The organism is Oceanobacillus picturae (assembly GCF_000612865.1).
Classification (GTDB): Bacteria; Bacillota; Bacilli; order Bacillales; family Amphibacillaceae; genus Oceanobacillus_B; species Oceanobacillus_B jordanicus.
This window is the reverse complement of the sequence record NZ_CCAX010000004.1, coordinates 1-230,686: the sequence shown is the minus strand read 5'-3', so window position 1 is coordinate 230,686 and position 230,686 is coordinate 1. Positions and strand designations below refer to the sequence as shown.

The 230,686-nt window shown below is 39.4% G+C and carries 210 protein-coding genes, 1 pseudogene and 1 riboswitch (1 of these 212 cut by a window edge); of the genes and pseudogenes, 146 read left to right on the top strand and 65 right to left on the bottom strand.

Features of this window, described 5'->3' with window-relative positions; all coding sequences use genetic code 11:
• The 6 genes from BN988_RS17875 to BN988_RS17850 form a co-directional block, all read left to right on the top strand.
• A protein-coding gene (locus BN988_RS17875; RefSeq protein WP_036578631.1) for an energy-coupling factor ABC transporter ATP-binding protein crosses the window boundary here: on the top strand, positions 1–660 show its 3' portion. The gene continues 213 nt to the left of window position 1, outside the view; the window shows 660 of its 873 coding nt (coding positions 214–873); the start codon falls outside the window, past its left edge; the stop codon is at positions 658–660.
• On the top strand, positions 653–1,453 hold the full coding sequence (locus tag BN988_RS17870; RefSeq protein WP_036578630.1) for an energy-coupling factor transporter transmembrane component T family protein: 801 nt from the start codon (positions 653–655) through the stop codon (positions 1,451–1,453). The genes BN988_RS17875 and BN988_RS17870 overlap by 8 nt, the downstream gene beginning before the upstream one ends.
• 17 nt (positions 1,454–1,470) lie before the next feature.
• Positions 1,471–2,226 (top strand): tRNA pseudouridine(38-40) synthase TruA, encoded by a 756-nt coding sequence (gene truA, locus BN988_RS17865; RefSeq protein ID WP_036578629.1) that lies wholly within the window; start codon positions 1,471–1,473, stop codon positions 2,224–2,226.
• 183 nt (positions 2,227–2,409) lie between these two features.
• A complete protein-coding gene (gene rplM, locus BN988_RS17860; RefSeq protein ID WP_036578627.1) occupies positions 2,410–2,847 on the top strand; it encodes a 50S ribosomal protein L13 in 438 nt (145 codons plus the stop codon).
• A gap of 19 nt (positions 2,848–2,866) precedes the next feature.
• Positions 2,867–3,259, top strand: coding sequence for a 30S ribosomal protein S9 (gene rpsI / locus BN988_RS17855; RefSeq protein WP_036578626.1), 393 nt, complete (start codon positions 2,867–2,869; stop codon positions 3,257–3,259).
• 349 nt (positions 3,260–3,608) lie between these two features.
• Positions 3,609–3,791, top strand: coding sequence for a DUF4177 domain-containing protein (locus BN988_RS17850; RefSeq protein ID WP_036578625.1), 183 nt, complete (start codon positions 3,609–3,611; stop codon positions 3,789–3,791).
• A 275-nt stretch (positions 3,792–4,066) separates the two neighbouring features.
• Here BN988_RS17850 and BN988_RS17845 read toward each other — a convergent pair whose 3' ends face one another.
• Both BN988_RS17845 and BN988_RS17840 read right to left on the bottom strand, forming a co-directional pair.
• Complete coding sequence (locus BN988_RS17845; protein ID WP_036578623.1) at positions 4,067–4,513, bottom strand: hypothetical protein; 447 nt, start codon at positions 4,511–4,513, stop codon at positions 4,067–4,069.
• Positions 4,514–4,631: 118 nt separating this feature from the next.
• Positions 4,632–5,648, bottom strand: a complete 1,017-nt coding sequence (locus BN988_RS17840) for a DUF3231 family protein (RefSeq protein WP_187120263.1) — start codon at positions 5,646–5,648, stop codon at positions 4,632–4,634.
• A gap of 488 nt (positions 5,649–6,136) precedes the next feature.
• On the opposite strand from BN988_RS17840, the gene BN988_RS17835 reads away from it, so the two are divergent.
• Positions 6,137–7,177 carry a DUF418 domain-containing protein gene (locus BN988_RS17835; RefSeq protein ID WP_036578621.1) on the top strand — a complete coding sequence of 347 codons (1,041 nt, stop codon included), beginning with the start codon at positions 6,137–6,139 and terminating at the stop codon, positions 7,175–7,177.
• Between the two features lie 315 nt (positions 7,178–7,492).
• Here the strand turns inward: BN988_RS17835 and BN988_RS17830 are convergent, their stop codons facing one another.
• On the bottom strand, positions 7,493–7,849 hold the full coding sequence (locus BN988_RS17830) for a hypothetical protein (RefSeq protein WP_231495273.1): 357 nt from the start codon (positions 7,847–7,849) through the stop codon (positions 7,493–7,495).
• A gap of 309 nt (positions 7,850–8,158) precedes the next feature.
• On the opposite strand from BN988_RS17830, the gene BN988_RS17825 reads away from it, so the two are divergent.
• The 3 genes from BN988_RS17825 to BN988_RS17815 all read left to right on the top strand — a co-directional run bounded on the left by BN988_RS17825 (position 8,159) and on the right by BN988_RS17815 (position 10,191).
• Positions 8,159–8,515, top strand: a complete 357-nt coding sequence (locus BN988_RS17825; protein WP_036578620.1) for a glyoxalase superfamily protein — start codon at positions 8,159–8,161, stop codon at positions 8,513–8,515.
• Between the two features lie 258 nt (positions 8,516–8,773).
• Entirely contained in the window at positions 8,774–9,247 is a 474-nt protein-coding gene (locus BN988_RS17820) for a GNAT family N-acetyltransferase (RefSeq protein WP_036578618.1), read from the top strand.
• A gap of 113 nt (positions 9,248–9,360) precedes the next feature.
• Positions 9,361–10,191, top strand: coding sequence for a nucleotidyltransferase domain-containing protein (locus BN988_RS17815; protein ID WP_036578616.1), 831 nt, complete (start codon positions 9,361–9,363; stop codon positions 10,189–10,191).
• A 290-nt stretch (positions 10,192–10,481) separates the two neighbouring features.
• On the opposite strand, the gene hpaB is transcribed toward BN988_RS17815, so the two are convergent.
• The 3 genes from hpaB to BN988_RS17800 form a co-directional block, all read right to left on the bottom strand.
• A complete protein-coding gene (gene hpaB, locus BN988_RS17810) occupies positions 10,482–11,939 on the bottom strand; it encodes a 4-hydroxyphenylacetate 3-monooxygenase, oxygenase component (protein ID WP_036578614.1) in 1,458 nt (485 codons plus the stop codon).
• A gap of 211 nt (positions 11,940–12,150) precedes the next feature.
• Positions 12,151–12,492, bottom strand: a complete 342-nt coding sequence (locus tag BN988_RS17805; protein ID WP_036578612.1) for a hypothetical protein — start codon at positions 12,490–12,492, stop codon at positions 12,151–12,153.
• Positions 12,493–12,678, bottom strand: a complete 186-nt coding sequence (locus tag BN988_RS17800) for a hypothetical protein (protein WP_036578610.1) — start codon at positions 12,676–12,678, stop codon at positions 12,493–12,495.
• Between the two features lie 319 nt (positions 12,679–12,997).
• On the opposite strand from BN988_RS17800, the gene BN988_RS17795 reads away from it, so the two are divergent.
• The 5 genes from BN988_RS17795 (at position 12,998) to BN988_RS17775 (ending at position 20,000) form a co-directional block, all read left to right on the top strand.
• A complete protein-coding gene (locus BN988_RS17795; RefSeq protein ID WP_036578609.1) occupies positions 12,998–14,467 on the top strand; it encodes an ATP-binding cassette domain-containing protein in 1,470 nt (489 codons plus the stop codon).
• A gap of 275 nt (positions 14,468–14,742) precedes the next feature.
• Positions 14,743–15,615, top strand: a complete 873-nt coding sequence (locus BN988_RS17790) for an ATP-binding protein (RefSeq protein WP_036578606.1) — start codon at positions 14,743–14,745, stop codon at positions 15,613–15,615.
• Positions 15,616–15,630: 15 nt separating this feature from the next.
• On the top strand, positions 15,631–17,541 hold the full coding sequence (locus BN988_RS17785) for a vWA domain-containing protein (protein ID WP_036578605.1): 1,911 nt from the start codon (positions 15,631–15,633) through the stop codon (positions 17,539–17,541).
• Between the two features lie 498 nt (positions 17,542–18,039).
• Positions 18,040–18,717 (top strand): hypothetical protein, encoded by a 678-nt coding sequence (locus BN988_RS17780; protein ID WP_036578604.1) that lies wholly within the window; start codon positions 18,040–18,042, stop codon positions 18,715–18,717.
• Positions 18,714–20,000, top strand: a complete 1,287-nt coding sequence (locus BN988_RS17775; RefSeq protein WP_036578603.1) for an efflux RND transporter periplasmic adaptor subunit — start codon at positions 18,714–18,716, stop codon at positions 19,998–20,000. The genes BN988_RS17780 and BN988_RS17775 overlap by 4 nt, the downstream gene beginning before the upstream one ends.
• Positions 20,001–20,611: 611 nt before the next feature.
• Here BN988_RS17775 and metX read toward each other — a convergent pair.
• The 3 genes from metX to rarD form a co-directional block, all read right to left on the bottom strand.
• On the bottom strand, positions 20,612–21,658 hold the full coding sequence (metX, locus tag BN988_RS17770; RefSeq protein WP_036578601.1) for a homoserine O-acetyltransferase MetX: 1,047 nt from the start codon (positions 21,656–21,658) through the stop codon (positions 20,612–20,614).
• An 81-nt stretch (positions 21,659–21,739) separates the two neighbouring features.
• Positions 21,740–23,488 (bottom strand): PLP-dependent aspartate aminotransferase family protein, encoded by a 1,749-nt coding sequence (locus BN988_RS17765; protein WP_036578599.1) that lies wholly within the window; start codon positions 23,486–23,488, stop codon positions 21,740–21,742.
• Positions 23,489–23,633: 145 nt separating this feature from the next.
• Positions 23,634–23,752, bottom strand: a riboswitch (SAM riboswitch).
• A 121-nt stretch (positions 23,753–23,873) separates the two neighbouring features.
• Positions 23,874–24,776 carry an EamA family transporter RarD gene (rarD, locus tag BN988_RS17760; RefSeq protein ID WP_036578598.1) on the bottom strand — a complete coding sequence of 301 codons (903 nt, stop codon included), beginning with the start codon at positions 24,774–24,776 and terminating at the stop codon, positions 23,874–23,876.
• A 205-nt stretch (positions 24,777–24,981) separates the two neighbouring features.
• Here rarD and megL point away from each other — a divergent pair, with 205 nt between their 5' ends.
• From megL to BN988_RS17740, 4 genes are all read left to right on the top strand, one after another.
• Positions 24,982–26,163 carry a methionine gamma-lyase gene (gene megL / locus BN988_RS17755; protein WP_036578596.1) on the top strand — a complete coding sequence of 394 codons (1,182 nt, stop codon included), beginning with the start codon at positions 24,982–24,984 and terminating at the stop codon, positions 26,161–26,163.
• Positions 26,164–26,400: 237 nt separating this feature from the next.
• Positions 26,401–27,843: a cardiolipin synthase gene (gene cls, locus BN988_RS17750; RefSeq protein WP_036578595.1), complete on the top strand. Its 1,443-nt coding sequence runs from the start codon at positions 26,401–26,403 to the stop codon at positions 27,841–27,843.
• Between the two features lie 127 nt (positions 27,844–27,970).
• Complete coding sequence (locus BN988_RS17745; protein WP_119575156.1) at positions 27,971–28,492, top strand: acyl-CoA thioesterase; 522 nt, start codon at positions 27,971–27,973, stop codon at positions 28,490–28,492.
• Between the two features lie 110 nt (positions 28,493–28,602).
• Positions 28,603–30,030, top strand: coding sequence for an alanine/glycine:cation symporter family protein (locus BN988_RS17740; protein WP_036578591.1), 1,428 nt, complete (start codon positions 28,603–28,605; stop codon positions 30,028–30,030).
• 181 nt (positions 30,031–30,211) lie between these two features.
• Here the strand turns inward: BN988_RS17740 and BN988_RS17735 are convergent, their stop codons facing one another.
• Positions 30,212–30,541 carry a winged helix-turn-helix transcriptional regulator gene (locus BN988_RS17735; RefSeq protein ID WP_106898090.1) on the bottom strand — a complete coding sequence of 110 codons (330 nt, stop codon included), beginning with the start codon at positions 30,539–30,541 and terminating at the stop codon, positions 30,212–30,214.
• Positions 30,542–30,763: 222 nt separating this feature from the next.
• Here BN988_RS17735 and BN988_RS17730 point away from each other — a divergent pair, with 222 nt between their 5' ends.
• A complete protein-coding gene (locus BN988_RS17730) occupies positions 30,764–32,002 on the top strand; it encodes an aminopeptidase (RefSeq protein WP_036578587.1) in 1,239 nt (412 codons plus the stop codon).
• A gap of 67 nt (positions 32,003–32,069) precedes the next feature.
• Here the strand turns inward: BN988_RS17730 and recQ are convergent, their stop codons facing one another.
• Complete coding sequence (gene recQ / locus BN988_RS17725; RefSeq protein ID WP_036578585.1) at positions 32,070–34,205, bottom strand: DNA helicase RecQ; 2,136 nt, start codon at positions 34,203–34,205, stop codon at positions 32,070–32,072.
• A 247-nt stretch (positions 34,206–34,452) separates the two neighbouring features.
• Positions 34,453–35,739, bottom strand: coding sequence for a branched-chain amino acid transport system II carrier protein (brnQ, locus tag BN988_RS17720; RefSeq protein WP_036578582.1), 1,287 nt, complete (start codon positions 35,737–35,739; stop codon positions 34,453–34,455).
• A gap of 528 nt (positions 35,740–36,267) precedes the next feature.
• Here brnQ and BN988_RS17715 point away from each other — a divergent pair.
• Positions 36,268–38,130 carry a cation:proton antiporter gene (locus tag BN988_RS17715; protein ID WP_036578580.1) on the top strand — a complete coding sequence of 621 codons (1,863 nt, stop codon included), beginning with the start codon at positions 36,268–36,270 and terminating at the stop codon, positions 38,128–38,130.
• 92 nt (positions 38,131–38,222) lie between these two features.
• Here BN988_RS17715 and BN988_RS19115 read toward each other — a convergent pair whose 3' ends face one another.
• Together BN988_RS19115 and BN988_RS17710 are read right to left on the bottom strand one after the other, a co-directional pair.
• Positions 38,223–38,399, bottom strand: coding sequence for an SE1832 family protein (locus BN988_RS19115; protein WP_182858752.1), 177 nt, complete (start codon positions 38,397–38,399; stop codon positions 38,223–38,225).
• Between the two features lie 428 nt (positions 38,400–38,827).
• Positions 38,828–39,910 carry an AI-2E family transporter gene (locus BN988_RS17710; protein ID WP_036578579.1) on the bottom strand — a complete coding sequence of 361 codons (1,083 nt, stop codon included), beginning with the start codon at positions 39,908–39,910 and terminating at the stop codon, positions 38,828–38,830.
• A 188-nt stretch (positions 39,911–40,098) separates the two neighbouring features.
• On the opposite strand from BN988_RS17710, the gene BN988_RS17705 reads away from it, so the two are divergent.
• The 3 genes from BN988_RS17705 to BN988_RS17695 all read left to right on the top strand — a co-directional run bounded on the left by BN988_RS17705 (position 40,099) and on the right by BN988_RS17695 (position 44,318).
• Positions 40,099–41,847, top strand: a complete 1,749-nt coding sequence (locus BN988_RS17705) for a phospho-sugar mutase (RefSeq protein ID WP_036578578.1) — start codon at positions 40,099–40,101, stop codon at positions 41,845–41,847.
• A 310-nt stretch (positions 41,848–42,157) separates the two neighbouring features.
• Positions 42,158–42,940 carry a TerC family protein gene (locus BN988_RS17700; protein ID WP_036578577.1) on the top strand — a complete coding sequence of 261 codons (783 nt, stop codon included), beginning with the start codon at positions 42,158–42,160 and terminating at the stop codon, positions 42,938–42,940.
• Positions 42,941–43,124: 184 nt separating this feature from the next.
• A complete protein-coding gene (locus BN988_RS17695; protein ID WP_036573351.1) occupies positions 43,125–44,318 on the top strand; it encodes an ISL3 family transposase in 1,194 nt (397 codons plus the stop codon).
• A gap of 84 nt (positions 44,319–44,402) precedes the next feature.
• On the opposite strand, the gene BN988_RS19020 is transcribed toward BN988_RS17695, so the two are convergent.
• Positions 44,403–44,576 carry a hypothetical protein gene (locus BN988_RS19020; RefSeq protein ID WP_155988333.1) on the bottom strand — a complete coding sequence of 58 codons (174 nt, stop codon included), beginning with the start codon at positions 44,574–44,576 and terminating at the stop codon, positions 44,403–44,405.
• 172 nt (positions 44,577–44,748) lie between these two features.
• A complete protein-coding gene (locus tag BN988_RS17690; protein ID WP_036578576.1) occupies positions 44,749–45,438 on the bottom strand; it encodes a DUF2294 domain-containing protein in 690 nt (229 codons plus the stop codon).
• A 181-nt stretch (positions 45,439–45,619) separates the two neighbouring features.
• Between BN988_RS17690 and chrA the strand changes: the two genes are divergently transcribed.
• A complete protein-coding gene (gene chrA / locus BN988_RS17685) occupies positions 45,620–46,798 on the top strand; it encodes a chromate efflux transporter (protein ID WP_036578574.1) in 1,179 nt (392 codons plus the stop codon).
• A 66-nt stretch (positions 46,799–46,864) separates the two neighbouring features.
• A complete protein-coding gene (locus BN988_RS17680; RefSeq protein WP_036578573.1) occupies positions 46,865–47,308 on the top strand; it encodes an OsmC family protein in 444 nt (147 codons plus the stop codon).
• A gap of 198 nt (positions 47,309–47,506) precedes the next feature.
• Here the strand turns inward: BN988_RS17680 and BN988_RS17675 are convergent, their stop codons facing one another.
• Together BN988_RS17675 and tnpA are read right to left on the bottom strand one after the other, a co-directional pair.
• The gene (locus BN988_RS17675; protein WP_036578571.1) at positions 47,507–48,619 is read right to left on the bottom strand and encodes an RNA-guided endonuclease TnpB family protein; all 1,113 of its coding nucleotides are present in this window, start codon (positions 48,617–48,619) and stop codon (positions 47,507–47,509) included.
• Positions 48,620–48,629: 10 nt separating this feature from the next.
• Positions 48,630–49,028 carry an IS200/IS605 family transposase gene (gene tnpA / locus BN988_RS17670; RefSeq protein ID WP_036578570.1) on the bottom strand — a complete coding sequence of 133 codons (399 nt, stop codon included), beginning with the start codon at positions 49,026–49,028 and terminating at the stop codon, positions 48,630–48,632.
• Between the two features lie 434 nt (positions 49,029–49,462).
• Here tnpA and BN988_RS17665 point away from each other — a divergent pair, with 434 nt between their 5' ends.
• Positions 49,463–50,857 carry an L-cystine transporter gene (locus tag BN988_RS17665; RefSeq protein WP_036578568.1) on the top strand — a complete coding sequence of 465 codons (1,395 nt, stop codon included), beginning with the start codon at positions 49,463–49,465 and terminating at the stop codon, positions 50,855–50,857.
• A 138-nt stretch (positions 50,858–50,995) separates the two neighbouring features.
• On the opposite strand, the gene BN988_RS17660 is transcribed toward BN988_RS17665, so the two are convergent.
• Positions 50,996–52,795 carry a DNA ligase D gene (locus BN988_RS17660; protein WP_036578567.1) on the bottom strand — a complete coding sequence of 600 codons (1,800 nt, stop codon included), beginning with the start codon at positions 52,793–52,795 and terminating at the stop codon, positions 50,996–50,998.
• Positions 52,796–52,918: 123 nt separating this feature from the next.
• On the opposite strand from BN988_RS17660, the gene ku reads away from it, so the two are divergent.
• Positions 52,919–53,773 carry a non-homologous end joining protein Ku gene (gene ku, locus BN988_RS17655; protein WP_036578565.1) on the top strand — a complete coding sequence of 285 codons (855 nt, stop codon included), beginning with the start codon at positions 52,919–52,921 and terminating at the stop codon, positions 53,771–53,773.
• A 760-nt stretch (positions 53,774–54,533) separates the two neighbouring features.
• Complete coding sequence (locus tag BN988_RS17650; RefSeq protein WP_036578563.1) at positions 54,534–55,520, top strand: acyltransferase family protein; 987 nt, start codon at positions 54,534–54,536, stop codon at positions 55,518–55,520.
• Between the two features lie 155 nt (positions 55,521–55,675).
• On the opposite strand, the gene BN988_RS17645 is transcribed toward BN988_RS17650, so the two are convergent.
• Positions 55,676–57,025, bottom strand: a complete 1,350-nt coding sequence (locus BN988_RS17645) for a YjiH family protein (RefSeq protein ID WP_036578561.1) — start codon at positions 57,023–57,025, stop codon at positions 55,676–55,678.
• A gap of 513 nt (positions 57,026–57,538) precedes the next feature.
• Here BN988_RS17645 and BN988_RS17640 point away from each other — a divergent pair.
• The 8 genes from BN988_RS17640 (at position 57,539) to BN988_RS17610 (ending at position 64,231) form a co-directional block, all read left to right on the top strand.
• Positions 57,539–59,035, top strand: a complete 1,497-nt coding sequence (locus tag BN988_RS17640; RefSeq protein ID WP_231495272.1) for an ABC1 kinase family protein — start codon at positions 57,539–57,541, stop codon at positions 59,033–59,035.
• Between the two features lie 14 nt (positions 59,036–59,049).
• Positions 59,050–59,358, top strand: a complete 309-nt coding sequence (locus tag BN988_RS17635; RefSeq protein ID WP_036578557.1) for a phasin family protein — start codon at positions 59,050–59,052, stop codon at positions 59,356–59,358.
• 500 nt (positions 59,359–59,858) lie between these two features.
• Positions 59,859–60,545 (top strand): cytochrome c oxidase subunit II, encoded by a 687-nt coding sequence (gene coxB / locus BN988_RS17630; RefSeq protein ID WP_051558108.1) that lies wholly within the window; start codon positions 59,859–59,861, stop codon positions 60,543–60,545.
• A 24-nt stretch (positions 60,546–60,569) separates the two neighbouring features.
• Positions 60,570–62,480 carry a cytochrome c oxidase subunit I gene (ctaD, locus tag BN988_RS17625; protein WP_081779499.1) on the top strand — a complete coding sequence of 637 codons (1,911 nt, stop codon included), beginning with the start codon at positions 60,570–60,572 and terminating at the stop codon, positions 62,478–62,480.
• A gap of 1 nt (position 62,481) precedes the next feature.
• Positions 62,482–63,054 (top strand): cytochrome c oxidase subunit 3, encoded by a 573-nt coding sequence (locus BN988_RS17620; protein ID WP_051558105.1) that lies wholly within the window; start codon positions 62,482–62,484, stop codon positions 63,052–63,054.
• 202 nt (positions 63,055–63,256) lie between these two features.
• Positions 63,257–63,391 carry a hypothetical protein gene (locus BN988_RS19355; protein WP_259343645.1) on the top strand — a complete coding sequence of 45 codons (135 nt, stop codon included), beginning with the start codon at positions 63,257–63,259 and terminating at the stop codon, positions 63,389–63,391.
• 156 nt (positions 63,392–63,547) lie between these two features.
• Complete coding sequence (locus tag BN988_RS17615) at positions 63,548–63,844, top strand: YwdI family protein (protein WP_036578554.1); 297 nt, start codon at positions 63,548–63,550, stop codon at positions 63,842–63,844.
• Positions 63,845–63,862: 18 nt separating this feature from the next.
• Positions 63,863–64,231, top strand: coding sequence for a DUF423 domain-containing protein (locus tag BN988_RS17610; RefSeq protein ID WP_036578553.1), 369 nt, complete (start codon positions 63,863–63,865; stop codon positions 64,229–64,231).
• Here BN988_RS17610 and BN988_RS17605 read toward each other — a convergent pair.
• The 3 genes from BN988_RS17605 to hemQ all read right to left on the bottom strand — a co-directional run bounded on the left by BN988_RS17605 (position 64,226) and on the right by hemQ (position 66,240).
• Positions 64,226–64,477, bottom strand: coding sequence for a hypothetical protein (locus BN988_RS17605; protein ID WP_036578551.1), 252 nt, complete (start codon positions 64,475–64,477; stop codon positions 64,226–64,228). The two genes, BN988_RS17610 and BN988_RS17605, sit on opposite strands and share 6 nt — an antisense overlap.
• A 242-nt stretch (positions 64,478–64,719) precedes the next feature.
• Positions 64,720–65,193, bottom strand: a complete 474-nt coding sequence (gene gerQ / locus BN988_RS17600) for a spore coat protein GerQ (protein ID WP_036578549.1) — start codon at positions 65,191–65,193, stop codon at positions 64,720–64,722.
• Between the two features lie 297 nt (positions 65,194–65,490).
• Positions 65,491–66,240: a hydrogen peroxide-dependent heme synthase gene (gene hemQ, locus BN988_RS17595; protein WP_036578548.1), complete on the bottom strand. Its 750-nt coding sequence runs from the start codon at positions 66,238–66,240 to the stop codon at positions 65,491–65,493.
• Between the two features lie 226 nt (positions 66,241–66,466).
• Here hemQ and pta point away from each other — a divergent pair, with 226 nt between their 5' ends.
• Complete coding sequence (gene pta, locus BN988_RS17590; protein WP_036578546.1) at positions 66,467–67,441, top strand: phosphate acetyltransferase; 975 nt, start codon at positions 66,467–66,469, stop codon at positions 67,439–67,441.
• A gap of 89 nt (positions 67,442–67,530) precedes the next feature.
• Here the strand turns inward: pta and BN988_RS17585 are convergent, their stop codons facing one another.
• Both BN988_RS17585 and BN988_RS17580 read right to left on the bottom strand, forming a co-directional pair.
• Positions 67,531–68,256: a DUF4181 domain-containing protein gene (locus BN988_RS17585; RefSeq protein WP_036578544.1), complete on the bottom strand. Its 726-nt coding sequence runs from the start codon at positions 68,254–68,256 to the stop codon at positions 67,531–67,533.
• 223 nt (positions 68,257–68,479) lie between these two features.
• A complete protein-coding gene (locus tag BN988_RS17580; RefSeq protein ID WP_036578542.1) occupies positions 68,480–69,322 on the bottom strand; it encodes a lipoate--protein ligase family protein in 843 nt (280 codons plus the stop codon).
• Between the two features lie 296 nt (positions 69,323–69,618).
• On the opposite strand from BN988_RS17580, the gene BN988_RS17575 reads away from it, so the two are divergent.
• The 3 genes from BN988_RS17575 to BN988_RS17565 all read left to right on the top strand — a co-directional run bounded on the left by BN988_RS17575 (position 69,619) and on the right by BN988_RS17565 (position 72,016).
• A complete protein-coding gene (locus BN988_RS17575; RefSeq protein ID WP_036578540.1) occupies positions 69,619–70,947 on the top strand; it encodes an HD domain-containing protein in 1,329 nt (442 codons plus the stop codon).
• Positions 70,928–71,431, top strand: a complete 504-nt coding sequence (locus tag BN988_RS17570; RefSeq protein ID WP_036578539.1) for a YwgA family protein — start codon at positions 70,928–70,930, stop codon at positions 71,429–71,431. The genes BN988_RS17575 and BN988_RS17570 overlap by 20 nt, the downstream gene beginning before the upstream one ends.
• Positions 71,432–71,494: 63 nt before the next feature.
• Positions 71,495–72,016 (top strand): YwhD family protein, encoded by a 522-nt coding sequence (locus tag BN988_RS17565; RefSeq protein ID WP_036578537.1) that lies wholly within the window; start codon positions 71,495–71,497, stop codon positions 72,014–72,016.
• A 499-nt stretch (positions 72,017–72,515) separates the two neighbouring features.
• Here BN988_RS17565 and BN988_RS17560 read toward each other — a convergent pair whose 3' ends face one another.
• Complete coding sequence (locus tag BN988_RS17560; protein ID WP_036578535.1) at positions 72,516–74,543, bottom strand: transglycosylase domain-containing protein; 2,028 nt, start codon at positions 74,541–74,543, stop codon at positions 72,516–72,518.
• 140 nt (positions 74,544–74,683) lie between these two features.
• Here BN988_RS17560 and speE point away from each other — a divergent pair, with 140 nt between their 5' ends.
• The 63 genes from speE (at position 74,684) to BN988_RS17245 (ending at position 142,142) form a co-directional block, all read left to right on the top strand.
• A complete protein-coding gene (speE, locus tag BN988_RS17555; RefSeq protein WP_036578533.1) occupies positions 74,684–75,511 on the top strand; it encodes a polyamine aminopropyltransferase in 828 nt (275 codons plus the stop codon).
• Between the two features lie 12 nt (positions 75,512–75,523).
• Positions 75,524–76,396, top strand: coding sequence for an agmatinase (speB, locus tag BN988_RS17550; protein ID WP_036578532.1), 873 nt, complete (start codon positions 75,524–75,526; stop codon positions 76,394–76,396).
• 480 nt (positions 76,397–76,876) lie between these two features.
• On the top strand, positions 76,877–77,317 hold the full coding sequence (locus tag BN988_RS17545; RefSeq protein WP_036578531.1) for a DUF1934 domain-containing protein: 441 nt from the start codon (positions 76,877–76,879) through the stop codon (positions 77,315–77,317).
• Positions 77,314–78,984, top strand: coding sequence for an arginine--tRNA ligase (gene argS, locus BN988_RS17540; RefSeq protein WP_036578529.1), 1,671 nt, complete (start codon positions 77,314–77,316; stop codon positions 78,982–78,984). The genes BN988_RS17545 and argS overlap by 4 nt, the downstream gene beginning before the upstream one ends.
• Before the next feature lie 511 nt (positions 78,985–79,495).
• Positions 79,496–81,604: a (Fe-S)-binding protein gene (locus tag BN988_RS17535; protein WP_036578528.1), complete on the top strand. Its 2,109-nt coding sequence runs from the start codon at positions 79,496–79,498 to the stop codon at positions 81,602–81,604.
• A gap of 167 nt (positions 81,605–81,771) precedes the next feature.
• Complete coding sequence (locus tag BN988_RS17530) at positions 81,772–82,959, top strand: acetyl-CoA C-acetyltransferase (RefSeq protein ID WP_036578526.1); 1,188 nt, start codon at positions 81,772–81,774, stop codon at positions 82,957–82,959.
• Positions 82,960–83,309: 350 nt separating this feature from the next.
• The gene (locus tag BN988_RS17525) at positions 83,310–84,170 is read left to right on the top strand and encodes a 3-hydroxybutyryl-CoA dehydrogenase (protein ID WP_036578524.1); all 861 of its coding nucleotides are present in this window, start codon (positions 83,310–83,312) and stop codon (positions 84,168–84,170) included.
• 15 nt (positions 84,171–84,185) lie between these two features.
• Positions 84,186–85,322 carry an acyl-CoA dehydrogenase family protein gene (locus BN988_RS17520; RefSeq protein WP_036578523.1) on the top strand — a complete coding sequence of 379 codons (1,137 nt, stop codon included), beginning with the start codon at positions 84,186–84,188 and terminating at the stop codon, positions 85,320–85,322.
• Between the two features lie 15 nt (positions 85,323–85,337).
• The gene (locus BN988_RS17515) at positions 85,338–86,480 is read left to right on the top strand and encodes an acyl-CoA dehydrogenase (RefSeq protein ID WP_036578522.1); all 1,143 of its coding nucleotides are present in this window, start codon (positions 85,338–85,340) and stop codon (positions 86,478–86,480) included.
• 34 nt (positions 86,481–86,514) lie between these two features.
• Positions 86,515–87,153 carry a TetR/AcrR family transcriptional regulator gene (locus tag BN988_RS17510; RefSeq protein ID WP_036578520.1) on the top strand — a complete coding sequence of 213 codons (639 nt, stop codon included), beginning with the start codon at positions 86,515–86,517 and terminating at the stop codon, positions 87,151–87,153.
• Positions 87,154–87,157: 4 nt separating this feature from the next.
• Positions 87,158–90,397, top strand: coding sequence for a fused isobutyryl-CoA mutase/GTPase IcmF (gene icmF, locus BN988_RS17505; RefSeq protein ID WP_036578518.1), 3,240 nt, complete (start codon positions 87,158–87,160; stop codon positions 90,395–90,397).
• A gap of 553 nt (positions 90,398–90,950) precedes the next feature.
• Complete coding sequence (rpoE, locus tag BN988_RS17500; RefSeq protein WP_036578516.1) at positions 90,951–91,460, top strand: DNA-directed RNA polymerase subunit delta; 510 nt, start codon at positions 90,951–90,953, stop codon at positions 91,458–91,460.
• 291 nt (positions 91,461–91,751) lie between these two features.
• Entirely contained in the window at positions 91,752–93,365 is a 1,614-nt protein-coding gene (locus tag BN988_RS17495; protein ID WP_036578514.1) for a CTP synthase, read from the top strand.
• Positions 93,366–93,582: 217 nt separating this feature from the next.
• Positions 93,583–93,948, top strand: a complete 366-nt coding sequence (locus tag BN988_RS17490; protein WP_051558103.1) for a response regulator — start codon at positions 93,583–93,585, stop codon at positions 93,946–93,948.
• A 101-nt stretch (positions 93,949–94,049) separates the two neighbouring features.
• A complete protein-coding gene (locus BN988_RS17485; protein WP_036578513.1) occupies positions 94,050–94,907 on the top strand; it encodes a class II fructose-bisphosphate aldolase in 858 nt (285 codons plus the stop codon).
• Positions 94,908–94,954: 47 nt separating this feature from the next.
• Positions 94,955–95,593: a fructose-6-phosphate aldolase gene (gene fsa / locus BN988_RS17480; protein WP_036578511.1), complete on the top strand. Its 639-nt coding sequence runs from the start codon at positions 94,955–94,957 to the stop codon at positions 95,591–95,593.
• A 346-nt stretch (positions 95,594–95,939) separates the two neighbouring features.
• Positions 95,940–97,226, top strand: a complete 1,287-nt coding sequence (locus tag BN988_RS17475) for a UDP-N-acetylglucosamine 1-carboxyvinyltransferase (RefSeq protein ID WP_036578510.1) — start codon at positions 95,940–95,942, stop codon at positions 97,224–97,226.
• A 519-nt stretch (positions 97,227–97,745) separates the two neighbouring features.
• On the top strand, positions 97,746–99,026 hold the full coding sequence (gene rho, locus BN988_RS17470) for a transcription termination factor Rho (protein ID WP_036578509.1): 1,281 nt from the start codon (positions 97,746–97,748) through the stop codon (positions 99,024–99,026).
• A gap of 163 nt (positions 99,027–99,189) precedes the next feature.
• On the top strand, positions 99,190–99,435 hold the full coding sequence (locus BN988_RS17465) for a type B 50S ribosomal protein L31 (RefSeq protein ID WP_036578508.1): 246 nt from the start codon (positions 99,190–99,192) through the stop codon (positions 99,433–99,435).
• Positions 99,436–99,569: 134 nt separating this feature from the next.
• Positions 99,570–100,190, top strand: coding sequence for a thymidine kinase (locus tag BN988_RS17460; protein ID WP_036578505.1), 621 nt, complete (start codon positions 99,570–99,572; stop codon positions 100,188–100,190).
• A 165-nt stretch (positions 100,191–100,355) separates the two neighbouring features.
• Positions 100,356–101,426: a peptide chain release factor 1 gene (gene prfA / locus BN988_RS17455; protein WP_036578503.1), complete on the top strand. Its 1,071-nt coding sequence runs from the start codon at positions 100,356–100,358 to the stop codon at positions 101,424–101,426.
• Between the two features lies 1 nt (position 101,427).
• Entirely contained in the window at positions 101,428–102,279 is an 852-nt protein-coding gene (gene prmC / locus BN988_RS17450; RefSeq protein WP_036578501.1) for a peptide chain release factor N(5)-glutamine methyltransferase, read from the top strand.
• A gap of 214 nt (positions 102,280–102,493) precedes the next feature.
• On the top strand, positions 102,494–103,099 hold the full coding sequence (gene spoIIR, locus BN988_RS17445) for a stage II sporulation protein R (protein WP_036578499.1): 606 nt from the start codon (positions 102,494–102,496) through the stop codon (positions 103,097–103,099).
• Positions 103,100–103,167: 68 nt separating this feature from the next.
• Positions 103,168–103,569, top strand: coding sequence for a GNAT family N-acetyltransferase (locus tag BN988_RS17440; protein ID WP_036578498.1), 402 nt, complete (start codon positions 103,168–103,170; stop codon positions 103,567–103,569).
• Between the two features lie 276 nt (positions 103,570–103,845).
• Positions 103,846–104,868, top strand: coding sequence for an L-threonylcarbamoyladenylate synthase (locus BN988_RS17435; protein ID WP_036578496.1), 1,023 nt, complete (start codon positions 103,846–103,848; stop codon positions 104,866–104,868).
• Positions 104,869–104,942: 74 nt separating this feature from the next.
• Positions 104,943–105,494 (top strand): manganese efflux pump MntP, encoded by a 552-nt coding sequence (locus BN988_RS17430; protein WP_036578494.1) that lies wholly within the window; start codon positions 104,943–104,945, stop codon positions 105,492–105,494.
• A 267-nt stretch (positions 105,495–105,761) separates the two neighbouring features.
• Positions 105,762–106,364, top strand: a complete 603-nt coding sequence (locus tag BN988_RS17425; RefSeq protein WP_036578493.1) for a low molecular weight protein arginine phosphatase — start codon at positions 105,762–105,764, stop codon at positions 106,362–106,364.
• A gap of 59 nt (positions 106,365–106,423) precedes the next feature.
• Positions 106,424–106,870 carry a ribose 5-phosphate isomerase B gene (gene rpiB / locus BN988_RS17420; RefSeq protein ID WP_036578491.1) on the top strand — a complete coding sequence of 149 codons (447 nt, stop codon included), beginning with the start codon at positions 106,424–106,426 and terminating at the stop codon, positions 106,868–106,870.
• Positions 106,871–106,902: 32 nt separating this feature from the next.
• The gene (locus BN988_RS17415; protein WP_187120262.1) at positions 106,903–107,478 is read left to right on the top strand and encodes a TIGR01440 family protein; all 576 of its coding nucleotides are present in this window, start codon (positions 106,903–106,905) and stop codon (positions 107,476–107,478) included.
• A gap of 22 nt (positions 107,479–107,500) precedes the next feature.
• Positions 107,501–108,736: a serine hydroxymethyltransferase gene (locus BN988_RS17410; protein ID WP_036578489.1), complete on the top strand. Its 1,236-nt coding sequence runs from the start codon at positions 107,501–107,503 to the stop codon at positions 108,734–108,736.
• A 147-nt stretch (positions 108,737–108,883) separates the two neighbouring features.
• The gene (gene upp / locus BN988_RS17405; protein ID WP_036578488.1) at positions 108,884–109,513 is read left to right on the top strand and encodes a uracil phosphoribosyltransferase; all 630 of its coding nucleotides are present in this window, start codon (positions 108,884–108,886) and stop codon (positions 109,511–109,513) included.
• A 25-nt stretch (positions 109,514–109,538) separates the two neighbouring features.
• Positions 109,539–110,651, top strand: a complete 1,113-nt coding sequence (gene wecB, locus BN988_RS17400; protein ID WP_036578487.1) for a non-hydrolyzing UDP-N-acetylglucosamine 2-epimerase — start codon at positions 109,539–109,541, stop codon at positions 110,649–110,651.
• A gap of 90 nt (positions 110,652–110,741) precedes the next feature.
• A complete protein-coding gene (locus BN988_RS17395) occupies positions 110,742–112,919 on the top strand; it encodes a S8 family serine peptidase (RefSeq protein WP_036578486.1) in 2,178 nt (725 codons plus the stop codon).
• Between the two features lie 685 nt (positions 112,920–113,604).
• Entirely contained in the window at positions 113,605–113,973 is a 369-nt protein-coding gene (locus BN988_RS17390; RefSeq protein ID WP_036578484.1) for an ATP synthase subunit I, read from the top strand.
• 22 nt (positions 113,974–113,995) lie between these two features.
• Positions 113,996–114,718, top strand: coding sequence for a F0F1 ATP synthase subunit A (atpB, locus tag BN988_RS17385; RefSeq protein WP_036578483.1), 723 nt, complete (start codon positions 113,996–113,998; stop codon positions 114,716–114,718).
• An 89-nt stretch (positions 114,719–114,807) separates the two neighbouring features.
• Positions 114,808–115,014, top strand: coding sequence for a F0F1 ATP synthase subunit C (atpE, locus tag BN988_RS17380; protein WP_019378207.1), 207 nt, complete (start codon positions 114,808–114,810; stop codon positions 115,012–115,014).
• Positions 115,015–115,141: 127 nt separating this feature from the next.
• Complete coding sequence (gene atpF / locus BN988_RS17375; RefSeq protein WP_036578480.1) at positions 115,142–115,669, top strand: F0F1 ATP synthase subunit B; 528 nt, start codon at positions 115,142–115,144, stop codon at positions 115,667–115,669.
• A complete protein-coding gene (locus BN988_RS17370) occupies positions 115,666–116,211 on the top strand; it encodes a F0F1 ATP synthase subunit delta (protein ID WP_036578478.1) in 546 nt (181 codons plus the stop codon). Before atpF ends, BN988_RS17370 begins: the two co-directional genes overlap by 4 nt.
• Positions 116,212–116,229: 18 nt before the next feature.
• Positions 116,230–117,738, top strand: a complete 1,509-nt coding sequence (gene atpA / locus BN988_RS17365; RefSeq protein WP_036578477.1) for a F0F1 ATP synthase subunit alpha — start codon at positions 116,230–116,232, stop codon at positions 117,736–117,738.
• Between the two features lie 131 nt (positions 117,739–117,869).
• Positions 117,870–118,727, top strand: a complete 858-nt coding sequence (gene atpG / locus BN988_RS17360) for an ATP synthase F1 subunit gamma (RefSeq protein ID WP_036578475.1) — start codon at positions 117,870–117,872, stop codon at positions 118,725–118,727.
• Positions 118,728–118,825: 98 nt separating this feature from the next.
• Entirely contained in the window at positions 118,826–120,235 is a 1,410-nt protein-coding gene (gene atpD, locus BN988_RS17355) for a F0F1 ATP synthase subunit beta (protein ID WP_036578474.1), read from the top strand.
• A gap of 79 nt (positions 120,236–120,314) precedes the next feature.
• Positions 120,315–120,710: a F0F1 ATP synthase subunit epsilon gene (locus tag BN988_RS17350; protein WP_036578473.1), complete on the top strand. Its 396-nt coding sequence runs from the start codon at positions 120,315–120,317 to the stop codon at positions 120,708–120,710.
• Positions 120,711–121,041: 331 nt separating this feature from the next.
• Complete coding sequence (locus BN988_RS17345) at positions 121,042–121,272, top strand: DUF1146 family protein (protein WP_036578471.1); 231 nt, start codon at positions 121,042–121,044, stop codon at positions 121,270–121,272.
• Positions 121,273–121,389: 117 nt separating this feature from the next.
• Complete coding sequence (locus BN988_RS17340) at positions 121,390–122,097, top strand: YwmB family TATA-box binding protein (RefSeq protein WP_036578470.1); 708 nt, start codon at positions 121,390–121,392, stop codon at positions 122,095–122,097.
• Positions 122,098–122,131: 34 nt separating this feature from the next.
• Positions 122,132–123,460: a UDP-N-acetylglucosamine 1-carboxyvinyltransferase gene (gene murA / locus BN988_RS17335; RefSeq protein WP_036578469.1), complete on the top strand. Its 1,329-nt coding sequence runs from the start codon at positions 122,132–122,134 to the stop codon at positions 123,458–123,460.
• Between the two features lie 396 nt (positions 123,461–123,856).
• Positions 123,857–124,681 (top strand): M55 family metallopeptidase, encoded by an 825-nt coding sequence (locus tag BN988_RS17330; protein WP_036578467.1) that lies wholly within the window; start codon positions 123,857–123,859, stop codon positions 124,679–124,681.
• 13 nt (positions 124,682–124,694) lie between these two features.
• The gene (locus BN988_RS17325; protein WP_036578466.1) at positions 124,695–125,627 is read left to right on the top strand and encodes an ABC transporter permease; all 933 of its coding nucleotides are present in this window, start codon (positions 124,695–124,697) and stop codon (positions 125,625–125,627) included.
• A gap of 1 nt (position 125,628) precedes the next feature.
• Entirely contained in the window at positions 125,629–126,576 is a 948-nt protein-coding gene (locus BN988_RS17320; protein WP_036578464.1) for an ABC transporter permease, read from the top strand.
• 8 nt (positions 126,577–126,584) lie between these two features.
• Positions 126,585–127,586: an ABC transporter ATP-binding protein gene (locus BN988_RS17315; protein ID WP_036578463.1), complete on the top strand. Its 1,002-nt coding sequence runs from the start codon at positions 126,585–126,587 to the stop codon at positions 127,584–127,586.
• Positions 127,587–127,605: 19 nt separating this feature from the next.
• Positions 127,606–129,255, top strand: a complete 1,650-nt coding sequence (locus BN988_RS17310) for a peptide ABC transporter substrate-binding protein (protein ID WP_036578461.1) — start codon at positions 127,606–127,608, stop codon at positions 129,253–129,255.
• Between the two features lie 267 nt (positions 129,256–129,522).
• Entirely contained in the window at positions 129,523–130,461 is a 939-nt protein-coding gene (locus tag BN988_RS17305) for a S66 peptidase family protein (protein ID WP_036578460.1), read from the top strand.
• Entirely contained in the window at positions 130,458–131,567 is a 1,110-nt protein-coding gene (locus BN988_RS17300) for a mandelate racemase/muconate lactonizing enzyme family protein (protein WP_036578459.1), read from the top strand. The genes BN988_RS17305 and BN988_RS17300 overlap by 4 nt, the downstream gene beginning before the upstream one ends.
• Positions 131,568–131,587: 20 nt before the next feature.
• Entirely contained in the window at positions 131,588–132,541 is a 954-nt protein-coding gene (locus BN988_RS17295) for a C40 family peptidase (protein WP_036578457.1), read from the top strand.
• Positions 132,542–132,544: 3 nt separating this feature from the next.
• The gene (locus BN988_RS17290) at positions 132,545–133,552 is read left to right on the top strand and encodes an ABC transporter ATP-binding protein (protein ID WP_036578455.1); all 1,008 of its coding nucleotides are present in this window, start codon (positions 132,545–132,547) and stop codon (positions 133,550–133,552) included.
• A 318-nt stretch (positions 133,553–133,870) separates the two neighbouring features.
• Positions 133,871–135,052: a stage II sporulation protein D gene (gene spoIID, locus BN988_RS17285; protein ID WP_051558100.1), complete on the top strand. Its 1,182-nt coding sequence runs from the start codon at positions 133,871–133,873 to the stop codon at positions 135,050–135,052.
• A gap of 430 nt (positions 135,053–135,482) precedes the next feature.
• Entirely contained in the window at positions 135,483–136,361 is an 879-nt protein-coding gene (locus BN988_RS17280) for a M23 family metallopeptidase (protein WP_036578453.1), read from the top strand.
• A gap of 240 nt (positions 136,362–136,601) precedes the next feature.
• The gene (locus BN988_RS17275) at positions 136,602–137,615 is read left to right on the top strand and encodes an AimR family lysis-lysogeny pheromone receptor (RefSeq protein ID WP_051558096.1); all 1,014 of its coding nucleotides are present in this window, start codon (positions 136,602–136,604) and stop codon (positions 137,613–137,615) included.
• A gap of 133 nt (positions 137,616–137,748) precedes the next feature.
• Entirely contained in the window at positions 137,749–137,931 is a 183-nt protein-coding gene (locus BN988_RS17270; protein ID WP_036578452.1) for a hypothetical protein, read from the top strand.
• 487 nt (positions 137,932–138,418) lie between these two features.
• Positions 138,419–138,703, top strand: coding sequence for a sporulation transcriptional regulator SpoIIID (gene spoIIID, locus BN988_RS17265; RefSeq protein ID WP_036578451.1), 285 nt, complete (start codon positions 138,419–138,421; stop codon positions 138,701–138,703).
• Between the two features lie 270 nt (positions 138,704–138,973).
• The gene (gene mreB / locus BN988_RS17260) at positions 138,974–139,975 is read left to right on the top strand and encodes a rod shape-determining protein (protein WP_036578450.1); all 1,002 of its coding nucleotides are present in this window, start codon (positions 138,974–138,976) and stop codon (positions 139,973–139,975) included.
• 87 nt (positions 139,976–140,062) lie between these two features.
• On the top strand, positions 140,063–140,866 hold the full coding sequence (locus tag BN988_RS17255) for a flagellar hook-basal body protein (protein ID WP_036578448.1): 804 nt from the start codon (positions 140,063–140,065) through the stop codon (positions 140,864–140,866).
• A gap of 19 nt (positions 140,867–140,885) precedes the next feature.
• Positions 140,886–141,716, top strand: coding sequence for a flagellar hook-basal body protein (locus BN988_RS17250; RefSeq protein ID WP_036578446.1), 831 nt, complete (start codon positions 140,886–140,888; stop codon positions 141,714–141,716).
• Between the two features lie 87 nt (positions 141,717–141,803).
• A complete protein-coding gene (locus tag BN988_RS17245) occupies positions 141,804–142,142 on the top strand; it encodes a DNA-directed RNA polymerase subunit beta (RefSeq protein WP_036578444.1) in 339 nt (112 codons plus the stop codon).
• A gap of 78 nt (positions 142,143–142,220) precedes the next feature.
• Here BN988_RS17245 and BN988_RS19015 read toward each other — a convergent pair whose 3' ends face one another.
• Positions 142,221–142,370: a lmo0937 family membrane protein gene (locus BN988_RS19015; RefSeq protein ID WP_106898006.1), complete on the bottom strand. Its 150-nt coding sequence runs from the start codon at positions 142,368–142,370 to the stop codon at positions 142,221–142,223.
• Between the two features lie 134 nt (positions 142,371–142,504).
• Here BN988_RS19015 and fabZ point away from each other — a divergent pair, with 134 nt between their 5' ends.
• Positions 142,505–142,924 carry a 3-hydroxyacyl-ACP dehydratase FabZ gene (fabZ, locus tag BN988_RS17240; protein ID WP_036578443.1) on the top strand — a complete coding sequence of 140 codons (420 nt, stop codon included), beginning with the start codon at positions 142,505–142,507 and terminating at the stop codon, positions 142,922–142,924.
• Positions 142,925–143,075: 151 nt separating this feature from the next.
• On the top strand, positions 143,076–143,381 hold the full coding sequence (locus BN988_RS17235) for a hypothetical protein (protein ID WP_036578441.1): 306 nt from the start codon (positions 143,076–143,078) through the stop codon (positions 143,379–143,381).
• A gap of 188 nt (positions 143,382–143,569) precedes the next feature.
• On the opposite strand, the gene BN988_RS17230 is transcribed toward BN988_RS17235, so the two are convergent.
• Positions 143,570–143,758, bottom strand: coding sequence for a YjfB family protein (locus tag BN988_RS17230; RefSeq protein ID WP_036578440.1), 189 nt, complete (start codon positions 143,756–143,758; stop codon positions 143,570–143,572).
• Between the two features lie 72 nt (positions 143,759–143,830).
• Positions 143,831–143,989 (bottom strand): hypothetical protein, encoded by a 159-nt coding sequence (locus tag BN988_RS19010; RefSeq protein ID WP_155988331.1) that lies wholly within the window; start codon positions 143,987–143,989, stop codon positions 143,831–143,833.
• Positions 143,990–144,204: 215 nt separating this feature from the next.
• On the opposite strand from BN988_RS19010, the gene BN988_RS17225 reads away from it, so the two are divergent.
• The 4 genes from BN988_RS17225 to BN988_RS17210 all read left to right on the top strand — a co-directional run bounded on the left by BN988_RS17225 (position 144,205) and on the right by BN988_RS17210 (position 149,817).
• Positions 144,205–144,696 (top strand): competence protein ComK, encoded by a 492-nt coding sequence (locus BN988_RS17225; protein WP_036578439.1) that lies wholly within the window; start codon positions 144,205–144,207, stop codon positions 144,694–144,696.
• A 273-nt stretch (positions 144,697–144,969) separates the two neighbouring features.
• Entirely contained in the window at positions 144,970–145,851 is an 882-nt protein-coding gene (locus BN988_RS17220; RefSeq protein WP_036578437.1) for a TetR/AcrR family transcriptional regulator, read from the top strand.
• Between the two features lie 30 nt (positions 145,852–145,881).
• Positions 145,882–146,739: an efflux RND transporter periplasmic adaptor subunit gene (locus tag BN988_RS17215; RefSeq protein WP_036578435.1), complete on the top strand. Its 858-nt coding sequence runs from the start codon at positions 145,882–145,884 to the stop codon at positions 146,737–146,739.
• Between the two features lie 3 nt (positions 146,740–146,742).
• A complete protein-coding gene (locus tag BN988_RS17210; RefSeq protein ID WP_036578434.1) occupies positions 146,743–149,817 on the top strand; it encodes an efflux RND transporter permease subunit in 3,075 nt (1,024 codons plus the stop codon).
• A gap of 342 nt (positions 149,818–150,159) precedes the next feature.
• On the opposite strand, the gene zwf is transcribed toward BN988_RS17210, so the two are convergent.
• The 17 genes from zwf to BN988_RS17120 form a co-directional block, all read right to left on the bottom strand.
• Positions 150,160–151,647, bottom strand: coding sequence for a glucose-6-phosphate dehydrogenase (gene zwf, locus BN988_RS17200; RefSeq protein WP_231495271.1), 1,488 nt, complete (start codon positions 151,645–151,647; stop codon positions 150,160–150,162).
• 218 nt (positions 151,648–151,865) lie between these two features.
• On the bottom strand, positions 151,866–152,324 hold the full coding sequence (locus BN988_RS17195) for a threonine/serine exporter family protein (protein ID WP_202606593.1): 459 nt from the start codon (positions 152,322–152,324) through the stop codon (positions 151,866–151,868).
• Positions 152,325–152,336: 12 nt separating this feature from the next.
• Positions 152,337–153,080, bottom strand: a complete 744-nt coding sequence (locus tag BN988_RS17190; protein ID WP_036578429.1) for a threonine/serine exporter family protein — start codon at positions 153,078–153,080, stop codon at positions 152,337–152,339.
• 212 nt (positions 153,081–153,292) lie between these two features.
• Positions 153,293–153,700, bottom strand: a complete 408-nt coding sequence (gvpU, locus tag BN988_RS17185; RefSeq protein ID WP_036578428.1) for a gas vesicle accessory protein GvpU — start codon at positions 153,698–153,700, stop codon at positions 153,293–153,295.
• A 32-nt stretch (positions 153,701–153,732) separates the two neighbouring features.
• On the bottom strand, positions 153,733–154,653 hold the full coding sequence (gvpT, locus tag BN988_RS17180) for a YtxH domain-containing protein (protein WP_036578427.1): 921 nt from the start codon (positions 154,651–154,653) through the stop codon (positions 153,733–153,735).
• Positions 154,640–154,999 carry a gas vesicle protein gene (gene gvpJ, locus BN988_RS17175; RefSeq protein ID WP_036578425.1) on the bottom strand — a complete coding sequence of 120 codons (360 nt, stop codon included), beginning with the start codon at positions 154,997–154,999 and terminating at the stop codon, positions 154,640–154,642. Before gvpJ (BN988_RS17175) ends, gvpT (BN988_RS17180) begins: the two co-directional genes overlap by 14 nt.
• A gap of 18 nt (positions 155,000–155,017) precedes the next feature.
• Entirely contained in the window at positions 155,018–155,302 is a 285-nt protein-coding gene (locus tag BN988_RS17170; protein WP_036578424.1) for a gas vesicle protein K, read from the bottom strand.
• Positions 155,268–155,540, bottom strand: a complete 273-nt coding sequence (locus BN988_RS17165; RefSeq protein ID WP_036578423.1) for a gas vesicle protein — start codon at positions 155,538–155,540, stop codon at positions 155,268–155,270. The genes BN988_RS17170 and BN988_RS17165 overlap by 35 nt, the downstream gene beginning before the upstream one ends.
• Positions 155,524–156,363: a GvpL/GvpF family gas vesicle protein gene (locus tag BN988_RS17160; protein WP_036578422.1), complete on the bottom strand. Its 840-nt coding sequence runs from the start codon at positions 156,361–156,363 to the stop codon at positions 155,524–155,526. The genes BN988_RS17165 and BN988_RS17160 overlap by 17 nt, the downstream gene beginning before the upstream one ends.
• Entirely contained in the window at positions 156,356–156,619 is a 264-nt protein-coding gene (locus tag BN988_RS17155) for a gas vesicle protein GvpG (RefSeq protein ID WP_036578420.1), read from the bottom strand. Before BN988_RS17155 ends, BN988_RS17160 begins: the two co-directional genes overlap by 8 nt.
• Entirely contained in the window at positions 156,619–157,386 is a 768-nt protein-coding gene (locus tag BN988_RS17150; protein ID WP_036578418.1) for a GvpL/GvpF family gas vesicle protein, read from the bottom strand. Before BN988_RS17150 ends, BN988_RS17155 begins: the two co-directional genes overlap by 1 nt.
• 38 nt (positions 157,387–157,424) lie before the next feature.
• Complete coding sequence (gene gvpO / locus BN988_RS17145) at positions 157,425–157,682, bottom strand: gas vesicle protein GvpO (RefSeq protein WP_036578417.1); 258 nt, start codon at positions 157,680–157,682, stop codon at positions 157,425–157,427.
• Between the two features lie 92 nt (positions 157,683–157,774).
• Complete coding sequence (gene gvpJ / locus BN988_RS17140; protein ID WP_036578416.1) at positions 157,775–158,035, bottom strand: gas vesicle protein GvpJ; 261 nt, start codon at positions 158,033–158,035, stop codon at positions 157,775–157,777.
• A 24-nt stretch (positions 158,036–158,059) separates the two neighbouring features.
• Positions 158,060–158,545 (bottom strand): gas vesicle protein GvpQ, encoded by a 486-nt coding sequence (gvpQ, locus tag BN988_RS17135; RefSeq protein WP_036578415.1) that lies wholly within the window; start codon positions 158,543–158,545, stop codon positions 158,060–158,062.
• Between the two features lie 12 nt (positions 158,546–158,557).
• Entirely contained in the window at positions 158,558–159,013 is a 456-nt protein-coding gene (gene gvpT, locus BN988_RS17130) for a YtxH domain-containing protein (protein ID WP_231495270.1), read from the bottom strand.
• A 288-nt stretch (positions 159,014–159,301) separates the two neighbouring features.
• Positions 159,302–159,643, bottom strand: coding sequence for a general stress protein (locus tag BN988_RS17125; RefSeq protein ID WP_036578411.1), 342 nt, complete (start codon positions 159,641–159,643; stop codon positions 159,302–159,304).
• Positions 159,644–159,747: 104 nt separating this feature from the next.
• On the bottom strand, positions 159,748–160,152 hold the full coding sequence (locus tag BN988_RS17120) for a hypothetical protein (protein WP_036578409.1): 405 nt from the start codon (positions 160,150–160,152) through the stop codon (positions 159,748–159,750).
• Positions 160,153–160,412: 260 nt separating this feature from the next.
• On the opposite strand from BN988_RS17120, the gene BN988_RS17115 reads away from it, so the two are divergent.
• Both BN988_RS17115 and gndA read left to right on the top strand, forming a co-directional pair.
• Positions 160,413–161,492, top strand: coding sequence for a glycosyltransferase family 4 protein (locus BN988_RS17115; protein ID WP_036578408.1), 1,080 nt, complete (start codon positions 160,413–160,415; stop codon positions 161,490–161,492).
• Between the two features lie 125 nt (positions 161,493–161,617).
• On the top strand, positions 161,618–163,027 hold the full coding sequence (gene gndA, locus BN988_RS17110) for an NADP-dependent phosphogluconate dehydrogenase (RefSeq protein ID WP_036578406.1): 1,410 nt from the start codon (positions 161,618–161,620) through the stop codon (positions 163,025–163,027).
• A 231-nt stretch (positions 163,028–163,258) separates the two neighbouring features.
• On the opposite strand, the gene BN988_RS17105 is transcribed toward gndA, so the two are convergent.
• The gene (locus tag BN988_RS17105) at positions 163,259–164,770 is read right to left on the bottom strand and encodes a glycine betaine uptake BCCT transporter (RefSeq protein WP_036578404.1); all 1,512 of its coding nucleotides are present in this window, start codon (positions 164,768–164,770) and stop codon (positions 163,259–163,261) included.
• Positions 164,771–165,265: 495 nt separating this feature from the next.
• Between BN988_RS17105 and BN988_RS17100 the strand changes: the two genes are divergently transcribed.
• From BN988_RS17100 to BN988_RS17090, 3 genes are all read left to right on the top strand, one after another.
• Positions 165,266–165,820, top strand: a complete 555-nt coding sequence (locus BN988_RS17100; RefSeq protein ID WP_036578403.1) for a TetR/AcrR family transcriptional regulator — start codon at positions 165,266–165,268, stop codon at positions 165,818–165,820.
• Positions 165,821–166,168: 348 nt separating this feature from the next.
• On the top strand, positions 166,169–169,942 hold the full coding sequence (locus tag BN988_RS17095) for a S8 family serine peptidase (RefSeq protein ID WP_036578401.1): 3,774 nt from the start codon (positions 166,169–166,171) through the stop codon (positions 169,940–169,942).
• 629 nt (positions 169,943–170,571) lie between these two features.
• On the top strand, positions 170,572–172,032 hold the full coding sequence (locus BN988_RS17090) for an APC family permease (protein WP_036578399.1): 1,461 nt from the start codon (positions 170,572–170,574) through the stop codon (positions 172,030–172,032).
• 139 nt (positions 172,033–172,171) lie between these two features.
• Here the strand turns inward: BN988_RS17090 and BN988_RS17085 are convergent, their stop codons facing one another.
• Entirely contained in the window at positions 172,172–173,326 is a 1,155-nt protein-coding gene (locus BN988_RS17085) for a CDP-glycerol glycerophosphotransferase family protein (protein WP_036578398.1), read from the bottom strand.
• Positions 173,319–173,711 (bottom strand): glycerol-3-phosphate cytidylyltransferase, encoded by a 393-nt coding sequence (tagD, locus tag BN988_RS17080; protein ID WP_036578397.1) that lies wholly within the window; start codon positions 173,709–173,711, stop codon positions 173,319–173,321. The genes BN988_RS17085 and tagD (BN988_RS17080) overlap by 8 nt, the downstream gene beginning before the upstream one ends.
• A 176-nt stretch (positions 173,712–173,887) precedes the next feature.
• Here tagD (BN988_RS17080) and BN988_RS17075 point away from each other — a divergent pair, with 176 nt between their 5' ends.
• From BN988_RS17075 to BN988_RS17045, 7 genes are all read left to right on the top strand, one after another.
• Positions 173,888–174,616 (top strand): glycerophosphodiester phosphodiesterase, encoded by a 729-nt coding sequence (locus BN988_RS17075; RefSeq protein ID WP_051558093.1) that lies wholly within the window; start codon positions 173,888–173,890, stop codon positions 174,614–174,616.
• 299 nt (positions 174,617–174,915) lie between these two features.
• Entirely contained in the window at positions 174,916–175,965 is a 1,050-nt protein-coding gene (locus BN988_RS17070; RefSeq protein WP_036578395.1) for a glycosyltransferase family 4 protein, read from the top strand.
• An 80-nt stretch (positions 175,966–176,045) separates the two neighbouring features.
• Positions 176,046–177,218 carry an acyltransferase gene (locus BN988_RS17065; protein WP_036578393.1) on the top strand — a complete coding sequence of 391 codons (1,173 nt, stop codon included), beginning with the start codon at positions 176,046–176,048 and terminating at the stop codon, positions 177,216–177,218.
• Positions 177,219–177,232: 14 nt separating this feature from the next.
• Positions 177,233–177,955 carry a glycosyltransferase family 2 protein gene (locus BN988_RS17060; protein ID WP_036578392.1) on the top strand — a complete coding sequence of 241 codons (723 nt, stop codon included), beginning with the start codon at positions 177,233–177,235 and terminating at the stop codon, positions 177,953–177,955.
• Between the two features lie 3 nt (positions 177,956–177,958).
• Positions 177,959–178,330, top strand: coding sequence for a DUF2304 domain-containing protein (locus BN988_RS17055; RefSeq protein WP_036578391.1), 372 nt, complete (start codon positions 177,959–177,961; stop codon positions 178,328–178,330).
• A complete protein-coding gene (locus BN988_RS17050; RefSeq protein ID WP_036578390.1) occupies positions 178,327–178,668 on the top strand; it encodes an EamA family transporter in 342 nt (113 codons plus the stop codon). The genes BN988_RS17055 and BN988_RS17050 overlap by 4 nt, the downstream gene beginning before the upstream one ends.
• A gap of 3 nt (positions 178,669–178,671) precedes the next feature.
• A complete protein-coding gene (locus BN988_RS17045) occupies positions 178,672–180,048 on the top strand; it encodes an ArnT family glycosyltransferase (protein ID WP_036578388.1) in 1,377 nt (458 codons plus the stop codon).
• Here the strand turns inward: BN988_RS17045 and csaB are convergent.
• The 7 genes from csaB to tagD (BN988_RS17010) all read right to left on the bottom strand — a co-directional run bounded on the left by csaB (position 180,045) and on the right by tagD (BN988_RS17010) (position 189,213).
• On the bottom strand, positions 180,045–181,142 hold the full coding sequence (gene csaB, locus BN988_RS17040; protein WP_036578387.1) for a polysaccharide pyruvyl transferase CsaB: 1,098 nt from the start codon (positions 181,140–181,142) through the stop codon (positions 180,045–180,047). The genes BN988_RS17045 and csaB overlap by 4 nt on opposite strands.
• Positions 181,142–183,001 (bottom strand): DUF5693 family protein, encoded by a 1,860-nt coding sequence (locus BN988_RS17035; RefSeq protein ID WP_036578385.1) that lies wholly within the window; start codon positions 182,999–183,001, stop codon positions 181,142–181,144. The genes csaB and BN988_RS17035 overlap by 1 nt, the downstream gene beginning before the upstream one ends.
• A 1-nt stretch (position 183,002) precedes the next feature.
• A complete protein-coding gene (locus BN988_RS17030; protein ID WP_036578384.1) occupies positions 183,003–184,574 on the bottom strand; it encodes a putative polysaccharide biosynthesis protein in 1,572 nt (523 codons plus the stop codon).
• Positions 184,571–185,305, bottom strand: a complete 735-nt coding sequence (locus tag BN988_RS17025; protein ID WP_036578383.1) for a WecB/TagA/CpsF family glycosyltransferase — start codon at positions 185,303–185,305, stop codon at positions 184,571–184,573. Before BN988_RS17025 ends, BN988_RS17030 begins: the two co-directional genes overlap by 4 nt.
• Positions 185,306–185,344: 39 nt before the next feature.
• Positions 185,345–187,429 (bottom strand): S-layer homology domain-containing protein, encoded by a 2,085-nt coding sequence (locus tag BN988_RS17020; protein WP_051558091.1) that lies wholly within the window; start codon positions 187,427–187,429, stop codon positions 185,345–185,347.
• Between the two features lie 205 nt (positions 187,430–187,634).
• Positions 187,635–188,687 (bottom strand): CDP-glycerol glycerophosphotransferase family protein, encoded by a 1,053-nt coding sequence (locus BN988_RS17015; protein ID WP_231495269.1) that lies wholly within the window; start codon positions 188,685–188,687, stop codon positions 187,635–187,637.
• 121 nt (positions 188,688–188,808) lie between these two features.
• Positions 188,809–189,213: a glycerol-3-phosphate cytidylyltransferase gene (gene tagD, locus BN988_RS17010; protein WP_036578379.1), complete on the bottom strand. Its 405-nt coding sequence runs from the start codon at positions 189,211–189,213 to the stop codon at positions 188,809–188,811.
• A gap of 296 nt (positions 189,214–189,509) precedes the next feature.
• Between tagD (BN988_RS17010) and galU the strand changes: the two genes are divergently transcribed.
• The 4 genes from galU to BN988_RS16990 all read left to right on the top strand — a co-directional run bounded on the left by galU (position 189,510) and on the right by BN988_RS16990 (position 195,633).
• Entirely contained in the window at positions 189,510–190,409 is a 900-nt protein-coding gene (gene galU / locus BN988_RS17005; protein WP_036578378.1) for a UTP--glucose-1-phosphate uridylyltransferase GalU, read from the top strand.
• A 36-nt stretch (positions 190,410–190,445) separates the two neighbouring features.
• Entirely contained in the window at positions 190,446–191,408 is a 963-nt protein-coding gene (galE, locus tag BN988_RS17000; protein WP_036578376.1) for a UDP-glucose 4-epimerase GalE, read from the top strand.
• Positions 191,409–191,509: 101 nt separating this feature from the next.
• Positions 191,510–194,251 carry an SH3 domain-containing protein gene (locus BN988_RS18465; protein WP_051558089.1) on the top strand — a complete coding sequence of 914 codons (2,742 nt, stop codon included), beginning with the start codon at positions 191,510–191,512 and terminating at the stop codon, positions 194,249–194,251.
• Between the two features lie 104 nt (positions 194,252–194,355).
• Positions 194,356–195,633 (top strand): N-acetylmuramoyl-L-alanine amidase, encoded by a 1,278-nt coding sequence (locus BN988_RS16990; RefSeq protein ID WP_051558087.1) that lies wholly within the window; start codon positions 194,356–194,358, stop codon positions 195,631–195,633.
• 227 nt (positions 195,634–195,860) lie between these two features.
• On the opposite strand, the gene BN988_RS16985 is transcribed toward BN988_RS16990, so the two are convergent.
• Entirely contained in the window at positions 195,861–197,213 is a 1,353-nt protein-coding gene (locus tag BN988_RS16985; RefSeq protein WP_036573490.1) for a transposase, read from the bottom strand.
• A gap of 621 nt (positions 197,214–197,834) precedes the next feature.
• Here BN988_RS16985 and BN988_RS18760 point away from each other — a divergent pair.
• The 10 genes and pseudogenes from BN988_RS18760 (at position 197,835) to BN988_RS16935 (ending at position 213,351) form a co-directional block, all read left to right on the top strand.
• A complete protein-coding gene (locus BN988_RS18760) occupies positions 197,835–199,895 on the top strand; it encodes a CDP-glycerol glycerophosphotransferase family protein (protein WP_036578374.1) in 2,061 nt (686 codons plus the stop codon).
• Between the two features lie 56 nt (positions 199,896–199,951).
• Entirely contained in the window at positions 199,952–201,472 is a 1,521-nt protein-coding gene (locus tag BN988_RS16975; protein ID WP_036578373.1) for a glycosyltransferase, read from the top strand.
• 145 nt (positions 201,473–201,617) lie between these two features.
• Positions 201,618–204,086: a CDP-glycerol glycerophosphotransferase family protein gene (locus BN988_RS18455; RefSeq protein WP_051558085.1), complete on the top strand. Its 2,469-nt coding sequence runs from the start codon at positions 201,618–201,620 to the stop codon at positions 204,084–204,086.
• 4 nt (positions 204,087–204,090) lie between these two features.
• Positions 204,091–206,964 carry a CDP-glycerol glycerophosphotransferase family protein gene (locus BN988_RS18450; RefSeq protein ID WP_051558082.1) on the top strand — a complete coding sequence of 958 codons (2,874 nt, stop codon included), beginning with the start codon at positions 204,091–204,093 and terminating at the stop codon, positions 206,962–206,964.
• 154 nt (positions 206,965–207,118) lie between these two features.
• Complete coding sequence (locus BN988_RS16960; RefSeq protein ID WP_036578371.1) at positions 207,119–207,946, top strand: ABC transporter permease; 828 nt, start codon at positions 207,119–207,121, stop codon at positions 207,944–207,946.
• A gap of 14 nt (positions 207,947–207,960) precedes the next feature.
• Positions 207,961–208,722, top strand: a pseudogene (gene tagH, locus BN988_RS19260) (teichoic acids export ABC transporter ATP-binding subunit TagH); the annotation flags it as partial.
• Positions 208,723–209,451: 729 nt separating this feature from the next.
• Complete coding sequence (locus BN988_RS16950) at positions 209,452–210,138, top strand: IspD/TarI family cytidylyltransferase (protein WP_036578369.1); 687 nt, start codon at positions 209,452–209,454, stop codon at positions 210,136–210,138.
• Positions 210,139–210,140: 2 nt separating this feature from the next.
• The gene (locus BN988_RS16945; RefSeq protein ID WP_036578368.1) at positions 210,141–210,875 is read left to right on the top strand and encodes an SDR family oxidoreductase; all 735 of its coding nucleotides are present in this window, start codon (positions 210,141–210,143) and stop codon (positions 210,873–210,875) included.
• 25 nt (positions 210,876–210,900) lie between these two features.
• Positions 210,901–212,166: a CDP-glycerol glycerophosphotransferase family protein gene (locus tag BN988_RS16940; protein WP_036578366.1), complete on the top strand. Its 1,266-nt coding sequence runs from the start codon at positions 210,901–210,903 to the stop codon at positions 212,164–212,166.
• Positions 212,167–212,202: 36 nt separating this feature from the next.
• The gene (locus BN988_RS16935) at positions 212,203–213,351 is read left to right on the top strand and encodes a CDP-glycerol glycerophosphotransferase family protein (RefSeq protein WP_081779493.1); all 1,149 of its coding nucleotides are present in this window, start codon (positions 212,203–212,205) and stop codon (positions 213,349–213,351) included.
• Between the two features lie 321 nt (positions 213,352–213,672).
• Here BN988_RS16935 and BN988_RS16930 read toward each other — a convergent pair whose 3' ends face one another.
• The 6 genes from BN988_RS16930 to BN988_RS16905 form a co-directional block, all read right to left on the bottom strand.
• Complete coding sequence (locus BN988_RS16930) at positions 213,673–214,392, bottom strand: glycerophosphodiester phosphodiesterase (protein ID WP_051558080.1); 720 nt, start codon at positions 214,390–214,392, stop codon at positions 213,673–213,675.
• A 43-nt stretch (positions 214,393–214,435) separates the two neighbouring features.
• Positions 214,436–215,851 (bottom strand): lipopolysaccharide biosynthesis protein, encoded by a 1,416-nt coding sequence (locus BN988_RS16925; protein WP_036578364.1) that lies wholly within the window; start codon positions 215,849–215,851, stop codon positions 214,436–214,438.
• Between the two features lie 23 nt (positions 215,852–215,874).
• The gene (locus BN988_RS16920; protein WP_036578362.1) at positions 215,875–217,032 is read right to left on the bottom strand and encodes a hypothetical protein; all 1,158 of its coding nucleotides are present in this window, start codon (positions 217,030–217,032) and stop codon (positions 215,875–215,877) included.
• Positions 216,995–218,128, bottom strand: coding sequence for a polysaccharide pyruvyl transferase family protein (locus BN988_RS16915; RefSeq protein WP_036578361.1), 1,134 nt, complete (start codon positions 218,126–218,128; stop codon positions 216,995–216,997). The genes BN988_RS16920 and BN988_RS16915 overlap by 38 nt, the downstream gene beginning before the upstream one ends.
• A 69-nt stretch (positions 218,129–218,197) precedes the next feature.
• Complete coding sequence (locus tag BN988_RS16910; protein WP_051558078.1) at positions 218,198–219,253, bottom strand: glycosyltransferase; 1,056 nt, start codon at positions 219,251–219,253, stop codon at positions 218,198–218,200.
• Positions 219,243–220,586: an O-antigen ligase family protein gene (locus tag BN988_RS16905; protein ID WP_036578360.1), complete on the bottom strand. Its 1,344-nt coding sequence runs from the start codon at positions 220,584–220,586 to the stop codon at positions 219,243–219,245. Before BN988_RS16905 ends, BN988_RS16910 begins: the two co-directional genes overlap by 11 nt.
• A 118-nt stretch (positions 220,587–220,704) precedes the next feature.
• On the opposite strand from BN988_RS16905, the gene BN988_RS16900 reads away from it, so the two are divergent.
• Together BN988_RS16900 and BN988_RS16895 are read left to right on the top strand one after the other, a co-directional pair.
• A complete protein-coding gene (locus tag BN988_RS16900; RefSeq protein ID WP_036578358.1) occupies positions 220,705–221,814 on the top strand; it encodes a glycosyltransferase family 4 protein in 1,110 nt (369 codons plus the stop codon).
• An 18-nt stretch (positions 221,815–221,832) separates the two neighbouring features.
• Entirely contained in the window at positions 221,833–222,885 is a 1,053-nt protein-coding gene (locus BN988_RS16895) for a glycosyltransferase family 4 protein (RefSeq protein ID WP_036578356.1), read from the top strand.
• A gap of 123 nt (positions 222,886–223,008) precedes the next feature.
• On the opposite strand, the gene BN988_RS16890 is transcribed toward BN988_RS16895, so the two are convergent.
• Entirely contained in the window at positions 223,009–224,061 is a 1,053-nt protein-coding gene (locus BN988_RS16890; protein ID WP_036578355.1) for an LCP family protein, read from the bottom strand.
• A gap of 196 nt (positions 224,062–224,257) precedes the next feature.
• On the opposite strand from BN988_RS16890, the gene BN988_RS16885 reads away from it, so the two are divergent.
• From BN988_RS16885 to BN988_RS18755, 7 genes are all read left to right on the top strand, one after another.
• Positions 224,258–224,989, top strand: coding sequence for a WecB/TagA/CpsF family glycosyltransferase (locus BN988_RS16885; RefSeq protein ID WP_036578354.1), 732 nt, complete (start codon positions 224,258–224,260; stop codon positions 224,987–224,989).
• A 147-nt stretch (positions 224,990–225,136) separates the two neighbouring features.
• Positions 225,137–226,522, top strand: a complete 1,386-nt coding sequence (locus tag BN988_RS16880; RefSeq protein ID WP_036578352.1) for a sulfatase family protein — start codon at positions 225,137–225,139, stop codon at positions 226,520–226,522.
• Positions 226,523–226,539: 17 nt separating this feature from the next.
• Entirely contained in the window at positions 226,540–227,502 is a 963-nt protein-coding gene (locus BN988_RS16875; protein ID WP_036578350.1) for a formylglycine-generating enzyme family protein, read from the top strand.
• A gap of 236 nt (positions 227,503–227,738) precedes the next feature.
• Positions 227,739–228,155, top strand: coding sequence for a hypothetical protein (locus BN988_RS16870; protein ID WP_036578349.1), 417 nt, complete (start codon positions 227,739–227,741; stop codon positions 228,153–228,155).
• Between the two features lie 93 nt (positions 228,156–228,248).
• Positions 228,249–228,473 carry a DUF1659 domain-containing protein gene (locus tag BN988_RS16865; RefSeq protein ID WP_036578348.1) on the top strand — a complete coding sequence of 75 codons (225 nt, stop codon included), beginning with the start codon at positions 228,249–228,251 and terminating at the stop codon, positions 228,471–228,473.
• A 34-nt stretch (positions 228,474–228,507) separates the two neighbouring features.
• A complete protein-coding gene (locus BN988_RS16860) occupies positions 228,508–228,726 on the top strand; it encodes a DUF2922 domain-containing protein (RefSeq protein ID WP_036578347.1) in 219 nt (72 codons plus the stop codon).
• A gap of 147 nt (positions 228,727–228,873) precedes the next feature.
• Positions 228,874–229,011: a YvrJ family protein gene (locus BN988_RS18755; RefSeq protein ID WP_081779491.1), complete on the top strand. Its 138-nt coding sequence runs from the start codon at positions 228,874–228,876 to the stop codon at positions 229,009–229,011.
• 363 nt (positions 229,012–229,374) lie between these two features.
• On the opposite strand, the gene BN988_RS16855 is transcribed toward BN988_RS18755, so the two are convergent.
• The gene (locus BN988_RS16855) at positions 229,375–230,391 is read right to left on the bottom strand and encodes a nuclease-related domain-containing protein (protein ID WP_036578345.1); all 1,017 of its coding nucleotides are present in this window, start codon (positions 230,389–230,391) and stop codon (positions 229,375–229,377) included.
• Between the two features lie 85 nt (positions 230,392–230,476).
• Here BN988_RS16855 and BN988_RS19005 point away from each other — a divergent pair.
• A partial coding sequence (locus BN988_RS19005) for a hypothetical protein (protein WP_197027434.1) occupies positions 230,477–230,686 on the top strand: 210 nt, incomplete at its 3' end.

The window sequence follows — 230,686 nt, the reverse complement described above, 5'->3', positions numbered from 1 at the left end:
AAAGCAAAAGAGAAGCCGAAGAACATGCGAGAACTGCGTAGCAAAGTAGGTGTCGTATTCCAATATCCCGAACACCAGCTATTCGAAGAAACCGTTGCAAAAGATATCGCCTTTGGTCCAGAAAATTTCGGTGTCGAGAAAGCGGTAATCGAGGAGCGAATTCGAGACATCATTCCAGCTGTTGGATTATCTGAGGATATATTAGAACGTTCTCCATTTGACTTGAGTGGTGGGCAAATGCGTAGAGTTGCGATTGCGGGTGTAATGGCTGTACAGCCAGAAGTACTCGTTTTGGATGAACCTACGGCAGGTTTAGACCCTCGAGGTCAGAAAGAGATTTTGCAAATGTTTTACGAGCTTCATAAAAGACAGGGGCTTACTACCATTCTCGTTACCCATAGCATGGAGGATGCACTGAAATATGCTGACCACGTGTTGATCATGAACAAAGGGAAAAAATATATGGAGGGAAACCCTGTTGAAGTTTTCACCCAAAAGGATGCATTGCATAAGGTGCAATTAGATGTACCAGAGAGTGTTGCATTCCTAAGTAAGTTTGAAGAGAGATTTAAGTACTCTCTGCCTTTTAAAGGTCAGACGGTTGATGAAATGGCTGAGGACATCCGTCGTGTCGTGCAAGGGGGCATAATAGATGAATAACACCCTGATCATCGGACAATATGTACCAGGAAACTCCCTTGTTCATAAATTAGACCCAAGAACTAAAATTACACTTATTTTCTTTTTTGTATTCATTGTATTTTTAGCCAATAATGTAGTGAGTTATAGTATTCTAGCGTTGTTTGCAATGGCCAGTATGGTGACATCTCGTGTACCTATACGATTTATTATGAAGGGGCTGACACCTGTATGGTTCCTGATTGTCTTCACGTTCATCTTGCATATCATTGTAACGAAGGAAGGCTCCGTATGGCTGGAGATATACTCCTTTCAGATTTATTCTGGTGGGGTATTTCAAGGAATTGCTATCTCATTGCGGTTCTTCTTGCTTATTCTCATTACATCTCTTTTAACTTTAACCACAACACCAATTGAGATAACCGATGCTATTGAGGATATGCTGCATCCATTAAAGAAAGTGAAGTTCCCTGTTCATGAGCTTGCCCTGATGATGTCTATTTCTCTTCGGTTTATCCCAACACTTATGCAGGAAACAGAAAAAATCTCCAAAGCTCAGGCTTCACGCGGAGTTGACTTTCGGACAGGCTCTATCAAAGATCGAGCAAAAGCGGTGGTTCCATTGCTGATTCCTTTGTTTGTTAGTGCCTTTAAGCGGGCGGAAGAGCTGGCTATGGCGATGGAAGCTCGTGGTTATAAAGGTGGAGAGGGACGTACGAAATTAAGAGAATTAAAGATAAACGCACGTGATATCGCCGTTTATCTACTATTTATCGCTGTCATTGCAGGCCTGCTGCTAACAAGAGGCTATTAAGGAAAGGCTGAAGCACGATGGTAAGACTACGATGTACCATTTATTACGATGGATCCCAATTTTCCGGTTTCCAAATACAGCCCAAAAAGCGAACAATCCAAGGTGAGTTGGAAAAAGCGTTGAAGAAAATGCATAAGGGTAGCGACATTCGGATCCAGGCATCTGGCCGGACTGACACTGGCGTGCATGCAAAAGGGCAAAAAATCCATTTTGATTCCCCTTATACGATTCCAACAGGGAACTGGAAGCTTGCGTTAAATACTTTATTGCCGGATGATCTTTATATTAAGGACGTAATAGAAGTGTCGGAAACATTTCATGCTCGCTATGATGTCGTCGAAAAAGAATATCGCTATTACGTATTAAATGAAAAAGAGCCCGATGTGTTTAAACGTCATTACAGCTATCATTTCCCCTATGCACTTAATGTCTCGAAAATAAAAGAGGCGTGCACTTACCTGGAAGGGACACATGATTTTACAACCTTTTCATCTGCGAAAGCAACGACGAAGGGGAGTAAGGAAAGGACCCTATTTCAGGTAAGTTGCGAACAGCAAGGGACAGAACTAGAATTTATTTTTCGGGGGAGTGGCTTTTTATATAATATGGTGCGCATCATTGTTGGAGTGCTCCTAGATGTTGGACAGGGGCGGCGTAACCCGGAAGACATAAATGAACTGCTGAAACAGAAAGATCGTCAGCTTGTGGGCGAAACGATTCCACCACAGGGGCTTTATTTGTGGAATGTTGTCTATGAAGAGGAGCCTTCATAATGTAAATAGAGGATTTACGCAAATCATTTGCTCATCCCCTTGACAAATTCCTATACTTTGGTATATTATGATCTATGGCAATTTATTTCTGAAACCACGATTAGCCCCGGAATCTAATTGTGTTGAATATAGAAATAGCGAAACGAATTTTGAAATGAATTTTTAATTATGGAGGGAACAATCATGCGCACAACTTTCATGGCGAATGAATCTAATATCGAACGCAAATGGCTTGTTGTGGATGCTGAAGGCCAACGTCTTGGTCGCTTAGCTAGTGAGGTTGCTGCAATCCTTCGCGGAAAGCATAAAGCAACTTACACACCACACGCTGACACTGGCGATAATGTAATCATCATTAACGCAGAGAAAATCGAACTAACTGGTAACAAAATCAATGACAAGATCTACTACCGTCACTCAAACCACCCAGGTGGATTGAAAGAACGTAATGCATATGAAATGCGTACAAAATACCCTGAGCAAATGCTTGAGCTTGCAGTCAAAGGAATGCTTCCAAAAGGTTCTCTAGGCCGTAAAATGGGTAAGAAATTGCACGTATTCAGAGGCGCTGAGCACAATCACCAAGCACAACAACCTGAAGTTTACGAACTTCGCGGGTAATTAAAAGGAGGTTAATCAAATGGCACAAGTACAATACTACGGCACAGGTCGTCGAAAAAAATCAACTGCACGTGTACGCTTAGTACCAGGTACAGGTAATGTAACTATTAATGGTCGTGAAGCGAAAGACTATTTCCCATACGATACTCAGCTTTTAATCTTGAACCAACCACTAGCTGCTACTGAAACTCAAGGAACTTATGATGTTTTAGTAAACGTTCATGGTGGAGGATTCACAGGACAAGCAGGAGCAATCCGCCACGGTATCGCTCGCGCACTTCTTGAAGCAGATCCAGAATACCGCGGATCTCTTAAATCAGAAGGCTACCTAACTCGTGACGCTCGTATGAAAGAACGTAAGAAATACGGTCTTAAAGGCGCTCGTCGTGCACCACAGTTCTCAAAACGTTAATAAATCAACACTTGCAAATCCCCCAACCACGTGTGGTTGGGGGATTTTACTGTATATGCGGTGCTTTAAAAACAGGGGAAAATTCACACGTAGCATACAAATAACATACAAGTAGCAGACAAATAATTTAGAGAAAAAGTGTAGCTTTGAAATAAAGATTGATAATTTATAATAAAGTTGGATTATTTAAATCAAAGTTCGATATTTATAAAGAAGTTTGATACTATTGTATTGATTAGCTGAATTGTGACAATGCAACAATCGGGCCATTTAACGGAATAAAAGAAACTTTTCATATGGCCAATTCGTAAGAGTAAGAAAGCTCGATTAAACGAAAGGATGGTTCAAGATGTATGAGTATGAATTTGTTAATATTGAAAATGACTGGCATGGCAAGCCTAAAGAAAATGAGGAAGATATTATAAAAACGTATGCAAAAGATGGATGGCGATTACATTCAATTATTCCACTATCGACAACCACTGGCGGGACAACTAATTTAAAACTTATTTTTGAAAAAGAAACTCATTAAAGAGAATGGTTTTATCTGTAAATGATTAACGGAATTTCGGTATACCGCAAACGGGCGCAGTTGTTGAATATGCATTGTGCCCGAATTGGGCCATATTGTTTAATAAAACAATAACTTTATTGTCACTAATCTTTTGCGATATTTGGGTGAAATTAAAAACAAACAACTGTTTTGAAACTACCCAATTTTTTAACGGAAGAATACGTCTTACAGATATTAAAAGCAAATAAGTTTATTTGTGTTAAACATTATCGCAAAAAAAGCTGATCATGAGGTCAGCTTTTTTGTAAATATCCTTTTAACAAAGGTCCCACAAATAAACCTGGAAGTATACTCAATATTGGAAGCCAGATAGGTCCCAATAATTGGCTGAACAGTGTTAGTTTTGATGAATAGATCGTTCCCACAGTCACGAAATAAGCTGAAAAAACAAATGGTAAAAAGAAATAAGGTCCCTTCCCTCCACCTGCACCTTTAAAGGCATCATACATCGCAAAAAAGTACAAACAAGGATAGAACATAAGCCATTGATGGTTAGCTTGTTCAATGGCCATTTTAATGTTTCCATGAAAACTCAAAATAATAACATCGTTAAAATTCCCCAGTACATTGACCAAGAATTCCAATAAAAGCAGTATCAGCCCTTTGATATATGCCCTATTTAATAGTTGACCAAATCCCGGTAATGCGATGCTCCAAAATAGGACTTCAACCGCTTTCAAATACTAACTTTTCCCTTGATATTTATCCGTGATCGATCTAAAAGGTTATTTTGTGCATTCGTAGTAATAGGAACATAACGCATAATGTCACCTTCTTATTTATTTTTCCATTTTAAGTTCATCCTTTTTGTTTGTTCTTCGCTAATTTTTTAGAATCCTTTAATCCAGGCGGTTGTTCCAGCCAATTATGTTTAATCATGATGTCTGCTCCTCTTTTGGCAAGCCGAGCAACTTCAAATGATAATCGCTCATAATTAATCATCAAATCACTTCGTTGGCTTGCAGATGCTGAAGTAGAATAATTCCCCATTCCCGCAGATACAAGCAAATCCATGTGAAACATCACTAATTTATCTGAAAAAGTCTGAGTTGTGGAGTCACTTAAATATACATTCGTCTGTGCAGATTCAATATTATCTTTCATAAGTGTATCTGCAAAAATTTTCAAATGCTTTTTTGAGATGTCTTTTCCACGAAGCATGAAATCTTGTACATCTTTTGATGGTGATGTTTGAGCAAATGCAAGGCATAAGTGCATTCCTATTGAATTTGTTAGGACGTTCTGATACAAATGAGAAATCTCAACAGCATTTAATGGACGTTTATCACTGAAAGGGTTTAAGCCACTTAAATACTTTTTACTGTCAACATAGTCTGTTTCTTTGGGAACGTCAATATACGGGTGTCTGGAAACTATCCCCTTGGAAAGACCAGTTTCGAGTGATTGTTTATAAAGATTACTGGTTTTATTTAACGCCTGTACAAAGTAGTTACATACATCATCACGGTAACTCAACGAAACAAAACCGCCGTATATTAACATTCCCGCCTTCGCCATATGATTCACATACACCAAACAAAATATGTCTGAAAAAAGCCACGGTGCGTTCATATTCACATCTTGTTCGGTAAACCCATTTGGAATGGTGAATTGTTCATTTTCAAAAATAGCTGTTAATGTGTCCAAATGGTTAGACGAAAGATCATAGGCATGCTGTACAACAGATTTTGTATCTGCATCTTGAATATGCTCCAGCATAAAACCCAAAATACATTTCGACATGCTGTCATTCATATACCCAGTCCAAAGAGAACCAATTTCTGCGGATGTTAGGGGGATATTCCTTTCATTCACTTCATTCATTATGCAACCTCCTTGAGAACATGTCAGGATAAGTTTAGTATTCACATTAATACGGATTTTATAATGAATTACAGGTATGAAGAAACGATTTGAAGAGTGAGGGGCACTATTAAAACGAAATAGGGTATTTTTGCACGTCCCCCCGAAATGGTAGAATAAGCCTGTAACTCTTGATTGGCTTGAGTTTCAGACAAGTCTTTCAAAATGTGTACTTTTTGAAATATGCTGTTAACCATACTTTTTCCGTTTCATAAAAACAACATAAATTGTTTTGAAACATGGCGAATAACCTCAAAAGTTTTGACACAGACAAATTACCTTCTTAATCTCCTTTTTCGGGGCGTTGTGCAAAAATACCCATATAGTGTTGATTTTTTAGTGTATTAATCGTATAATACATGACAGATGTGTATTATGCGGTTAATACACTATTATTATAGCGTATTTGTAACAAAATAAAGTGATTAAGGGGAATAAGAATGAAACCAACAATGACCACGCATCGAATAAATGTCCTTGATTTAATTCGAGGATTTGCCCTGATTGGACTTCCGTTTGTTAATGTGCTGGCTCTTTGGGACAGCGTTAATTTATCTGGTACACAAGGAGATATCTGGATTCAGCGTTTCCTGTATATCTTTGTTGAAGGGCGTTTTTATGCAATATTTTCCTTCCTGTTCGGATTAGGATTTTGGATTTTTTTATCACGGGCACAGGGAAAAACCAATCATCCATATGTCCTTTTTATTCGGCGCATGCTGATCTTATTTGTAGCTGGTATACTGCACCATTTAATTAATCCTGGTGAAGTACTGTTGTTTTACGCGATTTTCGGAATGATTGTTTTATTGTTTTACAAGGCTCCTAAACAGATTAACCTTATCTTAGGAATAGCAGGCATTATTGTCGGAAGTTTTATTGGAGCAAAGACGCTTTTACCATTGCCCCTTATGATGCTTGGTCTGGCGTTCGGGCAATATCGTGTATTTGAAACTTTGTGGGAGAACAAAAAGAAATGGTTGGGCGTCGCTATTTTTTCATTTATTGCAACAAGTGTGATAACAGTTTTCTTGTGGCAGAAGGCGCCTGATGCCGGATTATTGTCATATATGGAAGGGTTTGACTATGATATAACCGAAACGCAAGCAGAAGCAAATCGTGCTTTTTATGATTTTATAGATTTGTCCATGGTTTTTGCACCAGTTTTCTCTATTTTCTACATTAGCATTCTCGTTTTGCTGGAGCCTGTAGCAGGGAAATGGTTGTCTCCGTTACATTCATTTGGACGAATGGCATTGACAAATTATATTGGTCAGTCGGTTATATTGGTTAGCCTGTTGGCATTTATTCCAGCAGATACAATCGTTTCATACAAGTCAGCGACAATTGTTTGTTTAATAGTTGTGGGCGTGCAGATCATTGTTTCATCACTATGGCTTAAATTTTTCAATTATGGACCGTTAGAATGGCTATGGCGATGCGGAACTTATGGGGACTGGGTTCCAATACGGCGGAAATAGAGGTTGCAAGAACAAGGTGGATAGCAACAACACACAGAAACGTACGTTAAGTTTTTTCAATAAGTGGTGTTAAGCAAACGGTCGCCTATCTGGAATAAGGGCGACCTTTAACCTTCTTTTAAATGTGGGGCAGATGTGGAACTCTTTCTAGTGTTATTATAAAGATTATAAACTAAACAAAAAGTACAGTTTAATCACTGGACTTATGGTTAGATAATTCTGAAGAGATTGATTTTTCGATGAATTTTTGAAAACCATAGTTCAAAAGAGCGAGTGAACAAGTTTTGATAAAAAGTGCTGTAGAGGTCATTCTTTTTAATTTATAATGACCAATTTTTGGAAAAGTGCATTTAGGGGATAGGCATAAAGAAGATCCATAATTAAATTACATAATGCGTATAAAGAGAATTTTCCATAAGTGAAATGAAACACCCATAAATTAATTGTAAAAAATGGTCCAAATATAAATGCTAAATCATCAAATACTCTGTACTTTATCCCTCCTTTAACATCCCACCATTTGAAAATTAGGTTTAGAAGTGATTGTATTAAAAAAATACAAGAGCAAAATAATGTAACTGGTAAATATTTTTTAAAGGAGAGTTTTGGAAGGAATGATAATACAATAGCCCATAAAACAATTGCATTTACTATCCTAAAAAAGTTTGCCATTAAGTTCACCCTTCTGAGCATTTATCTTAGGATGTGACACTTCATCGATGTTATTCAATTGTTTCCTTTTTGGTATGTTATTATATATTCAACTAATGGTTGTGCTTGCTTAAGAACCTCGATTTGACTATGCCGCAAACGGGCGCGTTTCTCTAAGAAATACGTCTGTTTTCATTTAAGGGACAGATTGTCAAAGTTTACTGGCTAAAAGATATTTAGAGGTTAATTTTTTTAAAAAAGACTAAAAAGGCAGGATCATCTAACCTGCTTGTTGAAAATTAGAAATAACTTATCATGGAGGATGTCAATATGCAAAAAGTGGTTCCTGCATTCCGCATTACTGATTATAAAAAGAGTAAGGCGTTTTACGTAGAAGGAATGGGATTTCAAATTGATTGGGAGCATCGGTTTGAACCTGATTTTCCTGTTTTTGTTCAGATCACTAAGGACGAAATGACTATTTATTTAACTGAACATACTGGAGACTGCGAAACGGGTGGGTTAATTCACTTATTTGTTCCCAATGTTGATAAATGGTACTACGAATTAAAGAGTAAAAAAGATATCCGTATTACGGAACCTCCAAATGAGGATCTTGAAGGACTTCGTATGATGACAGTCGTAGATCCTGATGGAAATCAATTACGCATATGTACTCGTTTATAAACAATCTTTTAATACTAATTTAAAGGGTTTGATCTCCAGCAATAGGGCTCATTCGCGGAATAAGCCTTGCGCATATTGTTGATTCATCGGGCGCTATTCCCTAATAAGGAGAAGCACCCATCTTGCATATTAGGGCCATTTTGTTGAACAAGGAAATGAATTGGTACTAAGCATATCAAGGTGGTTTTACACGATAAAATATATTGCTTAGGGAACGTACGTTTGCTAGAATAAAGTAAACGACAGAGGGTGAGTTTAATGAGCAATTTAGTGCTTCGGAATGTGGATGAGGATGACCTTCCTATTTTTTTTAAGCATCAACGGGACAGTGAGGCAAACCAAATGGCCGCCTTTACAAGTAAGGACCCTAATGATTGGAATAGCTTCGCTGAACACTGGAACAAAATACTTACGAATAAGAATATTATTAAGCAAACTATCATTGTTGAGAACACCGTAGTTGGCCATATTGTACACTTCGAGCAGTCCGGAAAACCAGAAGTAACCTATTGGATTGGAAAGGAATACTGGGGTAAGGGAATCGCAACCAACGCTTTACAAGAATTTCTAAAACAGGTTTCAATTCGTCCACTTTATGCTCGCGCTGCAAAAGACAATACTGGATCCATAAAGGTTTTAAAAAGATGTGGGTTCATGATTTCGGGTGAAGATAGCGGGTATGCAAACGCGCGTGGTAAGGATGTTGAAGAGTTTATTCTCACCCTTAACTAAAGAAATTCAAACTATAGTGTTTATTGTGTTTATTCCTTTATAGGGCGCAGTTGTTGAATAAGGATTGCGCCGTTAAAGGGCCAGATTATTGAATAAAATTGGAGTGAAATATAATGGCAACTGTCGATAATATAATTCAAGACATAAAAGAGGAACTAGATGGACTGCCGGGTGTAGTAGGAGTTGTATTAGGTGGGTCTAGAGCAAGAGGAACTCATAGTCCAGATTCTGATATAGATATTGGGATTTACTATGATGAATCAAAAGGATTTAATACCAATGATATAGAAAAAGCAGCGTTTAATCTTAATGACGATAAAAAAGAGCATTTAATTACTTCTTTAGGTGAATGGGGCGAATGGATAAATGGAGGTGGCTGGTTAGTTATACAGGATTATCATGTAGATCTTATCTTTCGTGATATTAAACGAGTCAGTAAAGTTATTGACGATTGTTTATCAGGTGTAGTATCCATTCATTATCAAACAGGACATCCTCACGGTTACTTGAATGCCATGTACATGGGGGAATTAGCTGTTTGTAATGTTTTATCTGACCCTGAAGGCACGTTAAGTGAATTAAAAAAGAAAACAGAACCTTATCCCAAGAAATTTCAAGCAGCGATGATTCAATACTTTTCCTTTGAAGCTTCTTTTTCCCTGATGTTTATGGAAGCCAATGCGAATAAAGACGACATTTCATACGTGATGGGGCATTGTTTTCGGAGTATTTCTTGCTTGAATCAAGTTATCTTTTCAAAAAACAAGGTGTATTGCATCAACGAAAAGAAGGCCGTAGCCATGATTCAGGATTTTTCAATAAAACCTCTAAACTATAAAAATCGTATTGATGAAATTGTTTCCCTACTTTCAACGGATAAAGATAAAACAAACCAAGCTGTAGTCAACTTAAAAGAATTAATTTCTGAAACTGAAGCATTATAAATCCTCCGCAAACGGGCGCGATTGTGGCATAACGAAGTCACAATAGCCATACTGTCGCAACAAAAAAAGTAACCACCCATTAAACGCCTAGCAAGCCTTTGGATTGGTTACTTTTCAACTCAAATCGTAAGCTGCCCCCTTGAAGGGCTTTTACACATTAGGCCGTGCCATGTAACACGATGGACGGTCTTTTATTATCTTATTAATATCTATATACAGTATACCGCATTTCCTCTGTAAAAATTAACATTCTTCAAGATATCACATGATTCTGTATAAGTTAGCTTTTCTTAGGATTCTTCCGTTTTCAAGTCTAAAAAATTCCTAACTTCTTTCACATAATCATCAAGTGGATATGCATTGTATAGGCGGCCGGATAATCGGATTGGGTCTCCAAAAAAGTACCTCTCATATTGGGTTTGTCTTGTTCCAAATGAACTCATTGTCAGGTCCCAGGCTAACCTAAATATTTTCACCCGATCCTCTGCGTTACTAGTTGCTGCTTGAAGATACTGCTCGAGATCTGCTCGAATAGAGGATTTAAATGCATTTTCAGTTGGCAGACTAACCAGACCACTAGCACCAATTAATTGAATAATTTCGGTGAAGCGGGGATAAATTTTAGGGAAGATATTATTGGCAATCTGAAGCGGAACAATATCTGGTCGCATGACTCCCCACTGATCCAACTCCGCATCATTCTCAGACTTTTCCAATAGAGCTTTCATTGTTTCTAGGCCAATAATAATCTCGGACATTTTTTCCTGAATATGTTGATATTCTCTCACGTTTATCGTCTGTACAAGGAGCTCGGCCAGACCTAAAATGAATTCCGTTTTAGCAATTTGCCTTGTTATGACTTGGTGGGTCGTAAAATTGTGAAAAGAGCTTTGGTATGAGAAATCTGCAGCTACAATCGCATTGTCATAATAGAATACTCGATTCCACGGAACGAGTACATTATCGAAAACAAGGATGGTATCCATTTCTTCGAAGCGAGAGCTTAAGGGGTGATTAAAAAAGGAATCTCCACCAACAAATGGCTCTCTGCAAATGAACTTTAACCCCTTAGTATCTGATGGGATGGAAAAGGCATAAGCTTCATCTTCATCTAGTAAAAATTTAGGAGTACTAATAACTAACACTTCGTCGGTTAACCCACCTTGAGTAGCTAAGAGTCGTGCCCCTTTAATTACAATCCCTTCTTCATTCCTATCAACCACCCGGGCTACAATCGGTTCTTCCTCAGAGGATTCTAAGTATGACTCGGAACGGTTTACTTGAGGTGTGACAAATGTATGGGTGAATGAAAGGTCTTCTTTCATCGCCAATTCATAAAGGGATTGGATATTTTCTGGAAAACAGTTGGCCCTTCCTATTAATAAGGGAGAAGAAGAGGCGAAACTCATTATAGCGGTATTGAGGTAATCGGGGCTTCTTCCAATCAATCCACCTGAACGTTTAGCCCAGTGCTCACTTGCCTTTCGTCTTTTTATTAAGTCATCCTTTGTTTTGGGTTGCAGGAAGGAAAGCCCAACCGCATCCCCAGTTTCTGGTGAATGGAACGTCATCTCCTCTTTAATTTTCGGATCATGTTGCATATCATATAGGGAAGCCTTTGTCTCAAGAATCCCTTTAAATGCAGGGTGTTCAGAAATTTCCCCTTTAACCTTTTTTCCATCCAGCCAAATTTCAGTATCCAGTTGATTTAAACGTTTAATAAAGTCCCTTCCAGTAATAGCTCCCATAATAACACTCCCATTTACATTTGTTTTAAGATGCAGAGTTATTTCTACTGTACTATTTTATTAATCACTGGGTTTACCTGTTCACCATTTTTTTAGAATGGAAAAGGACTGATAAATAGAGGGCTATGAGCGGTCAAACACCAGTGGGAGCGGTAAGGGCTACAGGATTATTAGAAATGCTAGGAGGAACAAAGCCATTCATAATGTTACGTTAAGGATATAACATATCCACTAGAGTTTGACCATCATGATACCGGTCAATTTTTAATCCATTCTCTGTATCTACAACCTTCATCTGGCCCTTCAATTCCACTTCATCTACTGTATTTCCTTCTTGATCAGTAAATACCAAAGTGAAGGTCTGCTCAAAATCAATTGAGTCACTTTCTTCTTGATCTTCACCGTATTTTTCGAATTTAATGTTTTGTACAGTAATTGTACTATTTTGCTTGTTCGCTACCTCTTGTGGAATGATAAAGAACCTTTTAGCTGAAAGGTCTTCAAATTCCTCTTCCGTTAAATAAGTTGAATACGCATTTGAATAATCAAGCATTCAATCAGTATCCTCGAAGTCAAAGTTGAGTTCATCTACAGTATATAATTCCTTAATAAACTCCTCACCATGCTCTACTGCTGAATCCTTAAAATTCGTAGTGTCGTCAGCGCCTGTTTCTTTACAAGCAGTAACGAATAGTAAAAGAGCAACAGAATAACAAAGAAATACAAATAATTTTCTCATATAAGCGCTCCTCCCCCATTTTAGTTTATTGTCATAACTATTCTTTATATTTACATTATTTACAATATTAACATCGAAACTAATTTATTCAAAGCTATTAATTGTACTTTCTTATGGTGAGATAAACTCCATTGCGGTATTAAGCTTGGATTGATACTCGTAAGCTTGCATCCCTTTATTTAGGTTTGAATTTTTAAATAATTATGATAAAATTTTCCAAAAGTAGGTATCAGTCTAATCGATATCTCATCTATTAGTAATCATAGAAATCACCGCTGAATTAGCAATTGCCATGCACAGGTAAAAGGAGCCTCTAACTATGTCAGGAAATATACTCGTCAAAAACATGACATTCAAATACCCCTCCATGATTTCACCACTTTTTAATAATGTATCGGTAAACATCCATGAAGACTGGAAGCTGGGATTGATTGGAAGAAATGGTCGTGGTAAAACCACACTATTAAAAATCCTTTTAGACCAATTAGAATATGAAGGGACTGTAATTTCCTCCCTTGAATTTAAGTACTTTCCGCGCTATCCAGACTTAGATGATTGCCTTACTGCTGAAGAAGTGCTACTTAAGGAGAGTCCTATGACTGAACGCTGGGAAATGGAGCTTGAGTTGTCCTATATGGATTTGTCTCCAGAGATTTTAGATAGAAGCTTTCATGTATTGAGCGGTGGAGAACAGACGAAAATATTGTTGATTGGATTATTTCTAAATGATGACTCCTTTCCTTTAATTGATGAGCCAACAAACAACTTAGATGTGCATGGGAGAAAAGTAGTTGGGGAGTTTTTAAATCGAAAAAAGGGATTTATCGTGATTAGCCATGATCAACATTTTTTAAACCATTTTGTTGACCACGTGCTGGCAATTAACAAAGAGAGCGTAGACGTGTTGAAAGGTAATATCGAGACATGGCAGTTTGAGAAAAAGAATGCGGAAAATTTAGCAGAAGAAACGAACCAAAAGCTGTTTAATGAGATTAATCGCCTAGAAACTGTTTCAAAAAGGGTTGGAACCTGGGGGCAAAAGAGAGAGAACAGTACCAAAGATGCCGCTGGGAGAAGGTTAGCAGCTAAACAGATGAAGCGGTCAAAAGCGATTAAGAAAAGAACCGAAGAGAAAATAAGGGATAAACAGAATTTAATCCATAACGTGGAAGAGGTTGCTGATTTAGCAATGCAGGTCGAACAGCCACACAAACAAATCCTCTTATTAAGAAATTTTTCAATACTCCAAGTTGGAAAGCCCTTATTTGAACCTATTAATGTAGATGTATATCCAGGTGATCGTTTCTTTATAACTGGAAAAAATGGTGTGGGCAAATCCACCTTGTTGAACTTTATAATAGGTAACGGGAAGTTTGAAATTACAGGCGACTATCACATACGACTGCCCGATAAGCTGTCTGTCTTACACCAAAAGAATCAGCTTGATGAAGATTATGCTACTATCCTTGATGACCTAACTGCAAAAGAAAAAGAGTCTTATTTACATCTGCTTCGTCAATTGGGATTTCAACGTTCAAGCTTTGCTGATCGTTCAAGTAAAAATTGGAGTGCAGGAGAACAGAAAAAAGTGTTCCTGGCGCATGCATTACTTGGTAATCATTCGCTATTTATTTGGGACGAGGTTACCAACTACCTAGATATGCTAATAATTGAGCAATTAATAGATGCAATAGAAAGGCATGAACCAACGATGGTCGGGGTTGACCATAACGAACATTTTGTGGAGTCTATTGCAACGAAGAAGGTTGAGCTAAGAAGGGAAGTATAAGTTCATAGATATTGGCCTTTTTCACTTTGTGGAAAGGGTCTTTTCATTTTTACTGTGTTCAGATCGTCCGTTCTTGGCAAAACATCAGCCGAGAGCGGGAGAACATCGCCTGAGTCGGAGAAGATATCAGCCGAGAGCGTGCAAACATCGCCTCTCATGGTATCCCCCATCAGCCAAAAAAGGACGATTTTCTAGATTTCCCCACTATAAGTGACTTTCTTTTCTAATCTGCACCAAAAAAGGTACAATAACAGGGAAAGGAGTTACGTATTACAATGACAGCACATTATGATTTACCACAACAAATAAGTGACTTATTAGATGAAAATAAGAGAACGACGGATAATTTGAGTGAATTAATTCGCCCTGGAGGCTACATGCCGCCAAATGCGGATCTATTAATAGATGCAATATCAGCGCTCAGTATGGGAAAAAACATTTTGTTAAAAGGACCGACTGGAGCGGGAAAAACGAAATTTGCAGAGACGCTTTCAAGCCTATTTCATCAGCCGATGTACAGTGTGAACTGCTCAGTTGACTTGGATGCAGAGAGTCTTATTGGCTTTAAGACATTGGCCTATGAAGGGGAAAAACAAGTGATCGAGTTTGTCCCAGGCCCAGTGATGAATTCCATGGCTAACGGAACGTTCCTCTATATTGACGAAATTAATATGGCGAAGCCGGAAACACTACCGTTAATTAATGGTGTACTAGACTATCGCCGAACAATTACCAACCCATTTACGAATGAAATTGTGACTGCAAATAAAGGCTTCGGTGTCATAGCGGCCATCAACGAAGGATATGTCGGTACAGTGCCATTAAACGAGGCATTAAAGAATCGATTTGTCGTAATTGATGTTCCCTATATAGAAGGGGAGCAATTGAAAAGTCTTATTAAGTCCAACACTCGCTTACAAGATGAGCGGATGATCGATCTGTTTGTCTCGTTATCAGCAGATCTCGTACAGGCCGCATTTCAAGGGAAGCTTTCAGAGGACGCGGCATCCATCCGAGCAATTCTCGATGCATGTGATTTAAGCTCCATTATACCGCCACAGCGAGCTGTTCAGCGTGCAATTGCCGCGAAGCTTGATGAGGAAAGAGAACAAGAATTTATTATGAGCTTAGCCGAAACCTTATTCTAGTTAGGAGCATGAACCATGTATCGTTTCTATGATGCTAAAGTGGATACATTTTTATTTCGTCAGCTCCAAGATCTTGCTACCGTACTGGCAAGAAGAGCTGACCTTACATTCGAATACAGCTACGGAGCATATATCGATATGGTGGATAGTAAGGTCACGGCAAGTAGGACGTGGGATACGGCGCCTGCTACGCTGCAAAAAGGTGGATTAAAGTCAGATATATATTTAAGGACAATTGGAACCATGCACTTTTCCAAACTCCCTGAATTAAAGTCATACCTGGATGCGGTGGAAGAGGCACTGTTACCTAAATTTGCTTCACAGCTCGTTACCCTGTTTGAGGATTTGAGGCTGGAGGAAAAAATTCGAAAAGAGCGTCCAGGGACCAAACGGGTCTTTGACATGCGGAAGCAGTATTATCGGCATAAATTTACAACCGATCTTGCAGCACATGTAACAAGAGGGTTTGCCCTTGATGAGCTGTTTTGCCTCATTTACTTATCCTTGCAATCAGACAGTCCTGACCCAAGCTTTCCAAGAGCGACTAAAGCCCAGCTAGACCAGCTAGCTAATATTCAGTCACTCTTATATGAAGTATTTGAAGCGAGGGACACAAGAGCTGTTTCCCGAATCGCAGAACAAGTCGTGTATCGTGTTCATCAGGACTACAACGATATGATTGATGAATACTTCGTGTTCCCCGTTGGTCATTTGGATAACTATACGAAAAACACCTTGTTTGATGAGTTGACTAGAACGGATGAATTAGCCAATGATGACAGCGAGGAGGTCGACGAAGAGAATAACGAGTATATTGATGAGGAGTTTTCCACCTGGCATAGGGAAAATGAAAACAATGACCGTAAACAGACCTTTCTTCAGTTTGAATTGGAAGTAGGCACCAAGACAAACATCAAAGGTGGAGGTGCAAGAGAAACAGAAGATGCAGACCAGGCCATGGGTTCCATCCAAGGTTCCTCCCAGCAAACGCGAAATAAGGATTATTCAGAACTAGACGCACTGGATAAGCAAGAATCAAATAAAGGTGCATCTGCAGAGAATCAATTTGGCGAAGAAAACAAAGATGCCGTTAAGATAATAGAAGAGGCAGAAAACCCTACTTCAGAAGAAAGAGGTAGCTATCAAGAGATTCTTCATGCTATCGAACCGTATAAACGGAAGCTTGCAACCATTATTAAAAAAACGATTGAGCATAAAAAGAATGCACCGAGAAAAGATCTCCTGGCAGGTCGTCTATCCAAAAAGCTATTGCCACTCGTGTTAGAAGAAAAGCCTAGGATCTTTTACAAAAAGAATCAAGAATCCAAAGAGTTCGATGCTGCCTTTACTTTGCTTGTCGATTGTTCTGCGTCGATGCAAGGAAAGATGGAGGAAACAAGACATGGGATTGCACTCTTTCATGAAGTGTTGAAGACCTTTAAAATACCACATTCAATTATAGGTTTCTGGGAAGACGCCATGGATGTACGGGAAAACTATCAGCCGAATTATTTCCATGTAATTCACTCTTTCCAGGACTCGTTATACAAAGAAAATGGCGCGAAGATTATGCAGCTCGAAGCCAGAGAGGATAATCGAGATGGCTTTAGTATTCGCGTTGCTGCCCAAGAGCTGGAAAAACGCCGGGAGAAAAACCGATTCCTGCTTGTTTTTTCTGACGGAGAGCCAGCAGCAGCCAACTACAACCAAAATGGAATTGTCGACACAAACCTAGCCGTCTCAGAAGCACGAAAAAGAGGAATAGAAGTTATTGGAATGTTTTTATCCGATGGAGAAGTAGAAGAGCGGGATGAAGTCTTAATGAAAAACATCTACGGTCGAGAAAAAATCATCGTCCCCGCCGTATCCGAACTACCAGACCACTTCGCCCCATTATTGAAAAAATTATTATTGAAAAGTATATAGAGAATGTCACAAGCCGAACAAATTCAAGTCCTAATTAGGTGATAAGCACCAAGGATTCTGAATCACTGTTCGGCTTTTTGATTAGTGTTCTGGATCAGTGGAGTGATTCCCGAATGTAAATATAATAACGCGTAGTCTCCTTCGGAAAAGCGAAGACACTAAGACCCCACACCACAAATAAAGTACAAAGGCTAAGAACTATACCTCCTATGCCAACGCCTTAGTGACCAATGATCCTGTTGGCCTGAGCTTAGTGGCGATTACGCGGAAGACGCAGTTTATTTTCGAAGCGGCAAATTGGGCCAAAATAATACTTGTTTCTAACCAAGCTGGAAGCAACCTGTAATAAAACTAGGTCTTTTGGTGGAATGTGGCATAAGGGCCGGGAAAATCTAACAATAATTTACAAAAACAATAGATTTTTACGTAATTGTACGATAAAATTGAAGAAATATTTAAAATTTACTATGATTGTGACATAGAAAAGGAATGTAGCGGATGACCTATCATAATAACCTTCTTCAATTTTTATTTTCCATGGATGATCATTTAATTAGAGTGAAAGAAGCAGAGAGCATAAAACGCGTTTGGAAAGTGAACGTTTTACTTATCTTACTAAGCCTTATCCTTTACGGTTACATGGCTTATTTGGGAATGGGGACAAACCTCATCTCGCCACAAGCACAGAGCCTTGACCCATTAACCTATGAGCAACAAAAGTTTTGGTTTCTCACTGGTAGGCTAATATTTGGACTACTATTCGCCGTGTTTATATTATTTATCCCATCTCTTTATTTCTCATTGCTAACAGATATTCCATATAAAAAATTAATCATAATGCAACAGATCGTGCTTTTTGTATTGTTGGTAGAGCGGGCAATCTGGATTCCCTTGGCAGTTTTTAATGGCCTTGATTGGTATGTATCGCCTGTTTCGTTTGGCATCATTGCTTCTTACTTTACAGAGATCCCTTGGCTTATTTACTTTTTCGGGGCAATATCGCTCTTTCAATTATGGATTATTTGGTTTCAAGTGCGTTACATCCGAAATCTTACAGAAATCAAAAAACAATGGGTGTGGGGTTATGTCCTCCTTTTCCATTTCTTCTTTTGGTTGCTGACAGCTCTACTCGCTTATATGGATCAATACATGATTAACAGGTGGTTTGGACAATGAGAAAAAGAAAAAAGCGTCTTATACAGCTCGTCGTGCTACTCTTCATCGCCACCAATTTCTTACTCGTTTTTCTAGATAAAGAGAATAAAGTTGATCGGATTGCATATGTCCATGACTGGTCCGATGTATTCCAGTCAGATTTAGAGGAAACAGTAAGTACACCAGGAGTATTAGCGGCTATGGAGAAAAACCGCATATACTTTGATCAGGAGAGCGGAACTTTCAATGAATTTCTGGTAGAAGAGGGAGCTCAAGTATTAGTTGGAGAACCCTTGTTTACCTATAGTGTACATAATTATTATGAAACCGAAGCAAATTTACTAGAGGAAGCAGCAAAACTGGAGAGTCAATTAACAGCAATAGAAACAGCAATCACCACAATTAGTGCCTATCAAATACCAGAAACAGATACAGGGTCGGCACCGTCATTTGAAGTGAATGACGAGGAGATTCGGGTTGAGTTCCCGCAGGATCCTATTGAAGCAAGTTTAATGAAAGAGCAGTACCTTACAGAAAAGCAAAATGAATTAGATCAAAAGGGCGCAGAGCTGGCCTTAGTCGAAGCACAGATCGCAGAGCTTCGTGAAACGGGAGACACAATAACAGTTGAAAGTCCGTTTGAAGGAAGGGTAAAGGAAGTATCTCAGGCTTTAGACAACCCTCTTTTAACAATTGAAAGTACAGTCTTACAAGCAGAAGGTGAACTTTCAGAGACAGTTAGACCATTGATAGAGCAGGGGTTCCCAGTAAGGGTGGAAGTGTCAGAAGTAGCTGCCCTACTCGAAGGCACGGTAGCAGAGGTTAGTGATTCACCAAAAGAAGAAGCTTCTGTGGAAGGGGAAAGTATTTATCCACTACGTGTGACATTTGAAGACCCTTCCTTAGTAGAAGATGATACTACGGACGAAACAGAGGAGAGCGAAGCGATAGTCGATTTATTGCCTGGATATCATGCGAATCTCGTTATCACAACGGAATCAGCAGAAGGGGCTGCTACGCTATTTGAAGAAAAAATTTATCAAAACAAGGTATGGAAAATGACCGTAGATGGGAAGTTACAAGAACAAACAGTAGTAACAGGAATCCATATGAATAATATGCAAGAGATAAAAGAAGGCGCTGCGATTGGAGAATGGGTGGCAGATGGCCCAGAAGGACAGCTACGTGATAAAGCTGTGTTTATAACACCTCTGAAGGCTTGGAAGCATCCCTGGAAACAGCTCGTGAACCCGAAGGAAACCAATTGGTGGGAATTTGCCGTGACAGGGCTCTTAACACGCTAGACAAAGCATATTAGAAAAACTCGCATTCGCTCATCCTTTAGCGAATGTGTGCGTTTTTCTTATACTTGGAACCCCAAAATTTCAACTCCGTCAACACAAAAAAGAAATCGGCTCTCTGCCGATTTCTTTTGATTATAGGGGCTGAATAAGAAACTCTCCACTTTTGCCTCGACTAGCTCCGAGTTCCCAGCGACTAGCGCAACTTCCTTCGCCTCCGTACAATAAAGAAGACTTGCCGACTGGTGCTAACCAGAGGCCTAGTCGCCCTTATACCCGGAGGGTGAGAGGCAACATCGGCTCCCTGTAATTTAGGTAGGTCGACTAAAAACGGCCTTGTCGGCCAACGCCGACATACCCCTTTTGCAGGGGCATGTTTTCTTTATCTCCTCCGGCGGGGAATGCTCCATTAAAACCGCCACTTTGCGTGGCAACATGGAGCCACCTGGCATGGCCAGGCGCAGTTCGTACGTCGCTTTTCGTGCGCTCTTCGCTTTTCTTTTAACATCAAAGAAAAATCGCCTTTTAGAAGGCGATATGTGAAAGAAAAGGGGTTAAGTTTATTTTCCCCCATTTTGCAGAAGGATAAACCTGTTTTTCTGTAAGCTATTATATTAATTGTTTAGGAAGTGTTCGACCACATGTCCCCATTTGTTGAATTCTGTTAGAAAACCATCATGGCCAAACTCTGTATCTACGTGAAAGTAACTTCCGTTTGCCACTTCGCTTACGAACTGTTTCATGAGGGAGGGCTCAAAAATCAAATCCCTATCGTAGCTGATTGCAAGCAGGGGAGGCTTCATACTTCTTGCGGCAACCTCCCAACCACCTCTGTCCTTTCCAATATCATGATTGTTCATTGCACGGAGCAACGTCAAATAACTGTTCGCATCAAACCTCTCTGTCAATTTTTTTCCCTGGTGATCTAAATAACTACTAACGTCATATTTAAGTTGAGTACCTTTTCGATCAAAACGCAGATTGAACAAGGTAGCACTTCTATAGGTGACCATGCCAATCATTCGAGCAATTTCCAATCCTTTTAATGAATGGTTCGTTTCATACTGGCCATTTTTCCAGGCGGGATCCTGTTTGATGGATGTTTCAGCAATATGGTTGTAAGCAATCCCGTAGTCTGTAAACACTGGAGTAGAAGCAAGAACGATGAGTTTATCCATTCTATCTGGATAGAGGAGTCCCCATTCCATTACCTGCATACCTCCGAGTGATCCACCCATAACGGCTGCCAGGTGGTGGATACCCATTATTGTCAATGCCTTATGTTGAGCATGGACCATATCCCTAACCGTGATGTCAGGGAAATGACTTCGGTAGGGCTCATTGGTTTTGTTATGAATAGTGGTTGGGCCTGTGGAGCCATGACAACCACCAAGTACATTAAAGGTGAGAACTTGATAGGCGTCTGTATCAACATACCTATTCTCGCCAATAAGACCACTCCACCAGCCGGAATTTTTATCATTTCCAATTGTATGCTGGTTCCCTGTTAAGGCGTGGCATACAAGAATAAAAGGAGCACCCTCTGGTCCGGAAATCTCATAACGGAGAGAAACCTCCTCAAGCAGCTCCCCAGAAGTGAGGAGGAGTGGTCCGATGGAGATGTTCCCAATAGTAGGGACCGTCCTCTGGGAATTAGTCATAAAACATCCTCCTTACCCTTGAAGAGTAGGCCTTTGGTTGATTCATTCATCACAAGATAACCTCCCGGGAAAGTTCCATTCTCACACTCCTGCAATCACACTCTCAGGAAGCCCTCCCCGTAAGCGGACGAATTCATCGTAGGGGGCGGTTCCTGAGACAACTGTAATCCCGGTTGCCTCAGCATTTTCGATAAGCTGTGTATGGCCCTCTGGATATCGTATCCATAAGATACTGCTTTGCTTATTTATGAATTGTTCTAAAGTGTCAGATGGAAGGACGTTGTGATCTACATAGACAGCGTCTACTTGATAAGGTACATCTGCTAACTGAGTAAAACGATTCTCTTCTCCGTTGATTTCCTGCTGGATTGTTGGAACAAGGAATCCGAGTGCTTTAAGCTGTTCAATTGCTTTATTCACTTCTCTATTGTTTTCTTCAGTGTAAACTGCGATTGCTTTTTGTCTTACTGTCCCATCACTTCGGTCGAATGGAGATCTGACCAGCCATTCTATTGCATCTTTTTCCGAAGGTTTTTGGTTCGTTGTTTTACCAACAGCCTGATTGATCGCCTCATCTAACGTGCTTAGCAGATCAGAAGTAGCTTCTAACCCGATAGATAATCGGACTAACTCTTCCGACACCCCGGAGCTTTTCAACTCCTCTGGGTTAAGCTGCTGGTGGGTAGTCGAGGCTGGATGGATAATGAGCGACTTCGCATCCCCCACATTCGCTACATGTGACCATAGTGATATGGAATCAATCAGTTTCCGACCAGCTTCCCGGCCACCTTTTATGCCAAACGTTATGATGGAACCATATCCGTCTTTCAAATACTTTTTAGCTAGCTGGTGAGAGGGATGATTTTGTAGACCTGGGTAGTTTACCCATTCAACAGCAGGGTGATCGGCTAGGTATGCAGCAATTTCTTGAGCATTTTTAGTGTGTTTTTCTATTCGTAAATGCAATGTCTCCAGTCCCTGTAATAACTGAAAGGCACTTTGTGGGCTTAAACAAGCTCCAATATCACGTAAAAGCTCTACCCGTAATTTTGTCGCAAAGGCGGCTGCCCCGACATCAATAAAACGTAATCCGTTATAGCTTTCCTGAGGCTCAGTAAAACCTTTAAATCTCGAATTGTTCCAATTAAAGCGGCCACCGTCAACCACAACGCCACCAATTGTTGTTCCGTGTCCACCGATCCATTTTGTAGCGGAATGGACAACGACATCCGCTCCCCAAGTAAGTGGTTTGGTTAAGTATGGTGCAAATGTGTTATCAATAATGAGCGGGATACCATGCTGATGGGCGATGGTTGAGACAGCCTCTACATCAAAAATATTAAGACTGGGGTTGGTAATGGTTTCCCCGAAAATAGCCTTTGTCTTGTCAGTTATAGCATTTTTGATTTCTTCAAGATTGCTCCCATCTACAAATTTCACAGCTATTCCATAGCGCGGCAACGTGTGAGCAAATAAGTTGTAGGTGCCACCATACAAATTGCTGTCTGCAATAATTTCATCTCCAGACCCGGCGATGTTTAATATTGCAAAGGATATTGCTGCCATACCCGAAGATGTAGCTACAGCTGCAACGCCATCTTCCAGTTGGGCAATTCGTTGTTCAAATACATCAACCGTCGGATTCCCAATCCGAGAATAGATGTTTCCTGCTTCTGATAAACCAAATAGATTTTGTGCATGCTCCGTATTATTGAACACATAAGAAGTTGTTTGATAAATGGGAACAGCTCTTGCTCCGGTAGACGGATCAGGCACCTGTCCTCCGTGAAGTAACGTTGTTTCATCCTGCTGGTTAGTAAATGATGACATGTAAATTCCTCCTTTAAGATTATGGCCTGCCAGTCAACAGCTTTTTGATGTAAGACTGCAGTTTGCAGTTTAACCGGTCTGGGGGAGGAGGGGAGAATATAAAAAGCCCTCTTCCTAAGAAGAGGGCGTATTATTCACGTTCCTCCTCTTATCTTCCAGATCCAAGATGATCTGTAGGATTTAGCACCATCGGAAGCAAACAAGGTTTGCTTTCAGGTTGCTGGGCTTCGCAGGGCCTATTCCCTCCACCACTCTTGATAAGAGATTTAATTTTTAAATTATTCACATTATAAAACCAATTATACGCGGTTGTCAACCGTTTACTGAAAATAATTGTATAGTAAAAAAACAAGAGGCAAGAACCTCTTGTTAAGTGACATGCGGTCTATTCTCTCGCCCTTTTATGAAAAGGGAAATAAGTTGATAACATATAGTTGATGAGGGCTATCCAGATAAGAGAAAATGCGATTAGATGAGCAGTAGTAAAGGTTTCATTATATACAAACACACCGAGAATTAGCATAATGGTCGGAGCAATGTATTGGAGAAACCCAATCATAGCTAGCGGAATTCTTCTTGCTCCGCCTGCAAACAATAGTAACGGAACTGCTGTCACGATTCCTGCACCAATGAGTAGCATGGTGGAGGACGTAAAGAAAGTATTAGTCTGAAAAATATTTTCCGGGATAATCAGTAAGTAAAGGATAGCTATTGGTGTAATAAACATTGTTTCAATTGTTAAGCTAGCAAAGGCTCCTACATCTAATCTCTTTTTAAATAATCCGTATAGACCAAAGCTCATAGCGAGCAATAAGGATACCCAAGGGAAAACTCCATAGCTAACTGTTAAATATAGAACGCCTGCCCCTGCAAGAATAAAGGAAACCAGCTGTCTTTTGGTCAGGGTTTCTTTTAACACGAGAATACCGAGTAATATACTAATTAATGGATTAATATAATAGCCAAGGCTTGCTTGAAGAACATGGTCGCTATTCACAGCCCAAATGAAGGTCAGCCAGTTGAGTGTAATCATAATGGATGCAAAAATCACAGCAATTAATTGCTTTTTGTTGGTCAGGATTGCTTTGCATTCCTTGATTACGGTGGACCACTTACCTAGCAAGGCAATGAGTACTAGCATGAATACGAACGACCATACTATTCTGTGTGCGAGAATTTCACCGGCAGATACATGATTCACTGCCTTCCAGTAGATCGGTAGAAAACCCCAGAGTAAATATGCCCCTGCAGTTAGTAGAATGCCTGTTTGTTCCTGTTTTCCATTCATGCCAACCCTTCTTTTCTATACAAATTTGTCCCCCACGTGTAACTGTAGTAAGTCCTAAACTTCTTTTATCAAATAAACTCCATTTTAAAAGAGTCTGATCTAAAAAGCAAAAAGCATGTTTGCAGTTATAAGAAAACGCTTTCAAAAAGAGTACTAATAGAATAAGATAGTAGTAGAATAAGAAATCATTTCAGGGGGGATCTTTGTGAAGAAAGACAATCAACATATCGAAACAGCAGTTATCCACCAGGGCTATGACGCAAAGGATATGCTGGGGAGTCTGACACCACCTATTTTCCAGACCTCCACATTCACATTTGCTACCGCAGAACAAGGAGAAAGGCGTTTTGCAGGGGAGGAAGAGGGCTACATTTATTCTCGGCTAGGAAATCCGACTGTAAAGATTCTAGAAGAGAGAATGGCTTCATTAGAGCAGGCTGAACGTGGTCTTGCTTTTGCTTCAGGCATGGCTGCTGTGTCTTCAGTGCTAATTGCTCTAACAAAAGCAAACGATCATATTCTATGTTCTTCAGGGCTCTATGGCTGTACCTACGGCCTTTTAACTATGCTACAAGAGAAGTACCAGATAAGCCATGACTTTTCCTTAATGGATACAGAAGAGAGTATCCGAGAAAAAATAAAACCAGAAACAGCATGTATTTATGTCGAAACACCAATTAATCCGACGATCCGGTTAATTAATCTTAAAATGGTTGCAGATATAGCAAAGGAGTATAATATTCCTGTGGTGGTTGACAATACATTTTCAACCCCCTATTTACAGCGACCACTTGAACTTGGCTGTGACATCGTAGTTCATAGTGCTACCAAGTATATTGGTGGGCATGGTGATGTGATAGCAGGTCTAGTAGTGGGCAAGAAAGCGTTTCTTGATTCCGTTTCCATGACAACACAGAAAGATATTGGAGGCATTATTTCTCCGTTTGATGCATGGTTGCTCCTTCGGGGTATGAAAACATTACCTATCCGAATGGACCGGCATTGTGATAATGCAGAAAAGATTGCAAGTATGCTAGAGAACCACCCCAAGATCTCGGCTGTTTATTATCCATTTAGTGCCCAAATGAAGGAACAGCATTTTGATAAACAGATGAGACGCGGAGGCGGGGTTCTCTCATTTGAGATTAATGGTTCAAAAAAGGACGCACAAACATTGCTTAACCATCTCACTTTTATAAAAATTGCGGTAAGCTTAGGGGATGCGGAGACATTAATTGAGCATCCGGCAACCATGACACATGCGGTTATCCCAGAAAACACTCGTATGGAGATGGGGATAACTGATCAGCTTATAAGGCTTTCAGCGGGATTAGAGGCATGGGAAGATATTTGGTATGATTTGGAACAGGCACTAAGTAAAATATAGAAGGCCTAACCCTTGCAGAGCACTCTGTGAGGGTTTTTTCTCGGCTTCTTCTTTTTTTTAAAAACTGGGCATTATTTGCTTGTCATTTTTTCCTGGCATAATCTTCAAGCTCTGAGGGTAAATATATAAGATGGGAAAGGTGCATGGTACCCATATGACGGTATATGGAAAGATGTGCTATATTATATAAATGATCCGTTTTAGACCGTGAGCAGAGTTTTGGAGGGAGCCTTACATATGGAAATCATATCCTTATTATTAGGTCTAACTATCTTTTTTAATATTGCGCTAGGTATCTCCATTATCTTTTTGGAAAGAAAGGATGCCACTTCTACGTGGGCGTGGTTAATGGTATTATTGTTTATCCCGATTATCGGGTTCTTTCTTTACTTAATTTTTGGAAAGCCAATAAGTAAACGTAGAATTTTCACTTGGGACACGAAAAGTCGCCTCGGTGTAAAGACTGCTGTCCAGTCCCAATTGCGGGCCCTGGAAAGAGATAACTTTAGCTTTAAGCATGAGGAGATCGCCGAGTATGAAGATTTAGTTTATCTACATCTACGCAATGATGATGCTATTTTTACCCAAGATAATACCGTGGATATTTTTACAGACGGTAAGGAAAAGTTTGATGCTTTAATCCAGGATATGGAGAGAGCTACCGATCATATACATCTTCTATACTATATTTTAAGAAGTGATCAACTAGGAGATAGAATTGCAGATGTATTAATCAAGAAGGCAAATGAGGGAATTGAAGTTCGGGTGCTCTATGATGACATGGGTTCCAGAACACTAAAACCCAGATACATAAAAAGACTTCGTCGGGCTGGTGCTCAAGTAGAAGCCTTTTTTCCGCCAAAGATACCGAAGATCAATTTTAAAATAAATTATCGGAATCACCGTAAATTAGCCATTATTGATGGGAAAGTGGGCTATACTGGGGGATTTAATATTGGGGATGAATACCTTGGGACAGTCAAAAAGTTTGGATATTGGCGTGACACCCATTTAAGGATATGCGGAGATGCGGTAACAAACATGCAGACACGATTTATACTAGATTGGAATCAGGCTTCACGACATCATATTTTTTACGATGAACGATACTATAACCATAGCCATAAGGGAGATGTGGGAATTCAGATCGTCTCCAGTGGACCAGATTCTGAGTGGGAACAAATTAAAAATGGTTACATCAAAATGATTATGTCAGCAAAGGAATATATATACATTCAAACCCCCTATTTTATTCCTGATGACAGTTTGCGAGACGCCATACGAATTGCGACACTGTCAGGGGTGAAAGTAAGAATTATGATTCCGAATAAGCCTGACCATCCTTTTGTGTACTGGGCAACTCTTTCCTACATTGGCGATTTATTAAATGCAGGAGCAGAGATTTATATTTATCAAAATGGCTTTCTGCATGCTAAAACCATTGTAGTAGATGGAAAAATAGCCTCTGTGGGAACGGCAAATATTGATGTGCGTAGTTTCCGTTTAAATTTTGAAGTAAATGCTTTTCTCTATGATAAAGGGGTAACCGAAAGGCTAGTCGAGGCATTTAACAATGATATTGAACACTCTACACAAATGACGAAAAAGCTTTATGACCAGCGTTCTCTTGGGATTCGCTTTAAAGAATCTATTTCACGACTATTATCGCCTGTTTTGTAAAATACTAAAGAGAGATGGGAATGGGCTTTTGCCCATCCATTGACTTGTGGTAATATATATCAATACGTTTTAAAACGATTATTTTCTATACTTAAGTAAAATGAAAGAATATGAAGGAGGAAGTGCTGTGAATAGAAAGCCATGCTCTGAATCGCTAACAGTAAAGACATCCCATGTATTACCACCAGATACGAACACACATGGCACCCTATTTGGAGGAAAACTGATGGCCCATATTGATGATGTGGCCGCAATAGCTGCTGTAAGGCATGCTAGGCAACTAGTTGTGACAGCTTCTACGGATTCAGTAGACTTCCTGCAACCTGTTAGGGAAGGCGACTCTATCTGTATGGAAGCCTTTGTAACATGGACACATAATACGTCTATGGAGGTGTTTGTGAAGGCAGTAACAGAGGATTTGCTAACTGGTAAAAGAAAAGTGTGTACTACTGCTTTTCTCACCTTTGTAGCCGTTGATGAAGAAGGGACACCTATACCCGTTCCACAAGTCTACCCTGTAACGGAACATGAAAAAAAGCTTCATGAAAATGGGGCTCTTCGTGCAGCCCATCGAAAAGAAAGAAGAAAGCAATCCAAGGAGCTCGCGGAGGAATTCGGTACAAGTTTTCCTTGGAACAAAGAGAGATAAGAAGCCTTGATAACGGGGCTTCTTTTCGATTTGGTTGTTTGTAGGTTCGCATAGTCGAAAAAAGGGGTATATGAACCCTAAGCAACCAACACAACAAGGAGGATAATCACATGGCGTTATTAGAAAATATTATTGGTGAAGTAAACGAAGTTCTATGGAGCTACATATTAATTGTGGTCTTAATCGGTCTTGGTTTATGGTTTACCATTCGAACTGGTTTTGTCCAATTTCGATATTTTCCAGAAATGATTCGGGTGCTTTTCGACAAACGAACGCTAAGCGCGTCTGGTAAAAAGGGGACATCTGCATTCCAAGCCTTTGCCATTAGTGCTGCATCACGTGTCGGAACAGGTAATATGGCAGGGGTTGCCACAGCAATTGCTTCAGGGGGTCCAGGAGCGGTGTTCTGGATGTGGCTCATCGCCCTTCTTGGAGCGGCTTCCGGATTTGTGGAAAGTACGTTGGCACAGGTTTATAAAGTACCGGAGAAAAACCAATATCGTGGTGGGCCAGCTTATTACATGGAAAAGGGATTGAAGAACCGTAAGCTGGCTGTTGCTTTTGCCGTTATTATTACGATCACATACGGACTTGTCTTTAATTCGGTACAATCCAACACGATTAGTTTAGCGTTTTCGGAACAATATGATTTGAATAAGGGGCTACTGGCAGGTATTTTATTCGTGTTTACAGCTATTGTTATCTTTGGAGGAATTAAAAGCATTGCAAACGTGTCTCAAGTCATTGTACCAGTAATGGCTATCCTCTATATTTTTATTTCTATCTATATACTTTTAACTAACTTCACCGCAATTCCTGATATGATTTCAATCATATTTACAAACGCATTTGGAATCCGTGAAGTAGCTGGTGGGGGATTTGGTGCTGCGATAATGATGGGAATTAAAAGAGGGCTATTTTCCAATGAGGCAGGTATGGGTAGTGTGCCCAACGCTGCTGCCACAGCAGAGGTAACACATCCGGCTAAGCAAGGGTTTATTCAAGCTTTCGGTGTGTTTGTTGATACGATTCTTATTTGTAGTGCTACAGGATTCATTCTTATCACAGCAGGTGGTTATGAAGGAAAAGGAGATCTTGACGGAATTCAGCTAACCCAAGACGCTTTTGCTTTCCATATAGGTGATTGGGCAAGTACATTTATTGCCATCGCTATTCTGTTGTTTGGTTATAGTTCTATTTTAGGAAATTACTATTATGGCGAAAGTAATATTGCCTATATCAAAAACAGTCGTTTGGTAATGTTTCTGTACCGTGCAGCTGTATTGCTTATGGTAGTATTTGGAGCAGTCGCTGCGTTTGATCTGGTATGGTCCATGGCGGATTTAGCTATGGCTGTAATGGCACTTATTAACCTCTATGCCATAACGCGATTATTTAAGATCGCCAACCGGGTGCTACAGGATTATATAACACAGCGTAAAGCAGGTAAGGACCCTGTCTTCTACCGGGATACACTTGAAGATGAAGACGGAATCGTTTTTTGGGGCAGAGACCAGAGCTCTGACAAAGAAAAATAAAGTAAAAGCTTAGTAAAGAAAAAGCCGATCGTGATTCGAAACTACCATTCGAAAGCGATCGGCTTTTTGTCTGTTTTGATGGTGAAATACTTTACAATCTGTGTGAAGCATTTACGTCGTCATTGCTTCCTGGCTTATACTTTCCGAACATATAAAAAAAGGGCGGCTTATGCCGTCCAGTTTACTCACATTCTGTATTTAATTCTTCTTCAGTAACATGATTGTCGGCCCAGCATTGAATCTCTTGTATTACTGGCTCAAGAGCCTTTCCTTTATCTGAAAGAGAATACTCTATTCTAACAGGGAACTCTGAATAAATATTTCGCTTTACGATTCCTTCTTTTTCGAGCATTTTTAATCGATCAGAGAGTAATCGTCCGCTAATAGGTAAGTCAGATTCCATCTCCGAGAAACGCTTTGTCCCACCGAGCAAATCAGATAGTATTAAACCAACCCAGCGTGTGCTAAGAAGTCCCATTGCCTTTTCAAAACGTGGACATAATTTCTCCATGACCATCACCTCACTCTACGACGATATGCTCTAAAGCTAATAAATCTACATTAATTACAAAAAGTAACTACCTTCTTATTATCATAACACAACTCTTATTGGCCGTAAATAGAGATAAAAATTGGGGATTATAGTCGTACTATTTGAAAAGTTATTTTGGTAATTTCTTTCGTTTTATGAAATAATAACGGTATACGAAATTTATTTATTGGAGGTAGAAGGATGGTTAGTCAACAAACAAAAGAAAAGTATGCAGAATTAGCGCTTCGTAAAGGAGTTAATTTACAAAAAAACCAAGCGCTAATGATTAATGCACCATTAGAGGGAGCGGATTTTACTAAAATTGTTGTCCGTAAAGCCTATGAAATGGGTGCTAAAGATGTACATATTAATTGGGTTGATGATGAACTGACCTTGTTAAAATATGAAAATGCACCAGATGAAGTGATTGCGTCCTATCCTGACTGGAAGGTCCAATTACATGACAGCTTTGCTGAGGATGGCGCAGCGGTATTAAATATCCGTTCTACAAATCCTGATTTGCTTAAAGATATTGATCCAACAAGAGTAGCAAAAGCAAATAAGGCTGCAGCACAGGCAATGAAAAATTTCCGCAAATATACAATGAACGACCGAATTGCTTGGTCTATTATCTCTATTCCGACAGGTGATTGGGCGCAAAAAATCTTTCCTGACAAAACAAAAGATGATGCAGTAGAGGCCCTTTGGGACGCTATTGTTAAGATTGTAAGAGTTGATCAGGAAGACCCAGCAGCGGCTTGGGATGCCCACAACGAAACATTGAGAACAGCGCGAGAGATATTAAATAAAAAGGATTATAAAAAACTTTTATTTAGAGCGCCTGGAACTGACTTAGAAATGGAACTTCCAGAAGGACATATTTGGAAAGGTGGGTCTGCTGTAACAGAGGGCGGAACTACGTTCAACCCGAATATGCCAACAGAAGAAGTATTTTCTATGCCACATAAGTATGGGGTTAATGGTACAGTTTCTAGCACGAAGCCATTGAATTATGGTGGTAGCCTAATCGATAATTTTAGCCTGACATTAAAAGATGGAAAAGTTGTCGACTTTAAAGCAGAACAAGGGGAAGACACACTGAAGCATTTGCTTGATACAGATGAAGGAGCAACACGTTTTGGTGAGATTGCGTTAGTACCACATGAATCACCAGTTTCCCAGTCTGGGTTAATTTTTTATAACACGCTATTTGATGAGAATGCGTCTGTTCACATTGCGCTAGGTAAAGCTTATCCGACAAACCTGAAGGGTGGCTCTGCAATGGATGAAGAGCAATTAGATAAGCATGGTGTAAACGATAGCCTTACACATGTTGACTTTATGATCGGCTCAGAGCAACTTGATATTGATGGTGTTCTGGCTGATGGAACTACAGAAGCCGTGTTCCGTAATGGTACATGGGCATTGAATGTAAAATAGTAAACAAATACATTTTAAAAAGAGGCCATACTTCGTTAATTCGAAGTATGGCCTCTTTCTCTCAGGATTACATCCTGTCATTTTTTACAAGGGCTGCTTTGATTTTGGTATAGTCGAAGCTATCGCCGAGCGTTTCTTTTATTTCTTTAAGTTTTGGGTCTTCTAATTGCTGGTGTGCTGCAAGGACTTTTGCCTCTTCCTCTTCATTGAAAAATATTTGCCATAAGAGTGGGTGTCCATCTTTGTACGCTTTAAATAAATGGCTTTCTACAGTTTGCTTAGAAAGGTCTCGCATCGCGGCAATATCTTTAATAGACTTGCCAGATTGGAACAATTTATAACTAACAAGGTGACTAGGACCTTCCTCACTCTCTTTGCGTGGCTTTGCTCGAAGTGTATCCGAAATGCGTACCCGTTCTGTTACATCTTGATTACTTTGGCGCCATTCCTGAATAACTTGGAGAAAAGTTTCTCCATATTGCTCGTATTTTTTCTCGCCAATTCCTTTAATGGTTAGCATATCTTCTTTCGTAACAGGGAAGTAACGACTTAGTTCCTTCAATGTAGCATCAGAAAAGAGGACATATGGTGGAACGTTCTTCTCATCCGCTAATTCTTTCCGTCTTGCTCGTAACGCTGTGAATAAATCTTCATGATAGTCTGTCTCCTCAGATTGAGGAATAGGTGCAGTAAACATCCATACCTGTCGTTTACCTTTCAATACATCAACAGATTGCTGATTAAGTTTTAACACCGGAAATTTCCCTTCTTCTGTAGCAAGCAGTTGCTCTGCAATCAAAAAGTGGATCCACTCGGTCAATTCTTTTTCAGTATAAGAAGAAAGGATGCCATAAGTTGAGATTGAGGTAAGCTGAAACTGGCTTATCTTTTTATCCTTGGATCCCTTTAACACTTTGGCGGTCATTCCTACACCAAATCGTTCTCCCATACGTTTGACACAAGAAAGAATCTTTTGTGCTTCCTCCGTAATATCACTTTTCTCCTGGCGCTCTAGACAATTACTACAGCGACCACATCCCTGTCGAGAAGGCATATCGGAAAAGTAGTCTAATATAAAGTTAGTTAGACAACTATGTGTGTGACAATAATTAATCATTGCCTGTAGCTTTCTGTATTCACCTTGCTTTGCTGCTTCTTCCATTTGCGACTGCTCAATTAGGAATTTCTGCAATTGAATATCTTGAGGGGAGAAGAGTAGAATGCAATCACTCATCTCTCCATCCCGTCCAGCTCTTCCTGCCTCTTGATAGTAGGATTCTATATTCATAGGCATGGCATAGTGAATAACGTAACGGACATTTGACTTATCAATACCCATCCCAAAGGCATTGGTCGCAATCATGACCGTTGTTTCATCATGAATAAAAGCAGCTTGGGCCTGTTTTCGTTCTGTCTCACTTAATCCAGCATGATATTTTGATACCGAAACGCCTCGTTTGGTCAATTGCTCATGTAAGGCATCTGCTTGTTTTCGCGTTGCCGTATAAATAATACCAGATTCGTCCTCATGTTTTTGAATAAACGAGCGTATATAGGTAGGTTTGTCCTTCCCTTTTATAAGATGGAAGTTCAGGTTCGCGCGTTCAAATCCTGTATTTATCACATGATCCATCTGTAGCATTTGCTGAATGTCCTTAATCACTTCTCCTGTTGCTGTTGCGGTTAAGGCAATCAAGACAGGAACGGATTGCAACTTCCTTAGGTTAGGTACAATCGAACGATAGCTTGGCCTGAAGTCGTGTCCCCATTGAGAAATACAGTGTGCTTCATCAAAGGCAATAAGGGACAACTGGATACGTCGTATTACATTGATGAAAAAGGACGATTCAAAGCGTTCTGGGGCCACGTAAACAAATTTATAGCGCTTTGCAGCAATATCCTGCATGCGTTGCTGTTGTTCTTCAGAGGTTAACGAGCTATTTATATATGTAGCAGGGATCCCTAATGATTGGAGGGCATCTACCTGGTCCTTCATTAATGAGATTAATGGGGAAATAATAATGGCTGTGCCATCGAGAACCATTCCGGGAACCTGGTAACAAAGGGATTTCCCGCCGCCGGTAGGCATGACAGCCAGGGTATTACGTTGCTCCAAGACATGATGGATCGTTTCCTTTTGCCCAGGGCGAAAGGATTCATAACCAAAATAAGACTGCAGAATTTCTTGTTCTTTTGCCATCATAACGATCCTCCTCTAAAAATATCCTATCACATATTTGTGAATAAAGAAGTAATTTTTGCCCCGGCACAACCGTGATGTTTGAGTGGAAGCAAACGGACGTTAACACCCAGATTGGTTCAACTAACAATCAGTGGGGGAGAATGAAAACCCCCCACTGATTGAAGTTTCACTTTATCGGAATATGGGGATTGCTGCTCGTTCGCTAAATTGAAAAAAGGTGTTTCACATAATCAAACAGCCTCGAGCTTTAGCGCTTTTGTTCTTTTAGTTGCGTAATTATCAAACCAAAGATTACACCAACAATCGCAGGTAAAATCCAGCCCAGTCCAATACCGAAAAAAGGCAGTTTTGCAACATATGGATTTGCCCAGTTTAGCGGTACACCAAACTCCTTTAAGCCATCGTAAAGACTTATAAAGGCTGTGAAAAGAATGGCGAAACGATACACATAAGGTGAACCGTGAAACATTTTATTTAAGAAAGTAAGGATAATCAAGACAATGGCAATCGGATAGATGAATACCAACACCGGGACGGAAAAATTTAAAATAGTGTTTAACCCTTGGTTGGCGATAATATAACTAACCATCGTTACAATCAATACTAACCATTTATATGGAACGGGCGTAACCTTGGAAAAAAACTGCCCACATGCCACGACTAGACCTATTGAAGTAGTGAAACAGGCTAGGGCGACAATAATACCTAAAAGAATAACGCCGAACTCTCCGAAAATGGTGTCAGCAGCAAAAGAGAGGATATCGCCTCCGTTTTCAAAAGAACCATGTTGTCCCATCTTCGCACCTATCCAGCCAATTGATCCGTATACTGCGATTAAGCCAATTCCTGTTATCAAACCAGACTTCAAGGTTTCTTTTACAATTGCCTGACTACTATGGATCCCTCTTTCTCTGTACGCATTAACGACAATGATACCAAACGCAAGTGCAGCGATAGCATCCATTGTAAGATAGCCTTCTACAAAGCCATTAAAAAAGGGATTGCTTTTATAATTAACATTAGGTTCACCAAGCGGCTCATTTAATAGAAAGAACCCACCAACTATGAGGGCAGTGATAACCAACAGTAACAGTGGTGTCAGATATTTGCCAATCTGATTTACCACTTTCGATGGGTTAAGACTTAATATAAATACGAGTATAAAAAAGAAAGTAGTAAAGATTAAGAGTGAAAGGGACCCAGTCTTAAACGGCTCTATAGACATTTCATAGCCTACGGTTGCAGCACGAGGGATACCAAAAAAGGGCCCAATTGCTAAATAAACTACAGATGTAAAGATCAAACCAAATAAGGGGTGCACCTTGTCTGCAAGTTCCCTTGCATCATTTTTAACATAGGATATGGCCGTCACAGCAAGAAGGGGGAGTCCAACTCCAGTGATAACAAATCCGCTAATGGCGGTAAAATAAGATGTGCCCGCTTCAATCCCGAGGACAGGAGGATAAATTAAATTTCCCGCACCAAAAAATAAAGCAAATAACATAAAACCAATGATAATATTATCCTTATTCATTAAAAATAACTCCTTGGGAGAAAAATAGTTTGTGCCCCGTCCTCTAGAGCATGGTTAGTCGAACCTCTGAGAAAAGGGCGTCTGATAAGAATTGCATTTTGTCTCATTTATTGTATAAAATTTCAGCTAGAAAACATCACGATAAAGTTAAATTTTGGATACTAAGTAGAAGAAAAACGTTCAGCTTTCACCAAAGAAGTGTTGATACTAGTTCTTCTAATCTGTATTATCTGACAAAAGAAGACGTTTCATGTCAAAAAACCGGGTTAATACAAGGTGCTTTCCATACATTGGATAGCAAAAAACAAAGGTAATCGTAACAAGAAGCGAAACGCGCTGTCAATGGCTAGATTTTACAGGTTTTCTAAATTAAATGAATACGTGTACATAACATTGGCGGTAAAATATAAGTTTAAAATTGTTTACTTTCTCCTAATAGACCTATAAAATGTCCTTATTAATATAGAATTACAAAGTGTGGAAAAGTAAGTCACACTATCATTCACGCTATCCTATAGGGGGTATGACATGGTTCCGTCACTATTATTTGAAGTTATGCTGATCGGTCTTCTCGGGATTGGTTCTCAATGGCTTGCTTGGCGTTATCGGATGCCGGCAATTGTTGTAATGTCCATTACTGGTCTACTAGCTGGTCCAATCCTAGGTATATTAAATCCTGAAGAAGATTTCGGCAGTTTATATAGTCCCATTATTTCCGTTGCTGTAGCAATCATACTATTTGAGGGTAGTCTTAATCTTAGTTTTAAAGAATTGCGTGATTTGGGAAAACCTGTATTCCGCATTTCCACTATTGGGGCATTCATAGCCTGGATTCTAGGATCACTGACTGCGCATTATATAGCAGGGTTATCTTGGGCAGTAGCATTTGTAATTGGAGGTTTATTTATTGTAACAGGTCCAACTGTTATTATGCCTCTCCTCCGTCAATCTAAGCTTAACCCACGTCCAGCAAAGATTCTAAAGTGGGAAGGGATCATTGTAGATCCAATTGGTGCTTTATTGGCTGTATTTGCCTTCGAGATTATCTCTTTTATGACGGCTGATGATCCTGATGGCACAAAACTATTACTATTCTTTGCCGCTTCCCTGTTTGCCATAATATTTGGTTGGGCATGTGGCCGTGGAATGGGCTGGATGTTTGAAACAGGACATATTCCCGAATTTTTAAAGTCACCTGCTGTTGTAATTGTCGTCATTCTTTGTTTTACAGGAGCAGATGAAATCATGCATGAAACGGGCCTACTGTCCGTGACAGCGATGGGGATCACCTTAGCAAATATGGGGATAAGTTCTATATCAGATATGCGCCACTTTAAGGAAAATATATCCATTCTCTTAATTTCGACGATCTTCATCATGCTGACAGCGTCATTACAACTCGAAACCCTCCTGCAAATTTTCAGCCCGAATATTATTGGATACGTCATTCTTATGATGTTTATCGTTAGACCATTGTCGATCTTTCTCTCGACCATTGGTACAGGGTTATCCTTTAATGAGAAGGCACTAGTAGGTTGGATTGCCCCAAGGGGAATTGTAGCACTTACGGTCTCGGGATATTTTAGTGGGGTTCTCCAAGAGGCTGGTTATGATGATGCAGGTATTCTGACAACCCTCACTTTTGGATTAGTGTTCTTTACCGTACTAGCTCATGGTTTTTCAATTGGATGGCTTGCTAAAAAGCTCCATCTGTCAATGGAAGGAAAACCTGGTACATTAATCGTAGGTGCCAACAGATTTACTGTTGAGCTTGGTAAATCATTACAAAAAGCAGGGCTTCCAGTTATCATTGTAGATTCCTCATGGGAAAGATTGCGCAAGGTCAGAGAATCTGGTTTGAATTTCTATCATGGCAATATGCTGTCAGAGCAAACAGAATACAACCTGGATACTATTCCGTATGAATATCTACTTGCTGCAACAGACGACCGCGCCTATAATTCCCTTATCTGTACCACGTTTATGCCAGAGTATGGAAGGACGAATGTATTTAAGATAAGTCCATTTGTTGAAGGGAAAAGTACGAATTCAGAGATAGTCTCTAAGGTAGGCGGAAGAATCCTTTTCGATAAAAAATTCTCAATGGATGATCTTACGGATAAAATGGCAAATCATTATATTTTCCGTCAGACTACATTAACGGCACAATATAATTATAAGCAGTATGTAGAAGATAAAGATCCATCTACCGTATTTTTATATTTAATCAAGCCGTCCGGTCAACTTAAGTTTTACTCAGAAGAAATGCGCACTGTCCCGGTAGTAGGGGATACCATCGTAAGTTTGACACCACCAAATAAGGAAAAAGCTAAAATACAGGCAAAGCTGGAAACAAATCGTAATAACAATCAAAATGGGAATCAAAACTAAGAAAGAGTGGGTGCCATAAAAAGGCACCCACTCTTCTGTTTACAGTAGAAAACAATTTAACCGCTCGCTAGCAGTTCTTTACGCTATATTTATTAGGCTTCATCCAATTTTTCACGAATGTCTGCAATTTCTTTTTCCAGCCTGATTAGCTGTTCCTCAGCTGAAGAGACACGTCCTCGAACATACTCAAGCTTGTCCATGTCACTTTGAATACGTACATAGTCTGACTTTAACTCATCCAATTTAGCTTCCAATGCTTGTTTATTCATCCGTATCACCTCTCTAATAAGTGTAGCCGATTTCCCCTATGCAAAACAAGACAAATCTAATAATTGCTACATTTGTAAGGAGTTTGTGAACTGCTTGGTTGTGGGTGTTAAAGATAAAAAACAACGAGGCTGGGACATAAGAAAATTAAACAAGGAATGCAGAAAATATTCGAATACATCCGGATAGCCCCTAATTTTTCGATATATGAATCACACTTTAGCGAAGGAAAAATGCGAAGACTCCAGTGGGAACAGCACGAGTCCGAAGGCCCCGCAAGAAGCGATTCTTGCTTCTGAGGAGACTAAGGCCGTGCCCACGGAAAGCGGAGTATTTTCCAGAGCGGTAATGAAGCAGTTAGTTTATTATTGTTCGTGTTTTAAAAGGCTGGGACGGTATGTCCCAGCCTCGTTAGAAATCTTTCCCTATTCTATATAAGGGAATCTTCTTTTGTATCCTTTGATTTCTGGTAAGTCTTATAAAAATGAACGATAATGGTTTTTATTACCGCGTAGAAAGGTACTGCGAAAAGGATTCCTACAAATCCAGCAATACTACCTGCAGCAAGGATAACGGTGATAACTGTTAATGGGTGCAAATCGAGCGCCCGTCCCATAACGTTTGGCGAAATAAAGTTACTCTCAAATTGCTGAACTACCAGCATCACGATCGAAACCCAAACAATCATAAGCGGATCTTGGAAAGCACCAACGATGAGTGCTGGCACTACTGCTATAAATGGCCCGATAAAAGGAATCACGTTCATCACCATAGCGAATAAGGCAAGCGTCAAGGAATAGTCTAACCTGATGATAAGGTATCCGATAAATAATAGAACACCTACAGCAAAGCTGACAATTAACTGTCCTTGGATAAAAGCGGTCAGGGTATCATCGATTTTACCAAGCAGGCTACGCAGATTCTTTGCTTTTTTCTTAGAAAAAATTTGGGTTACGAATGGTACAAGTCGATCCCCGTCTTTCAGCATGAAGAACAGGAAGAATGGTACCAATACAAGTGCTGCAATAACCGAAATTAACTGTCCGATAAAGCCAAACAGGTAATTTAAAACATTTTCGATATGGGACTGCAGATTATCCGTGAAATTGCTAATCGCCGTATCGACTTGTTCAGGAATCATCGTTTGGTTGGATTGCCAATATGTGATCATATCTTGTGCCCAGTTTACCATTTTGGGGATATTGTCTATCAAGTTCTTAAACTGGTTTTGCGCTATGGGAGCTATGTAGATCCACACGAGATATCCCAGCAAAATGAGGACAAAGAATACAAGAAAGATCGATACAATTCGATTAATACGAAAACGTTCAAACAAATGCATTAAAGGCTTAGTCAGGTAATAGAGAATTCCTGCCCCAATCAAAGGTAATGCCACCGCACCCAAATACTTGATAACAGGATCAAATACAAAATTTGTTTCGGAAATTAAAAGAATGAGGAGAAAAACTAATATAAAGAATACTAAAACCTGAAACCAACGTTTATTTACCAAATCTAACCCTACTCTCGTAATCTATTATATATTTCAGTTTACCGTTTTATTAACGAAATAGGAAGCAGTATATAAGTATTAGTTTAACCTTATTCCCCTTAGGTTAAACACGCTAACGAAAGGAATAGAATAATTAATAAAAGTATGCTAGAATTTGAACATCTATACATATGTTGGGGGAAAAATGCATGTACAACTGGGAAAAAAGTTTTCAAAAGTGGCGTTCTTTTCAAAATCTTGATTTATCATTGCAACAAGAGCTAACGAATTTGGAAAATGATAAGACAAAGTTGGAAGATGCCTTCTACAAAGAATTAACATTTGGAACAGGCGGAATGCGAGGCGTTCTAGGACCTGGAACGAATCGAATGAATATATATGTTGTGCGCAGAGCGGTAAATGGCCTTGCGAATTATCTTTTAAAGAATACTGTGAATGTGAAAGATCGCGGGGTGGTGGTTGCTTATGATTCTCGTTATATGTCACAGGAGTTTGCAGTTGAAACTGCTAAGGTACTTGGGGCACACGGAATAAAAACACATGTTTTTGAGTCGTTAAGACCGACTCCGTTACTGTCATTCGCGGTACGTTACTTTGGCACCGTAGCGGGTGTGATGATTACAGCAAGTCACAACCCGCCTGAATATAACGGTTTTAAAGTATATAATGAGGATGGTGGGCAAATTACACCGTCTCAGGCTGAACAAATAATTGATGAAATCCAAAAGACTGAGGATGAATTGCTTGTTCCAGTTATGGAAAAGAAAGACCTTGAGCAAGAGGAATTGTTAGATTGGATTGGCAATGAAGTTGATAATGCTTATTTGGAACAATTAAAGCTGATCTCAAAATTAAGTTTGGAAGAACAAGATAGCGAAAAAGATTTAAAGATTGTCTTCACTCCATTACATGGTGCAGCAAATGACCTTGTGGTTAATGGCTTACGACAATTACAGTTTAACAAGCTAGAAGTGGTAGAAGAGCAGGCTGTTCCAGACCCAGAATTTTCAACGGTAGCTTCGCCCAATCCGGAGGAGCACCAGGCATTTACGATGGCAATTTCCCAAGGTAAGAAAATGGGTGCCGATATTCTGCTTGGAACCGATCCTGATGGAGATCGCTTAGGGGTCGCTGCTAAGGGGGAAGATGGAGAGTACCAAGTGCTAACAGGGAATCAACTTGGCGCATTGCTTCTCGATTATATTTTATCTCACAGCAACCAAACGATCTTAAAAAGTGCACGAATGCTCAAAACAGTGGTCACATCTGAACTAGGAAGAGCTGTTGCAGACGCCTACAATGTGAAAACGATCAATACATTAACTGGATTTAAATATATTGGGGAGAAAATCCATCAGTTTGATGCAACTGGGGAAACCTTTATTTTTGGCTATGAAGAAAGCTATGGCTACTTAATTAGTAGTATGAGTAGGGACAAAGATGCGGTACAGGCTGCTGTGATGGCTTGTGAAATGGCTTCTTATTGGAAACAACAAGGCAAAACATTGTTGGAAGCATTGGATGTCCTTTACGATCAGCATGGTTATTTCCTTGAAGGCATGTCCTCCCTAACCTTGAAAGGAAAAGCAGGTACAGACCAAATTGCTACTATTATGGAAAGCTTTAGAAATGAACCAATGGAGGAAATAGCATCCTACAAAATTGAAAAGGTAGAGGACTATTTGGTAAGTGAGCGAACTATTCTTGACGGAGAAGGGAAGAAGTCAGAAACCATCGAGCTTCCAAAAGAAAACATGCTCAAGTTTATTCTTCATAATGATAGTTGGGTAACGTTACGACCATCTGGTACAGAACCAAAAATCAAATGTTATTATGGAGTTTGCACAGACAGTAAAGAAGATAGCCAGCAAAAATTGGCTGCATTAAAAGAAACAATGGACAATAAAATTGCAGTTATTTTAGAGAATGATAAGTAAGATCGTATAGCGAAAACCTATCAGGGCAACCTAAAACATGTATAAAAAAGCCGCAAAGAGAAAGCAGTTATTTCCATAATTAGATATATGGTAGGGTCTATTTGTATTGACTTTTTGGTCATAAAACGTTTTAATAAAGAAAGTAATATTCCTAAAGGGGAGTAGCTGTACAATTTAAGTCGTCATTACGAGAAATATTCTCCGGCTTATTTTGGCAACGGACGTTGTTTGCGAGACCTTTACCACTAACAGGTAAGGGTCTTTTTATGTTCTTATCTGTTGGTAGGATCATAAAAAGGAGAGAAAAAACATGCCAGTAGATTTATTATTGGAATATTTATGGGTACTAGTTGTTCTGATTGGTCTGGAGGGATTATTAGCTGCGGATAACGCATTAGTGCTTGCCATTATGGTAAAACATCTTCCGGAAGAGCAACGTAAAAAGGCATTATTTTACGGTCTGGCGGGAGCGTTTGTGCTGCGATTTGGTTCACTATTTGTTATTTCATTTCTTGTTGACGTTTGGCAAGTACAAGCATTAGGGGCATTGTACTTATTGTTTATGTCGATTAAACATTTGTATGACAAGTTAAAGCCGAAGCGAGAGGTTCAAGAACAAGAAGAATCCGAAAAGGCAAAAGGCAGTGGCTTCTGGATGACAGTCCTTAAAGTAGAATTTGCTGATTTGGCATTTGCCGTCGATTCTATTTTGGCAGCCGTAGCTTTGGCTGTGGCACTGCCAGCAACGGATCTCGGAACAATCGGAAGTCTTGATACAGGGCAATTTATTGTTATATTTGCAGGCGGAATGATCGGACTTATCATCATGCGTTTTGCAGCGAATATTTTTGTTGATTTACTTAACAAGCGCCCAGGCTTGGAAATTGCCGCATTCATCATCGTTGGTTGGGTTGGTGTGAAGTTAGCGCTTATCGTGCTTGCGCATGAGGATATTGCATTGATTCCACATAGTTTCCCACATTCTACTTTATGGAAGGCTATTTTCTATGCAGTATTGGTAGGCATTGCAATTGTGGGTTGGTTCGTCTCTGGACGCACGGTTGAGAAAGTTAAAGATAATACAAATAACTAAGCAAGACGAGGGCAGTCATCTTTCTATAGAGATGACTGCTTTTTCGACTACAAAAATTTGGCTCTACAATGAATGTGGTGGTGCTTCTTGTCCTGCCAATGTTTTAAAGATGTAAAAAAATGCACCGTTCTCTCTCTTTTGATACCCTAAAGTTGCGACACAAAAGGCAAAGGAGAGAGAACGAATGCAAAACCATTTTATCATAGAAATGTTAGGGATAAAAGATAATAATGTGAAGGTGTGGGATATATCTCAGGGTTCGGATGCATTGATTGTTGAACTTTATACTGAAAAACGTCAGCAGAAATGTCCGTTCTGCCGATGTAAAACCAAACGGGTTCATAGTTATCGAATTCAACCGATTCAAGGGCCCGTATTACCTAACCAACAGGTAAAACTATTCCTTCGGAAACGCAGATATTTGTGCAAGGATTGTGGTAAGACCTTTTACGAACGACTTCAAATGGTAGATCGCTATCAACGTTGTACCACCTCTGTGCAAGCAGAAGCTTTGATGTATACATCTTCCAGCTCATTTAAAACAGCTGCGAGATGGACTGGCCTGACGGACACTCGCCTTTTGCGACTGTTTGATCGTCGAAACATAAAGACAAACCGAGTACTCCCGAGAGCGATAGCCATAGATGAATTTAAAGGTGACGCCGGAGGCGAACGGTTTCAAACGGTCATTGTCGATGTGGAAAATAAACATATTATTGATATTTTAGAAGATCGGAAAGTGGATACCATTAAAAAGTATCTGCGTTCCCGCGATACAGGTCAAGTGGAAATTGTCGTCATGGACATGTCGAAGTGGTTCAAGAAAGCTGTCTGTGATGTGCTTGATCATCCGCTTATTATCGCTGATCGTTTCCATTTCATGCGTCAAGTGTATTGGGCTTTGGATGAAGTGAGACGACAAGTGCAAGCAGATGTCGATAAACCCATCCGCCTCCAAATGAAGCGAGGTAAGAAGTTATTATGGAAGTCACATTTTAATCTGGACGAAGACCAAGAAGAAAAAGTTGAAAAGCTTCTAGAGATTGATACCCGTTTAAGAGAGGCCTACCAATTGAAGGTCATGATGGAGAAATGGTTTAAGGAAAGTGATCATCAAACGGCGAGTAAAAACCTAGATCATTGTTTAGCATCCATAAAGAGATCAAGGATTGAAGCCTTTCATCGTGTGAGAAAAACCTTTTTAAATTGGAGACAAGAGATTTTACAAGCCTTTGTATATCCTTATAACAATGGATACATCGAAGGTGTGAACAACACGATTAAAGTAATAAAACGCAATTCATATGGAATCAAAGGCTTCGAGAGATTAAAGAAGAAAATTCTCTGGCAACAAGAAATGAAAAAGGTGATGGGTTGATTCAACCCACCACCACATTTGACATAGAACCAAAAATTTTTCTCGTTTCCCTTGCTCCCTTTATTCACTAAACGGACGCTTCACTTAGCTACTCATCTTCTCAATTTCTAATGAATAGTTGTCTGGTAAGATATCTGCTTGCAAAATCCTTTCTATATAGCTTTCGGCAGCCTTGTAATTTGAGAATGTAATGATTTTGTCGTTCTCTGCGAGGTATGCACGAATTCTGTTTTTTCCTATTACCATCACTTTGAACATGTCGTATCCCTCCTGATTAGTCCTTCCTAAAACACGTAAGCACTTTCAGTCAGACGCCGATGAATATTTTTTTCTATATCACTGCTATCTAAATGAAAATAAAAAAGCCGAGAAGGAAGAAAGATTCCTTTTCGGCTTATCTCTTGGCACTATTGTCCAGACATTCCCACCATTATTTAGTTGGATTTAATATTAATATGACGTATCCTGCGTCATCGGAAAAATCCCAATCGACAAATATGTCATCTATTGCTAAACCAAGCACTGCTTCGAGGTATGGTTTGTTTATTAGGCTTTTTTCTAGTTTTCTTTTAGCTAAGCGAAGCTGTTTATTAAAACCAGAACGGATTAACTCCTGTTCAATCTCCACGAATATTTTATCGCGTTTTGACACAATGGTTCGTGAATTTAACTTATAAGAATGAAGCTTTTCTGGTATTTTTTGTGCATGTTCGGTGAATCGGTTAATTTCTTCGTGTATGCCATCCTTTTCTGGATAGTTTTCAAGTTGATTATTTTCATAACCCTCATTAGAAACAAACTCTGCGAAGATTACACCAGTCTTTCTATCTAAGCACCAGTCATAATAAATGCCTTTCACTTGTTCATTTGTTTCCGCAACAATAATGTTTTGGATCTCTGGGATAAGTTTATTCATGAGTGCATCACGTGTTTCTTGTACACGTAGTGGATTGTCCTGACTTAGTAACACATTTTCCATTGGGGCTAAAAAATCTCTTAAATACATCGTAATAAAGGGTTTGCCGACACTTACGTAAATTGAGCCAGGTCCCTTCCCAAAGTTATCTCGAAGTAGTTTGCCAATCGTACTGGCTAAAGTGGTCTCTAACGTTTTTTCCATTCGTTTCGTTCCATCCTTCTTTTTAGAGGAAGACACATCATATTGCTTTCCCTATTTTTTAGTATAACATTACCCACTCTAGAGTGCCACCAAACCTTTCATGTAAAGATTATGTAAATTTCGCTTAACTTTAATGTAAAGTATGGTATTTTTATTCTAACTATGTTTGCAGGAGGTATGTATGGAGAAAATAAAAAGACAACTGGAAATACTTAGAGCTTCACTAAAGCTTGGCCTTACATCTTTTGGTGGCCCAGTAGCACACTTGGCTTACTTTAAAGAAGAATACATTGATAAGCGCAAATGGTTAAATGAAAAGCTCTATGCAGACATAATTGCATTATGTCAGTTTCTTCCTGGGCCAGCGAGTAGTCAAGTCGGAATTGCAATAGGAATGATGCGCGGTGGTTTACTTGGAGGAATCGTATCTTGGCTTGGCTTCACCCTTCCATCTGTGCTGATCCTTGTTTTGTTTGCATTGTTTTATCAGAATTTCCAATTAGGAGATACAACTTGGATTGCAAGCTTGAAGGTTGTTGCGGTAGCAGTGGTGGCACATGCAGTTCTTGGTCTTGGAAAAAAACTAGCGCCAGACAGGCCAAGAATGGGGATTGCCCTCGGGGCCATGCTTATTATGCTAATGTTCCCATCTGCTTTGGTGCAAATAGGGGTCATTGTAATGGCGGCGCTTGTCGGTTATGTAGGCTTCAGAAAGGGACAGCAGCCTTCTCTATCAACGTTCTCCATTTCTATTACGAAAAGACAGGGTGTTTTATCACTTAGCATACTAGCTTTGCTGCTTGTTGGACTTCCTATTCTTGCGCAAACTGTGTCAAATGCCTATATTCAACTATTCGACACGTTTTTTCGAGTTGGTTCCATCGTATTTGGTGGGGGACATGTAGTGTTACCGATGTTAGAGCAGGAAATCGTTCCTCCTGGATTTTTGACAGGGAGTGAATTTCTCGCCGGATACGGGATGGCACAAGCTGTACCAGGACCTCTATTTACCTTTGCTTCTTATATAGGTACGATGATGGAAGGAATACTAGGTGCAATTGTCGCAACGGTCGCCATTTTCCTTCCGTCCTTTCTACTGCTCATTGGTGCCTTGCCTTTTTTAAGTGAATTAAGAGGAAAACAATCCTTTCAGGGTATGTTAATTGGTGTGAATGCTAGTGTTGTTGGTATATTACTTGCAGCCTTCTATAATCCAGTGTTTACTAGTGCGATTCTAAGTAGCCAGCACTTTGCCTTAGCGGTGATTTTATTTGCTTTAATGCAATTTTGGAAAATCCCTGCCTGGGCAGTAGTTGTGATTGGGGTCCTAGGTGGAGAGGTGTTACTCGGTATTCTGTAATCATGAAGCAGATTATTCCCTTGTTATAAAGTTAATTTGGTAGTATGAGAAAAGAGGTGATACTTTATGGCAACACATCTATTTCAATTAAAGGCAGATTGGCCTGGTGGACGAAATAGTGAAGGATTTATTAAAGCAGGGAATCTAAAAACCAAAATCTCTATACCGAAGGAAATGGATGGCCCTGGTATAGGAACAAATCCGGATGAAATGCTTTTAGGAGCAGCTGCCACCTGTTATCTTATAACGCTCGCTGCCATGATCGAACGGTCCAGTCTTCCTCTGAAACACATGGCACTTGAATCTGAAGGACACGTGGATGTGACAGATGATGGGGTTATAACCTATAAGAAAATTGTCCATAAACCAACCGTATACCTACAACCTACCGCAACAGAGAGGGAGCAGGAAAAGCTTAGACGGTTAGTAGATAAGGCTGAAGAAAGCTGTATGATCTCACGTGCGATAAAAGGGAATGTAGAGGTTGAATTAGAACCAACGTTAGGCTAGAAATAAAATATAAACCGTACGAGTGCGAATGCCTTCTAAAATTCGATTGCTCGTGCGGTTTTTGTCCAAGTGAACTGCTCCCACCACTTCCCACCCTTATGGGTTGCTTGAAGTGGGGGCTTCTTGGGTAATCATCACTTTTGGTAGCTGACGAAATAGACCAAGCTAACCCTCTTGTTCCAAGAGTTTGTATTTTCATTAGGTAGTTGTTAACAAGCGAATGCCTTCTTTTTTGATATTACGTGCTGCATTATAATCTCTATCCAGATTTAGTCCACACGAACAAGTGTATATCCTCACTTCCATAGGCATTGGTTGGGGCTTTCCGCAACTTGAACACGTTTTGGTAGATGGGAACCATTTGTCAATTTTGATAAGGTGTTTCCCTTGTTCTTTGAGTTTGTACTGTAAGAATGAAGTGAACATTCCCCATCCATTATCAGCAACGCTTTTACCAAATTTAAGTGCTTGTGCCATTCCTTTCATGTCTAAATCTTCAATTACGACAGCATCAAATTTAGAAACTAACGCCTTTGATTTATAGTGCAGAAAGTTCTTCCGTTGATTTGCTACTTTCTCTTGAATCTTAGCTACTCGAATACGCTGTTTATTCCAATTTGAAGAGCCTTTCTTTTTACGGGAAAGTTTACGTTGTTCTTTTGCTAATTTTTCAAGCATTAGTCGATAAAATTTAGGGTAATTGGCTTTCTCACCCTCGCTATCGACAAACAACCCATCCATCGCAAAATCTAATCCCACCACTTTTTCAATTTCTTTGCTTTCTATCTCCTTCTCATATTCTGTAAGAATAGAAATATAGTATTTTCCTGATGCACTCATAGATACGGTACAAGATTTTATTTTGTATTCTAATGGTATCTTTCTATGTTGTTTCATTTTAAGGCTTTTCAATTTAGGTAATTTGATATGACCATCCAACAACTGAATATTTCCATTAACGACATTCGTTGTGTAGCTTTGTTTATGTCGTTTACTTTTGAATCTCGGAAATCGAGCATTTCCTTTGAAAAAGGCTTTATATGCCTTATCTAAATTTAATTGTGCGTTTGCCAACGCTAAAGAATCCACTTCTTTTAGCCATTCGTATTCTTTTTTGAATTTAGCAGGAGTAGGATGTTTTACCTTTTTCCATTCTTCTTTATTCTCTTTTAAGGTTTCATACGTTTCTTTTCGTTCTGCTAACATTTTATTATAAACAAAGCGAACACAACCAAAGGTCTTTCGTATAACGAATTCCTGTTCTTTTGTTGGAAAAAGTCGAAACTTATATGCTTTATGTTGTTTAGCCATATCAAATACCTCACTTTATCCCTTGATTTGCAATGTATTTTTTCACCACTTCAATAGGAGAACCACCAGTCGTTAACAAACAAAAACTTCTTGACCAAAACATTTCTTTCCATAACTTTTTACGAACATGAGGAAAGTCCTTCTTGATAAGTCTTGAACTGGCACTTTTATAGGCATTGATAAATTTCGATAATTCACTGTTGGGTTGTGCTTTGAACAAAATATGAACATGGTCCATATCGTGGTTCCATTCCACCAATGTAATATTATATTTTTCACATAAAGACACAAATTTATCTTTAGCATAGTCTGAAATCGTATCATCTACTACTTTTCTTCGATATTTCACAACTAACACAAGGTGGTAATGCATTAAGAATACTGAATGATTATTGCTGTCTAATTTCATTGTATATCATTCCTTATACTTTATACGACTGATTATACCATGTTAAGGGAAAAGCTAGAAGAAAAGGCCTCTGGGCTATCGCCCAAACGAAATTCATCTCCCACTTACCGTTGGGATATGCCCTTCACACGCTTGAAGAAGGGAGACTTCTTTCGTAAATACGTTTAAAGTACTACATTTAATGTATTTTTCTCTCTTTCCTTTTTAGCCATTTTAACAATGAAATTAATCCCTTGACACTTTGTAGGATGCATTGTATCTTATTAAAGCATACTAATTTTATCGGAATTATATATAATATAACGTACGATAGAAGGTCCATCTGCATAGACTGGATTTAGGTGATTACCTAATTACGATACTTATCGCAATTAGAGGATAGTCTGAGCTAGGGTGTAGATAGACACTAAACAGGAGGAAAAGGAGGCAACAAAATGGATGTTTTATATATTGTATTAAACATTGTCGTGTTATTAGCAATCATCGGTTTACTTATTTGGATGCAAAAAAAGCATTTTTCTTTTACAAAACGTGTATTCACTGGTTTGGGATTAGGAATAGTGCTAGGTACGGTGTTGCAATTAATTTATGGTGCTGGCTCGGAGGTACTTACCGAAACAACGGGTTGGTACAGTATTGTAGGTAGTGGTTATGTACGATTACTAATGATGATCGTTGTTCCACTTGTTATGGTCTCCATCATTCAGTCCATTATTAATCTGGAAAAAACAGCAGAGCTTGGCAAAATGTCTGCATGGATTATTGGTACGTTAATTTCTTTAACAATGGTGGCAGCATTGGTCGGAATTTTAACAGCTACAGTTTTTGATCTTAGTGCTGAACAAATTGAAGCAGGTCAGGCAGAGAGTGAACGTGGTTCTATGCTTGAGGATAGGCTAGGTGATGTAGAGGCCCAGTCAACTCCAGATAAGATTCTTAACTTTATCCCATCAAATATCTTCCTTGATATGACAGGGGAGCGTTCCACTTCCGTTATTGCGGTAGTTATCTTCTCGCTTATCGTGGGTATTGCAGTTCTTGGTGTAAGAAGAAAGAATCCGGAACAAGCTGAAATGTTCACGAAGATTGTAAACTCATTATACGCAGTCGTTATGCGTATCGTAACATTGATCTTACGTCTTACGCCATTTGGTATTCTTGCATTAATGGCAAATACGGTGGCAAGTACAGACTTTGCAGGCATAGTAGAGTTAGGTAAATTTGTGATAGCTTCTTATGTTGCATTAGCTGTCATGTTCATCATTCACCTCGTACTTGTTGGTGTATTCGGCTTAAATCCAATGGTTTATTTACGAAAAGTAATACCTGTATTAGGATTTGCCTTCACGTCACGTTCAAGTGCTGGTACGATTCCATTAAATATTCAGGCTCAACGAAATTCGCTTGGTGTCAATGAAGGTGTGGCAAACATGTCAGCATCCTTCGGGGCAACAATGGGGCAAAATGGTTGTGCTGGTGTATACCCTGCCATGCTTGCTGTTATGATTGCGCCGACTGTGGGAATTGATCCACTAGATCCAATGTTCATCCTACAACTTGTGTTAATTATAGGTATTAGTTCATTTGGTATCGCTGGAGTTGGTGGTGGTGCAACCTTTGCAGCACTAATTGTACTATCGTCTATGAATATGCCTGTTGCACTTGCCGGTTTGTTAATTTCTGTAGAGGCCTTAATTGATATGGGTCGTACAGCACTTAACGTTAACGGTGCAATGGTATCTGGAACGATTACTTCACGAATCATGAAAACCTTAAACCTTAAAACGTACAATGATAAAACCGCAATTGAAGAAAACACATCATTGTAATATGAAAACTATTAATTAAATAGGTAAATTAAAAGCCGAAAGATCATTCGTAGTGTATTACTCGAATGGTCTTTCGGCTTTATTGATTTCACATTAGTATACATTTGCTAAAAGACGAGCGAATGCGAATTTTTCTAATCATGTAATCAATGTAAGAATCGATTCAGTTTGTTGTTTCTGCTTAGCAAGTTGATAATCAGAAAAAGGGCAACCAAGCTCCTTTACGCGTCCCGGAACATTGTGTATCGTAAATTGCTCGGGTGATAGTCCATCCTTGACCTCATTCCAAAAGAGGGGGGTGGCAACGGTCGCCTCTGGTGTTTTACGTGTAGAGTATGGCGCAATAATGGTTTTATCTTTTCCATGCTGAACATAATCAATGTATAGCCGCCCACCACGATTTTTCTTCATTCTCTCCGTAGTAAAGCTTTTAGGTTGGGCTTTTTCAATTGTCCAGGCCATTGCCTGTGTAAAAAGGGCAGTCTGTTCATAAGACATACTTTGCTCAGGAAGCGGAATGTAAATCTGAAGTCCTTTGTTCCCAGATGTTTTAACAAACGATATTAAGTTAAGCTGATCAAGTAGTTCTTTTAGTAAGCTAGCTGCTTCAATGGCAAGTGGAAAACTATTTCGATCTGGTGGGTCCAAATCAAACACAATTTCAGTGGGATATTCTGAAGCCCGTTTTTGAAACGGGATATGGTATTCTACCGTGCCATGATTGGCGTACCACATGAGTGAATCAAGCCCCTCACATGTTAGGAGAAATTCATTATCCCCTGCGGGTATTCGCTCTATAAAATTAGGCGCGTATTCTGGAAGGTGTTTTTGGTAAAAGAAATCCTTCTCCACGCCATCAGGGGACCGAATGATCGTTAAGGCTCTTTCCTTTAAGAAGGGGAGCATATAAGGCGAAATCTCCCTTACATAAGTGAGCAAATCCCCTTTTGTATATCCTGGTTTAGGCCAAAAAGTCTTATCCGTGTTCGTTAGTTCGATCGTTTCAGGGAGCATTGCCATGTCCAGTTTTAATCGTTTTCTCGTCATTGTAGAAGGCTGCTCATGTGGGAGGAGGGAAGCAAAGGCCGGTTCGCGAAGCTCATTTTTGTATAAATCTAAACTGTGAATTTGGGCACAAATAGCTGGGGGGAGATGATAAAAAGCACCTCTCTTTTCGCCATTTGTTAGAAACAGTTCTTTTAATGTGGCAAAATCTGTTTCTCTCAGACCATGTGCACATTTCCCAATTTCGGTTACGTCATCCCCTTGATATATACCAACTGTAAAGTAGTTATTTTGTGAATCGTATGTGGTAAGAAATCCATGCAGCTTTCGCCAATTTTTAATTTTATACCAATCACGATGGCTTTTTCCGACTTGATACGTGCTATTTTTTCGTTTTGCAATTAGTCCTTCCCCTTTATGGTCAAAAAGAATATCCCATAGCTGCTTTGGATTAGAATGACCGGGAACGAAGGAAAGTGTTTTGCCTTTGCCTATCTGCTGAAAAACAGTAGCAAGGGTTTCCTTTCGCTTCATTAGCGGTTCCTTTTCTATTGCAGTCCCGTGCAAACCAAGAATATCAAATGCGAGAAAAGAAGCCGGACGCTCTTCTGCTGCCTGCTTTATCCTTGTGGAATCTTTTAATCGCCCCCGTTGTTGAACAAGCGCAAAATTTGCCTGGTAATCAGTATTTAATACGACAAGTTCCCCGTCTAGAATGAGCGGGAGAAAATTAGCGACAGTTGACTCATGCTCTGAGCAAAATTCTACAATCTCAGGAAAGCTCTCTGTCAAATTTTTTCCGTTTTTGCTTGTTAGTCGAATACTGTCCTTATCCCAATGCATCACACAACGAAAACCATCATATTTTATCTCATACAGCCATTCTTCGCCTGTTGGTATATCTGAGCTTGCTATTGGTTTCATTACGGCCATTTTCCCAACCCCTCTTTTAAATGGATGAATGCTTTTTATAGCTTTCGTTTTCTACTGGAAAAACATACAGTGTGGATAAAACGCTAAAGCATCCGGCAAACTAGTGAAAAAGGAGGAATTCGGATGCACACTATGTGGAAAGGCACCATAAGCTTTGGGCTAGTAAATATACCTGTCAAAATGCATGCTGCAACAGAGAACAAGGATGTAAGGCTTCGTCAGTTACACAAGGAATGCCAATCACCAATTAAGTATGAAAAAGTTTGCCCAGTATGTGATAAACCAGTTGAGCAAGAAGAGATCGTTAAGGCTTACGAGTATGCAAAAAATAAATTTGTCGTCCTTGATGAGGAAGATTTAGCAGCATTACAGAAGGAGCAAGAGGATAAAGCAGTGGAGATTGTCGACTTTGTTAAATTAGAGGAAATTGATCCCATTTATTTTGAAAAAAGCTATTACCTATCCCCGAATGAAGGGGGCACTAAGGCATATAGCCTGTTACGGAATGCGTTAGAGGAAACAGGTAAGATTGGGGTAGCTAAAATGATTATTCGATCGAAAGAACAGCTGGCTGTAATTCGTGTTTACCAAAATACCTTGGTCGCAGAGACCATTCATTATCCAGACGAGGTAAGGAATGTAGCGGATGTGCCGAATGTTCCGGAAGCATCAGCTAATTCGGAAAAAGAGCTGGATACTGCCAAAATGCTTATTGAGCAACTAACGACAGTATTTGAGCCAGAAAAATATACCGATGAGTATCGGACAGCACTGTTGGAGCTTATTGAACAGAAGAAAAATAATGAGGACACGACAACTCCAGTTGCTACGGAGAAAGGTAAGTCTACAACGGAGGGTGCAACGAACCTGATGGACGCCTTGCAAGCATCACTTGATCGTGCAAAGCAGGATAAACCAAAACCAAAGCAACCGACCAAGAAAGTAAAGAGTACGACCAAAAAGAAAACTGCGACATAAAAACACGGTTTGTTCTATTTATCCCGGTGCAACCGTCCGTAAGACTCACCCTTCAAACATGAAGTGAAACCGTGATGTTTAAGTGGGAGTAAACGGACGCTAACTTCCCGATTCGTTCAACTAACAATCAGTGGGGGAAGGATGAAAACCCCACTGATTGAAGGTTCACTTTATAAAGTGAACAATTTAATAAAAGAACCTAGGGTACTGCATACTTATCGCTACGGAAAATACAAGCTTTCCGTGGGCACGGCCTCATCCTCGGGCTAACAGGATGTTGGTCACGAAGGCGTTGCCACAGGAAGTGGCGGTCTTAGCCTTTGTTCCTTTCCTATCTTCCGGGGTCTTCAAACTCGTGCTCTTCCCACTGGACAAGTAAGGCTTCGTCAGCGATTCATCGCACGCAGAAAATGCAAATGCATTTTCAAGGAGTCTTATATTTTCCTCCGCTAATTAATGCGTCTCGTATCCATAATGTTATAAAAAGTTCCGGACGTATTTAATAAATTCGTCCGGTTTTTGCTTTACCGATACTCCAATTTCCCAGGCCTTTTAATTCTAGCTTAGCAAGAACGTGAGAAGGTACTTTCTGAAAATGTGGCAAATTACACCATGATCATTACAGTTTAAAGGCTTTTTTGCAAAACATTTACACACTCCTTACATCTACATAAAATCGGCGGCCAACCTATATATTTTTATAGGAAAAGAGGTAAAGTGAAATATGCAACCTTAATTTAACTATTAGAGGATGAGAGATATGGAAAGAAATGCTTTTTTTGATAATGCGAAGGTCGTCTTAATTTTCTTCGTTGTATTCGGCCACATGATCCAACCTTTCGTGGATGGATCAAGAGAAATGAGCACATTATATTCTTGGATTTACACCTTTCATATGCCTGCGTTCATTTTAATGTCTGGCTTTTTTGCAAAAGGCGCAGGGAACTTCAGTTATATTATAAATCTAGTTAAGAAGCTGCTCGTGCCGTACTTGATTTTTCAGGTATTGTACTCCGGCTATTACTTCTTAATAGGGAAATCAGGATGGCAGACAGATCTCTTTAGTCCCCACTGGGCGTTGTGGTTTTTGTTTAGCTTATTCAGTTGGCATCTTTTATTATATTGGTTTAAAAAACTGCCTCCATTGTTAAGTATTGCAATTGCTTTGCAAATTGGTTTAATCATTGGGTACTTTGGCGAAATTGGTCATACCTTTAGCCTGTCAAGAACCTTTGTATTCTTCCCGTTCTTCTTAATCGGTTACTTTTTGACTGAAAAGCAGATCATGCTTTTGAAACATAAAAGTGTTAAAATAGCTTCTCTTGTTATTATGAGTGCTGTTTTTGTAAGTATTTACTTTATGCCAGAGTTTAACTCAGGCTGGCTTCTTGCTTCTAAATCATATGGTGATCTAGGAATGGCGGAGTATGGTGGGCTTGCTCGCTTGCTAGTTTATATTACGGCAGCTATTATGGTCGTTAGTGTGTTGGCTTGGATTCCTAAAGCACACTATAACTGGACGAAATTAGGTGCTCGTACATTGTATGTATATCTACTGCACGGCTTTTTCATCCAGTATTTTCGTCAAGCAGACGTGTTTCAGATTAACGGACTGCATGATTTTCTCGGATTAGCGGCATTATCACTGGGGCTCGTCTTTCTACTTTCAAGTAGGCCAATTCTGGGATTATGGCAGCCAGTGATAGAAGGAAAGGCATCCATTCTAAAACAAAATCTGAAAACGTAAATTTCCTTAAAGCTAGGGAAAATGGCTTATTTATACAAAGAGTAAGCTATTTTAGTCAAATGAACGAAACAAATTCTCGATTAAAACGTATATATATGATACCCCCTTTTAATATAAAAAACAGACGGTCATTTAACGGCCGTCTGTTTTGCTGTTTAAAAGATTAGATGTGCTATTAAGATAATGACAGGTAAGGTAATGAGTGTACGGAGCAAGAAAATTACAACAAGATCCTTGAACGATACAGGAACCTTAGACCCCAATAATAATCCCCCGACCTCTGACATATAGATCAGCTGGGTAACAGATAAAGCTGCGATAATAAATCGCGTTATTTCTTCCTCAATTCCTGAAGCTAGAATTGCTGGTAAAAACATATCGGCAAAGCCAATTAATATGGTTTCAGATGCTGCAGTAGCGGATGGGACTTGCATCCACTCCAATACTGGAATAAAAGGGACACCGAGCCATGAAAAGAGCGGTGTATTTTCTGCAATAATTAATGCCGTCAACCCAAAAGCCATTACGACAGGTGCTACACCCATCCACATATCTAGGATATTCTGTAAGCCTTCTTTAATAAATCGGTAGAAGCTCGTTTCCTTTCTACCTCTATCAATCGCTTTTTTATAACCATAAGTGAAGACGTTATAGCCTTCTGGTATTTCCTCACTAACCCCGTCCGAGTCAGGATCGATATAACGATCCGCTTTTCTGGATAGTGGTGGGATACGAGGCATAATAAGTGCGGCTACAAAACCAGCAAATAAAACAGTTAAGTAAAATGGGACGAACATATGTTGAAGTCCGACTTCGCCAATTATGACAAGAGAGAAGGTAATGGATACAATCGAAAATGTTGTTCCAATCACGGCAGCTTCTCGCTTGGTGTAATTTCCTTCTTCGTACTGTTTACTTGTAAGTAGAATACCAATTGTTCCATCGCCAATCCAAGAAGCGAGGGAATCAATAGAAGCTCTTCCTGGTAACTTGAACAATGGACGCATAATCTTCGTCATCATCGTACCGACTAGTTCGAGTAACCCAAAGTTCATTAAGAGTGGAAGAAATAATCCAGCAAACAAGAAGACTGCAAACAGTACATGAAGCAGGTCATCAAGCAGCATTTTTCCAGTGTCTGCCCCATGTATAAATGATGGGCCAAGTTCGAAATACACCATCACAGCGAATATAGCTGCTATCACACGGGTAATTGTCCAAAATAAACTTACATAAAATAGCTGTTGGAAGAAGGGCGTTTTTTGTAATGCATCTTTACCGGCCAATTTAGCTATCAAGGTAAACACTGCGGTTAAGACAATAATAACCATCATGACTGCAGAAAGGCGGCCTGCAAGAGCATCTTGCACCAATCCTGCTAACAATGCAATTGGGATGGTCACCCCATCATCGGTTTTGAGCGGGAACATAAAGAGAAATACCCCAATTAAAGAGGGAATAATAAACTTAATATGATCACTAATTCTGTAATGATTTTTTTCCATATAAATACCACCTAGGTAACATAATTTTCTGATTAGGTTTCTCCTATATAGGTCTGTTTGATTTTGCAGTCATATAGTAATCACTATGTTCTTATGCATACTTTGAGACTACGAAATATAAAACTATCTAAGCATGAGACCCTTTAAGAAACACACTACTGGAGAAACTCCCTTTTGTATTATAAGCGAGTATATTAAATTCGACAAATATTTATGCGTTTTTATGTTTTTTTATAACCTCTCCTAATAGATTTTTAGCGACTTAGCAAGAGAGCATTGCTCCATCTTTTTATACCTTTTTCCTGGTAGGATAAAACCTGTTTTATTAAAGGACAAAGTAGGGTATTGATAACAGAGGTGTTTACGTTGCGAAACAAAAGAAATTACAATCTTATTTATCGTTGCAGCATTTTGGTTTGGATGGCCTGTAAGTTTCTTGTGCAAATATACTCTTTCCATTTTATACATAGTATCTGGGATGAGCGGACAAGGCAGAAATGGGACAGGTTGTTAATGAAACAAGCTAGAGAGTATCGGAAACGGGCTGTTCAGCTAGGTGGTGTGCTCATAAAAGTCGGACAGTTTCTTAGTACGAGGACCGATTTTATGCCACAAGTTTTTATTAATGAATTAAGTGGTCTAGTCGATAAAGTGCCACCCATGCCCTATTCGTATGCAAAAAGCTTACTTGAGGATGAATGGGGTACGGAAGTCGATCAAGTGGTTGACTATATTGATGAAGATTCCATCGCCTCTGCCTCTATTGGAGAAGTTTACGCTGCGACGTTAAAAGAAAATGGGGAGAAGGTAGCCATTAAGGTGCAGCGCTATCAGATAGAGAAAATCTTTCACATGGATTTTATCGCACTTCGCATCGTCTTTTGGATCCTTTCAGTATTCACTTCATTTGGAAGAAAAGCTGATCTTAAGTCGTTGTACACAGAGTTAATTACAGTCATGGATCAAGAACTTAATTTTCATCAAGAGCTAGAAAACGCACTGTACTTCCAAGACCGATTTAAACATTATCCGCACATTCATATACCAGATTATTACCGTCATTTATGTACAGAAAAGGTTCTTGTTATGGAATGGGTGGATGGCGCAAAGATAACAGATATTGCCTTTATGAATCGAAACCACATTTCGGTAGAGCAGACAGCTAAGCGGTTATTTGAATTTTACGCAGACCAGGTCCTCAACGAAGGTAGCTTTCATGCTGACCCACACGGCGGAAATATACTCCTACAGAAGGATGGGACCCTGTCTATTATTGATTTTGGTATGATCGGAACAGTGAGCAACCAAGACATCCATTATTTTAAGCAAATTATTCAAAATGTAATAATGGATGATTATGATCGCGTGATCGATGTCCTTGATGATATGAATTTTATCTTGCCTCATGCAAATCGAGCAAAGCTCAAACAAATGATTAAGCACACGGTAGAAATGTATCAAAATGGATCTTTTAAAACGCTGGATGCACATACAATGGAAAAGCTGAAAGAGGACATTCGTATCTTTATAAAGGATCAACCAATACAGCTGTCTGCAGAATATGCTTACCTTGGTAGAGCAATATCTATCGTCCTTGGGATTTTACTGGCAGTCTATCCGGATGTCGAGTTAGATAAGTGGGTAAAGCGAAAAGTCAAAAAGTGGTTTGGTGGCAGGCGGCTTATTGAGTCGATTTATAAACAGTATGCAAAGGATACAATTCAGCCAGTCTTTTCTTTTCCTAAAGCCATGTTAAATTGGCTGGAAAATGGGGAAAAGGATAGGGAATGGGACAAGAAGAAGCAGAAAATGAAGCTAAAGCATCATTTTCTGCTTGTGCTGGAGACCATGTTATTCTTTTTAGGCGTATTTAGTGGGAGTGCTAGCCTGCTTGGTTCAAATCTTGGCTCAACAGCTAGCATATTCCTCATGTGGGGTTCTATTGTCTGCTTTGCAGGATTAGGGCTTAGTATGATACGTCATTACCGATTTTTACGGTCGGAACAGTGAGGGGGGTGTTGCAAGTGAATGAAGTATTAAAAAAAGGATTTTTACTAGGAATAGGAGCAGCTGTCACAAGCAAAGAAAAGCTTGACCAGAGGTTGAAAGCGCTAGTTGATAAGAATGAACTTTCCCAAGATGAAGCAAGATCTGTCATGCAAACATACATGGACAAGGGAGAGATGAAAAAAGACGAGTGGAGCGCAAAGCAATATGAACAAACACAAAAAATGGCGAAGGACCTTGGTTTGGCAACAAAAGAAGATATCAATGAACTTCGCGCAAGAATTACAGAGCTAGAAACAAAGCTTGGGCAGAATAGCGAGCTTTAATAGAATAACAATCTCAATTTAATTAAAGGTCGAACGATTACTCATTAGAGTATGTTCGACCTTTTTTGCATGTTAGGAAAGTATAAAATTTCAGTAAGGAGGCAAAGTTGACGCAGTTGAAATTTTGAGGTTCCAAGTATAAGAAAAACGTACACATTTGCTAAAGGACGAGCGAATACGAGTTTTTCTAACGTTTTCAATCTTGTCTTTTGTGTTTAAGGGGGTGTCTTATAGGGAAATGGTTAGCGTTTATCCCAGTGCAACCGTCCGTAAGACTCCCACTTCCATACATGAAGGGAAACCGTTAGTTTTTAGTGGGAGTAAACGTACGTTAACACTTTGATTCGTTCAACTATCAATCAGTGGGGGATATTGAAAACCCCGATGATTGAAGTTTCACTTTATGCGATTGTTGTCTGTCTTGGTTCTTTGACAGAAATGACGATGTCCAGCACCAAGCGCTTTGATCAGTTCCAACTACCCAAAAAAGGATGATAGGTATGAAAAGACTTCTGGTAATGCCCTTCTTACTTCTATTAACGGGCTGTAATATAAAGGTATTAGATTCGCGAAGTGACACTGCGGATGATCAAGCTTTTTTAATCATATACAGTTTTGCCTTAATGTTGGTAGTCGTATTGGTTGTTTCCATTCTTTTTATACGATTTGTTTTTAAGTATCGTTATACGGATGAAAGAAAAGATAATATTCCACCTGATGTAAAAGGGAATAAGTGGCTGGAGACAGCTTGGGTAATCGGCCCACTCCTCTTGCTTGCAATATTAGCTGTTCCGACCATTATGATGACATACGACCAGTCACCTGTGCTATCTACGGAATCCGAACAGGAGGGAACTGCGGTGCAAGTGACAGCAGAACAATTTAACTGGACGTTTGAGCACGCAAACGGGAAAACCGAACAAAATCGTTTGGTAATACCGGAAGGGGAAACAATCCTCCTCCATCTTAAATCAGAGGATGTCATTCATTCTTTCTGGGTTCCAAGGCTTGGTGGTAAGGTGGATGTCATGCCTGATAGAGAATTAGTATATGAAATTAAGAATCCGCAAATTGGTACATATGAGGGGAAATGTGCGGAGTATTGTGGGCTGGGTCATACAAATATGAAGTTTGAGGCTGAAGTTGTTTCAGCAGACGCGTATACCAGCTATTTAAATGAAAAGTAAACTGTCAATGCAGGGGTGGTATAAATGAAATTCACTTTATTTGGGATTAATATCATGTTGCCGTCTGATGTTCTTGCAGCATGGGTTTTCACTATCCTATTAGGCGCTACTGTGGTTTTTCTTGTCTTGAAGAAGAAACGTTTAGGGCTTATATGGGAGTATATGGTGACGACCAATCATCGGAAAATCGGTATCCTATATATATTATTTGGTATTATTTATTTTTTTCGAGCTGGGTTGGATGCATTATTTATCCGCACACAGCTAGCTTTTCCTAATAATGATTTTTGGGTATTTCAAGGTGAAAAGTACAATGAGGTTTTTACAACCCACGGTACAATGATGATTTTCTTTGTAGCAATGCCTCTTCTGTTAGGTCTAATGAATACGGTCGTACCGTTGCAAATTGGGGCAAGGGATCTTGCTTTTCCATTCTTAAATACAGTAGGATTCTGGTTGTTTTTTTTCGGATCTATATTCTTTAATATTTCCTTCTTCCTTAATATGACACCAGAGATTGGCTGGACAGGCTATGCACCATTATCAACAGAGCAATTCACACCTGGTGCGGGCAGTGATTTTTACATATTTGGTTTACAGATTTCTGGGTTAGGAACGATTTTTACGGCTCTGAATTTAATTGTAACCATTGTGCGCCATCGCGCCCCGGGAATGAAAATGACTAGAATGCCATTGTTTGCCTGGACATCCTTAATTACTTCATTTTTAATTCTAATCGCTTTTACTGTACTTGCCATTGCCCTTTATCTATTAATGTTTGACCGGCTATTTGGCGCAGGCTTTTTCTCAGGGACAGAGGGAAACCCGATTTATTGGCAGCATCTGTTCTGGATATTTGGTCATCCGGAAGTCTATATTCTCGCTCTTCCGGCATTTGGTATCTTTTCTGATGTTATTTCGACCTTCTCAAGGAAAAGGGTTTTCGGTTACCCAATTATGGTGCTGTCTGTGGCATTGATCGGCTTTTTAGGGTTTATGGTATGGGCACATCATATGTTTACAGTCGGTCTCGGCCCAATGGCAAATACATTCTTTGCGATAACGACTATGTTAATTGCTGTACCAACTGGAATTAAAGTGTTCAACTGGCTATTTACCATGCGACTTGGCGTTATTCGCTTTACGACGCCGATGCTTTTTTCGCTAGGCTTTATTCCATCCTTTGTTATGGGTGGCGTAACAGGAGTGATGCTTTCCGTATCTGCAGCAGACTTTCAATTCCATGATACGCATTTTGTAGTAGCACATTTCCATTACGTCATTATCGCCTCTACCATTTTGGGGATATTTGCTGGGTTGTATTACTGGTATCCAAAAATTACAGGGTATCTCTTGGATGAAAAGCTAGGTAGATGGCATTTTTGGACTTTCTTAATTGGCTTTCATCTAACCTTCTTCCCTATGCATATCACTGGTTTGGAGGGGATGCCACGACGAGTTTACACCTATGATGATTCAGGCGGATTAGCAGAGCTTAATTTTATGAGTACCATCGGAGCATTTTTGATGGGGGTTAGCATGTTATTTGCTATTTGGAACGTGTATAAGACATATAAGGAAGGGAGAAAGGTTGGAAATGATCCATGGGATGGTCGAACACTGGAATGGAGTGTAGCTTCCCCAGCACCTGAGCATACGTTTGATCCCATGCCTGTTGTAGAAGAAATCGATTCATTTTGGTTTGCAAAGTCGGCTGGGAAGAAGTTGCCTGTAACGGATCAAGTGCGAGCAACACCTCTTGAAGTGCAATCTATTTTACCTTTTCTTATCGGATCGACACTTTTCTTTCTGTCACTGGGTCTTACTTTTTCCTGGTACTGGCTGTCTATTTTATCTGCCTTCATTTTATTTACACTGCTTGTAATACGTTCATTAAAGGATGAACGTGAAGACCATTATGGGAGGAGGAAATAGGATGAATCGTGCTGAACAAGCTTTATTTAACGATAAAAAAATGGGGTTCTTTATTTATCTAGGTGTAGAGGCAATTATGTTTGCCGTACTTTTTGCGACATATTTAATCTTCACTCCTGCCTCAAATGGTCCCCAACCATCTGAAGTCTTTGAAGTTAAAACTGTCATTCTTTCCTCCTTTTTTCTTTTATCTAGCAGTGGTACTTTATGGTTAGGGGAGCGGGCTTTAAAGAGTGAAAAGCAAACTGTCTTTTTAACAGGATTAGGAATAACGATGTTGTTTGCCATTATTTTTCTGGGCTTTGAAGTATATGAGTTTGCAAGCTTTGTAAGAGAGGGACACGGCATGGGGGTAAATGGGTTCATGTCCTCTTATTATGTGTTAGTTGGTCTCCATGCAGCCCATGTGGTGTTTGGAATTGGATGGATGGCTGTTCTGTTTGTTCAATATTTTCGACAAATACCACGAACACTTTTCACGGAAAAGCTAAGCATTTTCTCTTATTATTGGCATTTCGTTGATGTTGTTTGGGTGTTTATCATTGGAATTGTTTACTTGCCATACTTATTATAGTCGGATAGTACGTTACTAGCATATGATGGCAAAAACTGCATCTCGATAAAAGATTGTCACAATGAAACGAAAATAAAATGTCAGAAACAGTAGTTATCTGTAAATTCAGCAAATTAGTGATTTACTTGTTGCCAATACGAGGAAATCGCGATACAATAGCTTCAAGATTAAAAGTGTCATCGCTTGGGGGGAACGTAGCGAAATGGAGAGCTTTTTGCAAATATGTGAAGATACCACAAACAGTTTGGGCAGACAGCTTGAGGCTAAAGAAGAGCAGTTTTTGCAATGGGTGTATGATCGCTATGCGGCAGAACAAAAAGAAATTATAAATAATTAATATTTTTTTACATGGGACCTTGGAAATCCAAGGTTTTTTAGTTTGGGAAAAACACACCCGACCGCTTGATGTATAGACTAGCTTCGCTTTAGTTCTCTCAATGAGTAAGCTCGTGTTATAATATGCACGAATGAACCTAATGAAGGAGCGATGGTGATGGCGGTTGCAAATGAAACCATCATACAAAAGATGATGAAGGAATTACAGCAGGCGAAAGCAAATAAATATGATGATCGCATCGTGCAACAGCATGTACGAAGTGTAAGATTATTATGCGATTTATTTCTTGAAGATGAGCAGACAACGCAGTCTGAAACAACAAAGATAGATGATATTTCAACTGAGGAATTAAAGGCAATGATGGGGAAAGATGCCACAGGGAAACAATCGAACAAGCAACAAAATTTTCTTGACGATGATGAAGGGAACGGGGATTCCATCTTTGACTTTTAATAGAGAGGGGCTACAATAATGAAGTTATTTTTACTACTAGGTGTCATTAATGGGTTTTTAGCAGTCGCGCTTGGTGCTTTTGGAGCACATGGGCTTGAAGGAAGAATATCAGAGAAGGCCATAGCAACATGGGAAAAAGCAGTCACCTATCAAATGTTTCATACGATGGCATTGCTTGTAACGGGTTTGCTGATGGCTAAGTTCACAAGTGGTAGTCTTGTATGGGCAGGTTCCATGTTTTTTGCAGGAATTATTTTATTCTCTGGTAGTCTTTATATTTATTCCGTTACATCTATTAAGACGTTTGCCATGATTACGCCAATTGGTGGCGTGGCGTTTTTGATTGGCTGGGTGCTTATCGGTACAGCCGTAGCTAAATATTTATAGTTGAAAAAGCAGGTAGGTTGCAATAAGAAATATAAGGAAAGCGCGCAATGCATGCTTGGCCCCTTGAGCAGTTTGGTGAGATTGCCATTCAAGGAGTGCGGAACAACTAAAGCTGATAGCAACTAGGTACAGACTTGCTATTGTAAGAAATAGATAACCTTGAATAATGGAAATAAGACCGATGACCAGCGCAAGCGCAATGGTTAGCAGTTCGATGCGGATAATTTTTTCTAGCGGATGCCGCATGTGATCACCTCTTTGCTTGGCAGTTGAATAATATTAGGAAAAAGGATGACCTAGGGATGCAGCTTCCCGGTCATCCTTTTATTACACGTTAGGGAGTATAAAATTTCCAGCAAGGAAGCAAAGTCGACTCAGTGGAAATTTTGAAGTTCCAAGTATAAGAAAAACTTTCACTTCGCTAAAAGACGAGCGAATGTGAGTTTTTCTAAAATGTTAAAACCGTAGTCTTATCTCTGATTCTATTGTTATCTTGGTGCATAAGAGGACATGGAAGCGTTATTACCATACGGATAAGAATAATTGATCTCTTCATCAAACGTTACATAATCGAGGTAAACCATAAGTAGTAAATATCGTTTTCCTGATTGTGGGTCACTCAAAATAATGTGATCTCTTCCTGCAGCTTCAATGACTCCTCTAAAGACTTTTGCATTCCATTGACTATTTCCTTCAAAGGTCATATAGACGGTTGCCTGCTTGCCACGATTTAAACGTAGAATATTTTCAATATAAGATTCTTGTAGTGGAAGCATACCTTGCTCAGATCCTGAAGGAATTTGCTGCTGTGTCTGCTGGGCTTGTTGGGGATATTGTTGGCGTGTGTTATAGACAGGATAATATGCTGGAGAGGCCGTTGGGTAATAATAATATGGGTAACTTGGATATTGATTTCCTTGTGGTACTTGTTGGTTTTCTTGATTTTCTTGACTTTCACTCATGTAAATCCCTCCTAATAATTACTTCTATTTTCAAGGCCACATCACCGGATGACTTGTAGTCAATCCATTGCTGGCATTACAGTGTGCCTTAAAACGTCCTACATTCCATCAACTGCTGGGCGGACAGTTAGTATCCGATAGGCATTCCTCATTTCCCCAAAATCTTGGTGCAAAACTCACTATTAATAGATATGTAGGAATGTAGGCAGATATGCAAAAAGAAATAGATGTGAAAATAAAAGAATAGGGCCTGCCTGATCGACGTATCGATTTCTAAGCAGCCCCTTTTTAAACTAATTATATGGAAAGATATGTCCGAAGATGCTCTTTTGGAAGATGGTTTCCTACAAAGAATTCACCAAATTCCCCGTATTTGGAGCTCACTTCATCAAAGCGCATTTCATACACAATCTTCTTGAACTCAAGTGGTTCGTGTGCAAATAGGGTAACGCCCCACTCCCAGTCATCAAGGCCAATTGAGCCTGTAATGATCTGCTTCACTTTACCTGCATATTTACGTCCTGTCTTGCTATGCTCATAAAGCATTTTAGCTCGAACATTTTTTTCTAATGTATACCAGTTCTCATCACCTTGGCGTCTTCTATCCATTGGGTAAAAACAAATATATTCCCATTTAGGAAGGATAGGCTTAAGACGTGCTTGTGTTTCAGGTAATGTTTCTGGATCGATCCCGTCTTTAGACTCACGGTATTTAGAAAGCTCTACAACAGATACGTAAGAATGGGCTGGTAGCAAAAACTCACCCATTTTAGATTTGCTAAGCTCTGTTTCCATTTCAGAAAGCTCATCCATAGTGGGGCGAAGAAACATAAACATGAGATCAGCTTTTTGACCAAGTACTTTATATAGTACCTGACTGCCGTCTTTCGCCTCTTCTACAGCTTCCCATTTATCAAGTAATTTGTGAAGACTGTCGATTGCTTGTTTTCGTTCTTCTTCTGTAGCCAGTTTCCATGCATTCCAATCAATGGAACGTAAGTCATGCAAACTATACCAGCCATCCATGGTTTCTACTGCTTCGACCATATTTATCTCTCCTTAAATTTATAAATGTTATGTGTATGTTTTTACTATAGCATAATTAGGGAATGATATTCATGACATAGATTGTGTATTAGATGACGAATTCACCTGAAATTTGATATATTGTCATAGGTCTGTCAAAAAAGTCTCCGTCAACAGGAGCAATTTCTTTGATTTACTATGCAAATCATCTAGAATTTAACTACAAGCAATCAGGAGGTTAAGAAACATGAGTCCATTATTTGATCAATTAAAAGAAAGAATCTCTTCAAACAACAAAAGCATTGTGTTCCCAGAAGGCACAGATGAGCGAATTCTAACAGCTGCTAGCCAACTAGGAGCGGAAGGCGTATTGAAGCCCATCTTAATTGGAGAGCGCGCAACTGTGAAGCAAAAAGCAGAGGAAGCTGGGGTGGACGTGTCTACTTCTACCATTATCGACCCAAATGATTTTCCGGAATTTGATCTAATGGTGGAAACGTTTGTCGAAAGACGTAAAGGTAAAGCAACCAAAGAAGATGCACAAAAGATTCTGCTTGATGAAAATTATTTTGGTACGATGCTCGTTTATATGAACCAGGCAGATGGCCTTGTTAGTGGTGCTGCACACTCAACAGCAGATACGGTACGTCCGGCACTTCAAATCATCAAAACGAAGGAAGGCATCAAAAAAACTTCCGGTGTGTTCATTATGGTTCGCGATGACGAGAAATATGTATTCGCAGACTGTGCGATTAACATTACCCCAGACAGCCAAGACCTTGCTGAAATTGCTGTAGAGAGTGCGGAAACTGCAAAGCTATTTGACGTTGATCCACGCGTTGCAATGCTAAGTTTTTCAACAAAAGGATCAGCTAAGTCTCCCGAAACAGAAAAGGTAACAGAGGCTTTACAAGTCGCTAAGGAAAAAAATCCATCTCTTGTAATTGATGGGGAATTCCAATTTGATGCTGCATTTGTTCCAAGTGTTGCAAGCAAAAAAGCGCCTGATGCAGAGATTCAAGGGGATGCTAATGTATTTGTATTCCCAAGTCTAGAAGCAGGGAACATTGGTTACAAAATTGCTCAGCGTCTTGGTGGCATGGAAGCTGTGGGACCAATCCTTCAAGGACTGAACAAACCTGTAAATGACTTATCACGTGGTTGTAGTTCTGATGATGTGTACAAGCTAGCATTGATCACTGCAGCACAAGCAGCTGAGTAATAAATAGCTAAAATAAATAAAGCAGAACAGATTCGGAGCACCTGCTTTGAACTGTTCTGTTTTTTTATAGATAAAATAGGTTCGTAATGTTAGTATGCTGATTCTTCCCAATCCACTTCCATTTCCTCAAGCAACTCATAAATAGGATTTTCACCAACAATTTCGTAGGTTGTGTAGCCGATGTTGATCAACTTCTCACTAACATCAATATAATAAATAGGTTGATCTTGCATGTTTAAACTATAAATCTCCTCCCAGTCTACATTAACCTCTAGACTTTCGCGGACCTCTAGGGTAAACAGCGTATTAAACAAACGATTGATTAAGTTTGAATCCTCTATAGTAATCATCCGTTCATTCGACCTATCCCCGTTCCTCATATAGTTTTCAATCTCCAGTTGTTCGACCGTTCCAGGATCGAATAGTTCTTCATCTTGTACGACTTCCTCAATAGAAATAATTCGTTGTGTAATAAAAAGAATGCTGATAAAGATAATAGCAAAACCAATCATACGGACAAAATGAAAAATATATTGTTTTTCTTCTTGGGCATATTTATATTCAACAAGAGATTGGTACCCGGTATAGAATATGGAAGCGCCTATTGCTATTAACAACGTTAATTGCAAGGTAGAATAAATGAATAAAAGAGTTACAACCAGGATAAGCAAGAATAAAAAAATGCGCTTTATAATTTTTTGTTTGTGGTCGATAGGTTGTTTCTCTTCTTCGATATTGTAATGTTGTCGAATCAGATAATTCGCGAGCTGTGTTCCTAACAAAATAAAAGTGCTGAAAATGGAGATTCCAGACACGAATATTCTCCCCCCTTAAAGTGAAAGCGACTACAATTCTTTTCTCTTATCCTAACATATCAAAGACACGGATTGTGCCAAACTTTGGGAGGGAAATGTTTTTCGCCATAAGGTGAAACTTCAATTAGTGGGCGTTTTTATTCTTCCCCCACTGATTATTCGTTGCACCGGGAAAAAACCTACTTTAACCCGTTATGGCCGAAGTAGGATAGAACAATCTTATCTATTGAATTTTTTCATTGCGTTTTTGCATTTGTTTTAATCTCTTTTCAAAATGGGATATCTCTTCATCCGAGAAATCCATCGTCACAACATTCTCTGAGAAAACTGCCAATGCTTGGGTGACACGTTGCTTCATATCTTGAACCGTTAAATCGATTCCGAGTAATTCAGAAAGGGAACCCATTACACTCGGGTCGACATTTGGATAACTAAAGGAAGTCTCCTCATTCTTTTTACCAATTTTATAAAATTGCTGGATCAGTGTTGCGCGTTCCTTACTGTTTCCTTCTACATCTAAGTAAATTTGAATGGCGGCACCGTCCTTCACACGCCTTTGTGATATACCAGCAAACTTTCTGCCGTTTATGCTTAAATCATAGTCTCCAGGACAATAGGATTGTACAATCTCATAAGCTTCTATGGCGTCTGTCAGATCATGTAGCATATATTGAACAAAGCTCACCATGGCTTCATAGCAGTCTTGAATGGAGAGTTGCTTTACACCCGGAAGTATTAGGGAAATGTTTAATACCCCTTTATCTAGAGCGACAGCAAGTCCTCCCGAATTGCGGATCACGACTTGTTTTTCAGCCTGTTGAAGATATGCAATACCTTCAGCTATATAGGGTAGCTTTCCATCAGGTATCCCTAGGACAATTGTTTCATCATGTACCCATAGTCGAACAGCAGGTGGGGACTGCTCGTCGCTTACCGATAATGCCAACGCATCATCGATAGCGAAGGAGGTCATTGCAGTATATGGTTCACCATGAAAGGTTGGTTGATTAGAATGGTCAATATAACGGAATGTTTGATGTCGGATAATATCTTTCCAATTTTTCATAAGTACTCCTTTGCCGTGTAGGCTTTCTTTAAGAATTAGAAACATCTCTTTTTTATCATGCTTATCTATTATATAATAATACTATTATAGAGTGAGTTCAAAAAGGAGGATAAAAAGGACCGAGAAGTTCGAGGCAGCCTAGCTTTGAGTACCGGGCTTACACAGGATGTGTTGACTTCGACGTTCGACACAGGACGTGTCGGAATTTAGTCGAAGGTCATCAGTACCGATGTGTCATTTTTACCGGACTTTTAGAACAACTTATTAAGAATGAATAGAAACGGGTTGTAAAATATATGGCATATAAAGATGAGCAACTGATAGAAGAAAAAGTTTTTAAAGACCCTGTACATAGATATGTCCATGTGAAGGACCGGGTGATTTGGGACTTGATTGCCGCTCCAGAGTTTCAAAGACTGCGCAGAATCAAGCAGCTCGGCACAACAAATTATACCTTTCATGGCGCAGAACATAGTCGCTTCAACCATTCTCTTGGTGTTTATGAGATTGTACGAAGAATTATTTATAACTTCCAAGGGAGAGAGCATTGGAATAATGACGAGCGATTGCTATGTCTTTGTGCAGCCTTACTTCATGACTTAGGACACGGGCCTTTTTCCCATTCCTTTGAAAAAGTGTTTAAGCTTGATCACGAGGAATATACCCAAAAAATCATTTTGGGAGAAACAAAGGTTCATGAGATTCTGGAACAGGTTGAGGAAGGCTTCGCTCAGAAAGTGGCGGATGTCATTGCCAAAACGTATCAAAATAAGCTTGTCGTTAGCCTGATTTCAAGTCAGATCGATGCAGATAGAATGGATTACTTGCAACGAGATGCCTATTTTACGGGCGTAAGCTACGGCCACTTTGATATGGAACGGATTTTAAGGGTCATGCGGCCAATAGAGGATCAGGTTGTCATAAAAGCGACGGGGATGCATGCAGTAGAAGATTACATTATGAGTAGATACCAAATGTACTGGCAGGTGTACTTCCATCCTGTGACAAGAAGTGCAGAGGTTATCCTTACAAAAATTCTTCATCGTGCTAAATATCTGTATGAAACAAAGGAATTTGACTTCAAACTGAAGCCGACTCACTTTATTTCCTTTTTCACAGGTGACGTGAAATTAGATGAGTACCTAAAGCTTGATGAGGGTATCGTATCGTATTATTTCCAGCTTTGGCAGGAAGAAGATGACGAGATTTTACGTGACCTTTGTGAGCGGTTTATGAACAGAAGATTATTTAAGTATGTTGAGTTCAATCCAAATCTACAAATGGCGGAATGGATGGAGCTCTATAGGCTATTTTCTGATGCAGGAATTGATCCAGAATATTATCTTGTTGTTGATTCTTCATCTGATTTACCATATGATTTCTATCGTCCAGGAGAAGAAGAAGAACGACTGCCTATCCATTTACTTATGCCAAATGGTGATTTAAAGGAACTTTCACGCCACTCAGATATTGTGGAATCCATTTCAGGTAAAAAAAGAACCGATCATAAATTATATTTCCCGAAGGATTTACTTGAAAGTCTGCCTGACGAGGAAAAGAAAATACGGATAAAGGAAATTTTATACGGGCAAGGGGAGTTAATAGATGCTAACGAATCACGCTAAATTAATGCAGTTTTTTTCTGTAGCAAACGAGGTAACAGGCCGTAAAAAGCTTCAGAAAATGATATATATTCTGCAGAAGTGCAAACTGCCGTTTGAGGAGAAATTCCAGTTCCATTTCTATGGACCTTATTCAGAGGAATTAACATTACGTGTGGAAGAGCTTTGTAATCTGCATTTCATCCAAGAGGAAAAGGAAGATAAGAGCAATTATTATCAATATCGTTACTCTATAACAGATGACGGCCAGTCTTTCTTAGATCAATTTGCTATGGATATGCCTGATTTGGAGAATAAAATAGCGATGCTAAAAGGTAAAAGTTCTCGCTTCTTAGAACTTGTGGCGACAATGCTTTATTTTGATGATTTACCACTTGAAGAAAATATCCAGAAAGTGCATACTGTGAAGCCGAAGCAAAAATATACCGATGATGAGATAGAAGAGGCCCTTACGTTTATTGCCTCTATAAGTGATGAAAACAGTTAAGATGAAACAACGCTTTCGCTGTGCTAAAATGGGATTCAAGAGTGAAAAAGGAGGATTCCAGAAATGAGTTCTGATAACTCTTCAAACAAGAAGAAACCAAATGCTTTTACTATTATAAAGGACGATTCAACAGATGGTCATGGTGGTTATGGCGCCGGCACGATCAGTTTGGAAAATATGTCACCTGTTATTGTAGACCCTAACGAGAAGAAAGCTTATGTCGACATGGGGGCAATGCATGGACGAAGTGATATTGAACGTCGTGTTAAATTCTTGCCGAACAAGGAAGAAGTCCCGAATGGTTTACTATACTGGATTGTTTGGGTAAATGTAGAGCGTAACGAAAACGGAACCTATTATGCTGGTGTCGCAGGTAGTGAAATTAGGGTGGACCGTCCAATTAAGCGGGCATACAAATCTATGCCAGAGCACGTTACCCATATGGATAAGTCCCTAAAAGGTAAAATTATTTTAGAGCATATGGATGAAGAATCTAAAAAGCTTTTAAAGGATTTCCTAGTTGAATTTGATCCTGACATGTGGGCTAATTCTACTGATGAATTAAAAGAAGTGCTTTCGGTTTAAAGCCATAAAGTGAAACTTCAATCAGAGGGGATTTTCGTTTTTCCTCCACTGATTGTTAGCTGAACGAATCGGGGTGTTAGCGTCCGTTTACTCCCAATTAAACATCACTGTTTCACTTCATATTTGAAGTGGGAGTCTTACGGACGGTTGTTCCGGGGTAAAAGTGTCAATTTTGTGACAATGTTTAAACATTTCTAGAATAAATGTACATGGGTTTGGAGGATTTGAGTATGCGAGCGTTGACTCAAGAGCATGTCGAGCTTAGTCGATGTTCCATCCCCAGACGCTTGCGCTTTTGTACTGGAATTTGTAAAATATGTATACATGGGCTAACTCATGTATTACTAGGACAAAAAGAAGCTGATTCCAATCGGATGGGAGGAATCAGCTTCTTTTTGTCTTTTTTTAGGTCTATCAAACTCTAGGGCACGGAATGGCATAAGTTTTAGTTCGGAAGTTAGATACAAAGGCAAGGAGACTAGCTTATGGTCTTTTCCTTTTACCGAAACAAATCGAATAATTGTTCCACCATGCTTTTTTCCTCATCTTTATCCTCTTGATGGTAATGTTCCGTGCAATATCCCTCTGGTTCTGTTCCTTTTTCAAAGTACATGACACGGCTTGATTCGCAATATGGCGTTGCTCGCAGTCCTGTTACAGGATCAATAGGAATTCCCACAACACCGCTCGGTGCAGTGAAATTTTCTATTGGAATGTCTTCGTGTGCTGCTTCCATGAATCCTGCCCAGATTTGCTTGGTATAAGCAGATTCTGCAACCTTCTCCATTGGTCGATTATCATCATAGCCAGCCCAAATCCCTGTGACAAGTGATGGACTATAACCAATCATCCAACTGTCGGAATTGGTTGTACCGGACTTTCCGGCATAGATTCTGGAGAGTTGGTCTGAAACCGACGAACCTGTCACAGACATATAGCCATCCAGTTCCCTATCAAACATACCAGTCATAAGTTGTGTAAGGAGAAAGGCTGTCTTTTGGTCGAGTTTTTGCTTCCCTTCTTTCGTTTTATGTTTATAAACGGTTTTACCTTCTCGATCGACAATTTTTTCGATTGTATGGCCTTGAAGTTCATGGCCCCCGTTTGCTAGCATGCCATAGGCAGTGACCATTTCTTTTACATTTACAGTTGCTGTCCCAAGTGCTAGGGAAGGGACGGCAGGGAGCTTACTTGTTATGCCAAATTCTTTTGCAGCATCCACAAGTCTCTCTGGGCCAAGATACATATTTGTTTTTACCGCATAAACGTTATCAGACAAAGCGATAGCTTGTGCTAGTGTAATGGGTTCATTTGCATAATAACCATTAAAATTACTTGGTTGGTACACGTTGCCATCTGCTAGTTCGAAGCTAGTTGGCTTGCTCATCAACATGGTGTTGGGCGTATAGCCATTTTCAAGTGCAGCATAATATAGAAAAGGCTTAAAAGAAGAACCAGGCATTCGCTTTGCCGATGTTGTCCGGTTAAAGGGACTCTGATTATAGTCTCTGCCACCAAGCATGGCAGTAATCCCACCCGTGCTAGGATCAAGCGCTAATGCACCTATCTCCAGTTCTGTTTCAGGCTGTGCTGTCTTCTCTACTTGCTGTTCGAGTAACTTTTGCTGTTTGGTGTTAAGTGTTGTATAGATAGAATAACCGCCTGACCGGACTTCTTTCTGTTTCCTACCTAGTAGCTCAGCGGCTTCCTTGATAACTGTATCTTGGAAATGGGGGGCGATTTTTTCCTGGCTGTTGGGACTGTTTTTAGCATAGATTAATTCCTGTCGCAATGCCGAATCAAAAGATTTTTGGTCGATGATCCCTTTATCAAGTAAGTTGGTCAATATTTGTTTTTGACGATTTCGCGCCCTTTCTTCATCGTTTAGTGGGGAGTAATAGGTTGGTCCCTTTGGAATGCCTGCTAGCATCGCTGCTTCAGCGACCGTTAAATCTGTAGCTGATTTATTAAAGAAATAGTTACTAGCTGCTTCGATTCCATATGCTCCGTGACCGTAGTAAATAGAATTTAAATAGCCTTCCAGAATGTCTTCTTTTGAGTAAAACATTTCAAGGCGCACTGTATAAAATGCTTCCTTGATCTTTCGGGTGAGGCTTTTTTCATGGGTTAAATAAAGATTCCTTGCATATTGCTGGGTTAAAGTGCTGGCACCTTCTTTGAGGGACCATGTTTTGATATCCTTTACAATTGCTCCCATGATACGTTTCAAATCAAAACCATGGTGATTATAAAAGTTCTGATCCTCGGTAAGTAGTGTGGCTGCAATGATTTCCTCTGACATATCGCTCAGTTCAACCCATTGCCGGTATTCCGGTCCACGTTCTTCTCCAATAACTTCTTCGTTGGTACTATAAAGTATGGTATTCTGATCCATTTGCAAATCTGGTGGACCAAGCAGGAAACTAGTAAGGTAGATGGCACCCGCTCCAAGTAGGATAACTGCCACTAGCCACACGATTAATTTTAAGAGTAGTTTTGACCCCAAGTTATACTTTCCTTTTCCCATGATTCGTATCTCCAGTATGTGTGCATTTCTATCAGTATGGGAAAAGATAAAAAGATCTAAACAAAATGTGAGAAAAAGCTTGTCTTTTTGTGGAAATTCTCTATAATTTTATTGTCTTAATAGATGAAGGAGTGAAGAAAATGAGCATGTGGTTTACTGAAAATCAAACAGCCAATTTTGGCATTACAGCAAAAATAAAACAAACACTAGCTACTGTGAAAACAGACTTCCAGGAGCTACAAATGATAGAAACAGAAGAATGGGGCAATATGCTTGTACTAGACGATATGGTCATGACAACAGAGAGGGACGAATTTGTTTACCATGAAATGGTTGCCCACGTTCCACTATTTACTCATCCTAATCCGAAGCACATCCTTGTTGTGGGCGGAGGAGATGGTGGTGTTATTCGTGAAGTACTTAAACACCCATCTGTCGAAAAGGCGGTACTTGTTGAAATTGATGGGCAGGTAATCGAGTACTCTAAAAAGTTTCTGCCTTCCATTGCTGGAACATTGGATGATCCGCGAGTAGAAGTGAAAGTCGATGATGGCTTTTTATACATTGCCAACAGTAAGCGTGAATTTGATGTCATTATGGTGGATTCAACAGAGCCTGTTGGCCCAGCAGTAAACCTCTTTACAGAAGGATTTTACAGCGGAATAAAGGATGCCTTAAAGGATGATGGCATTTTCGTTGCACAGACGGACAATCCGTGGTTCAAAGCGGACCTCATTCATCAGGTATACCATGATGTGAAAAAGATCTTTCCTGTTACAAAGCTATACACTGCTAATATTCCTACGTACCCAAGTGGGCTTTGGACATTTACAATGGGAAGCAAAATACATGATCCGCTAAAAGTGAAGCCAGAACGATTCCATGAAATCGAAACGAAATATTACACACCAGAACTGCATACCGCATCTTTTGCGTTGCCAAGGTTTGTGTCAGATTTATTGAAATAAAGGAGGGATTCCATGAGATTCGATGAGGCGTACTCAGGAAAAGTGTTTATTATGTCAGGAAATGATTACGAAAAAGCACAGGCTGTCATTTATGGTATGCCAATGGACTGGACAGTGAGCTTTCGCCCAGGTTCACGTTTTGGCCCTGGACGTATTCGAGAGGCCTCTATTGGGCTGGAAGAATACAGCCCATACATGGACAAGCATTTGGAGGAGGTTTCCTATTTCGATGCAGGAGATATTCCACTACCATTTGGCAATCCCCAGCGCAGTTTGGACGAGATTCGTAAGTATGTGACGAAGCTTAATGCAGATGGGAAATTTCCGCTTGGCCTTGGGGGAGAGCATTTAGTTACCTGGCCAGTTATTCAGGCGATGCACGAGGTATATCCAGATATGGCAGTAATTCATATTGATGCACATGCCGATCTCCGCGAAGAATACGAAGGGGAAGAACTTTCCCATTCGACACCTGTCCGGAAGATCTGTGGCTTACTTGGTGCAGAGAACGTCTATTCATTTGGGATTCGTTCTGGGATGCGTGAAGAATTTCAGTTTGCTAAGGAAAGCGGCATGCATATGACGAAGTATGATGTAGCGGATCCATTAGAAAAAGCATTACCACAGCTTGCAGGACGAAAGGTATACGTCACCATCGATATTGATGTATTGGACCCTGCTTTTGCTCCAGGTACCGGTACAGCAGAAGCTGGTGGGATCACATCCAAAGAATTGCTAAAAGCAATTCAACTAATTTCCGAGTCTGAAGTGAAGGTTATCGGAGCAGATCTCGTAGAAGTCGCACCAGCCTATGACCATTCAGAAAAGACAGCTATTGCAGCAAGTAAATTCGTTCGTGAAATGCTGCTCGGATGGGTAAAATAATTTAGAAGCCTCTGCCTGCGGGTGGAGGTTTTTAATTTCAGTATTGTTAAAACCTCTGGTTAATCAATCAGATGAACAGCCCAATCGATAATGCGAGATGTTTAATCGATCATAGGAGCCGTTCAATCGATCCCGCAAGAGGTTTAATCAATCATAGGAGCAGTACAATCGATAATGCGAGATGTTTAATCAACCATAGGAGCCGTTCAATCGATCGCGCGAGATGTTTAATCAATCATAGGAGCCGTTCAATCGATCCCGCAAGAGGTTTAATCAATCATAGGAGCCGTTCAATCGATCGCGCGAGATGTTTAATCAATCATAGGAGCAGTCCAATCGATCATGCGATAGGTCCAATTAACCCTCCGCTCAACTTCAATAGGATGCAAATTCAGGAATTTTAAAGGTAGTTCTGGCATTTCCCCCCTGATTAGCGATATAATAGGTCATTATATGATTTTTTACGATTGAGGAGATTTGATGACACAACAAGGACGACAAGTCATGATTGAGCTTTCTACCTCCATTGAAGACAATGGAAATGTGGAAAAAAGCCAGATGAAGCATACGGCTGAATTTTTTCAAAAAGGCAAGCTGGATGTACTGCGCTATGAAGAGCAGGGTGAGGACGGCTCTTTGACAAATAATCTGATTACCATACAGCCAGAAAAAGTAAGTATTAAGCGAACTGGTGATGTTAGGATGAATCAGCAATTTCAGCAAGGCCAAATTACCGAAAATATGCTGAAGCACCCTTATGGTAGCATGCATATGGAAACAACTACCCAATCAATCAGCTATAAAGCACCCACAGATCATTCTGAAGGGCGTTTAAAAATAGATTACACAGTTAAATTAAATGGCCAGGATGAACGCAGCCATGAGATCAAACTTACAATTATAGAGGAGGGTGCCAAATGAACGTGTTGGCCCAAACGGAAGAAACATTAAAACAAGCAATAGCAACAGCTGTCATACAAGCTGAACTAGCGACAGAAGAGGAGCTCCCTTCGATTGTTCTCGAAAAACCAAAAGCCAAAGGGCATGGTGATTTCGCAACAAATATAGCGATGCAATTGGCTAGAATCGCCAAAAAAGCTCCTAGACAAATAGCGGAAGACATTACGGCTAACTTAGACAATACAAAAGCTTCCATCGAAAAAGTGGAAATTGCTGGTCCTGGGTTTATTAACTTTTTCATGAAAAATGACTTTCTCGGTGAAATCATTCCAACTATTCTAAACGACCAAGCAGCATATGGTAGAACCAATGCTGGTCAAGGTGAAAAGGTTCAAGTAGAATTCGTTTCGGTTAATCCTACAGGCGATCTGCACTTAGGTCACGCTCGTGGCGCAGCTTTTGGAGACGTACTTTGTAATGTGCTAGATGCTGCTGGCTACCAGGTAGAACGTGAATATTATATTAATGATGCCGGTAATCAGATTGATAACCTGGCATTATCAGTCGATGCGCGCTATTTCCAGGCACTTGGAAAAGATGTTGCGATGCCTGAGGATGGCTATCACGGTGAAGATATCATTAAAATTGGTGAAAAGCTTGTAGAGGAGCATGGCGATAGCTGGGCAGAAAAAGAACAGTCTGAGCGCCTGGCTTTCTTTAAGGAATATGGTTTAAAGTACGAACTTGGTAAAATTGAAGAAGACTTAGCCGAATTCCGTGTCCATTTTGATAACTGGTTCTCTGAACGTTCCTTGTATCAGGATGATAAGATCACGGATGCGCTTGATGTATTGAAAGACGGTAACTATGTGTTTGAACAAGACGGCGCAACGTGGTTCCGCACTACAGATTTCGGGGACGATAAAGACCGTGTTCTGAAGAAACAGGATGGTAGCTATACCTACCTAACTCCAGATATTGCCTATCATAAAAACAAACTGGATCGTGGATTTAATAAAATTATTAATGTATGGGGTGCCGATCATCATGGTTATATTCCAAGAATGCGCGCAGCCATTCAGGCATTAGGCTATCCAGTGGAAAAATTTGACGTGAAAATCATACAAATGGTGAACCTGTTTGAAAATGGCGAGAAACTACGTATGAGTAAACGGACAGGTAAAGCAGTAGCACTTCGAGAATTAATGGAGGAAGTGGGCGTCGATGCCGTTCGTTACTATTTTGTAACCCGTTCAAATGATTCACAGCTTGATTTTGATATGGATTTAGCACGTTCACAATCCAATGACAACCCAGTATTCTACGTCCAATACGCCCATGCACGTATCTGTACAATGCTGAAGCAAGCGGAAAGCAAGGGATATGAGGTGGAAGCGGGCTATGATGCAAGTCTGCTAACAGCTGAGAAAGAAGTAGACCTACTGAAAAAACTTGGTGAATTCCCGCAAACTGTTGCAGATGCGGCAGAAAAGCAAACACCTCATAAAGTCACACAGTATGTGTATGACTTAGCGACATTGTTACACAGCTTTTATAACGCTGAAAAGGTTCTGGACGAATCTAATAAAGGGCTGACACATGCGCGTATTGCCTTAATGAAAGCAGTAAGAACCGTATTGCAAAACGCATTAAAGTTAATTGCTGTTACCGCACCAGAGAAAATGTAAAAAAGTTTTATATAGTAAAAGCCGGGCTGATCAGCTCGGCTTTTTGCTTAGTATAGTGAGAGAGCTTGCCTGGGGAAAGCTGAACATCGGCCGGGAATGCTGGGGCATCGCCCGAGAAAGGCCGAACATCGGCCGGGAATGCTGGGGCATCGCCCGAGAAAGATTGAACATCGGCCGGGAATGCTGGGGCATCGCCCGAGAAAGATTAAACATCGGCCAAGAATGCTTGAACAACGCCGAGAAAGGCCGAACATCGGCAACTTCGTATAACTCCACTTCGCAAGCAACAAATATCAGGTTAAAAAAGGCTCCAGATTGTGGCATTAATTAAAAGCAGATGTATCTTGTCTCATAGAACGAATATTTTACAGAATTTAAGTTGACTGAATGATCATTCATCGTTTAAAGTAGAGATAGAAGTTATTTATTTTTTACTATTCACAAAAATGAAATCGCTAACATCTTTTGGGGATAGGAGACATGCAAAGAAATAACAGAGGGGGAGCGGATAATGGAGACATTTTTGCTAATAAACGGATTAGCCTTTGCAGCCATCACACTATATGGCCTGTATTTATTCGCTAGAGTTGTAGCGACTAGGGTAGCGTACATTCGACTTGGGAAAAAATCAGAGTTTGACCGACAGTATAAAGAGCGGTTTCGCAGAATAGGCAAAATTGTATTTGGTCAATCAAAACTTTTGAAAGATAAGAAGTCTGGCACGATTCATGTCATGATGTTCTATGGATTTATTCTTGTTCAGTTCGGTGCCATTGATTTTATTGTAAGAGGAATATCACCGGACAACCATTTGCCGTTTGGAATTTTTTATCCGGGCTTTGTATTTTTCCAAGAGCTTGTAACGTTGATGATTCTTGTTGCGGTTGGTTGGGCTTTTTATCGTCGTTATATGGAAAAGCTTGTCCGTTTGAAGCGCGGATTTAAAGCAGGTCTAGTTCTAATTTTTATTGGTAGTTTAATGGTGTCAGTACTTGTTGGAAACGGAATGGCGCAAATCTGGCACGGTCATGAAATGACATGGACAGAGCCTATTGCTAGTTTAATAGCAGGAGCATTTAGTTGGATGTCACCAACTGCTGCAATGGTTGTATTCTTTATTGCATGGTGGGTTCATACCATTACATTACTGTCCTTCCTTGTTTACGTTCCGCAATCCAAGCATGCTCATTTAATAGCTGCCCCGATTAATGTATTTCTAAGTAAACGGGTCCCGGGTAAACTGAAGAAACTTGATTTTGATATTGATGAGGAAGCAGAGGAAAGCGAGGAGGAGATCTCCTTTGGTGTTGGAAAGATAGAGGATTTTGAACAACATCAAATGTTAGATTTTTATGCATGTGTAGAATGTGGTCGCTGTACCGATGTCTGCCCTGCATCTGGAACAGGCAAAATGCTTTCCCCGATGGATATCATGGTGAAACTAAGGAACCACCTAACAGAAAAAGGTGCTTCAATCACAGGGAAATCACCTTGGGTTCCAGCTTACGCATTTGCAGGTACACAAGGAAATCAAGCTACTTCAAATGAAGAAGCAGCAGCCACAGTGCAACACGCTAGTTTAATTGGTGATGTCATTACAGCGGAAGAGCTTTCTGGTTGTACGACATGCCGAAACTGTGAGGATGCTTGTCCAGTAAATAATGAACACGTTGGTACGATCATAGATTTGCGCCGTTACCTTGTGATGACAGAAGGAAAGATGGATCAAGATGTCCAGCGTGCTGTAATGAATATAGAACGTCAAGGAAACCCATGGGGACTATCGAAAAAAGATCGTGTGAAATGGCGGGAACTTGATGAGACAGCTTATATTCCAACAGTGAAAGAACTGAAAAAAGAAGAGAAGGAATTTGACTATCTATTCTGGGTTAGCTCGATGGGGGCATATGATAGCCGCAGCCAGAAAATTGCAATCTCCTTTGCCAAGCTTATGAACCAGGCAGGCATCCGATTTGCAATACTTGGGAACAAGGAAGCAAATTCTGGAGATACGGCAAGGCGAATTGGAAATGAATTTTTATTCCAAGAGATTACTGAGAAGAATATAAAAGAATTTGAGAAAAATGGTGTAACCAAAATTGTAACGATTGACCCACATGCATACAATATCTTTAAAAACGAATACCCCGATTTTGGGTTTGAAGCAGAAGTCTATCATCATACACAAATGCTTTATGATTTGGTCATGGAAGGAAAGCTAGCCCCTACTCGAGAAATAAAGCAAAGACTCACCTATCATGATTCCTGCTATCTAGGAAGATATAATGGGGTGTATGATCCACCTAGAGAAATTTTGAAATCCATACCAGGTCTTGAGTTAGTAGAGATGACACGTAGTAAAGAGAATGGTATGTGTTGTGGTGCAGGTGGTGGCTTGATGTGGACGGAAGAAACGACTGGAAATCGGATTAATGTGGCAAGAACCGAACAAGCTATTGCCGTGCAACCGACAATGATCTCCAGCGCTTGTCCTTACTGTTTGACGATGCTTAGTGACGGAACGAAAGCGAAAAATGTTGAAGAGGATATAAGCACAATGGATGTTGCAGAGATCCTGGCATTGTCTGTATTTACGGAAACAGAAAGCAAAACAGCGTAATTCGAAAACATACCTATGGTAAAATGACAGAGAGGAAGAAGGGACACTTCCTTCTTCTTTCATGCACGTAATCTGAGCGAGCGTTCAATCAACTTCCATGCAGCTACTTGGTATGGAGTGATAGTTTAATAAGCCGTTTTTAAATAGAAGAAAAGGTGGTAGTGATAATGAGAAAATCTGTAATTGTGTCTGGAGCGAGAACGCCATTTGGTAAGTTTGGTGGAGCACTTAAAGAATTTACCGCATCCCAGCTGGGTGGTAAGGCAATAAAAGCTGCTTTAGAACGAGCTGGAATGGAAGGTTCCGAGATTGACGAAGTTATTATGGGAACCGTGCTTCAAGGTGGGCAAGGACAGATCCCGTCACGACAGGCTGCAAGAGAAGCTGGGATACCATGGAATGTAAAAACCGAGACGATTAATAAGGTGTGTGCCTCTGGTCTTCGTAGTGTGACACTTGCTGATCAATTAATCCGACTCGGAGATGAAGAGATCATTGTTGCAGGTGGGATGGAGAGCATGAGTAATGCGCCATACTTTCTTCCAGATGCCCGTTGGGGAAATCGAATGGGGGATAAACAAGTAAAAGACATGATGATTCATGATGGTCTGACGTGCTCTTTTGAAGGGGTACATATGGGGAATTACGGCAATTCCACAGCAGGTAAACATGATTTAAGCCGAGAAGCACAGGATGAGTGGTCCTATCGTAGTCATCAGCGTGCTGTAGAAGCGATCGACAATGGCAAATTTACCGACGAAATTATTGCGGTGGAAGTACCACAGCGCAAACGTGATCCGTTAATTGTGGACACAGATGAAGCGCCTAGAAGAGATACAACGCAAGAAAAACTTGCTGGTTTACGTCCAGCCTTTGATCCAAACGGCACCATTACGGCGGGAAATGCACCTGGTGTAAATGATGGCGCATGTGCATTTGTCGTAATGTCTGAAGAGAAAGCAACGGAAATGGGCAAAGCACCAATGGCCTATGTGCACGGTCATGCAGAAGTAGCAGTCGAGGCAGAAGATTTCCCAGAAACGCCTGGTCTTGTCATTAACAAGATTTTAGAAAAAACTGGTCACTCTAAAGACGACATTGATTTATTTGAAATTAATGAGGCATTCGCTGCGGTATCTTTGGCAAGTGGAAAAATAGCCGGGATTGACTCGGAAAAAGTGAATGTAAATGGCGGAGCTGTGGCACTAGGGCATCCAATTGGCGCGAGTGGAGCTAGGATTATCCTAACATTAATCCATGAACTAAAACGTCGTGGTGGAGGGCTAGGCATTGCAGCAATCTGCAGTGGTGGTGGCCAAGGCGACGCAGTACTCATTGAAGTACCAAAACAATAAACAAAAGCGAAGAGCGTCGTTTAAAAACGTAGCGGCTGGAGCAAATCAACTGAAATAAAGGAATCAAGGTGAGCTTGCGAACCAATGATGACTTATTTCAAGGCGATTAGCGAAGCTGGCTAGTTTTTGGCGCTCTAAGCTAGCCGGACAAAAGCGAAGAGCACACGTATTAAGGAAGGCCGACTAAGAACGCCACGTCCTGTGGCAACGTCGGCATGACCCGGATCCTCCGGGCCCGCAGCTGTGTCTTGAAAAACCATAATACCCCAGGTGGAAAAGGAAGCCGGGGTATCATGGTTCCTTAACATGAGTTTTCCTAATTTTCGTTACATAAAATGAGGAGGGATGGCATGATCAAAAAAGTACTTGTAGTAGGAGCAGGTCAAATGGGTGCGGGAATTGCACAAGTTTGTGCCCAAGCAGGATTAGAAGTTTTCTTGCATGATCAAAAGGAAGAAGCTGTGCAAAAAGGACTCCAGTCCATTGGAAAACTGCTTAGCAGAGCAGTGGAAAAGGGACGGATGACAACAGAGGAGAAAACAACTACACAAAATAGGTTAACACCCTCTACATCATTACAGGACGCGGCGAACTGTGATCTTGTTATAGAAGCAGTCGTGGAAAAGATGGAGGTTAAAAAAGCAGTCTTTCAAGAGTTAGATGGGATCACACCACAGCATGCTATTCTTGCTACGAACACCTCGTCGCTCGCCATTACAGAAATCGCAGCAACAACAAAGAGACCAGACCAAGTGATAGGCATGCATTTTATGAATCCGGTTCCAGTTATGAAGTTAGTAGAAATAATCCGTGGCTTGCAAACAAGTGACGAAACCTTCAAAGAGATTGAAGAGCTTGCTAAAGTACTTGGAAAAGTACCGGTGTCAGTAGAAGATTATCCCGGATTTGTCTCTAACCGAATTTTAATGCCGATGATTAATGAGGCTATCTTCACCGTATACGAAGGAGTGGCAACAGTAGAGGATGTCGACACGTCAATGAAGCTTGGGATGAATCATCCAATGGGCCCGTTAACGCTTGCGGACTTTATTGGTTTAGACACATGTCTTTACATTATGGAAGTGTTGCATGAAGGATTTGCTGATAGTAAATATAGACCATGTCCCTTGTTAAAGCAGTATGTCCAGGCAGGTTGGCTTGGTAAAAAGACTGGCCGCGGCTTTTACCAATATGAAAAAACAACAGGATAGACAGGGGGGATAGAGATGGACTTTCATTTTACGGAAGAACAGACCATGCTTCAAAAGATGGTACGCGATTTTGCCAAGGAAAAGGTGGCACCAGAAGTAGAACATATGGAAAGAGAGCATCGATTTCCTAAAGAACTTATTGGGGAGATGGCAGAGCTGGGACTACTCGGTATCCCCATACCAGAAGAATTTGGTGGAAGTGGGATGGACTTTATTTCTTATGTAAGAACAATTCATGAGCTTTCTAAAGTAAGCGCTTCCTTAGGGGTAATACTTTCTGTACATACCTCGGTTGGGACGAATCCGATCCTTTATTTTGGGACTGATCAGCAGAAGCAATATTATTTGCCCAAATTGGCTAGTGGAGAATTCCTGGGAGCTTTTGCATTAACAGAGCCTAGTGCGGGTTCTGATGCTTCCAGTATAAAAACGAGAGCGAAGAGGGATGGCGATCATTACATCATAAACGGAGCAAAAGTTTTTATTACAAATGGTGGCCATGCAGATACCTTTATTACGTTTGCCCGTACAGGGGAGGGCTCTACTGGGCTTAGTGCCTTCATTTTAGAACGAAATACGCCAGGACTTGAAATTGGAAAAGAAGAAAGAAAAATGGGACTCAATGGATCCTCCACAGTACCACTAACATTGGAAAATTGCCGGATTTCTAAGACACAGCTGCTTGGTAACGAAGGAGATGGCTATAAGATAGCGATGAAAAACCTTCATGTTGGCCGGATTGGAATTGCTGCCCAGGCGTTGGGAATTGCGGAGGCGGCGGTTGAGCTTGCCACAGATTATGCGAAAGAACGACAACAATTTCAAAAACCGATTGCAGCAAATCAGGGGATTGCCTTTAAGTTAGCTGATATGGCGACAGCTGCTGAAGCGGCAAGTCTATTAACCTACCAAGCAGCCTCCCTTGTGCAAAAAGGAGTCTCGTGCTCAAAAGAAGTATCGATCGCGAAAATGTTTGCATCCAAGACAGCTGTGAAAAACGCGATTGAAGCGGTACAGGTGCTTGGTGGGTACGGGTACACAGAGGATTATCCTGCTGAGCGACTTTTTCGAGATGCTAAGGTAACGGAGATCTACGAAGGAACCAACGAAATTCAACATATGGTGATTGCCAAAGAATTGTTAAAGAAATGATTGGGGGATGAAGCAATGAATTTTCAATTAACAGAAGAGCAGGAAATGCTACGTAAAATGGTTCGGAGTTTCGCGGAAAAAGAAGTGGAGCCAACTGCAGCCGAACGAGATGAAGAGGAACGATTTGACCGGGAGATTTTTGACAAAATGGCAGAGCTTGGTCTAACAGGCATTCCTTGGCCTAAAGAGTATGGCGGCATCGGTGCAGATTATGTCAGCTATTGTATTGCAGTAGAGGAATTATCGCGCGTATGTGCGTCAACAGGGGTAACACTTTCAGCACACCTCTCCTTGGCAAGCTGGCCGATTTATACATACGGCAATGAAGCACAGAAAACGACGTTTCTTAAGCGTCTGGCCACAGGAGAAGCATTAGGGGCTTATGCGCTGTCAGAACCGGGTGCCGGAAGTGATGTTGTTTCAATGAAAACGACAGCAAAGGAAGACGGGGCCGATTATATTTTAAATGGCAGCAAGGTTTGGATCACCAATGGTGGTGTCGCAGATATATACATTGTGTTTGCTAAAACAGACACGGATGCAAAACATAAAGGGATTAGTGCCTTCATCGTAGAAAAAGGCACGGACGGGTTTACCTTTGGTAAGAAGGAGAAGAAGCTAGGAATTCGTTCTTCACCGACAACAGAGCTTATCTTTGAAAGTTGTCGGATACCAAAGGAAAACATGCTTGGTGAAGAAGGGGAAGGTTTTAAAATTGCCATGACGACATTGGATGGTGGACGAAACGGGATTGCGGCCCAAGCTCTTGGCATTGCCCAAGGTGCACTGGATGCAGCTGTTGGCTATGCAAAGGAAAGAGAGCAGTTTGGCAAGCCGATCGCAACGAATCAAGGAATCTCCTTTAAACTTGCAGATATGGCGACAGAGGTGGAAGCATCAAGACTATTAACCTATCAGGCGGCCTGGTTGGAATCCGAGGGCCTTCCGTACGGGAAAGCTTCTGCTATGTCGAAACTATTTGCAGGTGATGCAGCAATGCGAATCACGGTAGAGGCAGTGCAAGTATTTGGCGGGTATGGTTACACCAAAGATTATCCTGTTGAAAGGTATATGCGGGACGCCAAAATAACGCAAATCTACGAGGGAACCAATGAAATTCAGCGGCTCGTCATTGGTCGTATGTTGACCAAAGCCTAAAAAAGCGTTTGCTAAAGAGAAAGGGGAGTGCTCGGTGGCCGAGGAGCAGGTTTTTTCAGCGGTAAAAGATAAAGGGTTAGTAGAGAAAAGGCGCAAACAAATGATTAAAGGTGCCCTTAACCTGTTTAAAGAAAAAGGGTTCCACCGAACAACAACTCGAGAAATTGCCAAAGAATCAGGGTTCAGTATTGGCACGCTTTATGAATATATTCGAACAAAGGAAGACGTTTTGTTTCTTGTGTGTGACTCTATCTATGACCAGGTCCAAGTACGACTTGAGAAGGTCATCAATGTCCATGGTTCTCCACTTGAAAAGCTTGTGTCCGTAACCGAAGCGTATTTTCGTTTAATGGATGAAATGCAGGAAGAGATTGTCATTATGTACCAAGAAGTGAAATCACTGAAAAAGGACACGAAAGAGTATGTCCTGCAAAAGGAAAGAGAAATGGTGCAAATGTTAGAAAAGGTGATTGTGACCTGTTTGCCGGAAGAGAGCATTTCATCAAAGGATGCGATGCTTATGGCAAATAACATTTTTATTCAAGGACAAATGTGGAGCTTTCGTCGTTGGATGTTGCAACGGCAATTTACCTTGGAAGAATATATTGAACGACAGACCCAGTTTATTTTGCGTTCCTTATCGATTGGGGCACCTAAGAAAGGAGAGAAGTAAAAGCATGGATCAGACGATTTATAAACCGGAACATCCAGTTCGTTTTGTAACCGCATCCAGTTTATTTGACGGGCATGATGCTTCGATTAATATAATGCGACGAATTTTGCAGGCGAGTGGAGCAGAAGTGGTACATCTTGGACATAACAGATCAGTGGAAGAAGTTGTGCATGCTGCAATCCAGGAGGATGTACAAGGGATCGCGATGTCTTCCTATCAGGGTGGGCATGTAGAATATTTTAAGTATATGGTCGATTTATTGAAAGAGCTTGGTGCAGAGCATATAAAAGTTTATGGCGGCGGTGGGGGTGTCATCATCCCACGTGAAATTAAAGAACTGCATGCTTACGGCGTAGCACGAATTTTTTCCCCAGAGGATGGCAGGGAATTAGGGCTACAAGGAATGATTAACTTGATGCTTAGAGAGTGTGACTACCTGCCACCAATTGATACGGAGAAGGACCAGGAAGCACTCGTTAAGGGAGAGCGTCAGGCAATCGCCAGGTTTATAACGTATATGGAAAATACCGCAGTTGATGCAGATGAAAAGCAGACTGTTTTACAATCACTGAGGGAAAAGAATAACGGTACCACCCCTGTCTTAGGTATTACCGGAACAGGGGGAGCAGGGAAAAGCTCCTTGACTGATGAACTTATCCGTCGATTTATACATGGGATTCCTGATAAGAAAATTGCTGTTATTTCCATTGATCCAACAAAGCGAAAAACAGGAGGAGCCTTGCTGGGTGATCGTATACGAATGAATGCGATCTTCTCAGAACGGGTTTACATGCGATCTCTAGCTACGCGGGATTCTCACAGTGAATTATCAAAAGCTATTCAAGATGTACTCGATGTGGTACGCGCTTCAGGCTATGATTTTATTATCGTAGAAACGAGCGGGATTGGGCAGGGAGACGCCGCCATAACGGATGTGACAGATCTCTCCATGTATGTCATGACAGCTGAATTCGGTGCCCCTTCTCAGTTAGAGAAGATCGATATGATTGATTATGCCGATTTTATTGTGATTAATAAGTACGAACAAAAAGGCTCAGAGGATGCACTGAATCAGGTCCGCAAACAGTATGAACGAAGCCATATGCTTTTCCATGAGGATAAGACGAAATTCCCAGTCTATGGGACAATCGCCAGCCAGTTTAATGATGCAGGGACAAATGCTTTATTTGCCTCGCTTATTGATACGTTAAATGAAAAGTTTGACTGGGCAGACGAGGCTGATTTCAAACGTCATGTAATCGCAGAAAAGCAAAATATGATTATTACAAACGAACGCAGACATTACCTTCGAGAGATCGCGACACATGTACGCCATTATCACCAACACGCTAATAAGCAAAGCGATGTTGCAAGAAAGATTTATCAACTAAAAGCAGCAGCGGAAATGGTGGAGGAGGAATCTTCTAAAGAAAGTCTACAGAAGTTAATCGAATACCATGAAGGACAACTGGATAGCAGATCCAAGCGCCTGCTTGACTCCTGGGAAGAAATGCAAGAGGCATACAGCAAGGATAAAATGGTCTTCAAAGTACGGGATAAGGAAATAGAAATGGATATTGTATCCGAATCCCTTTCAGGTATAAACATACCAAAAGTAGCATTCCCGAGATTTCAAGACTGGGGTGAGCGGCTATATTGGTTAATGAAAGAAAATGTACCTGGTTCTTTTCCATTTACAGCAGGGGTTTTCCCCTTCAAACGAAAGGGAGAAGACCCGACAAGGCAATTTGCTGGTGAGGGGACCCCGGAACGGACAAATAGAAGGTTCCATTATCTATCGAAAAATGAGGAAGCAAAACGCCTTTCGACTGCTTTTGACTCGGTAACTCTTTATGGAGAAGATCCTGCACACAGACCTGACATTTATGGGAAAGTCGGCGAGAGTGGGGTAAATATTTGCACTCTTGATGATATGAAAAAGCTGTATGCGGGATTTGATTTATCAAGTCCGTTAGCCTCTGTTTCCATGACAATCAATGGTCCTGCACCGATTATTTTGGCAATGTATTTTAATACAGCAATTGACCAACAGGTGGATAAATTTAAACATGAACAGGACAGAGTGCCAACGGAAGCGGAGTATGCACAGATAAAAGAAGAAACCATCGCTGTCGTACGGGGGACCGTTCAAGCAGATATTTTAAAGGAAGACCAAGGGCAGAACACCTGTATTTTTTCCACGGAGTTTGCATTACGGATGATGGGGGATATCCAGCAATACTTTATTGATAAAAACGTACGAAATTATTATTCTGTGTCTATCTCTGGCTATCATATTGCAGAAGCTGGTGCCAACCCAATAACACAGCTCGCCTTCACGCTGGCAAATGGATTTACGTATGTGGAATATTACTTAAGCAGGGGTATGGATATAAATAAATTTGCGCCAAATCTATCCTTCTTTTTCTCCAACGGGCTAGATCCGGAGTATTCGGTTATTGGCAGGGTTGCAAGACGAATTTGGGCAATCACAATGCGGGACAAATATGGTGCGAATGAACGCAGTCAAAAATTGAAGTATCATATCCAAACATCAGGGCGTTCCCTGCATGCACAGGAAATTGACTTTAATGATATCCGCACAACTTTACAAGCATTGCTCGCGATTCAAGATAACACGAATTCTCTGCATACCAATGCTTATGATGAGGCAATTACCACCCCGACAGAAGAATCTGTTCGAAGAGCGATGGCAATCCAATTGATTATCAATAAAGAATATGGGCTTGCTAAAAATGAAAATGCATTACAAGGAGCCTTTATAATTGATGAACTGACAGATTTGGTAGAGGAAGCTGTTCTTGAAGAGTTTGACAAAATGAATGACCGCGGCGGTGTTCTTGGTGCGATGGAAAGACAATACCAGCGCGGTAAAATTCAGGAGGAATCATTATATTATGAAGGGAAGAAACATTCAGGGGAACTACCTATTATTGGGGTAAACACCTATTTAAATCCTACCCCACCTTCAGAGGATCAAATCGATTCCATGGAGCTTGCTCGCGCTTCTAAAGAGGAAAAAGAACATCAAATTAAAGAACTACTTCGTTTTCAAAATGAGCATAGTACTTACACAGATCAGGCGCTAGAGAAACTAAAGGAAGTCGCAGCATCTGGTGGCAACATCTTTGCGGAATTAATGGAAACCGTAAAAGTAGCAAGCCTCGGTCAAATCACAAACGCCCTATACGAAGTAGGCGGCCAATATAGAAGAAATATGTAAAAACAAAAGCGAAGAGCGCACGTTTAGCGACGTACGAACTGGACTGAGCCGTAGGAGATAAAGAAAACACGGTGAACCGAAGGGAACCGATGTTGCCTTATTGTACGGAGGTGAGGGAAGTTGCGCTAGTCGCTGTGTGCTCGTAGCTAGCCGAGACAAAAGCTGAATCGTCCGCTTAGAAACGTAGCGAGTGGAGCAAATCAACTGAAATAAAGGAATCACGGAGAGCTTGCGAACCGATGATTACTCGAGAAAAAGGCGTGAAAGGAAGTAGAAAAACACGTCTTTTTCTTTTTTGCTATAGCATAAAGCTTAGATATTTGTTTATAATGAAGGATACGGTTCTTGATGCTGTTGCAAGGAAGGCCAAGGTGGAAATGGCGTTCGCTAACAATTTAACAGTTTAAATTACATAAGGACACATTTTACTTTATACCTTATTCTTGTTTATAGTATAATGAGTTTTATTACCATTTCATAATGGAAAAAAGTAGAATGAAGATGCATTGGGCTGATTAAGCCTTGAATATATAAGTAAAGGGAGTGCGTTACCGTGAGCTTGAAGAACTATAGCCACGAAGAGAGCAAGAAGTTATCAATGATTGAACTGGCAAATGCTATAATGCTTGATGAGAAAAAAGCGATGAATTTTAAAGATGTCTTTGAGCAAATTGCAAACATAAAGGAATTCTCTGATGCGGATAAGGCAGCTAACATTGCCCAGTTTTATACAGACTTAAATGTGGATGGTCGCTTTATTACAATCGGTTCCAACATGTGGGGATTGAAACGCTGGTACCCTGTAGAAACAATGGATGAAGAAGTAGCTGCTGCACCGAAAAAGAAAAAGAAAACGAAGAAGAAAAAGAAAGAAGAAGAGTCATTGGATCTGGTTGAAGAGGAATTGGATATTGTGGATGAAGACATTGAAGAAATGGCTGATGACTTCGACGACGATGAAGAAGATGAATTTGACGCTGATCTGGAAGAAGATCTTGAAGATGAAGATGACGAAGATGATGAAGAAGACGTTGAGGATGAAGATACCAAAGATAAAAAGTAGCTTTACGCCCCAGAAATCTATCTTGACTTTTGGATAGAGGATGGGTACAATTCTTATTGGGCTCTTTAAATTAACTTTCAAAGCGTTTCCCCTACCTAGTGGGGGAGGCGCTTTTATTATTTTGTATACGTATAGTGCCATTTGTCTGATGCCAACCATCAACGTGTGTATGTCTTAGCATACCGTTGTGAAATAGAGGCACAGTAAGAGGTAGATAGAAAATACAATTCCCGAGCGTTTCCTAATAATGCCATATAGGCAATGAATAAAATGATAGAAAGAGGTAGTTGGATGACAAATTATATTTTTGTAACTGGTGGTGTTGTTTCATCGCTTGGAAAAGGAATAACTGCTGCTTCATTGGGCCGTTTACTTAAAAACCGTGGACTAAAGGTAACGATACAAAAATTCGACCCGTACATCAATGTGGATCCAGGAACAATGAGTCCATACCAGCATGGTGAGGTTTTTGTTACAGAAGATGGAGCTGAAACAGACCTGGATTTAGGGCATTATGAACGTTTTATTGACATTAATTTAAACAAATTCAGTAACATTACAACAGGGAAGGTTTACTCTAGTGTAATCCGTAAAGAACGTCGTGGGGATTATTTGGGAGGAACTGTACAGGTTATCCCGCATATTACGAACGAAATTAAAGATCAAGTTTTCCGCGCTGGGGAAGCAACAGGAGCAGATGTTGTCATTACCGAGATTGGCGGTACTGTTGGGGATATTGAATCTCTTCCTTTCCTAGAAGCCATTCGTCAAATTAAGAATGAGGTTGGCAAAGATAGCGTCATGTATCTTCATTGTACACTTGTACCGTACATTAAAGCAGCCGGCGAAATGAAGACAAAACCGACCCAGCACAGTGTGAAGGAACTTCGCTCATTAGGAATTCAGCCTGACGTAATTGTACTTCGAACTGAACATGCAATAAGCAAGGAAATGAAAGAAAAAATTGCTTTGTTCTGTGATATTAACGAAAAAGCTGTTATCGAAATGATGGATGCAGACACCTTATACCAAGTGCCAATCTCCTTACAGCAACAGAATCTTGATCAGATTACGTGTGATCACTTTGGCTTGAGTTGCCAGCCTGCCGAAATGAATGACTGGAAAGAACTTGTTACCAAAGTAAGATCACTTTCGAAAAAAGTAGACATCGGTCTTGTTGGGAAATACGTGGAGCTTCCTGATGCTTATATTTCCGTTGTAGAGTCATTAAAGCATGCAGGCTTTGCTTATGACACAGATATTAAAGTTCACTGGATTAATTCGGAAAAACTAGATAAAGAACAGATGCATGAAGCACTTGATAATGTGGACGGTATTCTTGTCCCTGGTGGTTTTGGTGATCGAGGAATTGAAGGGAAAATTGAAGCGATTAAATATGCTAGAGAAAACAATGTACCTTTCTTTGGAATCTGCCTCGGAATGCAGCTTGCAACCGTTGAATTTGCGCGAAATGTTCTTGGTCTTGAAGGTGCACATTCTGCAGAGATCGATCCGACTACGCCATACCCGATCATTGACCTTCTGCCTGAGCAAAAGGACATCTCGGATCTTGGTGGAACATTAAGACTCGGATTGTATCCATGCAAATTACAGGACGGAACTAAAACCAAAGCAGCATATGGCGGGGAAGATTACATTGAAGAGCGTCATCGCCATCGCTATGAGTTTAATAATGCTTATAGAGAGCAAATGGCGGAGAAAGGATTCATTTTCTCTGGTACAAGCCCTGACGGAAGATTGGTGGAAACGATTGAAATTGAAGACCATTCTTGGTTTGTAGCTTGTCAGTTTCACCCTGAATTCACATCTCGTCCGACAAGAGCACAAGCTCTTTTCAAAGGCTTTATTGGAGCATCTGTGGAAAATCAATCCCAGACAAAATAGACCTTTTTTGGCAAATAACCGGGTAGCGAAGGCTATTCGGTTATTTGTTTTTAGGGTGAATTTTTATGAAGAACGGAAAGGTTCTGGTAATTTTTTCGTATTGGAGGGAAGATTTACCGAGATAAAAAATTCTGAAAATGGGAAGGATATTTTCGTTTTTTAGCGAAATATATACATTAGAGGAGACAGGTAATTGAATGGAAAGGAGTAGTGCTATGTGGTTAAAAAAGAGATCCTAATAGTCGACGACCAATTTGGAATTCGCTTGCTTTTAACAGATATACTTGAGGGAGAAGGGTATAGTGTGGCCACGGCAGTATCTGGAAAAGAAGCGTTTGACAAACTTAAAAAGAATACATATAGCCTTGTATTATTGGATTATAATCTTCCTATTATGCACGGTGGGGAAGTCTTAAGACAAATGGACTTGGAGCATATCGAGGTACCTGTTATTGTGATGAGTGGATTATCCGATCAGGTTAAAGGGGAAATTACCGACTATACTAATGTTAAGCAAGTTCTTGCAAAGCCTTTCAACATATTGGATGTCCAAGAACTTATTAGAATTACGTTGGATTCTTAGCCACTATTGTTGCGCAGCAGTGTTGTTGTTGGTATTCTTATAGTGTAGTTAAAACTTATTTAATGCAGATGAAACCATTCATCTCAGAGGAGGACATAGTAATGCCATTAGTATCAATGAAGGAAATGCTTGAACAAGGAAAAGCCAAAGGTTATGCAGTTGGACAGTTCAACATTAATAACTTGGAATATATTCAAGCAATCCTTAAAGCAGCTGAAGAAGAAAAATCACCGGTAATTCTTGGCGTATCTGAGGGTGCTGGAAGATATATGGGTGGATTTAAAGTCGTTGTAACAATGGTAAAAGCTTTGATGGAGGAATATAAAACAACCGTTCCTGTTGCTATCCATCTTGACCATGGTTCAAGCTTTGAAAAATGTGCGGAAGCAATCCATGCTGGTTTCACATCCGTTATGATTGATGCTTCTCACGGCCCACTAGAAGAAAATATTGCAGTTACTTCCAAAGTAGTAGAACTTGCACATATCCATGGTGTTTCTGTTGAAGCTGAATTGGGAACTGTTGGTGGACAAGAAGATGACGTTATCGCAGAAGGTGTTATTTACGCAGACCCGAAAGAATGTCTGAAGCTTGTTAACGAAACAGGAATTGATTGCTTGGCACCTGCACTTGGTTCTGTACACGGACCTTATAAAGGCGAGCCTAACCTAGGCTTTGCTGAAATGGAAGAAATCTCTAAGACAATTGAATTGCCACTTGTACTTCATGGTGGAACTGGTATCCCAACGAAAGATATCCAGCGTTCTATTTCTTACGGAACAGCTAAAGTAAATGTAAACACAGAAAACCAAATCGCACAGGCACAAGCTGTTCGCAAAGTACTTGCTGAACAACCGGATCAGTATGACCCACGTAAGTATCTTGGACCTGGTACTGAAGCTATTAAGCAAACAGTTATTGGCAAAATGCGTGAGTTTGGTTCTTCTAACCAAGCGTAAAAAGTTAAACTGAAATCCTAGTATGGGGAGAATGGAGGCGACTGAAAGTGAAATTTTTTATTGATACAGCCAACATTGAAGAAATACGCTCAGCTAACGCACTTGGCATCTTGGCTGGTGTTACCACCAATCCAAGCCTAGTAGCGAAGGAAGGAATTTCTTTTCATGACAGACTTGGTGAAATTACAGAAGAAGTTTCAGGTTCGGTTAGCGCAGAAGTAATTGCTGAAGATGCAGAAGGAATGATCCAAGAAGGCAAAGAACTTGCAGCAATAGCCCCGAATATCACGGTGAAAATTCCGATGACACTAGAAGGGCTTAAAGCGGTTAAAGCTTTAAGTGATCTAAATATCAAAACGAATGTTACCTTGATCTTTAACGCAAACCAAGCGTTATTAGCAGCAAGGGCTGGCGCTTCTTATGTTTCGCCATTTCTTGGGCGCCTAGATGATATTGGGCATGACGGAATGAATTTGATTGCAACCATTGCAGAAATTTTTGACCGCCATGATATCCCATCAGAAATTATTGCTGCCTCCATTCGTCATCCATTACATGTGATTGATGCAGCGTTAAATGGAGCGCATATTGCAACGATTCCCTATAATGTATTAGAAAAGCTTGTCAAACATCCATTAACTGACCAAGGCATTGAGAAGTTTTTGACAGACTGGAATAAAAATTAATTGCATAAAATTGGTAACTAGTGCACAATCTAAAAAAGCAATATAACGTGTAACTTTAAACCAGCAAATCCAAAGTCCTTCTAAAAATGTGTATTACAACTCTTGTAGGAAAGTCGTCCAATCGATTTCTTTAACTGCAGCTGTTTATCCTTTCATTTTTAGAGGGGCTTCTTGTTACACATTATGAAAGCTTTAATTTAGCTGGAAGCAAATTCGACGTAGTAAAAATCTGGGAGTTCTAAGTATAAGAAAAACGTAGTCCCGCTCTGAGAAAGGAGCGAGTCGTTTTTCTAACTATACTGGTACTCGTACGTCCTGTACGTCAAAAAAGCGGGGTTTTTTTATCATGCAGAAAATGTTAGTAGAAGGTGGCCATCTATTAAATGGCCAAGTACGTATTAGTGGTGCAAAGAATAGCGCAGTAGCATTGTTGCCAGCAGCAATTCTTGCTGACTCAGAGGTTACCATTGAAGGGTTGCCGGAAATTTCGGATGTCTACACATTAGGTGATTTACTTGAGGAAATCGGTGGGTCGGTTTCTTGGGACGGGCAAACAGTCCATATTAATCCAGAAAATATGATTGCCATGCCATTGCCAAACGGAAAAGTGAAAAAGCTAAGAGCCTCCTATTACTTTATGGGGGCGATGCTTGGCAAATTTAAGAAAGCAGTTATTGGCCTTCCTGGCGGCTGTTTCCTTGGACCGCGTCCGATCGATCAGCATATTAAAGGGTTTGAAGCGCTTGGGGCTAAAGTAACCAATGAACAGGGTGCAATCTATTTGCGTGCTGACGAATTACGGGGAGCAAGAATTTACCTCGATGTCGTAAGTGTTGGAGCTACCATTAATATTATGCTTGCCGCAGTTAAGGCTAAAGGCAGAACTGTTATTGAAAATGCCGCCAAAGAACCTGAAATCATTGATGTGGCAACATTACTCACAAGTATGGGTGCACAAATTAAAGGTGTGGGAACGGACGTCATTCGAATTGAAGGGGTCTCTGAGTTGAAAGGCTGCAAACACACCATCATTCCTGACCGTATCGAAGCGGGAACCTATGCCATTGCTGCAGCAGCGCAAGGGAAAGAGGTTATCATTGATAATGTCATTCCTCAGCATCTCGAGTCACTGCTTGCTAAGCTCAGAGAAATGGGTGTCACAGTAGAAGAAAATGATGAGCAACTATTTATTGCGCCTAGAAATCCTTTGAAAAGCGTTGATATTAAAACATTGGTTTACCCAGGTTTTCCTACAGATCTGCAACAGCCGTTTACTTCTTTGCTGACCAAAGCAATGAATACCGGAGTGGTTACGGATACGATTTACTCGGCTCGCTTAAAGCATATTGATGAACTTAGACGTATGAATGCTGCCATTAAAGTAGAAGGTGGATCTGCCATTGTATCTGGCCCAGTACAATTGGAAGGAGCGAGAGTAAAAGCTTCTGATTTACGAGCAGGAGCCGCTCTTATCATTGCAGGGCTTATGGCTAATGGTATCACCGAAATTACGGGGCTAGAGCATATCGATAGAGGATACGATCATTTCACAGAAAAGCTTACCCAGCTTGGAGCCAAAGTATGGCGAGAGGAAATGACCGAACAAGAAATTATTCAATTCCAGAATTCCTAGCATCTTGTAGAAAGAGGGCCTATCTTGATTGCCCTCTCTCTACCCCAAATATTTTCTGGTAGGGATGATGGTAAGAAGGGCCACTTTATAGAGAATGATACTTTTAACTAATATGCACTAGTGTATAGATGAAAGTAGACGATGTAGCAATACGCCTTGTAATCAAAGGATAAGGTGTATTTTTGCTATATAATGGGTAAACTATCTTTAGTATATAATAAGAGGAAGCCATACCGTCTCGGCTTCCTTTTCTATTAAATTAATAAATCCTAAAAAATAGAGTTGAATAATAGTATTCAAAAGAGTAATATGGAATATGCTTAATACAGATTAAGGATATGATCTTCAAATCCAACTACAGTAACTTCTTCATTTCTACGAAGCTAAACCTTCCAACTAAAGAAGTGTACAATTCTCAATTTAAATTATAACTGTACAGAAGGCCTTCCGCTGTGCAAAGCAATTATTTAATTATTTAATTATTATTTTTATTTAAAAACAAATAGGCGTGGTGATCTTATGGCAGCATTAACAATCTCTCATTTAGAAACATTAAAATTAAAAGAAATCTATAACTTAGCGAGAGAGTACAAAGTATCCTATTATGCAAAGCTAACCAAAAAAGAATTGATATTTTCAATCTTAAAGGCGCAGGCTGAAAAGGATGGCTATTTATTTATGGATGGCGTGTTGGAAATTATTCCTTCAGAAGGCTTTGGTTTTTTACGTCCAATAAATTATTCTCCGAGCGCAGAGGACATTTACATATCTGCATCGCAAATTCGTAGATTTGATTTGCGGAATGGTGATAAAGTATCCGGGAAAGTTAGACCACCAAAAGAAAATGAACGTTACTATGGTTTGTTACACGTAGATGCAGTAAATGGAGAAGATCCTGAAACAGCAAAAGAGCGCGTTCACTTCCCGGCATTAACAGCATTATACCCAGACCGTTTTATGAAATTGGAGAACCCAACGAGTCGACTCTCCACACGTATCATAGATTTAATGACACCAGTTGGGTTTGGGCAAAGGGGACTTATTGTAGCTCCTCCAAAGGCAGGTAAAACAGTACTGTTAAAAGAGATTGCCAACAGTATTTCAAAGAATCATCCTGAAGCGAAGCTTATTATTTTACTTGTTGATGAACGACCAGAGGAAGTAACAGATATTGAGCGTTCTGTACATCCTGATGTTGATGTAGTAAGTTCAACATTTGATGAAGTACCAGAAAGCCATATCAAGGTTTCTGAGCTTGTTCTAGAAAGAGCAATGCGCCTTGTAGAGCATAAGCGGGACGTCATTATTTTAATGGACAGTATTACAAGACTTGCAAGAGCCTATAACCTTGTTATTCCTCCAAGTGGACGTACATTATCCGGTGGTATTGACCCTGCTGCTTTCCATCGACCAAAACGATTCTTCGGCGCAGCTCGTAATATTGAAGAGGGCGGAAGCTTTACCATTCTGGCAACAGCGTTGGTAGATACGGGTTCAAGAATGGATGATGTCATTTATGAGGAATTCAAGGGTACCGGAAACATGGAACTTCACCTTGACCGTAACCTTGCACAACGCCGTATATTCCCGGCCATTGATATTCTTCGCTCAGGCACACGGAAAGAAGAGCTGCTTGTCGATAAAGCTCATTTGGATAAGATTTGGGCCATCCGTAAAACAATGCAGGATTCCAACGAATTTCTTGAACGTTTCCTAAGAAGATTGAAAGCTTCGGAAAATAATGAGGAATTCTTTAAGCAAATGGATGAAGAGATGAAGCGCAAGGGAACGAAAAGGTAGTTACCCCCTTAGATTGGAAATAAATTTTTAGTTGCTCACTATTGCAATCAAATACCCTGACTGTTATAATCTTTTTATGTGAGTTTTGATAAGGTATTGCACCTATGACGGCTCTTACAATAACTCTGTTTCAAAGGATTCAGGGCAAAAAGGAGTGGAAGAAATGAAAAAGGATATTCATCCAGAATACAGAAAAGTAGTATTTCTTGATACTAGTTCAGATTTTAAATTCTTGAGTGGTTCAACACAAAGCTCAGAAGAAACAATCGAATGGGAAGATGGTAACACATACCCATTGATCCGTGTTGAGATTAGTTCAGACTCTCATCCTTTCTACACTGGTAAACAGAAAGCTGACAAAGTCGGCGGACGTGTAGACCGATTCAAGAAAAAATATAATATGAATTAAAATGTGGAATGAAAAGCCTGTTCTTCAAACAGGACAGGCACACATTCTATGCAGGAAAACAGGCAAATCGTCTATAAATTTGCCTGTTTTTTTACTTTTATATACATAACAATTTGGAAAGGAGCGCGTCGCTCATGTACGTGATGAAACAAAGTGGTTGGGTTGAAGTAATCTGTGGGAGTATGTTTTCTGGAAAGTCGGAAGAACTGATTAGAAGAGTTCGCCGTGCTACCTATGCTAATCTTACAGTGCGTGTATTTAAACCCGCCATCGACAACCGGTATGATAAGGAATCTGTTGTCTCCCATAATGGGACGTCAATTATTGCTCGTCCTGTAAAAAGCTCGGATGAAATGTTGCAATTTGTGGACAAGCGAGTGGATATTATTGGGATTGATGAAGTACAGTTCTTTGATGAAAATGTTGTGGAAGTAGTAGAAGAACTTGCTAATCAAGGGATTCGGGTGGTTGTAGCTGGATTGGACACGGATTTCCGTGGTGAACCATTCGGCCCGATGCCGAAATTAATGGCTTTAAGCGAATCGGTTACCAAATTAAACGCAATTTGCCCGGTTTGTGGATCACCTGCAAGCCGTACGCAACGCCTAATTAATGACAACCCTGCATCCTATGATGACCCCATCATACTTGTCGGTGCATCAGAATCGTATGAGCCGCGCTGCCGTCACCATCATGAGGTGCCAAATAAGCCGAAAAATCAAATTCTATCCGGGTTATCCAACCAATTAAAATAAAGCGCCTATCTAGGCGCTTTTTTCATGTATGCGTGTGTTCTCCGCTTTTGATCATCTAGCTCTAAGCACACAGCGAAACGGTTAATATTCGGTTGTGAATATAATTTTGACCTTCTTACATGAGTATACTATAATTATACTGTTAATCTGAAAGAGGTGACCGTGATGTTAGATCGTTTACAAACATTAGAAAACCGTTACGATAAATTAAATGAAATGTTAAGTGATCCTGAAATCATAAATGATACGGCAAAGTTACGTGAGTATTCCAAGGAGCAATCTGGATTGGAGGATGTGGTCCAGGCATACCGCGAATACAAGGACACTACTTCTCAGCTTCAGGATGCGAAAGAAATGCTGGACGATAATCTTGATAGTGATATGTATGAAATGGTAAAGATGGAAATTTCAGAATTGCAGGAGTCCAAGGTAGAGTTAGAAGAGAAGATGAGAATCCTCTTGCTCCCTAAAGACCCGAATGATGATAAGAACGTGTTCATGGAGATCCGTGGAGCTGCAGGTGGAGATGAAGCCGCCTTGTTTGCAGGAGATCTTTATAAAATGTATACACGCTATGCAGAGCAATATGGTTGGAAAACTGAAATCATGGAAGCAAGCACAACAGGTGTTGGGGGATACAAAGAAATTATTTTCATGATAAATGGAAATGGGGCGTACTCCAAGCTGAAGTTTGAGAATGGTGCACATCGTGTACAACGTGTTCCAGAAACTGAATCTGGTGGCCGTATCCATACTTCTACAGCAACGGTTGCTGTTCTTCCTGAAGCTGAAGAAGTGGAAATAGATATCAACGAAAAAGATATTCGTGTCGATACCTTCGCTTCAAGTGGGCCCGGCGGACAAAGTGTTAACACTACCATGTCAGCAGTACGACTAACTCACGTTCCAACAGGGGTTGTCGTTTCTATCCAGGATGAAAAGTCGCAAATCAAGAACAAAGAAAAAGCGATGAAAGTGTTACGTGCACGAATCTATGATAAGTACCAACAGGAAGCCCAGGCAGAAATTGATGAGAACCGTAAATCAGCTGTCGGTACAGGCGACCGCTCAGAACGTATTAGAACATATAATTTTCCACAAAATCGGGTTACAGACCATCGCATTGGTTTGACCATTCAAAAGCTTGACCAGATCTTACAAGGAAAGCTGGATGAGTTTATTGATGCTCTATTGGTAGAAGAACAAACGAAGAAATTGGAACAAATCGGTGAATAGCATGCATAACAGAAAACAATACGAAGTCCTCAAATGGGCTTCTCTTTTTTTGGAAGAGCACCAACGCGAGGCGAGAGTAGCGCAATTACTTTTGCAACATCATCTTGGGAAAGGGAGCGCACAGTTTTATGCAGATATGCAAGAGACTGTTCCTGAAGCACTTATAGAACGTTATGCAAAGGATATAGAGGAGCATGCCCATACTGGGGTTCCCATCCAACATTTGATTGGGAAGGAGTCCTTCTATGGCAGGGACTTTAATGTTAATCCTAATGTATTAATCCCACGTATGGAAACAGAAGAACTAGTCCAGCATGTACTTCATTCTGTATCCGCAGACGCTCCTCTTAACATTGTAGATGTAGGTACAGGAAGTGGAATTATTGCCATTACGCTCGCTTTAGAACTGCCGAATGCGACGGTTTATGCGACAGACCTCTCTCATGAAGCATTAGCAGTCGCTCAGCATAATGCAACGCAGCTTGGAGCTGAAGTGACTTTTTCACAGGGGAATTTTCTGCAGCCTCTTCAGGATGCGAATGTGGTCGTAGATGTTCTAGTCTCGAATCCTCCTTATATTGCAAGATCAGAAGCAACTACTTTATCGGACACGGTGAAAAACTTTGACCCGGAGTTAGCGCTGTATGCAGAGGAAGAAGGACTCGCGGCATATAGAGAGATCGTTAAACAGGCAAAGAGCGTGTTAAAGCCTGAAGGAATGATGGCAGTGGAAATTGGTCATTCACAGGCATATGCTGTTACAGCCCTAATCAAACAAGAATTCCCATCTTATCAAGTGAGAACTATCAAAGATATAAACGGAAAGGACCGTATTATATCAACAGCCCTTTAAAGCGGGCTGTTTTTTTTGTTTTTATGGATAACGTGCATATTGAGAAGAAAACCGAGTGGAAGTGTCCGTTATCGGCCATTTCCAATACATATAAGAAAGCCTCTATCTATCAATCTATCATTCTATTTTCAAAACAATTTCAGTTTACTAGTTTAAAATCTTCTAGGCCTGCCCATACTGTTGCTAGTACCCACAGTTGGAAGGAGATTGAATGATGAAGAAACTAGTACTTATTGTCTTTATATTTATTTTATTACTAATAACGTTTCCTTTAATAGGAATGAGTCAGCTTGAAGAAAAGCAGGGTGAAGCAAATTATCAAGTTATTCCAGATGAGGCAATCAGGTTAAGGATTTTGGCTAATAGTGATAGTGATGCAGACCAAGAGCTAAAAAGAATGGTACGGGATGAAGTGAATGAAGTCATTACAGAGTGGGTAGCCGAAATAACGGATATTGAGGAAGCTCGTAAACTAATTGAAGCTCGAATTCCTGAAATAAATGAAATAGTAAAAGAAGTATTAAAGGAAGAAGGTTCTAGTGACTCCTTTAAAGTTGAATATGGCTCGAACATAACTTTTCCTGCCAAGCTATATGGAGATTATGTGTATCCAGCAGGAGAGTATGAGGCAGTGCTTATCACGATAGGTGAAGGGAAAGGCGATAATTGGTGGTGTGTGTTATTTCCGCCCCTTTGTTTCCTTGATTTCTCAAATGGAACTACTGTAGCGGAAGAGGAAGATACGGAAGAGGAGCCTCAGGTGGCGGAGGAAAAAACAGAGGTAAAGTTTTTCCTTTTTGAATGGTTTGGTTGGTCATAATCGTTTCATTTCGGCATACATTAGAATAATATAACAGATTCTATTAAAAATAGTAGAGGTGATCGAGTATGAATTTAATCCCAGCAAATCAAATGGATATGGAGAAGGTAGAGCAGTTTCTAGAAAAGAATGAGGGTATTAATAAATCTAGTTTAGTAAGAGCAGGTTATGTTGTTGAAGTCTCCGGCGAAATCGTAGGTTGTTTTTCTTTAGAAACAATGGAGGAAGGGATTTATTGGTTAAAACAATTATATATAAACCAAACGAACGCTTCCAAGCTTCCTGTTCTATTAGAGGCAATATTAACACTAGCAAAGCGGCAACAGGCTAAAAGTGTTTATGTACACAGTCACCAACCTGTGGTGGATATCCTCCTGGAAGCATTACAATTCCATCCACAGAAGGAAAAGATGTTCGTGGATAAGTATCAGAGAGATGAGGGAAATTGGTGGTTGTACCATGTTTCTTGAATAAAACTGTCCTTATCCACAAAAACAGTGGATAACCTGTTAAAAAACTGTGCATAAGTAAGAATTACTGTTCATAACTTCTCTTTTTGTGAAGTAGAATAGTTTAAATAAAGGGGGTAGCCTGTGGATAACCACAGGCTATTTCTGTTGTGGAAAAGTCGATTGCTTCCATTTGTGGAAAACCTGTTCCCACACCATCGATGATGCTACAGAACGTGAGACTTTGCGAAATAGGAGGGAATCTAATAAAATGGGAGAAGGAAAAGAGGGACATGAATGGATACGAAACGATGGTATGCTAACGATTTTCAACAGGATAAACAGGTGGCGATCCAGTCTGCAGCAGAATTATTAAAGGCTGGGGAAACTGTTGCGTTTCCCACGGAAACAGTTTATGGACTAGGGGCCGACGCGACAAACAAGGCAGCGATTAGTAAGATATTCCAGGCAAAGGGGCGTCCACAGGACAATCCCCTCATTGTCCATGTGGCGACACCGCAGCAGTTAAAAGAGCTTGTAACATCCATCCCAAACTATGTGGATAAACTGCTTGAGGCTTTTACTCCTGGCCCCATTACGTTCGTATTGCCAAGTAATGGTCGTTGTGCTGAAAATGTGACCGCAGGACTGGATTCCGTAGGGGTTAGATTGCCTGGTCATCCAATAGCATTGAAATTATTGCAGGAAGCGGCTGTGCCTGTCGCTGCGCCAAGTGCAAACTTATCTGGAAAGCCAAGTCCAACTTCTGCAGATCATGTGTGGTCAGATTTAAATGGAAGAATTGCTGGTGTGCTCGATGGCGGAGCCACAGGGGTTGGATTGGAATCGACAGTACTAGATTGTACACAGGCTATCCCCATCATTCTTCGCCCGGGTGGGATCACAAAGGAACAGCTTGAGGAAGTAGTAGGGACAGTGATGATCGATCCTGGTTTAGCGAATGAAAAAGAGCGCCCAAAATCCCCAGGCATGAAGTACAGGCATTATTCTCCAGACGCTCCTTTATGGCTAGTGGAAGGGCCTTCGGAAAAACTTCAACAAGTGATTGATGAGGAAATGAAAAAAGGTCATCGTGTTGGGGTGATGGCAGCTAGCAAGACAGTGGCTGCAATAGAGGCAGATCTTAAAAAAGACTTGGGCGCTAACATGGAGACAGTGGCTGCTGCATTATACGATGCCTTACGCATGTTTAATGAGCATGATGTAGACCTTATACTTTGTGAAGCATTCTCAGAACAAGGAATCGGTCAGGCTGTCATGAACCGGTTAAAAAAAGCTGCTAGCGATTATATTAAGTAGAAAATAATTGGGTTGTCCTCATAATCCCTCTTGGGCATGCATATAGTTTAGAAGCATGTTCAAGGGGGATCTTAATGTCAGGATATGTTGGTGAATTTATTTCAATCTTATTTCTAGCCTTTGCGCTTGGTATGGATGCATTTTCTGTGGGGCTTGGCCTAGGGATGCAGCAGCTACGACTAAAACGAATAGCCCTGATTGGTATTGTCGTTGGTATTTTTCATATTTTGATGCCGTTTGTAGGAATTATATTAGGGCAGTTTATTTCAGAAGGAATTGGGCAGATAACCATTTTATTAGGTGGCCTTCTGTTAGTTGGCATTGGCTCACAAATGCTGTTTTCTGCTTTCAATCATGAATTGAAAAAAGTCATAGAACCAGTTGGAACAGGGCTCTTAATTCTTTCTTTTAGTATTAGCATTGATAGTTTCTCTGTAGGGCTAGGCCTCGGGATGTCAGGGGTTAAAACAGCTCTCGTGTTATTAATGTTTGGTGCAGCTAGTATGCTTCTATCGTGGACGGGAATGTTGCTAGGGAAGAAGGTTCGTGGCTTGTTAGGGGCATATAGTGAGATTTTAGGTGGTAGTATCTTAATAGCATTCGGTATCAAAATAATATTTGGCTAACTTGTAAAGGCTCTGGTTAAAATGCCCGGGCTTTTTTTGTTTTCTAGTAATTGTGGTTATCTTCGATGCTTTTTCCTTATGGAACTGACATGCAATCCTGTTATGTGCTATATTTAGAATAGACATTTTTTACACGTTAGGAAAGTAAAAATTTTAGCTCAGAAGCAAGGTGAGGTAGTTGAAATTTTGATTTCCTTAGTATAAGAAAAACGGCCACATTCGCCAAAAGACGAGCGAATACGCATTTTTCTAGGCGGAGGTTCATTTATGAAGATATTATTTGTCTGCACTGGGAATACATGTCGCAGCCCGATGGCTGAGGCGCTTGTTAAACATAAAATTCCTGAAGCAGAGGTACAGTCAGCAGGGGTTTATGCAGGAGCTGGAGAACGAGCGAATGTAAACGCAGTAGAGGTATTAAATAAGCGTGGCATACAGCTTCAACATGTATCGCAACCCGTAACCGACAGTTTGTTGCATTGGGCCGACGTGGTAATGACCATGACAACCCAGCATAAACAATCCTTGATTATGACGTTTCCAAACTATCAGGAAAAGTATTTCACTTTAAAAGAATATGTTTCAGAATCAGATAAAAAAGTATGGAATGAGCTAAAACAAGCGTATGCAGATTATGAAGAGAAACGATCTTTGTTTATCCAAGAGAATCAACATAAATTAGATAACATACGGCTAGATAAAGAACTTAGGGGCTTTTTGGCAGAAGATCTTCAGCATATAAGAAGCTTAGAAGCGATGCTGATCAACTATGATATTTCTGATCCATTTGGTGGAAGTGTGGAAGTTTACCAAAAAACATTAGACGAAATGGATAAATATATTGATCTCCTAAAAAAGAAGATTAACTAGGGAAGAATAGAATACTTTAAAAGAAAAACACATACCAACACAGAAGGGAAGAAGTCACGATGAAGGTTATTATCACAGCAGATCATGCTGGCATGACAGTACGCAATGTAGTAAAGGATTTATTAGAGGATATGGGCATTGAATATGAAGATACAGGATGTAGCTGTGAATCCTCGGTAGATTACCCAGATTATGCCCTTCCTGCAGCAGAACGAATAGCGAATGGGGAATTTGATCGTGGAATCTTTATCTGTGGTACAGGTATTGGCATGTCTATTGCAGCCAATAAGGTAAAAGGCATTCGTTGTGCGTTAACACATGATATGTATTCAGCAAAACTTACTAGACAGCATAATGACTCGAATGTACTAGCGCTTGGAGAGCGTGTGATAGGTCCTGACCTTGCTCGCGAAGTTGCTAGAATTTGGCTTGAAACAGAATTTCAAGGCGGTCGCCATGAGAATCGCATTGGTAAAATTGGCACGTATGAAGGCAAGGAAGCCTAAACGTCAATTAGATACAGACTGAGGTGGGTAACATGACGGAAATCTATGACAACCTAAAGGCAGAGTTATCAGAGATCGTACAAGAGTGGAACCACGGGAAGTATTTGCGAAAAAACCTTCCCTTCGTTATTGGCTGTTCTACTAGTGAGATAGCTGGAGAGCGAATTGGAACAGCAGGAAGTGACACCATTGCAGAGATTGTTTTTGCGTCGGTAAAGGAGTTGCAGGCTAAAACGGGTATTTTTCCCGTTTTTCAATGTTGTGAGCATTTAAATCGCGCACTTGTTATGGAGCGAGACGTAATGGAACACCTACGGTTGGAAGAAGTATCTGTTGTCCCTGTTCGAACAGCAGGGGGAGCAATGGCTGCTTATGCTTTCCAACATTTAAAAGACGCCGTTGTGGTAGAAGCCGTACAGGCTCATGCTGGCATGGATATTGGAGAAACGATGATTGGGATGCATTTAAAGCATGTTGCTGTTCCATTAAGGTTTAAGCAACGATTTGTTGGAAAGGCACGGGTCACCACTGCCATGACTAGACCTAAACTCATTGGTGGTCAGCGTGCACACTATGAACATATACAAGCTAATTCTAGCTGTAAATAAATTTACATAGGGGGCTTTACGTATGGAGCATGTAAAACAAGCAGACAAGGAAGTATTTGAGGCAATACAGGCGGAGAAAACCCGGCAGCAGGAAAAAATCGAGTTAATCGCATCGGAGAACTTTGTCTCTGAAGCAGTCATGGAAGCGATGGGATCTGTTTTAACTAACAAATATGCTGAAGGATATCCAGGTAAAAGATATTATGGTGGTTGTGAGCATGTCGATGTGGTGGAAAATTTAGCGCGTGACCGTGCTAAAGACTTATTTGGCGCAGAACATGTAAATGTGCAGCCACACTCTGGTGCACAGGCAAATATGGCTGTTTATTTTACCGTGCTTGAACCAGGTGATACAGTGCTTGGGATGAACTTAAATCATGGGGGACACTTAACACATGGTAGCCCAGTGAATTTTAGTGGAACCTTGTACAATTTTGTGGATTACGGTGTAGACAAAGAAACAGAACAGCTCGATTACGCGTCCGTGCTTGAAAAAGCTATGGAAGTAAAGCCAAAATTAATTGTCGCAGGTGCAAGTGCTTATTCTCGTATTATTGACTTCTCCAAGTTCCGTGAAATTGCGGATGCTGTAGGGGCTTACCTAATGGTTGATATGGCGCATATTGCTGGGCTTGTAGCCACAGGCCTGCATCCAAACCCAGTACCTTACGCTGATTTTGTTACGACCACCACCCATAAAACATTACGTGGGCCAAGAGGCGGCATGATCCTATGTAAAGAAGAGTACGCAAAGAAAATAGATAAATCTGTGTTCCCGGGAATGCAAGGTGGTCCACTCATGCATATTATTGCGGCGAAAGCTGTATCGTTTAAAGAAGCATTGAGTGATGAATTTAAGACATACTCTAAGCAAATTATCCAGAATGCGCAAACGCTAAGTAAAGCATTAAATGAAGAGGGAGTACGCATTGTTTCTGGTGGTACGGATAATCATTTACTATTATTAGATGTTACCCCACTTGGCCTTACTGGAAAAGTTGCGGAAAAAGTACTTGATGATATCGGAATTACAACAAATAAAAATACCATCCCATTTGATACCGCTAGTCCATTTATCACAAGTGGTGTGCGTGTGGGAACTGCTGCTGTAACTTCTCGTGGTTTTGGGGAAAAAGAAATGAAAGAGATTGCTTCCATTATTTCACTAACCTTAAAAAATCATGAAGATGCTCAAAAGCTAAACAAAGCGAAGGAACGTGTAGCGGAGCTAACATCTAAATTGCCTCTCTATGCATAAGATAAAGGATGTCCTTTTTGGGCATCCTTTTATTTGTATGTGAGGAAAGAATAGATATGTAAGAAGCTTTTCTTATTTACTTGAAAGCATGGCTTTTTTTCAGTACAATTTGAAGGATGTATTAATTCTAAAGGAGTGATCGGCAAAATGGGTAACGTATTCGTACTGGATCATCCGTTAATCCAGCATAAGCTAACCTACATAAGGAGTAAGGAAACAGGAACGAAGGAATTTCGTGAGCTAGTTGATGAAGTAGCAATGCTAATGGCTTTTGAAATCACACGAAATCTTCCCTTGCAGGATAAGACTATTCATACACCTGTAGTAGAAGCACAGGCGAAGGTCCTTTCAGGTAAAAAAATTGGCCTCATTCCGATATTGCGTGCAGGTCTTGGAATGGTCGATGGGGTTTTAAAATTAATTCCTGCTGCAAAAGTTGGTCATGTCGGACTATATCGTGATCCGGAAACCTTTCAGCCTGTTGAATATTATATTAAATTACCATCAGATATAAATGAACGTGAATTAATTGTGATTGATCCAATGCTTGCAACCGGTGGTTCGGCAAATGATGCGATTCATTCCTTGAAAAAGCGTGGCGCGGAAAACATTCGTCTTATGTGTCTTATTGCAGCACCAGAGGGCGTAGAAATGATTAAAGAAGAACACCCAGATGTTGATATTTACCTAGGTGCCTTGGATGAAAAGCTTGATGAGAAAGGCTATATCGTTCCAGGTCTTGGGGATGCTGGAGACCGTTTATTTGGTACGAAATAGATAAACTGGGTTAGGAGTGCTTGTCATGAAGAATCGTATAAAAGTAATGACCATTTTTGGGACACGGCCAGAAGCGATCAAGATGGCTCCGCTTGTTTTAGAGTTGCAAAAACGAGCAGAAGAATTTGACTCCATTGTCACGGTTACGGCACAGCACAGAGAGATGCTTGATCAAGTGCTGGAAATCTTTAAAATCACACCAGATTATGACTTAAATATCATGAAAAAGCAACAGTCGCTTGCACAGATTACCACAAGAGCCCTCGAAGGTCTTGATGAGGTGATGAAGGAAACGAAGCCTGACATCGTACTCGTGCATGGTGACACAACAACCACATTTGCTGCATCGCTTGCTGCTTACTATAACCAGATTGCGGTAGGGCATGTAGAAGCTGGTCTGCGTACATGGGATAAATACTCCCCTTATCCAGAGGAAATGAATCGCCAATTGACCGGTGTAATGGCAGATCTTCATTTTTCGCCAACGGAAAAATCAAAGCAGAATCTTCTAAATGAAGGGAAGCCTGCTGAGCGTATTTCGGTAACAGGGAATACAGCGATTGATGCATTAAAAACAACAGTCGATCATGCATACAGTAGTCCGATTATCGAAGCAATTGGAGATAAACGATTGGTACTCATGACAGCCCACCGCAGGGAGAACCTTGGGAATAACATGGAGCAGATGTTTCGGGCGATTAAACGGTTGGTTGAGACACATGATGATATCCATGTTATTTATCCTGTCCATCTAAATCCAGTCGTACAAAATACAGCTAAAAACATCTTGGGTGATGATGAGCGGATTCAATTAATTGAACCACTTAGCGTAGTAGATTTTCATAACTTTGCCTCCAGAGCTCACTTGATTCTCACGGATTCTGGAGGGGTACAAGAAGAAGCGCCATCCCTTGGTGTACCTGTTCTGGTGTTAAGAGACACGACCGAACGACCAGAAGGTATTACCGCTGGTACATTAAAGCTTGCTGGGACAGATGAAGAAAATATTTTCACGATGGCTAACGAGCTTCTTTCTGATGACAAGGCACACAAGGAAATGGCGAAAGCCTCAAATCCTTATGGTGACGGACAAGCTTCAAAAAGAATAGCTGATGAAATTGTGAAGTATTTTAATTAAAGCGGAAAGCCATCCTTTGGGCGGGATGGCTTTTCTTATGCATAAATTTCCCTTTCTTTTCAAAAACTATCTGAAAAGGAGAGGTTGGGAATGCGGCATATTTTATCCATTATAAGTATTATTGTGTTATTACTGCCATATCCACAAACGATAGTGGCAGAGAAAAATGATACACAGTCACTGATCATTGAGGTTACTGGAGATCCGCAAGTACATAAGGAATATATAGAGGCACACCATCCATATGTGGAGGTGGTTGCCTCTTATGAAACGTTATTTAAGGGATTAGCTATCAGAGGGACCCCCACAAGGCTTGCCAAAATGGAAGCACTCCCCTTTGTAAAAGCTATACACTCGGTGCAACAGTACCAAGCTGATAAGACAAAGAACAATTCACTGAAGGCAGACGCCTTTCCAAAGGATGCTGTTTATCCAGAAGTCTTTAATAACACACGCTACACGGGAAAAGGGGTAAAGGTTGGAATAATTGATACTGGTATAGATTATAACCATCCTGATTTACAAGCAAATTATAAAAAAGGCTATGACTTGGTAGATCTTGATGAAGATCCCATGGAAACACAAGCTAACCAGGGCATCCCTACAATGCATGGTACGCACGTTGCTGGAATTATTGCCGCTGATGGAGAATTAAAGGGAGTGGCTCCTGACGCAGAAATTTATGCTTATCGAGCTCTTGGCCCGGGAGGAAGTGGAACATCGGTACAGGTCATAGCGGCAATGGAACAGGCAGTTAAAGATGGCGTCGATGTGATGAATCTTTCGTTAGGTAACAATGTAAATGGACCAGATTATCCGACAAGCGTAGCAGTGAATCGTGCAGCGGCTTTAGGTGTGGCCGTTGTCATTGCCAATGGAAATAATGGTCCAGCTGACTGGACAGTTGGATCACCTGCAACAGCATCGAAGGCTATCTCCGTTGGGGCTACAAGTCCTGCTAAACAGAATCCCTATCTTTATGCGAGGTGGGAAGATAGAGAGATTGGACTAACGTCTATGGTAGGATCCGTACCATGGAATTTGGACACATTTTATAAAATAGCTGTAGAGGGAGAAGATCTGTCCAGAAAAATTGCTATCTTACAACGTGGGGAAATTCCTTTTTATGACATGGCAAAACAGGCAGAAAAAGATGGCGCGATTGCTGTACTCATTGCAAACAGTGAGAAGGGGACTTTCCAGGGTTCTATAGACAATGCGAATGACCCCATTACCATCCCGGTAGCCTCTATTTCCAAGGAAGACGGACAGTGGCTACAACAAATGGCTGAAGAAAGCACGTTGCAACTGGAAACCCAATATAAAGAGCTACCTGCTTCGGTTGCAGACTTTAGTTCACGTGGTCCTGTCACAATTAATTGGGACATTAAACCGGATGTACTTGCTCCAGGAACCAACATCATGAGCTCCGTTCCTGGTGGCTACCAAGCTCTGCAAGGTACGAGTATGGCAGCACCTCATGTAGCGGGAGCGATCGCTTTAATGAAAGAAGCGCATCCCGATTGGTCAAATGACCAGATTATAGGTGCTTTAAAGACGACCGCTTGGAAAATGGAGCAGGATAATAAAGCTGTAGCTCCCATAATGCAGGGATCAGGGGTGATGGACCCAGAATCGGCAATCAACGCTACCACAATAATCAATGACCCTGCGTTAGCCTATGGAAAATTTACTACGTATAGGGAAGAAAAGACAAAACAGCTATTTATCACAAATCAATCGGATGAAACAAAAAACTACACGTTTACTATTCCAAAGAAGCAAGGGGGCATACAATGGAGTTTGACGCAAAGATTCGTACTGAAGCCAGGTGAGGAAAAAGCGGTCCCGATAAGTCTGGCAATTACTTCTAAACAATTAGAAGAGGGCGTGCATCAAGGTTGGTTAACAATGGATGAGGGAGACAATCGCTATCTTCTTCCTTATTTATTTATTAACCAAACAGCTGATAATCCAAAAGCAATGGGATTTGAATTTGCGTTAAAGCCGTTTTCTGAGGAAGGATACATTTATAAACTTTACCTCGCTGAAAATGCGGAAAGCGCAAAGGTAGATTTGTATGACCCGGATAGCCTCATGTTTGAAAGAAACCTTTTAGAATTAGATGAAGTTAAAACAGGAGAAAACGAAGGACAGTTAACCAAGAAGCAATTAGGAACCCCGGGAGAATACATGGCGCTCATTACAGTTCGCTTGTCTGATGGCACCACGGAAAGCTATCAGACAGACTTAATGATTAGAAATTAAACGGTGAAAGGTGAATTCCTTTCATCGTTCACAAAAATGTCACTTAATAGTCACAGAATTTCCTATATAATGGAGGGGAAGCTTTATGGAAAACGTAACCCTTATACTTTATTCCGTAAAGATTTCCACAGCATGAGGAAGCCATGGATGCTTACCGAAGAAAAAAAGCAGGAAAAATTTTGTCATAACATGGCGAATGTTCCATAACCTGCTATTGGAAATGCTGTTTCCCGAATACAGCATTCACCAATCGGCTAGTGAAGAAGATTTTCCACCTTCACAGCCTGAAAGAGAAATTATTCTCCTGTTTTCTCCTTAAATAAGGACCTCTGGAGAGAACAGAAATCTATCAAAAATATCTACAGAAATTGGATGTCGTTTTAAGGATAAACATCCGTGAAACCGATTGACAATAGGGGTGGGCTATTGTACACTTGCTAAGTGTAGAATGGTAGGGGTTTCATAGGTTTGCAATACTAATATTATGCATAACAAAATGTACATAGCCTGCCGTTTAAAGCCTATATTCTAGCACTAGATGAAATACACGTTTTTACTTCAGTTAAATGATTGTGAAAAAATCACAGCATAGCACAATTATTGGCGACAAAGGTTCTTAAAGGGAAGGCCTTTCACCTGAAAAACTAACTGTATAATTGGAAAACTTACGAGAGAAGAGGGAACTATGTCGCAATATGGGAAAATGGGTATACGTCAACGAAAATACATGTTCTATCTTCTAGCGTTATGGGTGCTTGGAGCAGGGTTTACGCCGTATTCTCGTGTTTTCCTCGGGCTACTTTTAGGTACAGTTGTAAGTTTTTATAACCTCTATTTGTTGCAAAAGAAAATAGATGACTTTACAGAAGCGGTAGCTAAAAAACAGACCGCGAGAGGTTTAGGCACTGTTTCCCGATTTGCAGGAGCAGCGTTAGCCATTATTGTCGCTCTTCGTTTTGAAGATATTTTTCACGTCATTGCCGTACTAATTGGATTAATGACATCCTATTTCGTCATTATGATAGATTTTGCTGTGTACAAGAAGAAGGAATAATGTTTGAAGAGGGGTGAGTAAGGTGGATCATGGAGCACCAATAATTGAAAATTTATTTGGTATATCCTGGTTAAGTGTTAATCTATCAAATATTTTGATGATGTTTGTCACATCAGTCATTGTATTTGTACTTTGTGTCCTTGGCGCAAGAAGGCTGCAAATGAAGCCGTCGGGTGCACAAAACGCCATGGAATGGGTGCTTGACTTTGTAAAAGGGATTATTAATGACACGATGGATTGGAAGACTGGAAAACTATTTCTTCCGCTAGGGTTAACCCTATTTACATATATCCTTGTTGGAAATATGCTCGGGGTTATGACGAACGGAGTAGTTGGACATGATCTTTGGTGGAAATCGCCAACAGCTGATCCGGGAATTACATTGACACTATCAGCAATGGTCATTGTACTAACCCATTTCTATGGAATAAAGCTACGTGGCGGAAAAGAATATGTGAAAGACTATTTCCGACCAATGTGGCCGCTTTTCCCAATTAAGATTGTAGAAGAGTTTTCCAATACGCTAACACTCGGTTTGCGTTTGTTTGGTAACTTGTATGCAGGGGAAGTATTGTTAGCTTTACTAGTAGGTTTGACAACGTCAAGTTGGCTTGGATTCCTTGGGGGAGCAATTCCGTTTCTCGCATGGCAAGGATTCAGTATATTTATTGGCGGGATTCAGGCATTTATCTTCACAATGCTGACAATGGTTTACATGTCGCACAAGGTTAGTGAAGAGCATTAATTTGGTAATTAGCCAGTTTTAGTAGAATATCTACTGAATCTGGAGATTATGAAAAAACTTATATAACAATTTTGAGGAGGATTTATATTATGGGAGCTTTAGCAGCTGCAATCGCAGTAGGATTAGGCGCATTAGGCGCAGGTGTTGGTAACGGATTAATCGTGAGTCGTACAGTTGAGGGGATTGCTCGTCAACCAGAACTTAAAGGTCAACTTCAAACAACTATGTTTATCGGGGTAGGTTTGGTTGAGGCGATGCCGATTATCGCAGTAGTTATTGCACTAATGGTAATGTAACGAAAGATTGACAATAAACGGCGAAGATCATCTTCCATAGACCCTTCGCCTTGTTTGTGCCCGAACATGAAATAAACGTGTTTAGTAAATTATATATTCACTAATACAAGTGAAAGGAGTGAATCCTGTGCAAGCATTCACTGAATATTCCGTGATTAATGCAGCGCTTGGTGGTTTTCATGTTGTAGATATGATCACACAACTATTCTTCTTTCTTATCCTGCTTATTCTAGTAAGGAAATTTGCCTGGGGCCCTGTAATGGACATGATGCAAAAACGTGAAGATTACGTTGCTGGGGAAATTGAAGCTGCTGAAAAAAGTCGGGAAGAAGCAGAAAAAGCATCAAATGAAGCTGTTGAGCAGTTAAAACAAACAAAGCAAGAAGCACAAAAAATTGTTGAAGACGCGAAGAACGCTGGAGTAAGACAAGAACAGGATATCATCGCCGCTGCCCGTGCCGAAGCAGACAGAATTAAGCATGCTGCACAAGCAGATATCCAGAATGAGAAAGAGAAAGCCCTTCAGGCTTTACAAGATAAAGTGGCATCCTTATCTGTATTAATTGCAAGCAAAGTAATCGAAAAAGAAATTAGTACTCAGGATCAGGAGAAACTGATTAATGACTACATTAAAGAGGTAGGAGAAGAGCTATGAGTGAAGCAGTAGCAGCCAAGCGATATGCCGATGCTCTTTTTCAACTTGCGAATGAAAAAACTGTAGTAGAACAATTTGTAGAAGAGTTCCGCACAGTCAAAGAAGTATTCCAACGTAATAAAGATCTTTATACATTCCTAAAGCATCCTCGTGTTCATAATGCGAAGAAGAAACAATTTCTTGATGAAGTGTTTCAAGGTCTACATAAAGATGTCGTAAATACATTAAAGCTTCTAGTAGAACGACATCGAGTTGAGATCATTCCATCCATTATTGATCATTTTATCCATCTAGTAAATGATGCAAAAGGAATTGCAGAAGCTACAGTATACTCTGTTCGTGAACTATCGGATTTAGAACGCAGTGAGCTTGAAGTTTCGTTCGCTAAACGCTTTAACCGATCCGCTATTCAACTTCATAATGTTGTGGATCCCTCTTTAATCGGTGGAATCAAAATCCGTATGGGGAACACGATATATGATGGCTCTATTAGTGGAAAGCTAAGAAGAATCGAACGGAATATTGTAACTGCAAACAAATGATGACAGGGGTGAAATGGTATGAGCATAAAAGCTGAAGAAATCAGTAATTTGATTAAGCAGCAAATCGAAAATTTCGATTCAGATATTGAAGTAAGTGATGTCGGTACAGTTATTGAAATCGGTGACGGAATCGCACGTGCTCACGGACTGGACAACGTAATGGCCGGAGAACTTCTTGAATTTTCAAATGGTGTTATGGGAATGGCGCAGAACCTGGAAGAAAGTAACGTAGGTATCGTAATCCTTGGACCATATACAGAAATCAAAGAAGGCGATGAAGTACGCCGTACCGGTAGAATTATGCAAGTGCCGGTTGGAGAAGAATTAGTAGGCCGTGTGGTAAACCCTCTCGGACAACCAATCGATGGTAGAGGAGCAATTGAAACATCTAAAACGCGTCCAATCGAAGGCGCTGCTCCAGGTGTAATGGACCGTAAATCAGTTGATGAACCATTGCAAACAGGGATTAAAGCAATTGATGCCCTTGTTCCAATTGGTAGAGGTCAACGTGAGCTTATTATCGGAGACCGCCAAACAGGTAAAACAACAGTTGCTGTTGATACGATCTTAAACCAGGCAGACCAGGATATGATTTGTATCTATGTTGCTATTGGTCAAAAAGAGTCCACAGTAAGAGGAACAGTAGAAACTTTCCGTCGCTATGGTGCACTTGACTACACAATCGTTGTATCAGCTGGTGCGTCTGATCCTGCTCCATTGTTATACCTTGCTCCATATGCAGGAGTAGCAATGGGTGAAGAATTTATGTATAACGGAAAGCACGTATTAGTTGTCTATGATGATCTTTCTAAGCAGGCATCTGCATACCGTGAACTTTCCCTATTATTACGCCGCCCACCAGGCCGTGAAGCTTTCCCTGGAGATGTGTTCTACTTACACTCTCGTTTACTTGAACGTGCAGCAAAGTTAAATGATTCACTAGGTGGAGGATCATTAACTGCATTACCATTCGTAGAAACACAAGCAGGTGATATTTCTGCTTACATTCCTACAAACGTTATCTCGATAACGGATGGTCAAATTTTCCTACAATCCGACTTGTTCTTCTCAGGTGTCCGCCCGGCAATCAATGCTGGTCTTTCCGTATCCCGTGTAGGGGGATCCGCCCAAATTAAGGCGATGAAAAAAGTAGCAGGAACACTTCGTCTTGATCTTGCTTCATTCCGTGAGCTGGAAGCATTCTCACAATTTGGATCAGATTTAGACAAAGCAACACAGGCTAAACTAAATCGTGGAGCAAGAACAGTTGAAGTATTGAAGCAGGGCTTACATAAGCCGTTGGTTGTAGAGAAGCAGGTTATGATTATCTACGCACTAACGAAAGGCTTCCTGGATGATATTGCAGTGGAAGATATCACACGTTTCGAGGATGAGCTCCATGTATGGCTTGATCAAAATGGCAAGGAATTGCTTACATCAATCCGTGAAACAGGGAACTTACCAGAAGCAGAAGATATGAACAATGCAATTAATCAATTTAAAAAGACATTTCTACCTACAGAGTAGTTAAAATGGAATACAGTAATTTTTAAATAATGAACAGAAGTAGCACAGGCAGTGTTTGGAGAAGAAAGTATGATCACGCTTTTATCCTCCTACCTGTGTCTATCTCTGTTATGAAAGGGTGGTGAAAGAGCTTGGCATCACTTAGAGATATAAAAGGTAGAATTGATTCCACCAAAAAGACAAAGCAAATTACGAAAGCAATGGAAATGGTATCTGCCTCTAAAATGAGCAAGGCAGAACTTAATGCGAAGTCATTTGTGCCTTATGGTGAAAAGATACAAGAAGTGGTGAAAAGCATTGCGGCAAATAACCCAGACGCATCGCATCCAATGTTGGAAAAACGCGAAGTCAAGAAAACGGGATATTTTGTTATCACCTCAGATAGAGGACTTGCTGGTGCCTACAACAGTAGTGTATTAAGGAATCTGTATCAAACCATTCAAAAAAACCATCAGTCCACAGATGAATACACAGTTATCGCCGTAGGACGTATGGGGTATGATTTTTGTAGAAAAAGAGGAATACCTGTAGCGAAGAGCATTCTTGGCATAGCAGACCAACCTAACTTTTCAGAAATTAAAGAACTTGCCTCAGAAACAGTCCAAATGTACATTGATGGGGAAATTGATGAACTGAACATATTCTATAACCATTACGTAAGTGCTATCTCTCAACAGGTAACAACTACGAAGTTGCTACCAATTACGGATTTGAAAGCAACCGGCTCAACAAGTGAGTATGAGTATGAACCAAATCAAGAGCAGATCTTGAACGTGCTTTTACCACAATATGCAGAAGCCCTAATTTATGGCGCTCTGCTTGATGGAAAGGCAAGTGAGCATGCTGCACGTATGACAGCAATGAGAAGTGCTACAGATAATGCCGATGAGCTAATTGGTGATCTGACATTATCGTATAACCGTGCACGTCAGGCAGCTATCACACAAGAAATCACAGAAATTATTGGTGGCGTAGCAGCACTTGAATAGGTAGCCAATAAGAAATATATCGCATAAAAGGTACCCGGATTTCAGCTTTGTAATGGAAATCAAACAGGGTTCTTTCAAGTAAGATAGGAGGGAAATCGATGAGCAAAGGACACGTTACTCAAGTAATGGGACCAGTCGTTGACGTAAAATTCGAAGACGGACAGCTTCCAGCTATTTATAACGCGTTAACAGTGAAATCAGAGGCGGAAGGCGACATTCAAGCGATCGACCTAACATTGGAAGTTGCACTTCATCTCGGTGATAAAAGTGTCCGTACTATCGCCATGTCATCTACAGATGGTGTGAAGCGTGGTATGGAAGTAGAAAACCTAGAAAGGCCAATTTCTGTCCCTGTAGGGGAAGCAACTCTTGGTCGTGTATTTAATGTCCTTGGTGAAAATATTGATCTTGATGAGCCTTTGGCTAGTGACATTAAGCTTGATCCGATTCACCGTGAGGCGCCAAAGTTTGAAAATCTTTCGACACAAACAGAAATTCTAGAAACAGGAATTAAAGTTGTAGATTTACTTGCTCCATATATTAAGGGTGGTAAGATCGGTTTGTTTGGTGGAGCCGGTGTTGGTAAGACAGTACTTATCCAGGAGCTTATTAATAATATTGCGCAAGAGCATGGTGGTCTATCTGTATTCGCAGGAGTTGGAGAGCGTACCCGTGAGGGGAATGACCTTTATTTTGAAATGAAGGACTCAGGCGTTATAGCTAAAACAGCAATGGTCTTCGGACAAATGAACGAGCCACCTGGTGCACGTATGCGTGTAGCACTTACAGGATTAACAATGGCTGAATATTTCCGTGATGAACAAGGTGCAGACGTACTATTCTTCGTGGATAATATCTACCGTTTCACACAGGCAGGTTCTGAGGTATCAGCCCTACTTGGCCGTATGCCATCAGCGGTTGGTTACCAACCAACACTTGCAACTGAAATGGGACAACTTCAGGAGCGTATTACTTCTACTGATAAAGGTTCCGTAACATCTATCCAAGCAATCTATGTACCTGCGGATGACTATACAGATCCGGCACCAGCTACGACGTTTGCTCACTTAGATGCTACAACCAACCTTGATCGTAAATTATCTGAACAAGGTATTTATCCTGCGGTAGATCCGCTTGCATCTACTTCTCGAGCACTTGACCCTGAAGTTGTAGGGGATGAGCATTATGAAGTAGCACGTGAAGTTCAACGTACACTACAACGTTATAAGGAATTACAGGATATTATTGCCATTCTCGGTATGGATGAACTAGGCGATGAAGATAAACTTGTCGTTTCCCGTGCTCGTCGTGTGCAATTCTTCTTGTCCCAAAACTTCCACGTTGCGGAACAGTTTACAGGACAAAAAGGTTCCTACGTACCAGTTGCAGAAACGGTAAAAGGATTTAAAGAAATTCTAGACGGGAAGTATGATGACCTTCCTGAGGACGCATTCCGTTTAGTTGGGCGCATTGAAGAAGTAGTTGAAAAAGCACAAGGCATGCAATAAAGACATAGGCAAGGAAGAGGAGAAGCCATTAAAATATGGTTATCGTACGTACTCCTTGTCGGTCTAAGGAGGGGTTACATTGAGAACACTAACTGTGAGTGTTGTTACTCCTGATGGTCCAGTACTGGAAGATAACTTTGAAATGGTTAGCTGTAAAGCAGAAACTGGCGAGCTTGGAATTCTACCAGGCCATATTCCACTCGTCGCCCCATTATCAATTGGCGCTGTAAGATTGAAGCGTGACAATGGGATAGAGAGGCTTTCTATTAACGGGGGCTTTATGGAGGTAAGACCTGATAAAGTAACCATACTTGCTCAATCTGCTGAATTGCCTGCAGATATCGACATAGAACGAGCAAAAGAAGCGAAATCTCGTGCAGAAGGCCGATTACAGTCTAAGCAGGACAATGTTGACTTCCAACGGGCAGAATTAGCACTCAAAAGAGCATTAAATCGCTTGGACGTTGGTCAATAAGCATATTAAAATAAAAATCCCTCGCGACATAAACGTTGTGAGGGATTTTAACTTTGCAAATGCTAGGGATGTATAAAATTTCAGATAAGAAGCAATGATGGCGTAGCTAAATTTGAAGTTTAAAGAACGTACACTTTGCTGGCGAAAGCGAGGTTTTATTAGGCAAACGCCTGTCGTCAGTGACAGCAGTTCACAGTTCTTCTACTCTTAACTGGAAATCGTCTCCGCGATCCTGTAAGATTGTCTTGTGCTTTATTATGTCGTATTTCCCGGGAAATTGCCGGAAATAAATTGATGATAGGGAAACAAATAGTTATATAAGGTGGTATATATGTTTTCAATAGGACAGTTGGCAATAGTTAGTATGATATCTCATTTAATATTCATTTATTTGACTTGGAGAGTAGTTCAGGCGATAAACTTTGACCCGCTAATTAGAAAAGGGAGAGCAGCAGAAGCTAGAGTACTATTGCTGCTTGTAACCATTGTAGTTGGGGCAGGAGTAAGCCGGTTCTTTCTTGAAATTCTTCAATGGTCAAGTGACCTGATCTACCTGTTCTAAACAGGATGACAGTATAGGAGACTAGTAATCTTGTATATTGTCGTAAATTGTACTGTATGTTAGTAGATTCCCCTGTACATACTATAGATACTATAGTATGAATACGGGGGTTTTTTTATGAGGAAAATAGCACTAATTCTATTATTTGTTTTATTATTAACAACAAAGACAGTTACCATGGCCGAGTACAACGATGCGTTACTTGATATAGCCGATTATACAGAAACCATCAAATTACCTATAGATGATTGGAGCGTCACAGTCCGGGAACAGATTTCAGAAGAAGATGCTATTGAAGTGATGACGAAAATGAAAAAAGAGGGTTTACAAGCAACAAAAAAGGAAACAGAAAATAGTACAAACTATTCACTTGCTGACACACAGAATTCTAGCAAGTTAAACGTATATTATAATGTAATTGTGCATAGTGGCAAAGCAGAACTCATCGCAGTAATAGAAGGCAGAGATTGGTCTGAATCCATGAAAGAATTGTACGTGAAGAAAATAACGAAAGTAAAGAATAAATATTTCACGAATATGGCACAAACATTCGCTTGTCTAACAGTGATAGATGATGCTATAATTGGTAGTGATTATTTTTTCAAAGATTTAACAAAAACATTTAACATTCAACAAGAAACAGTACAATTCGACAACAACGAAAATTTATCGCATAATTTTATTTTCTACGGGTATACACCACTATGGACCCAGAAAATTAGTCTAGAAAACGCAACAATGAACATACAAGTAGCTGTCACAGAGAATGCAGAAGGACATCTTACTTACACGATAGGAACACCTATCCTAATAAATGAATATTAATATTATGAAATTGGATCTGAAGGAGATTTGAAATATGGAAAAAATCATCGTAAGAGGCGGACACCAATTGAACGGCACCGTTAAAGTGGAAGGTGCGAAGAACGCCGTATTACCTGTTCTAGCCGCAAGCCTTATTGCAAGTGAAGGGAAAAGTGTTATTACAGAGGTCCCTGAACTAGCTGATGTATATACTATAAACCAAGTATTAAGCAATATGAATGCTGAAGTACACTTTGATAATAATACTGTAACAGTAGATGCTTCAAAACAATTAAAGACGGAAGCACCATTTGAATATGTAAGAAAAATGCGTGCATCTGTACTTGTGCTTGGACCATTGCTAGCACGTTATGGCCATGCAAATGTAGCAATGCCAGGCGGCTGTGCTATTGGATCACGTCCAATTGATCTTCATTTAAAGGGCTTCGAGGCAATGGGAGCAGAAGTACATGTAGGAAATGGTTTTGTAGAAGCGCATGTAAATGGGCGTCTTAAAGGTGCTAAAATTTACCTCGATATGCCAAGCGTTGGTGCCACAGAAAATATCATGATGGCAGCTGCTCTTGCTGATGGAAAGACCATTCTTGAAAACTGTGCAAAAGAACCAGAAATCGTAGACTTAGCTAACTACCTGAATAAAATGGGCGCGAAAATAGTAGGTGCAGGAACAGAAACGATCCGCATTGAAGGCGTGGAAAAATTATATGGTACGGAACACGCAATCATTCCTGACAGAGTAGAAGCTGGTACGTTTATGGTTGCAGCAGCTATCACTGGGGGTAATGTTCTAATTGAAAATGCAGAAAGTGAACATTTACGTTCTGTTATTTCAAAACTTCAGGAAATGGAAGTAACTGTAAAAGAAGAAAATGGCGGCCTTCGGGTAATTGGACCGAAGTCACTGAAAGCAACAGACATTAAAACATTGCCACATCCAGGATTCCCTACGGATATGCAATCCCAAATGATGTCACTTATGTTATGCGCAGAAGGTACAAGTGTTATTACGGAAACGGTATTCGAAAACCGCTTTATGCATGTAGAAGAATTTCGTCGTATGAATGCAAAAATGAAAATTGAGGGGCGTAGTGTATTTATTGAAGGTCCAAGTGACCTACAAGGCGCCGAAGTAGCTGCAACAGATCTTCGTGCTGCTGCTGCTCTAATTCTAGCTGGATTACGCGCAGACGGCTATACAAGGGTTACGGAATTAAAGCATCTTGATCGTGGGTATGTAAACTTTGCTGGTAAACTTGCTTCACTTGGTGCTGATATTGACCGAGTAGATGAAAATGGTAACTCAGTTGAAGCCTTTGCCCAGGAAGACTTTCAAGAAGATGACTATGTAGCTAAACTTTCTTAATAGTTCTCAACCCCTCATATAATCAAATACTAGATCCAAAAACGTAAAGCAGAGGAACTATTTCTTCTGCTTTTTGTGTACCTCCATTCTTAATATTGAATATTCAGTATTTTATAATACAGGATATGTATTTACTAAATGCTGGGTAAGTGTGTGTTTTTTTATCCCGGAGCAACCGTCCGTAAGACTCCCTCTTCAACACATGAAGGGAAACCTTGAAGTTTTACTTTATATGCTCAAATTAGCCATTAGGTGCCTGCCCTCATTCTTAAAAGCATAAATTATTGATTGTTGCATTAAGACTAATCTTGTCACAATTCTGTCTTTAAATTTTATTAATTATATGTTAAAATTGAAAGAAAATTACTAACAATACAAAAAGAAGGGGCAGACACCATGAAGTTATATTTATCGGTAGATATGGAAGGAATTACTGGTCTACCTGATTATACATATGTTGATTCCAGTAAGCATAACTATGAGCGCGCAAGAAAAATCATGACCGAGGAAACAAACTATGTCATAGAATCAGCGTTTCAACAGGGATGCACAGAGATAGTGGTTAATGACAGCCATTCTAAAATGAATAACTTATTAATTGAAGCTCTTCACCCAGAAGCCTATTTGATCACCGGAGAAGTAAAACCTTATTCCATGATGCAAGGGCTTGACGATTCCTTTGATGGTGCCATGTTTATTGGTTACCATGCCAGGGCAGGCCAATTTGGTGTCATGTCACATGCAATGATTCATGCCGTCCGAAACTTTTTTATTAATGACCATGTGATCGGGGAAATGGGGTTGAATGCCTATTTAGCAGGCTACTATAATGTACCATTGCTGATGGTTGCCGGAGATGATCAGGCTGCAAAAGAGGCAGAAGAACTGGTTAAAGGGATAACCACTGCTGCAGTGAAGACATCGATTTCTCGTTCTTCGGTTAAAAGTCTTTCGCCGAAGAAGGCAGGGGAACTCCTAACAAAACAAGTTGAAACAGCACTACAGAATAGGCAGAAAATACAGCCACTCGTTCCTCCAGACCGCCCGGTACTCCGGATTGAGTTTACGAACTATGGACAGGCGGAATGGGCTAACTTGATGCCAGGTACCGAAATAGAGCCGGGAACGACCATTGTGCGTTATGAGGCTAAGGATATTAAGGAAGCATACCAGGCCATGCTTGTTATGACAGAGCTGGCCATGAATACAACATTTTCCTAGAGGGGGCAGGCTAATGCTAAAATACATAGCAAAACGACTACTGATTATGGCTGTTACACTCTGGGTCATTGTTACGCTTACCTTTATTCTAATGGTCACGATCCCAGGTTCGCCACTAAACAGTGAACGGAATACAAATGAAACGGTACAAGCAAATTTAGAAGCGCATTATAATCTTGACGAGCCTTACTATGTTCAATATTTTTTATACATAAAATCCATTGTAACCTTTGACTTTGGACCATCGATTAAACAACCGAACCAAACGGTAAATGAATTGCTTGGAAGAGGATTCCCTATATCGTTTGAACTTGGGATTATTACGATTGTGGTAGCTTTGCTTTCCGGTATTATTCTTGGAATTCTTGCGGCTTTACGACATAACGGTATCATTGATTATCTGGCAATTAGTTTAGCAGTGCTCGGTATTTCAATTCCAAACTTCGTGCTTGCCACATTACTAATCCAAAAATTGGCAGTTGATTGGAACATTTTACCACCTGCTACCTGGTCAAGCCCAGCGCACATGATACTACCTGTTATTGCTCTCGCAACAGGGCCAATGGCAATTATAGCTCGTCTCACGCGTTCCACTATGCTAGAGGTGCTTACACAGGATTATATTAAAATGGCAAGAGCAAAAGGGCTTTCGCCATGGAAAATTGTTCTAAAGCATGCATTGAGAAACGCCTTAATGCCGGTGGTAACCATTATGGGGACACTGCTTGCAGGTATTTTAACTGGAACGTTTGTCATCGAAAAAATATTCGCTATCCCTGGCATGGGGCGGTATTTTGTGGAAAGTATAAACCAGCGGGATTATCCAGTTATTATGGGAACGACTGTGTTTTATAGCGGCTTTTTAATATTTATGCTCTTTCTAGTAGATATCATATACGGTATTTTAGATCCGAGAATTAAGCTGCACAAGAAGGGGGGAGCATAACATGGAACCAAACAAAATGGAGCAATCTCCTGCAACCATCCCTGATGAATGGTTCAAATGGAAGGGGAAAGATACCAACGCTGCCGAAACGGTTGCTCGGCCATCTTTGTCTTACTGGCAGGATGCATGGCGTAGACTAGTAAAAAACAAATTGGCCATGGCGGGACTGCTCTTCCTTATTTTACTTACACTTTTCGCAATATTTGGTCCAATTCTATCTCCGTATGAGGTGAACAAGCAAGATTTGCCAAACCAATACCAGCCACCTTCATCTGATCACTGGTTTGGAACAGATAATGCAGGACGGGACGTATTTACACGTACATGGTATGGAGCCCGCATTTCCTTGTTTGTTGGCTTAATGGCAGCACTTATTGATCTATCGATTGGGATTATCTATGGGGGGTTATCTGGATATAAAGGTGGCCGCACAGATAATATTATGATGCGTATTATTGAAGTGCTATATGGTCTGCCATATTTACTTGTCGTAATCCTTTTGTTAGTAGTACTCGGTCCGAGTTTGACCACGATTATTATCGCGTTAACGGTAACAGGCTGGGTTGGAATGGCTCGAATAGTGCGAGGGCAAGTTCTGCAAATTAAAAACTATGAATTTGTCCTCGCTTCCAAGTCGTTCGGCACTAAGACGCCTCGGATTATCCGGAAAAACCTGCTACCAAATACGATGGGACCAATTATTGTCCAGATGACATTAACTGTTCCAAGTGCTATTTTCGCAGAAGCATTTCTGAGTTTTCTCGGTCTTGGTATACAGGCGCCTTATGCGAGCTGGGGTGTAATGGCTAATGATTCGCTGGGTGCGATTTTATCTGGTAATTGGTGGACACTGTTCTTTCCGGCGTTTTTCATATCCTTTACCATGTTTGCATTTAATGTATTAGGTGATGGACTACAGGATGCCCTGGATCCAAAACTGAGGAAGTAGGTGACAAGATGGAAAAAATACTCGAGGTAAAGGATCTTCATGTAACCTTCCGTACATATGGTGGAACGGTAAAAGCAGTAAGAGGAGTCAATTTTCATTTGAATAAAGGGGAGACATTAGCCATTGTAGGGGAATCGGGCTGTGGAAAAAGTGTAACCTCCAATGCAATTATGCGACTGATCCCGGATCCGCCTGGCAAGATATCCAATGGCTCAATTCGATTCAAAGAGAAAGAGATTACGAGATTGACAGAGAAACAAATGCGGTCGATTAGAGGGGTAGACATCTCGATGATCTTCCAGGACCCTATGACTGCCTTAAACCCTACATTAACGATTGGCACGCAATTGGTGGAAGGACTGCAGCAACACCGAAAGATCTCTGCAAGTGAGGCAAAGGCCAAGGCACTTGATATGTTAGAGCTTGTTGGGATTCCTAATGCAGTTGAACGTCTAAAACAGTATCCCCATCAGTTTAGTGGAGGAATGCGCCAACGTATTGTGATTGCCATGGCTTTAATTTGTGAACCAGAGCTGTTAATAGCAGATGAGCCTACCACTGCACTTGATGTAACCATTCAGGCGCAGATTTTAGAGCTTTTCGAGAAAATACAAGATGCAACCGGTGTTTCCATCATTTTAATAACACACGATTTAGGTGTTGTAGCAAAAATAGCCGATCGTGTTGCTGTGATGTATGCCGGAAAGATTATCGAGGTCGGGGACAAAAGAGAGATCTTCTACGAATCGCAGCATCCGTATACAAAGGGGCTGTTGAATTCAGTGCCACGACTTGACCTACAAGGCGAGAAATTGACGCCGATTGACGGAACACCACCTGATTTATTCTCGCCTCCTGAAGGATGTCCATTTTCTGCAAGATGTCCATTCGCCATGGAGGTGTGTGATAAAGTTTACCCCGTAACAACAGTGCGATCCACTTCACACGAAGTAGATTGCTGGTTACAGGATGAAAGGGCAAAGCAGTTATTGGCTACTGCCGAAAAATAAGACAGAGGGGGCAATAAGGATGAGAAAGAAGTTACTTGTTTTACTGATGGCTGCTATGGCGATATTTGTTTTAGCAGCGTGTACTGCCAATGAGAACGCAGGCACAGAAACGGACGAAGGGGAAGAAAACAATGGAGAAGAAGGAAACACAGCTTCAGATGAAAAAGTCCTGTACATGAATAATGGGGTTGAGCCCACATCATTTGACCCTGCAGTAGGGTTTGATGCCGTTTCTTGGAACCCATTAAATAACTTAATGGAAGGTCTAACGCGATTAGGTGAAGGAGATACCCCAGAAGCTGCGATTGCGGAGAGTTGGGACCTATCTGATGATGGGAAAACCTATACCTTCCATTTACGTGAAGATGCTAACTGGTCTAATGGCGACCCAGTTGTGGCAGAGGACTTTGTCTTTGCTTGGGAACGTCTTTTAAATCCAGAGACCGGCTCATCAGCGGCGTTTTTAGGCTACTTTATTGAAGGTGGAGAAGCGTACAACAGTGGAGAAGGATCCGCTGAAGATTTAGGAATTGAAGCAGTCGATGAGAAAACATTTGAAGTAACACTGGCAGCACCAACTGGATACTTTCTTCACGTCATATCTAATCCTGCCTTCTTCCCTGTAAATGCAGCCGTTGCAGAAGAAAACCCGGAATGGTTTGCGGAGGCGGAATCCTTTGTCTCGAATGGACCATTCGCCTTGGATTCATGGGAACACGACAGTGAAATGGTATTCGTTAAAAACGATGAGTACTGGGATGCTGACACAGTAAAATTAGATAAAGTCCACTGGGCTATGGTAAATGACACGAATACGGAATATCAGATGTTTGAATCTGGAGAACTTGATGTAACCGAAATTCCATCTGAGATGGCTGAACAATTAATTAATGAAGATGGTGTTGTAATTGAAGATCAAGCAGGTCTGTATTTCTACCGTTTTAATGTAACGAAAGAACCTTTCCAAAATGCGAAAATCCGCAAAGCATTTGCTTTGGCTGTTAATCAGCAGGATATCGTTGACTATGTAACGAAAAATGGTGAAAAGGCAGCAACCGCCTTTGTTTCGTCAGGTTTTGAAAGTCCTTCTGGCAATGACTTCCGTGATGAAAATGGCGACTTAGTTGAATTTAATCCAGAAGAAGCAAAACAGCTGTTAGAAGAAGGAATGGAAGAGGAAGGCTATGACGAGCTTCCAGAAGTAACACTATCTTACAGCACAAGTGAAGCACATAAAGCCATTGCAGAAACATTGCAAAGCGCATTTACAGATAATCTTGGAATTGATGTTACGCTAGAGAATACAGAGTCAAACGTGTTCCTAGATGACCAAAAAGCATTAAATCATCAGCTCTCAAGAAGTTCTTTCTTGTTTGACTACGGCGATCCTGTAAACTTCCTGGAAAGCTTTATCACAGATTCTTCTATGAACCGAACTGGTTGGTCAAATGAAGAATATGATGAGTTAATTGCCAATGCAAAAACAGAAACAGATGAAGAAAAACGTTGGGAATATATGTATGAAGCTGAAAAACTGTTAGCTGAAGAAATGCCAATCTTCCCAATCCATTACTATAACCAGGTGCATATGTACCAAGATTCTGTCTCAGGAATTGTACGTCACCCAGTAGGTTACGTAGAACTGAAATGGGCAGATAAAAGCGAGTAATATAAGATGCGGAAGTCTCACTAGACTTTGATCGCTAAAAGTGGGCGATGCTGTTCCTAAATCGGCGGAGACAAAGCCCATAGTTACCTTATTAATAAAGAGTTAGCTCCTTTACATTACTACTAGTAAAGGAGCTAATTTCTACATACATAGTTGTTAGGGCAATCTAGGATTGCTAACTGTTTTATTTGATTGGAGTGAAGTTGCACTCCTTATAGCACGTAGATAAATACATAAATGATGAAAATAAAAGAGGGTGGGGTTACCATGATTCGTCCAGAAAAGCTGCAAAAAGGGGATCATATAGGAATTGTCGCTCCGGCAGGACCAATAGATATAGAAAAGCTAAAAGCAGCCGTTCCCTTTTTAGAACAGCTGGGGCTCCGTGTTGTTTTAGGCAAGTATGTCCAGAAAACAAATGGATACCTTGCTGGAACCGATCAAGAAAGATTGGATGACCTTCATGACATGTTTGCCAATCCTAGTATTAAAGCGATTTTTTGCGCGCGTGGAGGATATGGGACAGGGCGAATTGCCTCGAAACTAGATTATGAGCTTATAAAGAATAACCCTAAAATTTTTTGGGGGTATAGTGATATTACGTACTTACATACTTCCATACGGCAGAAAACAGGTCTTGTCACCTTCCATGGCCCAATGGCCACATCCGATATTGCTAAAGACGATTTCGATGAACTAACCGCATCTCGTTTTAATCAACTGTTTGACCCGGAAGCTTTCACGTACACGGAGCAAATATCACCCTTACATGTTATCTCGCCTGGTAAAGCAGAAGGGGAACTTGTTGGCGGAAACCTTTCGTTAATAGTCAGTACACTGGGCACCCCTTTTGAAATGGATACAAAAGGGAAAATTGTCCTTATCGAAGACATTGGGGAAGAGCCATACAAAGTGGACGGGATGCTGAACCAGCTGGAGGTATCGGGAAAGCTTGCAGATGCTGCTGGGTTCGTTGTTGGTGATTTTGCAAATGCTGCACCGACACTTGATTCCAGCCTAACACTAACTGAGGTTTTGAATGAATATTTTCATGCACTAAATAAACCTGTGCTTTCAGGCTTTAAAATTGGACACTGTTTTCCACATGTTGCTGTGCCACTCGGTGTGAAGGCAAGCCTCTCCAGTAACAAGAAAACACTTGAGGTAGACCCAGGTGTTGTAAAGGAGTTGGAGGAAATTTTATGAACATTAACAGTATAGACACCTTCCGAGCGGCTATTCCGCTACATACGCCATTTAAAACAGCGCTACGCACGGTTACCGTTGCAGAAACGATTTTAGTGAAAATAACCTGTGATAATGGGGTTACAGGTTGGGGAGAAGCTCCGCCAACCCATGTTATTACAGGTGATAGCTTGGCAGGAGTGGAATTTGCGATTAATGGGATCATGAAACCGATCATTATCGGAGCTTCACTGGACCAGCGTGAGTATATATTTGAAATGATAGGAAAAGGACTCATTGGTAACTATAGTGCCAAAGCGGCAGTTGACATGGCCTTGTATGACTGTCTAGCACAGCAAGCGGGTATGACGCTATCCGCTTTTCTCGGTGGATATAAAGAAAGCATTGAGACCGATTATACGGTAAGTGTTAACACACCAGAAGAAATGGCTCATGACGCACAGCTTTATGTCCAGGATGGTTTTTCGATATTAAAGGTGAAAGTAGGCAAGGACCTAATTGAAACCGATATAAAAAGGATCCAGGCAATTCGTAAACAAATTGGCCCAAATGTGAAAATTCGTTTGGATGCAAATCAAGGCTGGAAAGCGAAAGAGGCAGTCCGAGCTATTCAAAAGATGGAAGATCTCGGTCTTGATATCGAGTTAGTAGAACAACCCGTCAAAGCGAGTGATTTAGAGGGATTGCGACATGTGACCAGTTATACCGACACGTTAATTATGGCTGACGAAAGTGTCTTTACGTCAATAGATGCAAAAAAGGTACTCGAAACAGGAGCTGCGGACCTCATCAATATTAAGTTAATGAAGGCAGGGGGCATACACGAGGCTATAAAAATAGCAAAGCTAGCTGCTATTTACAATGTGGAATGTATGGTTGGCAGTATGATAGAAACAAAGATAGGAATTACAGCTGCTGCCCACTTTGCAGCAAGTCAGCCTAATATAACAAGATATGATTTTGACGCCCCGTTAATGCTTACAGGTGATATCCTTCAAGGAGGAATTGAGTACGATCAGTCCAACATTAACCTGGGAAGTGATCCAGGCCTTGGCATAATAGGGATTAATGAAAAGTTTATTCAATCAAAAAACACAGTGAAATAAAGGTAGAGAGGAGCAAAATCATGGTTAAACAATCGTTTGATCAATTTTCCGATTCATTATACGTAACGGCAGTACAGGTTGCTACCGTATGGACTTCTCCCGACTCGGCTCGAGATATCGATAGGTTGGGGGTAACAGTACCAGCTGATGTAAAGCAATGGATTAATGAACTAACCTATGAACAAAATTTAGCTTTATGCGATGAAAATAGGGTGCAAAGCCAATTACTATATGGACAGCCAGTGATTATAACAGATACAAAAGAGGATTGGGCACATGTTGTGATTCCCGATCAGCCTTCGAAGAAAGATGAACGCGGTTATCCTGGCTGGGTACCGAGGGCGCAATTACTAGAAGTTGATAAAGAAGACTGGCAATCTGAGCATACTACAGCTGTAATCAGTAAGAAGGCTTGGTTAGAAACGGAAGCGGGTCAAAGGGAGATAGAGCTTAGTTATCTTACAATGCTACCAGTAGTAGAGGTTGGAGATACCCGAGTTGAAGTGAAAACGCCACATGGGAATCGCTTCTTACAATCTGATGAGGTTACTGTCTTTCCGTCAGCTAAAGGATTAGAAAAGGGGAATGGCAAGGCAATCGTGGAAGCAGTGGAAGCCTATACGGGACTCGATTACTTTTGGGGTGGGATGAGTGCATACGGTTATGATTGTTCTGGACTCGCCTATGCTGCCCATAAAGCGAATGGTTACCAGATTGCCAGAGATGCTGGGGATCAAGCTAAAGCTGGTGTAGACGTGCCATTTAATGAATTAAAACCAGGTGATTTGCTGTTCTTTGCCTATGAGGAAGGAAAAGGGCGGTTGCATCATGTTGGCATTTATTATGGGAATGGTAAAATGCTCCACTCTCCACAGACAGGAAAGGGAATCGAAATTATTGATCTGGCTGGTACTATTTATGAAAAAGAGCTTTGTGCTGCTAAACGTTATTGGCTCGATACAGAGGGGACATAAGTTATGAACGAGAAACTACTAGAAGTCAACCAGTTAAAAAAGCATTTTGATGTAGGAAAAGGGAAGGTTCTCAAAGCAGTCAATGACGTATCCTTTTATGTCAACCGAGGAGAGACCTTTGGATTGGTAGGCGAGTCTGGCTGTGGGAAATCTACCATAGGTCGTACTATTCTGGGTCTTTACGATAAAACAGAAGGTGATGTTATCTATGACGGATTAGATGTGCACAGCCTAACAGAGAAAGAAAAATTCAAAATTTATCGGAAGATGCAGATGATTTTCCAGGATCCATATGCATCTCTAAATCCGCGTTCTACTGTCCGAGAGGTAATAGCTGAACCGATGGAAGTACATGGTTTATTTAAATCCAAACGAGAGCAGTTGGAGCGGGTATATGAATTGCTAGAGGAAGTGGGATTAAACCGTGATCACGCCAATCGGTATCCCCATGAGTTTAGTGGTGGACAGCGTCAGCGGATTGGGATAGCAAGAGCACTTGCCTTAGAACCAGAGTTTATTATTGCTGACGAACCAATTTCTGCGCTTGATGTATCCGTACAAGCACAAGTTGTCAACTTATTAAAAGAGCTGCAAGTAGAGAAAGGGTTAACTTTTCTATTTATTGCGCATGACCTTTCGATGGTAAAACAGATCTCTGACAGAATCGGTGTGATGTATTTAGGTAATCTTGTGGAACTTACATCAAGTAAGGCTTTATACGACGAGCCATTACATCCATACACAAAAGCACTCCTTTCTGCCATCCCGATTCCTGATCCGGATATTGAGGAAAGCCGGGAGCGAATCATACTCGAGGGGGAGCTGCCTAGTCCAATTGATCCTCCAAGTGGTTGTGTTTTCCGTACAAGATGCCCTTTTGCAATGGAAGTGTGCGCAGAAGTTCAACCTCCGTGGCAGGAAGTTGAACAAGACCATTACGTTGCTTGTCATCTATATAATAATGAAGTAGAAGACAAAACCCCGTTAAAGGAACCAGCCGTCCAACGGTAAGAAGAACGTACGAAAAGGAACGGTTATAAAGTGAAACTTCACGCAGTGGGGGTTTTCTTTTTTCCCCCACTGCGTGTTAGTTGAAAGAATCGGGGTGTTAACGTCCGTTTACTCCCACTCAAAACTACTGTTTTACTTCATGTTTTGAAGTGGGAGTCTTACGGAAGGTTGCACCGGGATAAAGAAGGAAAAGCCTACGAGAAAATGCGTAGGTTTTTTTCATTCTTCAGTTCTATTGCTTTCTCTTTTTGTATACGTTTAATAGTGGGATTGCTAGATTTGAAATGAAACATAAACCACAGCGAATGGGGGATTGTGATGAAAAAGGGACATTATAAAATAGGAAAAACCAACAAACTAAAGAAGAAAACCATACAAGAGCGGATAAATGCGAAGCAGAAAACATCCATTACAATGAAAGCTCCCAAGAAAGAGTTAAATAAAATTAACCTCTTATTAAAAAGTAAAAAGAATCACTTCTTGGGGAAGCAACCAAAGAAATGGAAGCTGCCAACTGCTATCCTCCTTACAAGTCTATTCTGTCTTATTTTGCTCATTCCTACTGTAATTGTTGTTATGTTTGGGGATGCTACAGGAAATGAAACAACAAGTCAGGAAAAGAAGGCAGAGGAATCCGTTGAGTTGGAATCCTCACCCTTTTCGGTAGCTGTCATGCGTTCGAATTTAGAAAAGGTAGATAACGTTCCTTTGGAGACATATGTAGCCGGAGTGGTGGCATCTGAAATGCCAGTCGAATTCGAAATGGAGGCATTAAAAGCACAAGCCCTCGCAGCAAGAACTTACATTGTGAACTATAAGTTGCATGGCGATATAACGGAAGAGGCAGATGTAACAGACACCGTCCAGCACCAGGTTTATAAGGATGAAGCAGAATTGCAAAAGCAGTTCGGTGATGAGTACCAGGAAAAAATGAACAAAATCAAAGAAGCAGTGAATGCGACAAAAGGAGAGGTGCTTACCTATAAAAAGGAACTGATCACACCAGCATTTTTCTCTACTAGTAACGGCTATACAGAGAACTCAGAGGATTATTGGAAGGATGAACTTCCATATCTACGCAGTGTGGAAAGCCACTGGGATGAAAACACACCTAAATTCCTTGACCAGCAAACCTATTCGATCGACCAAGTCGAGCAAGCACTTGCTACAAAGCTTCCTTCTGATAAGGCGCTCTCCATTGAGATCACCAGAACAGATGGGCAACGGGTGCAGGAGCTGACGATAAATGGGGATGCATTTAGTGGGCGGGAAGTTAGAGAGAAGTTGGAATTACGTTCGAGCGACTTTACGATAGAACAAAAAGATGATCACCTTATTTTTACTACGAAAGGTTATGGCCATGGCATTGGTATGAGTCAGTATGGAGCAAATGGGATGGCTGAGGAAGGGAAAACCTATAAAGATATTGTGAACCATTATTATAAGGATGTTGAAATTAGTACCGTAACAGATACAGCACCAGCCCTCGTTGTGAAATAGACGAGGGTTTTTATTTTAGTATGTGATTACATCTGCGGATCGACAGAGTGCGTTGCGGTATCGCCAGTGAGCGTCAGAGTATCGGCTTAGAGAACCGCAGTATCGGAAGAGAGAGCCGAAGTATCAGCCGAGAGCGTCGCAATATCGGAAGAGAGAGCAAGAGTATCGGCCGACAGCACTGCAACATCACCCGAGAGCACTGCAAGATCGCCAGTGAGTATCAAAGTATCAGCTGAGCACGCACCAATATCTCCTATGTTTACCTCTATTCAACGACAACTTTGCTCCCAAAACTCTTTAACATTAGAATGAATGAACCTCTTACTATCCCCGTCTTTTTAAATAAAATGCATTAATTCATAAAAAAATTTATCTCTTCATGTATAGATATCCCGTTTTCTGATCAGAATGGTTGTTGAGGTGATGATCAATGAATGAAGAAAACAAAGCTTCAAAAAACAAATGGAGCCGTATTTTCAAGAAAAAATGGTTTTTTCCAGCAGTCTATTTAACAATTGCTGCCGTGCTTCTTTCAGTTGTTGTATGGTATCAGAATACGGAAAACCAGGTCCCTGATGCACAGGAAGACCAGGAAAACTATGTTCCGACACCAAATGATGAGGAAGCAGAACCTGTTTTAGAACAGCAAGAGATTATTCAAATGCCATTAGCGGATCAGGGACAAGCAGAAATCGTAACTAAATTCTATGACTACAACGCAGAACAAGAGGATCAGGAAAATGCCTTGGTTCTTTACAACAATCGTTACTATCAAAGCACAGGTGTAGATATTGCAACAGCTGAAGGTGAAGCTTTCGAAGTTGTCGCTGCACTGACTGGAACGATTGATGAAGTAAAAGAAGACCCACTTTTAGGAAATGTAGTTGTGATTTCACATGAGAACGATGTTAAAACTTATTATGCTAGTCTTGAAGAGGTAAGTGTAAAGGCAGGCGCAGAAGTTAAACAAGGTGAAAAGCTAGGAACTGCAGGGAAGAACTTGTTTGGACAAGCTAGTGGAACACATGTCTATTTTGAACTTAGAAAAGAAGATAAGCATGTAAACCCAGAGGATTTCTTTAATCAGCCCGTAAGTAGCCTAGAGAGCGCTACAGAAGAAGCGGTAGATAGCACAGAGTCTGATGAAACAACAGAACCATCTGAAGATAAGGCAGTCGAAGATGAAGCTTCCGAAGAAAATGCAGATGAAAAAGATAAGACAGAAGAAGACGCTCCTGCTGATGAAGAGGAAGATGACGCATCTAACGAAGAAACAAATGATGAAACCGACTCATCTGAGAGTGCTTAATTAATTTAAGAAAAGATCCTGAGACTTCTAATAGAGTCCAGGATCTTTTTTGGTTTCCTAAATATACTATTACGAGAATGCTATGCGATCTTTGCGAATTTTGTCGAACGATCGTCGATTTACAGGGAGTGAAATGTGTTATTATAAACATTAATAGAATATCTTGTTGATAATTAGCGAAAATAGTGATCTTCTTCTAAGTAAAACGGTAAAAGGATAGTAGAAAGGAGATTCCCTACTATGGTTAAGCCTTCAATATTTATCTCGGATAAAGAGAAAGATAACCTATCACTAAGAGAGCTTATGGAAATACTTTACCATGAACACCCTGAAGATACCGTAATAGAGTTAACCAGAAAATGGTGCTTACAATCAAATTCGGATGACATTCTCAAGAAGGGAATGGAGTTTCTTTATATGAATGGTTTTTATAAAGACTTACAAGTCCTGATTGAGAAAAATAGCCAATGCTCAACTTCCACAAATCGAATGTGGGCAGCAGTTTATCAAAACATTCTTGATCGAAGGCTTAAAAAGTATACTCCCCATGAATCACTCCAAAGAATCAAGCATATCGAAACGAAAGATCCTGAATTAAAGTGCCTGGTAGAATTTTTTAAAGTAACAACATATTACGAGTTAAATCAATTCAGTAGATTAGGAAATTTCCTCGCTATACAACCTGAATTATTCGCGGTTGTGGAGGATAAGCTATTGCTTTCTTATTTCAAAATACGACTTAATCAAATTCTGCTTACTTATCATCTTACAAGAAACGAACTCATTATGGCCCGTAAATATGCCTTCAGGGTTTTGAACCAAACAGAAAATCCAAGAACGATGGCGAGCATGCATATAAAACTGGGTTTATCCTATACCTTTGATACGTACTTCCAGGGGATGTACCACCTTAGTGAAGCGGTAAAGATTGCCAAACAGCACAAGTTGGATAAAGTAGTAAAGCTTGTGAAAGAGCGTAATATTCCCTTCCTTTCCGCCCATTTTAATCAGGTCGAGAATATATCATCGCCAGACCCCAGTGAACAGGCGCATATCGAAATTGCGAAAGGAAACAATCAAAGGGCAATCGAGCTTTTAGATGACCTACCTTTAGACAGTCCCTTCCAGTTATATTACCTTGGCAAAGCCAAACAAGATAAAAACCTACTTCTTCAATCCTATAACTTTTTTATTGAAAAACGGAGTGACTACTTCTTTAGTAGACTACCACTTTCGTTGCTAAAGCAATTGTAAGCCTGAGGGGAGAATTACCCCCTCATTCATCATTCTTTCATCCCTCACTTCAGTCATCTCAAGTAATTATCTATTTGTTTAAAAAGGTTCAGCTTTTTCTTTTACTGCTAAAATCCCTTAAGGAGGCAATAAAATGAAAAAATTTAAGTCTTTTCTATTAATGGCAGTTTTAACGGTTATGGTTTCCTTGGTTTCTGGTACTCTATCTACGCACGCCTCGTTAATGCTCGATCCCGGTCTCGGGGATATGGACATATATAATCCAGGTTTTGGTGAAATGATTGCACGTGACCCTGGGTTAGGGGATATGGATTAACAACGGTTAAAGTAGATAAAAAGAGAGAGATTCACGTAGGAAGATCAACAGTATTATGCTTAAATTGATAAAAGAAAAGCTGAACCTTATTTTATATATATAGTTTATCCCTTTTGGTTTTTACCCCTTTATATACCACAACGCATAAATTTCAAAAAATACTGCTCGTCCTCTTTTACAAAGATGTAATTTTAATCATAAACCCATCAATTGAATAATAAAATGTTACAAACCAAGCATTCAGTAATGTCTCTGAGGTGAGAGCTTGTGTGGCTTAACGTTACTTATCCAAATGATCCCCGATTTGTAGAAATAAATTACAGAATATTAAGTTAATATTGGGTAAAAGGTGTAACGGCCCTTTCGCTTCAATATACATAATGATGAAATAACAACAGAATACAAGTACTCCAATGTGAGCCACTTAAGATGAACACCTTGTCTCAATAGACACCTCGGAACTAACCAACATAGGGAGGCGAACGGTGTGCACGACTACATCAAAGAAAGAACGATCAGGATAGGAAATTACGTATTGGAAACGAAAAAGACAGTCCGCGTGATAGCAAAAGAATTTGGTGTTTCTAAAAGCACTGTCCATAAAGATTTGACAGAGCGTTTGCCACAAATTAATCCTGATCTTGCATTAAAGGTGAAGGAAATTCTAGAATATCACAAGGCGATTAGACACTTGCGAGGAGGAGAAGCTACTAGGAAAAAGTACAAGATTGAACCACAGGTAAAAGAGACGGAACCAAAGCCGGTAGGATAGGGATCAATTCTTTCGCTTTTGGTTATATCAAGTTGGAGGAGAAAATAAGCCTAAGCAGGTTTTGTTTTCTCCCTATTTACGTGAACAAAAGGTTGGTAAATTTGGTCTACGAATAGCTCCATAAGACAAATACGCTTCTCCACAAAAATCCCATAAATCCCCCAATTTTTTCTAATAAAATGCAGTTAATTGTTGAACTTTGTGGTAAAATATAATATTAGTAGGAATATGTAAAAAATGAAGTAATTTAAAGTAGGAGGATCTTGATTCATGTTTTCTAGGGATATTGGAATTGACCTTGGAACTGCCAATGTTTTAATTCATGTAAAAGGAAAAGGTATCGTATTAGATGAACCATCAGTTGTTGCGATGGACCGCTATACTGGAAAAGTACTCGAAGTTGGCGAGGAAGCAAGGCGCATGGTTGGACGTACACCAGGAAACATTGAAGCCATCCGTCCATTAAAAGATGGAGTAATCGCAGACTTTGATGTAACAGAAGCAATGTTAAAGCATTTCATAAATAAAATTAGTGTTAAAGGATTCCTTTCAAAGCCAAGGATGCTAATTTGCTGCCCTACCAATATTACGAAGGTGGAACAAAAGGCAATTAAAGAAGCAGCAGAAAAATCCGGTGGAAAAAAGGTTTACCTAGAAGAAGAGCCAAAAGTAGCAGCGATCGGAGCTGGAATGGATATATTCCAACCAAGCGGTAATATGGTTGTTGATATTGGTGGTGGTACAACAGATGTAGCTGTTTTATCAATGGGAGATATTGTTACCTCTGAATCCATTAAAATGGCTGGGGATAAATTTGATATCGAAATTCTTCAATACATAAAGAAGCATTATAAGCTTCTCATTGGAGAGCGCACAGCTGAAGATATTAAAATAAATGTTGCGACCGTCTTCAAAGATTCCCGAAATGAAGAAATGGAAATTCGTGGACGTGATATGGTATCTGGTTTGCCAAGAACCATTACTGTCTATTCAGCTGAAATCGAAGAGGCATTACGCGAATCTGTCTTTCTTATTGTACAAGCCGCAAAATCTGTTTTAGAGAAAACGCCTCCAGAGCTATCTGCTGATATTATTGACAGAGGTGTGATTTTAACTGGCGGTGGTGCAATGATTCATGGTATTGATCAGCTGCTTGCTGAAGAATTGAAAGTACCAGTTCTAGTAGCAGATGAGCCGATGCATTGTGTGGCAAAAGGAACAGGCATCATGCTGGAAAATATTGATAAGCTTGAACGCAGAAAAGTTGTTTAAGTAATTAAATACAATGTAGAATGAACCGATAAATAAGTATACCCATTATCAAAAATGATGAAACATAAAAATAAGGAGGAGAGCAGTTTGTTAAGAGGATTTTATACTGCAGCGAGCGGGATGATTGCCCAGCAGCGTACACAGGAAGCTCTATCGAATAATATTGCAAATGCGAACACACCTGGATATAAAGCTGATCAGACTTCTCTCAAGGCATTTCCAGAGATGCTGATGCAACAAATGGGCGGCAAAACCATCCCCACCTCCAATTCTTTTAATCTTCCTGTTCAAAACCCAATCGGTCCATTGAACACTGGAGTATATGTACAGGAAGCAGCGCCTAACTTCATACAAGGGGACGTACGTGAAACAGGAGTGTCGACAGACTTGGCCCTTGTAAACGGCACCTTACCTGACGAAGCGGGTGCTCTTCTGTTTTCCGTGCAAAATGCAGAGGGCGATGTTCGCTATACAAGAAATGGTAACTTCACGGTGGATGGACAAGGCTTCCTTGTGACAAATCAGGGGTATTACGTTCTTGACCAGGCAGGGAACACAATTCAGACAAATGGTATGGAATTTACCGTGACAGAAGATGGCCTTGTTCAGACAGAAGCTGGAGAAAGTGTACTTGGGATTTCCTATACAGACGATGCCAATGGTTTAGCGAAAGAGGGAAATGGCCTATACAACGGTGATGCAGATGCTGTGCCAGCTGATGCTACCTATTCCATTCAACAAGGCTTTCTTGAGCAGTCAAACGTTGATTCTCTACAGTCAATGACACGGATGATGGAATCCTACCGACTGTTCGAAACGAACCAGCGTGTGTTGCGGGCCTATGATGAAAGCATGGGGAAAGCAGTTAGTGAGATAGGAAGGCTAACATAGGTCGGATAAGGAGGAACATATGTCTAGAACAATGATCCAAGCAGCAGTTACAATGAATCAGTTACAAAGTAAACTTGATTTAATAGGAAATAATATGGCAAATAGCCAGACAACTGGATATAAAAGCCGACAAGCTGAATTTTCATCCCTATTATTCCAGCAAATTGACAATATGACTGACCCCGCCGGAGCTGAAGGGCGTCTTACTCCAGATGGCATTCGTGTGGGCTCAGGGGCGAAGCTTGGCTCCATTAATTTGGATTTTACTACGGGTAGTATAAATGAAACAGGTAGAGAGCTTGATGTTGCTTTGTTACAAGGTAATCATTTTTATCAGGTGCAAGTGACAGAGAATGGGACACCGGAAACCCGTTATACCCGTGACGGGTCTTTTTACTTAAACCCGGTAAATAATAATCAAGCGGTTATGCTTACAGATAGTGAAGGTAATCCAGTACTTGGCGAGAATGGAAGTATTGTCATTCCAGAAGGATTTGATTCTATCTCGATTGATGAATCTGGGCAAATAACTGTTAGGCGTGGAAATCAGGTGGAGAATGCTGGTTCTATCGATGTCGTAGAGATTGTACGACCCCGTTTACTTGAAGCAGCAGGAGAAAATGGGTTTAGGCTCCCTAATTTGGCTGATCTGGGTTTTGCTATGAATGAAGTAGTACAAGATCCTACCACCCAAAATCTAGTGAAAAGCGGAGCATTAGAAAATTCCAACGTGGATATCTCTAAACAAATGACTGATCTAATCTCGACACAGCGATCTTACCAGTTTAATTCACGAACGATTTCGATGGGGGATCAAATGTCTGGATTGATTAACCAACTTAGATCATAACACTATCTAAGGAATGCTCTCCTATGGTAAAATGCTAGGAAAGCACATGCGAGTCGTGTATATCAGGAAGTAAGGGAGAAACAAACCATGTCAACCGAACGAGAGGCGAAACAAGGTATGGAGCAGCAAACCCGAAAAGCATTTAAAAAGGGTGCGAAAAAAGAGACAACAGTGGAAGCAAACGAGTCCAAACAATCAAGAAAGAAGCAAAAAGCTGAGAAAAGTGGCGCTAAAACTAAAAAAAGAGCAAGATTGCGCATTTTCCCAATTTGGTTGCGTATCATTGTCGTCCTGCTTTTTGCTATGATCGCTCTTGTTGCTGGTCTGATGGTAGGCTATGGCGTAATAGGAGATGGTACGCCTTTAGACGCCTTGAAAACTGAAACATGGCGACACATTATAGATATTGTTACCAAAACGGAATAAAGCATCTCATCCTACCCGGGATGAAATGCTTTTTTAGTTATTTATTAAATTTTAAACGGCTCTCTAAGCTTTTGACAGTTACTTGGTTATTTTTTTCCCTGTTACGAGACGGTAAATTAAAACAACCAGGGCAATTACAAGTAGGATATGCACTAAGCCGCCTGCGACATCAAACGCAAAGCCGATAGCCCATAAAATAAGTAGAATAATTAAAATGGTCCAAAGCATGAGGTTGTCCTCCTTTCAGGTGTTGTTGCTTATTATTTATTGGTTTACTTTGATTAATACCTTATTTTGAACGGTTTTAAACTTTTCTTTGCTATACTATATACATAACCCCATTAAAAGATAGGAGAATTAACATGGAAATTGAACAAATAAAAGAGACGATTCCCCACCGTTATCCATTTTTATTAGTGGATAAAGTGTTAGAAATGGAAGAGGGAAAACATGTTAAAGCATTAAAGAACGTAAGTATCAACGAACCATTCTTTCAAGGTCATTTTCCAGAATATGCTGTTATGCCAGGAGTGTTGATTATTGAAGCACTTGCACAAGCTGGCGCAATGGCGATGCTTGGCATGGAAGAAAATAAAGGGAAGATCGGCTTTCTTGCTGGTGTAGATAAATGCCGATTCAAACGTCAAGTAAGACCTGGTGACCAGCTTGAATTAGATGTGGAAATTACCCGTTTAAAAGGACCAATTGGCAAAGGGAAAGGAATTGCAAAGGTTGCTGGCGAAGTCGCCTGCGAAGCAGAAATTACGTTTGCAATAAAATAAAAACCAACATTGGTATTAGGTTGCTCCAAATTAAGAATGTCACTAAATAAATTTCTAAATTAGAATGGAAAAAACCCAAAAGTAAATGTATCACTTCTTTTAAAATGGTTATGCTAAACGCGATAGCATACATTTTAAAGGAGGAAATGAAATGAATAAGAAGTTTTTATTAAAGCTAGGTGCTCCGTTATTAGCCATTTCTTTGGTTGCAGCATGTGGAACAGATGATGGAAATGATCCTGCTGATGAAGAGGCTCCAATGAACCAGGAAGATGATAATAACAATGAGAATCCAGTTGAAGAAGATAACGGTAATACAAATGATCAAGATGGTATGAATGGTGACGGCTCCGGTATGGAGGGAGATCCAGGAACAGACCAGGAAGATCAGGGTATGGATACAGAAGACGAGAATAAAACTGACGAAGAGGAAAACATGGGAGCAGGAAGCCAATAACCTTCTTTCGTCCAATTACATCTAGAATCTATAAGCAGAACACTTTGCTGATTGCCGTGGCGGTACAAAACCATAGGTTGGTCATAAAAAGGTGGTTCTGCTTTTCTTTTGTTACAGAACGAAAAAAGCGTGACTATACTCGCTGAGCGAGAGCCACGCTTTTCTGATGGAACACCCGTCTAATTACCTTACCCTTTTAGGTCAATTTGTTTACCGAGAGAAGGGTGTGGAGCAACAGGGCTTTCTTGTTGGAGCATTTTCATTAGACCTTGCCCTTGCTGTTCCATCATTTTCATTGAGTTATCCATTACGGCAATACCAGCATTGGAGCGAACGTGCTGATTAGCCATTGCCATAGAGAGTGCTGCAATATCCACGTAAATCCCCCCAAATTAAGTTAACTCTATTATATCATACATAATATGGAGAAGTTTACCTGTATTAAGAACTTAAGCATCTTTATCCTTTTTCTTCTTGTCCTCTTCTTTTTCTTCATTGCCTTGAGCTGATTCCATATCTTCAGATTGTAACTGAGAGTCTTGTTCACTATCCTTATGATTATTTGTAATGTCGTCCGTTTTTTCTCTGCGTTCTTGTTTGTCTGCCATGATTAGTCCTCCTTACAAATATTAAACTCATTATTTGTTTTTCCCGTTTTTCTTATACAAAAACATTCTACCGTGAAAAAGAAGGAAGTGGCCCATACTTCTGCATAATTACTTATTAATATGAAAATAATTAAATTTCAGAAAAAATAAATACCAAATCATGTTAATCCATAGTAAAATAGACACATACATACTTTGAGGGGAAGGGGTAAGAGATGGGAGGAACAATAACATCCGTATACATTATTACACCAAAAACGAAAGCAATTATTAGCCATGAATCGTCCTATTACAAATCTTTAATCTATGAAACGGGTAGAGAACGACATTCTATTCATAATCCAACGCAAATTATCGACAATAATTGTCTGATATTCGGTGCTAGCCATGAGGGAATTAAGAAGTCAGTGAAAGATATCCTTAGAGCATCGAGTAAGCTACCGATTCCTGTTATTCCACAGGAAGGTGTGTATATGATACCTACTGCTTCTTCCAAAAACAAAGACTGTGTGTGGATTTCTTACCATCAAATTGCTTCTTATGAACAACAAGGGGATAAGACTTATATTTCCTTTTTAGATGGGACCGGCATCTATGCTTCCACGACAGAAAGCTCCTTTGATATGCAGTATAAAAGAACAAGCCAGCTTATTGTACATTTAAATCGTAGCGTCATTTTCGGAAGAGCGGCCTTTCCATCCACTTAATGAGAGATGATAGCTAGTAAAACAAAGCGAAGGACCTATGTCTAAAACAGGCAAGCCCTCACAAAAGTGTAAAAGAAGTATAGTATTTCATCACACAAGTGTCATGATTCCATGACACTTATTTGTTTGTCACAAAATAGACACATCATAAAACTTGTGTAAAGAGGCTTTCAACTAGTAAGCTTATAAGGAACATAAAATGACTGACCAGTTAGTCAGTAAAATAACTGAAACTAATTATATATGTAATCGTACAAAGGAACAGGTGTTTAAATGAATGAAAAAAAGATGAAGCTGATAGAGACCGGAATGAGACTGTTTGCTCAGAAAGGATACCATAATACGTCTATTCAGGAAATAGCCAGCGAATCAGGTATATCGAAAGGCGCCTTCTACATTCACTTTAAATCCAAAGAGGATTTTATCTCCACATCATTTGAATACTTTCATCATAACTTATCTCTTAAAATGAATGAGGTTAAGGCCGAGAATAATGATCCAAGAGAAAGTCTTGCCAATCAAATAACGGTTTTATTTGATTTCTTATATAAGTCTAAGGACAGTATTATGATGTTAATTCGAGAGAACATCTCGATAGGTGAAGATACAGATAAACTGATGGAACACTTTAAAGTAGAGAATTTCAATTGGCTGAAAGAAAATATTACGGCCATCTATGGTGGAATAGCACAGCCCTTCTTAATTGATTTAGTTATCCAATTAGGTGGTTTGTTAGATGGCTATTTTAAGTGGATTGTGCTTGATCATGTATCGATTGAAATGGAGGAGGCAGGCGCCTTCATTGTCAGACGGCTTGATGATCTGATGGAAGGAATGTTACAACGACAGGAAACGGCTTTAGTTACGGTTAGACAGCTCCCTGAAAAATATAGTCAAGATGATAATGAAGAGAACATGCCATCTGTTGAAGAAATATTTGCCGCGCTTAGAGGGAAACTTTCTGATCTTTCAGTATCAGAAGAGGAAATAGGACGTTTAGGTGAAGCAATTAAAGCACTTGAAAAAGAATTTCAGAAAAAGGACCCGCAAGCAGTTGTTATCCAAGGGTTGCTTGCACATTTTAATTATCACCCTACTATAAAAAAAGAAAGTTATATGCTAAGCAAAATTGCAGGCATTAAGCTTTTACAATAAATTGTGAAGGAATGGAGAGGAGCTACATACATGAAAAGATGGATGATAGGTATTACGGCAGTTTTCCTAATTGGAATTTTAGCTGCTTGTAATCAGGATGAAGATACGAATCAAGAAGTGGAAAAAAGGGTTATTCCTGTAGAAACACAGGAAGCTAAGAATGACAATCTTGTTATAGAGAGATCTTTATATGGCAGGGCAGCGGCTAGTTCAACATCTCAGATTATGTTGCAAGCTGCAGGCGAGTTAGATTCCTTAGAAGTTGAAAATGGAGAGATGGTGGAAGAGGATGATTTGATCGCTACAATATCCACACCAGCAGGTAACCAAAATATAAGAGCATCCCGAGATGGTGAAGTGACACAACTTCGCGCAGCAGAGGGAGATATGGTAAGTGCGGAAGAACCATTTGCGGTTATTGCCGACCTAGATGAATTAAAACTTAATTTCACAGTGACTTCAGATGTTGTTGGCCTATTGAAAACAGGAGACACATATCAAGTCGAGGCAGCTGATAAGGAATACGAGGCAGAAATCAGTTCTGTGGATTCAATGCCTGGTGAAAATGGGTTGTACCCAGTACAGGCAACGCTTAGTAATGAGGAAAAGGATTTACTTCCTGGCGTGATTGCCTCCATGAAGATCCCAGAAGAGACAATTAGTGATGCGATTATTGTTCCTACAGAGGCTGTAAACCAAGAGAATGAAGAGTCCTTTGTTTTTCTTGTGAAAGACAATAAGGCCGAGCGGGTAGTCGTAACGGTACTAGAAACGCAATCTGAGAACACGGCAATTGAAGGTGATGTTTCAGAAGGTGACCAAATTATAGTAAGCGGCCATTTAGGGCTTACTGATGGTGATCAAGTGAGCGTCACGGGAGGGGAGTAAGTTTTGAAAATAGTAAATACATCCGTTAAGCGCCCGGTTGGCGTTATCATGATTGTTCTGGCAATCATTGCACTAGGAGTAGTTTCCTTACGAAGCCTAACGATCGATCTATTTCCCAAAATAGATTTACCAGTGGCTGTTGTTGCTACGTCCTATCAAGATGCTGCGCCAGAAGAAGTAGAGAATTTGGTCAGTCGGCCGATTGAATCAGCGGTTAGTACAGTAGAAGGTATCGAAACCGTACAATCACAATCCCAAGCTGGTTCGTCCTTGGTTGTGATGATGTTCAGTAATGGAACAGACCTCGATCAGGCATTGTTAGACGTCAGGGAAAGTATCGACCAGGTTAGCGGAGCATTGCCTGGACAATCAGGTGACCCTAGAATCATGCGTTTTAATCCTGATCAACTACCTGTCATGTGGGTTGGACTAACAGGGAAGGACACCGCCTCTTTAACAGAAGTTGCGGATGAGCAAGTAGTCCCTCTTTTGGAAAGACAAGACGGGGTAGGTTCTGTAACGGTTGAAGGTAGCAAAGAAAGAGAAATTCAACTTATTTTAGACCAGGAAAGTTTGCAACAATACGGTGTAACAGCCCAAACGATTGCCCAGACACTTGGGAGCACGAATCAAAATGCTTCTGTCGGAACGGTGGAACAAGGAAATAAAGATCTACAGCTTCGAATGACCGGACAATTTGAATCGATAGAAGATATTGAAAAAACGATTATCCAAACAGAAACCGGTACCACAGTACATGTAGAAGACCTTGCTAAAGTGGAAGACTCATTTAAAGAGGAGTCGAGTACAACACTTGTAAATGGAAAGCCTTCTGTGGTGTTATCCATTCTTAAAAAAACCGATAGTAATACCGTAGATGTTGCTACAACGGTGGAAGATAGTTTACAAGAGATAAAGGAGAATTTGCCAGCAGATGTTGGGTTGGACGTAATCATTGATACATCAGAATTTATTCAGATGTCGATTGATTCAGTTGTGCAAAACATTATCATTGGTGGTCTCATATCCATCTTTATCTTGTTGCTATTCTTAAAGAGTGTCCGAGCGACATTGGTTATTGGATTATCAATTCCAATCGCTATTATTGCGACATTTACACTGATGTACTTTACAGGAGAAACACTAAACATCCTTACATTAGGTGGCCTGGCGTTAGGTCTTGGTATGATGGTGGATAGTTCCATCGTTATTCTAGAGCACATATACTCTTATCGTAAGCGAGGGTACAGTCTCGTCGAATCGGCAACAAAGGGTGCATCTGAACTGGCACCAGCAGTTATTGCTTCTACGACAACAACATTGGTTGTATTCTTGCCAATCATTTATGTAGAAGGGATTGCTTCAGATCTATTTACGCCATTGGCTTTAGCGGTATCGTTCTCGTTAATTGCCTCACTCATTGTGGCGGTTACGCTAGTACCGATGCTTTCATCTAAATTGCTCTCAAAAGCAATGGAGGATAACGGAAGAAGGTATTGGTTTGACCGATTCTTAGGCTGGATAAACGACAAGTATCGCAGTGTATTGAAATGGGTGCTTGGTCATAGAAAAACATCCATTATCGCATCCATACTAGCGATCATAGCAAGTTTAGGCCTTATCCCATTCATTGGGGCAGAATTTATTCCATCGGCAGACCAAGGCCAAGTGGAAGTTCGAGTCGAGACAGAATTAGGGAGTACGCTTGAACATACCGAAAGTATTGTAGATCAAGTGAGTGAAAAACTTACAGATTTCGAAAGTGATATTGAAACCAATTATGTCAGCATAGGCGGAGGAAACGGCATTGGGGGCGGTGGAGGTAATACAGCCACTTATACGATGCAGTTAACACCATCAGGTGAACGTGAGGAAACTACCGCGGATATCGTGCAAGATATGGATAAAGCCTTGCAAGACATTGCCGGAGCAGAAATAACTGTAAGCTCTATGGATTCAGGAATGGGATCCGGGGACCCGATTCAAATTCAGTTAAACGGCCCAGAGCATGAGGTCTTAACAGAGCTTTCAGATCAAGTTGTAAGCAAAATTTCTGATATAGAAGGTGTGTATAATCCAGAAAGTGGGGCGGATGAGGGCATTCCACAAATGAACATTGTGGTAGACAAAGAAAAAGCAGCAATGTATGGATTAACACAGGATCAAGTCTCTGGACAAATCCAGTTACAATTTACTGGCCAAGTAGCCACACAGTATCGTGAAGCAGGCCAGGAAATGGATGTTACCATGATCTACCCTGAGGGAGAACGCTCAAGTATTAATGATTTACGAGATACTAAAATTCAAACGCCAAGTGGTGCTGTTATTCCACTTGAAGAGGTAGCGGACCTTGAAAGCATGCAGGGACCAGCAGCATTAACTAGGGAAAATCAACAACCGCAGCTGAATATAACCAGTGACATTTCGGGTCGTGATCTCGGGAGCGTAGTCTCCGATGTTGAAGCGGCATTGGAAGAGATGAACTTACCTGATGGTTACAATTATTCCATTGGCGGGCAAGCCCAAGATATGGCAGAGTCATTCAGCGATTTAGCATTAGCCCTGGTATTTTCTATCTTTCTCGTGTACGCGGTAATGGCAATTCAGTTTGAAAACTTCCTGTTCCCACTAATCATTATGTTTGCAATGCCTACGACAGTTGTCGGGGTGCTACTAGGATTATTTGTGGCAGGTATCCCATTAAGTATCCCAGCATTTATAGGGATTATTATGCTCGCCGGTATTGTGGTAAATAACTCCATTGTACTGGTTGACTATATTAATATTTTGCGACGAAACGGTAAAGATCGTTACGAAGCAATCTTAGAAGCAGGACCAAGCAGACTGCGCCCAATCTTGATGACAACATTAACAACTATCCTAGCAATGGTTCCACTTGCCCTCGCATTAGGGGAGGGAGCGGAAACACAACAACCGCTAGCTGTAACCATCATCTTCGGACTTGGTGTTTCAAGTATCTTTACACTACTACTCATCCCAGTGGTGTACACCCTGTTTGATGATTTAACATTAAAAATAACAAAAAGAAGAAAAAAGAAAAAAGGCTTAATTGAATAGGATAGGAGCTCTTCGCCTGATGGCGAAGGGCTCTTTTTTTTGGTGGTTAGAAGGGGGAGAGAGCATCTGCCGTGCGAGGGGGGACTTCGGCTGAGAGGGAAGAGGAACATCGGCTGAGAGGAAGGGAGTATCGGCCGTGGGAGGTGGGACATCGCCCGAGAGGAAGGGAGTATCGGCCGAGGGAAGAGGAACATCGACTGAAAGGAAGGGAGTATCGCCCGTGAAAGTGAGAACATCGCCCACGAGAGAAAGCATCGCCCACCAAGTCACCAACTTCATCAATCAGCACAAAAAAACAGCAGTCCCGCCTGACACGGAACTGCTGATTATTGACTTCACTTGCTATTCATTCTTCGCTACATCCCACCAGTGGAAGCCGTCTTTTTCTAACAGTTGGTTTGCTGCATCAGGCCCCATAGATCCGGAAGTATAGTTAGGGAAGTCTGCTTTCACCTCTTGCCATCTGTTTAGGACAGTGTCGATGAAGGCCCAAGAATGGGCAACTTCATCCCAATGTGTGAAGTTGGTTGTATCCCCAATCATGCAATCAAATAAGAGTTTTTCATAAGCCTCTGGGGTATTGATTCCACTAACGCCATTATTCGTGTAAGAGAGTTGGATTGGCTCTGCCATAGATCCCATACCAGATTTTTTAGCATTCAGGTATAATGTGATGCCCTCGTTTGGCTGAATATTAATGACAAGCAAATTAGGATGCTTTTCCGCCTCTTCCTTATAGTAAAGGTTCATCGGAATATCCTTAAACTCTACCACGATTTTTGTGCATTTTTCCGCCATTCGTTTCCCTGTACGAATATAGAAAGGGACACCAGCCCAGCGGTAGTTATCAATCATTACCTTGCCGGCAACGAATGTCTCTGTATTGGAATCATGAAGCTCATCCGCTTCTTCACGATATCCAACTAATTCTTTTCCTTTCATCGTACCTTTGCCATATTGTCCTCGTACGAAGTACTCGTCCACTTCCTCTGGCTCAAGTTGACGTAATGCGCGTAATGCTTTTACTTTTTCAGAACGTATTTCATCAGTGGTCAATTTAATTGGCGGTTCCATTGCAAGCAATGCTACCATTTGCAGCATATGGTTTTGGACCATATCTCTTGCGGCACCTGAATGATCATAATAGCGTGCGCGTTCTTCTACACCCAGCTCCTCGCTAGATGTAATTTGCACATTGGAAATGGATCGATTGTTCCACAAGTGTTCGAAAATACCATTTGCAAATCGGATTACTTCAATGTTTTGTACCATTTCCTTACCTAGATAATGATCAATACGATAGATTTGATCTTCATTGAATGCTACTCGAATTTCCTTGTTCAATTCTTTTGCTGATTTAAGATCATGACCGAACGGTTTTTCAATGACAAGACGTGTCCAGCCATCGCTGTTTTTTAAGCCATACTCCTCAAGACGATGGGCGATAGATCCGAAGTATTCCGGAGCCATGGCCAAATAAAAGATTCTGTTACCATCTGTTTTATATGTAGACTCCAAGTCGGTAATTAAACCATTAAGTTCCGTATAGGATTCAGCTTGTGTTACATCAAATGGATGGTAGTAAAAATGGGAAGTGAACTCTTCTGCATCCTCTTCCATAGAGAGTGCGTTTTGCAGAGATTCCCTGACATTTGTGCGAAATACATCATTGGTCCATGGTCTTCTTGCCAAGCCAACGACTGCGAAATCGTCGCCAATTTTACCACTCTTATATAATTTATAAATAGAAGGGAAGAGCTTTCGTTTCGCTAAATCCCCTGTTGCTCCGAAGATAACAATAACTGCTTTAGGTGTGTGTAGGTTAGTCAAAAAAAGCCTCTCCATTTCATTTGAGATAATACATAATTCTATAAGGAAAAAAATGATAAATCAACTAATCAATCCGATGCGATACACTAGGACGAAAAATTAGAGCGGAATGAAAGGTGTAGTATACCGCCTAGATAGGAACATTTTAATACAGTCATTTTGCTCTTTTGATTAGCTTTTACATAAGCTTAAAACCTATACAGCAAAAGTGAACGGTCTTATGGTTTTAACCAATCCCATGATTTACGAAAAAGTTGATTGACTACTTCTGAGAACATTAGACCAATGGCAATGCTACCAGCAAGCAGCATCACTTTCGCGGATAACTGAACCGCATGAAAGTAATCATTTTCTACAAAGTTACGCATCGCATCATAAGCAATGCCTCCTGGCACAAGTGGAATAATTCCAGAAACATTAAAAATAATAATGGGGGTGCGGTACAGCTTAGCACAAACATGGCTTAGCACTGCTACAAGCATCGCCGCAAAAACGGTAGCGGGTACCACATCAATGCCTTCTGCTACTAAAATATAATATAAAAGCCAACCGAACATGCCGACGAGCCCACATTGGATAAGGGCTTTTCGCGGGGCGTTAAATAAAATGCCGAAGCCAGCGGCGGCTATGAAACTAGTAATACATTGTGCGAATATCATAAAAAACACCTCATTCAAGTCAATCTCCTGTTAAATAAAGGCAAAGACCACAGCGACTCCCGCCCCGATAGCAAATGCTGTCAACATCGCTTCTACACCTTTTGAAACCCCTGCTACCAAGTGGCCAGCCATTAGATCTCTTACTGCATTCGTGATGTGCAGGCCAGGCACGAGTGGCATAACAGCCCCAATAATAATCTTATCCAGGTTTATTCCAATTGAAAAATGTAAACAAACTACCGCAAGAATGCCAATAACAAAGGAAGCGAAAAACTCTGCAAAGAAGCGCGTCTCAATGAGCTTTTCAAAGGCAATCATTGCGGCAAATCCAACTCCACCAGCTAAAAAAGCTGGCAGGAAATCCGGCCATTGTCCACCAAACATGATGGCAAAGCTGCCACTAACGAGAGCAGCAGCTATAATCAAAAGCCAAGATGGATACTGTTCTTTTGAAGAAGAAACGCCTTTTAATAAGAGAAGCGCTTCCCGTGGATCAAGACCTTCTGCTACAATTTGCCGAGATATACTATTTACTTCTGCTATTTTATGTAAATCTGTTGAACGCTTTGAGATACGGCGAAAGTGGGAGGCTTCCTCACTGTCCGTAGAAAAATTAATCCCAGTTGGGGTGGCATAGCTTTCTGCCTCAGTCAATTGAAAAGCAGCTGCCATTCGATTCATCGTATCTTCTACACGATAGGTTTCTGCACCACTCTCCAACATAATCTTTCCAGCGAGCATACATACATTCGAAATTACTCTCCGTTCATCCATTCGATTACCGCGCTTTCGTTTTTTGATATGATAAAAGTATAAGGGGTAGATAGCATAAAGAAAAGTATAAAAATAGAGAAGTGGCTAGAAATAAAGAAAGGGGGTAGAGGGTATAACTACAATAAAGCATCGGATTATAATCGCCTGGCTGCAGAAAAGAAGCAGAACCACTAGATATAACATGGTTCTGCTTCTTTGTGGATATTATCTGATTACTTGCTACTACTCGTATTTTTAGATTCGGTGATCTTTCCTAAGAAAAAACTGTCAACTTCACTTAATTTACCTCTCCAAAGGATATCTCCTTTTGAAGGTGTAGGCTTATTTCCCCCGAAATAGATTTGCGAGTTTTTCAGATGAATATATTCAGGCTGATCAGGGTTATCTTGGGATGCCAAGGATTCGCTCGTTTTTGCTAGCTGTTCACCGACTGTCTTGGAAATGTCATTCCCGTCTTCAAAAGACTTGCTTAATGTCTGAAAATAATCTTGTGCAGAGATTAAAGTACCTGAAACGAGTGCTCCATTTACGAGCAGGGAAATATCGAGATTAAAATCATGCTTATTGGAAGCTACCACAAAATAGGATAGTATATTATCTTTCATCAAGGATTCACTCATCATATCTCTCCTTTTTGCTCAAAATTTTATGCCTAGGAAGAGGTGTCGTCATTGCTTTCAATATTAGTCTCATCTTCGTTAGAATCAGCAGATTTCTTTTGCGCTTTTGTAGATTTTGTATTACTGGTAGATTTACCAGGTTTCTTTGTGGTCTTTTTACTTCCTGAAGCCTTTTTTCCCTTATTGGATTTCTTATTTGCATTAAGCTTAGGAGAAGATTTTTTCTCATCTTCTGTTTCTGTCTCGTTGTCTTCCTCTTCGTCGTCTTCGCTGTCATCCTGGTCTTCATTATCTTCTTGGTTTTCGCTGTCATCCTGGTCTTCATTATCTTCTTGCTCTTCACTGTCATCCTGGTCTTCATTATCTTCTTGATCTCCGCTGTCATCCTGGCCTTCATTATCTTCTTGATCTCCGCTGTCATCTTGGCTTTCATTATCTTCTTGATCTTCGCTATCATCTTGGCTTCCCTTGTCCTCGTTACGTTGAGCGTCCAAGAACTGATTCATTTTTTCTTCAAGTTTATCCAGCCTAGTTTGTAATGATTCGTTTTCCTCTTTTAATGCATCATACTCTTTATCCCGCGTGTCAGTATTCTGAAGCTCTTCTTCATCATCAGCTTCTGGTAACTCGAAGGATTCATCTTGATCTGTATCTGTATTACTATCTTCATCTTTCCTCTTCTTTAAAAGACTAGTAGTAGAGTCTTTTATGCTTTGGTAGGCATTTGTAGATTTTTCTTTTCCCGAATCCTTCAACGTACTTAATTTTTCTTTTGTAAGGGAGCCTATTTGATTCCCTTTGTTTACAAGCACTTCCTTACTTAAGTTAGTCATAAGTTTTTTCCTGTTCTGTGGTGCGGATAAATAACCAACTGTTGCTCCTACAACCCCTCCGGTTGCCGCTCGTTTGATTGCTCCACCTTTTTTGTCGCTAGTGTTTTTATCTTTGGTCATTATTTTCCCCTCCTGTTGTCTGTGCTGTAGATTTGTTTTTGGACAATTTATCCTCTAATGCATTAAGCCTTTCATGCAATTGTTTATTCTCTTGTTCTAAAGCTGTCGTTTTTTCCGTGGCTTTGGAAGACAGATATGGATCTGTTTCCCACCAATCCATTCCTATTTCTTTGGCTTTATCAACCGAAGAGACAATGAGACGAATTTTAATCGTCAACAGTTCTACATCAGCAATGCCTACGGAAATATCTCCGGCAATCACGACACCCTTATCTAATACTTTCTCCAGAACGTCAACAAGATTACTAGGTCCGTTGCCATGCTGTAATTGTTGTTCGACAGGCATATAGCAGCCTCCAATCTTTTACATAAGATTTCCTAATGGCCCAAGATCAATATTTAAATCCTCGGCATCCAGACCGAATATTTCTTTAAGCTCTTCCATCTTTTCTTCTAAATTCATAAGGGCAATGCCAAGATCTTCAATTTGCTCTTCAGTTAGGGTGCCACCTTCAACGCGTCTAATTGCGTGCCGTTCCACTACCTGTCTTAAAAGCTCTATGACGGTCATAACTAGTTGGGCAAGCCCGTCTTGGGCGCTGTCTGGGTCAAGGTTAATTCGTCCACTCTGTTTGCTGTCCTGTAGCATCGAGCAAATCCCTCCTTTGGTTGTCGAAATTATCTGAGGTAACCTCTGGATGATTATAGGACTGGACAAGTGTTTCTACAGAGGCTATCAGTACGCGTAAATCAAGATAGACTAGATCAACTCCTGCAATCGAAATAATTAAGTCACCCTTGATGGCAACCCCTTTGTCGAGGATGACATCCAAAATATCAATCAAACCTACTTCTTTATTAGCAATTGTTTCACGAGTTGTTGGCATAACTTTTAGCCTCGCTTTGTGAAAAGTCGGAGAAATGGTATGCCGGCCAAGGCCCTGTAGCTTCAATTCTCCACACTGTGTCTGCCTGCTCTTTTTCAAATCTCAAAATGATATTTATAAAGTTTTCGACTTTTTCCTTAGGCACCAAGTAGGCACTGTTCCAAACCATCTCTTCTTTAAGACCCGTCATATCCTTGTTCCAGTTTTTCTTCACGGTATAGTTTGTTGCAACGTCTTTTACTAATCGATGGAGGGTTTCTCCAAATCTGTCTTTTTCTTGGTCGAGCTGTTTACCAACAAGGGAATCAATCTTCTTTTTTTCGAAGAATTGTCTGCCTCGAGGAAGTTTTGTTATTTCTTCCTTCTGTTTTTCAATCTCAGGATCTGATTCTTTAATAGATTCACGTAGCTTTTGTTCATTACAATAGATTTTTAAGGTCCATTCCTCACTAGCATGAAGGGTTTGAAAAGAATCAGTAAGCTGTTTTTCGTTAGATCGGATAGTTTCGTAAAGGTTTGCTGTGTCCTCGTAAATTGTACAAAACTTCAATGGAATAAACGTATATTGTTGGTGAAGTGCTGTAATGGTTTCATGGTGATGAAATGCTTTATTTTGCAACCATTCCATGTCTTGGTTTAGTTTGCTTTCAATCGTTGCAGCATTATAATCATCTGCTGGTAACGCACATACAATGGCCGTTATGTCGCCAATTGGTAACGAATATATACTGCTTGTTCCGTCAAAACCTGTCAGATTAGATAAAGATTCCTTTTCCATTTCTTCTGTTGGCACAAGGCCGTATAAATAAATTAGATTACTCATTTTGATCCTCTTCCTTTTGCGTCGTAAGTGCTTCCCATTGTTCCATTTCTTTTTTCTTAGCCACTTCATAACGTAAAAGTAATTCTGTTTCTTTCGCTTTATACGTTTCTTCAGGTATTTCTTCCAATTCGTACATCATCTGCAATTGAATAAGCTTTTGCTGTATTGTCGGTAGGTCATATAGTTCCTTATCGACTTCTTCCTGTACTTTCTTGGCTATACCGATAATGGTTTTAATAGACCCTGTTACAAGCATCAGGCTTCCTCGACACTTAGACGAATATTGATGAAATTATAGGCTGGCCATGGACCAGTGTATTGAAAGTCTACTTTATCCTTCCACTGATCATGCCGTTCATTGACCAGTTCATCGAATTGCTCCTCTTTTTCGCGGTCGACTAAAAAGGAGGCATTTAATAAAATTTTCTCCCCTTGTGTCTCATTTGAAGTAGCTGCAGTTGCCTGGGATTTAAGAGGATGGTAAATGTTTTTTTGCACATCCTGTCTAAGGCTCGTGATAAAGCTTTTCGCTGCTCCGCCAAGCTTTATACGGTCATAGTACCCAGCTGCGGCTGATTTGCACTTTGTGGTCGCTGCCATTTTCCCCAGCTCAGGATCTTCCTGTACTTTCTTTTCTAGCCACTCTTTTTTTCCGATCACCTTTAAACCAACTTCAATTTTCCCCTTAATCTCTGGAAAAATTTCAGTAAACTGGCCATAAAGGTTTTCGAGTAATATTTGGACATCCTTCTCCGTTTTGAATACATTTCCAAAACTGATAGGGATGACTGTATCATTTGCTCCCATCACTCTTGAAACCATTGATTGGTGCATCATTAAATTTTCCTTGTTTGGGTGATAGATTTTCATGGGAGCTTCACAGGCAATCATTGCAGCATCTTGATATTGGACAGCGAAGGTATCCCTTGGAGCTCCATCAATTACGATGGGGCCATAATCAATTGGTTCGCTTGTTTGGACTGCACAGAAAATGTAGATTCCGGTTTGTTCTGTTTCGGTCATTTATCCTTCACTCCTTTACATACCATCGAAGGCATCGATTATTCAATCTTGCTTCGGTAGCGGATATCTAGGCGCTTAAATGAAGTTACCTCTTCTTCATCATTTAAAAAGACTTCATAAATACCTAGCATTTCATCCTTTGCGTATTTTCTCATATACTCTTTTTCTTCGATCACTTCGATCGTTACTCTCCAGCCATTCTCTTCTCCTTTTTCTACGGATGTAATTTTATGAGGGGGAGCAACGTTTGCTCTGAAAAATTCCGCTACATTATCCATTAATTCTTTAATAGCCATTGCATCCTCCAACTCCTTTAAATAAGGGGAGGACAGCAGGCACCATCCTACTGTTCTCCAAAAGTGAACATCACCATCTTTTGAACGCGTACTTATATACTGAATTGAGCATCTCGTTCATTTTGCTGTGCTGGTAAGCCTTCTTCCTCAACATCATCCCGAAGTAACCCAACAGCTTCTGCATAGCGCAACCACGTATCGACACTTGCGATGACAACTCTTGCCTCCACGGTTAAAATCTCGATACCTACTACGGAAACTCTCACATAGGCATCAATTACGATCCCTTTATCAAGAATTCGGTCAATAACCTCTGCTAAGCTTGAACTGTCTGTACTCTTTTGTACTGCCATTATTCATTCTCCTTTCGCAATCGATTATTTTGAACCTAATGTCTTTATATCCTTAGGTGACTTTATATTTGTTGCCTTCTTGATATCTGCCGTACTCTTCAGATTACTGATGCTTTTGATGTGGGAAATACCTTTTATATCATTCGGCCCTTTTAAGGTACGAGCTCGACCTTTGGTACGTTTGCCATTCCTTACTTTCTCCTGTAATGCTTCACCGGCTTCTTTGGCATCACTCAATTTGTCTCGAACAGCCAGCAGACTGTCCTGCATTGTTTCCTTCGCAGTTTCGGCTCGTGAATGGACCTTCTTATTGTTATTTTCTTTAACTTTTTTTAACTTGTTGGCAGCCGTTTCTGCTTGTGATCTTGCTTTCTCTTCTACTTTATCTTTCATAAGGTTTGTTGCTTTCTCCTGCACTTTGTCCTTTGCTTTCTCTTCGATCGCATCAGGTGTTTTTTCAAGTGCCTTCTTTGCAACCTTTTTAACTGTTTTCTTGACTACATCTGCCATTAAATTTCCCCTTTATGGTGGTGGGTTCCCAACCACCTCAAGTAAAGTATTTAACTTGTCTTCAATCCGTTGCAGATTGTTGTGGAGATTTTTATTTTCCTCTTTTAACTCCTCGTATTTTTCTTGAAAAGAATCTTGGTTGTTCTCCAACGCATCTGGATGGGTTTCCTGTCTTGGTTCGTGCAATTTTTCGGTGTACCTTTGGATGTAACCTGTTGCATTCTGGCGTAAAGCTAACATCGCCTGCTCTGTCAGCATATCCTGGGTAGTTCGTAATACCTCCCGTCCAGCAATTTTTAGCACGGAAGATTGACCAATTCGGTTCACGATTCTTTTACCATTTTCCGGACTGGCTAAGAGGCCAAGACCAGCTCCTACTATTCCTCCTGCAAGAGCATATGGGACAGATGGTTGCTGCTTTTGTTCCATCTTGTGTCTCGATACCGTTTTATTCTCCTTGTCACACACTTGCTTGCTCCTTTCTGGGGATCTAATTTATTAGCTATGAAGTTTGTTATCTATAGCCTTACGGAACACAGGCGAAACTCGGTATAAAGGCACATTTTAAATAAATACCAAATATTACATCAATTATTTCTTTGCTAGACATTTTTGAAATATAGAAAGAGGATAATATGGGGGGTACTCCGAAAAAGATGACAAAGGTTACTTTTTCGTTACACCTTTGTGTGTGGAGTTAAAAGAAGCCTACAGAAGAGTTAATCTTAACTCTCCTGTAGGCTTCTAAACTGATAATTAAATATCTATACTTTCCTGATTTGTTACGACAAGTAAGGTCTTCCCTTTATCTAATTCAACTTTTAATTGTTCAGACTTCGATTTATCAAAGCCAATCTCATTTAGTTTTGAACGTATGGTGTCCCCTTTACCTTTGAAAACATTTTTGAGTGCCGTACTAACGCCGATTACTTTTGCTCCGATTTTATTTGCATCGGTTTCTTTTCTTGCTCTGCGATCATGATCATTATCTATAGAAAGGATATAGATATCATCATCAGGTATACCATCGTTACGGAGTTTATCAACCGCTTCACTTAATTGGTCGTCGTTATGGTAAATTTTAAACTTAGGCTCCATTAAGGGTCCCTCCTTTTTGTAGAAGGTACCCTGCTTTTAAATAGGTCAAACCAGATCCAAAATGGCGTTTACTAATGGATTAATAGGAAAAAATAGAATTCTCGTTATGGCATCATCATAAATAAAGAAACGAATGCAATAATTGGCACCCCTAAAGCCAAAGCTAAACTAATCAGTGTAAATGATTGTACAATTGGCTTAGCCTCTGGTGTGACATCTACATTGCGTTGTAGAAAAATAAAGAAAACAGCGTAAGCCATAATGAAGAGAACAATGAGACCGGGAATATACAACTCTTCCACCGAGTTAACGGGCGTAAGATTTATGTAGCCGAACACGATTAATAATAGCGGGATGGTTTCGCTAAGTGCTACACCGATAAAAAATTTCTGTTGGATGCTTGCTTGTGCTGCAGGTTCTTCTTTTAGTTTTCCCACTAGTACTTTATAAAGAGTAAGTATTGGGAATGCAGCTAGAACAGCAGCTGCGACAAAATAATAGGCTACCATTTTATCCACCTCCTTTCAGCAACATGTTATAGTACGGCTTAATAGGATGAATGTTTCATTTTTTCACGGTAGAAAAGATAATGTTGCAGAGGGAGGTAATCGATAAAACAAGCGTATGACGCACTTTTTGAAGGAACTACGTGGGGTTAGTGATTGTTTCTAAAAAGAAACTTGCTTGAAGCTTACTTTTTTCGATATAATCTAGGAAAGTTCTACGGAAAAATAGAAGGGTCAGTCATCATGAATTATAGGAGAAATTTATGTTTAATTATGTCGACTTCATAATCGCATTTCTTATTGCAGCCATATCTTCCCTTGTGTTAACATATCCCGTTATAAAATTTGCTAACGTCATTGGGGCAGTGGATCTGCCAAACCACCGAAAAGTACATAAAAAAGTTACACCAAGACTTGGTGGCATTGCCATCTTCCTTGGTGCGTTTTTGGGTGCTCTTTATTTACAACCTAGCCATCCCCATCTACCGGAAATACTAATCGGTGCACTGGTTATCATTTTGACAGGCGCTTTGGATGATCGCTTTAGTATCCGGCCAGTGGTTAAGTTAACAGGCCAATTAGTTGCTGCTTCTTTTCTTGTTTCATCAGGCCTGATTATTGAAAAGCTTACCTTGCCTTTTTTTGGTACAGTCGAATTAGGCTTTGTTAGCGTGCTGATCACGGTTTTATGGGTCGTGGGGATTACCAATGCAATTAATTTAATCGACGGCCTGGACGGGCTTGCTACTGGTGTCACAACGATTGCGTTAATTAGCATTTTTATCATGGCGCTTATCGATGCCCAACTTCTTGTCGCCTATTTAAGTATCGTATTAATTGGCGCAAATCTTGGGTTTTTATTTCATAACTTTTACCCAGCAAAGATTTATATGGGAGATTCCGGGTCAAATTTTCTCGGGTATATGATTGCAGTCGTGTCGATGCTCGGGTTATTTAAAAATATCGCTTTGTTCAGCTTTATTATTCCAATTATTGTACTTGCAGTGCCAATATTCGATACCTTATTTGCGATTGTAAGAAGGGCCTATAATAAAGAAAATATTATGATGGCGGATAATAAGCATGTTCATTATCAGCTCCTTCATGCGGGGTACAGCCACCGTACCACGGTCCTCATTATCTATGGGTTCAGTGCCTTATTTGGGGCCATGGCGATTTTGTTTTCGAATGCGAATATTACGATTGCTTTCGTGATTACGCTGTTTGTTTTGGCACTTTTACATATATTTGCGGAGCTTGCCGGAATTGTGATGGGTGGGAAGCGCCCGGTTCTTGATTCAATCGGGAGATTATTTAAGAAGAAACGCAACACCGAGGGTTGAATAATTACCGAAAATAAGTACAACTTAGAAAATAGACTCTCAGAGGTTGATTAGATGACGTAATACCTTTAGGTAGTATATGCTAGAGAAAACATAGATATATTTAATAGAAAGAAGGAGTTCTAATGGCAAAACAACAAATTGGCGTTATAGGTTTGGCAGTAATGGGAAAAAACCTTGCCTTAAATATTGAAAGTAGAGGCTACTCTGTTGCTGTGTTTAATCGCTCACCAGAGAAAACAGAAGCGTTTTTAAACGAAGAGGCAAAAGGAAAGAATTTTGTCGGAAGCACAACGATTGAAGAATTTGTTCAATCACTAGAAAAACCTCGTAAGATTATGCTCATGGTGAAAGCAGGTCCTGCAACAGATGCAACCATTGAATCATTGAAACCCCACTTGGCAAAAGGGGATATCTTAATTGATGGCGGAAACACGTTATTTGAAGATACGATCCGCCGTAATAAGAGCTTGAGTGAATCCGGTATTCATTTCATTGGAACAGGCGTATCAGGTGGAGAAGAAGGTGCACTTAAAGGCCCGTCTATCATGCCAGGTGGCCAAAAAGAAGCCTATGATTTAGTCGCACCAATCTTTGAAGCTATTGCAGCAAAAGTAGATGGTGATAGCTGTACCACGTATATCGGGCCAGACGGTGCCGGCCATTATGTGAAAATGGTGCATAACGGAATTGAATATGGGGACATGCAATTAATCTCAGAAGCCTACTTCATTCTGAAACATGTACTAGGCTTGGACGCACAGGAGCTACATGAGGTATTCACCGAATGGAATAAAGGCGAGCTTGACAGTTATTTAATTGAAATAACCGCGGATATATTCACGAAAAATGATGAAGAAACAGGCAAACCAATGGTTGATGTTATCCTTGATAAAGCCGGCCAAAAAGGTACCGGAAAATGGACAAGTAAAAATGCCCTTGATTTAGGGGTGCCACTTCCATTGATCACAGAATCTGTATTTGCTCGTTACATTTCCTCATTAAAAGAAGAACGCGTCCATGCTAGCGGTGTTATTTCAGGACCAACACCTAAAGCCTATGATGGAGACAAGAAAGAGCTTATCGAAGCAATTCGCAAAGCTTTATATATGAGTAAGATTTGTTCGTACGCACAAGGTTTCGCTCAAATGCGCGCACAGTCTGAGGAAAATGGCTGGGACTTAAACTATGGCGATATTGCCATGATTTGGCGCGGAGGTTGTATCATTCGTGCACACTTCCTGCAAAAAATTAAAGATGCCTATGATCGTGATCCAGAATTGAAAAATCTTCTGCTTGATCCATACTTCAAGGAAATTGTCGAAGGCTATCAGTCAGCACTTCGTGAAGTGGTTGCTGTCGCGATTAAAAACGGAATTGCTGTTCCAACACTGTCTAGTGCTGTTGCATACTTTGACAGCTACCGTAGTGAGGATCTACCAGCAAACCTTATCCAAGCACAGCGTGACTATTTTGGTGCCCATACGTTTGAACGAAAAGATAAAGAAGGCGTATTCCACCATAGCTGGTTCTAAATCGAATATATAATGAAATAAAACCCGACAACTGCGAAAGTTTGCAGCTGTCGGGTTTTTTACATTTGAAATCTATTAAGTTTATTAATAAGGTAAAGGGACAGTGGTGAATAAGGAACCACACCAAAATAAAAAAGCCTACCATCATTCGAAATCTAATCGAAAGATAATAGGCCATTTCATTAGCTGCATACTTTTTTAACTGTTGACATGAGGGCAAGAAAGGAAATACTATTTCTGCTTTTTGTGTTCACTTACACTTTTTTCTTGATAATAGTCTTCATTTAATGCTTTGAGCAGAGACACCATCATAAACAATAAGATAAAGGCAAATGGAAACGCGGAGACAATGGAAGCTGTCTGTAATGCGCCTAGGCCACCAGAGTAAAGTAAGATAGCGGCAGTTGCTGCTTGGATGATACCCCATACCATTTTGATTCGGTTAGGTGGGTTGAGGCTTCCATTTGTCGTCTGCATACCCAAAACAAAGGTTGCTGAGTCAGCTGACGTAATAAAGAAGGTAGTGATTAACAGAATTGCCACTACGGTTAACACCGATGCAAATGGGAAAGACTCAAATAATGCAAATAATGTTTCCTCTTGTGCTAATTCCGTTAACCCGTTTGTTACACCATTGAGTTCTTGAAAGAGAGCGGAACCCCCGAAGACTACAAACCATAATGCACAAACAATACTTGGAATAAAGAGAACACCAATGACGAATTCACGAATGGTCCTTCCTTTGGAGATTCGAGCGATAAAGGTGCCCACAAATGGGGACCAGGCAATAAACCAAGCCCAATAGAAAACAGTCCAGTCTTGAATCCAACCATTAAGATCCTCGTCAAAGGAACCTGTTTGGAAGCTGAGCGCGGGTAAAGACTCCATATAGGAACCAATTGTTGAAATAAATGTGTTAAGAATAAATCCTGTTGGACCAATAATTAAAGTTAGTAGAAGCAATAATGCTGCTAGAATTAAGTTCGTATTACTCAAATATTTAATCCCTTTACTAATACCCGTCCAAGCAGAAAACATGAACAACACGGTAACAATGATAATAATGATAATCTGAGTATTAAAGTTATTTTCAATACCAGAAACAAAGGACAAACCACCACTAATTTGTGATGCGCCCAACCCAAGTGAGGTGGCAACACCAAAAATAGTTGCGAATACGGCGATAATATCTATGGTTTTGCCAATCCAACCCTTTGTTCTTGCGCCTAGTAATGGTTGGAAGGTTGCACTAATAAGCCCTGGCGCACCTCTTTTAAATTTAAAATAAGCGATAGATAATGCGATGACAGTGTAGATAGCCCATGTGTGTAATCCCCAGTGAAACACAGAATAACGAAGTGCATTCTTAGCTGCTTCGACACTTTCTGGGTCTGCCTCAGGTGGGGAAGCATAGTGCGTTAAAGGTTCGGCAGCCCCCCAAAAGATGATACCGATTCCCATTCCTGCACCAAACAACATGGCAAACCAGGTGATTTTATTATATTCAGGTTTATCACCCTTTTTACCTAAACGCATCTTACCAAAGCGACTAAAAATAAGGTAGATGGAAAAAATTAAGAATATAGAGACCGAAACAATATAGAACCACCCAAAATTTGAAGTCAAAAAGCTTTGTGCTTGCGAGGTGATATTTTCCAAGTTCTTCGGAGCAAAAACCCCCCATAATACAAAAATTGCTGATATAAATAATGATATCCAAAAGACTTTACCGATCTTAGCCATAAATACTTCATTCTCCTTCCAAATAATAGGCCTATACGATTACTCTACCAATAAAAATGTATTTGGTAGCTTCATAAAAGTTCACTACACATTATAGTATATTTAATAAAATAGATAGAACGACCCTTCTATTTTTAACATAAACGTAGATGGGAAATCAACCTCTGTAATTAAATTAACTAGCTCATTTAACGTGAAAATCCAAGAAGTTCACGATTGCACAAACGGAGAAAAGGTTGCATTTAACAGCTGTGTTATGAGCAAAGGTATCTATTTTACCTATGCTAAAAAGGTTTGACTGTAAGAGGAGGATCTTGTTAATCTATAAGCTAATGGTTGGTCTACTTTTTCCCGCTTTAACTGATAATAAGGCTCTAAGTGGGGGGATCTTCTGCAAGTAAAAAAGTATAATTCATTCAACTAACATTAGGTGGGCAAGGTAGTAAAATTACTCACCAAGTGAAGGTTTACTTTATTTAAGGAGAAATTAATTTTATGAGTCGATCTACTAAAAGAGAAATATTACTTAACGTAGCTGAACGCTTATTCTATGAACATGGTTTTCGTGGCGTAGGATTAAAGCAAATTATTAGTGAAGCAAACATTGCAACCATGACGCTATATAATCATTTTCCTTCAAAAGATAACTTGGTTGAGGAAGTATTGAGACAGCGAGAAGAGCGATATTGGTCCTATTTAGATTCAAATGTAAAGAAAGATTCTATTTCTCCTTTCGTACTCGCAGTTGAGGCACATGGCCGTTGGTTAAAGGAACAATCCTATAAAGGTGATATGTTTTTAAGAGCTATTGAAGATTATGCTGGGGCAGATAATGAAATTGAAAACATAGCAAGAGGCCATAAAGCGAAATTACTTCAGTACTTTCAACAATTGGCTCAAAGCAAAGGAAAAGACAATAAAGAGGATTTAGCCAACCAAATTACGTTACTGCTCGAGGGGACGACATCTATGACTACATTGATTGGAGCAGAAAAAGCAACAGAGTATTCCATTGCGATGGCGCGGATTCTTGTTCAACAATCATCTTAAAATAAAATTAGCGATTGTAGGAACCTATTTATATTAATTTAACGTCAGGTGAAATACGAAATAGATAAGTATCTGCTATTTCCGATTTTATCTAGTAGTGCTTTAGATGGAGCAACCCTGTGCGTTCTATTAAATAGATGGACTTCCTTTTTTAATACATAATGAACAGTTAACGAGGAGGAATTGTAGTTAAATTTAAAATAAACAGACTTCTTACCCAGGACTATTGGCGCTATTACAATAGTCTTGTTTTCTGTATGATATTAATATCTGAATATTATGTCACGAAACATTCAGAGAAGGAGGAACTTTATATTTAGTAGATTACTATTTTAGAGGGGGAGAGAAATGCGTAGGAAAATTGCCATTATATTTTTAGCAGTATTAATGGTCTTTAGTAATTTCGCGATGGTAAGTGCAGCGGAAAAAACACTGCCACAGAATGCGAATAAAAAGGACAAGGCCAAAACAACAGAAATGAAGGAAACAGAGGACCCTGATAAGCAAGTTCGGGTTATAGTAGAAATGGATGACGAAGCGCCAATTGAAAAGGCTACTAAAAAAGGTATTATGTTTAATACAATGGGCGAATCTGAGAAACAGAAATTAACGAAAGCTGCCAAATCAAAACAAAAGGCAGTAAAAGAAGAGATGAAGAAAAAGAAAGTAGAAGCAAAATACTTACAAGAATTTACTACGGTCGTCAATGGTTTTAGTGCGGAAGTAAAGCAGGGCGATCTCGAGCTTATTAGAGAACTTCCTGATGTTAAAACGGTTTCTATCGTGACAGAGTATGAACAACCAAAGGTACAACCGGAAATGAAGTACAGTAAAGAACTCGTAGAAGCACAAAAGGCTTGGCGAGATTATGGTTATAAAGGGGAAGGTATGGTAGTCGGTATTATTGATACTGGCATTGACTATACGCACCAGGATATGGTTCTTTCCGAAGATGTTGAGGGTGGACTGTCAGAAGAATTTGTTCAGGACACAATCAGTAACGAAGGGCTTCCAGGAAAATACTATACAGAAAAAGTGCCATATGGCTATAACTACATGGATGAAAATGATGAAGTGCGTGAAATCCATAGTGGGGCAAGCTATCACGGAATGCACGTAGGCGGAACAGTTGCTGCGAATGGCGACGAGGATAACGGTGGTATTCTAGGGATTGCTCCTGAAGCACAATTGCTTGCATTAAAAGTATTCGGCAATGATCCGGAGCTACAAACAACCTATGGTGATATTTACATTAAAGCGATTGATGATTCTATCAAGCTTGGTGCCGATGTATTAAATATGAGTCTTGGATCACCATCCGGTTATGTTGATGCGGATTCTCCTGAGCAACGCGCCGTATCCCGTGCAGTAGACAATGGAATTCTAATGTCCATTTCTGCTGGTAACTCCGCATTGTTTGCAGATGGTTTCTTTTATCCATATGCATCCAATCCTGATTATGGGGTAAGTGGTTCTCCAGGGGTGGCAAATGATTCCACACAAGTAGCCTCTTATGAGAACACGTTTATGGAAGTAGACGCATTACAATATAGCATTGATGAAGAAGCAGGTACAGCAGCATTTCTATCTGCAGGGGATACTTTCCCTTCGACAGACGGAGAAGCATATGAAGTCGTAGAAGCTGGGCTAGGGCTTCCCGAGGACTTTGAAGGAAAAGATGTTGAAGGTAAATATGTCTTGATTCAGCGTGGAGAGATTGCCTTCACAGAAAAAGGACTTAACGCTCAAAATGCAGGAGCAGCAGGGGTAATTGTTTACAACAACACAGATGGAATTGTAAATATGGCCTCAGATCCTTCTATTACAATTCCGTATCTATTTATGCTGAAGAGTGATGGAGACAGATTAGCAGAAGCGGTTCAAAATGGACAAGCTGTGACCGTTTCATTTGATGGAGAAATGACAAAAATGGATAATCCAGATGCTGGGAAAATGAGTGCATTTTCTTCATGGGGATTAACACCAAACCTTGATTTCAAACCAGAAATCACAGCACCAGGTGGTCAAATTCTTTCTACATTAAATGACAATCAATATGGATTGATGAGTGGAACCTCCATGGCAGCACCACATGTTTCAGGCGGAAGTGCGCTTGTACTTCAGCGTGTAGATGAGGAATTTGGTTATGGAAATGCAAACCGCGTTAACCAAGCGAAAAACCTAATGCTAAATACTTCCAAACCAGTTGATTTTGATGGTGCGCCTGTATCACCACGACGTCAAGGTGCAGGATTGATGCAAATCCATGCTGCATTATCAACGCCAGTTGTGGTAACAGAGTCAGCTTCGAATGAAGCGAAAGTAGCGTTAAAAGAAATTAATAGTAATGAAGTAACATTCGAATTAACCGCAGAAAACTATTCAGATGAAGCAGTAACCTATGATGTCTCTGCAAATGCACAGACAGATACACCAGTTGATGGTGGTGGCGTCCTTGTCACTGCACCAAATATGTTTGGTGGAAATGATCTTGGCGACATTGCTACAGTAAACGGCGAAGCCTTATCAACCGTAGAGGTGCCAGCTAATGGCCAAGTAAGCCTTGAAGTAAGCGTTGATCTTAGTGAAGTCGATGCTTCACTAGCAGAAATTTTCACAAACGGGTATTGGGTAGAAGGGTTTGTTACCTTTACAGATCCTACTGACACAAATCCAGAATTAACCGTTCCTTATGTTGGATTCAAAGGTTCTTGGGATGATGCGCCAATCTTTGATACACCATTATGGGATGCAATGACGTTCTATGGCATGACAGGAGTTGTTACGAATACCGGGGACGATAGCTATGGATTCCTTGGTGAAAACCTAGAAACCGGTGAAACAGACCCAGAAAAGATTGCCTTCTCACCAAATGGTGATGGCGTCCAGGATGACGCATTGCTCATCTTGTCCTTCTTGAGAAATGCGAAGGAAGCAAAATTTAATGTTCTTGATGAAGACAAAAAAGTCGTACGTACGATACGCTTAGAATCAGATCTTCGTAAAAACTATTATGACGGTGGAGCAGCACCTGAATATTCCTTGTCTGGTGAACGTACATGGGACGGAAAGATCAACAACAAGCTAGCTGAAGATGGACAGTACTATTTACAAGCAGCAGCAGTGATTGATTATGAAGATGCTGAATGGCAAACATTGGAGCTGCCAGTCCTTCTTGATACAACGGCTCCAGAAGTCGATGCGACCATTGATGAGAATGGTGAAGTATTAACTGTTGCTGTAGATGATGGAGAAGGAAGCGGGTTAGCTACATGGGATGTATTGGTTGACGGTGAATCTGTACTGGAAACACCTTATACAGAAAGTGTAACAGAGCATGAGTTAACAGACTTTGATGAAGACAGCACTGTAACTGTAGTAGCGACAGACTATGCAGGAAATGAGCAAGAAGAAGAAGCAGTAGTCGAAGAACCTGCAGATACAACTGTACCGGATTTACACTTACTAACACCGGAGTTATTAGAGGCATATGATTCAAGAGACGTAGTCTTTTCCGGATATGTAACAGATGCATCTGGTGTAAAAGAAGTAACAGTTGATGGGAAAAAAGCAGAGCTTGTTTATAACGAAGAGGAAGATCGTTATGACTTCTCTTTAACCCTTTCACACAAAAAGGATGACTTCTACTTCCGTCATATTAAGGCAGTAGACAACGCAGGAAATGAAACGGAAATCGGCAGAAGGTATTTTGTTGATACAGCAGAAGCAACATTAAAAGTAAAAGCACCTAAGAAAACAAAAGAAGATAGCGTAACAGTTTCAGCAACCATCAAAGATAACTTTGATGATATTAATTTCTATGTGAATGGCAATCACGTATTTAGCCACGACCTCTCAACGCCATACGGCAAAAAGAGCTTTAAAGAGAAAATCGAAGACATTGAACTCAATCTAGAGGATGGAGAGAATGTATTTGAATTTAAAGTAGTAGATCTTGCCGGGCATGAGACAGTGGAAGAAGTTGTGATAACAAAGCAAGTGAAAAAGAATCCAGGAAAAGACAAAGATGAAGATAAAGACGAAGATAAGTATGATTTAGTAGGATATATCTTTGAACGAGTATTCTCCTTTATCGGCAAACTTTGGAATCTTTTCGGATAAGTAATGATGAAAACCAGCATTCCGTATAATAGGATGCTGGTTTTTTATTTGGGGATAGTAGGGCTAGCGAGAGAATTGAGCGGATCGGTTGAGTGGGGGAGTTTAATCGACTAAATCGGGGAGTCCATCAATCAAATCGGAGGATCAATCAATCAAGAAGCGCATTCAATCGATCAAATCAGAGGATCAATCGATTAAGAAGTGCATTCAATCGATCGAGTCGAAGGATCAATCAACCTAGCAGCGAATTCAATCGATCAAGACGGAGGATCAATCAAGAAGCGCATTCAATCGATCAAATCAGAGGATCAATCAACCAGAAAGCACAATCAATCGACCAAGAAGCACAACCAATCAACCAAATCGCCCACTCAATCAACTTGTCCTCCTTCTATTCACCACTTAATTCTGCAATTAGGGAGGCGAATATTTTAAATTCAGGCAAATATAAATAAAATTGCTTGTTATTTACCTTGGGGAAGATTCAAAATTAATATGCCCTTAAATGTTATTTGATACTGTCTCATGCTTACTTATGCGGAAATAGCTTAGAAATTATATGTTTGGTATAATTTTTTAGATGGTAGACGAAACTTGTAACTGCCAAAATATATTTAAGGAGACCAATTATGGATGAAAGAACGACACTGAAAAAATCATTAAAGGCACATTGGGTATGGGCAATCGCCCTTGGCTCATCAATTGGGTGGGGGGCATTCGTACAGCCTACAACTTGGATGACCACTGCTGGTCCAATGGGAGTCATCCTCGGCTTTGGAATTGGTGCTATTTTAATGATGTTGATCGCTGTAAGCTACGGTTTTCTGATTAAAAGTTTTCCAGTATCTGGTGGGGAGTTCGCTTATGCTTTTATTAGTCTTGGTAGAACCCACGCATTCATCAGCGGCTGGTTTCTAACGCTCGGTTACATATGTATTGTAGCTTTAAATGCTTCGGCGTTTGCGTTAATGTTTAAATTTGTTTTTCCTGCACTTATAGAAAATCTTCATTTATACCAAATTGCAGGCTGGGATGTTTACGGAATGGAAATTATTATTGCATCTGTTGCATTAGGTGCGTTTGGTTATTTTAACGTCCGTGGTAGCGGTATATCTGGTCGGATGCAGTTTGTCTTTTGTACGATTATGATTCTTAGTATTGTAGCCATAACGTTTATGGTTGGAGGGCAACCAGGAGCGGGATTGTCCAATGTTCAGCCGTTTTTCCCATCTGATACGACGGCATTTGCGGCAATTATTTCGATTGTAGCGATAGCGCCGTGGGCATATGTTGGGTTTGACAATGTCCCACAGGCTGCAGAGGAATTTCATTTTTCCTCCAAAAAAGCCTTCTCCTTAATCATCTTAGCCATTTTCTTTGCAGCAGTGCTGTATAGTTTAATGATCATTGCTACGGCTATGATTCGTCCATGGCAAGAACTTGTCTCGGAATCCCATGTTTGGGGAACGGGTGCCGCTATTGAAGAACTATTAGGGACGATGGGACTTGTCCTGCTGGTAACTGCTTTGACAATGGGTGTGTTTACTGGGCTTAACGGTTTCATCATCTCTTCAAGTAGATTACTGTTCGCTATGTCTCGTGCGAAAATATTACCTGAGGCATTCTCTAAGCTTCATCCGAAACATAAAACACCATATGTCGGGATCATTTTTACAGTAATTGTGGCAATGCTTGCTCCATGGTTTGGCCGTGAAGCACTGCTTTGGGTCGTGGACATGTCTTCGATTGGCGTAACCATTGCGTATTTCTATACTTGTTATACTGCGTTCTCCTTGTTTAAAACAAAGAAAGACGCTACCTTTAACGAGAAAAAACATACTGTTTCACCGTTGAAAAAGGTAATCGCTGCTATTGGAATGTTATCAAGCCTCGTATTTCTCGGTTTGCTACTAATCCCAGGGTCACCAGCTTTTCTTGGAATTGAGTCTAGAATTGCGCTAGGTGCCTGGATTGTACTGGGTCTAATCTTCTACCTTGTAAAACGGAAAGAGTTTAATGCAATACCAGAAGAAGAACTTAACTATCTCATTACCGGTTCAAAAGAAATTGAAGCGAAGAATCGGGTATAATAAAAACCTGGTGATATGTGGGATATCACCAGGTTTTTTTACGTGTTAAATAAGTGATAGGTAGCAATTACGCCATAGTTAAAATGTTGATGTTTTAAGTATAAAAAAACATACCTATTCACTAAAAGACGATCGAATGCTAGTGTTTCGGATAAAATAAGTCTACTAAATTCTTACTGGACTCCCCCTTGGAATAATGATTCCACTCCTCAGCAAACTTTTCAATTTTTGATACTGGATAATCGTACTGTTTGATACATGAAATCAGTTCTGCAGTGTTCTCGACAATTGGACCGGGCACAAGGGAGGTGTAATCCTCCCAGAAACCTCTTTCCTCTGCATATTCCCCTAAATCGTACGCAAAGAACACTATTGGCCTTTTCAGTAAAGCATACTCAAATATTACGGAAGAATAGTCTGTTATTAAAATATCTGTGACACATAGCATATGATTGATCGTAGTATTGGTGATTTCAAAGGCAAAACCTTCGTATTGCTGGTCGATTTTCCATTGAACGGTAGGGTGAGTTTGAATGAAAAGAATATATTCCTGCGAAAAAGCATTATATAAAGCCGTTAGATCTATTTTCAAGTGTTTTCCCGAGGGACCGTTTCGGTATGTTGGGGCGTATAAAAGAACTTTTTTATTCTGCATAGCAGGGTATTTGGCAATTATGTTTTCAACTGCCTCTCTCTGTGCATGTTGATCAAAGAAAAAGTCTGTCCTCGGAATACCAGTACGTAACAGATGACGCTTGTCCAATCCAAAGGCGGAGCAAAATATCGACCCCATTTTTTCAGATCCTACTACCACGAAATCCATTCTTTTATATACCTTCACAAAGCGTCGATACGTGCGCTGGGATCGATCCTTAATTGCTTGATCTTTTAACCCAAACCGTTTAATCGCTCCGGCTGCATGCCATAGTTGAATACAGTAAACGTTTTTACGGAAAGCAGAAGCGGCAAGAATACCATAGTAGTTATCTACAAATACAATTCGAGAAGTAGCTAAATGGTAAATAGCTCGGAACCAGTTAAAGGGGTGTTTTGCCTTAAACGGTATCACTTTTTTACAAGGATAGCCGTGCAAGCTTTCCGTACACCGTGCCGTTTGTAATATAACGCACTTTTGCTCAGGACTGTTTCCCAGTTGCTGAAGTGTAAACCAGACATTTTGCCCAAACGAAGCAATAAAGGTCGTTTTATTTTTCTGTAGCGGAAACAGTTTAAAGAGTGTAAAGAAAAAGCGGAAAACATGAAGGTACACATAAATGAGGAATTCTCTACCCATTTTTGTTTAAGTCCTTCTTAATTTGCGTTGTTGAAATCCCGGTAGTTCTTGGGAGGTATATAACTTCACAATGTTCCTTTAAATAATCAAACTCCCCTTCCCAGTCATTTCCCATTACAAACGTATCAATAGAGTAAGATGCTATATCCGTTATTTTTTGTCCCCATGTATTTTCTGGTATTACTTTATCAACATCTTGTAGTGCTTCTAAGATGTCTTTTCGCTGTTCGAACGTATAGTAGGCTGTTTTCCCTTTCATCGTGTTGAATTCATCCGTAGAGAGCCCGACAATTAAATAATCTCCTAACTGTCTTGCTCTATTTAGCAAACGTATATGGCCAGGGTGTAAAATATCAAATGTTCCATATGTGATGACTCTTTTCATTTTTAGAACCTCCATTATTAAGTATCGCTTTTTCAAGTAATTACGTACATAATATGTGAATTTACAAATTATTTACTTCTACCTAATATGCACTTAATAATCCCCGTTTATAATGAAATTAATCGAGGAGGTAGGCAACAACTCGATAATAACGGAATAAAAAGGAGAAATGCTCAATGAATATTAGAGGGATAGGCCACAGAGGTTACCCTGTTAAGTATCCAGAAAACACGTTATCTTCTTTTCAAGCCGCGATTGATTTAGGATTTTCACATATTGAGTTGGATGTTCATCTTAGTAAGGATGGGGTCCCAGTTGTGATGCACGACTATAACATCGACAGAATGACAGACGGCAGTGGGGAAATCAGGGAATATACGGTGGATCAACTGCAGGAGTTTAATGTTGGTGAATTCGAGAAAATTCCGACCCTAGAAGAGGTTTTACGCTTAGCTAAAGGTCAGATTCATGTGTCAATTGAAATGAAAAACACAAAATTATATGACGCAGTGGAAGAGAAAGTATGTCGTATCGTTCAGAAGCTACAAATGGAAGAAGAAGTATATGTGATTTCTTTTGATCATAAATCCCTTGCTAAAATGAGAGTACTTTCCTCAGATATTAAAATTGGACCATTGGTTACAAAGATGAAAAGGTCACATTTGCGCTTAATTGAGAAGCTGGATGCAGAATATATCGCTGTGAAATTTGATGGTCTAAACGAGAAATATATTAATAAATGCGAGCAAATGGGCGTACAGGTAGTTGCTTGGACAGTAAATAGTATTGAACAAATGCAGCGTTTAAAAAAATTCCCTTCCATTTTAATTACGACAGATGAACTTGAGAAATATAAAGCATATAACGCAACTTATGCTGACAATCTAGAACAAGTCATCATTTAATAGTTAGATTTTTAGAGAGTGTAAACAACAAAATGGATAATGCTCTTTAAGGGCATTTTTATTTTGTACATTTTGTAGAGGAGCAAGAGATTGGTCCTTATTTCGTGATATTAGTTTAAGTGCGAGTTCAAAAAGGAGGATAAAAAGGACCGAGAAGTTCGAGGCGGTGTAGCTTTGAGTACCGGAACGTATGCAACTAATGCGTGAGGAACGGAAAAGCAAGCCAACAAAGAAATTCGATGTGTCACTTTTACCGGATTTTTTGAACAACCTCTTTAAGGGAAGTAGGAGGATTTACTTTGGATTATAGTGGTATAGTATTGTGCTTTATTATAGCAATTATCTTAACACCATTCATTAAAAAGCTCGCCATTAAGTTGGGAGCCGTGGATAAACCGAACGTACGCAAGGTACATGATAAACCCATGCCCCGAATGGGAGGGCTTGCAATTTATATCAGTTTTTTAATCGGTTACCTCGTATTTTTTAAGGACGTTGCAGGTGGCTGGGTGATATTAATGGGTGCCACAATTATTGTGCTCGTCGGGATATTGGATGATCTCTATCAATTAACTGCACGGATAAAACTGATAGGGCAATTGATCGCTGCCAGCATTCCGGTAATGGGCGGGTACACAATTGAGTTCATCACCGTGCCGTTTGGTGACAGAATAGAATTTGGTGCTACTGCTATCCCGATTACAATTATCTGGATTGTCGCCATTACGAACGCAATTAATTTAATTGATGGACTGGACGGGCTGGCTGCAGGTGTTTCATCGATATCTTTACTAACCATTTCACTGGTTGCAGGAGCAATGGGGAATTTGCCGATTGCGCTCCTGTCTTTACTATTGCTAGGGGGAACGCTTGGCTTCTTAGTATTTAATTTCTATCCCGCTAAAATATTTATGGGGGATACCGGCTCATTATTCCTAGGCTATATGATTTCTGTCATTGCAGTTCTAGGCTTATTCAAAAATGTAGCGGTATTTTCTCTAATGGTGCCCATCATTATATTGGCGATCCCAATATTAGATACAGTGTTTGCGATTGTACGTAGAATCATCCAAAAGAAACCATTATCCTCGCCGGATAAACTACACTTACATCACTGTATTATTAGGCTAGGTTTTTCTCATAGACAAACTGTCATCATGTTGTATGCGTTAAGTGGGTTGTTTAGCCTTGCAGCTGTCCTTTTGACCAGGTCTGCTGTATGGGGAACAACGATTGTGTTGGTCACGGTTTTAATGATGGTGGAATTGATTGTAGAAGTAACAGGGATTATTAGCGAACGATACAGACCTATATTAAATTGGATTGAAACGAGTAAATATAAGAAGTAGTGCTGGTTGATTATTAGGTGTTATTTCCTGAGATTAATAGGATCGTAGTAAAAACAAATAGAAAGTAATGTGGTGATGAAGTGCAGCGTTTACAAAGAAGATCCTTAGATGAAATACAGCTTGCAAGGGCATTTCCTATTTTAGCAGTACTGACTGTTCATTCAAGCTCAAGTGGTGTGACGAGCATTGAAACCGATTCAATTCTTTTTCCTGTATATAATTTCCTTAACATTGCAGGGAAACTCGGTACACCAACATTTATTATGCTAAGTAGCTTTGTTCTTTTTTACAATTACTATCCTCGGCAGATCAATGGGGATTTGATTAAGCGATTTTACACAAAGCGATTGAAGTATATTTTAATCCCGTACATTTTATTCTCCATTCTGTATTTCGTGATAAAAATGTATGTCTACTATGATTACCCAAGCATATCTTACGCCATCCAACGGTTTCTTACCCTACTAGCAGTTGGGAAGGCGCATACACATTTATATTTTGTTTTTATCAGTGTACAGCTTTATATTCTGTTTCCATTCTTATTATATCTATTTAAGAAAATTCATTTCTTGAGAAAGCACGCAATTTGGATCGGGTTAGTATTGCAGTGGGGATGGGTTGTTTTAAATAATCATTATTTTCATATTGAATGGAAAGGGTCTGTGTCCCTTTCATACCTGTCTTTTTATTTCATTGGTGCTTACCTCGGTATTTATTATGATGACATAAAAGCAAGCTTTAATAAAAAGCACATAAAAGATCGTATCCTTATCCCGTTATGTATTGGTTACGGCGTACTACTTATACTGTACACCGGTTATATGTACACCGCTAGAATTGGGGTATTCCCTTCCATTGCAGTTAACCTCCCTGAAATCATAACCAAATACATAGGAGAGTTTACTTGGGCTACCCATGCTTTGTTTGCAGGCGTTTTACTGTTTTATCTCGCCCATTTGGCAAATAGGGTATTTAAGCCAATTACCAAACAGTTCTTTATGGAAATTGGGGCAACGTCCTTTGGGATTTATTTGATTCACCCTTTATTTTTAATGGTGTTCAGGCAGCTCGTTTCATCTGGTTCACCACTGGTTTACCATGGTTGGCAAATTATCACATTTATCTTTGTAGGTCTGTTAAGTTGGCTGGTTGTCAGATTAACGTCAACATACATTCCATTTAGCTGGATGGTATTTGGAAAAATGCCTCAGCCCCATGCTACGAAAAAAGTGGAAGAAACGAAAACGGGATAAAAAGGGGGAGAACCATGGATATAAAAAACGTACCTAAAACGGTGATTATTGTCCCGGCATACAATGAGGAAGACAATATTGCCAAAACATTGGAAGGATTAATGGCGTTAAAGAATGAACTGAACAATGTGGAAATATGTGTGGTGAATGATGGATCACACGATAGAACGAAAGAAATTGTAGAAACATTTGAGGTTGTCCAAATTAACCTTCCGCAGAACCTTGGGATTGGAGGAGCAGTACAAACAGGTTATAAGTATGCCTGCAATCATGGCTTTGAAATCGCCGTGCAATTTGATGCAGACGGTCAGCATAACATTCAAGACTTTGTTAATTTGATCCAGCCGATTATGAACCAAGAACAGGACATGGTTATAGGGTCTAGATTCCTACAAAAGACGGATTATCGAGGGAGCAGGATCAGGAGAATTGGTATTTATTACTTCTATCTTGTATTAAGGCTGCTAACTAGAAAAAAATTCACAGACCCAACATCAGGCTATAGGGCCATCAATCGTACGGTAATCGAATTATTTGCTCATCATTATCCGAGGGACTATCCAGAACCAGAAGTACTGATGCATTTAAGTAGAAAAGGGATGCGGATAAAGGAAGTCCCTGCAAATATGCAATCCAGACAGGGAGGGGCCTCATCAATTACAACATGGAAGAGTTTTTATTATTTTGGTAAGGTAACGCTCTCTATTTTAATGTCTTCGATTGTGAAGGAGTATTAACGTATGGATATTACGTGGATGTCATTTATTATTATTGTTTTGTTTTTTATTATCGTGATGGAATCCGTTCGTAGAGGGATATTGGAAACAAGGGATTCGCTCATTTGGATTTTTACCTGTATGGTGCTGGGTGTGTTAAGTCTGTCCAGAGACTTACTTGCCTACCTTGCAGATATACTCGGGATTGCCTATGCGCCAAGCTTACTGTTCTTATTTGGTCTCATTAGTACCATTATCATGATCTTTGATTTAACGAGACGTATTTCAAAATTAAACAATAAAGTTACGGTCCTCACGCAAGAATTCGCGTTGCTTAAGGAAGAACAAGAAAGAATGAAACAGGACAAAAATGAAGTTAGGAAAAAGAAGATATGAATTATATTTTACTAGTTATCAATATTCTCTTGTTAGTTAGCGGTCAGATGCTTTGGAAAACGGGCATGGCTCATCTTTCCCCAATGGGATTACATACGATCCTGCATGTTGTAAAGTCACCATACATCATTGGTGGGGGACTCATTTATGTGCTGGCAACAGGAATCTGGTTGTATATACTCACTAGAATGCCATTTAGTATTGCCTATCCATTTCAGAGTTTAGCTTATGTGTTAGGAATCTTTATCGGCTTCGCCTTATTTAAAGAAACGGTCACACCTATTCAATGGGCAGGAGCAGCCGTCATTGTTTTTGGTGTATACCTGATAGCGAGGTAATCTATGAACAAGACGTTCGGTCTAAAACATTTACATAAAAAAATGCCAGTATACATGCTCATAATTCTCTTACTCATTTCGACAATCATGCATACATATTTTTTAATAAAGCATCCTGGCAGCAATTTTGTGGAGCCTACAGAGGAGCAAATTCAAGAACAACTGGAAAATGAGGAAATAACTGAAAGTGTGGCAAAACTAAGAGAGCATACATGGAAATACGGTAGCAGGGATGCTTATTTATACACCAACATGGCAAACCAGCTTATCGAGCATGGTGTGTACGGATACGACACCCGCAATACTGGAGAAATTATAAAAAATGCTTTTGTAACGCCAGGTCATCCACTATTGCTTGTAGCAATTTTCCATGTTGCAGATCTATTCCAGGTAGAACAGATGACGATGGTGAAGCTCTTTAATATGGTACTGAGTATCGGAACGGTTCTTTTGTTATATTTAATTGCTTCACAGATTTTTAAAAATCGGTGGGTGGGAGTTGTAGCGGCAGGATTATATACATTCTACCTTACGCCACTTCACTATTTTCGAACAGCGTTAACGGAGACGCCAGGAATTTTCTTTTTTTGTCTAGCTATCTATGTATTTCTACTAGCTTTACATACAAATAAAAAAATATTGCATATGCTTTTTGCTATTATATTTTGTTATGGTGTCATGATAAGACCCGTAATTGCTCCACTCGTGCTGATTGGCTTTGCTATTATAGCAGTTCAACATCGCCATCAGTATAAGCAATTCTTTTCAGTCACTATATTTTGGGGAATCGGTGCATCCGTTGTCATTTTTCCATGGTTAATAAGGAATTATATAGCGTTCGGCGAATTGATTCTGTTCTCTACTCATTCTGGGAATAGTTGGTTTGCAGGAAGCAACCCGTTCAATATGTATGATTTCTCAGAGTATTGGAAAGAACGATACGAACTTGGAATGGAAGCAAAAGACTATGCAATAATGAAAATAAAAGAAGGCTTCCAGGAAAACTTTGGTCTATGGCTGTCCTGGTTCACGATTGGAAAGACATACGAGTTATTTAAAATTCCGGACGCTATTTATTACTACACAGATCTATCATATATGGAAGTGTTCAAGTGGACACACCATATCATCGTGAACGGAGCTTTGATAACAAGTGTTGTTGCAGTCCTAACGCGAAAAAAGAAACTACTAGCTTTAGCCTCTGTGGCCTTCATGTATATCGGGCTTTCTAATTTATTTTTAACCATTCCAAGGTATGGATTCTTTATTATTCCAGTTCTTTGTATTATCACGGCTGCCGGAATTGTAGTTCTTCTCAGCACGTGTTCTCGATTTGTTATAAAACGATTCGACCAAATGAAAAATGCGAGCAAAGCTTAATAGCTTTGTTCGCATTTTAACTCTTGGATGAAAGTTTCGAACACCATTTCAGGTGTCTTTTTTGCGTTATACTGATGTTCGCTAACCTTGCGTCTTAAATCTGCTTGTTTCCATTCTTCCATCGAAAGTATACGCCTGATGGTCTTCCACAAATCATCTGGCCCCCAATTGTCTTTTTCTACATGGCCGATGACAGGCTGGTCGCAAAGACTGGCAAACGCATCAATTTTTGGATCATAGGATAATGCCACAAAAGGCGTTGTACATATTGCTGAAAAGATAAGTGAATGGAGTCGCATCCCTATAAGTAATTGGGAATCTCCAATAATAGCAATCTTTTCTTGTATGGAAGCGTCGGAAGGAAATAGATAGCTCTTTTCTTTCATTAGGTCAGCCGTTTTCTTAGATTGTACAGCATCTTGTTTCCCATGCATTGGTACAAATACAATGTCATAGCCGTTTTGTGCGAGGTAATTCAGACAAGTGGCCACTTTCTTATGGTAAGCTTGCTTTGTTGGCCAATCTCGTATACTTACCGTAATGAAAGGGCGCAAGTGCTCACTCGTTTTCCAATTATGGCTGAAGGAGGCTTGATCGAGCCCAAGAACTGGATCTGGTACAATCGGAACAGGATTTGTAACGCCAATATCAGTTAGCAGTTGTTTGGAGGCTTCGTCTCTTACTGTTATCTGACTCACATTGTTTAAGGTTGTTTTTACAAGCCATTTATTCAGCTTACTGCTTATCGGTCCCATACCTTGTGCATATATAAATACAGGTTTATTTAAAAACTTGGCTATCCTCATAACGCCAGTATAATAAGGAATGGTTAACATCCCTGTTTTATCCTGTAACAGGCTTCCTCCTCCACTTATGAGTCCATCTGAGGATCGAATTGCTTGTGTGATTTCCTTAAGCTTCCGCCTGTTTACTGCTTGGACGTTGTACGTCCTACTAGTGGACGCAGGATTGTTGGAAAGAACGGTAATGTTGACGTTTGGCTTAACAGCTCTTAAGGATTCGATAATAGAATAAAGGATTGCCTCATCTCCTACATTGTCAAAACCGAAATAGCCTGAAATTACAATATGCATTAGACCGACCTCTTTTCAAGTAATCTATGAATCAAAGGAGTACCTATTTTTAGAAGGAAGATGAGCAAGACACCTATAAAATATCCAATCAGAATGCTATATCCCGTACGCAATAACGAAATGTGTAATGGAATGTGCAAGTGCGTAAATGTATTTACAATGGATAGAAATCCAATGATCCCAGGTATTAAAAGAAGCTTACCTATAAACGCGTTATGTCTGATTACATAGAGGGCCAGGATATAAAAAGGAAACCCAATTAAAAACTCTTTTGTTCGCGGCCTGACATAAAGGAGTTCTTCAAGAAAGCTCCGTGCCATAAGTTCAATCTCGCTAACGGTACTATGATTTCCTGTCCGGGTGATATAGTAGAAACCTATTGCACCTAATAGCACGATAAGCAGCATGTGCCAGTACTTTACATTTACTTGTAAGAGTTGGAATCCTTCTTTCCAGAAGAGATAGCCTACGGTGAATACTAACGGTACAAGGTAGACAAGTTTTACCCCGCGAAATGCTTCGAACCCTGTTATAAATGCGTTGCCGTTTAGTAATCCAACTATAATGAGTATGCCAATAATGCTAATGCCAAGTGCTTTTCCGTAATGTAGGCTAATCGTGAGCATTTTGGCATCTCGCATCTTTCTAGTAGAGAGAATGGCATAAATAGGCGTTGCAATGGCTATAAGTAGTGCGAATGCTTGTAACAATAGAAGCTTCTGTGTAATAAAGTAGCCGATCGCGATTAGCGTCATAAATATAGCGGCCCACCATTGGATCTTTTTCCATTTCATTAGTTCCGCAACGATATAGGTAAATAAAATACCGGCAGCCAAAAGCAAGGCGATTGTCCACCACGGTGTATCTATTTTCTGAAAGGGAGTAGGGGTCCCGCTCTGAAATTGTGGATCCAGTTTCGTATTAACCGCTGTTATAAATTGAACAGCATTATCCAGCGTTTCTTTGGGCTCCACTGTTTGCAAATGGAAGAATAATGATCGGATATTGCGCTCTTTAACTGCTCTTACAGCTTGATCAATATTCTCAGGCAATGTTTTGTTATTTAGGTGAATACTATGCATTCGTACCGTGTTATAATCTGTGTCTCTAGCAAGGGTCTGCATGCCACGCTGCATATTAAATTCAATAAAATAAAAAGGATAGCCTACTTCTGTAAGCTGATCTGACCATGCCTTCACAAGATTTATATTAGGATAGCCAACAACTTCATTCCCTGTAAAAAGAACCCCAGAGGCTGTCTCATCATGAAGGTCAACTAACTGACTAATCGATCCTTCTGTAAGACCTTCTTGATTTTCCATGCGATAAATAATGTTCAGCTCATGTTGCTGGATTTGCTTTATTGTTTCCTGATTGTATCCAAGACTACGAGAGAGTGCTTGAGAATCTTCTTTAATAAAAAATAGCGATTCATCCCCAATTGACCTCACTTTTGGATGAAATGTTTCCTCTATAATTTCTTCATAATATTCGTTCTTAGGTTCAGTGATATAGTAACCTTGGTCCTCAGACTTGATGTCTGTCATCGCTTCATTGAATCTTAGGACTTGCTGTAGTGCTTTATCACTGTAGATGGAAACAATACCTTCCTGTTCCATCCATTTTAATGAAAATGGGGTAATGCTTACTGTTGTTAAACCAGCTTCCTTCAGTGACGAGAGTACATCATCAACGTTCCATTCGTCATTTGCTGTACTTAATTGGTCTATCTCCTGAAATGGTACGGCTAATTCAAATGTATTATTTTCACGCTCGGTCGTGCTTCTTTGTAAAAGACCGGGGAAGGAAGCAATAAGTAATAAGATGATGATGATCCAGATCCATCGGTTTTTTCTCATGTTAATTCCTTCCTTTCCTGTAAGAGGGTAGAGTGCCTGACAGCGTGTGCTTTATATCTTGTTGACTAATGACGTTTAGAAGAAGTAATAATGCTATATAAATTACGGTACCAATGACAATCCCTGCGAACGTATAGGACAGCGCCTGGAACCTTGACCAGTAAGTGATGTCCAGAAAGAGTGTAGGGATTCCAATGGCTGCACCCATGAAAACGGAAGCTACCATCATTTTCATGACAGATGTTTTTTCTAGCGTGAACATCGTTTTTTTATAAATAGCGAACGAATTTAAAACAAATAAGATAATGTAAATTGCCAATGTAGAGAAAGCTGCACCCAATAGACCAAAAGCCTGAACAAGATAGATATTTGCTACAGCTTTTAAAATAACAGCAATTAGAATCATGACAGCAGCCATTTTGGCGGCGTTCATCCCTTGGAGAATACCAGTACTAAGAACGGTTAAAGAAGTAAAGATAGAACTGAACCCAATTACAGCCAGCACCCAACTCCCTTGTATGTCCGTAAATAAGGCGAGGTTGATAGGTAATGTTAAGGCGAGTAATCCTAAAGCTGCCGGCCAGGAAACCAAATGTGTCAGCCAATTCGTCTTTCCAATAATTTGGGATACCTGCTCTTTATTCCCTTCCTTTAATTTAGTAGTAAGCAAAGGAATTAACGGTAATACAAGAGATGTTGCTAGAACAGTAGCGATTTGCACTAGGGATTGGCCCCGTCCGTAAAGTCCATACATATAGTTAATGTCTGCTTCGTCTAATCCCATCTTTTGAAAGCTATACGAAATGGTGAACGAATCAACAAAATTGATTAAGGCCATCGTAATAGCACCAAAAGCAATGGGAATGGATAGTTTTAAAATTTTACGGCTCCAATAAGTAAAGGAAGCACTGGAATATGCTCTGCTGCTAGTTTGTTTAAGAGGGGAACGGACATATTGGAAACGTAAATAGATAAATGAACACAACGCCCCAAAAACAGAGCCAGCCATCAATCCTCCCGCAACTTTTTCATCAGGCAACCCACTCTTCACAAAAAGAAAAGCAATGGTCAATAAGAGGGCGACCCGTACAAATTGTTCAATAACCTGTGAAATAGCCGTAGGAGCCATATCCCCGAATCCTTGAAAATAACCCCGATATACAGCCATATAAGGAGCAATGATTAAGGTAGCAGCAACAACGATTAATGCCAACCTTGTAGATTGTCCTCCAAGTGCGTTCGCAATCGGCTCTGAAAAACAGTAAATGAGTATAAAACTCCCAATCCCAAACAAAGTGGCTAGTATACTTGCCGTTACATATATTTCTTTTATCGAATCGGTGTTTCTCTTTGCCTGTTCCTCGGCGATTATCTTTGAAATTGCAATAGGTATCCCTGCAACAGACAAAGTGAGTGCAACCATATAAACCGGGTAAACAAGACTAAAAATACCTAATACTTGATCGCCAGCGATGTTTTGTAACGGTATTCGAAAAACACTTCCTAAAACTTTAGAAAACAGAGTAGCTATTGTTAATATCAAGGTGCCTTTAATAAAGGTGGATGAACTCATAAGGGATTCCTCGTAAACTTTACCTTCAGGATATGTACGGCAAAACGAGGCAATGCCAACATCCTTCTCCATCTGCTAGGTTGCTTTACGAGACGATAGAACCATTCAAGGTTTAGTTTTTGGAATATAATGGGTGCGCGTTTAACTGTTCCAGCTATTACATCGAATGATCCCCCAACTCCTATATATAAGCCATTTGGTAAAGCAGATAAATTTCGAGCGATCCACTCTTCTTGCCTAGGAGCACCGAGAGCTACAAACGTTATATCAGGTGATGCCTCCATAATCTGATCGGTAACATGTTTGGATGTCATTTCAAAAAATCCGTGGTGTTTTCCAACTATCTGAATGGAAGAATAGCGGTTTTTTAACGCATTTTCTGTCTTTTCTAATGTTTCTTGCTGTGCACCCAACAGAAATATCCTGTACGACCTTTTGTCAGCGATCGGTAATAACTGCATCATCGTATCGTAGCCAGTGACTCTTTCCGGCAACGGATTATTTAAGAGTTGGGAAGCTTTTATAATGCCAATTCCATCCGCCACAACATAGGTAGCTCGCTTTACGTTCTCTTTGATAGCTGGGTTTTCCTTAGCCATCATGACGATTTCTGGATTAGCTGTTATCACAAAGGTCTTCAATTTCTTTTCAATCCGTTCAGCCAGAAGGCTACTAAAGGCCTTCTGTGTCGTAAACAGGAATGGAACGTCCATTATGGTGATATGTCTCATGATTTACACGCTCCTTTTGATGTCAACGAAGAGTTTATTCTAGTTCAGGGTGTCATGGAATAGGACATAGTCTTCGTGGACCCACACTTGAGCTCCATCGTAAAATACCTGATACCATGCACCTTCTTTGATCGGTTTCCCGTCACTCGTTGTATTACCTACCAAATAAGCACTTGGCTCAAAGCTGCCAATTACCTTACCTTCAAGGCTTGGGGTCTCCCTAATATGCAACCTTGTATCAATGTCCTGTACCTTGAGAAGATTCCCAAGCATCACGTTGTCTTTATGAACCCAACCTTGTTCGTTCTCCTGATCTGCTACCAATAACCAGTCTCCCTTTATTTCGAGGACTGCAACGTCTGTTTGCAAAGGTAGTTCTTTTACAATGTTGTCATCCGAGATAGTTGGTTCCTTATATAAGATAGGAGGCTGCCCTGTTAGTTGACCGAAAAGGTGATCAGCAGAGTTTACTATCGGTACTTCTATTGATGGAGAGTCTATGATACTATTCAAAATGTTGTATTGATTACTTGATAAATAGTTACCAGAAACCCAGCCACTATTACCGTCTACAGAAATCTTGTACCAACCACCGTTTTCTCCGATAATGCTAACCCGGCTCCCTTTTGCAAGTGTTTTTATAATGTTGAAGGAAGTAGTCGGACCTACTCGCAGATTAAGGTTTGCTGTTGTGTACATGGTTTGCCCTTCACGGTTTGTGTTCACATTGTAATGTTCCTCAGCTGAAGGGAGAGAAGCCGCATTAGGTTGTTTCTGAAAAGATGGGACCTCATAATGCAAAACATAGGAATCCAGTAAACTGTAAATCTCTTGCATCTTACTTGTTTGTAAAACAGCCCACCTAACATGTGTTGCATATTGTGGATATCCGGGACTGTCAGGATTCCAACGCATCTTATAAAGTGTATTTTGGCCATCATTAATATAGTTGTCGGCAATGTCTTTTGCACCACCAATTATGGCTTCTGCTGGCGAGAACCATTTATTTTGAAAGGCATACTTTGCCCCGCCATTAATTGGGTTACTGTCTACCGCCCCATAGCCATACATATTGTATACTGTTCGAGTTGCCTTCTCCTTTGCAACTACATTTCCTTTCTCATCAACTGGAATTCCTGAAGCAAGTGTTGAGGTACCGTTACCAGTTTCATGTAGTGCATGTGCCATTAAATATATTTCATTAACGTTATATGCCTTGCCTGCATTAATAAAAGCTGCCGCTTGTCCGGATAATGTTCCTTTATTGTTTAGCACTTTAGAATTGATTTCGTTCGTATCTAAAAGTGTTTGCTTGGACAAGTCAAGAAATTGCAAGTAATCACTCGAGTTTGGAGAGAAGTTATTTGGATTAGCGTAATATTCAACAAGTGAACGACTAGCAATAAAGTTACCTGCACCGTCCACTTTTGGTGTTCGCGTTACTTGAATATCTACCATTTCTTTAAAATCATAGGGATACTCTGTATAAGAGATTGTGAGTTTTTCATCATCAAGTTGTTTTAACATACGATTAAAAATCGCTGACATTTCCCCTCGAGTCGTATGGTCCAATGGTGCGAAATATAATTCACCTTGCTTTTCCTTCCCGGCGATAATTTGAAGTGCTACAAGACTTTCTATCGCGCCGATAAACATCTGGTTAATCTGAGCTGTGTCCGTGAAGGGAAGGGAGGCTTTCTCAGCTTCTACACCTTTCATATCAAGCGCACGCTTAATCATCGCTGCCATTTCTTGACGGGAGATGCTCTTATTAGGCCGAAACACATTTCCAGGATATCCGCCAATTAGGTTGTTAGAGGTGGCGGTAACAATTGCCTCGTAATACCAATCACCTTGATCAATATCCTGATAAGGATTCGTTGCTTTCGTCACTGGTAAATGCAACGCCCTTACAAGAAGCATCGTAAACTCAGCACGCGTTATAAGGCGATCTGGGCGGTAACTGCCATCACTGTACCCATCGATGATTCCTTTTTCGATCAGTGATAGCATACTCTTTTCAAAGTAATGTCCTTTAAGATCTGAACTTCCGTATGCTGTTTGAGGGAGACTGATTGTCACGGCGATCACAGGTACGCATAATAGTTTATGTATTTTTTTCATCTCTATTGCATGGCTCCTCCTAGTCAATTTCTTCACGACGAAATGCCAACTCAATAGTAGTACATTTTGTAAGGAAAAGCAGTATAATTTACAGATAATTAACATTATTTACTGAAACTTAACAAGCGAACCTGGCAGGTTGTGATATGCTAGATTTAAGTTAAAAAAAGACACAAAAAAACACCCCACTTTTAAAAATGAGGTGTTAAATCGAAACTTTTTCTTTTTGTCTTTCGTCGGTTTCGGTCAAGAATTTTGCGAGGTTTAAACTGGCGCTACCATCTGAGTAGGCGTTATAACGTTTGGCAAAGTCCTTGATATCTTTATAGTTAAAGTTCTTCTCCTTTATCGATGAGATGATTGCTTCAGTTGAAAAAACAACAGGTCCAGGCATTTGATTTTCATAGTTGTCTATTAAACCACTTATAATCTTATACTCATCCATATCGTAAGCGAAGAAAATCATTGGTTTCTCCAATATAGCAAACTCAAAAGGAATGGAAGAATAGTCACTGATAAGAATATCTGTGACAAGTAACAATTCATTTGTGTCATAGAAGGAAGAGACATCCAAAACGAATTCCTTAAACATATCCTTTATCTCATAAGAGACAGCTGGATGTGGTTTGATAAATAGAACATATTCATCAGAAAGCGATGCGTAGAGTTGTTCTATATTTAGCTGAAGCTGGAAATTTGAAAGTTGGTCATTTCGAAAAGTCGGAGCATATAAAATAACTTTTTTGTCTGCAATCCAGGGATTTTCTTGCACGATCTTTTTATAAACTTCCTGTTTCTTCTTATTATCAAATAAAACGTCTGATCTCGGTATGCCAGTACGAAGAATTTGTGAATCAGACAGGCCAAAACTATCCTTGAACGTATCTGCCATATTTTCCGAGCCCACCACTGCATAGGTAAAGGAATCATAGACGTGTTTAAAACGCTCTATTGCCTTAGCAGATCTATATTCATTTGTAGGGTCCATTAACCCAAAATGCTTAATAGCCCCAGCTGCATGCCATAACTGTATGCAAACCGTAGACGTTTTGAAGTTGGTAACGGAAAGAAACGGGTGATAGGTATCTATTAAAATAGTAGAACCAGTTGCAAGATGATACATAGATTTCAAAAAAGAGAAGGGATGCTTTAGATCAAAAGCTAGTAAGGTATATTCAGAACCATCAAAAGGGTACCTACACGAAGCATCCTTTAAGATGATAATTTCCTCATCAGAAATACTACGTAAGGCATCCACTGAATAAAAGATATTATCCCCAAACGAAGCTACACAAACTGTTTTCTTCTTTTGGGGGAATAATTTAAACAAGTTAAAGACAATGCGGAAAACAAAAAGGTAGATTGCTATAAATAGCTCTTTAACCATTGTTAGCTGTGTTTAGTTTTAAGTCACTTTTAATCTTTGTTGTGGAAATTCCAACCGTTCTAGGCAAATAAATAACTTCGCAATGATCTTTTAGAAAATCAAACTTGCCTTCCCAGTCATCTCCCATAACAAAGAAATCAACATCATGCTTCTGCACATCTTCCACTTTCTGTTCCCACGTATACTCAGGAATAACCTCATCAACATATCGAATCGCTTCCAAGATAGCTTTACGCTGCTCGAAAGTATAGTAAGCCTTTTTCCCTTTCAAAGCATTGAATTCATCAGCAGAAATCGCCACAATTAGATAATCTCCAAATTCTTTTGCGCGACGTAATATATTTATATGACCAGTATGCAACAAGTCGAATGTTCCATAAGTTATTACTTTCTTCATTGTAAAAACCCTCCATTAGTATTAATGCAAGTTTATTATACTATATTCCTTTTACATTCCATTTACAAACTCTTAACAATAAATCTACATATACATAGTATATTATTTAGCCCAATATTACTAGTGTGATTGTAAAAACAATATTACTTTTTACTATAAGTTAAATAGTAAAACAGTAACCAAAAATTGATACTATAATTTAGTATTAAAATATTGTAAAATAAGTAGTTAGATTGTGAAAAATATGGATCTAATAGAGACCCAATTAGCATTTTTAGTATACAGGAGGAATAACGATGAAAATAAAAAAGGCAATAATTCCGGCAGCGGGTTTAGGGACTAGGTTTTTACCTGCTACAAAGGCGATGCCTAAAGAAATGTTACCAATTGTGGACAAGCCAACTATTCAATACATTATTGAAGAGGCAGTTGCTTCTGGTATAGAAGATATAATTATAGTTACAGGAAAAGGAAAAAGAGCAATTGAGGACCACTTTGATAATGCGCCCGAATTAGAACAAAATTTAGTTGATAAAGAGAAATTTGATTTACTTGATAAAGTCCAATATTCTTCTGGGTTGGCTAATATTCATTATATACGTCAAAGAGAACCAAAGGGCTTGGGGCATGCAGTATGGTGCGCGAGACACTTCATTGGTAACGAACCTTTTGCTGTTTTGTTAGGAGACGATATAGTCCAGAGTGATGTACCATGTTTAAAACAGTTGATAGACCAATATGAAGAAAAAAACTCGTCTGTAATAGGCGTACAGCAAGTTCCTTATAATGAGACAAATAGATATGGAATTATAGATTATTCTAGTTCTGAAGATAAACTATATCAGGTTAAACAATTAGTAGAAAAGCCTAAAGATGGTGAAGCACCTTCAAATCTAGCAATTATGGGAAGATACGTACTTACACCTGAAATTTTTGACTTCCTAGAAAGCCAAGAAGTAGGCGCCGGAGGAGAAATTCAATTAACTGATGCTATTCAAAAAATTAGTGAATCACAAAAGGTTTTCGCTCTAGACTTTGATGGTAAAAGGCATGACGTAGGCGAAAAAATTGGTTTTGTAAAAACTACAATCGAATTTTCACTCCAACACGAAGAATTGAGAGCAGAAGTTTTGGCATTTTTGGAAGAAACATTAAAAGCTCAAAACACATCTGAAGTTTCTAATAATAACGGGTGAATTAATCGTATATAAAGAAAGGTGTTTGGTTTAATTATGATTTTAGTAGTTGGTGGAGCAGGATATATTGGTAGTCATGTTGTAAAAGAACTTGTTCAGCAGGAAGAAGTAGTTGTTTTAGATAATCTAAGTACAGGTTTTATATCTTTAATAGATTCTAAAGCGCATTTTATACAAGGAGATATGGGAGATGAATCAGTTTTAAATAATATCTTCTCTAATTATGATATAGACGCCGTAATGCATTTTGCAGCAAATAGTTTAGTAGGAGAATCAGTGCAAGATCCTTACAAATACTATTACAATAATGTAGCCTCGACACTTGTATTAATCAAAACTATGCTAAAGTTTGGAATCAATAAATTTATATTTTCTTCTACTGCTGCAACGTATGGCATCCCAAATGTAGAATTAATTAGTGAAGAGGAACCTACTAATCCAATTAATCCTTATGGGCGATCAAAACTGATGGTAGAGGATATACTTCGCGATTTTTCTAACGCGTATAATTTGAACTTTGTCGCTTTACGATATTTTAATGCTGCAGGGGCTCATAAATCAGGTGATATTGGAGAAAGTCACGACCCTGAAACTCATCTAATACCAATTATATTACAACATCTGCTTGGAGAAAGGGAGAATATCTCAGTTTTTGGAACTGATTACGAAACTCCTGACGGGACTTGCATACGTGATTATGTGCATGTAACTGATATTGCTAGAGCACATATTTTATCTTTAAAAGCTCTTATGAGAGGTGAACTTAAGTCGACTATATTCAACTTAGGTAACGGTAAAGGTTATTCAGTGAGTGAGGTAATTAAAGCATGTGAAGTAATTACAGGGAGAGATGCAAAAATTGTATACGCAGATAGAAGGTCAGGTGACCCTGCTAAACTTGTAGCTTCACCCGACAAGATAAAAAAGGAGTTAGGTTGGGTAGCTGATTTAGACTTAACTCATATAGTTAGGTCAGCCTGGGATTGGCATAATAAATAGATTTGAAGAATTATCGTAGAGTTTGCTTTAAAATGTTTAGGCTGCAACCGATATATAAGATGTTAGAGAAAGGTCCATTAAAGTTATTACGGGGGGTAAAAATGAGGAAAAATGCAATTTTAATTGTTTTTTTGTTGATGGTACAACTATTGTCTCCTTTAGCAGTTATGGCAGATTCCAACGAGAAAGAGGAATCTGCTGTTAATAAAACTGAAGGGGAAGTTAGTTTAGATGAAGAAGTAAACAAAGAAGAAGTCGAGCTTGATGAAAGTCAATCAATTGCTGGAGAGGAAGAACTAGAAGATCAGTCACAAGATCCGACTCTTGAAGAGGATGTTCAAAAAGAGGAAGTTCCCCTCTCTGAAGAGGATGTTCAAAAAGTAGAAGATAAAAACACGGATGAGGAAAAGTTACATGATTTAGAGGAAGATAAGGAACCTTTAGATGAGACTAATAAAGAATCTGAAGAACAAATAACGGAAGACGAAGCTTCTGTTATTCAAGAAAATCAAAAAGACGAGACAGAAAAGGTTGAAACGACCAAGCAGGCTAGAATCTTTGTATCGCAAATTATTGAGGAGGAAAGCACAAGCCTTTTAGGACATCTCCATAGTGGTGCTGAAATCTATAAAACTCTAGAAGGTAGAGAGTCCTTTAGCTCTGATGATTTTTTAAATGCAGTTTATTATATTAAAAAACAGGCTAATGTGAATGGACAAAAATACTACTTAATTAGCACCGAACCGAGTAGCACTCAGGGGACAATAGGTTGGGTTATGGAGGAAGACCTTAGCACACATACTCACAAGGGTGTGGATACTAAGAGAAAAGACTTGATTGTAAAAGGTACTGGATCTGCTTACAGTAAAGCGTGGGGTGGCAACAAAGATGTTGTGTTTGGCGACCTATCCGTATTAAAAGGTAATGTTTTTAAGGTAAACAAAACAGAAACCGTCGGGAACAATACTTGGTATCGAGGGGTTCTAAATGGTAAGGAAGTGTTTATTCATTCGAGTTACCTAACTACAAAGGAAGAATCAAGTACAAGTCGCTTAGGTCATGTGAAAAGTGGATCTACTATTTTTCAAACAATTGGTGAAACTGCTACAAGCTTCAGCTCAGATGACTACTTAAATTCAGTGTATTATATAAAGAGGCAAGCCTTGGTAGAAGGTCAATTGTATTATCTCATTAGTACCGAGCCAAGCAGTAGTAAAGGTGTAGTCGGGTGGTTAAGAGCAGAAGACATGCAAACCCATACGCATAAAGGGGTTGACACTAAAAGTAAGACTTTTTATGTAAAAGGGACGGGAACAGCTTATGCCAAAGCGTGGGGTGGACCGAATGATGAGGTGTATCACGATTTATCTGGTTTAAAAGGAAATATTTTGAAGGTAAATAAAACAGAGACCGTCGGGAAGAACACGTGGTATCGAGGGGACCTTAATGGTAAAGAAGTGTTTATCCATTCGAGTTACCTAACTACAAAAGAAGAAACAAGTACAAGCCGTTTAGGACATATAAAAAGCGGATCTACTATTTATGAAACAATAGGTGATACTACTACAGGTTTCAGTTCAGATGACTATTTAAATGCAGTTTATTATATAAAGAGACAAGCACAGGTGGGAGATCAACTCTACTATCTTATTAGCAACGAGCCAAGCAGTAGCAAAGGTGTACTCGGGTGGCTAAAGGCAGAAGATTTAAATACTCATACACATCAAGGTGTTGACAGTAAAAGTAAATCTTTTTATGTGAAGGGCACTGGGACGGCTTACAGTAAAGCATGGGGCGGCTCGAAAGATGTAATATATCAAGACTTGTCTGAATTAAAAGGCAACGTTTTGACAGTAAACAAGACAGAAAAAGTGGGCAATAACATATGGTACCGAGGTGAACTGGATGGAAAAGAAGTTTTTATCCATGAAGCTTATTTAAACCAAGAAAAGAAAACAACTTATAACCTATCTCTGTCAGAAGCATTAAAAATGCAAATGAGTGCTGCTCCCCAAACAGATAAGGAGTATGATACTTACGTTTCCAGTAACTATATAGATGGTAGCAATAAGGTTACTGCGGACGTACTTAATGTACGGGGAGGCCCTTCAACAAATTATTGGGTAGTTGGTCAGTTGAAAAAGGGAGAAAAAGTTACAATATTAAACAGTCAAGGTGGATGGTATAAAATAGAATTCACTAAAAGCAGACAATGGGTAAACCCCAATGAAAATGATGTTTTATACTACCTAAACCCGAAGAACTTTTTAGATGATGAAAAACAAAGGTTGCAATTTGTGGATCTTGCACAATCAATCGAAGCTACTGATAATGAGTTATACAGAGTTTTTAATAGTCATTTAAGTGGAAGAGGAATATTAAACGGCCAGGCTCAAGCCTTTATCGACGCAGGGAAAGCTTATGGTATTAACGAAATTTATTTGGTAGCTCATACTATATTAGAAACTGGTAACGGAAATTCTACTTTAGCTAAAGGCGTTGAATACAGAGGAGTGAAGGTCTACAACATGTATGGTATTGGTGCAGTGGACGCTTGCCCAATTTCTTGTGGTGCAAAACGAGCTTATGAAGAAGGTTGGACTACACCTTATAAGGCAATCGTTGGAGGTGCAAGATTTGCTGCTCAAGATTACATCTTTGCTGGTCAAAATACATTGTATGATATTAGGTGGAATCCTGCAGCAATGAGTATTTTAGGAAACGCGAACCATCAATATGCTACAGATATTGGTTGGGCATATAAACAAGTGAACACAATGTACAATCTTTATCAACAATTAAGCTCTTATACTCTTAAGTACGACATTCCTGAGTATAAATAACAAATAGTTTGCTAGTCTAAAATATTAGGACATATCACTTTTAGTAGATATGTCCTAATATTATATTTTATGTTTTTTCTATAAATTAAATGAGGGGGAGTACTTTGAAAAAAATATTTTGCGTCCTGTTTATCATGATGATGTTCATTCCAACTTTAACACTGTCGGCTGAAGAGAATGAAGAGGTAAATGAATTCGGTATTAAAGAAGGTACTGAAGTGTATGGTGAGGATATAAGTAAGTTAAGCGAGAAGGAACTGCAATATGTACCAAAGGGATGGAGAGATGGAAGCATTGAAAGCTCTGAGCCAGAAGAAAAAGTAGAGAACTCCTTATTTTTTATGAGAGCCATTTATCCAGATGTAAATACATACATAAAAAATATGGATGTACCTAATGTTCAACATGAATATAAAACTATGTTTGAACAATTTAATTATCGAAATGGAGAGGGCGCAGTAGAAGGAGTAGTAGCCCACGAAACAGCCAATGATAGTTCTACTATTTATAGTGAAATCTCCTTTATGACTAGAAACCATGAAAATGCCTTCGTACATGCTTTCGTAGATCATGAAAGAATAATTCAAATACATCCATTAGACAAAGGAGCATGGGGCGGAGGAAGATATGCTAATGAACGTTTTGCACATGTAGAATTAGTTAGGGTTAATAACTTTGATGAGTTTGCTCGTTCTATAAACAACTATGCTGACTATATTGCAAATATTCTTTATAGCTATGGTTTAGGTGTCACAAGCGCAGAACAAAGTGGCATAGGTTCATTATGGTCTCATAAAGCGGTAAGTACGCACTTAGGTGGGACAACACACGTAGATCCACATGGCTACTTCTCAAGGTATGGTTATAATTGGAATCAATTTATAAGTCTAGTTACCCAGAAGCATGATGAATTAGTAAGAAATCAAAAAGCAAATACTAGTAAACTAGCACACCTAAAATCATCAGACACTAAGATTTATGCAGATCCTACTAATTCGAATGATTATAACAAAGCAGGATCAGCAAAATTAGGAAAGGTTTATTACGTCAAAGCTGAAGCTAAAATTGGTAAAACTAAGTATTACTTAATCAGTACCAACCCAAGTAGTGAAACAGGTGTTATAGGCTGGGTAAAAGCCCAGGATGTAAGCAGTCATTCACATAAAGGGGTAGATACAAAAAGTAAAACTTTCTATGTGAAAGGCACAGGTAATGCCTATAGTAAAGCGTGGGGAGGATCAAAAGACTTAGTATATGACCTTTCGTCCTTAAGTATGAAAGAGTTTCAGGTAAACAAGACGGAGACAGTAGGAAACAATACATGGTATCGAGGAATATTGGAAGGGAAAGAAGTTTTCATCCATTCGAGTTTTGTTAAGTAAATTGGAATAAAAATGGGAGAACCAAATCCATTATTGGTTCTCTTTTTTCTATTACAGAAAATAAATTTTATGAAATATACCTTTGATACAGAAAAGATTTCACTGGTAAAAACAATACAAACCCAAAAATATTGAATACATTTCTTAACTGAGTCAATTTCATAATTGCTCTTTTTAAAAATACAAAGACGAGCCGAATTCTGATCTTGTATTCTTAAAAACAGGAATCATGCAGTTTTATGTTGGTTTAATCGTGCATTCATACGGTCTGCAGCTAATTTTGAAGCATTGTAAATAAGCGTGATCATATCAAAATGAACCTTGGCGCGCTTTCCGGTACGATAACGAACATTATTAAGTTGAAAAAACTCCTTAAGATATGCGTTTACGCGCTCAACAGCTGTACGACGTTTAAAGATTGTTCTCCAGGCTTTAGATCCACGAGCTGGCGCTGTGTATCTTCTGAGGTCTTGCGTTATCTTTACTTTATATACCTTTTGACAGATGCCTTCGTTAGCTAAAGGACAGCTACTGCACTCCTTTGGCCTCGTGAATTTCAGCGTTTCATAGTTGGCATCAAAGCTATCGTAACGGTAAGAATGCTCACGAAAACAAGTTGGGGCAAAGTATTTATCAAAGCCAATTGGTTCCCTTTCATTTTTCTTATTATAGGCAATGATAGACTGATTTCCCATTCGATGTACTTGTTCATAAATAGGTTCATAGTCGTAACCCGCATCCATTGTTTGGTAGCGCAAAGAAGAAAGAGCTAGTTCCTTCACCCCTTTTAATAAGGGAATGGCGGCTTTTCCGTCATTCAAACTTCCTGACGAAAAGAGTGACTGTAAAATATATTGACTAGATGTCCCAACAGCTAAATGGCCCTTGTAGCCGTACCAGAAAACATTTTTTCCTTCACTGTTCTTTTTTATGCCCCATTTTGGGGCTTGGGGGACTTCAGCCCGTAAGTCGGTTAAAGGTACGTCTAATTGCGCTTCTATTTTCTTTTCATAAAGAGGCAAGTTTGCTTCTATTTCAGCCTGTTCAAGTAACCATTGTTCCCGTTCTTCCTTGGGTTTGCGTCCACGTTTTTTAGGTTCTGTTTTGGGCTTATCTTCTTTGGGTGGTGCTTGATCACGTGCTTCGAAGTGAGTGGCATCAATGGCGACGGTGTTGTCACTAATAAAGCCTTCCACAATGGCTTGTAGGACTACTTTTTTCTGTTCTTCTTCTAGAACGCTAGAGTCACTAAGTTTCGTCAGCAGGCGAGAATAGGCAGCTTCGGAAGGTGTCTCGTCCGAGACAAGAAAACCACAGTTCAATTTAAAAACAAAATCATCATTCAGGCGTTTCACCAAATCTTTAATCGTTGGAATACGTTCAACTATGCGAATGAAAGAGCTGATAATCATCGCTGCATAATTAAGCTCCACAGGAGCGCCACGTCGTGATTTTTTATTCACTTCATGGAAGATTCGATCCACGTCTATCTCGGATATAATTGAATCATACCGTTGGGTAGGTTCCATCTTGTATAATTCTTGGATGCCAAATAAGCTTGTTTGTCGTATAATAGTCATAAGAAGTGCTCCTTCAGTCTTTTTATGGTTTTATAGTCAACTACCATTATACAAGATTTGGGGAGGTACTTCTTTTTTTGTCTCTCAAAAGCGTTGAGACAGAAGGATTAATAATTATGAAATTCATTCAACTACTAAGTAGAACAAATAGTAAGCAAGTTATGTGTTTATTGGTGAACTAATAAAGTTAAATTACGGCAAAATGGAGAGTGTTAGAACAATCGAAAGTGGTAAAACGTAATGAATTTAGTTATATTTGTTTAGACGGCTTTGTTAAATATATTCTCATTTTTAAATCTAAACTATTAAATCTGGTGTTAGTCCTCTAACCTTTATCATAAAACAAAATACTCTGAGGCACAGTAAGATAACATTAATTTTTATCGAACCTTATATATTAGTCAAAACTATGTAACGTGGTTTAGTGTGTAAAGTCACAACTAAACTTATTAATATGTTAAGTTAAAAGTTACTAAAGCCACTCTTCTTAAAGGAAGAAATTTGTCTAAATAGTGGTTAACTGTATATATTAATAATGTTAATTATAATTATCAATATGGAAATATTAAGATTTAAATTGATTTACATAGTTTAGTCCTAGAGAGGAGTTTAAATACAAAGATGGAAATTGGAATTAAAGATATTTTAGTGAAAAATAATATTTATTTAATAAAGATCTCAGTGGACAAACAATTGGCTGAGGAGACTGAGGACTGGAGTATTATTCTGAAATCTCGTGATAGAACTAAAAAAATTTTACTAACCTCAAGTTATGTAGTGAACGATTATATTGAGATCTCTATTCCATATCTAGAGTTAGAAAGTAAATTAATAGAGCAGGATATTTGGGATTTATTTTTGTTCCATGAAAAAAGTGAGGAAAGCGAAAAGATAATAAGAATTAAAGGTGGAAATAAGGATTATTACTCTTTTACAGAAACTTTAATTAACCGAAATAAAATTATTCAGCCATATGAAACTAAAAATGGCAATTTCTCGATTAAACTGATGGATTATAAAGTGTTCTCTAAGATAGAAAGTTGCAACTTCAAAAGAGGTAATTTAAATTTTTCTGGATATTTTGATTTCCCTCCCCTCTATAGAACTGACTCTTACTCAATAGAAGCTGCGAAACTTTATGTTGCTGTACCTAAAGATGAAAAGAGTGAGGAAATCTCCCTAAAACTAGTTGAGAGAGAACAAAGAGGTGGGAGAAAATGTTATGAAATAGAAGGGAAAATTGATTTAAAAAAATATTTGTTATCTCAAAAAACACTTCAATTACTCCTTGTGGTGGAGTTCAAAAAAGCAGACGGGACAATTGAAGAATATACAGATAAAGTAAAAATAATGGGAAATAAGAAAAAGCTGCCGAGCGCAATTATCTTTAATGAAGGTCGAAAATATAAAGTTTCTATAAAGAAACTTAATGATTTTACTATTGGTATATCTCATTATAACTTCAAACAAATGATTATAAATAAAATAAAAAATAAATGGACAAAGTTAAGAAGAGGTGAAAAGTTAAAAGCGCTTTATAAACTATGCTTTAAACTTTTAGGGAAATTACCGGTTAAAAAAGACTTAATCGTTTTTGAAAGCTTCTTAGGAAAACAGTATAGCGATAGTCCAAGGGCGATTTTTGAATATATGCAAGAAAACAAGTTGAATAACCATATGTATTGGAGCTTTGATAGAAGGAACATTGAAAAATTTGATGAAAGAAGTGGAGTAAAAGCTATTAAGAGGTTCTCCCTGAGATGGTTATACCTTATGGCTAGGGCAAATTATTGGGTGACGAACAGTCGTTTACCCTTATGGATTCCTAAGCCATCCCACACTATTTATGTACAAACATGGCATGGTACTCCTTTAAAAAGGCTAGCTGCTGATATGGACCAAGTAAAAATGCCAGGAACAAATACTAAAAAATATAAACGGAATTTCTTAAAAGAGGCTAGTAAATGGGATTATCTAATTTCTCCAAACGAGTATTCTACAGAGATTTTTAAAAGAGCTTTCAATTTTGACGGGAAGATACTTGAATCAGGTTATCCTAGAAACGATTTTCTAATCAATTCAAATAATGAAGAAATGAAAAAGAACATAAAAGAAGAAGCGCAACTTCCATTAAATAAAAAAGTGATATTATATGCTCCCACATGGAGAGATAATCAATTTTATGGAAAGGGTAAGTATAAGTTTGATTTAAACATGGACTTTAGTAAGCTGAAAAAAGAATTAGGTGAAGAATATATCATTATTCTACGATTACATTACCTTGTTGCAGAGAACTTAGATCTGAGCGAATATAAAGGTTTTATTTTTGACTTGTCAAACCATGAAGATATTAGAGAGCTATATTTAATTTCAGATATACTAATAACTGATTATTCTTCGGTATTCTTCGATTATGCTAATTTAAAAAGACCAATGATTTTTTATGTTTATGACCTTGAGGATTATAGGGATAATCTTAGAGGATTCTACTTTGACTTCGAAACTAGAGCACCTGGCCCATTATTGAAAAGTACTACACAGGTCATTCAAGAGGTTAAAAGGCTTGAAAACACAAACTTAACATTGACGGATAACGCGCAGGAGTTTTACGGTAAATTTTGTTATTTGGAAGATGGCAAGGCAACAGAGCGCGTTGTAACTGAGATATTTAGGAAAGATTAATTTTTAAATTCCTAAATATTAGAGTGGTAAGAAAAGATATACGAGGAGGCTCTTTTATGTTTGATACTAAAAAACATATTTACATTATGACTACTTCACTACCTTATACTTATGGAGGGAGAACAAGCGCTTTACTCCAAAGAGGGAGATTGCTCACGGAAAAAGTTCGTAACATTAATAAGGTAACGTTAGTAACAACAAATTATAACCCAGATTATGAATATATTTATGAAGATTATCGTGAGAAAAAATCAGTAAATAAAAAAATGGACTTTCTAAATATGTATAATGACTTGCGGTGGAATGATAATCACGAGATTAAAAATAATTATCAATCGTATCTAGAGAAAGAGTTAGGACAGAGTTACTATGCTATACCAAAAAAGGGGAAAGAGCATATAACTGTATATTATAAAAATGGAGTCCCACTACTCCATACATCTTTTAACACAAAAACAAATAGAATGGGACATGTAGAAATTTACGCTAGTCTTGGTGATAAGTTTAAAAAAAGACTTTATATAGACAAAGATGGGAATTTCCATAGGATAAGGTATTTCAATGATAATTTAAAAGAAAATATTGTGAGAGATGTCTTCATAGATAGAGATTATAACCCTTATATTACTAAAGAATTTGTATACAAGAATGGTGAATTAGCAGTTGACAGGTTTATTTTATTTAAAGAGGATCACACCTCTGAGGTATTCTCAAATGAGAAGGATCTTATGAGATATTGGTTCGACCAGTTTCTTAAAGATGGAAATATAGTTATAAATGATGTAAGACACTTAGATAGACCACTTCTAAATGTAACGAGCAATATAAAGAGAGTTTTCCAAATACATGGTCCGCATCTTTCTGAACCCAATAATCTAAGTTCAGTTACCAAAAAAAGTTTTAGATATCTCTTTGAACACATCTCAAATGAGCAAGATATAATTGTCTCTTTAACGAATGGGCAAAAAGAAAATATATTAGAAAAGCATCCTCATCTTTCAGGAAAGATTAGGGTTGTTCCACACTGCATCAGTGGTAAACCAGCTATTAAAGAAAAATTAGTTGAACCTAATAAGATTTGTATAGTTTCAAGGTTAGTAAAACTGAAAAGAATTGACCAAGCTATAATTGCTTTCAATAATTTATTAAAGCTAAAACCTAACTGTGTTCTTGAGATTTATGGGAAAGGTGAAGAGGAGGAAAATCTAAGAAAACTTGTAAATGATTTAGGAATTGGAAACTCAGTGAAATTTAGAGGTTTTACGAATGATCCTTCAAAGGTATTTAGTACTTCAGCAATGTTTTTAATGACAAGTGAACTTGAGGGCTTTGGGCTAACTGTTTTAGAAAGTGTATTCAATGGATGCCCGGTAATAAGCTATGATATTACTTGGGGCCCCTCTGATATCATAAATAGTAATAATGGAATATTAGTAGATAATGGAGATATTGAAGGGTTAACGAAAGCTATGTATACTTTGCTAGAAACACCAAAAAAACGTAAGGAAGTAGGAGAAATTGATATAAAGTTCACACAAGGTTACTTCTTGAAAGAATGGGAAAAAATGCTGTCATAGGAGATAAAACGTCCTATTTTTAGGACGTTTTTTTATTTATGAAATTGACTCAGTAAAATGATTAATATAAGATAATATAGTATATTTAAAACTCATTTTTAAATTTCAAAAAATAAGGTAGAATATGATATATTAGGAGAATTGTATGAATTTTATAGACATTAATAGGAAAGGTTATCAAACTGAAAGTGTGCTTTTTGGTCAAATTAAAGTTGAAGGGGTTTTTCTTAAACAAGATCAACTAGTCATTGAATTCTTAACAAGCTTGGAAGAAGGAACGGAACTTTATTTATATAACGAAAGAAATAAATTATATAATAAAGTCAGTTGTCTTATTGAGGGAAACCAACTTTACTTAAATATAGATCAATTTAAAGAATGGTTTGAAGGATTTCAAGGGCATTGGTCATTTTGTATAAAAAGTAAATTTCAGTCATATACACTTTTAGAATCAATAAAGATTCAAAATAGTGAAGGGTTGAATATTCACATCAAAGACTTATTTATAAACGAAGACCTTTATTGTGGGATCTATATCAATAGTGAAGGTTTTTTATATTTTTGCAGATTAGATGAGTTAAGATATAAAATAAATACTAGAAATCAAATCACCGAGACAGTAGATATTAGTAAAGCCTCTTTAAACGAAAATACTTTTGAATTTTTATTAGATGATGATTTTAGGGACTATGAAGCAGTAAGTGTAGTGTTGGTCGCAAGAAAAGGAAAAAAAGAGAGGTTAATACTAGATACCCAAATGACTAATAGGAAAATTTCTTGTATGCTTCCTTATGAAGAAATACAAAATGGGCGTTACAATATTTTCCTAGAGGCTGTGAACAGTCAAGACTACTTTAAAGCAAGACTTCAAGTCAAAGAAGATAAGCAAGATATTGGGTATTACAATATGAACGTAGATGAATCTTTGCTCATTTATAAAACGGTAAACGGTCTACTGTCAATTGTGAAGGGTAAATCATTTAATGTATTTAGAGAAAAAACAAAAACCGAAATTTTAATAAGTAAAATAAAGAAAAATAGAAAAGATTCCTACCAACTGGGTGTAAATGTTGCTTCTCAAGAAAAATTAGAAGTGAGTAAAATTTTAATAAAATTAAGAGATGAAGAAAACTTTAGGGCTATGGAGGCTATTAACTTTTCATTCGAAAAAACAGGTAAGAAAAATTATAAAGTGAAAGGCGATATTGTCCTAGATTGGGAAAAATTCCGTCCTCTTTACTGGGATATTTTAATAGAGGTCACGGACTATGAGGGATATAAGGGGTATATGAGAGTTAACAAAGCTACCTATTTTGTAAAGAAGATAGTTAAAAGTGACTATTTTAAACTTTCGCTTATCTCACATGATAGAATGGTATACCCCTATTTGACTTTAAATAACAGCATATCTTTTATGATGAGGCAAAAAGAGCAATACGAGAATGTTAAGAATAAAATTAAAGAGCTGGCTGCGTACCTTACCTATAAAATTTTAAGAGGGTACCCTTATAAGAACAAAGAGGTTTGGCTAGGATTTGAGAAATTCTCAAGAACTGCTCAAGATAATGGCTATGCTTTCTTTAATTATGTAGAACAGAACGAGCTACATGATAATTTTTATTATATTATTGATAGAAACTCACCGGACTATGGGAAGATAAAAGATCAAAACAGAAATATCGTTAAGTTTATGTCTTTTAAATACTTTTATCTTATATATGTCTCGAAGCTACTGGTATCTTCTGAAACCAAAAAGCACGCATACAATCTTAGAGTAAGAACTGGTTTAATTGCGAATAGTCTAGAGTCGAAACAAAGTGTATTTTTACAACATGGTGTAACAGGATTGAAAAAATCTGATGTTTTTAAAAAAAGTAAGGGAAGGGGCAATTTTAACTTAGTAGTTGCTACTTCAGATATAGAGCAAAAAATCATTAAAGAGAATTGGAAATACAATGATGAAGAAGTCATAACTACCGGCTTTTCTAGATGGGATTTATTGGAGGACAAAGCTGATTCGGTTGCAAGGAAAAAGATTTTTGTTATGCCTACCTGGAGGTCTTGGATGGAGGGAATGACAAAGGAAGAATTTGCTGCTTCAGATTATTATCATCACTATTTTTCATTTTTGTCATCTAATAAGTTAGGTCAGTTATTAGAAGAAAATAATTTAGATTTAGTCTTTTTCTTACATCCTAAATTCCAAGAGTATATATCCGAATTCTCGATTTCTCAAAAAAATATATACACTAAAAGTTTCCTTGATATTAAAGTAAATGAGGAAATGATGGAATCTTCCATCCTAATTAGTGACTATTCTTCTATAACTTGGGATATGTTTTACATGAATAAGCCGGTATTATTTTATCAGTTTGACCATGAAAAGTATAATGCTCAAGAGGGTAGTTATTTAGATATGGATAGGGAGTTATTTGGAGAGCGTGCTGAGAATGCCTCAGAACTTGTCAATATATTAAGTGAATATATTAATAATGATTTTACTATCAAACCAAGATATCAGAAAAAAAGAAAGAAGTATTTTAAGTATACTGATCATGATAATTCAAAAAGAATATTTAATGAAATAAATAGACGGATAAATTTGGGTGATTAATAAAATGCATCATATAAGCATAGTAAATAATAATGGTAGAACTAGATTTCTAATTTCTAACCTTCTTTCTTTTGAATTAGAAAGAATATCCCTAGGCGGGTTGGATTTAAATTTCCACTTTGAAAGTGTTGGTACGGATAAAACAGCTATAGTTTTTGACAGAAATTTTGAAAACTTTGCCCCAAATGCATTTTATAATATAGAGTTCTATAATGCTGAGGGAAGAAGACATGAAATTAGTTTGAATGATTATGGGAATTTTCCAGTTTGCATAGAGGGGGAGCGGGTCGCAATATGTTCTCAATTAGAAACTGACGAACATATTAAATTAAAATTTATTGATCTGAAAAAGGTAGTTTTTCAAATGAAATACCACCCCCCTATAACGAGTGAGATCTCTATCAAAAATGAGGGAGACTTTATTGAAGTAGGAGTAAGTGACTTAAATGAGAGTCATTATAATAATGTTATGGTATCAGTAGATAAAGATGGTTCATTTGATTCTTATTTGGTACCTGTCTTAATAAAAAAAGGCCATATATATATTTCTAATGAATTGTATACCAAGGGATATAACCTACATTTATTAGTTGCAATTAATTCAAATGTTTTCGAAGCTACACTAATTAAACAAACTAAGGAAAGTCATGAAAATGTATCCTATGGTGGTTTACCTGAACATTTAATTGGTGTAACCGAAGAGGAATTTTTGAGGCATAATATTAATAATGTTGTTAGTCTAAAAGGGAAACATTCCAGTGTTGAAGTTAATGAAATAGATATAGTGGGTAATTCACTAATTTTTAACATGAATCAAATAGAATGGTTTATAGATACCGATACGCCTATACTAATTTTACAAGAAACAAAAACGAAACAATTATATTCAGTGAGAGGAAATTTGGATTCATCTAAGTTACATTTTAAACTAGATGGTTTCATCAATGAAATACCAAATAAGAAGGAAAAATGGATTATATATTTAATGTCAAAAGGCAATGAACATGCCTTTAGAATTAGAGGCAATATTGAAGAAGGAGCAGAGCGAAATTTTCACATACTATCACAAGACAACTTCCCATCGTTATCAACCTATAATCTTCATAGTGCCCTCTGCATGAATAAAAATAATAATCTAGAAATAAGAAAAGATAAAATATCAAACTTGGTAAAGAACAACTTTAAAATTAAGACCAAAGTAAATAAGCTAAAGATGTTTGGTGAAAAAGTTAGTATTGAAGTTCAATTAAACACGCCTTATGTGCAGTCAATCAAGCCAACAAATATATATTTAGTTCATAGAAATAAAGACACTTTTAATAAAGTAAATATGCAGTTAACCAATACAACAATTAAAAAAAATTCCCTTATTTTAATTACTAATATCCAATTAAGAGAAGTGGTCCTATTTCCCTTGTATTGGGATTTATTTATTGGATTAGAGATAGATGGTAAGGAAGAGCTAGTTAAAATAACCAAAGTTTCTAAAGATGCCTTATATAAAGTAGATTCCAGAATATCTAAATACCAACGTGGGATGGGAAAAGGTAAGATTTTTTACCCTTATATTACAATAAGTAAAGACTTAGCCTTCACAGTAAGAGATAAAGAATATTTTGAAAATAGATATTATCTTCTAAAAGAGAAATTTGCATTTTTAGTTGTAAATCTATTTAGAAAGCATTTCGCAAATAAAGAAATATGGATTGGTTTTGAGAAGTTAGCAATGTCGGCTCACGAAAGTGGTTATTACTTCTTCGATTATGTATACAAGAATAGGAAACATGATAATTTCTATTATGTTATTAGGAAAGATTCCCCTGAACTGGTAAACCTAATGGATAAAAAAGATAAGGTTATTTATTTTATGTCTCTTAAGTACTTTATTTACATGTTTGCGGCAGATCTATTAATTTCATCTGATACAAAAAGGAATAGTTATAGCCTTAAACAAAAAAAGAGCATTTTAGGAAAAGAGCTTACAGATAAACAATTGGTATATCTGCAACATGGAGTTAATGGGCTAAAAGCAGTGCCCGACTTCTATAAGGATAGGGGAGTCTTTGACCTTGTTATTGCTCCTTCTGAATATGAAAAAAATATGATAACGGAATACTGGGGTTATTCAGAAGAGGAAGTTGTAACTACTGGATTAGCAAGATGGGATGTTCTCGAGGATAGAACAAATGAGATAGACTATAAACAGATATTTGTTATGCCTACTTGGAGAACGTGGATGGACGGCATGAGCAAAGAAGAATTCCTTGAAAGTGATTATTATAAGTACTACAACGATTTTCTTAGCTCGAATAGACTTCATAAGGTACTTAAAGATAATAACATTAAAATTATGTTCTTTCTCCATCCAAAGTTTAAGGATTATATCGATCTTTTTGAAATTAACTCCCCATACATTGAAAAGTTTGGGTTCTTGGAAGTGCCATTGGATGAAATGATTATGAAAAGTTCAATGATGATTTCTGATTATTCGAGCGTTATATGGGAAATGTTCTATCTAGAAAAACCTTGTTTATTTTATCACTTTGATGTGGAGAAATATCTACAGTATGAGGGAAGTTACATGGACTTTAAAGAGGATCTCTTTGGAGATGTAGCCTATGACTCTGAAGAACTAGTTGAAAATATGGAACAATATATTCTAAGGAACTTCTCTGAAAAGGTCGAGTATAGTAACTTAAGGGAAAAATATTTCACATATATGGATAACCAAAATTCAAAAAGGATTTTTGAAGCCATAGAAAATAATAAAAGTAATTTAAGGAAGAAAAGAAAGAGGACTAAGAGAAAGTTATCACATATAATACCATTTGATGTTAGAAGAAAAATGCTGAATACTATTGCTAAGATTAAATATTAAACAAAAGCCTCCATTACCGGAGGCTTTTGTTTAGCAACACTAATATGCAGGTTTTGATTGAAAAGAAGGAAACTTATTGAGATTTAATGATATTACTTGTATAATTTAATAACGTAATTAAAGGCAGTATTTTTATAGCCGAAAGGATAATACTATGAAATCAGCAATAAAGGTTGCTCAAGAGCAATTAGAGAATTTTTATTTGATTAGAAGGCTCTCTATATACGAATTAAAAAGCAAAAACAAAAATAACTATTTAGGTATCCTTTGGGAATTTTTAAACCCTTCTATACAAATAGTTATCTATTGGTTTGTTTTTTCAGCTATAAGAAAAAAAAGTCCAATTGAATTAGTTGACGGCCAACACATTGAGTTTTTCAGTTGGTTACTAGCAGCATTCTTTTTATGGATATTTTTTTATCAGGCTACAATTCAAGGTTCTAAGTCCATCTATACACGTCTTAGGATGCTTTCTAAAATGAACTTCCCTATGAGCATAATTCCAGGCTACGTTATTTTTTCCCAGTTTTATGTACACGTTATTATGCTTGCTATCGCAATCATAATATTGAATATAAACGGGCACTTTATATCCATTTATTACTTACAATTGATTTACTATATGTTATCGGCATTTTGTTTGATCTTTTCTCTATCACTTATAACGTCAACATTGTCGACAATTGTTAGAGATATCCACATGCTTTTAAATTCAACGTTGAGGATGCTTTTGTATTTGTCGGGGGTCTTGTGGCCACTAGCTATTTTAGTAGGCCAGTATGAAGTAATTATGAAGATATTAAAACTTAATCCACTTTATTACTTGATTGAAGGTTATCGTGCAGCACTATTTGGTACAGAGTGGCATTTTATTACAGAATGGGAATACAGTTTAGTTTTCTGGTGTATTGTGATCGTGCTTTTCCTAGTAGGTTCTACGTTACATGTAAAGTTCCGTAGACATTTTATAGATTATATATAAAGGTTTGTGATGATATGGAAAAAGCAATTATAGCTAAAAACATCCAAAAAAAATATAAATTGTATAATGGCTCAAAAGAACGGTTGTTAGATTTGTTGACTCCAAAGAGCTATGGGGAAGACTTCTATGCTTTGACAGATGTTAACTTTCAGGCAGATAAGGGAGACATTGTAGGGTTTATTGGAGTGAATGGCTCAGGTAAATCTACACTTTCTAATATTATCGCGGGGGTAGTACCAGAAACTTCTGGGACTTTAGAGGTAAATGGTCAGGCATCCTTAATAGCAGTGTCTTCAGGATTGAAGAATGACCTATCAGGACGAGATAATATTGAATTAAAGTTGCTTATGCTTGGGTTTAATAAAGAAGAAATCAAAGCGTTAGAACCAGATATTATTGAGTTCTCAGAGTTAGGGAAATTTATCGACCAACCCGTCAAATCCTATTCAAGCGGTATGAAATCGAGGCTTGGATTCGCTATTTCCGTTACAGTAGATCCAGATATATTAATTATTGATGAGGCATTGTCTGTAGGGGATAAAGCCTTCGCAGAGAAAAGCTTGAACAAGATGAAAGAATTTAAAGAGCAAGGGAAAACGATGATATTTGTAAGTCATTCCATTGGCCAAATGAAAAAGTTTTGCGAAAAAATTCTATGGCTAGAATTTGGAATGGTAAAGGAATATGGTTCGGTTAAAGAGGTTATTCCTAAGTATGAAGCTTTTTTAAAGCGTTGGCAAAAGATGTCAAAGGAAGAAAGAGAAATATATCGGAACTTTGAGTTAGAGCTAGATCCAAAAAAAGTATCAAGAGAAGAGGAAAGTGATCTTGTTCAAGCTATAATAGATGAAGACCATCCCTTTGATAAAGAAGCCAAGTATAGTGAAAATCTTGTTAGTAAAATGGGGCATATTAAATCGAATTCCAGTTATATTTATTCTAATCTAAAGGGAAGGAGTAGAAAGATCCCTTCTGATTCATATCATAACCTTGTATATTATATTAAAAAGGAAGCAAGTGTTAATAATGAGTTATATTTTCTATTAAGTGAACGGCCAAGTGCTACAACAGGCACAGTTGGCTGGATGAAATCCACGGATGTATCTAGCCATAATGAAGTGCTTATAGATGAAGACGCAAAACAGTTCCTAATTAAGGGAACCGGCGAAGCATATAATCGACCTTGGGGTGGAAATAAAAATCTTATTTATGATGATCTAGAACAGTTTAAGAACACTGATTTTAATGTGAATAAGACTGTTAAGATTGGTAAAAACCTTTGGTACTATGGAGTACTTGAAGAAAAAAATGCTTGGATCCACCATAGCCATTTACAAGAGAAGAAAGTCTAAACTATTCATTTTTAAAACGCGAGATTAGCATCTCGCGTTTTTTTATTTGTAAATGTCGAAAAATTCTTTATTATATTGACAAAAACCGACAAACAATAGGCTGACTTACCGTTATAATGTAAATTAAACGTAAATTTTTTTAGGAGGAAAGTCATGGGTGAATACAGTCTGGTGTTATTGTCAGGTGGCGTAGGTAAGAGAATGAAATTAGATATGCCAAAGCAGTTTTTACTTCTTGCTGGTAAACCGCTCTTTGTGCACGTGTTGGAGAAAGTGGATAGGTTACAAGTAGTAAAAGAGATTATCATGCCATGTCCATCCGAGTTTATTGAGAAGACCGAAGAGATCATTAATAAATATGGTTTTACAACACCAATAAAATGTGTGGAAGGCGGTGGGACTAGACAGGAATCCGTATTCAAGGGATTACAAGCAGCTGATTACGATAATGTTATCATTCATGAATCGGTGCGCCCATTCGTTTCTGAGAAAGATTTTATGAGGTTAATTGAAACAAGTAATGAAAACGCTATCTTTGGATTGGATATTCCTTTTACTGTCCTACGGGGAGGCGAGGTGGTGGAAGGTAATTTGGAACGAGATGAGCTGCTGAATGTGCAATTACCCCACAAGTTCAATGCGAAAAAGCTACTGTACGCGCACCAATGTGCTGCTGAAGATGGCTTAAATTTTACAGAGGATGCAAGTCTTTATTTTCATTACTTCCGGTCAGACATAGTTGTATTGCCAGGATCGGAATATAACATCAAAATCACGAAACCAATTGATCGTATCCTTGCCGAGGCCATTTACAAAGAAACTATATTATTGGGGGACTAAAAATGACAAAAACATGTATTATTACAGGTGCAAGTCGTGGTATTGGGAGAGCTATTGCAGTTTCACTGAGTTATGAAGAGGATGTTACTAATTTTATACTTATATCCAGGACGGAAACGGGATTAGTAGAAACAGCCCTTTTAATGAATAGGGAGAAAAACATTCATTGTTATGCTTTAGATCTCGGAAACTATAGTGAAGTGCGTGAGATGATTTCCGAGATAGGCGAAAAATATGGTGCCATTGATATGTTAATCAATGTAGCTGGCTATGCTAACCCACAATCCTTATTAGAAACATCTATTGAAGAGTGGGAAAAAACATATCAAGTTAATGTCCATTCCTTATTTAATATAACCAAAGAAGCAGTCAAATATATGAAACAGTCTGGGGGTAAAATCCTAAATGTTGCTTCAACTGCAGGCAGTTCTGCTCGTCCGGGTTGGTTGGCTTATGCTTCTTCAAAAGCGGCGCTTATAAGCATTTCTCAAACGTTATCGGAAGAGCTTGCCGGCTATGGCATCCTTGTTTATTGTATTTCTCCAGGTAGATGTGCTACGGAGTTAAGAAGAATTCTTGCTCCTGATGAGGACCCTTCAACCATCATGCAGCCAGAACATGTAGGAGAAGTTGTGCAACAGCTTCTTTCCGATAATGGGGTGTGCTTAGATGGGCAAAATATAGTAGTCAGGAAGCAAGTACAACAAGTGAAAAGCCCTTCCAAACAAACAAGTTAATTACGGATAATAGAGGCGATACAATATGAATAAAATCGACATAACACAAATAGTCTTACTTATACTAATACTTCTGTCAGTTAATCGTCCTTTATTAAAAAAGGGGCGGTTAATTGCTAAAAGAACGGTTGTAGTAACTGTTCATTCTCTATCAAAGCTAACTCCTAAGAATAATCAACTCGTTGTTTTTGGGGGGGAAAACGGCCAAGGGTTTCGTGGAAACACGAAATACTTATTTTTAAAGATGAATGAGGACAAACAATTACAATGCGTATGGATTTCTAGAAATAGCGAAGTTGTTTCCTTTTTAACAAAGAAAGGCTTTCAAGCATATAAGCATAACTCATTAAAAGGGATTTATCACCAATTAAGAGCACGATTGATTATTCATTCCCATTCAATTAATGATGACTTTAGTAAAGCATTTGTTGGAGGAGCAATCTCTTATAATACGTGGCATGGGGTAGGGTTGAAAAAGGTATGGGGAGCTAATAAAAATACGTTCTCCTACAAAGTCCTGCACGAAAAAAGTAAATTAAAACGATACTTTGGTAAATTTGTTGTGAAAACAAATCTAGCAAAACGAAACTACGTGGTCTCAACCAGCGAAGCTGTTTCGTCTTATTACCCGGAAACCTTTTTAGTTCATGAGGAAAATGTACTTCAGCTTGGCCAAGTAAGAAATGATGTCTTTTTCAAAGAAACAGAAGAAGATAAAAACATACCTGAATGGATTCGGAAACAAAAGGTCATTTTGTATATGCCGACACACCGAAGTTTTGGAAAGCTAGAGACTGATATTAATTCAGTTTTTGATTTTGAAAGATTAGATCAGTTTTGTGAAGAGAAGGGTTACACCTTTCTAGTGAAGAGGCATATGTACAGTAGCGGCAACGTCCCAACTAGATTTAAAAATATTATAGATATTAGTGAGAAGCCATATGACCCACAATTGTTATTAAAGTACTCGGACGTATTACTAACGGATTATTCCAGCTGTTATACAGATTACTTACTGTTGGATAGACCCGTTTTGTTCTATAGCTATGATCTGGATCTATACTTAAAGAAATCGAATGATATGTATTTTAATTACTTTGATGTTACACCGGGTCCTAAAGTTAATACCTTTCCAGAGCTTATCGAAGTGCTTGAAAATTCAATTGCACGCCCAGAACTCTATCGAGATGAAAGAAAAAGGGTATTGGATATCTTTTATTCTCGCGATAACCAACGAGAAGTTCTAGATAAACAGGTAACGTATATTTACGAGCATGTTTTAAACCGCTAGTCTTGATCATTAATCTATAGAGAAAGTAGGTATAGTATGAAAAAAATCAGGTTACTACCTACTATAATCGTAAAATATTTTCTAGTCTCTTTGTATGTTGTATTTCTTATAATATTTAAGCAAGATGAGAATAAAATGACGTTCGCTTCCTACAGGTCAAACAAAATTAAAGATAATTTAGCCTATCTTAGTGAGGAAATGCGAGCTAATTATCCAGAGATAAAGCAAACCTATCTATTTAAAAAAATGGATAGTTCCTTGTATGGAAAGCTTAGCTATATTTTTCATATGGTTAAAGCTTGTTTTCATTTAGCAACGTCACGTTATTTCGTTGTGGATGATTATTATTTTCCCATCTATGTAGTTAAACCTAGGAGAGATCTGGAAATCATCCAACTTTGGCACAGTGCGGGTGCTCTAAAGAAATTTGGTTATAGTACAGTTGGGAAGAGTTTTGGCCCGAGTAGAAGTTATTTAAAACACGTTCCCATTCACGGGAATTATACGAAGGCCTACGTAAGCTCAAAAGAAGTCATTCCTTATTTCTCTGAGGCTTTCAATATGCCTAAAGAGAATATCCTTCCATTAGGTATTCCTCGGACTGATTACTTTTATAATGATAACCGTTTGTTAGAACAGTGTTTTTATAGCGATTTCCCTGATTTAAAAGGTAGAAAGATAATTTTATATGCTCCTACTTTTAGAGGGAAAAGTCATTATCAAGAGGCGTTTGCCATTCCCTTCGATGTAGATTACATGGAGAAAATGCTGCAAGAGGAATATGTGTTGCTTGTTCATCTACATCCGTATATGCAAGCAGGGGTTAATGCAGCTGATACTGATTTTTCTTATTATATTAAAGAGGGGTATACGATACAGGAACTTCTAATGCTGACGGATGTATTGATAACCGATTACTCTACCATATTCTTTGACTTTAGTATTCTAGAAAGGCCCATTATATTTTTTCCCTATGATCTGGAAGACTATAAAAAAGAGCGAGACTTCTATTATGAGTATGAGAAACTGATACCCGGTCCTATGGTAATGGATACAAAATCTCTGGTCGAGGCAATCGTAAATCTACCAGATGATCACGAGATAAAGCAATTTAAAGATCGCTTCTTTGACTACCAAGATGGAAGAGCAACAGAAAGAATTGCTGCCGATATCCTCAGTAGGTAGTTAACGCTTAATAGTAAGAGGGTGGGACAAAAGAAGATCCAAGAAGCGAAAGGGGCCGTACTAAGACTCTTATGATTACAGGGGAATCAGAGTTTTAATACGGACAGTTATTCGCTGTTTGATTTTTAATACAAACTTTAGCGGAGGAAAATGCGTAGACTCCAGTGGGAACAGCACGAGTCCGAAGACCTCCTCAGAAGCGTTCTTTGCTTCTGAGGAGGCTAAGGCCGTGCCCACGGAAAGCGAGTATTTTCCGCAGCGACGAATAAGCAATCACTTGTACAAGTTTGTTAACGTATCCCATCCGCAGTTTTAATCTTTTTAGTTTTCTCTCACAAAGATCTCTGGATTATTTGAGAAGGCGCCATCCACGCCGTATTCCACAAGCTGTTCGTATCTCTCCATGTCATTAACTGTATATGGATATACGTTGTAGCCAAATGCTTTACACTCTCTGACGAATTCTTTATCGGTATACACGTTATTTGGGTGAATACTAGTGATGTTGAGGCCACTTTGCTTTGCGTATTCCCATGGATTTAAGATTCGATAGTAAAAAAGCATCCCCAGCGGTATAGACGGATCGATTTCTTGAATGTTTTTTAAGGCGACATGGTCAAAGGAAGACAGGATAACATTAGATAAGCGTTCATGCTCTCTAAGGCAATCAATTAATTTCTTTTCAATCCCCTGGTAAATAACAGGGATATTTTTAACTTCAATATTTAATAAAAGGTCCTTAGGGCACACTTCCAGTACTTCACTTAAGGTAGGGAGAACCACACCCTTATATTTTTCATGGAATGAAGAACCAATATCAATTTGCTTTATTTCCTCTAATGTATAATCCTTTATTAAGCCAGCGTGTTTATTAAAACGCGTTAATTTATGGTCATGACAGACAACAAGGTGCCCATCTTTGGTAAGTTGGACATCTAATTCTATTGCCTTCACGCCGTGTTCAATTGCTAGTTGAAAGGCGGGTAATGTATTTTCTGGTGCTTCTGTTAAAGACCCGCGATGAGCGAAATTTAGTACCACGTATATCATCTCCGTTCTTCATATTACTAACAGGATAACACAACTATTCTGCATTTTGCTTATGGAAGAATGCCATTCCTGTCTTATATAAAAGCCCAATCAACTCCCTATTTACTAAAAGGAAGAGCATCCCGGCTATCGCAATACTTATAAATAATACTTTGTCCTCTAGAATAAAGGGCAAGATTAAGGAGACGAAAAGGAGAGCAAATAAGGGGACCAATTCTCTCCACTGTATTCGTATCGTAAAATACTTATGGGAAGCAGTAACTCGGAATAACCACATACATAGAAATGCCAATAAAGTGGAAGCAGCAATGCCATATAGACCAATAAATGGGACGAGCGCAAGGTTTAACAAAATATTAAGCAGTGCGCCGATCATAGAGGTTAGAAAAAGACTATTTGTTTTTTTTGCGCCATGAAAACCAGCACCCCAAAATTGCGAAAGCGAGCTAAATAAGGCACCGGTTAGCATAATTCCAACGTATTTCCAGGACTCACCAAATGTATCGGCAATGACAATTTCCATGGCCGGTTTGGCTACTAAAATAATGAGAATGGCTGTGGTAATCATTAACCTTACATAATGCTTGAATACAATAGAGTAATAAGCGTCTTTTTCTTTTGAATGGAAGGACGTAATCGCACTGTCTTTCCAGGCTAGAAAAAATATGGTGTTCACCATAAGTAGTAAGGCAGGGATTTTATTAGCGACCGCGTAGATACCATTAGCATCTAAATGAAGAAATGCTAGAATAACATAACGATCAGACATGGTGAGTATCCACCAGCTTAACGCACCGGGAATGATTGGGATAGAATAGGTTAAAAAGGACTTTAGTAAGCTTTTAGAGTATCCTTTCCACTCAATATACCGGTGGAATTTTAGTATCCACCATGCGATGATCGTGACAGATGCTGCAGCTAGAATAGAAGAATAGAAAAAGGACAACAGCCTGAGGTCGAAAACATAAATGAAAATGAGAATAAATCCAACGGAGAGGGCTGTCTGAATAATACCCAGCATCGCAAATAATTTATTAAACCCGAGCCCACGGGCGCATTGTTGCAAAAAACTACTAGTTACTGTGAAATTAATCAGTAGCAGAAGTTCCCAATGATAGGGAAAGTCAACAAAAAGCATGACAGCAAGCGCGACAGCATTAAAAATAAGAAGGTTACGCAGAATAGTGAGCGTTCCAGTAGTAATAATACGTCCCTGTTCTTGTGGCTGCTCTTCTTCTAATAACCATCTATACACTGCTGCAACTAATTCAAATGTAATGAAAGGGACGATAAGGGAAACAGTCGTCCATAACAAATCCCACGTGCCGTATTCAGCCGAAGTAAAATAATGCGTATATAGTGGCAACATAAGAAAGATGAGGAGTTTTGACCCAAAGTTGGCAATAGCATAGATAATCGTATCCTTAAATAGCTTTTTTCCATTGGTCATTGTCATCCTTCCATTCTATTCTACTATTTTCCCTGCATGATCAATCGCTTTAACCTATGTTTTATTTTATAATATGGCATTAATAAATAGGACGAAGCCGATATTGGGAACGCGTGCTTTCGCATCTCATTATAAATTTCCGCCGCATAAGCATCCTTTTTAACATCTGCAAGGACTTTGGCAATATACTTGGTTTTTTCTTGACGGTACACATGCAGGTCAAACACAGGTTGATATAAATCGAGTTTACCTTGGACCTCCAAAGTTAGCATGGAACGGAGGCATTTTTCACAACGAGAACAGTTTGCAGAGCTTCCCCCGGCACATACATTTAAGTAACGGTGTGTTGGTTCATACTCAGTTATGTGACGTGTCTTTTCCACTCTAGAGTAATTAGCCCCTGATGAAAAAAAGCTTAAAGACTCTGTCGACAGCATTGTGAGGCTAAGCAGGTCATAGGAACCGGCGACCTTTGTTTTTAATTCGAAATCTTTGAACTGCCTACCTGACGAATAATAGTAGTAGCGAAATAACTTTTGCATGGTCAACACTGCCGCTACATTCCTTAAAGTATGTGTTTGCACGTAATTCATTTTCAGTACTTCACTGAGGTTCGAATCAATTTCAATAATATCGATATGTTGCTCTTCGGCAAACGGGCGAATCAGCTGGATGCGTTTTTGAAAAAGGTCGCTTGCTTCCTGCCCACCAAAGTCACCGTGCGACCCGACATTATGGAAGGTGAAGTGAGTTAACCTAAAAGAAGGTGGGCAGGCTCTATGTAGGTGCTCGTAAATGGTATGGAAGGAATCAACACCACCTGAGAAGCCCGTACCGACCGCATTTGCTGTTTCGACTGGGTTGGGCATAAGAGTTTCTGCTCTAATCGATATCCTATTTAAATGCGGTAGTGCAATACAAAGTGCCCCCATGAGATACGTTGTTATGGTGTAGTACAGTTTTTCTGACACTGGTGCCTTAAGAAATATATCTTCTCCACGCTCCATGGCCAGAGGCAACAGCCCTACTAGAAAGGAATCAGCTCGCTCTTGCAGTAAGTATTGCTCATAGGCTAATGGAACGCTAAACCAAAGGGACTCCTGCTTGTTATCTATTTCAAATTTTGCCTGCAACCTCACAGTGTTATTTATCTGAACTACTTCGGGTTTGTAAATGATCATCTTGATTCCTCTTCCTGCCTAAAAACACGTCTAGCTCTTTAAAATGATTTTCTGAATCGACTTTTTCTTTACTAATTGGAGGTGCTGCCATTTCCATGCTTTGCTGGACATCGAGTGGATGAAGCTTATATAACTGTGCGAAGTCTGTATAGTGTCCAGTAAATCCGATGTCTTCCATTACATGGAGCATCTTAGAGCTATAGAGAATGGGATAAACAGGTTTCTGATATATCCAGCCAATAATCATGGCATGAAATCGTGTAGCGATAATGCCTGCAGAATCGGCTAACTGTTGCAATATCTCTTCTGGATTATTTTTATAATAGCTCGTCTTCACTTTCTTTCGAGCAGTTTCTGGTATCTTACTCACAATCTCCTTGATTGCAACGGGATCTTGTTCATACGCACAAAAAGATAGCAACAATACCTCATATCCTTGTTCTATAAAAAAGAGCGCAATGTCTTTTATTTTTGTGTAATAGATCGTATCCATGTCAGCCAGATGATTACGTACAGAGGGCTTAATTACAGAAATCGAGATAACTTTTTTGTGATTTAATGCCTTCTTTACTGGTAGTTGAAAGACGATGTCTGCGGCTAAACGAACAGGCTTTAAATCCTGAAACAACTTATAGCTATGTTCTTCCCGAAAACATATGTCATGATCATGCAGAAAAATCCTTTTATGCTCTGTATAAAAGTCAGGGTCATCATACGGACCAAAATTAGCACCTAATAGAAAAAAAGGTTTTTTCTTCCTCCGCATTGCTTTTGTTATCTGTAATTCCTTCCTCCAGTGTTTCCCCTGTATAAATAACGATCCTCCAATTTGCACGGACGCATCACAGTCTCTGTCCAACCATCTGTACAATAAGAAATAGAGGTTGAATTTTCGAACGATAAGGTTGGCAATCCGGTACATAAGGGAATCACTTGGAGCAATGAGCAGGTTTGGTAAATTCTGAAATGTAGTTCGGTAATGCCTTGGAGCATACAGCACAAACGTGGTATCAGGATAACGTTCACATATAATTTTTATAAATAAATCATCCCCTAAATTTCCGTGTGTATATGCATAGATTCTTATTTTTTTCATCCCACATCGCACCTCTAATAATATCCTTTCACAATAGTGAACAGTTTAGACCTAATGCAGTCTTTTATTTTACTTTGCTACCATCCGAAATAGTGTGTGAAAAGGGGAGGGCAGATACCTGGTTAGTTCTTTAATAAAAAATAGATAATACAACCCATTTAATGACTGTTTCTTAACAAGATAGAGAAAAATTTTCACCTGCAATGCTTGATGATCTTGGATGATGCCATGATCCACACGCTCTTTCATAATGACTCGAAGTTGCTTTTTTCTTTCCTGTTTACTTAAGGGACTGCTGCGGTGAAATAGATTACTACATGCATTAATGGAAGTCGCAGTCATGACCGTATTAAGCTCTAATCTGTTTTCGGCTGTGTATTTTTCTTGACTCTTTAAAAATTGCCGAACGCTTTCTTGAAGGAATTGTTGTTTGGAATAGAATTCGTCTATATACCCTCTAGACAGCGACGTATTTCCGTGTGACACGTAAGTATATAGAGGATCGGCGAGTATGTAGACAGACGAGCAGACTTGTAGATAATCCAGATTAAACAGTAAATCTTCCCCCATGCTAATGGTTTCATTAAAACGGATTGCATGCTCGCGTATGAGTGAAAGAACGTATAGTTTATTACATGGCGAGGGGAGCAGAATCTCTCGATATAATGCTCCGAAATGTTGCAGAAAAGCGGGTTTAGAGAATTTTCCTTCCATTTTAGGCACATGCGGAATAGTTACCGGCTTTTTCCCCCTTAACTGAGCATGGTAGCCACAAAGGACAAGATCAGTATCCAATAGTGTGCACTCAACCAGCTTTTCTGTCATCGTTGGATGAACATAATCATCTGCATCTACAAACTGAATAAAATGCCCACTAGCCTTACTGATACCTGTATTCCGGGCAGAGGAAGGCCCTTTGTTTTGTTGGTGAATAACGGAAACCTGGGAGTGTTTTACTGCAAGCTCGTTACATATTTCTCCACTATTGTCTGTCGAACCATCGTTCACAAGAATAACGTCAATTTGCTTATAAGATTGCTGTAAGATGCTTTGCACACAATAACGCAGCTCCTTTTCAGCATTATATACAGGGACAATAATACTTACCACATTGTTAAGAGACATTTTTTTCAGCTCCCAGCAGAATAATGACAAGGGTTAAATAGGACATAACAGAAGGTGCTAGTAGAACATGCCCTGCCAAAAAAGAAATACCCAAACAGAGGAAGATTGTGACTGCTAATAAAAAAGGTGGTGCACGAAGCGGGAATAAACGTTTTACCAGCATGAAACCCAACCACCCAAAAGGAATGAGGAGGATAATACTGCCTATCACCCCGTATCCGAAAAACAGATCAAATAAATCCATTTCGACCAACTTAGCAGCTCCTTCCTCATAATCTCCCGCATACCCTAGGCCAAATGCTTGTCTTATTGGGCTGGCATTTTTAAAATCCTGATAGGTTTCTCGAAGGTAAATATCACGTGAGCTCAGTATTCGATTCAGCAAACCAACCCTATTTCCTGATTGTTCCAATTGCAGGGAAGGCTGTTCTTGATACTTTGGCCCTGTTATCTGCTCGGTATTTTCACGTATTGGACTGAGCGGAATAAGTACAATTAGTAAGAAAGATAGAAACAATAGCAGGAGATGCCTTCTATCCTGCCAAAATCTAATATTTTCTTTCATAATATAAATGAAGGCACTAACGATTAAAACAACTCCCCCTAAAAAGGCTGTCTTCGTACCAATAGTCGGTACCATGGCTAGCAGCAAAATGAAGGCAACCCAAGTTATAGCTTTTGGCTTGAAATGTGTGATTTTAGTTATCAGGATACCCAGCAAACATAGAATAATGACACTTAATTCATTTGCTGAAAAAAACCAGCCAGCGTACCCCTCGCCTGTGAAATAATAGCTCTCTCGGCTCGTATTCGTGATAATAGCTAACCAATAAGCGATGCCAATAATAAGGCTGATAAGTTCAGAAACCCGATATAAATTCTGTTTAGATATGTAAAGTCCTACTAACACGATTGCTGTTGTTGCCAACGTCAGGAAATAGGAAGTTTTCATTGCAAAATTAATCTCCTGAAACAAATTCATTTGCGGCTTATATAGGTAATTAATCAAGAGACTGATTAGAATTACAGCAAAAGGTAGGAGAAATAAAAGTAGTTGGCTTTTTCCCCTTTTTATATGCCAAATGCTCAGCATGATGAACAGTCCAGCCATAAGAAAAGTTCGTACAAATGCACCAACGGAAATAGGTAATTCCTGTGTAAAGGCTGTCATTAAATCTAATAAAGGTTGGATCAGAAAAAATATAAACAACATTTGGTTTATCGAATCTTTTTTTATTGGGAAATAATTCATCTTTATGTCCTCGACTATAATCTTTTTAAGGTAAACGTAATCAACCTCATAATAAATGTGCAAAGTTAAACACGCTTGCATGCTATAGGCCCTCCATACAGTAATGGTCAACTTTCACATTTCTATTCAGCGCCATTATAATTCTCCCACCAGTTGGTTATATTGATGTATTAATAACTCAACAGAGGTGGCTATTAACATGAAGGTGTTACATTTAAACGCTGGGAATGAAACTGGCGGAGGTATGCATCATATTCTTGGTCTTATGAAGGAATTAAATCGAGATCAGTTTATACTTGGAGTATTAGAACGTGGCGAGTTATTGGAGAGAGCGGAGAAAGAAGGTATAAATACCGTTTATTTTACTTGTAATACAAGGCTTAGTCTGCCATTAATACGTAAGATAAGAGCATATATCATAGAGCAAGAAATAACGTTTATCCATACACACGGACCGCGAGCCAATGTTTATGCCAACATGTTAAAAAGGTTAGTGCCATTTCAGTGGATTACGACAATACATAGTCACCCACTTCACGATTTTATGGGGCGTGGAATGTATGGAAGATTACTCTCCCGCGTACATATAAATGCAGTGAGACGTGCAGATAAACTAATTGCGATATCGGATAATTTTAAAAAGAGCTTATCTGAGATTGGAATTACTTCAGAAAAAATTGTAACAACGTTAAATGGCATTGATTTTAGTGAATGTGATCGAAATACATATTCGAAAAAAGAATTTGGTATACCAGATAATGCTTTTCTTTTATTGATGGTTGCAAGGCTTGAGCCGGTAAAAGGACATGAATTAGCGTTGAAGGCATTCGCAAAGCTTCTACTTAATAACAATGATTGTCACTTAATGCTCGCAGGGGATGGGGGACTAAGAGCGAAGTTGGAAAAACAGGCGATTGATTTGGGCATTGCATCGCATATACACTTTGTCGGACATCGGGAGGATATTGATTGTTTCTATGAAATGGCAGATGTCACCATGCTTACCTCTTTTAGTGAGAGCTTTCCCTTGGTATTACTGGAGTCTGCTAAGGCCGGAACACCTGTTATCGCAACAGATGTTGGGGCAATTGGGGAGCTTATTATGGACAAGTCATATGGATGGCGGATTAAGCCGAATAACGTCAGAGAACTTCACGCAGCAATGCTTGATGCATTATTTATGTATCGAAAGGGAATGTTACCTTTAATAGGTTCAAAGCTACAATCTCACGCCGCACAAAAATTTACATTGGAGAAGTTAGCAGAAAACATATATAATGTATATCTAAGCATGAAAAAAATAGACTGACTAGAAGAGGTGGGCTAAGTGGTAAAAATAGTGCTATTAGCCTTTATTAGTACGCTGCTATCGTTATTCATAACACCAATTGTTATTAAATACGCAAAAAAATTGAATGCAACCGATAAACCAAACCACCGTAAAGTACATACGGACCCTGTCCCAACATTGGGTGGATTAGCCATTTATATGAGCTTTCTAATAGGGTTGGTTATTCTCCAACCAGTAAGTGAATACCATCTTTCTATTGTTGTGGGAGCCTCGCTAATGGTTGGGTTAGGGTTTTTGGATGATATCTTTGATCTTTCTGCAAAGTTAAAGTTTATCGTGCAAATTTCCGCAGCCTGTATCGTGGTCTTCTGGGGAGGGCTTCAGGTTGAATTTATTAATCTCCCATTTGGTGGGCAGATCGAGTTCGGTATTTTAAGTACAATCATTACGATCTTTTGGATCGTGGGAATTACAAACGCGATCAATTTTATTGACGGGCTAGACGGACTTGCAGCAGGTGTATCATCTATTGCGCTTTTTACTATCACGGTAATGGCCGTCATGATGGGACATCTTTATGTAGCAACCGTGGCTTTAGTTCTTTTCTTTAGTGTTCTCGGCTTTTTACGGTACAATTTTTTCCCGGCGAAGATATTTATGGGGGATACTGGGGCTTTATTTCTCGGATTTATGATATCTGTCTTGGCGTTATTAGGGTTTAAAAATGTCACGATTATTTCTTTTATTATCCCGATATTTATATTAGGGGTTCCGATTTCGGACACCTTAATTGCCATGGTACGAAGGTATATTAATAAACAACCGATGTCGAGTCCGGACAGTTCTCATTTACATCACAGTCTCGTGAAATTCGGGATGACACACAAACAGACCGTACTGTTTATTTATGCGCTGAGCGCAATGTTCAGCTTGGCAGCCATTTTGTTTTCCATGACGACAGTATGGGGTTCAATTTTAATCTTTACCGTCGCTCTGGTAACCCTTCAGGCGTTAATAGAAAATCTGGAACTTATAAATAGTGACTATAAGCCATTAACAAATTTACTTAAAGGATTTCGGCAAAAATAAAAAGGAACTGACAGTCACGTTGCTGTCAGTTCCTTTTTCACATGGTTGAAATGTCTTTAAGCCAGAAAGCAACGACGAAGTAAAAAAACTCCCATTCGCTCATCTAGAGAATGGGAGTTTTCATTAATATGGACTGGAGTTTTCCTCCGAAGTTGTCGAACCGTCTGTGCTGTTGACTGTACTGCTACTCGGGGTTATGCCCAAATGACTCTGTAATGTTTGTTTTGTCTCTTGCAAAGCAACTTGATCTAATTGCCAATAATAAACGTTTCCTGGTTGGTAATCATTTCCTTCAAGGCTTAACGTTTCAAAGTTCAAGTTTTTACCTGCTGTTCCATAAGATATAAAGCTCTTCATTTCACTGAAGGTCATATTCGTCGTCATGTTACTTCCTACAGCATCGATCACATCATCGTATTTCAATACGGAGTTAAGAGAAGCTGCTTTTTTTACTACCGATTTAATGATTTCTTGCTGTCTTTTTCCACGTTCAATATCATTATCTTGCTTTCTTGTTCTAGCAAGCGCAAGTGCTTCCTCCCCATTCAGTTGCTGTTCGCCTGGAAGTAGGTGAATCGCTCCTGCCTGGTCTTTAGAGTTTTGCTCTTTTAATTCATAAGGAACATCAACATTTATGCCATCTACCGCATCTACCACATCAATGAAGGCTTCGAAGTTGACCTTGACATAGTAGTCAATCGGAATATCTAAGAGATTTTCCACTGTATCAATCGTAGCAGTCGTTCCTCCACGAGCATGTGCGTGGTTTATTTTGTCTTCCCGGCCAATTTCCGGAATATAGACATAAGAGTCACGCGGAATACTAAGCAACTTCACACTATCATTCTTTTTGTTTAGTGTAGCAACCATTAATGTATCGGTACGAGAGTTGTCTGCATTTTGGCGAATGTTACTAGCATCCACACCCATAATTAACACGGAAACGTTATCTTTTGTAGGGTCTACTGCTGCTTCCCTTAATTCCGATTTTTCTCTTCCATCATCTTCATAGGAATTTGAAAATACACTGTCTGCTTTTATATATAAGTAAGATGCATAGGACACCCCTGCAAGAATAACGAGGAGAGGTATCAGAATAAAAAAAGCGCGCTTTTTGAGCCGTCTCCTTTTCTTTCTTCTTACCACACGAGTTTGGTTTGTTTTATTATATGACATGCTTTATATTCACCCTTATTTTAAAATAGAAAAACGTAACATTTAATGTTATCATAATTTCATTAAGAATTTTAGTTAATTACAAAACTAAGCTTAATTTTACTATGAATACTTGGTTTAGTAAACAACATTTGTATTACAATTTTGTAAGTTATATGTATTAGACGTTAAATAGGGATGAAAGGTTGCACATAAAATGATAGATTCGAAGGATTTTGTGAAAATAATGGATATCCCTTTCTTGAATAAGACGAAAAAGGATGCATTGAATCATTACATATTCCCGCGTCTTAACAAACAACAAAAATGCTTTATCGTGACAGGAAATCCGGAAATTGTAATGAAAACAAGGGAAGATCCTACATATAAGCAAATCGTGCTTTCTGCTGACTATGTAATTCCAGATGGCGCGGGGATTTTACTAGCAGCAAAGCATATAAAAGAGCCGATTCCAGAAAGGGTATCTGGTTTGGACGTTATGATGGACCTTCTTTCTTTTGCAGAAGTGCAAGGCTTACGTTGTTTTTTTCTTGGAGCGAAGGACTATGTTAATGAAAAAGCAGTACTAGAAGCGGAGCGGAAGTATCCTAACCTCAAAATTGCAGGGCATCATCACGGATATTTTGAATTAGAGGACCCTGCTATTGTGAAAAAAGTTAAAGACAGTAATCCAGATATAATTTTTGTTGCTTTAGGGCTTCCACGACAAGAGGAATGGATTTCCAAGCATATTGATGAATTTTCTAAAGGGTTGTTTATGGGTGTCGGTGGAAGTTTTGATGTATTAGCAGGAAATGTAAAGCGCGCACCTGATTGGATAATTAAGTTGAATCTGGAGTGGCTATATCGTCTTATAAAGCAGCCATATCGGTTTAAACGAATTATTAAAGTGTTTGAGTTTATATTTCGTTTTTATCTAAAAAAATAAGTGATTTTCATGAGAGCCTGTTAGAAGTAGTCTAGCAGGTTTTTTTATTATTTACTTAAAGATAGTAAGAAACTGTGCTAACATATTGATAGGGAAGCGTATTTTTTAAATTTAATATGTAATCGTTTACAAAAAGGGAGGATATACATGACACAGCAACCGAATATTTTATTCATTATGAGTGATGATCATGCGGCACAAGCAATTAGTGCGTATAACAAGACTTTAGTTGAGACGCCAAACATTGATCGTATTGCAAAGGAAGGCAAGCGTTTTGATAATGTGTATTGTACCAATTCACTATGTGCGCCAAGCAGGGCAACAATTTTGACAGGCAATTATAGCCATGAAAATGGGGTGCGCGGGTTGTCAGAGCCGTTTGATGGAAGACAGCAGACATTTCCGAAGCTCCTACAGGAAAATGGATATGAAGCAGCCATTATTGGAAAATGGCACCTAGGTCAAGGCGGGTATAGTGATCCAACTGGGTTTGATTACTGGAATGTGTTTCCGGATCAGGGAGATTATTACGACCCTGTTATGAACGAAATGGGAGAAGATATAAAGAGAGAGGGATATGCCACAGATATTGTGACCGATCTCTCGTTAGATTGGCTTAGTAAACAAAAAAATGAAAAGCCTTTCATGATGATGGTGCATCATAAAGCGCCACATCGACCTTGGAATCCACCTGAAAAATATAAAGATTTATTTGCCGATAGGGAGTTTCCAGTACCAGAGACGTATGATGATGATTATGCTAACAGAGCAAATGCAGCGAAGATAGCAGACATGCGCATTGAAGACTTGAATGAAGAGGATGTTAAAGGAACACCACCGGAGGGGCTCAATCCTGCAGAGGTAAAGGATTGGAAATACCAGCGCTATATTAAAGATTATTTACGCTGTGTCATCTCGATCGATGATAATGTTGGCCGGCTGCTCGATTACCTTGATGAAGCAGGTCTATCAGAAAATACAATTGTTGTGTACACCTCTGATCAAGGGTTCTTTTTGGGAGAGCATGGCTGGTATGATAAACGGTTTATGTTTGAGGAATCTTTGCAAATGCCGTTTGTAATGCGCTATCCGCAAGAGATTAAGCCGGGTAAAGTATCGACGGACATGATTATTAACAATGACTTTGCGCCAACCTTTTTGGACTACTGTGGGGTGGAGGCCAAAGAGAGGATGCAGGGGGAAAGTTTCCGAGCAATTGCCAAAGGGGATAAACCAGAAGACTGGCGCGATGCAGTGTATTACCGTTACTGGGAACATTTAACGATCCATAATGTAACCGCCCATTATGGGGTACGAACAGATCGGTACAAGCTTATCTATTATTATGGTGACCCACTTGATGTCATTGGAGCAGTTCCAAAACCAATGGAGCCGGAATGGGAGCTATTTGATCTAGAGAAGGATCCGCTTGAATTAAAAAATGAGTATGATAATCCGGCATACGCGGAGACGGTGATTGAATTGAAGGACAAGCTTAAGAGATTAAGAGAACAATATAATGAAACGGTCTAGTAGGATAGGTGAAATAAATGAAGAATACAGAAGTTCGCGGATGCTGTGCGGCATCTAGAGGGGAAAGTATAAAAAAGTCGGATCCTGTCCGTATGCCTTTCAGGACAACTGGCAGGACTAATCCCCAGGAGGACATGATCCTCATTAAAGGTGGTAAATTTTTAATGGGTACACAGGAAAAGGCAGGGTTTCCTGAAGATGGGGAGGGGCCAATTCGCAATATAAAGGTGAATTCTTTTTATATCGATCCCCATACGGTAACGAACGGATCGTTTGCTAGATTTGTAGAAGAAACGGGTTATCGAACAGAGGCGGAGCAATATGGGTGGTCATTTGTCTTTTATAAACTGGTTAGTGAGACCACGGCAAAAAAAGTGAAACAAAAAGTTGCGCAGACACCGTGGTGGCTTGTTGTAGAAGGAGCAACATGGGATCAGCCAGAGGGACCAGATTCGAATATAGCTGATCGCATGGACCATCCCGTCATTCATGTCTCCTGGAACGACGCCATGGCATACTGTGAGTGGGCTGGGAAACGACTTCCTACAGAAGCGGAGTGGGAGTACGCCGCGAGAGGTGGTCTTGAGCAGAAGACCTATCCATGGGGGAACGAGCTTACTCCAGAAGGAAAGCATCAATGTAATATCTGGCAAGGAGATTTCCCTAAAGAAAATACAGAAGAAGATGGCTATGTAGGGACAGCTCCGGCAGCCTCTTTTCCACCGAATGGCTATGGATTATACAACATGGCTGGGAATGTATGGGAATGGTGTTCCGATTGGTTTGCCACCAATATCCATAAGCGAGGGGGAAAGGATAACCCAACAGGCGCAGAGACGGGGACAAACAAAGTCATGCGGGGAGGCTCTTATCTATGTCATGATAGCTATTGCAATCGCTACAGGGTTGCCGCCAGAACTGCGAACAGCCCTGATAGCTCGACAGGGAATATTGGTTTTCGTTGTGTGATGGATGTATGAGACAATGCAGATTATCCCTATGAGTCAAGCATAATAAACAAAGAGCCAAGAGATCCTTGGCTCTTGCCTATATTTGAATTATATGATTCCATATACCTACAATTTTCTACCCCATATTGCAGAATATGAGGGAAAATTCAGTAATATATGCTCTTATCAAACAAAGATGCCTCCCTTATAATGAGGGGAATAGAACCAATCACAATAGAAACTTAGTTTGATGATGGGGTGTAAACATGAGTTCTCTTTTAGTAATTAATAGACAAATCTCCGCGATAGAGGAAACACTTTATCGTCTAGAATTGCAATTAAAAGCAAAGCGAAATGATATAGAATACTTAGCTTTAGGCCTCACTCATTTATATGATTATATGGAAGAATATACCCAAAATAAATCCTATCAGTCCACTTCAAAACCACAAAGTTCCATATGTAAGGAAAAGCAGGCAGAGATCTTTAAATTCCTTCAATTAGAGGAACTTCCCGCCACCCATTCTCCTATTTATAATGACAAATTAGTAAAAACCATCCGTGAGTTAAAAGAAAGAATCCGTGAAGAGAAGCAAAATCTTGTCAGATTAAAAAAGCACATCGTTACCCATGAAAATGAATTACACTATCTGCAATTTGAACGAAAAAGGAAATTATCATAGCCAGACATCTCCTAATAAGGAGGTGTTTTTTTCTTGATGCCACCCCCTCATGGTCCTTGTATTCGATTATAAGGGTGAAGGGAGGTGACAAACATGGCAGTAGCAGAATTAATGAATTCCTCATTACGACTTGTTTTTGAAAATGGCATTGACGAAGATTCAGGCAATCCATCATTCAAGACAAAAAGCTTTACCAATGTGAAAGGATCAGCCACTGCTGATCAACTTTATGCCATTGCAACAGCAGTAGCAGCTTTACAGGAGCTTCCACTTTACAACATTGAACGAAATGACAGCTCCGATATCATCGAGGAGTAATGGGAGCAAACATTAAAAGAAAGGAGGGGAAGGAATGAAAAAGCTAGAGCTTAAATTCACTAACTTTGATGGGAAAACAGTCACGTACTCACTGGATCAACCTGTTGAACCAGTTGACACAGAAGCTGTCAATGCGGCAATGGATGAGATCATCGCCCAAAATGCATTCACATCTACTGGTGGTGATATCGTTGCTAAGAAAAGCGCCCGCGTAGTCGATCGAACAGTAGAAGAAATCGATCTTGGACTATAACATTGGATTGGGAGCAGACCAGTGGCCATGCCTCTGGTCTGCTTTTTAAAATTAGCGGGGTGAGCGTGACTCTCTCTATCTGCTTGGTTGAAAGGTTGAAGGATGATTGGGAGAGTGAGCGTAAACGAGAGGATTGGAGGTATTCAAATGGAAACATGGATTCCCTTGCTGACAGATGTCGGTTTTCCCATTGCCGTCACCTTTTATTTGTTGCACCGCATTGAAGGAAAGCTAAACCTGCTCATCGAATCAATTCATGGATTACCAGGAAAACTGAGAGAATGAAGAAAGCCGGAACTCCTTTTGGGGAAGTTCCGGTTTTTGGGGTGGGGTGTGGGTTGGTTGGGCCATACGGGTGTTCCAATCGATGTCAAAAGAGGTCCAATCACTGCGTAATGAGCGCCAATCAATTATATGAGAGGTTCAATCAATCGCACGAGTGCTTCAATCGATGCCAAGAGAGGTCCAATCAACAAGTAATGTATGCCAATCAATCATACGAGACGTTCAATCAATCACACGGGCGCTTCAATCGATGCCAAGGATCTTCCAATCAAAGCGTAATGGACGCTAATCAATTATAAGAGAGATCCAATCAATCACATAAGTTCTACAATCAAAAGAATTAGCTCGTATAAATGGAGGTGATTATTCGAATATATTGTTGCTAGGAAAAGGAATGCCTTTATCTTGAGGGTAGGTTTGAATAGGAGGGGAGTGGTATAATCTGTATCGATTTTTACCGGATTGTTGTAATTTCATGCCTTTTAAAAGGAGATATGCTGTACTTGGCGAAGGTATATTCAATAATTTTCGACACTCCATATTAGTAATAGTTGGCTTAAATAATAAGAAGTGATCCAAAATTACTTGCTCGTGCGCAGTAAGGGATGTATTTTTACATTCGTAACAGATCCAAGTCTTGTTCTTTTTCTTCATTAGAGAGTTAACACATTTTGGACATGGCACACCTTGTATTAAAAATTCAGGAGATATTTTATAATACTCAAGAAGGTCTGGGACGTAATCTACGTGATGTGAAAGCAGCAGTTTATATAACTTGTTTTGGGCAGAATGGTTCAATCTTTGTTCTGAGTATCCTTTAAAAATTCTTTCAAGATGAAAGTGAATGCTTTCTGAGTGAATTAATTGATTGTATATTTGGGGATCTTCTTGAATGTTTTGGATTGAAGTGGCGGGATTACTTGATATAACTAGTGTATCTATTGGTAGATTCATAGAGTAGTTTTGCAACCAGTACGCAAGGTTTCTTTTTTGTGTGTTTGCCTGTTGAATAGGATCTTTATAAACTGTCTTTTTACCATCTGCATGTTGAATAAATTGCTTTTGAAGGGAGTCATAACTTAATTCACCTTTAAAATTTTTAATTTCTAAAATGATTAAGTTATATGGGGTGATGAGGAGTGTGTCAATTTGAAAGTAGTGATTATAATTGTTTAATCGAAGATCTTTAATTATAAATATATTTTCCTCGCGAAAGTTTGATAGTGTATAGTCAACTCTTTTCTCTCCTAAATATCCAGCGTAGTACCTCCCGTAATCCTGAAGGAAAACCTCGTTATCTTTGTATTCTTTTTTTAATCTGCGGTGTAAAGCCTCATAAGCCAAGAGTCGGTAAGACTTCAAGCGCGGTTTACTAATCAAATTTATCCCACCTTTCTATATTACTAATAAATTCTCTATTCAATGCTAAATTCCTTTATTTTATCTCAAAGGGAGCTTCAGTCGATTGAATAGTGCCTCTCCAATCCACGGGAAAGGATCGCCAATCAATCAAACAGAGCTCCCAATCAACAAGAAAGGATCGCCAATCAATCAAACAGAGCTCCCAATCAACAAGAAAGAATCGCCAATCAATCAAATGAGTCTCCCAATCCACGAGACAGGATCGCCAATCAATCAAACGAGACCTCCAATCAACAAGAAAGGATCGCCAATC

What these genes read in the sequence shown, in the direction of transcription:
- cls (WP_036578595.1), top strand. Translation starts at nt 26,401, where the DNA reads ATGGAAATCATATCCTTATTATTAGGTCTAACTATCTTTTTTAATATT.
- BN988_RS17775 (WP_036578603.1), top strand. Translation starts at nt 18,714, where the DNA reads ATGAGAAAAAGAAAAAAGCGTCTTATACAGCTCGTCGTGCTACTCTTC.
- BN988_RS17340 (WP_036578470.1), top strand. Translation starts at nt 121,390, where the DNA reads ATGAGGAAAATAGCACTAATTCTATTATTTGTTTTATTATTAACAACA.
- speE (WP_036578533.1), top strand. Translation starts at nt 74,684, where the DNA reads ATGAGCATGTGGTTTACTGAAAATCAAACAGCCAATTTTGGCATTACA.
- BN988_RS17165 (WP_036578423.1), bottom strand. Translation starts at nt 155,540, where the DNA reads ATGCCAACAACTCGTGAAACAATTGCTAATAAAGAAGTAGGTTTGATT.
- prfA (WP_036578503.1), top strand. Translation starts at nt 100,356, where the DNA reads ATGTTAGATCGTTTACAAACATTAGAAAACCGTTACGATAAATTAAAT.
- BN988_RS17390 (WP_036578484.1), top strand. Translation starts at nt 113,605, where the DNA reads ATGTCGCAATATGGGAAAATGGGTATACGTCAACGAAAATACATGTTC.
- BN988_RS17730 (WP_036578587.1), top strand. Translation starts at nt 30,764, where the DNA reads ATGGTTAGTCAACAAACAAAAGAAAAGTATGCAGAATTAGCGCTTCGT.
- chrA (WP_036578574.1), top strand. Translation starts at nt 45,620, where the DNA reads ATGGAGAAAATAAAAAGACAACTGGAAATACTTAGAGCTTCACTAAAG.
- tagD (WP_036578397.1), bottom strand. Translation starts at nt 173,711, where the DNA reads ATGAAAAGAGTCATCACATATGGAACATTTGATATTTTACACCCTGGC.
- galE (WP_036578376.1), top strand. Translation starts at nt 190,446, where the DNA reads ATGATTTTAGTAGTTGGTGGAGCAGGATATATTGGTAGTCATGTTGTA.
- BN988_RS17370 (WP_036578478.1), top strand. Translation starts at nt 115,666, where the DNA reads ATGAGTGAAGCAGTAGCAGCCAAGCGATATGCCGATGCTCTTTTTCAA.
- BN988_RS17290 (WP_036578455.1), top strand. Translation starts at nt 132,545, where the DNA reads ATGAACGAGAAACTACTAGAAGTCAACCAGTTAAAAAAGCATTTTGAT.
- coxB (WP_051558108.1), top strand. Translation starts at nt 59,859, where the DNA reads ATGAAAAGACTTCTGGTAATGCCCTTCTTACTTCTATTAACGGGCTGT.
- BN988_RS17785 (WP_036578605.1), top strand. Translation starts at nt 15,631, where the DNA reads ATGTATCGTTTCTATGATGCTAAAGTGGATACATTTTTATTTCGTCAG.
- gvpT (WP_036578427.1), bottom strand. Translation starts at nt 154,653, where the DNA reads ATGACCAAAGATAAAAACACTAGCGACAAAAAAGGTGGAGCAATCAAA.
- BN988_RS17805 (WP_036578612.1), bottom strand. Translation starts at nt 12,492, where the DNA reads ATGCTTGATTATTCAAATGCGTATTCAACTTATTTAACGGAAGAGGAA.
- argS (WP_036578529.1), top strand. Translation starts at nt 77,314, where the DNA reads ATGAACGTGTTGGCCCAAACGGAAGAAACATTAAAACAAGCAATAGCA.
- BN988_RS17345 (WP_036578471.1), top strand. Translation starts at nt 121,042, where the DNA reads ATGTTTTCAATAGGACAGTTGGCAATAGTTAGTATGATATCTCATTTA.
- BN988_RS17045 (WP_036578388.1), top strand. Translation starts at nt 178,672, where the DNA reads ATGAACAAGACGTTCGGTCTAAAACATTTACATAAAAAAATGCCAGTA.
- hpaB (WP_036578614.1), bottom strand. Translation starts at nt 11,939, where the DNA reads ATGGGAGCTATTACTGGAAGGGACTTTATTAAACGTTTAAATCAACTG.
- BN988_RS16950 (WP_036578369.1), top strand. Translation starts at nt 209,452, where the DNA reads ATGGGTGAATACAGTCTGGTGTTATTGTCAGGTGGCGTAGGTAAGAGA.
- gvpJ (WP_036578425.1), bottom strand. Translation starts at nt 154,999, where the DNA reads ATGCCTGTCGAACAACAATTACAGCATGGCAACGGACCTAGTAATCTT.
- BN988_RS17815 (WP_036578616.1), top strand. Translation starts at nt 9,361, where the DNA reads ATGGCAACTGTCGATAATATAATTCAAGACATAAAAGAGGAACTAGAT.
- gndA (WP_036578406.1), top strand. Translation starts at nt 161,618, where the DNA reads ATGGCAAAACAACAAATTGGCGTTATAGGTTTGGCAGTAATGGGAAAA.
- mreB (WP_036578450.1), top strand. Translation starts at nt 138,974, where the DNA reads ATGTTTTCTAGGGATATTGGAATTGACCTTGGAACTGCCAATGTTTTA.
- BN988_RS19020 (WP_155988333.1), bottom strand. Translation starts at nt 44,576, where the DNA reads ATGTTCAAAGTGATGGTAATAGGAAAAAACAGAATTCGTGCATACCTC.
- BN988_RS17120 (WP_036578409.1), bottom strand. Translation starts at nt 160,152, where the DNA reads ATGGTAGCCTATTATTTTGTCGCAGCTGCTGTTCTAGCTGCATTCCCA.
- BN988_RS17645 (WP_036578561.1), bottom strand. Translation starts at nt 57,025, where the DNA reads ATGGAAAAAAATCATTACAGAATTAGTGATCATATTAAGTTTATTATT.
- BN988_RS17660 (WP_036578567.1), bottom strand. Translation starts at nt 52,795, where the DNA reads ATGGCCGTAATGAAACCAATAGCAAGCTCAGATATACCAACAGGCGAA.
- ctaD (WP_081779499.1), top strand. Translation starts at nt 60,570, where the DNA reads ATGAAATTCACTTTATTTGGGATTAATATCATGTTGCCGTCTGATGTT.
- BN988_RS17535 (WP_036578528.1), top strand. Translation starts at nt 79,496, where the DNA reads ATGGAGACATTTTTGCTAATAAACGGATTAGCCTTTGCAGCCATCACA.
- BN988_RS17425 (WP_036578493.1), top strand. Translation starts at nt 105,762, where the DNA reads ATGAAGATATTATTTGTCTGCACTGGGAATACATGTCGCAGCCCGATG.
- BN988_RS17575 (WP_036578540.1), top strand. Translation starts at nt 69,619, where the DNA reads ATGGCATATAAAGATGAGCAACTGATAGAAGAAAAAGTTTTTAAAGAC.
- BN988_RS16900 (WP_036578358.1), top strand. Translation starts at nt 220,705, where the DNA reads ATGAAGGTGTTACATTTAAACGCTGGGAATGAAACTGGCGGAGGTATG.
- BN988_RS17315 (WP_036578463.1), top strand. Translation starts at nt 126,585, where the DNA reads ATGGAAAAAATACTCGAGGTAAAGGATCTTCATGTAACCTTCCGTACA.
- BN988_RS16925 (WP_036578364.1), bottom strand. Translation starts at nt 215,851, where the DNA reads ATGACCAATGGAAAAAAGCTATTTAAGGATACGATTATCTATGCTATT.
- BN988_RS17125 (WP_036578411.1), bottom strand. Translation starts at nt 159,643, where the DNA reads ATGGAGCCTAAGTTTAAAATTTACCATAACGACGACCAATTAAGTGAA.
- BN988_RS17415 (WP_187120262.1), top strand. Translation starts at nt 106,903, where the DNA reads ATGACGGAAATCTATGACAACCTAAAGGCAGAGTTATCAGAGATCGTA.
- BN988_RS17675 (WP_036578571.1), bottom strand. Translation starts at nt 48,619, where the DNA reads ATGGCTAAACAACATAAAGCATATAAGTTTCGACTTTTTCCAACAAAA.
- rpiB (WP_036578491.1), top strand. Translation starts at nt 106,424, where the DNA reads ATGAAGGTTATTATCACAGCAGATCATGCTGGCATGACAGTACGCAAT.
- BN988_RS17250 (WP_036578446.1), top strand. Translation starts at nt 140,886, where the DNA reads ATGTCTAGAACAATGATCCAAGCAGCAGTTACAATGAATCAGTTACAA.
- BN988_RS17085 (WP_036578398.1), bottom strand. Translation starts at nt 173,326, where the DNA reads ATGGGTAGAGAATTCCTCATTTATGTGTACCTTCATGTTTTCCGCTTT.
- BN988_RS16915 (WP_036578361.1), bottom strand. Translation starts at nt 218,128, where the DNA reads ATGAAAAAAATAAGAATCTATGCATATACACACGGAAATTTAGGGGAT.
- BN988_RS17800 (WP_036578610.1), bottom strand. Translation starts at nt 12,678, where the DNA reads ATGAGAAAATTATTTGTATTTCTTTGTTATTCTGTTGCTCTTTTACTA.
- BN988_RS17430 (WP_036578494.1), top strand. Translation starts at nt 104,943, where the DNA reads ATGTCAGGATATGTTGGTGAATTTATTTCAATCTTATTTCTAGCCTTT.
- BN988_RS17075 (WP_051558093.1), top strand. Translation starts at nt 173,888, where the DNA reads ATGAATATTAGAGGGATAGGCCACAGAGGTTACCCTGTTAAGTATCCA.
- BN988_RS17795 (WP_036578609.1), top strand. Translation starts at nt 12,998, where the DNA reads ATGTCAGGAAATATACTCGTCAAAAACATGACATTCAAATACCCCTCC.
- hemQ (WP_036578548.1), bottom strand. Translation starts at nt 66,240, where the DNA reads ATGGTCGAAGCAGTAGAAACCATGGATGGCTGGTATAGTTTGCATGAC.
- BN988_RS17740 (WP_036578591.1), top strand. Translation starts at nt 28,603, where the DNA reads ATGGCGTTATTAGAAAATATTATTGGTGAAGTAAACGAAGTTCTATGG.
- gvpJ (WP_036578416.1), bottom strand. Translation starts at nt 158,035, where the DNA reads ATGGCAGTACAAAAGAGTACAGACAGTTCAAGCTTAGCAGAGGTTATT.
- tnpA (WP_036578570.1), bottom strand. Translation starts at nt 49,028, where the DNA reads ATGAAATTAGACAGCAATAATCATTCAGTATTCTTAATGCATTACCAC.
- BN988_RS17050 (WP_036578390.1), top strand. Translation starts at nt 178,327, where the DNA reads ATGAATTATATTTTACTAGTTATCAATATTCTCTTGTTAGTTAGCGGT.
- BN988_RS17225 (WP_036578439.1), top strand. Translation starts at nt 144,205, where the DNA reads ATGGGAGGAACAATAACATCCGTATACATTATTACACCAAAAACGAAA.
- BN988_RS17280 (WP_036578453.1), top strand. Translation starts at nt 135,483, where the DNA reads ATGAATGAAGAAAACAAAGCTTCAAAAAACAAATGGAGCCGTATTTTC.
- BN988_RS17715 (WP_036578580.1), top strand. Translation starts at nt 36,268, where the DNA reads ATGGTTCCGTCACTATTATTTGAAGTTATGCTGATCGGTCTTCTCGGG.
- icmF (WP_036578518.1), top strand. Translation starts at nt 87,158, where the DNA reads ATGGATCAGACGATTTATAAACCGGAACATCCAGTTCGTTTTGTAACC.
- BN988_RS16920 (WP_036578362.1), bottom strand. Translation starts at nt 217,032, where the DNA reads ATGATCATTTACAAACCCGAAGTAGTTCAGATAAATAACACTGTGAGG.
- BN988_RS17580 (WP_036578542.1), bottom strand. Translation starts at nt 69,322, where the DNA reads ATGAAAAATTGGAAAGATATTATCCGACATCAAACATTCCGTTATATT.
- BN988_RS17680 (WP_036578573.1), top strand. Translation starts at nt 46,865, where the DNA reads ATGGCAACACATCTATTTCAATTAAAGGCAGATTGGCCTGGTGGACGA.
- BN988_RS16935 (WP_081779493.1), top strand. Translation starts at nt 212,203, where the DNA reads ATGAAAAAAATCAGGTTACTACCTACTATAATCGTAAAATATTTTCTA.
- BN988_RS17295 (WP_036578457.1), top strand. Translation starts at nt 131,588, where the DNA reads ATGGTTAAACAATCGTTTGATCAATTTTCCGATTCATTATACGTAACG.
- BN988_RS19115 (WP_182858752.1), bottom strand. Translation starts at nt 38,399, where the DNA reads ATGAATAAACAAGCATTGGAAGCTAAATTGGATGAGTTAAAGTCAGAC.
- rpsI (WP_036578626.1), top strand. Translation starts at nt 2,867, where the DNA reads ATGGCACAAGTACAATACTACGGCACAGGTCGTCGAAAAAAATCAACT.
- BN988_RS17870 (WP_036578630.1), top strand. Translation starts at nt 653, where the DNA reads ATGAATAACACCCTGATCATCGGACAATATGTACCAGGAAACTCCCTT.
- BN988_RS17310 (WP_036578461.1), top strand. Translation starts at nt 127,606, where the DNA reads ATGAGAAAGAAGTTACTTGTTTTACTGATGGCTGCTATGGCGATATTT.
- fabZ (WP_036578443.1), top strand. Translation starts at nt 142,505, where the DNA reads ATGGAAATTGAACAAATAAAAGAGACGATTCCCCACCGTTATCCATTT.
- spoIIR (WP_036578499.1), top strand. Translation starts at nt 102,494, where the DNA reads ATGAAGAAACTAGTACTTATTGTCTTTATATTTATTTTATTACTAATA.
- BN988_RS17650 (WP_036578563.1), top strand. Translation starts at nt 54,534, where the DNA reads ATGGAAAGAAATGCTTTTTTTGATAATGCGAAGGTCGTCTTAATTTTC.
- brnQ (WP_036578582.1), bottom strand. Translation starts at nt 35,739, where the DNA reads ATGAATAAGGATAATATTATCATTGGTTTTATGTTATTTGCTTTATTT.
- BN988_RS16860 (WP_036578347.1), top strand. Translation starts at nt 228,508, where the DNA reads ATGAAAAAGCTAGAGCTTAAATTCACTAACTTTGATGGGAAAACAGTC.
- tagD (WP_036578379.1), bottom strand. Translation starts at nt 189,213, where the DNA reads ATGAAGAAAGTAATAACTTATGGAACATTCGACTTGTTGCATACTGGT.
- BN988_RS18755 (WP_081779491.1), top strand. Translation starts at nt 228,874, where the DNA reads ATGGAAACATGGATTCCCTTGCTGACAGATGTCGGTTTTCCCATTGCC.
- BN988_RS17270 (WP_036578452.1), top strand. Translation starts at nt 137,749, where the DNA reads ATGAAAAAATTTAAGTCTTTTCTATTAATGGCAGTTTTAACGGTTATG.
- BN988_RS19355 (WP_259343645.1), top strand. Translation starts at nt 63,257, where the DNA reads ATGGAGAGCTTTTTGCAAATATGTGAAGATACCACAAACAGTTTGGGC.
- BN988_RS17790 (WP_036578606.1), top strand. Translation starts at nt 14,743, where the DNA reads ATGACAGCACATTATGATTTACCACAACAAATAAGTGACTTATTAGAT.
- atpE (WP_019378207.1), top strand. Translation starts at nt 114,808, where the DNA reads ATGGGAGCTTTAGCAGCTGCAATCGCAGTAGGATTAGGCGCATTAGGC.
- BN988_RS17695 (WP_036573351.1), top strand. Translation starts at nt 43,125, where the DNA reads ATGCAAAACCATTTTATCATAGAAATGTTAGGGATAAAAGATAATAAT.
- recQ (WP_036578585.1), bottom strand. Translation starts at nt 34,205, where the DNA reads ATGATGGCAAAAGAACAAGAAATTCTGCAGTCTTATTTTGGTTATGAA.
- BN988_RS17100 (WP_036578403.1), top strand. Translation starts at nt 165,266, where the DNA reads ATGAGTCGATCTACTAAAAGAGAAATATTACTTAACGTAGCTGAACGC.
- gvpQ (WP_036578415.1), bottom strand. Translation starts at nt 158,545, where the DNA reads ATGGCAGATGTAGTCAAGAAAACAGTTAAAAAGGTTGCAAAGAAGGCA.
- BN988_RS17835 (WP_036578621.1), top strand. Translation starts at nt 6,137, where the DNA reads ATGAAACCAACAATGACCACGCATCGAATAAATGTCCTTGATTTAATT.
- BN988_RS17700 (WP_036578577.1), top strand. Translation starts at nt 42,158, where the DNA reads ATGCCAGTAGATTTATTATTGGAATATTTATGGGTACTAGTTGTTCTG.
- prmC (WP_036578501.1), top strand. Translation starts at nt 101,428, where the DNA reads ATGCATAACAGAAAACAATACGAAGTCCTCAAATGGGCTTCTCTTTTT.
- BN988_RS17030 (WP_036578384.1), bottom strand. Translation starts at nt 184,574, where the DNA reads ATGAGTTCATCCACCTTTATTAAAGGCACCTTGATATTAACAATAGCT.
- BN988_RS16865 (WP_036578348.1), top strand. Translation starts at nt 228,249, where the DNA reads ATGGCAGTAGCAGAATTAATGAATTCCTCATTACGACTTGTTTTTGAA.
- BN988_RS17170 (WP_036578424.1), bottom strand. Translation starts at nt 155,302, where the DNA reads ATGCTACAGGACAGCAAACAGAGTGGACGAATTAACCTTGACCCAGAC.
- BN988_RS19010 (WP_155988331.1), bottom strand. Translation starts at nt 143,989, where the DNA reads ATGGCAGACAAACAAGAACGCAGAGAAAAAACGGACGACATTACAAAT.
- BN988_RS17220 (WP_036578437.1), top strand. Translation starts at nt 144,970, where the DNA reads ATGAATGAAAAAAAGATGAAGCTGATAGAGACCGGAATGAGACTGTTT.
- BN988_RS17570 (WP_036578539.1), top strand. Translation starts at nt 70,928, where the DNA reads ATGCTAACGAATCACGCTAAATTAATGCAGTTTTTTTCTGTAGCAAAC.
- BN988_RS17640 (WP_231495272.1), top strand. Translation starts at nt 57,539, where the DNA reads ATGAAACAAGCTAGAGAGTATCGGAAACGGGCTGTTCAGCTAGGTGGT.
- BN988_RS18450 (WP_051558082.1), top strand. Translation starts at nt 204,091, where the DNA reads ATGCATCATATAAGCATAGTAAATAATAATGGTAGAACTAGATTTCTA.
- BN988_RS17300 (WP_036578459.1), top strand. Translation starts at nt 130,458, where the DNA reads ATGAACATTAACAGTATAGACACCTTCCGAGCGGCTATTCCGCTACAT.
- BN988_RS17025 (WP_036578383.1), bottom strand. Translation starts at nt 185,305, where the DNA reads ATGAGACATATCACCATAATGGACGTTCCATTCCTGTTTACGACACAG.
- BN988_RS17735 (WP_106898090.1), bottom strand. Translation starts at nt 30,541, where the DNA reads ATGGAGAAATTATGTCCACGTTTTGAAAAGGCAATGGGACTTCTTAGC.
- spoIID (WP_051558100.1), top strand. Translation starts at nt 133,871, where the DNA reads ATGAAAAAGGGACATTATAAAATAGGAAAAACCAACAAACTAAAGAAG.
- BN988_RS17545 (WP_036578531.1), top strand. Translation starts at nt 76,877, where the DNA reads ATGACACAACAAGGACGACAAGTCATGATTGAGCTTTCTACCTCCATT.
- rho (WP_036578509.1), top strand. Translation starts at nt 97,746, where the DNA reads ATGGCAGCATTAACAATCTCTCATTTAGAAACATTAAAATTAAAAGAA.
- BN988_RS17330 (WP_036578467.1), top strand. Translation starts at nt 123,857, where the DNA reads ATGAAGTTATATTTATCGGTAGATATGGAAGGAATTACTGGTCTACCT.
- BN988_RS17245 (WP_036578444.1), top strand. Translation starts at nt 141,804, where the DNA reads ATGTCAACCGAACGAGAGGCGAAACAAGGTATGGAGCAGCAAACCCGA.
- BN988_RS16910 (WP_051558078.1), bottom strand. Translation starts at nt 219,253, where the DNA reads ATGTCTCTTAACAATGTGGTAAGTATTATTGTCCCTGTATATAATGCT.
- BN988_RS17475 (WP_036578510.1), top strand. Translation starts at nt 95,940, where the DNA reads ATGCAGAAAATGTTAGTAGAAGGTGGCCATCTATTAAATGGCCAAGTA.
- speB (WP_036578532.1), top strand. Translation starts at nt 75,524, where the DNA reads ATGAGATTCGATGAGGCGTACTCAGGAAAAGTGTTTATTATGTCAGGA.
- BN988_RS17305 (WP_036578460.1), top strand. Translation starts at nt 129,523, where the DNA reads ATGATTCGTCCAGAAAAGCTGCAAAAAGGGGATCATATAGGAATTGTC.
- gvpO (WP_036578417.1), bottom strand. Translation starts at nt 157,682, where the DNA reads ATGGCTATTAAAGAATTAATGGATAATGTAGCGGAATTTTTCAGAGCA.
- BN988_RS17520 (WP_036578523.1), top strand. Translation starts at nt 84,186, where the DNA reads ATGGACTTTCATTTTACGGAAGAACAGACCATGCTTCAAAAGATGGTA.
- BN988_RS17275 (WP_051558096.1), top strand. Translation starts at nt 136,602, where the DNA reads ATGGTTAAGCCTTCAATATTTATCTCGGATAAAGAGAAAGATAACCTA.
- BN988_RS17020 (WP_051558091.1), bottom strand. Translation starts at nt 187,429, where the DNA reads ATGAAAAAAATACATAAACTATTATGCGTACCTGTGATCGCCGTGACA.
- BN988_RS17485 (WP_036578513.1), top strand. Translation starts at nt 94,050, where the DNA reads ATGCCATTAGTATCAATGAAGGAAATGCTTGAACAAGGAAAAGCCAAA.
- BN988_RS17410 (WP_036578489.1), top strand. Translation starts at nt 107,501, where the DNA reads ATGGAGCATGTAAAACAAGCAGACAAGGAAGTATTTGAGGCAATACAG.
- BN988_RS18465 (WP_051558089.1), top strand. Translation starts at nt 191,510, where the DNA reads ATGAGGAAAAATGCAATTTTAATTGTTTTTTTGTTGATGGTACAACTA.
- BN988_RS17150 (WP_036578418.1), bottom strand. Translation starts at nt 157,386, where the DNA reads ATGACCGAAACAGAACAAACCGGAATCTACATTTTCTGTGCAGTCCAA.
- BN988_RS17215 (WP_036578435.1), top strand. Translation starts at nt 145,882, where the DNA reads ATGAAAAGATGGATGATAGGTATTACGGCAGTTTTCCTAATTGGAATT.
- BN988_RS17820 (WP_036578618.1), top strand. Translation starts at nt 8,774, where the DNA reads ATGAGCAATTTAGTGCTTCGGAATGTGGATGAGGATGACCTTCCTATT.
- BN988_RS19015 (WP_106898006.1), bottom strand. Translation starts at nt 142,370, where the DNA reads ATGCTTTGGACCATTTTAATTATTCTACTTATTTTATGGGCTATCGGC.
- BN988_RS17690 (WP_036578576.1), bottom strand. Translation starts at nt 45,438, where the DNA reads ATGGAAAAAACGTTAGAGACCACTTTAGCCAGTACGATTGGCAAACTA.
- wecB (WP_036578487.1), top strand. Translation starts at nt 109,539, where the DNA reads ATGAAGAATCGTATAAAAGTAATGACCATTTTTGGGACACGGCCAGAA.
- rarD (WP_036578598.1), bottom strand. Translation starts at nt 24,776, where the DNA reads ATGAATGGAAAACAGGAACAAACAGGCATTCTACTAACTGCAGGGGCA.
- BN988_RS16870 (WP_036578349.1), top strand. Translation starts at nt 227,739, where the DNA reads ATGAGTTCTCTTTTAGTAATTAATAGACAAATCTCCGCGATAGAGGAA.
- BN988_RS17765 (WP_036578599.1), bottom strand. Translation starts at nt 23,488, where the DNA reads ATGTCATCATTTACTAACCAGCAGGATGAAACAACGTTACTTCACGGA.
- BN988_RS17055 (WP_036578391.1), top strand. Translation starts at nt 177,959, where the DNA reads ATGGATATTACGTGGATGTCATTTATTATTATTGTTTTGTTTTTTATT.
- BN988_RS17620 (WP_051558105.1), top strand. Translation starts at nt 62,482, where the DNA reads ATGAATCGTGCTGAACAAGCTTTATTTAACGATAAAAAAATGGGGTTC.
- BN988_RS17235 (WP_036578441.1), top strand. Translation starts at nt 143,076, where the DNA reads ATGAATAAGAAGTTTTTATTAAAGCTAGGTGCTCCGTTATTAGCCATT.
- BN988_RS17705 (WP_036578578.1), top strand. Translation starts at nt 40,099, where the DNA reads ATGTACAACTGGGAAAAAAGTTTTCAAAAGTGGCGTTCTTTTCAAAAT.
- BN988_RS17825 (WP_036578620.1), top strand. Translation starts at nt 8,159, where the DNA reads ATGCAAAAAGTGGTTCCTGCATTCCGCATTACTGATTATAAAAAGAGT.
- BN988_RS16960 (WP_036578371.1), top strand. Translation starts at nt 207,119, where the DNA reads ATGAAATCAGCAATAAAGGTTGCTCAAGAGCAATTAGAGAATTTTTAT.
- BN988_RS16905 (WP_036578360.1), bottom strand. Translation starts at nt 220,586, where the DNA reads ATGCAAGCGTGTTTAACTTTGCACATTTATTATGAGGTTGATTACGTT.
- BN988_RS17035 (WP_036578385.1), bottom strand. Translation starts at nt 183,001, where the DNA reads ATGAGAAAAAACCGATGGATCTGGATCATCATCATCTTATTACTTATT.
- BN988_RS16885 (WP_036578354.1), top strand. Translation starts at nt 224,258, where the DNA reads ATGATAGATTCGAAGGATTTTGTGAAAATAATGGATATCCCTTTCTTG.
- BN988_RS17525 (WP_036578524.1), top strand. Translation starts at nt 83,310, where the DNA reads ATGATCAAAAAAGTACTTGTAGTAGGAGCAGGTCAAATGGGTGCGGGA.
- galU (WP_036578378.1), top strand. Translation starts at nt 189,510, where the DNA reads ATGAAAATAAAAAAGGCAATAATTCCGGCAGCGGGTTTAGGGACTAGG.
- BN988_RS17530 (WP_036578526.1), top strand. Translation starts at nt 81,772, where the DNA reads ATGAGAAAATCTGTAATTGTGTCTGGAGCGAGAACGCCATTTGGTAAG.
- BN988_RS17830 (WP_231495273.1), bottom strand. Translation starts at nt 7,849, where the DNA reads ATGGCAAACTTTTTTAGGATAGTAAATGCAATTGTTTTATGGGCTATT.
- BN988_RS18760 (WP_036578374.1), top strand. Translation starts at nt 197,835, where the DNA reads ATGGAAATTGGAATTAAAGATATTTTAGTGAAAAATAATATTTATTTA.
- BN988_RS16975 (WP_036578373.1), top strand. Translation starts at nt 199,952, where the DNA reads ATGTTTGATACTAAAAAACATATTTACATTATGACTACTTCACTACCT.
- metX (WP_036578601.1), bottom strand. Translation starts at nt 21,658, where the DNA reads ATGACTAATTCCCAGAGGACGGTCCCTACTATTGGGAACATCTCCATC.
- BN988_RS17605 (WP_036578551.1), bottom strand. Translation starts at nt 64,477, where the DNA reads ATGCGGCATCCGCTAGAAAAAATTATCCGCATCGAACTGCTAACCATT.
- BN988_RS17095 (WP_036578401.1), top strand. Translation starts at nt 166,169, where the DNA reads ATGCGTAGGAAAATTGCCATTATATTTTTAGCAGTATTAATGGTCTTT.
- BN988_RS17665 (WP_036578568.1), top strand. Translation starts at nt 49,463, where the DNA reads ATGGATGTTTTATATATTGTATTAAACATTGTCGTGTTATTAGCAATC.
- BN988_RS17610 (WP_036578553.1), top strand. Translation starts at nt 63,863, where the DNA reads ATGAAGTTATTTTTACTACTAGGTGTCATTAATGGGTTTTTAGCAGTC.
- BN988_RS17395 (WP_036578486.1), top strand. Translation starts at nt 110,742, where the DNA reads ATGCGGCATATTTTATCCATTATAAGTATTATTGTGTTATTACTGCCA.
- gerQ (WP_036578549.1), bottom strand. Translation starts at nt 65,193, where the DNA reads ATGAGTGAAAGTCAAGAAAATCAAGAAAACCAACAAGTACCACAAGGA.
- truA (WP_036578629.1), top strand. Translation starts at nt 1,471, where the DNA reads ATGGTAAGACTACGATGTACCATTTATTACGATGGATCCCAATTTTCC.
- BN988_RS17160 (WP_036578422.1), bottom strand. Translation starts at nt 156,363, where the DNA reads ATGAGTAATCTAATTTATTTATACGGCCTTGTGCCAACAGAAGAAATG.
- atpD (WP_036578474.1), top strand. Translation starts at nt 118,826, where the DNA reads ATGAGCAAAGGACACGTTACTCAAGTAATGGGACCAGTCGTTGACGTA.
- BN988_RS17190 (WP_036578429.1), bottom strand. Translation starts at nt 153,080, where the DNA reads ATGGATGAACGGAGAGTAATTTCGAATGTATGTATGCTCGCTGGAAAG.
- BN988_RS17565 (WP_036578537.1), top strand. Translation starts at nt 71,495, where the DNA reads ATGAGTTCTGATAACTCTTCAAACAAGAAGAAACCAAATGCTTTTACT.
- ku (WP_036578565.1), top strand. Translation starts at nt 52,919, where the DNA reads ATGCACACTATGTGGAAAGGCACCATAAGCTTTGGGCTAGTAAATATA.
- atpA (WP_036578477.1), top strand. Translation starts at nt 116,230, where the DNA reads ATGAGCATAAAAGCTGAAGAAATCAGTAATTTGATTAAGCAGCAAATC.
- murA (WP_036578469.1), top strand. Translation starts at nt 122,132, where the DNA reads ATGGAAAAAATCATCGTAAGAGGCGGACACCAATTGAACGGCACCGTT.
- rplM (WP_036578627.1), top strand. Translation starts at nt 2,410, where the DNA reads ATGCGCACAACTTTCATGGCGAATGAATCTAATATCGAACGCAAATGG.
- BN988_RS16940 (WP_036578366.1), top strand. Translation starts at nt 210,901, where the DNA reads ATGAATAAAATCGACATAACACAAATAGTCTTACTTATACTAATACTT.
- BN988_RS17615 (WP_036578554.1), top strand. Translation starts at nt 63,548, where the DNA reads ATGGCGGTTGCAAATGAAACCATCATACAAAAGATGATGAAGGAATTA.
- BN988_RS16985 (WP_036573490.1), bottom strand. Translation starts at nt 197,213, where the DNA reads ATGACTATTATACGACAAACAAGCTTATTTGGCATCCAAGAATTATAC.
- upp (WP_036578488.1), top strand. Translation starts at nt 108,884, where the DNA reads ATGGGTAACGTATTCGTACTGGATCATCCGTTAATCCAGCATAAGCTA.
- BN988_RS17105 (WP_036578404.1), bottom strand. Translation starts at nt 164,770, where the DNA reads ATGGCTAAGATCGGTAAAGTCTTTTGGATATCATTATTTATATCAGCA.
- BN988_RS17495 (WP_036578514.1), top strand. Translation starts at nt 91,752, where the DNA reads ATGACAAATTATATTTTTGTAACTGGTGGTGTTGTTTCATCGCTTGGA.
- BN988_RS16875 (WP_036578350.1), top strand. Translation starts at nt 226,540, where the DNA reads ATGAAGAATACAGAAGTTCGCGGATGCTGTGCGGCATCTAGAGGGGAA.
- BN988_RS17460 (WP_036578505.1), top strand. Translation starts at nt 99,570, where the DNA reads ATGTACGTGATGAAACAAAGTGGTTGGGTTGAAGTAATCTGTGGGAGT.
- gvpU (WP_036578428.1), bottom strand. Translation starts at nt 153,700, where the DNA reads ATGAGTGAATCCTTGATGAAAGATAATATACTATCCTATTTTGTGGTA.
- BN988_RS17465 (WP_036578508.1), top strand. Translation starts at nt 99,190, where the DNA reads ATGAAAAAGGATATTCATCCAGAATACAGAAAAGTAGTATTTCTTGAT.
- BN988_RS16890 (WP_036578355.1), bottom strand. Translation starts at nt 224,061, where the DNA reads ATGTCATATAATAAAACAAACCAAACTCGTGTGGTAAGAAGAAAGAAA.
- BN988_RS17560 (WP_036578535.1), bottom strand. Translation starts at nt 74,543, where the DNA reads ATGGGAAAAGGAAAGTATAACTTGGGGTCAAAACTACTCTTAAAATTA.
- BN988_RS17440 (WP_036578498.1), top strand. Translation starts at nt 103,168, where the DNA reads ATGAATTTAATCCCAGCAAATCAAATGGATATGGAGAAGGTAGAGCAG.
- BN988_RS16945 (WP_036578368.1), top strand. Translation starts at nt 210,141, where the DNA reads ATGACAAAAACATGTATTATTACAGGTGCAAGTCGTGGTATTGGGAGA.
- BN988_RS16880 (WP_036578352.1), top strand. Translation starts at nt 225,137, where the DNA reads ATGACACAGCAACCGAATATTTTATTCATTATGAGTGATGATCATGCG.
- BN988_RS17115 (WP_036578408.1), top strand. Translation starts at nt 160,413, where the DNA reads ATGTTTAATTATGTCGACTTCATAATCGCATTTCTTATTGCAGCCATA.
- BN988_RS18455 (WP_051558085.1), top strand. Translation starts at nt 201,618, where the DNA reads ATGAATTTTATAGACATTAATAGGAAAGGTTATCAAACTGAAAGTGTG.
- pta (WP_036578546.1), top strand. Translation starts at nt 66,467, where the DNA reads ATGAGTCCATTATTTGATCAATTAAAAGAAAGAATCTCTTCAAACAAC.
- BN988_RS17155 (WP_036578420.1), bottom strand. Translation starts at nt 156,619, where the DNA reads ATGCTTGTAACAGGGTCTATTAAAACCATTATCGGTATAGCCAAGAAA.
- BN988_RS17320 (WP_036578464.1), top strand. Translation starts at nt 125,629, where the DNA reads ATGGAACCAAACAAAATGGAGCAATCTCCTGCAACCATCCCTGATGAA.
- BN988_RS17090 (WP_036578399.1), top strand. Translation starts at nt 170,572, where the DNA reads ATGGATGAAAGAACGACACTGAAAAAATCATTAAAGGCACATTGGGTA.
- BN988_RS17435 (WP_036578496.1), top strand. Translation starts at nt 103,846, where the DNA reads ATGGATACGAAACGATGGTATGCTAACGATTTTCAACAGGATAAACAG.
- BN988_RS17325 (WP_036578466.1), top strand. Translation starts at nt 124,695, where the DNA reads ATGCTAAAATACATAGCAAAACGACTACTGATTATGGCTGTTACACTC.
- BN988_RS17850 (WP_036578625.1), top strand. Translation starts at nt 3,609, where the DNA reads ATGTATGAGTATGAATTTGTTAATATTGAAAATGACTGGCATGGCAAG.
- csaB (WP_036578387.1), bottom strand. Translation starts at nt 181,142, where the DNA reads ATGCATATTGTAATTTCAGGCTATTTCGGTTTTGACAATGTAGGAGAT.
- BN988_RS17515 (WP_036578522.1), top strand. Translation starts at nt 85,338, where the DNA reads ATGAATTTTCAATTAACAGAAGAGCAGGAAATGCTACGTAAAATGGTT.
- BN988_RS17060 (WP_036578392.1), top strand. Translation starts at nt 177,233, where the DNA reads ATGGATATAAAAAACGTACCTAAAACGGTGATTATTGTCCCGGCATAC.
- BN988_RS17780 (WP_036578604.1), top strand. Translation starts at nt 18,040, where the DNA reads ATGACCTATCATAATAACCTTCTTCAATTTTTATTTTCCATGGATGAT.